Origin of the sequence: Flavobacterium sp. ALD4 (assembly GCF_002836475.1) — a bacterium.
GTDB lineage: Bacteria > Bacteroidota > Bacteroidia > Flavobacteriales > Flavobacteriaceae > Flavobacterium.
Map to the genome: position 1 here is coordinate 865070 of NZ_PJBJ01000030.1, position 230686 is coordinate 1095755.

Consider the following 230686-nt stretch of genomic DNA (forward strand, 5'->3'; position numbering starts at 1 on the left):
ACGCTTTTATCGCCGGCCAATACCTCAATTTACGGTTAACGCTTGACGGTGAAGAAATTCGCCGTGCCTATTCGATTTGCTCTTCTCCAGAAAGTGGTGAGCTTCGTATCGCAGTAAAAGCAGTAAAAAACGGAGTGTTCTCTCAATTTGCCAATACTAAACTAAAAGTAGGACAAGCTCTTGAAGTAGGACAACCTGAAGGAAAATTTATATTTGAGTCTAAAGCAGATCGACAAAAAAATTATGCTGCTTTTGTATCTGGAAGTGGGATAACACCGGTACTTTCGATCATTAAAAGCGTACTAACAAGCGAACCTAAAAGCTCTTTTGTACTAGTTTACGGTAACAAAACACCTGAAGACGTGATATTTAGCAAAGAATTACACGATTTACAACTGCAACATGTAGGTCGCTTCTTTATTCACAGTGTTTTTAGCCAAGCCAAAGTAGAGCATGCTTTATTTGGTCGAATCGAAAAGTCAACGGTAAACTATGTTATGAACAACAAACACAAAGAACTAGAATTTGATAAATTCTACTTGTGTGGCCCAGAGACAATGATCGAAGTAGTTACTGGTGTTTTGAAAGAGAAAAACGTAAAAGAATCGGCTATTAAATTTGAGCTATTTACTGCGTCTTCACATGAAAACGTGATACAAGATTTAGGAGGACATTCTAAAATTACCGTTATGGTAGACGACGAAGAAACTACTTTTGAAATGTCTCAAAAACAAACCCTACTTGAAGCCGCCCTAAAACAAGGGTTAGATGCTCCTTACTCCTGCCAAGGAGGAATTTGCAGCAGCTGTTTAGCTCGAGTAACATCCGGAACGGCAGAAATGACAAAAAACTCTATCCTGACGGCTGGTGAAATAGCTGCGGGGTTGGTTCTTACCTGCCAGGCGCATCCTACATCAGAAACGATTTATGTAGATTATGATGATGTTTAAAAAATAAATATACTATTCTTTAAAATTCCAAAATCCAACTTTAAAAATTGGGATTTGGAATTTTTTTTGGAAGTATTACGAAATTTAATCCACTAACTGTGAATGAACACTGAGCACTACCCTCTCTGGAGTTATGGTTCTCATCGCCTTTTCATAACCAGAAACTATTTTATTTCCATAAACAGAAGTGGGTAGCATTGGATACTTTTTCCTGTCGGAAATTAGAGCGTTCTCTAAAGACTGATTGAAAGCTGCAAACCCTGCATAAGGATGAGTAGCACCCCAGAGTGTAATGACTTTTACTCCAAGCATTGCTGCAATATGGGCATTCCCGGAATCCATAGAAACCATGACGTCTAGATTACTGATCAACTGCAACTCTTGTTGGAACTTCATTTTCCCAGCCATGTTAATAATATTGTCTTTTGAGCTTGAAATAGAATCTAAGATCTCTATTTCTTTCTTTCCTCCTCCAAAAAGCAGGATTTTATAATCTCGCTTTTCGGCCAATTGATGGATAACCTCTTGCATCAAATCCAAGGGATAGACTTTGGAATCGTATTGTGCAAAAGGAGCAATTCCTATTAATTTTTGATTATCTGTTCCAATAAGATTTACTATTTCTTTATTTAAATTGGCTTTTTGGGGAAATATCGGATTTGACAAATCTAACGGAAAACCAAGTACCTCAAACACTTTCACATGTCTTTCAAAAACAGTAGATAAGGGCATAAAAACCTTGTTTTCGGCACGAGTTAATGCTTTTTTACCTTCACGTCCCTTGTCTGTATAGGCAGTTTTTTTTCCACTCAAGGTAAATAAAGTTCTGACTACTTTAGAACGCAAAACGTTATGCAAATCGGCGAAAGCATCAATATCCTGCTTTTTTACGTCTTCAAATAACCGCAATAAGCCCAAGGAACCTTTATGCCGCTTTTTTTCATCGAAAGCGCAGAAATGAATATTAGGTATTCCTTCAAAAAAGGGTTTGAAGAAAGGACGGGATATGACCGTTAGCTTAACCTCAGGATATTGATTTACAAAAGCACGTAAAATAGGAACCGTCATGGCGACATCTCCCATTGCGGAAAGTCTCATGACGGCAATATGCTTTATTCTATTTGACAAATTAGTACTCGTCAATTATTTTTTTCCTTGATATAAAACAGGATTTAATTCATCATCATTGTACATTTTCATTTGCTTGTACACTTTCATGAACTTATCTCCGCTCTCGATGTCTACTAATAAATCATCAATTGCAGTCGACAAGTCGGTTCTTTGTTCCAATAATATGTTTAATTTGGTCTGACATTTCTCTCTATGTTCCTTAGAAGCTTCTACACGAGTCGCTTCTTCATTCATATGATAAATTTTCAATGCCAATATGGACAACCTATCAAAAGCCCACGCTGGACTTTCTGAGTTAATTTTCGCATTATCCTTTACTTTTACATCGCTATATTTTTGCAAGAAATAACCATCAATATATTCGACCATATCAGTACGCTCCTGGTTAGAAGCGTCAATTCTTCTTTTCAACGTCAAAGCGGCAACAGGATCAATATTTGGATCCCGAATAATATCTTCAAAATGCCATTGGACAGTGTCAATCCAATTTTTTAGATACAACAAATGTTCAAATTGCTCTTTCGGAAAAGGGTTATTTATAGGTTGATCTACATTATCAAATCGATGATAATCTTTGATGCTTTGTTCGAATACGGCGTACGCTAATTTTGAAAACATATTTTATATTTTATACTTACAAAGATACTTTTTATACTTTTATAAAAAAATTACAAATCACAAATCTAATCTAGAACCTAAAAATCAGCTTTAACTCTAATTTGGGAACTAAAAATGTTAACACCATAAATCATGCAAATTCATAATCTCTCGGAAAACAACAGCGTTCTTAATCATTTTCTGGGCCAAATAAGAAATGTAAATATACATAACGACAGCATGCGTTTCAGAAGAAATATTGAGCGCATAGGAGAAATAATGGCATATGAATTGAGTAAAGAATTGCATTATAAAGCGGTAGAGATTCAAACACCTCTAGGGACTAAAAAGACCACGGAGATTGCCGATCAATTGGTTATCTGTTCTATTTTACGTGCCGGATTTCCAATGCATACGGGTTTTTTGAATTATTTTGATGCGGCAGAAAACGGTTTTATATCTGCATCCAGACACCATCCAAATAACGATGATTACTTTGAGATTCTGGTTGAATACCAAGCTATTGCCGATTTTAACGGCAAATATTTATTACTAGTAGATCCCATGCTTGCCACTGGACAATCGATCGTGGCGGTTTTCAATCGATTGATGGAAAGAGGAGTGGCAAAAGAAATTCATATTGCTGTAGTAATTGCTGCCCCGGAAGGAATAGCCCACCTTAACGAACACTTGCCGGACACTTGCCATCTATGGGTAGCTTCTTTAGATGAAAAACTAGACGCTCATAGTTATATTGTACCAGGACTTGGCGATGCAGGAGACTTATCGTACGGAACTAAATTATAACTGCGAGAAAAAAGCAAACAAGCTGCAGGCTATTAAAACAAACAAAACCATTTCTTGTTTCAATTTTAACTGGGACATTTCGATATGACTTGTTGCCATTATCGCCAATGGAGCAAATGTAAATATTAGCAAATCATTGCTTTTGTTTGAAGAAACTAAGAAAATTAGTACTCCAATGAAAAATGAAGCAATGATTTTTTTGAAAGCAGCATCCGTTATCATTGGTTTGCTGGATAGCGTCGCAAACATAGAAATTACAAAAAACAACGCCACGGTAGCATAGATGGACAAAGCACCGTTTTGATAATTATTAGTGAAATAGTTAATTTCAAAACTAGTATTTACACTGCTTTTGATATATTCCAACGCGCTGATATCAAAAAGTATCGAACTAAGTGCAAAAAGAGTTCCTACTGCAAAAAAGGCAATGAATGGCAAAATCCAATTTCTATAATCTCTGGAAACGTGGAACATTATCGAAATAAACACCAATACTAAATAAAGAATAGACCAAAAATGAAATAAAGCAGCCACAAAAATCCATAAGGAAGCATCAAATATTTTTTCTTTGGAAGCTTTTAGGGACTGAAGAGAGAGTAATCTACGTAGCGCTAACAGGATAAATAAATTGGCAAAGACTAAATTAATGTTATCTAAAACTGAAGGGAAAAAAAGTAGAAATAAAAAATAAAAAAAGATCGTGTAGCTACTGTCTTTACTCAGTCCGTTCTTTTTTGAAATGAAATTTGATATAAAAATAGAACCCAATAAAACAAGTAAAATCACCACTTTTTGAATAACTAATCCCATGGAATCTGTCGATCTCAAATCCTGAATTTGATAGATCAAAAAAAAACTCACTATTAAAATTACCATCAATGAAAAATTTAATGGCGTAGATTTTTTAAAAAGACTTGTAATCATAAGGATATTTTATACTTTTGTAACTTTAAAACTGTAAATATAATACTTGTTTAAAAAGGAAACCCGCAAGTTGAAAAAGATTCTTAAGAAAAGCACTCTTTACTGACGGGAAATTAAAAGAACAACAACATAATTTTAACGATATGAAATCATTTTTTGAAGGAATTCAGTACCTATTTGTAAATATATTATTTACTCCATTAGACTTTTTACGTTCATTAGAACTTAGTTCATGGTTTGTTGCCAATACGATCAATTGGATTTTCATGATTATTTGCGCAGTCGCAATGGTATACTGGGTTATGCAATTGAAATTACACGATGACAACGGTGAAGAAAACCAAGATACTACAGCGCACTCTTTTTTTAAATAAACCGAAGCTAACCCTAAATAAATTTTAGGGTTAATTATAATCCTATTTTATAATAGATCGTTACCGATATCTTTTCTAAAATTCATCTTATCAAAATCTAGCTTGTCTATATTTTGATAAGATTTTTTTATGGCCTCTTGAAAGTCATTCCCATAAGATGTTACGGCTAATACTCTTCCTCCGTTAGTGACAACACTGCCGTTATCGAGCTTCGTACCGGCATGAAAAACAATGGAGTCCGTAATTTTTTCCAGTCCGGAGATAATTTTTCCCTTTTCATAATTTTCAGGATACCCTCCAGATACAACCATAACTGTTGTGGCGCTTCTCTCGTCGACTTCAAGTGTCATTTCGTCTAGTTTTTCATTGGCTACAGCCAAAAACAATTCCACTAAATCTGTTTTTAGTCTTGGAACAACCACTTCTGTTTCCGGGTCCCCCATTCTTACATTATACTCAATAACAATCGGTTCGTTATTTACATTAATCAATCCTATAAACACAAAACCTTTGTATGCAATCCCGTCTTTTTGAAATCCTTCAATTGTAGGTTTAACAATTCGTGTTTCTATTTTTTCCATTAATACGGCGTCAACGTAAGGAACCGGAGAAACAGCTCCCATCCCACCTGTATTCAACCCAGTGTCGCCTTCGCCAATGCGTTTGTAATCTTTTGCTGTTGGAAGTATTTTATAACTTTTCCCGTCGGTAAGAACAAAACAGCTCAATTCTATACCGTCAAGGAACTCTTCAATAACTACTTTAGCACTGGCAGCGCCAAATTTTTGATGAACCAACATGTTTCTTAATTCCTCTTTGGCTTCCGCTAAATCATAAATAATCAAAACTCCTTTCCCCGCTGCCAATCCGTCGGCTTTAAGTACATAAGGCGGTTGTAAAGTGGCAAGGAATTCACATCCTTTTTCTACTGTCTCGGCAGTAAAACTATCGTAAGCGGCAGTCGGTATCTTGTGTTTGATTAAAAATTCTTTAGCAAATTCTTTACTTCCTTCAAGTTGGGCTCCAATTTTAGAAGGTCCAATAACCGGAATATGACTCAATTTTTCATCATTTAGAAAAAAGTCATAGATTCCTTTTACCAAAGGATCTTCAGGACCCACAACAACCATTTCAACCTTCTCAGCAAGAACAAATGTTTTTATGGCATCAAAATCGGTGATACTTACATTTACATTCGTTGCTATTGCAGCGGTTCCGGCATTCCCCGGCGCAACAAAAAGTTTGTCGCAAAGTGGACTTTGAATCATTTTCCATGCAAATGCATGTTCTCTTCCGCCTGAACCTAAAAGTAAAATTGTCATCTGTTGTGTTGTTTAGTTGCTTATCCGCCTTTTGGAGGATGCTGCAAAAATAATTGCTTTTAGACGTAAAAAATAATTAATTCCCAAAAAGTTGTTGCTTCTACCCGATTAGTTGTTCTTATACATTATTTTTGAATAACTAAAAACGACAAATGCTCCCTCTTTTTGACTTATCACTTCAATTTAATGGCTATCCGATTAAGGAGGCTAAAGCTGAACTGCAAAAAATCACAGGTTTAACGGCAAGCGAAAAAGAGCAATTCATCGAAAATAAAAAAAGAGAAATTGTTGAATTCCATCTAAATAACAATCCTTTTTATCAGAAACTAGTTGGTTCAAAATCATTTAATAAGTGGAATGAACTGCCTGTTTTAAATAAACAAAACCTGCAAAAACCATTAATTGAAAGACTTTCCAACGGTTATTCTCTTAAAAACAGTTATGTCAGCAAAACATCGGGGTCCAGCGGCGACCCCTTTATCTTCGCCAGGGACAAATACACTCATGCATTATTTTGGGCTTCTACCGCTTACCGTTATGGTTGGTACGGAATTGATTTAAACACGTCTTATCAAGCCCGTTTTTATGGAATTCCCATGAATTTTATTGGTTACCAAAAAGAAAGGATTAAGGATTTTTTGAGCAATCGTTTTCGATTACCAATCTTTGACCTATCTTATCCAATTTTAGAGCGTTTCTTAAAATATTTTCGAACTAAAAAATTCGATTACATCAACGGTTATACAAGTTCAATCGTTTTGTTCGCCAAATTTTTACAGCAAAAAAACATTGTTTTAAAAGACGTGTGCCCATCATTAAAAGCCTGTATGGTTACTTCTGAAATGCTTTTTGAAGAGGATAAAAAACTTTTGCAAAAACAGCTGGGTATTCCAATTATCAACGAATATGGTGCATCAGAACTAGACTTAATCGCTTTTCAGAACCCAGAAGGAGAATGGCAAGTCAATGCTGAAACTTTGTTTGTTGAAATTCTAGATGACAATGGTGTTGCCCTCCCCTACGGGAAAAAAGGCCGAATTGTAATCACTTCTTTGTTCAACAAAGCCCATCCATTTATTCGCTATGATATTGGTGATATCGGGATTTTAGAAAAAAAAGGCACCTTGCAAAAACCTATTTTGCAGCAGCTAATTGGCCGAACCAATGATGTTGCAATTTTACCCAGCGGTAAAAAAGCGCCCGGTTTAACCTTTTATTACATCACAAAAAGCATTATCGAGGATGACGGAAATGTAAAAGAATTTACAATCAGGCAAATCAAAATCGATACTTTTGAAATTAAATATATAGGTGCTGTTGTTTTAAGTCAGTCCCAAATTAAAAAAATAGAACAGGCCATCGCTTTATATCTGGAACCGAATTTAAAGTTCAGTTTTATCAAAAAAGATATTTTAAAAAGAAACAAACGAGGCAAATTGAAGCAGTTTAAATCAATGGTTTAATTTTCATGATATAATTTGGCTTTATAGCCAATTGCGTAAATAAAAACCCCGCCATGTAAAGTAGTGCCAATGGGAGGTTAAAGCGATGAAAACTTCTGTATACTGCAAAATTGTACTTAATCAGATCGAGTTTAGAAGTAGAAATCGAATTTTCTCGAATCCTGTAAAAAGCCAAGCTTTCAGGAACCGGTTTAGCCACTTTTATTTTTTTAAGAATTGTAAGCCAAAGCATCCAATCTTGTCTTTTTCGGATAGACGAAATAGATATTTTACCAAAATAACTGACATCGTAGATTCCAGTCAGATTCCCAACATAATTACAAAAGAACAATTGCCTATATGAAAGGCTCAGTGGTGCTTCAACCCTTTTTTCTAATGCTTCTCCCTCTTCGTCGATGCAATCATAAAAAGAAAAAGTAAACGGTACATTATTCGCCGCCAGGAAATCAATTTGTCTTTGTAATTTGTTTGGTTTCCATAAATCATCCGCATCCAAAAAGGAAATAAATCGTCCTTTAGCATTAGAAATACCCATATTTCTGGCAACACCAGTACCAGAATTTTTTTCAAGCTGAAAAAAATGTATTCGGTTATCCTTTTGGACCATTTCTAAAATAATAGCCGCGGTATTGTCTGACGAACAATCGTCAACCAAAATAATTTCCCAGTTTCTATACGTTTGGCTACAAACCGATTGAATGGTTTCTGAGATGAATTTTTCAGAATTAAAGGTCGGAATTATTATAGATACTAAGGATGCTTCCATTTTTAATATGCTTTTTCTTCTCCTTTATAAATATTCAACATCGTTTGGTATATTATTTTTAAATCAAGAATCAATGACCAATTTTCGATATAAAAAACATCAAATTTTATTCTGTTAATCATGTCTCTTTCTGTTTCGATTTCCCCTCTGAATCCACTGACCTGAGCTAAACCGGTAATCCCGGATTTTACACAATGTCGGATTGCATATTTTTTTATTTTGTTCGCGTAAGAAAGGTTTTGCGACCATAGGTGAGGACGCGGTCCAACCACAGACATGTCACCAAGGAGTACGTTAAAAAACTGAGACATTTCGTCTATGCTAGTTTTCCGCATTAACTTTCCTATTTTGGTAACCCTAGGGTCATTTTTGGACGCTTCCGTTTCTGTCATTCCATTTATTTTCATCGATCGAAACTTGTAACAATAAAATTCGTTTTCATCGATCCCCGGCCTTCCTTGTCTAAAAAACACCGGCCCTTTTGATTCCAATTTTATTAAAATCGCCAAAAGTGGCATCAACCAGGACAGTAGTCCAATGATAACAATAGTCGAAAAGACAACGTCAAACAAACGTTTAAATACCTTTATTGTTGGATCATTTAAGACTGTTTTCTTTAAAGAAAGAACTGGAAAAGAGTCATAATAATCAATTTGTAAGTTCTTTGAAAAAATATCTTTCGAGTCTGGAATAAATTTAATTGTTTTTTTATGTTCGTCAGAAAAAGCGATTATTTTGTTTAACTGCGCATTAGAAACCTCTTTCATAGAGCAGTAGATTTCATCAATTTCATTTTCTAAAACAAAGGATTTCAGCTTCTCTAATCTTCCTTTGATTTCTATGTTCTCTTGTTTATCTGAAAAAAATCCGAAAAAATGATAGCCATAATCATTTCTTGATTCAAAAAGCTTTTTTAATCGAATTGCTTCTGGACTGTATCCGATAATAACAACATTCCGAAAATTACTCCCAGTTATTATTCTATATTTTTTTAAGAAATAAAACAGAACACATTTTGACATTGAAACTAGAGCTATACTAGAAATCATAAAAACAACCACTGCTTTCTCACTAAAAGCATACTGTTTGGAAAATGGAAAAAAGGCAAGGACAATTAAAAGAAATAGAACGCCTTGCTTAATTATTTTTGAAATGATTTCAATTGGCGCTGTAAAACGATATACATCGTAAAAATTAATAAAGACAGCAACAGCACACCAACCTATTATCAGATAAGCAATATAATATCCAATATTAAAAACTTGATATTCAAATAAATAAACGCCTGATATAGAAATAATCATTAAGTCCATTAGGATACTAATGGGTCTGATGTGTTTTGAATATCTTCCTATATTAGATGCAGTCATGATTAGCTATTATCTTCCATACGTTTTTTGAATAATTACATTAAAAAATACTCCCTGTCACAATTTGATTGCACAGTAAACTGTTTACGATTATTTTAATTGATTTACCCTTACTGCAATCATAATGGTTCCAATACTTTACCTAAAAATTCTATTATAATAACTAAACACCCTCAAACGATAAACTATCTAATAAAAATATGATTTGGTAACTATGACGTTATTTTCTACATCTGAAGTACAATCATAGTATAATAAAACTATACAAAAGACAGAATATACTCAATGTGAACTCTTGTCATACAAACTAAAAATTATTTGTACCTCTTTACATTTTTGCAAAGTCTATAGTAGCGTCATTAACTTATATACTTCGAAAAGTCTTTGTGTTCTTCTTTGGAAAGTTCTTCTTTAGACATTGATCTGAAATAATCATAGGTAATCTTCATTCCTTTTGCTCGGCTTACTTTGGCTTCCCATCCTAATAGTTCTCTTGCTTTGGTAATGTCGGGTTGACGCTGCAAAGGATCATTGATTGGTAACGGGAAATAAATTACTTTTTGATTGGTACCAGTCAGCTTTATAATTTCATCTGCAAAATCTTTGATTGTTATTTCATCCGGATTCCCAATATTGACCGGATAGACATAGTCTGAAAGCAACAATCTGAAAATACCTTCCACCTGATCATCCACATAACAGAAAGAACGTGTTTGCATACCGTCGCCAAAAATGGTGAGGTCTTCACCACGCAAAGCCTGACCGATAAATGCAGGAATAACTCTTCCATCATTAAGTCGCATTCTTGGTCCATAAGTATTAAATATACGCACAATTCTAGTCTCTACCCCGTGAAAAGTATGGTACGCCATCGTTATGGATTCCTGAAAGCGCTTAGCCTCGTCATAAACGCCTCTGGGTCCTATTGTGTTCACATTACCATAGTACTCCTCCGTTTGTGGATGAACTAAAGGATCTCCATACACCTCCGATGTTGAAGCGATCAGAATTCGAGCTTTTTTAACTCGTGCCAAACCTAAAAGATTATGCGTTCCAAGCGAACCCACTTTTAGTGTTTGAATTGGAATTTTTAAATAATCGATAGGACTTGCTGGTGAGGCAAAATGCAAGATATAATCCAACTGACCTGGAACATGAACGAATTTTGTGATATCGTGATGATAAAATTCAAAATTTTCCAATTTGAACAGGTGTTCTATATTTTTTAAATCTCCAGTGATGAGATTATCCATGCCAATAACAAAATAACCTTCTTTAATAAAACGATCACATAAATGTGATCCCAAAAATCCGGCTGCACCAGTGATAAGTATCCTTTTCATAAATAAATTTTACCCTTGCAAGGTATTAAAAAACATTTAATAAAATAGTAGTTGTGGTATCTCGTTCAAATAAGAAAAACTGCTTAAAATTACATCTAAACTTCATATTATCTTCCATATTACGTTCCTAAACACCACTATTCCTAGTCAATTTTATATATTTTTACAGAAAAAAATCACCAAATTTGAAAGTTGTCCATATTGTTGAAGCGCTAGCGGGAGGAGTTCACACTTATTTCAAAGAGCTATCCTTTTTTTTTGGGAGTTCTGAAATAAAGGAGGCTATTGATACCACTATTATTTACAGCGAAACCCGAAAAAAAGTTGATTCGGAAAAAATAAACACGGAATTTTCAAAAGGAGTGTCGCTTGTTGAGCTCAAAATGGTTCGCGAATTTTCACCTCTTCAAGATCTAAAATCACTTTTAAAACTAACCAAGGAACTTCGAAGAATACAACCGGATGTCATCCATCTGCACTCTTCAAAAGCAGGTGTTTTAGGACGAATTGCCTGTTTTCTATTATTTAAAAAAACAAAGCTGTTTTATACACCACATGGCTATTCGTTCCTGCGAACCGATACCTCCAGTTTTACTAAAAAAATGTATCGATTAATTGAAAGTAGTTTCCAACGAATATTTGGTGGTGCGACTATTGCTTGTGGTGATACAGAATATGGAATAGCCAAAACCATTGGAAAGTCGCATCTGGTTAGAAACGGAATTGATATTAAAAAGGTTCAAAAATACAGTTCTAAAAACGACAATATCGTCCTAACGATAGGCATTGTTGGCAGAATAACTTAAGCTAGGGATCCAGAATTATTTAATGAAATCGCATTAAGACATTCTAATCTGAATTTTCTCTGGATTGGAGACGGAGAATTACAATCACTACTAACTGCCTCAAACATAAGGATCACTGGTTGGTTCCTTGATAGAGAAGATGCACTTACAGCGCTTAATACTATTGATATTTATATTCAGACTTCGCTATGGGAAGGCTTGCCGATTGCGGTTCTCGAGGCAATGGCTATGCAGAAACCTGTTTTAGCAACAAATATTATCGGGAATAAAGATGTAGTAGTACATAGTGAAACCGGTTTCCTTTTTGATGAGATCGCTGAATTAGATAACTATATCGAAATTCTAAAAGACGAAGAAGTGCGACACCGTTTTGGGATAAAAGGCTTAGAAAGGTGCCAAGATTTATTTGACAGTGCGAAAAATTTTAAGTTATTAATCGCTCTTTACAAACAGTAGCTTTCTCTTGCAGCCAAAAACTGCCGAAGACAGAAAACCAAAATCCGCTAAAAGCGATTCCGTCAAAGCGCAATAGAAAATCATCCGTTAGATTTGAAGTTAAAAAGAGAACAAAGAAAAATATAACAATTGCATTTTTTAAATCAAACCCTAAATATCCGATTGTGAAAATGTATAAAAAGACTACAACTGGGCCCAGAACTCCAAATTTTAATAGAAAATCCAGAAACTGATTGTGTGTTGGAAATTCATATTTCGCTAGAAAATGCTGGTTGGTTTGTTTGTAATATTTAAATAATTCCGGTTTCCCATTTGAAGCACCAACTCCAAAAGGCAGATGATCTAAGGACAGTTCCCAGGCAGATTTCCAAATGGACACGCGTGTAACAAATGAATTAAATACTTTTGCTTCCGGGTTTTCAATCTCATCTAGTTTGCCCACTTTATCCATGTATGCAAATGTTACCGTGCTATATTTCTTTTTCATATAGGGATTGTTTTTAACGAACAGCAAAAGAATTCCTCCTAACAAAACAGCCCCCAAAGTTATGATTACAGCCACTTTCTTAAAATTATAATTTCGAATGACTTCGTAGAAAAAAATGATAATTGTACCAGCAATTACATTAAAAAGAGCCATTCGGGTATTCACAAAAAGCACAAAGAAAAAAGAAAGTGCAAAAACCAATACTCTAAGTAATTTATAAGCTAAATTTTCTTTTTTTCGAAAAGCATAAAGAACAAAATACATACTAATAATCGCTCCAAAAGCAAGGTGCATATTGAGCGCCGGTGGATGAATTTCGATAGAATTAGAGAAACTGTATCCCATTTCTCATAAATCAGTACCGCTTACATATTTATCTATCAAGTCCGGATAAACGACAATAAACCGAATGAAGAAAAACAATACAATCGCAGTCATTGTGTAGCTATAAAATTGCAGTAATTTAATAAATTGCACCCGCTTATAATTCCCCAGAATAAACACCGGAAAGAGTAGTAACGAAATACTTTTTTCCACCGATTTCAATCCTTCTCCAAAAGAATCATTATTCCAAAAAAGTAAAATCTCTAATATTAATGGTGAAGCTATAACCAAACCCAATAATATTGCTAATCGAGTTAGTTTTAATTTTTTTTTAAAGACTAAATTAAACAAGACAAATCCAATAATAATCCAAGTACATGGTTTTCTAAAAATCATGTACTTGCAATTAGAAATAGAAAAATATTGAAAATTTTATTGAAGTTCTTTTCTGAAATGTTCATAGTATAAGGCATAATAAATTAAAGGAAACACTCCTATTTTATGACGAATTGCGGTTCCTAAATCGGGTTCAAAAACCCCTTGAACAATAAAATATGAAAACAAAATAAGCAATATCCACAGTTCATATTCCTGTTCTTTTCTATTCTTTAAACAGCGTGAAAAGAGTACCAAAAGAATATAAAATAATAAAAGTTGCCAAATAACGAATGCGATGATCTGAGGAGATAAAAAGTGTTTTAAGCCATTTACAGGAAAGTTGACCGTGAAAAAACCATAGACAATACCCACAGTTTCGCCATACCAAGTGTCTGGTTTAAGAGGAGAAACAATCATGGAGTTAGCATCTTGTGACCGTACTCTACCACTATTAACTACTTCCCTACTACTTTCAGAAAGATACTGTCCTTTCAGGATACCATAACTTAAGGATAAAAAAACAGCGATACAAAGTCCGTAAAAAATAGTGGTTAGCGTTTTATTCTTAAAATTGATAAAACACACTAAATACATCCCAAATGCAATAATAGGTATTAGTAAAAAGTAAGGGCGATAAAAAGCTCCCAAAACCCCCAATAAGAACAGGGACAAAAAAATTGATTTTTTGAAAGAGATACTCTCACTCTTATAAATAAATACAATGAGTGCCAAATACAAATAAGTAATAAACTCTTTGGAAAGCATCGACATAAAAATAGCAATCATAAAAAACCCTAAATAAACCAGGAGATTCTTTACATTAATTTTATCAAAAGTAGCAGTCACTCCTATCTTATATAAAACATAAGCGAAAATGGGATATTGAATTAATGCAATCAAAGGAAAAGGCAAATAACGCAACCCTGTTATTTTATAAAATAATATAGTAAGTGGATAACTTCCTAAAAAACCAATCTCATTTCCTTTATCGAATGCAATAAGAGTAGCGTCGTAAAAAAACCGTTTGGGCAATACGTAAAATGCCAGTACCGCAACAAATAAGTTGCAAATAAATAATAGCATAAAAGCCGCTTTATTTTTTTTTACTATTCTCCTCATAATTTATATAATCCGGTATACAATTCAATGTGTTGATCCACCATAAACTTAATATCGTATTGCGCTGCCCTTTGATGGCATTTACTTGCCACATCTTGGTAATATATGTTATTTGTAAGGAGTTTATCAATATAACTCGAAAGTTCTTTAGCGTCACCTGGTTTAAATAAGATACCAGCATCTTTAACAATTGTTGTTAAACAGTCTACATCAGAAGCAATAACCGGCTTCCCCAACGCCATCCCTTCAATAGAAGCTAACGAAAATCCTTCATAGTTTGAAGAAAGCACCACTATATGGGTCATTTTTACTAATTCGGGTACATCCATCCTTATTCCAAGGAACAATACTCGGTCATCAACTTTTAACTCTTCTGCCAGTTCCTTACATTGCTGTTGCAAAATTCCTTCTCCCACCAATAGCAGTTTTACATCACTTGATAAATAAGACATCGCCCTTATCAAGGTAGCCTGATCCTTGGGCTCTTTAAAACTGGAAACCTGGATGATTATTTTAACATCCGAATCGGCATTTGAAAAAAAATCAAATCTATCTCTAGGAATACTATTTTTAAACGTGTCGATTGGCACTCCATTATTTATGACCTCAATATTTGAATCTGATAATCCAGTGTGTTTTTTAACAACATCACCTACTGTTTGAGTGATACAAACTATTTTTTGGTATTGTTTATAAAAAAAAGGGTCTATACCTTTAAAAATTCGACTCCTTACTCTTCTACCAGAAGTGCTGTGCTCCGTATAAACTAATTTTATTTTAGAACCCGATACTAATTTTGCTAATACCACCCAGTACTGAGCTGGAAACAAATGAACATGTGCGACATCATATATTTTTAAAAAGGGAATGATTTTAAAAATATGTATTGGCTTATACCGGGAACCAAGCCCTAAAGAAAAAATAGAACAACATTCTGCTGCCTTTAAAGCATTCATAAAGGGATAATCTAGATCATTTAATACCAGCAAGTCTACCTTAATCCCCATTTTATTATAAAGAGGTAATGTATCCAATACCAGTTTTTCAGCTCCTCCTGACTCCAAACTATTTATAATGTGTACTATTCTCATCAGTAATTTGCTCTAGTGTAAATATTGGGGGATTAATTAATCATTAATTCAAAAAAACCTTCACCTTGTCTTTTCTATAAATTACAGACGCCACTGTGATATTCCAAAAAAATGAACTTGTAACAAAAGCAATTGCCGCTCCCGTCATCCCGTAATCCGGTATTAATAGCCTATTTAAAACAAAATTAACTACTACAGCGAGTACTAGTATGATTTGAAAAACATGTTGTCTTCCCGTCATATTTAAATAAATAGGAACCGCTCCAAAAGCGGAACAAATACCTTGAACAATCATCAAAATAAGCAAAGCATCCTTAGCTGCAACATAATCTTTGCCGAAAAAACCCAGAATGGATTCAGAAAATAGACAAATTATGATGGTAGCCGGCAAAGTCAGCATAAAGATTAACCTAGAACTATTTCTTAATATTCTATTCAGTTCAATAGTGTTTCTGTTCGAAAAATATTCCGCTATTTTTGTGGAAATCGTAATGTTTACAGTAATGATTACCATAGATACGATAGTCATAAATTTAACTGCCAAAGCATAAAAAGCAACGCTCGCATCGTCTCTGTATTTCTTTAAAAACATAATATCGAAACTCATCAATAAAAATAGAGCCATCCCGCTGATAGCTATAGGGTATGACTTGCTAATTATTTCTTTATATGAAACGGCCTCTTTATCACTTTTGACCTCATTTTGAGTGAAATAATAAAAAACTAAACTTGTTGTTATCGCTGAAAGAATTACAAACCCAAAAAGAAAAACATCAACCAAGTAAGCTTCATCATAAAAATAATAGAGTATAACAGCGCCAATTATAATCGGAATATACTTTATGCTATTTCTAAACAATTCAGCTACATACAAATGATCCAAGGCCCTGAAAACTTCTATGTTTAATGTTGTTAGGGCATAAAAAAATAAAATTCCGGTTGCTTTCAAAAGAATCAGATAAACTCCATCGTCTGCAAAAAAAGTATTTATAAACTCTTTATCTAGACTTAAAGCTATTACGAATAAAAATACAGACATTGAATATACAATACCTACCATTTTCATGTAAATACTTCGTAGATCACTTGAAGTATTCGAAATTTTCAATCTTCCTCTAAAATACAAAATAGACTGGTCGCATCCCAACAAACAAATACTGCATATTACCAATAAAAATGAACGGACAAAATCATATTGACCTACTGTTTTTGGATCAAAGTTTTTTGTGAGAAATAAAGTAAATCCAAACAAAATAAATACGCCAATAACCCGTAATAACAGCGTAATTAAACTTTGCAGAATAAAGGGATTTTGTTTTATTTTTTGAAGATAGCGCCTAATTATTTTCAACATATTTATATCTGATAACCCATTCATTTCAGTTAAATTCGAAAACAATTACTTTGCTATCTTATTCGATATATGGATATTTATTTTGCTTTCAACGATTGACTTTTGTAAAACGAGAAGATGAATCCAAAAATAATAAATAAGGAAATAAACAGTATCGGTAGAACTAATTTCATTTTACCATTAATAGATTTATTGTTTTTAATATTCAAAATTATAGCATTGTCACTGATGACTTTCCTCGAATTGAATAAATCAATTTTTAATGTTCCCAAAACATTTATCAACGAATCTTTTGTCTTAATAATGCTATTTAATTGGGTGTTTTCATTGTAATAAATCAGTTTATCACTATATTTAGCGTTCCCATTTCGGTTTGAAAATGCGTTTACTATTCCGTCAATTTGTAAAACAGTAGCTTCTTTTTCTTTGATCTTTTGCTGAATGTTACCAACTGAAATCTTTTGTATTTCCTCAAAATAACTACTGCTATTTAAATAATTCAGTATTGGATCGACAAAATCACTTTGACGCGTCACCCCATTTGTTGAAAGAATAATGGTATGGTAATTATAATTCTTACTGGTGGTGCTTTCTTTAACGATTGTTTTTAAATCGCCGTTTTGAGCCATTAATTCCAAAAGTTCAAAGTTTTGCTCGTTATTGCTTATTAATTTATAAACATCAACGATGGGTTCAATTGAAATTTTGGTTAGTTGCGAAGGGTCATTAATACCGATAGATTTCAAAAAAAGAACGTCTTTTTCGGAAATTTTAGAAGCCAGTAAGTCAATTTTGGAATACAGATAATCCGTTGATTTAAAATTTGGTGCTACAATAATTTGATGATTGTATTCCTTTTGATTTTTATCTAAATAATACCCCAAACCAAATCCTATAATCAATAATACTAAAATGATAATCCCATTTTTTATAAAAAACTGGATACTTTTAAATAGCATCGTACTAATCCATTGCGGAAAATTGCCTATTTTTTTTAAAATTAAGAACAAGTCTATTTCCTGATCTTCTTGATTCTGGAGTACGTTTGTACTCATCCTAAAAATTTATTTTACGTTGAAAATCTGTTCCAATATTTTTATGGTAATTAAATAAGTAGGTTTTACACCTGTTGTTCCCAGTCCGCCTGAAGCCAAAGTGCTTCCGGTTTCCAAAGGATTGTCTGAAGCATAATAGGCGTATCTCACTTTGACGTCTTGAGGAACACTTTTTCTTATTTTCGAGGCTGATTGGATGGCTTTCTGATAATAAGATCCCTCCATCTCCAATCCGATTACCCCCCAGGTGGATTCATGGAAAAACTTCAATAAGTCCCTGTTTTGAAGTGATGTTCCCAGAACGGTAACCATTGGCCCTGCAAAAACAGCAATATCATTACCTTCAAACATTTCAGCGGTTAATTCATTGTGGAAAAAATAATTATCGGCCGTTCCTTCGTTGATATGGGCGTTCGGAATCATAATGTCTCCTTTTCCTCCTTCAAGAATTCCCGCTTTTCCCATAATGGAAACCGATTCTACATTCAGTAAAGTGTCTTTTTTGAATGGTTTTAATAACTCATCAATCGTTTCATACGCTTGCTCACCGAAAGCATAATCCATTACGATTAATACCGGTTTTTTACCCCCTAATTTGGCCGATGGAAAAGAGCTGTTAGCCCAATTAATTTTTGCCGTATCAAAAATTTGCACGTCGATATTAGTTCCAGAGGTGTCCGGTATCGAAATCATTCCGTGCTTCAAAGCCACTTCTTCCACTTTATTTCGCACTTCATGCGCTCCAGATCTACTCAACTCTTCATAAATGAAGAAGTCTGACTTATCTTTAAACTTGGTTTTTAATACCGTTGTGGCGAAAATGGAATTCATTACACTGTGCATATTAGCACTGATAACATGAATAGGACGAGCTAACAACTGATTTGCTTTTAAGACTTCCTTGATGTTTGTAGCCCATATTTCACCATGTATGTGATGCCCTAATCGCTCCCTTAAAATAGGACTGAACGTGATGGTTCGTTTGTGATTGTCGATAATTTCTTCTATCGCCAGTTTTCCTAACCAGAAAATTAGGTGTAAAAAACGATCCGGAGAGGCATCTGATCCAAAAGCATCATATATGTCCAATACTTCCTCAAAAGTTCTTCCGAGGATATTGGCTGCATGTGAAATTGCTTTCTCTTTTTCTACAAGCGTCAATTTTTTATTCTGGGAAACGGCGTGCTGTAGTTTCATCCAATCACGCGATACTTCTCCAGCGTCGTCAAGTAAAACCCGATTTCGTATTTTATGTGATTCAATAAAAATAAAGGTCAAATGGGTCAAAATATCATAGATATCTGAACGGCCTCTCGTGATCTCCACGTTCATTTGCTCTTCGTCTATGCGATAACAGTTTCTTTTCCTTTTAGGGGGAACGATTGCTTTAAAATGAGATTTAGAATACCCTTCATCAGAAGTAAGGTTAATAAAACGGCATTCTTCAATTCCTACAGGAAGTCGTTCAATAACATACAGAAGTCCGTTTAACTCAACTTTTTCTTCTGCAATGTTTCCGTATATTTCCGGACGTAGGGCTAACAATGCTTCACGCAACGTATCTCCTGAAATACCCATTGGTTTATAGAATCCCCTGTTGAACAAGTGCCGCATCGTGATGTACATTTTTTCAATGGCTGCCGATGATTCTTGTGCTCGGGATCTAGATATATTTTTAGTTTCTTTCATTATTATATAGTTTCTAACCTACGAATATACTTTTTTTATTTTATGTTTAATACATCAACAATAGCTCTGTTGTCTGAAAGGCGGGGGATTTTATTTTGCCCTCCTAACTTCCCTATCGATTTCATATACTCTTGAAAGCCGTTTTTTACCACTTTTGTTATCACTGCTTTTTGCAGAATATTGCCTACAATTAAGTCATCATAATACATATTTTGCTTTCTCATGGCATTGTCTAACGCTTCCTTAAAAGCGGCGTCATCTTCGGGTTCATTTTCAAATTCAATAAACCATTCATGATAAGGCAATCCACTTACTGGACTTATTTGCGGAGCAACCGTAAACTCATTTACCCGTGCATCAGTTCCTTCCATGGCTTCTTTTAAAGCACATTCCACTTCCTTCCCAATTACGTGTTCGCCAAAAGCGGATATGTAATGTTTAATCCTTCCTGAAACGATAATTCGATACGGTTTTAAGGAAGTAAACTGAACGGTATCCCCAATGTTATATCCCCAAAGTCCGGCATTAGTGGAAATTATCAAAACATAATTGACTCCTAATTCGACTTCTCCAATGGTATACCGAATTGGTTTATCGGAGTAAAATTCATCACTTTTGACAAATTCATAAAATATCCCAGCATTCAACAACAGTAACATTCCTTTTTCCTTCTGAGAATCCTGATAAGCAAAAAAACCTTCAGAGGCTGGGAACAGCTCAATGCTATCCACTTTCCTGCCTATTAAATTTTCAAATTTGGCTCTGTAAGGCTCGAAGTTGACCCCTCCATAAATAAAGAGATTGAAGTTTTTAAATATTTCTCCCACGGTCTTCCCTCCTTTTTGTTGCAAACGCTCAAAGTACATTTGTACCCAAGAAGGAATTCCTGAAATTATGGTCATGTTTTCATTAAAGGTTTCTTCGACAATGGCATCTATCTTCGTTTCCCAATCTTCAATACAATTGGTTTCCCAAGAAGGCATCCTATTTTTTTGCAAATATTTAGGGATAAAATGAGCTACAATTCCTGACAATCGGCCAAATTTGATTCCGTGTTTTTCTTCCAGCACAGGGCTTCCTTGCAGAAAAATCATTTTTCCGTCCACAAAATCAGCCTTACCTGTTTCATGTATGTACAATAGAATGGCATTTCGAGCCGCTTCAATATGATACGGCATGGATTCATTGGTAAGGGGGATGTATTTTGCTCCAGAAGTCGTCCCTGATGTTTTAGCGAAATAAAGCGGTTTTCCTTTCCAAAGAATATTTTCTTCTCCTTTTACCACTTTTTCAACATAGGGTTTTAAGTCCTCGTAATCCCGGATTGGAACATGTTCCGCAAAATCTTGAAAGCTTTTTATTTGTTCAAAATGATGATCTATTCCAAATTCGGTCTTCTTCGCTTCTTTAATTAATGATGCAAAAACAGCCTTTTGACTTCCAATGGGATTGGTGGCCCAAGCTTGCGTTTTCGCATAGATTTTTTGTGCAAATAGTTTTGCTGCTATTGATTTTATTGACATTTTTGTTTCTTTATAAAATAACAATGTACTGTTATTTATTTCGATTTTTTAGAAAGAGGTTCTTTTTCTTCTTTTGCTACTTCTTTTCTTAATTCCAATTCTTCTTCTGATGCCGATAATTTTACTTGTGGCACCACTTCTTCACTGGATGAAAGTATGGAATCTTTGTTAAATTTTGCGTATTCTAACTCTCCGTTAAGCACTTTTTGAATGGATTGAATATAGACCTCGTTTTTCTTTAATGCAATGGTTAATGAATCTGATTTTAAGGCCAATTCAGTCGCATCTCTTTTTAATTTAGAAGAAGAATACCCTGGAATAAATTCTCTTAGAGGGGTAAAAGCGATTATAAAAGTAGTGACTGAAATCAAAAAAATGGCCCCAATTGTCGCCACAACAAAAACATTCATTAAGGTTAATTTTAAAGAAAATTTTTCTTCAAAAGTATCCTCATTTAAAATAACGAGACGGTTTTTAGTGAATAATTTACGGTGCAGTTTTTTTCTTTTCAATCTTTTTTCTGACATACTTTTTCTTTATGTTACAAATATAATAATTAATGTCAACGAAAGTGCTTTGCCCACTTAGTTCGGCATAATTCCTGTCAACGATTTTATTTTAATACATTTTTAACGTTAACTGAATTAAATAATAGTTAAATTGAAATCTTATTAAGTTATTCTATTTACCTTTGTCGCAAGATTTATTACAAATTTGCTTCGGCATAAACTATTCAATCATGGGAAGATTTGGTGTTACAGAAATCCTTGTTATATTAGCAGTTGTTTTATTACTTTTTGGAGGTAAAAAAATTCCAGAATTAATGAAAGGATTAGGAAGCGGAATTAAAGAGTTTAAAAACGCCGCTAAAGAAGAGTCTTCTACTGACAAGAAAGACGAAACTGAAAACGAAAAAAAATAAAAAAAGTCCCGATCTCGTTCTAAAAAACGATTCGGGACTTTTTTTATGCTTTTATAATATCATCGTCAACTGAATTCTTTTTCTGTCTTCATCTACTTCAACGACTTTGACTTCTACGTGCTGGTGTAATTTCACCACTTCATTGACATCGCTCACAAAACCTGCTTTGAGCTGCGAGATGTGAACCAAACCGCTTTCTTTCACTCCAATATCGACAAAACATCCAAAATTAGTGATGTTATTCACAATTCCCGGTAATATCATGCCTGATTTCACATCTTTAATCGATTTTACATTTGGATCAAACTCAAATACTTTGGCTGATTTTCTAGGGTCCAGTCCTGGTTTTTCGAGTTCTTTTATAATGTCTTTCAATCCTAATAAACCAATCTCTGGAGTGATGTAATTTTCCGGTTTTATTAAGGCTGTTTTCTCTTTGTTAGCAATCAAATCATTTACGGTCAATTTCAAATCTTTCGCCATTTTTTCCACAATTCCATAGGCTTCCGGATGTACCGCAGAGTTGTCCAAAGGGTTTTTGGCATTCGAAATACGGATAAATGCAACCCCTTGCTGATAAGCTTTTTCGCCCAAACGAGGTACTTTTTTCAGTTGTTTTCTGTTTTCAAAAGGACCATTTTCGGAGCGGTAATTCACAATGTTTTCAGCAAGCTTCTCTCCTATTCCACTGACATAACTCAATAAATGCTTACTCGCTGTATTAATATTAATTCCAACAGAATTCACACAACGAATTACTGTACTATCTAATTCTTCTTTCAGTTTAGTTTGATCTACATCATGTTGATATTGGCCTACGCCAATGGCTTTTGGGTCAATTTTAACCAATTCAGCCAAAGGATCTGATAATCGTCTCCCGATAGAAACCGAACCACGAACGGTCACATCATAATTAGGGAACTCCTCACGTGCAATTTTAGATGCTGAATAAACAGAAGCACCTGCTTCTGAAACTATAAATACCTGCACCGGTTTATCAAACGCAATTTTCTTAATAAAAAACTCCGTTTCGCGGGAAGCCGTTCCGTTTCCTATCGAAATAGCATCAATTTTATACGAGTTCACCATCGAACGAATTTTTTTCATGGCCATCACTTCCTCTTTTTGGGGTGCATGCGGATAAATGGTTTCATTATACAATAAATCCCCTTTTTCATCCAAACAGACAATTTTACAACCCGAACGAAATCCTGGGTCAATGGCCAAAATCCTTTTTTCACCTAATGGCGGCGCTAATAGCAATTGTCCTAAATTATTAGCAAAAACCTGGATGGAATTTGCATCTGCTTTGGCTTTGGCTTCCTGTAAAGTTTCATTTGAAATAGCCGGATTCAACAATCTTTTGAAACTGTCTTCAATAGCAAGTTGTACGTGTGGCGTAGTTTTGTTTTGACTTTTTAAAATCAACGCATCTATTATATCATAAGCGGCATCAACATCAACCTCCACTTTAAGTTTTACAAAACCTTCATTAACAGCACGCAACATTGCTAATAACCGATGCGATGGCACTTTACTCAATGGTTCTGACCAATCAAAATACTGTTCGAATTTTTGTGCTTTTTCTTCTTCTTTTTGCTTTTTTACTACCTTGGTACTAATAGTAGCTGTTCGCTGATACAAGCGTCTTAGCTGTTTACGAACATAAATATTTTCATTTATCCATTCAGCAATAATGTCTCTTGCCCCTTGCAAAGCGGCATCCTCATTAATGACATTGTTGTTCAAATATTGTGTAGCAATAAAATCAACATCATCATTATTTTGCGCCCTGATGATTTTAGCCAGTGGTTCTAATCCATGTTCACGGGCAACGTCTGCTTTTGTTGTTTTTTTCTTTTTATAAGGGAGATAGAAATCTTCAAGCTCCTGTATATCGAAACTTTGTTGGATTTTTTTCTCTAAATCAGGACTCAGTGCATTTTGTTCTTGAATCGATTTAATAATAGATTCTTTTCTCTTTATAATGACTTCATATTCTTTTTGAAGCTTCCCAATTTGCTCTATAACCACTTCATCCAGATTTCCCGTTTTGTCTTTACGATAACGGGCTATAAAAGGAATCGTACAGTCTTCCTGCAATAACTGTACTGTATTCTGAATATTAATTACTGCTGTTGTGACAGCTTTGGCTATAAATTGTATATTGGTCATTCTAGTATTGGATAATTTTAAAATGTGATAAAAATAAAAATGTGTAATTATAAACTATAAATTGGTCTAATTATTTTATTGCTAAAATAATAGCTTTGAACTTAAATTGATATCAATATGATTTACTTATATGCTTTTATTATACTAAATCTTCTTGCTTTCCTAATTACGGCCTATGATAAACGACTGGCAATTGCCAATAAAAAAAGGATTTCAGAAGAAACCCTTTTAACATTTGCCGCTATTGGCGGTACAATTGGTTCGGCTTTAGCCATGTATCTACTTAGACATAAAACTTCAAAAAAATATTATCTTTTTAAGTTCTACAGAATTGTAATCCTACAAACCATAGTAGCCGTGGGATTATTTTATTTTTATGACAAATTGTTTTTGTAAAAAATACTTACTGACAGGTAATTTTATTCACTCTGTTTTGGTGTCTTCCCCCGTCAAATTCCGTATTTATAAAAGTCTCTACCATTTCTACCGCTTGTGGAATAGAAGTATAACGAGCTGGAATACTAATGATATTCGCATCATTGTGTTGGCGCGCTAAAGCTGCTATCTCTTTCATCCAACATAGAGCAGCACGTACTTTGTGGTGTTTGTTTGCGGTCATTGCGATTCCGTTACCACTTCCGCAGATAACAATTCCAAAATCAACTTTTCCTTCAGCTACATCTGTTGCAACAGGATGTCCAAAATCAGGATAGTCTACACTATCTGTTGAATCCGTTCCATAATTAGTTACTTCGTATCCTTTTGCTTTAAGCATATCAACGATAGCCTTTTTATATTCTGGACCGGCATGGTCATTTCCAATAGCTATTTTCATTTTATTTCTATTAAGTTGTGTCTTGCAAATCTACCAAAACAATTTTGTAATATTAAAGTATAGAATTCTTTATTTGCTAAAAAAATACCACCGGAGTAAGCACCTCATTCTACTGGACCGTAACAAGCACATTACTATATTTTTAGCAGTTATCAACAATTCTTATTAATTCATAAAACATTGATAATCAATAAATAATATAAATATAAAATGTTAAAAAATTGCATTGTTAATAGAGAAACGCAATTGCTTGATATTCAGTTAACTTTAAATTAACATTGATTGTTGATAACTTCAGATAGAATATTAGAACTATTTTTCTCTAGTATTAAAAAAATAAGTAATCCAAAACCCATATAAGAAATCCAAATTTACTTTGGTGATTTTTTAGAATAGTTATCATTATTAAAAAGTAGTTTATTAACAAAATTTAAATAAATACTTATTTACAAAATCAAATACTTTTAGTTTATCAACCGTTGTTAATTAAAATCTAAAAACTCTTTAAAACTAGATATTTAAGAACATATAGCATTGTTAACAACTCCCAATAAAATAATACAACTTGGTTCCAATACTTTTTTTTAAATATTTATTGCGACTATTAACACCCTATAATACCCATTAATAAATAATTTAAATTTAATTTTTCTTTTTATTGTATTATATATATGTTGACAACTTTAGAAAAAAGTCAAACAATTTTTAAATTGTTATCGTAACGCATTTCCTGTAAAATTGTTTTTACACTTTCAAAATCATTGGGATGAATTTTAAGTTTAATTCCTCCAAGTGCAGTTGAGTACATAGGAACAATAGATGACATTAATTCATTTTGAAAATAATACTGTAAACCTTCCTGATCTAATCGATGTTTTAGAATTTCTATTTCATGGATATAATCAAAAATGGCTATGGTGATAAATGCTTCCATTTTTATTGTTTTAATAAAGATACAACTATTCTTTAAAGTTATATTTTATTTAAAACTGCCTTCTATTTTCTTTCATTTGCTAACTATTTTGTAATTTTCGACTTTTAAGAACAGATTTATGAGTAAAAGAATAAGAAAGCCGGTAAAGAAAGAGAAAGATTTCTCTGAACAAATTATAAAAATATTATCGCAAAGTGCTAATAAAGCATTTAATTTTAAACAAATAGGGGCAAAGCTGGAGCTGGATGATACGCAAAGCAGGAACCAAATTATAAAGGATTTAAAGATACTGGCAAGCCAAAATAAAATTATTGAAGCGGAGCCTGGAAAATATTTAATCAAAGCGGAAAGCAAAGAGTATTACGAGGGCAAGATTGACATGACGGGTAGAAAAACTGCCTATTTTGTCTGTGCTGAATTAGAGGAGGATGTTTTTATTCCGACAAATAATTTGAATCATGCCTTAGATAAAGATATTGTCAAAGTTTATGTTTACAACCGAAGAAAAGGGAAAAGACCCGAAGGTGAGGTTATTGAAGTGATTGAAAGACATAAAACTGACTTTGTAGGGGTAATTGATATTCAAAAGAATTTTTCTTTTGTTTCTACAGCCAATCCAAAAATGTATACGGATATTTTTATTCCAAAAGATAGAATAGGCGAGGCAGAGCAAGGTGATGTAGTATTGGTCCATATCGAAGACTGGCCTGCAAGAGCGGATAGTCCTTTTGGAAAAGTTATAAAAGTATTGGGTAAACCAGGAGAACACGATACCGAAATACACGCTATTTTAGCTGAGTACGGTCTACCGGCTGAATTTCCGATTGAAGTGGAAACTTTTGCTCAAAAAATTGATACTTCAATAGAGGAAAGTGAAATTGCCAAACGTCGCGATATGCGCGATACTTTGACTTTCACTATTGATCCAAAAGATGCCAAAGATTTTGATGATGCTTTATCATTTAAAAAATTGGAAAATGGAAATTATGAAATAGGTATTCATATTGCCGATGTTTCGTATTATTTAGAAGAAGGAAGTATTCTCGATGACGAAGCGTATCAAAGAGCTACCTCTGTTTATTTAGTGGACAGAGTAGTACCTATGTTGCCGGAAGTGTTATCTAATTTTGCTTGTTCGTTGCGTCCAAATGAAGAAAAATATACTTTTTCGGCTATTTTTGAAATAACAGATAAATGTGAGGTGGTTGATCAATGGTTTGGAAGAACAGTTATTTATTCTGACCAACGTTTTGCTTACGAAGAAGCGCAATATATCATAGAAACAAAAGACAATACTATGCCGGAAGAAATTTCCATAATCGGAAGTTCTTATGTTGTATCTGATGAGATTGTTGCCGCTACTTTAAAAATGGATCAGTTAGCTAAGATTTTCCGAAGAAACAGAATGAATGACGGAGCGATTTCTTTTGACAAAGTAGAAGTTAAATTTAATTTAAATCAAGAAGGGGAACCGGAAGGCGTTTATTTTAAAGTTTCAAAAGATGCCAATCACATGATTGAGGAATTTATGCTTTTGGCTAATAAAAAGGTAGCTGAATTTATTGGTAAACAAAAGAAAACATTTATTTATAGAATTCACGATGAGCCTAATGCCGATAAGTTAGTCGCATTACAAACGGTTATCGCAAAATTTGGTTATAAAATTGATTTAAGAAGTAAAGATGATATTTCGAAATCATTGAATAGTTTATTGAGTGAAGTTGTCGGAAAAAAAGAACAAAACTTAGTGGATACTTTGACCATCAGAACGATGAGTAAGGCGAAATATTCCACTGATAATATAGGACATTACGGACTAGCATTTGATTATTATTCCCATTTTACGTCACCGATACGTCGTTATCCTGATGTAATGGTCCATCGCTTATTGCAACATTATCTCGATGGTGGAAAATCAGCGGATGAAGAAACATATGAAGCTAAATGTTTGCATTCTTCTACGATGGAAGGTTTAGCGACTAGTGCGGAAAGAGATTCTATTAAATATATGCAAGTGAAATACATGCAGGATCATAAAGATCAAGAATTTTTGGGTGTAATTTCGGGTGTTACCGAATGGGGAATTTTTGTCGAAATTATCGAAAACAAATGTGAAGGAATGTGTCGAATTAGAGATATAAAAGACGATTATTACACTTTTGATAATGAGCAGTATGCACTTGTGGGAGCAACTTCTCAAAAATTACTGCAATTAGGGGATGAAATTTACGTTAAGGTCAAGAATGCTGATCTGGTTAAAAAACAACTGGATTTTAATTTTTTAAGACGTATTGAAGAACCATTAAAATAAAAAAAATGAAAAAGGTATTGTTGGTACTGTTGGCTCTTGTTACTCAAATAACATTTGCACAAGTAACCAAAGATTTAGGAGAATTTAGTGATATTAAGGTATATGACAGATTGACTGTTAATTTAATTTCATCCACTGACAATAAAATAGTCATTACCGGTAACCGGGAAGGCGAAGTGGAAGTAGTAAATAACAACGGTGAATTAAAATTAAGAATGCCTTTCCCTAAATTATTATCAGGGGAAGATATTGCAATTAAATTATATTTTAAAAATATAGAATCTATTTCAGCCAGTGAAGGTTCTTATGTTTCTAGCGATGCTAATTTTAAGCAAACCATCATGGATTTAGACGCTCGGGAAGGAGCAGAGATCAAGATTGATGTGGATGTAGAAAAAGTAAATGTAAAAGCGGTAACTGGAGGAATAATTGAATTGTCTGGTAAGGCGACAAACCAGGATGTAAAACTTATGACCGGCGGGATTTTGAAATCAAAGGAATTACAGACCTCACAAACTACTATAAACGTGTCTGCAGGAGGAAATGCCGAAATATATGCTACAACCCTTGTGGATGCAAAAATTAGAGCAGGAGGCTTTATTTACATTTATGGAAGTCCAAAACAGATCAATAAAGAAACATTGTTTGGAGGAAGTATCATAGAAAAATAATAATTTATAGTTACAAATTTTAATGGTAAACGATATTTTATCCGGAATTCCTTGGGGAATTTTCTTAAGTTTTATGATCGGTCCTGTATTTTTTATTTTACTTGAAACAAGTATCTTAAAGGGATTTAGGGCCGCAATAGTTTTTGATTTAGGTGTTATTCTGGGAGATATTGTATTTATCGGTATCGCATACCTCGGTAGTTATAGATTAATTCAATCTTTAAAAGATAAACCGGCTCTATTTATTTTTGGAGGTATACTTATGCTGGCATATGGAATAATTTCTTTTATCAGTTTACGAAAAGAAAAGAAGGTTGACACAAAAGAAATTGATAAAGAAATTATAAAAAAGAATTATCTCAGTCTTTTTATTAAAGGTTTCTTTTTAAATATCATTAATATTGGAGTTCTTGGTTTTTGGTTGGCAATCATTATCTCCATAGGTCCAAAATTGGATATGCAAACTTCTAGAATGGTGACTTTTTTTAGCGCAGTAATCATCACATATTTATTGACGGATTGTGTTAAAATATTATTAGCTAAACAGTTAAAAACAAAAATGACTCCTACTAATATATTTAAAATCAAAAAAGGAATCAGTATTGTTTTAATGGTTTTTGGCATGATTTTAATAACACAAGGTTGGTTTCCAAAAGAAAAAGAAATGGTTAAAAATGCATTTCAAAAAATAGAAAAGTAATTTAATTTTTAGTTCATGTTATAAGCAAACCTCTCTTGTCGAGAGGTTTTTTTATTTCTATTTTCTTTAGTAAAAGGGTATTAATCTAGAGAAATGATACGTTTTAGTGTAGTTGAAGTATATTCTTTGTATTGTCATTGCAATGAAAGAGTTATGGTAGCAAAGGTTTTTTCTATATTATTTGCATATTTATTTTGTAAAAATGCTAAGGGAGTTTTCTTCTTCGTCGTCACGGTAAGTTTGAGAGTGTGGTACATTAAAAAATGTCCAAATTGCTTTGTGCCGAGACTATGGTATAGTTATATCCTGCGTACCGAAGTGATCGGAGAAGCGCATTATATAGTGCTTAAAATTAAACATAAAAAAACCTCCAAATTGCTTTGGAGGTTTTAGAGGCATCGTGCGGATTCGAACCGCAGTAGGAGCTTTTGCAGAGCCCAGCCTAGCCACTCGGCCACGACGCCATATATTGAATGGATGGCAAAAGTACTTAAAAAGTTTAGAGTTTAAAAGTTTAAACCTCAAAAGTTTTTAAAAATTATGATTTTATGACTTTAAAATGCTTTTACATTTGCGTTAGCTGCAAGTGGTTTAACTTCTGTATTCCTCTAATTCGACAGTAACCGCTTCAACATCACCACCAATAGGAGGGTTTAATTTTGACACTCCCAAAAGTATTCTGGAAACTTCAGGAATTTCACTAAATACCCGTGTAATAATCCTTTGTGCTACATGTTCTAGTAAATCGGAGCGAATTTGCATTTCTTCCACCACAATTTTATTCAATAGCACATAGTCTACAGTATCATTCAAATCATCTGACAGGCAGGATTTTCGTAAGTCGGTTTTTATTTCCAGATCGATCGAATAATCGGAACCAATTTTTCCTTCTTCGATCAGGCAACCGTGATAGGAGTAAGTTTGTATATTTTTTAATTTAATAGTCCCCATTTTGAGTATCGTCTTTAAGTAGATTGTTTATTTATTTTATAAAAGTACAAAATATTTGAATTTTATCCACTTAAAAACAAATAACCAAATCCCGCAATCGCTATTTAACCAACAATTTTAATAACTTTGCTTTTTTAATACAATTTTATGTCGACAGAAGAAAAATCACTTCATTTTATAGAACAGATTATAGAAGAAAATTTAGTAAATGGTTTTCCAAAGGATAAACTTCGTTTTCGTTTTCCTCCGGAACCAAATGGCTATTTACATATTGGTCACGCTAAGTCGATATGTCTGAATTTTGGCTTGGGACTAAAGTACAATGCCCCAGTTAATCTGCGTTTTGACGATACGAATCCCGCTAAAGAAGAGCAGGAATATGTGGATGCTATAAAAGAAGATTTAGTATGGTTGGGATTTAATTGGACTGAAGAACGTTACTCTTCTGATTATTTTCAACAACTGTATGATTGGGCGGTGGAAATGATAAAAAAAAACAAGGCTTATGTAGACAGTCAGTCTTCTGAGGATATGGCAATTCAAAAAGGAACACCTACTCAGCCTGGAGTAGACGGGCCTTATAGAAATCGGTCTGTTGCCGAGAATTTAACTTTGTTTGAAGCAATGAAAAATGGAGATTGTCCAGAAGGAAGCCATGTTTTAAGAGCTAAAATAGATATGTCTTCTGCAAACATGTTGATGCGGGATCCTTTAATGTACCGTGTTTTACACCGTCATCATCATAGAACGGGAAACGAATGGAAGATATATCCGATGTATGATTTTGCTCATGGCGAAAGTGATTATATCGAGGAAATTTCGCATTCTATTTGTACGCTGGAATTTGTAATGCACCGGGAGTTATACAATTGGTTTTTGGACCAAATCTATGATGAAAATAAAGTAAGACCCCATCAGTACGAATTTGCGCGTTTGAATCTTAATTACACCGTAATGAGCAAGCGAAAGTTATTGCAACTGGTGCAGGAAAACATTGTTAATGGATGGGATGATCCAAGAATGCCTACTATTTCGGGATTAAGAAGAAGAGGGTATACGGCTGCGTCCATCCGTAAGTTTTGTGATATCATTGGTGTTGCAAAACGAGAAAATGTGATTGACGTGTCGCTTTTAGAGTTTTGTCTTCGTGAAGACTTAAATAAAATAGCTCCAAGAGTAATGGCTGTACTAGATCCGGTAAAATTGATTATTACCAATTATCCGGAAGATAAAGTAGAATCATTAGATGCAGAAAATAACCAGGAAGATGATAGTGCAGGTTTTAGAAAACTACCTTTTTCTCGGGAACTATACATAGAAAGAGAAGATTTTCTTGAAGTGGCACTAGCCAAATTTTTCCGTTTAAGTATCGGAAATGAAGTGCGTCTTAAGAATGCGTATATCATCAAAGGGGAAGCTGTTGTAAAAGACAGTGAAGGTACTATTACCGAAATCCATGTGACTTATGATGAAGAGAGCCGAAGTGGAAGTGGGAGTGAAGCTTCACAACGAAAAGTAGCGGGAACTTTGCATTGGGTTTCCATTAAACATGCCATTGAAGCGGAAGTTCGTTTGTACGATCGTTTGTTTATCGATGAAGCACCGGACAGCCATAAGGAAAAAACCTTTTTAGAATTCAAAAATTCTAACTCTCTTGAAATCGTGAAAGGTTTTGTGGAGCCAAGTTTAGTTTCTAGTACTGTTGGGGACAATTTTCAATTCCAACGTTTGGGTTATTTCAATACAGACAAAGACAGCAGGGAAGGAAAACTTGTTTTTAATAAAACAGTTGGACTTAAAGACGCTTGGGAAGAAAAAGGGAAGAAAGAAGGAAACCTATTGATGAATACCCAAAAGGAAATTAACAAATATGTAAAAGAAAAAGATGCTTTGAATGCAGATTTAATGTTGGAAAACATCGTTGCTAACATACAGAGCATAGATAATTTTAGTTTAATCAATCAAACAGTTGTCAAAAACGTTAAAAATGACAACAATGCTTTATTGTTTGCTAATTTAATCTTAATGCATTCTGATAAAGTGCAGTCAAAGGATATTGAAAAGGAGGTATTGATAAAATTATATTCCATGTCGTCAAAAAGTCAATTGGCCGCCGTTAGAATTTTAGCGATTGAGAATGTGAAGGCAGACGCCGATAATTTTGATGAATTTAAAAAGCAACTTGCTGAATTAAAAAACACGGAGAAGAATGAAAAAGTGTTGGATTTATTAAACGGCCTAAAATTGTAAATTCATTTTTTGATAATAGATTGTAATAATAGTAAAAACGTCTGAAGCAGGCGTTTTTTTTTGTATTGTAAAATACTATTTTACTTTGGATATTGATAAATAAAAGCAATCAAAAACGACTTTCGTAGCGGTGTTTTAAACCACTTTTTTGGTTTCAGTATGATATTAGGTGTTTGCATGGCATTTATACCCAGAAATTCCTTATTTTAAGGATGACCTTTGTTGTAAGTACTTTAACGGCTTGTTAACAAGAAGCTGTTAGTAATTTTTGTATTTTTAAGTATTATTAACTAAAATTATATATCATGTCTAACAATGCGGGGAATACATTAATTGCGCTAATTGCTGGTGCGGCTATCGGAGCTGGAGTAGGAATTTTATTTGCTCCTGCAAAAGGAGATAAAACCAGAGGCAAAATCAAAGATGGTTATAAAGAGGCAAAAAAGGATTTAGATCTTAAATACCAAGGTCTGTCAGAAGATATGAAAACCAAATTGAAAAGCGCTAAATTAGATCTTGACTCGACTTACGAAGATTTACTTGCTAATATGAGCGATAAAACAGAAGAAGTTATTTCTTTTTTGGAAATAAAATTGGCTGATCTGAAAGAACAGAATGCAAAGCTTAAGAAATAAAACCCGTAAATTATCATAATTAAACCAATATATATATATATGGCATTTGAAGAAATCAAAGAGAACGTAGAGGATATGCAAGATCAGGCTCAAGCCTATATTGAAAATAATCTTGCTTATTATAAATTGCGAGCTTTCAAAATGGCGATGAAATCGACGACGACGATTTTAAAGTTTTCTTTGATATTATTGGGTTTTAGCATGGTTTTATTATTTTGTTCTTTTGCGCTCGCATATGCCATTGGAGATTATTTGGATAGCTATCCTTTAGGGTTTTTAGTCGTTGGAGGATTTTACCTCGTTGCTTCGGGACTTTTATTTTTGGTAAGAGATAAGGTAGTGGAAGGACCTCTATTAGAGAAATTTTCACAAATATTTTTTAACGATTAAACTATGGAAACTAAAAAATATTCATCATACGCTCAAATCGATAGGGAACTGGAGATTTTAAAAATTGAAAAAGAAATTAGCTATCAAAAAATTGTTTTAGGTTACAATAGGACGAGGGAAAGCATAACACCGCATCATTTGCTAAATAATTTCTTAGGATCCTTTAAAACAGTCTTTAGTGGCTCTTTGGGAAATATATTAAACGTTGTTGTTCCATTTGTAATCAATTGGATAATAAATAAAAAAAGAGGCCGCTAGGCCTCTTTTTTGTCATATGAACATAGTGTATTATTCTTCTGTTTCTGGAGTGTCTTCCTCTTTTTCTTCTATGGGAAGAATCTTTTGAGCTTTTGCTTTTTCTTTTCGATTGCCTTTTTTCATGGATTCACCTACCATGTTGCTTGCGGTGAAACTGGCAACCATATTATTTAACATGTCGCTACCTGCTTGTGGTGAATTGGGTAATAAGATCAAGTTAGAATTAGTATCCGCACCAATAGCTTGTAAGGTATCATAATGTTGCGTAACCACAATTAATGCGGAAGCTTCCTGAGAGTTAATACCAACTCTATTCAGTACATCCACACTTTCTACTAATCCTCTGGCAATCTCTCTTCTTTGATCTGCAATACCTTGTCCTTGTAAGCGTTTGCTTTCTGCTTCTGCCTTTGCTTTTGCCACAATTCTGATTCTGGATGCTTCCGCTTCAAATTCCGCTACAGTTTTCTCTCTATCAGCAGCATTAATTCTATTCATGGCGTTTTTTACTTGAATATCAGGATCGATGTCAGTGACCAATGTATTGATAATTGTATAACCATAAGTAGTCATCGCTTCATTCAATTCGCTTTTTACGGCGATGGCGATATCATCTTTTCTTTCAAAAACATCATCCAACTTTAATTTAGGAACCTCTGCACGAACCACATCAAATACGTAAGAAGTAATTTGGTCATGCGCATATTCTAATTTGTAAAAGGCATCATAAACTGTTTCCTTGATAACCATAAACTGTACGGAAACTTTAAGTTTCACAAAAACATTATCTTTTGTTTTGGTTTCGATAATTACATCTAATTGTTGGATTTTAAGATTTACTCGTCCTGCAACTCTATCAATTAGTGGAATTTTTAGGTGGAGTCCAGATTGTCGGACGCTATGAAATCTACCGAATCGTTCAATGATAACAGAGGTTTGTTGCTTCACCGTAAAAAAAGAAGACATGAGAATAAAGAGTCCAATAACAAGAAGGACAATTAAGATAATGTTCATAAGATTTATAATTTAGATTAAAAATAACTGTTAAATTACAAAAAATCTTTAGGTTTGTGAATGTTTAATTCAAGAATATGAAAAAGCTATATTTTACATCAGTACTGATTTTGGTTGCATGTACCGTTTTTGCACAGTACGGTTACAGGGATTCCAATAGGATAGGGGTCACATTCGGGGCAAACCAACTTAATTTGAATACTGATAATTTTCAAACAACACCAGATCTTGGTTGGAACGCGGGCTTATCTGTGAGAGGAAATTTCTATGAGAACTGGGACATGGTTTACGCACTGCAGTTCAGCGAAAATAATTTCTCGGTTGCCACCAGAAAATTAAATATTCAAAATGTAGATGTCAATTATAAACTTGCTTCGGCGCAGATATCACTACAGTTAAGTTATGTTTTGGTCGAAAATCATTTGAGTTTGGAGTTTGGACCAATTGTTCAGGTGAACGGGAAGTTTAAAATTGATTTTGAAGAAGAAAACAATGCGATTAACGGTACCACTTTGTTAGCAAAGGACATCATTGATATTTCTAAATTTAACTTTTATCCAACCGTTGGAATTACGGCCGGGGTGCGTCATTTTAGAATTAATCTTTCGTATCAGTACGGAATCAATAACATTCTTGAAAATCTAAATAGTAAAGGGTTTGGAGTTGATTTTAAAGGAAACCCTGGAATACTCAATGGAAATATAATTCTATATTTCTAAAAAAAGCCTCCGTTATATCGGAGGCTTTTTTATTTTTATAATGTGGCTATTGCTTTTTGAATCCTTTTGATTGTCTCTTCTTTTTCAATAAGTTCCACGATATCAAACAGGTGAGGACCTTTTAAAGCACCAACCAAACTCAAACGGAAAGGTTGCATCACTTTTCCCATGCCAATATCGTTTTTCGTAATCCAGTCTTTAACGAGAGTTTCGATGTTCACAGAGGTGAAATCAGATATTTCTTGGACTATAGCAATCAATTCCTGCATTAAAGCTGGAGTTTCTGCTTTCCAGTTTTTAGTTGCCTTGTCATCATAGGTTGTTGGAGCAACAAAAAAGAAGTCGCTGAGTTCCCAAAATTCGGATACAAATGACGCTCGTTCTTTTATAAGAGATACAATTTTAACCAACTTTGTCATTCCGATAAGAGAGGAATCTACGCCTTTTGATTCTAAGACAATAGCGAAGGCTTTTGCTAAATCTTGGTCCTTTTGCTTGATTAAAAATTGGTGATTGAACCATTTATTTTTTTCTGGATCAAATTTAGCGCCGGCTTTGTGCACTCTGCTCAAATCAAAAGCTTCTACTAATTCTTCTAATGAGTATATTTCTTTGTCTGTTCCGTCGTTCCATCCCAACAAAGCCAAGAAGTTAATTACCGCGTCTGGGAAAAATCCTTTTTCTCTGTAACCTGATGAAATACCTTCTTCTGTTTTCCATTCTAATGGGAATACAGGAAAGCCTAATTTATCTCCATCACGTTTGGATAATTTTCCGTTTCCAATAGGTTTTAAAATTAATGGTAAGTGTGCAAATTCAGGTGCATCCCAACCGAAAGCTCTGTACAATAGAACGTGTAACGGCATAGAGGGTAACCATTCTTCACCACGGATGACGTGGGATGTTTCCATCAAATGATCATCCACAATATTAGCTAAATGGTACGTTGGCATTCCATCACTTTTAAACAATACTTTATCATCTAGTAAGCTAGTTTCAAATTTCACATCACCACGAATGATATCTTGTAAATGCAAGGTTTCACCAACGGGAGTTTTAAAACGGATTACATAGGAAGCACCGTTAGCAATTCTTTCGGCAGTTTCTTCAGCAGAAACTACTAGAGAAGTATCTAATATTTCTCTATTGGTATGATTATAAATAAAAGTTTTACCTTGTTCTTCCTGCTCTTTTCTTGCTGCATCTAATGCTTCAGCAGAATCAAAAGCATAGTAAGCCCAACCGCTGTTTATTAGTTGATCAGCGTATTCTCTATATAAAGGTTTTCTTTCGCTCTGACGATAAGGACCAAATTTTTCATTCTTCGCTATTGTTTCATCAGGAGGAATTCCTAACCATTCTAACGCTTCCATAATATAGGCTTCGGCACCTGGAACAAAACGATTTTGGTCGGTATCTTCAATCCGTAAAAAGAAAACACCATTATTTTTTTTGGCAAACAAATAATTGAATAGGGCGGTACGAACTCCTCCAATATGTAAAGGTCCCGTTGGACTGGGTGCAAAACGCACACGAACTTGCTTCGACATTTTTATAAATTTTGAGGCAAAGATACAATTTCAATCGCTGAACTGCAGAATTTGAAAACGAGATAATTTTAACATTCTTGAGATTGATGCTTTTTTAACATTTCTTTATTCATATTAAATTATTACTTTTAAAGGTTATATAAAACAAATAGTAGTTTGGAATCTTTAAATAGTATTTATCAAAAATTAGAAGCGTTTATCAGGAGGTATTACACGAATGAATTGATTCGAGGAATAGTACTCTTCATCGGTTTGGGATTGTTGTATTTTCTTTTTACGCTTTTTGTGGAATATTTTTTATGGCTGAAGCCAATGGCAAGAGCTGTATTGTTTTGGACTTTCGTCGGTGTGGAAGTGTTCCTTTTGTTTCGTTTTATTGTGTTCCCCATATTTAAATTATTAAAATTTCAAAAGGGAATCGATTACAATCAGGCTTCAAAAATTATCGGAAGTCACTTTGCCGATGTCAATGACAGCTTAACCAATTTTCTTCAATTGTCAGATTCTGGCAAGGAGGAACATTCCTCCGAATTACTTTTAGCCTCAATCGAGCAAAAAGCAAACGCTCTGCAACCGATACCTTTTGGCAATGCCATAAATTTTAAATCAAACAGTAAGCATTTGCCGTTTGCGATCGTTCCCATTTTGCTTATTCTGGTGTTCTATGTTTCCGGGAACAATACTGTGATTTCTCAGACTCTTAACAGAGTGGTCCATTTTAATGATACCTTTTTGCCTCCCGCACCTTTTAAATTTGTGTTGCTCAACGGCAATTTACAAACGGAGCAGAACAAAGATTTTATGCTGAAGATCAAAACGGAGGGAAATGTAGTTCCGGAAAATGTAATGATTTTCATAAACGGCGAGAGTTATTTTATGGAAAATAGTAAGCTGGGTGAGTTCCAGTTTAAGATTACCAAACCGATGACTGATGTATTGTTTCACGTGGAAGGCAACGCCGTTTCGTCTGAAGAGTATCAGTTGAAAGTTGCTGCAGTGCCAACGATAGCCAATTTTGAGATGCAATTAAACTACCCATCCTATTTGAATAGAAAAGTGGAAGTGGTTAAAGGAACCGGTAATGCCGTAATCCCTGAGGGAACGAAAGTAACTTGGAAAATAACTGCTTTGGCGACGCAGGATATTGATTATTCGAGTGAAACCGCTCGTTTTAAGTTTATTAAGGAATCTGATTTGTTTTCGTTGTCTAAAAACATAGTTCAAAACACAGATTACCAGGTTGTTACTTCTAACGAACGTATAAAAGATTATGAAAAACTCTCTTATCAGCTAACCGTTATTAAGGACCAGTTTCCCACGATCAGTGCAAGCTATGCTCCGGACAGTTTAAAAGTAGATAAAAGCTTTGTTTTGGGACAAATTGTAGATGATTACGGGTTGTCTAAACTACAAATTGTATATTATCCTAAGAACAAACCAATGTTAGTGAAACGTGGAGATATCCCAATAAAAACTGCAGTTTATGGTCAGTTTTGGTATTCTTTTCCGGACAGGTTGCCCGTTGAACAAGGAGTGTCCTATGAGTATTATTTTGAGGTTTTTGACAATGATGCACGGAATGGTTTTAAAAGCTCAAAAACATCTGTATTCTTTAATCGTATTGTGACCGATGAAGAAAAAAAGGATGAACTGCTACAGCAGCAAAATGACAATATCAATAGCCTGGAAAAGTCATTAGAAAATCAAGACAAGCAATTATCCGAGATTGATAAGTTACAAAAGACAGGTAAAGAGAAAGAGCAGTTTGAGTTTAAGGAGCAGCAAAACGTAAAGGATTTTGTTGAGCGTCAGAAAAAGCAGGATGAGATGATGAAGGAATTTGCTAAGAAAATGAAGGACAATCTGGATCTATTGAAAACCATTATAAAAGACGAAGTAAAGGAAGATTTGAAGAAGCGCTTGGACAAGGCAGACGAGGATTTAGAAAAAAATCAGAAGTTGTTGGACGAGCTAAAAGAGCTGAACGATAAAATTAAAAATGAAGATTTACTGAAGAAATTGGATCAGTTTAAACAGAAAAGTAAAAACCAAATACGGAATTTGGAGCAGTTGGTAGAACTGACCAAGAAATATTATGTAGAAAAGAAGGCGTTACAATTAGCGGATAAACTAGATAAACTTTCGGAGAAGCAGGATAAGTTAGCGGAGAACGAAAAAGAAAACTCTGCTGAAAAACAGAAAGCGATTAACTCTGATTTCGAAAAAATTCAGGAAGAACTTAAAGATTTAGATAAAGATAATGGCGAGTTAAAATCACCGGTTGATATACCTAATGACCCTGGAGTTGAAAAAAGTATAGTAGACGATTTAAAGAAGGCAAGCGACGAACTTCAAAATGAAAACAAGGCGAAGGCGAAACCGAGTCAGAAAAAAGCTGCTGGCAAAATGAAGGCCATGGCGAAGAAGATGGAGGAAGGTTTGCAGGGAAGCAAGAAGGATCAGATGGAAGAAGACGTGAAAATGTTGAGACAAATATTAGATAACCTATTGGCTTTTTCTTTATCTCAGGAATATGTGATGGTGCAATTCAGCGACCTCAAAAGAGGTTCTCCGAGCTTTAATAAAAATATTAAATTGCAACAGGATTTGAAACTGCAGTTCAAACATGTTGACGATAGCCTGTTCGCTTTGTCGTTACGTAACCCGAAAATCGCTGAAGACATCACCAAAGAGATAGGGAATGTACATTACAATATTGACAAGTCGTTGGTCAGTTTGTCCGATTCCCAAATACCGAAAGGATTATCGCATCAACAATACGCGGTGTCTTCCGCCAATAAGCTTGGCGATTTCCTGAGTGATATTTTAAACAACATGCAAATGTCTTTATCTAGTATGGGTTCTGGTAAACCTAAACCTGGTAGTGGGGAGGGAATGCAACTTCCTGACATCATTAAAAAGCAGCAGGGCCTTGGTGATAAAATGAAAGAAGGAATGGAGGAAGGGCAGAAACCGGGTGAGGGGAAAGACGGAAAGCCAGGTGATGGAGACAAAAAAGGAAAGAATGGTTCTCAAGATGGAGGTATGGAAGAGGGAGACGCGCAGGTTTTGCTAGAGATATATAAGGAACAGAAGCAGCTTCGAGAGGCGTTAGAAAATGAACTGAACAAACAAGGTTTGGGGGGCAGTGGTCAGAATGCTTTAGAGCTGATGAAACAGATAGAAAAACAATTATTGAATAAAGGCTTTAAGAGCGAGACATTGCAAAAAATCCTGAACGTAAAGCAGGAATTATTAAAATTAAATTCGGCTGTTCAGCAACAGGGGGAAGAAAAGAAGCGGCAATCGGTGAGCAATAAAAGAGAGTTTAATAACGAATCTAAACCGTTGCAGGACGCATTGTTAGATTATTTGAATAGCATTGAGATATTAAACAGACAATCATTACCTTTGCGCTCAAATTATAACCGCAAGGTTCAAGAATATTTTAATAAAAAATGATCAATTTTAATTACGAAAGTGAATTCAACTTAGAGAACGAAGACGCTATTGCAAACTGGCTTTCTGCGGCAATTTTGTCGGAAGGCAAGAAAGAGGGAGAAATCAACTACATCTTCTGTGATGACGAATACTTACACAAGATCAATCTTGAATATTTAAACCACGATGACCTTACAGATATAATTAGTTTTGATTATACTATGGGGAATGAAATTCACGGGGATATTTTTATCTCGGTCGAACGTGTTCAGGAAAACGCAGCGGATTTCAATGTTCCTTTTGAAGAGGAAATACGAAGAGTGATGGTGCACGGCGTCTTGCATTATTGCGGATACAAGGACAAGGGAGAAGCTGATGAATTGTTGATGCGCTCGAAGGAAAATGAAAAGCTAGTCTTGTTCCACGTGGAACAATAAAGATTTAGTTTATTGTAAGCGCTAGAATGTTTCACGTGGAACAACGGAGATGGGTATAAGAATCTAACTAGAGTTGCGGCACAGGGAACGAGAAAATAAATTTAGGTTTCAATAATAGAAATAAGTTTTAGTATTGAAATCACATCCCCGTATACCGGGTAAATTCAGATAATAATATGTTTCAAGAAGAATATGATGTAATTGTGGTGGGTGCTGGACATGCCGGTTCTGAGGCTGCTGCAGCAGCTGCTAACTTGGGTTCGAAAACCTTATTGGTAACCATGAGCTTACAAAACATTGCTCAAATGTCTTGCAATCCTGCTATGGGAGGAATTGCTAAAGGGCAAATCGTGCGTGAAATTGATGCTCTTGGTGGGTACTCCGGTATTGTCTCAGACAGGACGGCTATCCAATTCAAGATGTTGAATAAATCAAAAGGTCCTGCGATGTGGTCGCCAAGAGTTCAAAGTGACCGTATGAGGTTTGCGGAAGAATGGCGATTGATGTTGGAAGGAACTGCAAATCTAGATTTTTACCAAGAGATGGTGAAGGGGCTGATTATTGAAAATGGAAAAGTAAAAGGAATACGCACTGCGCTGGGTATTGAAATAAAAGCGAAGTCGGTGGTGTTGACTAATGGTACTTTCCTTAATGGTCAAATCCATATTGGTGATAAAAACTTTGGTGGGGGAAGAGCAGGCGAAAGCGCTTCGGTTGGAATTACTGAAGATTTAATTGCTGCTGGTTTTGAAGCCGGAAGAATGAAGACGGGAACACCTCCGAGAGTGGATGGGCGTTCTCTGGATTATTCGAAAATGAACGAGGAGAAGGGAGATGCTAAACCAGATAAGTTTTCTTATTCTGATTTGACGGCGCCTTTGACTCATCAACGATCATGTCATATGACTTATACTTCTCTGGAAGTGCATGATATTTTAAGGGAAGGTTTTGATCGTTCTCCGATGTTTAATGGTAGAATAAGAAGCCTTGGACCTAGATATTGTCCGTCTATTGAAGATAAGATAAATCGTTTTGCCGACAAAGAAAGACATCAGTTATTCATCGAACCGGAGGGATGGAAAACCTGTGAGGTTTATGTGAATGGTTTTTCTACTTCGCTTCCTGCAGACATTCAGTTTAAGGCGATGAAGTCTATTGCCGGTTTTGAAAACGTGAAATTCCTGCGTGCGGGTTATGCGATCGAATACGATTATTTTCCACCAACGCAATTGAGACATACCTTAGAAACGAAGTTAGTGGAAGGTCTCTATTTTGCAGGACAGATCAATGGAACGACAGGTTATGAAGAAGCGGCTTCGCAAGGATTGATGGCTGGTATTAATGCGCATCTGAAAGTGCATGAAAAAGAGCCTTTGATTTTGAGAAGAGATGAAGCGTATATTGGAGTGTTGATCGATGATTTAATTACCAAGGGAACAGAAGAGCCGTATCGCATGTTCACCTCGCGAGCCGAATACAGAACGTTATTGCGTCAGGACAATGCCGACTTTAGATTGACTCCAAAGGGTCATGAAATAGGTTTGGCTTCTGAATTGCGTTTGCGTCGTATGGAGCACAAATTGAAAGAGTCGAACAATATGGTGTCTTTTTTCAGAGAGACTAGTGTTAGCGTTGCGGAAGCAAATCCAATATTAGAATCAAAAGATACTGCGCTAATCACCCAAGGGGATAAGTTGTTTAAGGTTTTTTCCCGTCCTCAAATTGACATGGATGACATCATGAAATTTGATAAAGTCAAAAGCTATATTGAAGAGAATGATTTAGATCAGGAAATTTTAGAGCAGGCAGAAATCCAAGTGAAGTATTCCGGTTACATAGACAAGGAACGAAACAATGCGGATAAATTGACTCGTTTAGAAGATGTGAAAATTCCAGAGGACTTTGATTACCATCTAATAAAATCGATGTCCATTGAAGCCAGACAAAAGCTAACTAAGATTCGGCCAGTGACTATTTCACAGGCATCTAGAATCAGCGGTGTTTCCCCAAGTGACGTGTCGGTACTATTGATTTATATGGGAAGATAAGATGTTTGATTTATGATTTTTTTAAAATATGCAATTAAAAATCGTTAATCTTAATTCTCAAATGATATGTTCCACGTGAAACTACGGCCGGAAGCCTTGTTATTACTAAGGAACTTCTGTTATAAAAATAAATAAATTTTAATATTTAATTTTCCAGCTTCACAATTAAACTGACGACTGAAAACTGACGACTCATAAGTAACAATGGATATTTCAAATAAAAAACATTTTCTTACCGTAAAAGATCATTCTGTTTCCAAAGAAACATTTGACTTATACCAAGACGAAACGACGGACATGTTAATTACATATCCGCAACCCAGTTTAGATAACTTGGGTAAGTATTATGAAAGCGAAGATTACATTTCGCATACGGACGGGAAACGATCGTTATTTGAAAAAGCATACCATTTTGTAAAAAGCATAGCTTTAAAAAATAAGTTGCAGCTGATCAATTCACAGCAACCTAATAAAGGAAGTATTTTAGACATCGGTGCTGGAACTGGAGATTTTTTGGCTGTAGCCAAGGAGAACGGTTGGGAAACAGTAGGAGTGGAGCCGAGTGATAAAGCAAGAGCTATTGCATTGAAAAAAGCAGTTTCATTTGTCGAGGATACTTTGGGATTGGAAAGCCATTCTTTTGATGTGATTACCATGTGGCATGTTTTAGAGCACGTTCCTAATCTGGATAATCAAATAAAAGAATTGAAGCGATTGCTAAAACCATCGGGTACTTTAATTGTAGCGGTTCCTAATTTTAAATCTTTCGATGCAAAACATTACGGAACGTTTTGGGCGGCTTATGATGTACCGATTCATTTCTGGCACTTTTCGAAAAAAGCTATAAAAATGCTTTTTGAAAAAGAAGACATACAATTAGAAAAAGTGCTTCCTATGAAATTTGACTCTTTTTATGTGAGCCTCTTATCTGAAAAGTACAAACACGGAAAAATGAATTTCGTTAAAGCCTTTTTTGTCGGATTACAGTCTAATGTAAAGGCGAAGCAAAATTCTGAATATTCGTCCCACATTTATGTCCTAAAAAACAAGTAAATTGAATTTTAAAGCGATTTAAGCCGTGATTTCCTTTATCGGGTGTAATTGCATTGCATATTTTGATTTCAAGGCTTATTTAAAAGCTGTTAAAGTCAATAATTATAGAAATAAATTATAAATGCGTTTTTTTTAATAAGAAAACTTGATAGTATAAATTTTAGCCAATTTTCAAAGTTTATGAGGATACTATCTATTTTTTTATATTTTTGCTATAAACAGGTAAACACATAAATTACAAATAAACCAAAATGAAAAAAGTATTATTAATTATCGCAATTTCTATTTCAGTTGTTGCTTGTAACAAGACCGCAGATGTTAAAGAAGTAAAAACGGCTTACGTAGATACTTCAGTGTTGATGAAAGAATATACAGAAGCGAAAGACCTTGAAGCAAAATATAAAGCACAGTCTGAAGAAAAAGGAAGACAATTAGAGGCAGAGATTAAACGTTTTAAACAAGACGCTGCTAATTTTCAAAGTCAAGCGCAGGCAAACGGTCAGGCTTGGGCACAACAAAAAGGAGCTGAGTTGCAAAAAAGAGAGCAACAATTGAGTTATGCACAACAAGCATTATCACAACAATTGCAACAAGAAAGTGGAACAGAAATGGACACTTTAGTAAGTGGAGTAAAAAAATTCATCAAAGCATACGGTAAAGAAAAAGGATATTCTTATATCTACGGTACTGGTGATGCTGCATCCGTTTTATATGCTGAAGAAAAATACGACATCACAAAAGACATAGTAAAAGCATTAAATGACAAGTACAAAGCGGCTGCTAAAACAGAAGAGAAAGTAGAAGAGAAAGCAGAAGCTAAAACAGAAGAAAAGAAATAAGTTTCTTTTTTTATAACAATCAAAATCCTCCATTCTTGAATTAGAAAGGAGGTTTTTTTTTGGGTTTATCTTTCGGCTCGTGTTCAAGAGCATTCCTTTTTGTTTCATATTTCAAAACAGGATTTAATCCTTAAAAAAAAGTACTTTTACGTTCTTGTATTATCATATTTTTTAGAAAGCTTTAAAAGCTGTTCGAATACATTCCGTCTTTAATCTATACGACCCATGCAAACCGTTTCCGAAGCCGCCGCTTATACCTTACAGTTCATCAACCAAACCCAACGCTCTGTTTTTCTGACCGGAAAAGCGGGTACCGGGAAGACCACTCTTTTAAAGGAAATTATCGCAACCACTCACAAAAACACTGTGGTAGTGGCACCTACTGGTATTGCCGCTTTGAATGCGGGCGGTGTTACGATTCACTCCATGTTTCAATTGCCTTTCGGAGGGTTTATTCCTGCCTTTGGCGTTGATTCCCAATTTACGGATACGGTAAAGTTCGAATCTAAGGATACCTTGCGCCGGCATTTTAAAATGAGCGGATTGAAGAAATCAGTGATTCGCAATATGGAATTACTGGTGATTGACGAAGTGAGTATGTTGCGCGCTGATTTGTTGGATGCGATGGATTACATGATGCAAACGGTGCGCAAGAATACCAATCCTTTTGGAGGGGTTCAAGTATTGTTTATTGGAGATTTATTGCAGTTGCCGCCGGTAATTCGCGATGAGGAATGGCGTACGCTTCGTAACTATTACAAAGGAAAATTTTTTTTCCATTCGCATGCCGTACAGCAAAGTCCGCCGTTGTACATTGAATTATCTAAGATATTCCGTCAAACCGACACCGAGTTCATTTCGGTTTTGAATAACTTACGAAACAATCAGATTACTGCGGCCGATGTTCAGGCGCTGAATAAGTACGTAAAACCTGATTTTGATTTAAAAAATAACAAAGGTTATATCACACTAACGACTCACAACGCGAAGGCGGATGCTATGAACGCACAAGCTTTGGAAGATTTAAAAGGAGAGCTGATTACTTATAAGCCGGATATCGTAGGTGATTTTCCCGAGAAGATTTTCCCTATCGAGGAACGTTTACAGTTAAAACTGGGTGCACAGGTGATGTTTGTAAAAAATGATCTTTCCTTCGACAAGAACTATTTCAACGGAAAAATGGGAGTGATAAAATCCCTTTCGAGCCAGGAAATTCTGGTCCACTTTCCTGAAGAGGACAAAACGATAGAAGTCGAAAAATACGAATGGCAAAATATCCGTTATAAAATTGATCCTGCAACAAAGGAAATTGAGGAGGAGGTATTAGGGACTTTTGTGCATTATCCTATAAAACTAGCTTGGGCAATTACGGTGCACAAAAGTCAAGGATTGACTTTTGATAAAGCCGCGATTGATGTTTCGCAAGTTTTTATGCCGGGGCAGGCGTATGTGGCGTTATCTCGTTTGCGCTCGTTAGAAGGGCTTATTTTGCTATCTCCATTGCGAATGAACGGAATTTCTAATGACCAGGATGTCATGGATTATTCTTTAAACAAGGCTTCCGAAGAATTGTTGAAAAATTCTCTGCATTTTGAAACTAAGAATTTCATCCATAACTATCTTATGAACAGTTTTGATTGGGCTGATTTAGCGCAGGAATGGCGCAATCACAAGTACAGTTACGGGGACAAGTCTGAAAGTTCAGCCAAATCGAAACATTCCCTCTGGGCGACTAAGCAAATGGAAGCTATTGATTCCCTTTTGGATCCGTCCAAAAAATTCATGGGGCAGCTTAACAAAATTTTCAATAATGAAACCGTCGATTTAATCCATGTTTCCGAAAGGATTGAAGCCGCTTTTGGGTACTTCTTAAAACCCATGGATGAGCTAGTTTTTGAAGTCCTTTGGAAACTAGAAGAAGTGAAGCGCGTCAAGAAAAGCAAGTCCTATTATGACGAACTCATCGTGCTCGAAGAATTGCAAACCAAAGCTGTTTTGCGATTGATGAAAGCCAAGCTTTTGATTGAAACTGTCGTTGCCGGAGAAACCATTTCGAAGGAAAAACTGACCTCTGATGAAATAAAGAAATACATCAGCAGAAAAACCGAAGCGATTCAAAACCAATTCAAAAAAGAAAATGTCACTTTGATCGAGGACGAAGCCGACTTGCAACGCTATACTTCTAAAAAAGTGACCAAGAAAGCACCCAAGAAATCGACCGTTCAGGAAACCTATGAATTGTGGGTAGAAAAGAATTCAATATCAGATATTGCCACCATCAGAGTGCTTACAGAACAAACTATTTATGCGCATTTTGTCCAACTGATACAAATCAAAGCCGTGTCTATTACTGAGGTTTTGCCCGAGGATAAAATACAGACCTTAGCGCAAGCTTTCCAAGGTTATAAAGAGGAATCGCTTAATGCATTAATGGAGAAAAATAGTGATAAATTCACTTGGAACGAAGCCCGAATGTACAAAGCGACTTTGAATTAGTTTTTTGTATTTAAGAGCTGAACAATTGCTGTTTCTTAGAACGAATCCTCCCGCTATGCGTTCCAATCTTTTCTTTTTTAAGGAAAAAAGAAAAGGATTTCCACTGCTATCGGGGCTATGGAGGGAGTTTGTTTTATATAATTACCAATAGTAAGATATTTATTATATATTTGAATATGAATAGGGTGTGATGTCTATCATAGCTATCTTAAAGTGGTATCACGTATGAAGAAAGTACTTCAAATAATTTGTATAATTATTTTAATTTCAAATTTCTCATACTCACAAAATCAGAATAGTGAAAAGAATGTCATTAAATACTTCGATCAAAATTATAACCCACTTACTCAAAAAGAATTTGAAAACATAAGACGCACAAATAAATTTTTGGACATCCAAGGTGATTCTATCAATCATAAAGTTCTTTTAGTTAGAGAGGAGCAAGGAACGATACAAAATAAAGAAATACTTGATTTATTGCTAAGTTCCGCAACAAATAATAAGATTGATTCATCAAAACCGATAGTCATAATTTATTACCCAGGAAAAGATTGGTGGAATTCGAGTGGTTCTGCTACTAGAGGAAAAGTGAGAAAATCGTTCAACGAAATGTAAAAAGGAATTAATAAAATAATCAACAATTATATGCATTTATAAAGATACCGTTGGATTATATGGTAAAAATGATGGATTCAAGTAGTGGATTCAAGACCCTGGAAATCATATTGAAAGACGCTTTTTTCAACATCATTATTTATATAATAGTTTTGGCGTTATCTCTAAAAAAGGCGATTGTATCAGTTATTTTGGAGAGTTTTCTGAAGTGCTTGTGTTGAAAGCAGCTGAAATATTAAATTCGAACTAAATAAGCGTCTTGTCTTAAAAATAGGTTTACATAAAAGTGCAGCCCTGCCTTTGCGGATATATTTGTACCCGCATTGATAGCGAGGAATTGTATTCCGTGCCCGCAAACTAAATTAATACTTGTTTTTAGTCACGCCACAGTAGGATTGATAGTTACCTGAACTGCTACCTAGGATTACAGTGTCTGCTTGTTTATAACTAACTTAACCAAAGAGTAATACGATATTTTTTGTATATTTAATAGTAAATGGTTCATTCCAGATCTTTAATACCAAAACGAATTCATTATGAAGTATTCTATTAAAGCAAGTGCGACTGCAACAAAGAACGCTGCGGTAAACGTCAAGGAATCCGAAATTATGTTTGGGATTACCCCTGAAACAGCCGATATTTTGCCCAACCCAGCAGAGTTATATTTAGGTTCCTTTGCAGCTTGTGCTCTTAAAAACGTGGAACGTTTTTCCATCATAATGAATTTTGAATATTCGAAAGCCGAAATAACAGTGAGCGCAACACGCCTAAAGCAACCGCCAAGAATGGATGAAATAATTTATGAATTGAGCGTTTACAGTCAAGACGACAGCTTAAACATTGATTTACTTCATAAGAATATTGAAAAGTTTGGAACGATATTTAACACAGTCAAGGCTTCCTGCTCTGTAATGGGTGAAATCAAAAAGATAATGGGGTAAAAAGAGGAGCTGATCAAAGCTCTTAACGATCAACGGTCATAAAATAGTACGACTTAAGGCGAAATTTAGAGCTTGGTTCTTTTTAACTGTTTTTAATTTAAGACTCTTGCAATCCCATAAAACAACGCAGAAACCAATTCAAAATCTTATTTTTGCCAGATGCAAAAAAATATAAAGACTTCTCAATTTGAGTTTGTCGCACTTATGGCGTCACTAATGTCTGTAGTGGCGTTAGCAATAGACGCCTTATTACCGGCACTGGACATTATTGGGGTGTCAATTGGCACTACAGATGTTGTTGATAACCAGTTGCTGATCACGATGATCTTTCTTGGACTTGGATTTGGTCCTTTGGTTTTCGGTCCGCTTTCAGATAGCTTAGGGAGAAAGCCGGTCGTTTATATGGGTTTTGCTTTGTTTATAGGCGCCAGTTTCATCTGCGTAAATGCCGAAACTTTAGAAATGATGGTGATAGGAAGGATCTTGCAGGGAGCTGGCCTTTCTGCTCCCAGAACAATAAGTATCGCTATCATTCGTGATATGTACAGCGGAGATTATATGGCGCGCATCATGTCATTCGTGACTGTAGTTTTTATATTAGTTCCAGTGATTGCTCCTGCGATGGGTAAATTTATATTGGACTATTATAATTGGCATGGCATTTTTTATGTTCAAGTGATCATCAGTATGCTGGTTTCGTTCTGGTTTTGGAAACGGCAGCCAGAGACTTTATCGATTGAAAACAAGAAAGTTTTTACTAGAAAGGGATTTATAGGGGAGTTTAAAGAAGTGATTAAATTTAAAAAAACTATTGGTTTTACCATTATTCAAGGATTTATTACAGGATCTTTTATGGTTTACCTGAGCAGTTCACAGCAAATATTCCAGAATCAATACAATTTAAAAGAAGAGTTTCCATTCATTTTCGCCGGATTAGCTATAGCTATAGGTGCGGCTGTTTTTTTTAATGGAATACTGGTTATAAAATATGGGATGGAAAAATTAGTCACCACTGCTCTAATTTCCTTCTTTGTAGTGTCGGCCGCCTATGTTGGCTTGTTTTATAACACTCCCAATCCCGATGTTCGCGTTTTGTTGGTGTTTTTTGCGGTGCAATTTTTTAGTATTGGTTTCCTTTTCGGAAATTTACGCGCCCTGGCTATGGAACCTGTAGGACACATTGCAGGTATTGCGGCAGCGGTTACCGGTTTTATTTCTACCATTATGGCTGTTCCTATCAGTATCTTTATTGGCCGATTTATTTCAGATACGGCGTTGCCACTATTTGTTGGTTTTTCAATATGCGCAGCTTTGGCAGTTGGTTTGCTTATTTATTTAAAAGTAGACGGAAAGCGAGCCAATATAACTCCCGAAAATAGAATTTGATTGCGTGAGTGGGATAGGGAGGAATGATTCATTGTAAACTGAGCTGCGTTACTTTTTAGATTAAATGTTAAAGTCTGTTAAACGTTTTTTTATTTCAAAGCAACTGCTTAGTTTTGTACCATATTAATAATCAATGGCAAGAAATAAACAATATAACGAACAAGAAGTGATAGAAAAGGCAATGTCTTTGTTCTGGCGCAATGGGTATCAAAATACCTCTGTACGTATGTTGGAAAAGGAAATGGGTATCAACCAATTTTCTATTTATGCAAGTTTCGGAAACAAACACGGCGTTTTCTTAGAAAGCTTAAAGTGTTATAAAACTAAAATATATTCTATTTTCGAAAAATTACAAAACGGAACAGACGGGGTAAATGACATAAAAGCTTTTTTCTATGATTCAGTAAGAATGCCATCAGAATTAGGGGATCATAAAGGTTGTTTATTGACCAACACCTACAATGAATTTGCAGATACCGAGGATCAAATCATCAGCGGGCAAATGAACGAATTCATGAATAATCTTAAAACGATTTTCATTACGAAATTAAGAGCGGATAATGCAAAAGACGAAGTAAGCATTGAGAAGCAAGCGAACTACTTATTATTAGCAAAACACGGTTTAGCTGCAGCATCAAGATTAAACAATACTAAAGAAATCGAAGATTACATTGAATTAACTTTCAGAAAAATCTAAGCTTTTTTTTGACCACAAACTAAGCGTTCGCTTAGATTTAAATACTAATAAATTAAAATTAAAATCATGACAACATTAAAAGTTCATAACATCGAATCTGCTCCAGAAGCAAGTAAAGTATTATTAGAAGGATCTCAAAAAGCATACGGAATGATTCCGGGATTGCACGGCGTTTTGGCAGGAGCTCCAGGAATACTTGATGCGTATCAACAATTACACGAATTATTTGTAAACAGTTCTTTCAATGAAGAAGAATTGACAGTGGTTTGGCAATCAATCAACGTGGAACATGCTTGTCATTACTGTGTGCCAGCGCATACAGGTATCGCTGCAATGATGAAAGTAGACGACGCGATTACGGAAGCTTTGCGTAACGAAGCTCCTTTGGCTAACCCTAAATTAGAAGCTTTACGTATCATGACATTATCAATTGTTCGCAACCGTGGTCATGTTGCTGAAGAAGAATTGGCAGCATTTTACACAGCAGGTTATGGTGAGCAACAAGTTTTGGAAATAATCCTAGGTTTGTCTCAAAAAGTAATCAGTAACTACACCAACCATATCGCAAACACGCCGGTGGATGCAGCTTTCCAAAAATTCGCTTGGAAAAAATAATTAAAAATAATAGCAAGTCACTAACTGTAATATAATTAATTGGGCAGCTCATCCGCCCTCCGTTCCCGCTTTTTTTGTTTGGCTTCGCCGCACAAAAAAGAGTTCCACTCAGCGCGGGCTGCGGGATCGACTGATTAGTAAATATAATTAGGTTTGTGACTTGTTTTTATAAACATTGAAAGCGGCAAAATTTAAAAGTAAAGCGCTAAAATCGTGCTTTAGTAATAGTCTGATTTTAGGAGGTCTGAAGAGCATTTGCGCTGGAATTAGCCTAAACTAAGATTTAGTAGATAGAAGCAAAAAAAGCGGGGTTAAAGTACTCAAGAAATTCCTGCTAAATACAAGATAAAGTGACAATCCTTTTCCGTCGATTTATCTGAAAATAAAATCAATTTTGACTTTATTAGAGAATTAAACAGCCAAGAAATCGGAATACTAAATCATTGTGTTGGAATAGAAAACAACATAATTATATAAGTACCTTTGCTACAAATCATTACATTTTTAAATAGCCAATCGACTCTATGCTTTAACGTATGTATGTTATGTTGGAAAAGTAACCGTTAACGGAAAAGTAATCGAAAAAGTATTTGTGAGTTGGAGCAACCGTAGAATATGACTAATATATTTTAGGTATAGGAAAGGAGTTATTTAATCGAAGTAGTTACTTACACGATTCGAGATGTTTACCGTCTAATATCAGCTTTTATTAATGACTTTATCAGGTTTGAGGAATACAAATACGTTGACTGAAACCTAGTTCCTCATAAACTATCAGTGTTTATGAATAATCCTAAAGAAAACATAAAAACACATATCCGTCAATTTATAATCGGTAAATTTGAGTGTAACAGCTTTACATACAATTATTTACTATCGTTTTCAAATAGTAATAGTGTTACAGGTATAGAAATCCATAAAAATAAATAATTAAAATATTTAAACAATAAAATTATGAGTTATTCAGTACAAAACAAAGTCGCTTTAGTAACAGGTGCAAACAGAGGAATTGGTAAATCGATAGTAGAATCGTTGATAAATCACGGAGCTAAAAAAGTATATTTGGCCGTCCGTGATGTAAATTCAACTACGGATTTAGAAGAAAAATTTGGGGATAAAGTAATTACCGTTGAGGCAGATGTATCTGATACGGCATCAGTCCAAGCATTAGCGCAGCAAGCGATTGATGTGGATATTGTAGTAAACAATGCAGGTGTAGGTACTCCTCAATCAATCCTTGGTGAAGATGTAGAAAAAGATTTTGCTTTTCAATTAGAAGTAAATGCTTTCGGTTTACTACGTGTGGCTAATGCTTTTGCTAAAACATTAGAAGCAAATAAAGGAGCTTTAGTTCAGATGAACTCTATAGCGTCTGTTAAAAACTTTCCCCATCTTTCTACCTACTCTGCCTCAAAAGCGGCATCATATTCATTGACACAAGCATTAAGAACAGAGTTAGGAGCAAAAGGAGTTACTGTATTAAGTGTTCATCCTGGTCCGGTTGCGACAGCTATGGCAGTTGCCGCAGGTTTTGAAAATGCTGCCGCTACTACAGTCGTTTCTGAAGGAATTATTAGTGCACTTGAAGCAGGTGATTTTCACTTATTTCCAGATGAAATGGCAAAGCAAATTGAAGCGGCTTATCAAAGTTTCTCCGATAATGTTATAATGGTAGATTTCTCCGAATAACAAAGTAGGACAAGAAAGCGATTTTATTTTGAAACCTCTCCTGAATAATATTCGAAATTTAATTTAATTAAATCCAAAAAAATGAAAAAAATAGCAATTAACGGGATGGGGCGAATAGGAAGAGCCGCACTCAAAGTAATATTGGACACACCAAATTTGGAATTAGTAGCAGTAAACGATATCGTTTCTGCAGAAAACATTGCATACCTCCTTAAATATGATTCTGTTTATGGTGTATATGAAAAGGAAGTAACGTTTGATGATAAAAACCTTATTATAGATGGTAAGAAGATTCAATATAATTCAGTTCGTAATCCAGAAGAATTACCTTGGAAAGAAAACAATATTGATGTAGTAATTGAAAGCACAGGTTTTTTTACAGCAAGTGAGGATGCAAAAAAACATATTAAAGCAGGGGCCAAATCGGTAATAATATCTGCGCCTACAAAAAGCGAAGATATACCAAATGTAGTTCACGGTGTTAATTCTGCAGACGGAAAAACAGATGTCTTTTCTTGTGCAAGTTGTACCACAAATAATATTAGCCCCGTAGTTGAAGTCCTTGGGCGTAGAATCGGAATCAAAAAAGCTATAATGACAACAATTCACGCTTACACAGCTTCACAAGCAATAGTTGATGCACCTTCTAAAAAGAACTTTAGAATGGGGCGTTCAGGAGCTAACAATATAGTCCCAACATCAACAGGAGCTGCTATCGCTACAACAAAGGTATTGCCTGAGTTTAAAGGTAAATTTGATGGAGTTGCTTTGCGTGTTCCTATTCCTGTAGGTTCTATTTCAGATTTAACTTTTGTAACGGAACGTCCTGTAACGGTTAAAGAAATAAATGCAATTTTTGAAGAAGAAGCTGCGACGGAAAGATACAATAACGTATTATCAACGACCACGGAACCTTTAGTGTCGTCAGATATCGTTAAGAACCCTTACGCTTCAACAGTTGATTTGAGTATGACAAGAGTTGTTGACGGAGATTTATTAAAAGTAATGACCTGGTATGATAACGAATGGGGATTTACCAATCAAATGATACGCCAAATTTTAGCAGAACTATAAATTAATATCTTTACAAGATAAGTTCAGACTTTATTATATTGCACTTCTCTTCTAAATAAATACAAAAGAAATGGTTTTTTTAACAAAAAGAAAGCTTGCTTTAGTACAAGAAAGATGGAACGGAATTAATAATAATCTATGAACAAAACGGATATTTCAAAATAGAATATTAAAAATAAATTAAATATTAAAGACAGAAACAATGATAAAATTAACCGTACTATACCCTAACACAGTGGGTTTAAAATTTGATAAAGAATATTACGTAACTAAACACGGGCAATTACTTGTAGATTTGCTGGGTGATGCTATAATTTCGTCTGATGTAAATATGGGAGTTGCTGGTGGTGCTCCTGACACACCGGCGCCTTATGTCGTAATAGCGAACATGGTTTTTGAATCTATGGAGTCGTTTGAACATTCTTTTGGAGCAAATGCCGAAAAGATTATGGCCGATCTTCCAAACTTTACGAATGTTCAGCCACAAGTTCAAATTAGTGAGCTTTTATAAATATACGGGTTTATTAAAGACTGATGAAGTTTTGATAGAAAGACAGTGACGGTATCTTATTACCAGCGAATCGAAAACATTAAAAAGATACTTGGAATGGCCCAGTAACAGATGAATCTTTTACAAAGCTGACATGGGGTTATAGTAAATTTAGTGACAGTCTTAGAGAAGGTTTTTAATAGCAGAACTAACTTAATCAGCATGGTAATACAGGATATCAACATAAAAGAGATAACGCAGCAATGTATCAAAAATGTATTTAGAACAAATACAAATGAGGTTGGCTTTATTCATCTTGACTTCGGGAAAGATTTAACGCCTTACCAATTTAGGTCGATTATGGTGCATCTTAAGCATGAGTTATCAAAGTTCACTGCTGTTAAATACAACAAAAAATTAAGCTATCATTGGCTTGTACGTTTTGACCAGCAAGTCAATACCCCTTTTCACGTAGATAATGCCGCCGATCAATTTTTTTTGATGCTGGGATACGAACAAAGTGAAATAGAAAGCGAGTTGCACATAGCGGATTATTATAAATATGCGAATGAAAGCAACGCTGCAACAAAGGATTATCTTAAAAAGTTCACTCCAATATTTAAAGATGAAGAGTCAGAACTAGCGCCTTATACCACTAAAGTAAACTTAGATCAAAGCGATACCTATACAATTGTTTTGATCAATAACAGCAATCCAAAGTTCGCTCCGGAAACCTTAGGTGTGTTCCATAAGGCGGTGATCGTAAAACCAGATTTGAGAAAAAGTAGAATAGTGAATTCAATGGTTCTGAATATGTTGCCAAAAGGGGCAATCAATGATAATGAACTTAATGACTAAGAATTTCTAAACAATGGCGTTATAAGTAAATAGCTGAAAGCATTTAACCTTGTGAATGAAAGAGGCATTTGATGAAAAAAGTTCAATAAAATCTAAACGTATAAAATAAAAAATAGTATGATAAAAGTAAGCATAATGTATCCAAACGGTCCAGAGACGACCTTTGATGTTGATTATTATAAAAACTCTCACCTTCCCATGATAGCTGAATCTTTAGGAGATGCTTTAATAAGTATGGAATTGAATGTAGGAATGGGGGGCAGGGTACCCGGCGAATTAGCACCTTATGTGGCAATAGGACATTTGACATTTGATTCTATGGAGTCTTTTCAGTCCTCTTTTGCGCCTCACGCAGCAAAATTTGCGGCAGATATACCTAATTACACTAATGTTGTTGGAGAACTTCAAATTAGTGCGATTATTTAACAATCAAATTTAAATCTGTTGATGCTCTTTTGTTAGAGATGCAAAATGTAGCGTTTGCGACGCAGTTCTTAAAACACAGCAACCTGTAAAAGGGTTGCTTTTTTATGGAGTTGTTTTTAGGAAATGCTGTAGTTGAGATTAAATACTTCAAACATAATCCCTAGTGACTAAACTACTCGGATAGCGCGAAATTGTATTTCATCCCCGTAAACTGAATCAATACTCGTTTACTATTGCACTACAGGAGGTACCGCAACCACCAACTCCGCTAACGGAGATTAAAACAGAGCTTTTAGGGCGTGATTTGCCTTCAGGCGACATTGTGTATGTTTAAACAAACAATCACACTCTAAACCACTTAAAAAAGCCTATTTGGATACCAGACATCATAGCCATTCCAAATGCCTAGCCCAGATAGCAGCGGCATCCTCTTGTGCTCTCGTTTTTTTACGAGACCGCAAGAGATAAAGCGGATAGCTGGAGATTGCTTCTAAAAAAACACCCCCAAATAGCTTTTCGCTTTTTGGGGGTAGTTTAAACCATCAAGGTTTTTATATTATAGAGACTCAATCAAAAGCCAAGCTTCCGGATTGTCTGTTTTCTGAATTTCTTTTTTCGCTTTATCTGCTTCTGCATAGGTGGTATAACTGCCATAAAGCACAGGGTATAGGCCATATTTATTGGCTTCGATACGTCTGGCTTTGTATCCTAAGTCAGAGAGACGTTTGAATATCTTATCGGCATTTTTTTCTTCTCTGAAAGCGCCTGCCACAATATGATACGACATTTTACTTTCTTTTACAGAAAGAGTTACTGCCGGTATTGGGGTTTTTATAAAGAAAGTAGCTTCTTGAATTTTATTATTTACCTGTTTCTGAACGGCTGTTTCAACCAGTACAGTTTCGGTGGCGATTTGGTTTTGATATACGGAATAACTAACACTCGCGGTTAACCCTAGTCCTAAAACAAAAATGGCGGCATATTTTAAATACGAACGACCGGTTCTTTCTTCAGTGTCTAAAGTGATTACGGTATTCTCTTCTAATGCTTCTATTTTTTGTTCGAAGATTTCTCTTTTTACAGCCGGAGAAACAAAGGCGCTTAAACCGAAAGAACTCGACAAATAATTCGTCTGGTCAAAAGGTTTGAAAACAATATTATTGTCTGTGTTAAGACTGATGTCTCCAATGTTTTTTATCGAAAAATTGCCATTTGCCTCTAATGCCTTTTTCCAGTTCAACACTTCGTACTGAATAGCGCTTACGGCATAATCATAAGAGGTTTTCTCTGCTTGAGCAATATGGTTGGCTAAAAGGCCATCGTTATTTTTCAGATTAGCATTAAAAGAGATCATCTTTTTTGGAGGAAAAAAGGAATTAGCGCTTTCAACCCACTGAGCCGATTGGATTTCAGTCAAAAATGCACCGAATCCAGGAACGGTAACACATTGATAACGATATAAAAGCTGCGCGATGTAAGGTTCGATATTCATGTATACAAAGTTATACAACCAAAATACTTATCAAAATTTTATTCACAATTTTTATTAACAATCTGTGTAATTTTTTTATACATTTCAACTACAAATAATTAGCATGACAGAACAAGATTTATTTTATCTATTGGCATTGCAAAGAGTGGAAGGCGTAGGCGACATCATGGCCAAGAAACTACTTACTCATTGCGGTTCTGCCGAGGCAGTTTTCAAAACAAAAACCACGCAACTTGCCGCCATTGATGGTGTGGGTTCGTGGACTCTTAAAAATCTAAAAGACAAATCTGTTTTTGACAAAGCCAATGCAGAACTGGAGTACATCAAATTCAATGATATAAATGCCGTTTATTTTCAAGATGAAAAGTATCCAGACAGATTGAAACATTGTATTGACGGACCACTTTTATTATTCACTTCTGGAAATATCGATTTAAAAAACCGAAAAATAATCAGCATTGTGGGCACGCGCCACATCACTTCTTACGCAACCGAATTTTGCAGAAAACTAATAGAGGATTTGGCACCGCTGGATCCCATTATCGTAAGTGGTTTTGCCTATGGCGTAGATATCGTGGCGCATCAATTGGCTATGGAACATAATCTGCAGACGATAGGAGTGGTGGCACACGGATTGAACCAAATATATCCCAAAATACATAAAAAATATGTTGCTAAAGTAGAAGAGAATGGCGGTTTCATGACCGAGTTCTGGAGTACATCTAATCCTGACAAAGAAAATTTTGTAAGAAGAAACCGAATCGTTGCGGGAATGTCTGAGGCAACTATCGTAATTGAATCAGCTGATCGCGGCGGTTCATTGATCACCGCTAACATGGCCAACGATTACAACCGAGATGTTTTTGCGGTTCCGGGACGTGTAACCGACAAGTACAGCCAGGGCTGCAATAACCTCATAAAAACACAGAAAGCGAATGTGCTCACCAGCGCCGCCGACTTGGTTTACATCCTGAATTGGGATATTCAGAAGGAATCAAAATCCGTTCAGAAACAGTTGTTTGTGACGCTGGAGGACGATGAACAGAAAGTCTATGATTATCTGCTGAAAACCGGAAAGGAATTGATGGATATCATTGCCTTACGTTGTGATTTCCCCATTTATAAAATTTCAGGAATGCTTTTGAATATGGAGCTGAAAGGCGTGGTCAGGCCGTTGCCGGGGAAATTGTTTGAGGCGATATGATTTTTACCATATAAGCCATATAAGTTTTTGTGAAATAGTATTTTTTTCGTGTAAATAGCTTGTATTAGTTTATAAAACAAAACCCCTTTCCGTATTGAGTGGAAAGGGGTTTTGATGTTATTAATCTTAGAAATTAAGCGGTTTCAAAGCCTAGTTTAGTTCTTACTCTTGATAATACACCATGAGCAACTGTTGAAGCCTTATTAGCGCCTATTTTAAGCAATTCGTCTATTTCAGGGAGGTTGTTCATGTAGTAGTTGTATTTTTCTCTTTCGATTTTGAATGTTTCACAAATTAGTTCAAACAAAGCTTGTTTGGCGTGCCCATAACCGTAATTTCCACCTAGGTAGTTGGCAGTCATTGCGGCCAATTGCTCCTCATTAGCCAATAATTTATAGATAGCAAATGCATTACAGGTCTTGGGATTTTTTGGGTCTTCCAGTGGCGTGCTGTCGGTCTCGATGCTCATGACTTGCTTGCGCAATGCTTTGTCGTCAAGGAATATATTGATGATGTTATTGGCAGATTTGCTCATTTTTCCGCCATTAGTTCCGGGAATCAGCATATTGTCTTCCTGAATTTTTGCTTCTGGAATGACAAAGGTTTCTCCCATTTGATGGTTGAATCTTGAAGCCACATCGCGAGTGATTTCAAGATGTTGCAACTGATCTTTCCCTACGGGAACCAATTGTGCATCGTATAATAAAATATCGGCAGCCATCAACATAGGATAGGAGAACAATCCGGCATTGACGTCTTCCAGTCTGTCGGCTTTATCTTTGAATGAATGCGCTAATGTCAGACGTTGAAAAGGGAAAAAACAACTCAAATACCACGACAATTCCGCCGTTTGCGGCACATCTGACTGTCTGTAAAAAACCACTTTGTTAACATCTAATCCACAAGCCAGCCAAGCGGCGGCTGTGCTATAAGTATTTGTTCTTAATAATTCTCCATTTTTTATTTGCGTGATAGAGTGCAAATCGGCAATGAAAAGGAACGATTCATTTTTAGGGTCATTCGACAATTGTATTGCCGGTATAATTGCGCCCAGTAAGTTTCCTAAATGTGGAGTTCCTGTACTTTGAACGCCTGTAAGTATTTTAGCCATTGTATTTTTTTCTTGATTGCAAAGTTCGCAAAGTTTTTTATTTTTTTGAGGTAATTTTTAAAAACTTACACAAAGGTTCGTAGCGTTTAGATGCGAAGATAATTCGCGAAGTTTTGTAGAATTAGTTTTGTATGTTTTTTCAAAACTCAATTATCATACAAAATTACACAAAGGATAACGGAGTAAAACCGGAGTGAAGAGATGCAAAATCTAATAAAAGATGCTCTTTGCGCATCTTTGAGTCTTTTTTTGTGTGGATTTGTGAAATACTAATAAGTTGACTGGTTCTATAAATCGAAACTTTATAATAATGATAACATTCGATTCCTTACTTTTGACGTCATGAAAGGAATCAAAATAATCTTCTGGACTTTATGGCGGATGTGGTTTTACGTTTTATTTACTATCCCCATAGTGATTATGTTGCCGTTTTTATTAGTGTCTATAGTTTCTGAAAAAGGCTATCCGTATTACTTTAAAATGGCACGCATTTGGGCGAAATTTATTCTCTTCGGAATGGGTTTTTACTATAAAATCGAAAAAACCCAAGTATTAGAACCGGACAAAAGCTATATGATTGTGGCTAATCATACTTCTATGACTGATATTATGTTAATGCTCGCAACGATTAAAAACCCTTTCGTTTTTGTCGGAAAAGTGGAGTTGGGTAAGATTCCGTTATTTGGCTTTTTCTATAAAAGAACCTGTATTTTGGTAGACAGGGGTTGTTCTAAAAGCCGTTTAAAAGTTTTTAATGAGGCTCAGAAAAGATTAGACCGCGGTTTAAGCGTTTGTATTTTTCCTGAAGGCGGCGTTCCTGATGATGAATCTCTACTTTTGGATACGTTTAAAGACGGCGCATTCCGACTTGCGATTGAACATCAAATTCCAATAGTACCTATCAGTTTTGCCGATAATAAAAAGAGACTTTCCTATACTTTTTTTAGCGGTGGTCCCGGATTAATGCGGGTTAAAATACACGAACAAATTGAAACCTTTGGAAAAACGGCGGTAGACAGGAGACATATCAGGGAGGAAGTTCGTGATGTTATTTATGCTCAGTTAGTACAGTTTGAGAATGAATCAAACGAGAAAAAACTGATGCTTGCAAAATATAAATTATAAAAAAAGAGTTGGCCATGGCCAACTCTTTTTTAGTTTTATGCGTCTGCTAATTCTTTTATCCTAGCTTTGATTTTTAATTCAAGTTCATCAGCTAATTCCGGATTGTCTTTAATCAACGATTTTACCGCATCACGGCCTTGCCCTAATTTGGTTTCACCATAACTGAACCAAGAACCTGCTTTCTTTATGATTTCAAATTCTACGGCAAGATCTAAAATCTCTCCTGTTTTTGAAATTCCTTCACCGTACATGATGTCAAACTCAGCAATTTTAAAAGGCGGTGCTACTTTGTTCTTTACCACTTTCACTTTAGTTCTATTACCTAGTACGCTGTCCCCGTCTTTAATTTGCGTAGAACGACGTATATCTAAACGTACTGAAGCGTAAAACTTTAATGCATTTCCACCGGTAGTCGTTTCAGGATTTCCGAACATCACTCCAATTTTCTCTCTCAATTGATTGATAAAGAAAACCGTACAATTAGTCTTGCTAATTGTTCCAGTTAATTTTCTTAATGCTTGAGACATTAAACGCGCATGAAGTCCCATTTTGGAATCTCCCATTTCACCTTCAATCTCACTTTTTGGAGTCAAAGCAGCAACGGAGTCAATAACAACAATGTCAATTGCCCCTGAACGAATTAGGTTTTCAGCAATTTCTAATGCTTGTTCTCCATTATCTGGTTGAGAAATAATAAGGTTTTCAATATCTACCCCTAATTTCTCAGCATAATTTCTGTCGAACGCATGCTCCGCATCAATAAAAGCTGCTATTCCACCTGCTTTTTGAGCTTCTGCAATAGCATGAAGTGTTAATGTTGTCTTTCCAGATGATTCCGGACCGTATATTTCAATAACTCTTCCTCTTGGGTAACCACCAACTCCTAATGCTAAATCGATTCCTAAAGACCCTGAAGAAATAGTTTCTACTTCTACAATGGCTTTATCGCCCATTTTCATTACAGTTCCTTTTCCGTAGGTTTTATCCAGTTTGTCAAGCGTAAGTTGTAGCGCTTTTAATTTAGCTTCTTTCTCTGTACTCATCTTCTCTTTTACCTTTTCTTTCATCTATTTGTATTGTTTTTCTATCTGTAACAAACTAACAGGATGGATTATTATCCTGAAAATTTCATTTAAAAGTAATCGTATGTTTTAGTAAAAATACTTCTTTTTATGATGTGAATTTTTACTTTTATGTTTTTTTTGAACCTCTGATTTTAGGAAAAAAAGACAGTGTCAAATGATTGTTTTTATATGAACAAGGCCTTCAATTCTGTAGCATCTTCTGGCTTCATTTTTCCGGCTAAAACCAAACTGAGTTGTTTGCGTCTTAAGGCCGCATCAAAACGTTCCTGTTCTAGTTCTGTTTCCGGGATTAGTTGGGGTACTTCTACCGGTCTTCCCGTGTCATCTACTGCAACAAAAGTGTAAATGGCCTCATTAGCCTTCGTTTTATTACCAGATTCTCTGTCTTCTACCCATATGTCTATAAAAATTTCCATAGAACTTTTGAAAGCTCTGGAGACTTTAGCCTCGACAGTAACTACACTGCCTAACGGAATGGCTCTATTAAAAGCTACGCTATTCACGGATGCCGTGACCACTATTCTTCTGGAATGTCTTCGCGCAGCAATACTTGCTGCACGATCCATGCGAGCTAATAATTCACCACCAAAAAGATTATTCAAAGGATTTGTTTCGCTGGGCAACACTAAATCAGTTAATGTTGTCAAAGATTCGGAAGGATGTTTTGGTCTCATTTTATATGTAAATGTAATTACTTTTTTCTTTTATTTGTAGCAAAAATAGTTAAAACTATGTACTTTAGAGCATAGTAGCTTTTAAAAGCCTTTTCGTCCTAGATTAAGACGATTAACATGATTTAGTCTTGTAAGCTCTGGCAAGTTTTGAGCTGCGCCTACTTTAAGTAGCTGAACTATGAACTTTAAGGCCGTAGCGATTTATTATTGTCTATTAATTTAACCAGTACACCGCCATTACTGCCGGTATAAAATAAATGACAATAGTTCTTGCTCCATCGTAATCTTTTGCCAGTCGTTGACCAAAAAGCAACATAAGTAAGGTGATGCAAGAAAAGAGCGCGCCGTAAAAACCAAATACTCTACCGTTGTTTACCAATAATTCGATACAACCCACAATGCACAAAACACCTGATATTAATTCTAATACAAGAACATTTGCCAAAGCCAATGGCACATGATTTCGTAATTGTGTTTTAGCAAAATGATCTTTTAGCCAGTCGACATTATCTTTCCAGTAAAACAGTTTGTCGTAACCGGATTGGAGAAAAGATATCGCTAAAAAAATTAAAAGTAAGATGGAGGCAACGTTGTTCATATGCTTATTTTTTATGGATTAGTCGTGTGAGCTTGATTGATAAATCGGTTAAAATAATTTTGGCATTTCCGTTGCGTTCTACGTGATACATTGCGTCAGAGAGTTCTTTGAAGATATCGTTAATGTTATTGCCATTTACAAAGGGAGCAAAATTTTCCAATTTGAATTTATCAACTTTGGGTTCAAAATAAACTAATCCTTTAGTCTCGTAATTCATCATTAATGCTTGACGAAACATTTCGATGCAAAATTCTAGAAATTTCTTTTGCGTTTCTCTTCCGAGGCTTGCGATTTTTTCACTCCAAAGTATTAAATCCTGGATTGCAGCTGCATTTCCTTTGGCCTTGAAAGCGGCCCGAACCCAAGTTACAAACCATTGCTCAAATGGAAATTCGTCATTATCATCGTGAAGTAGGTGTAACGCGATATTGTAATTTCCCTGTGCTTGATGTGCGATTTTTGCCGCTATGTTTGGGTCGGTCTGCTTTCGCGAGATCAAAGCTTCTGCTATTATAGGCTCGCTCAAACCGTTAAAATGCAAAACCTGACAGCGCGAACGTATGGTTTGGATAATGTCTTCCTCATTTTCGGAAATCAAAATGAACACTGTCTTTTCGGGCGGCTCCTCCAGAAGTTTTAAAAGCTTGTTGGATGCATCTAAATTCATTTTATCGGCCATCCAGACAATCATTATTTTATAACCGCCTTCGTATGATTTTAAAGAAAGTGTTTTTAAGATCTCTTGTGCATCATCAACTCTGATTAATCCTTGTTTATTCTCTACACCTAAAACTGCGTACCAGTCAAAAAGCCCTCCGTAAGGGGTTTGGGAAAGGAACTTTCTCCAATCGGCAATAAAATCTATGCTTTTAGGCTTTTTATCTACTTTCGGAGTAGTTACCGTAGGGTAGGCAAAATGTAAATCGGGATGTGATGTTTTCTGGAATTTCAGGTTGCAGGCTTCATTGGGACCCGAGTTTTCCCCGTTTTGATTGCCGCATAAAATGTATTGTGCATAAGCGATCGCCATAGCTAAAGTCCCGCTTCCTTCCGGCCCAACAAATAATTGCGCGTGCGGTATCCGGCCCAATTCTGCACTTTTTGTCAGATGATTTTTAATGTGTTCTTGCCCTAAAATTTCAGAAAATTGCATGAAGCAAAGATATAAGAAAATGAGTTAGTCTAAAATTTTCGTTGGCAAAGTTTGCTAAAAGATGATTCTATAATGACTTTAAATTTTGTTTTTGATTTTAAAACGGGAACGGACGCCCTTTCTTGAAAATAATTCATTTTAAATAGTGATAAAATAAATTATTTGTAGAATTACAACGATTTCGTTGGTTAAAAGTAGTTTTTTTTGATTTATCCGAATTTATTAATAATCTAAAATTCTATATTTGTTATTCTTTCAAATAAACAAACTAAAAACAGACTTGATGAAGACTTTAAATGATTTTGATTTCAAAAATAAAAAAGCAATAATACGTGTTGATTTTAATGTGCCTTTAGACGAAAGTCTTAACGTGACCGATGCTACTCGTATTGAAGCGGCAAAACCCACTATAGATGCAATTTTAGCACAAGGTGGTAGCGTAATTTTGATGTCTCATTTAGGGAGGCCAAAGGGTGTGGAAGAAAAATACTCATTGAAACATATTTTGAAGACAACTTCAGAAGTGCTTGGAGTACCCGTGCAGTTTGCCTCAGATTGTATTGGTAAAGAAGCTGAAAATGCTGCTGCAGAATTGAAACCAGGCGAGGTTTTGTTATTGGAGAACTTACGTTTCCACAGTGAAGAAGAAGCGGGAGATGTTGGTTTTGCAAAACAATTGGCGGCACTGGGAGATATTTATGTGAATGATGCTTTTGGAACTGCGCACAGAGCGCATGCTTCGACTACGATCATTGCGCAATTTTTTCAAAATAAAAGATGTTTCGGATTATTATTGGCTAAAGAAATAGAGAGTTTAAATAAAGTATTAAAAAATAGCGAAAAACCGGTAACAGCAGTTCTTGGTGGATCAAAAGTGTCTTCAAAAATCACCGTTATTGAAAATATTTTGGACAAAGTCGACCATATGATTATCGGTGGTGGAATGACCTTTACTTTTGTAAAAGCATTGGGAGGAAAAATTGGAGATTCTATTTGTGAAGATGACAAACAGGAATTGGCTTTGGAAATTTTAAGATTGGCAAAAGAAAAAGGAGTACAAATTCATATTCCTGTTGATGTGGTTGCCGCAAATGCGTTTTCAAATGATGCCGAAACTAAAATCGTGGATGTGGACTCCATTCCTGACGGATGGCAAGGTCTTGATGCAGGACCGAAATCATTGGCTAACTTCGAAAAAGTAATCATGGAATCTAAAACGATACTTTGGAATGGCCCATTAGGAGTTTTTGAAATGGAAAATTTTGCTAATGGAACTACTGAACTGGGTAAATATATAGCAGCTTCCACTGCAAAGGGAGCCTTTTCTCTTGTGGGTGGTGGTGACTCAGTAGCGGCAGTAAAACAGTTTGGTCTTGAGGACAAAATGAGTTATGTCTCTACAGGCGGAGGAGCTATGCTTGAAATGCTTGAGGGTAAAGTATTACCAGGAATCGCAGCAATTTTAGACTAGATATTCAGTTTTAACAATTTTTATAGAAGTTTATAGTTATAACATATTAAGTTTGTAAAATAACAATCCCTTAAGCGTTTAGAATTAAGTGTGTTAACAATGTAAATATGACTTTAAAAAACATATCAATATCCTTCATTATATTAACATCAATTCCTTCGTTTTCGCAACAAGTTGCAGAAAGCAAAGGAATTGTTAGTATGGAGACAAATCTATCTTACCTAGATTCCATTAAAAAGACCTTCGTAAAAGATGAAATGGCTGCTTGTGTGGACAGTTTATGGATGAAGGAACTGACCAATCTAGAGTTGTATAATGACATCACTTCTGATATTGAGAATATCAATATGGACGAAAAGGTAGATTATGAATTGCCTACTGAATTGTTGAAATCAAGGTTGGAGGCCATGAACGCAAAATCGCCTTTTAAGATTGAATACAATCAGAGTTTGGAAAATGTAATTAAATCGTTCCTGAAGTACAGGAAACATTCTTTTGAGCGATTAATGGCAATTTCAGAGTATTATTTCCCCATGTTTGAAGAGGCTTTCGCCAAACAAAATGTGCCTTTGGAGATAAAGTATCTGTCTATTGTTGAATCAGCATTAAACCCGAAAGCAGTTTCCAGAATGGGTGCCACAGGACTTTGGCAGTTTATGTATCAAACTGGAAAACAATACAAGTTGAAGATCGATTCGTATGTTGATGAAAGGAGTGATCCTTTGAAATCAACTGCCGCTGCCGCAAAATACATGTCTAATATGTATTCCATTTTTGGAGACTGGGAGTTAGTATTGGCATCTTATAATTCAGGACCTGGGAATGTATCTAAAGCAATCAGACGTTCTGGAGGAAAACAAAGCTATTGGGACATCAGAAAACACCTTCCAAGAGAAACACAAGGGTATGTTCCAGCGTTTTTAGCGACCATGTATTTATATGAATACCACAACGAGCACGGAATCAAAGCGGATAGAGCAGTGGTGCAGCACTTTGCCACTGACACCGTAATGATCAAAAAGCAAATGTCATTCAAACAAGTTTCGGACTTACTGGATGTTCCCGTTTCGCAATTGCAATTACTGAATCCGTCTTACAAATTAAATATCATTCCTTTTTACAACGACGAAAATCATTATTTGAGATTACCGACAGAGAAAATAGCAGCATTCGTTTCGAACGAAGACAAAATGTATGCTTATGTCCAACATGAGTTAGAGCTAAAGGAAAATCCTTCCCAAAATTCAAGAGCGGTAGTGAAAAGTGACGAAAATAGTAGCGAAACAAAAACAATTAGACGTAGCACTACAAAATATTACAAAGTAAGACGAGGGGATAACCTTGGTACGATTGCCAACAAGTATGACGTCGCTGTTTCAGAAATTAAGAAATGGAACGCACTGAGAAGCAATACCATCGCTTATGGAAAAAGTTTAAAAATCATCACTACAGAAAGCGTGGTTCAAACCGTTAAGAAAGAGCCTAAAACAGAGATTGCTTCCGCAGATGTAAAAGTCGTCGTGAAGGAAGTTAAAATTATAAAAGAGGTTAGAATAGATACATTATCTGCGTATACCGCCACTGTTTATATTGTTCAAAAAGGCGATAATTTAAAAAGTATTGCTCAAAAAAATAATGTTACGGTAGCTGAAATTAAAGAGTGGAACCACCTCTTGACTACGACGGTTCAATTAGGGGCGTCTTTAACCGTTGCGGAAATAAATACCGACGCTAAGGCGGATCCTACCGCAGAAGCCGATCCGAAAGATATCGAATATACAGTCCAAAAAGGAGACAACCTTGGGAATATAGCGAAGAAATTTGGTGCTTCTTTAGCCGATTTAAAAGAATGGAATCAGTTATCGAGTCAAAACATCGTTTTAGGTAAAGTTTTGATTGTTGCAAAAAATGAAGTTGCCATCAATACTTCGAAAACCTCGGTAGATTCATTCAAAAAAAGGGATAATGCCGCCGCGGTCTCTACAAAACCAGGAGCCGATTATTATGTTCAAAAAGGAGATTCTTTGTATAGCATAGCCAAAAAGCATCCGGGGGTAACGATTTCAGATATTAAAAAGTGGAACGATATTCGCGATGAAAAGATTAAACCAGGAATGAAGTTGAAAGTCAGCGGATAATATGTAGAATACCGATTAGGTATTCAATATAGTCCAATAATCCCTAGACATCGGGAGAACTACTTTGATACTATGCCGCAAAATCGGCACAAGTTATTATCATTAAACCATTAATTTTCGGAATAATTAATAACTAAAATTGGTATAACTTCTATAAATTTGGGTTTTATTACATAATACAATCAGAATGAAGAAACCCCATTTTTTAGTGCTCCTTATTTCCATTTTGTTTTTTTCTTGTAAAGAGGAAAGCAGCGACGTTATTCGAAAAACTACAGGAAAAGTCAATAACATCTCTGTTATTATTGATGATCAGCAGTGGAACGGCGAGATAGGGGATAGTATAAGAAATAAGTTTGCTTCCCCTGTAATCGGTCTGCCGCAAGAAGAGCCTCTTTTTACCATAAATCAATATCCTGTTAAACTACTTGAAGGGTTTATGACGGACAGCCGGAACATCATTATAGTAAAAAAAGGAGAAAAAAATAATTTTGTCATAAATAAAGACCAATATGCCTCACCCCAAAATGTCTTTCATATTTCAGGGAAAACAGGTGCTGATATCTTGGCAATTTTTGAAAAACACAGCCCTGAAATAATTCAAATTATTCGTCGGACAGAAATTGAGGAATGCCAAAGAATTAATAAAAAAGCACTTCTTAATCCAAGAATAATCACCAATAAATTCCATATCAATATAGACGTACCTTCCGATTATGAATATATGGTCCAAGAACCTGATTTTATATGGTTGAAGAAAGAATTAGTCAGTGGGAACACTAGTTTGTTACTGTATCAAGTTCCGCTTAATGCCATAAAAAACAAGAATAATTTGGTTTCAAATATCATTAAAATGAGGGATTCTGTAGGTGCTTTATACATTCACGGAAAAGAACCCGATACAGATATGATTACAGAAGAAGCCTATTCCCCTTATTTTTTTAAGATTAAACTAGACGGTAAGTTAACGTATGAGATGAAAGGAACCTGGGAGTTGAGGAATGATTTCATGTCGGGACCTTTTATTAATTACGCAATTCTTGATGAAGAGAACGATAGAGTGCTACTTTTGGAGGGGTTCTGCTACTCTCCATCGAAAGAAAAACGGGATTTAATGCATCAATTGGAATCCATCATAAAATCAGTTACCGTACGTAAAAAAGAATTATAAATTAGCGTAAGTTTCGAAATCTAAATTTTAAAATAAAATAAACTATCCATGGCAATACAATGGAAAATAAAGCCTTTTGAGGCACTTACAGTTAACGAACTGTATGATTTACTTAGAGTAAGGAGTGAGGTCTTTGTAGTGGAGCAAAACTGTGTCTACCTCGATCTCGACGGTAAAGACAAGCTGGCGTTGCATCTTTTTGCAGAGTTTGAAGGAAAAGTGGTGGCTCATGCGCGACTTATTAAACCCGGAATCAGTTTTGATAACGCTTCGATAGGAAGAGTGGTTGTCGACCCTAATTACCGTGATAGAAAATGGGGGCATGATTTGATGCGGGAAGCCATCGCTGGAATAGCATTGCATTACGATGAAAGTAAAATAACCATTGGAGCTCAATTATATTTGAAGAAATTCTATGAAAGCCACGGATTTGTACAAATCAGTGAAATGTACCTAGAAGACGATATTCCACACATTGATATGAAAAGGGAGTAGTTATATTTTAGTGATAAGAAACTCAACTCTTCTATCAAATTCCTCCCCTTTTCCCAAAGGGAATTTATTTCCAACACCCTTATAGGACATTCTTAAGCTGTTGACATTTTTATTTATTAGATATAGGAAAACGGATTTGGCGCGATTTACAGATAATTTTCTCTCATTAGTTGCCCGGTCGATGGCGTCATGGTAATGACTGGGAGTGCAGCATACATGGCCTATGATTTCAAATTCAATGCTTTTGTTTGAGTCAAGAATTTTTGCGATTTTGTCTAATTCTTGTTTAGATTGCTCGTTTAACATACTGCTTCCTAAAGGGAAATATATCTTTTCTAAGTAAATGCGGTCTCCTACGGTATGGTGATCATGGAAGGAATTGTATAATCCTTCTCCAAAACTGTTTTTCTGGACAAGCACCAAGTCAACACGCCGGTTCTTTGAGCGTATTTCACCCACATTTTCTAAAATATCATCAGTTAAAATTACGCGTCCTTTTCCTTCAATAATTACAATTTTATTTTTATTTAAACCATTAGCAGTCAGCAGATTTCTAACAGTACCGACTCTTTCTTCTGATAGTTTATAATTATAATCAGCATTTCCTCGATCATCACAATAGCCATAGATCTGAACGGACTCTATTTTAGAAATGTCTGCCTTTGCAATAAAATCTAAGATGGTTTGTTGCTGTTTGCTGTCAAGGCCGTATTTATCAAAATCAAAATATACGGTTTCCACTTTTTTTGATTGAGCGTTCAGGCAGCCAAAGGCTAGTAAGGCTATGATCTTAAAATATTTCAAAATTAAACTTTTAAGATGTTTTTATAGTCAACACTATTGCTTAAAATACTGACTGATTTTTTTATTTCGGAATTTGTTTTTACATAATACCGGTAAAGCCCTTCCTGATACTGGTATCGTTTAATGATTTCATCAACAATTAAACCTTTAATTTCTTCTTGGTTTTTATCCAATAGTGTTTCTTCGCTTTTTTGAAGTGCTGAAAGGAGTTGTTGGTATTCCGTAATAATAGTACCGTCAATCTTTTCTTTTTTGGCCATAGCCAAAGTGTTTTTTAATGCCTGCTCTGTTTCCGTGTCAAAAGAGATTTTCTGAGTTTTTAAAAACTGTTTGAAATTTAAGTAGTCCGCATTGGTAAAAGGAGGTATTTGCTCTCCTAAATTTGGATTTTCATAGTAATAGGCAGTAGCATAATTGAATATTCCGTCATTTTTCAGCAAGGCATTTGCAATGGAGCTTGTTTTCGTTTCTTCAAGTTGTATGTCTGGTAAGACGCCACCACCATCATAAACACTTCTTCCTTTTCTGGTTTTAAAGCTGTTATAGTTTTTTTCATCGGTTCTGATGGCTGCTCCATTTTTATCTTTATGTGCATAGTCTAAGGCCTGAATGCATCGGCCTGAGGGCGTATAATATCGAGAAATCGTTACTTTCAACTGGGTATTATACATTAATTCTATTGGTTTTTGCACCAAGCCTTTTCCAAAACTTCGGCTTCCCACTATAACAGCACGGTCCAAATCCTGTAGTGCCCCGGCAACAATCTCTGATGCTGAAGCACTTTTATCATTTATAATAATAACCAATGGAATTTCAGTGTCTACCGGTTCCATTGTTGTTTTATAGGTGTTGTTGTGTTTTTCGTTCTTTGATTTTGTGGTTACGATGATTTCATTTTTCGGCACAAAGAGATTGCAGATGTTTACCGCTTCGTTCAACAAGCCTCCTGGATTTCCTCTTAGGTCTAAAATAATTCTTTCAGCACCTTGTCTCTTTAGTTCCTCTAATGCCTGTTTGGTTTCAAAGGAGGCTTTTTTGTTAAAATGAGCCAAGACGATATACCCTGTTTTTTCATCTATTTTAGAGAAAAACACAACTGATTTTATTTCGACTTCATCAAGAATAATTTGTGCCGTATTTGTTTTTCCCTGACGGATGTATTTGACGTCGATTTTGGTGTTTTTTGCCCCTTTCATGAGTTGGGAGGCATCGTCTTTAAAGTCCGCTAAAAGAACATCTCCTATTTGGATGATTTCATCTCCGGGCTTAAAACCGGCTTTATCAGCAGGAAAGTCCTTGTAAATCTCGCGAATGATTATTTTATCTTCTTTTCGGGTGATTAAAGCACCAATTCCGGTATATTCTCCGGTGTTGTTTATTTTAAACTTCACCACTTCCTGCTCATTGAAATAAACAGTATAGGGATCCAGGCCGGCTAACATGCCTTTGATGGCATTGTCCATTAAGTCCCCGGGATTTGTTTCGTCAACATAATTAGTGTTCAATTCCTTGAAAAGTGTCGTGAATATCTCTATTTGTTTTGCTATTTCAAAAAAGTCGTTTTTGAAACTGGCACCTAAAAACAAAAGTGCCGAGGCTACAACAGGAATGATATATCTTTTTTTGAATATAGGAATCATGGTCTTGATTTATGGACCACTAAATTAGCAATAAATCATCAATAATGGAACAGGAAGATAAGGAATCTCTTTTCAGTGGTTTAAAACAAGAGAGAACTATTTTTTTTCAAGGTCTTTATCTATTTCTACGTGATTATCTTTAGTGTGCTGTGCTATAAATTTTTCAAACAGCTGGATGGTTTTAGTATTGATCTCCTCATAAGACAAGCGTTCTTTGGTTTGATAAAAGAACATGAAAGAACAGGGTGTGTTTAGATTGTCAGAAATGATATGTTTGTTGAGACGGTAGGTCTCGCGAAGGACGCGTTTGAAATAATTTCGGTCCACTGCTTTTTTAAAGTTTCTCTTTGAAACAGAAACACCCATTTTTATTTTTTGATCATCGCTTGAATGCCCGCAATGGTAAACGAGTCGTAACGGATATTTAGATACAGATTTCCCTTCAGAAAATAATAGTCCAATTGTGATTTTACTTTTTAGTTTTTCTTTTTTTGGATAAGTGAAATTCATTGTTATTAAAAGACAAGGATTATAGTCAACAAAGGTACAATTAAACCCCAAGTCTATTATTGTTTAGGAATTAAATAGCGGTAAAAATATATTTCTTACTTTTGTGGTTAACAAATTAAGCATGGAAAAAATAATATCGTATCCCATATCTGCAATTTATTATCTATTATTTGGTCTTACGTTGGTCATTTTTCACCCCATTCAATGGGTTTGTTTTAATGTTTTTGGATACCAGGCCCATAAAAAGACTGTGGACTACATGAATTTTATTTTACTAAAATGGAGTAATCTTTTGGGTACAAGCTATAGATTTGAAAATATTGATGAAATTCCTAAGAATGCGCCAATCATATTTGTTTCTAATCATCAAAGTATGTACGATATCATTGCAATGATTTGGTATTTACGAAGATTTCATTGTAAATTTGTAAGTAAGAAAGAATTAGGGAAAGGAATCCCAAGTATTTCTTTCAATTTGCGTCACGGAGGTTCTGTATTAATTGACCGGAAAGATTCTAAACAAGCGATTCCTGCAATTAAAGGACTTGGCGAGTATATAGAAAAAAGCCATCGTTCAGCAGTTATTTTTCCGGAAGGAACTCGAAGTAAAACAGGGAAGCCAAAAGTATTTTCGCAAACCGGTTTAAAAATATTATGTAAGAACACACCCTCGGCTTATGTAGTTCCCTTAAGTATTAATAATTCTTGGAAAGTGTTTAAATACGGATTTTTTCCATTAGGCTTGGGAAATCGCCTTACCTTTACGGTGCATAAACCCATGAAAGTGAGTGATTTTGATTTTAAGGAATTAATAGAGAAGACAGAAAGTGAAATAGTAAAAGGAATAAAATTTTAATATAAAATAAGATGTCAATAAAAAACGTTCGATTAGAAGTTATGCAGTTTTTGGAAAAAAACGTTGATAGCTATGTTGATCAATATTTAATACCTGTTGAAAAAATATGGCAACCTGCTGATTTTTTACCAAACTCAGAGGGTGATACCTTTTTTGAAGAAGTAAAGGAGTTGCGAGAAATAGCAAAGGATTTACCTTATGATTTTTGGGTAACCTTAGTTGGGGACACCATTACGGAAGAAGCCCTTCCTACCTATGAATCTTGGTTGATGGATGTAGAAGGAATAGATAATGTAGAAAGAAACGGTTGGTCTAAATGGATCAGACAATGGACGGGTGAGGAAAATCGTCATGGTGATTTATTAAATAAATACCTGTATTTGTCTGGGCGTGTGAATATGCGTGAGATTGAAATAACAACCCAACACCTTATCAGTGACGGTTTCGACATTGGAACAGGAAGAGATCCATATAAAAACTTTGTATACACGAGTTTTCAGGAGCTTGCGACTTATGTTTCTCATAATCGAGTGGCACAAATGGCCAAGAAATATGGAGATAATAAACTTTCTAAGATGTGTAAGATGATTGCTGGCGACGAGATGCGTCATCATCATGCTTATTCTGAGTTTGTAAGTGCTATTTTCAAGGTGGATCCTAGTGAGATGATGATTGCTTTTCAATACATGATGAAGCAAAAAATTGTAATGCCCGCACATTTCTTGAGAGAATCAGGGGAGAAAATAAGTTCGGCATTCGAACAGTTTTCAGATTCAGCACAACGCATCGGAGTCTACACTGCTGCGGATTATATTGATATCATGCAAAAATTGATGGCTAGATGGGAAATTGATAAAATTACCGGATTGACTGATGAAGCGGAGAAAGCGCGTGATTACTTGATGAAATTACCGGCTAGAATGACACGGATTTCTGAAAGAATGACTATTCCTCAAGAGTCCCATATTTTTAAATGGGTAGAACCGGCAAGATTGTAGGTTTCAGATTGAAGAACAATGAATGTTGATTTTGGAATTTTGGGATCACCATTAAAATAAAATACAGATGTTGATTTTTGAAGTGTAATCACTTTAAGAATCAACATTTTTTTATAAAATTATAAAAGATGAACAACACAGATATCATTAGCAAAACAATTACTTTCGTCAAGGAAAAATTGAAAAATGCCGAAGGCGGCCACGATTGGTTTCATATCGAAAGAGTCTATAAAAATGCATTATCGATTGCAAAGCACGAAGTTTGTAATGAAACAGTTGTAAAATTGGGCGCGTTGCTTCATGATATAGCGGATAGCAAATTCAATAATGGAGACGAAGCTATCGGGCCAGAAACAGCAAGAGCTTTCTTGGAATCAGAAGGTGTTGAAGAAGAAATTGTAAGCCATGTGATTAAAATCATCGAAAACATTTCCTATAAGGGCGGTAATTTCGAAAAAAAATTCTCTTCTGTCGAGTTAGATATCGTTCAGGATGCAGATCGTTTAGACGCGCTTGGAGCTATTGGAATCGCTCGGACGTTCAATTATGGAGGATTCAAAAACAGGGCGCTTTATGACCCTAATATCGCTCCGAATTTAAAAATGACAAAAGAGGAATATAAAAATAGTGAGTCGCCAACGTTTAATCATTTTTATGAAAAGCTGTTGCTTCTGAAAGATAAAATGAATACGCCAACCGGCAAACAAATTGCATTGGAAAGACACCGTTTTATGGAAACATTTATTGCGCAATTTTATGCGGAATGGGATGGGGAGAAGTAAGATTTTTGATTACGGATTAACGATTTCAGATTTTTTTTGGATTGCTAATTTTAAATGAAAAATCAGCAATCATTAATCAAAAATATTAAATCGAAATTCCTTTTTCTTTCATTTCGATAATCACATCTGAAGCATTTTTAAACGTAGGTGGCTGTTCTATGATGGTTCCCACTCTTTTTTTGTTGAGTTTGAAGGTGATGTCGTTTTCCGTCGTGAATAAAAGGGCAGTCAAAAACGGGTTGTTCATATAAGGAGCTAATACTATAAAGGCTTCGTCAAGCGTATGAAAACTTTCTATTTCCTCCATTTTGTACTTAGCACTAAGGGAAAGACTAAAAACATCATTTTCTAGTAATACAGGGCGTACATAGATGTTTTTCAACTCTGTATCACCAATGGTCTTCGCTAAAGTTAATTTGGCATAAGTACCGTTTTGGATACTTTCTTTTACTTTTTCCCAAAATTGAACGAATACAGGTTGAAAAGACATAATGATGATTTTTTAGTTGTTTAATTATTTCCGGACTTAAGTTTGCAAAATTAGGTTTTGTAAGTGAAAATAGCCGAATAATAAAGAAAAAATTTCCTTTATGGATGAACGGTATTGGTTTGTTAAAAAAAAATAACTGCAGACGCTATGATTGTAAAATCGTAGAATCTCCAGTTAATAGTGTTTGAATGAAAATAAAATGGTTTATTCTCCCGTAAAAACGGCTTTTCTTTTCTCCAAAAAGGCAGTTGTCCCTTCCTTGAAATCTTCGGTGGCAAAACATTTACCAAAGGATTTGATTTCTGTTTCAAATCCGTTTTCTCCATCCTTATAATTAGAGTTGATGGACTTGATGGCACTGCTTATCGCTAAAGGTGAGTTTCTCATGATTTTTTGGGCAATTCCTTTGCAGAAATCCATTAATTCCGCTTGCGGAACTACGTGGTTCACCAACCCCATTCTGTAGGCATCATCTGAAGTTACCATTCCTGCAGTCATTATCATTTCCATAGCGCGTCCTTTGCCAATTAATTGCGGCAAACGTTGCGTTCCGCCATAACCCGGAATAACCCCTAAAGACACTTCTGGTAAGCCCATTTTAGCATTGTCGGAGGCGATTCTGAAGTGGCATGCCATTGCCAATTCCAGTCCGCCGCCAAGCGCAAAACCGTTGACGGCCGCAATTACCGGTGTTTTTAGGTTTTCGACGAAATTAAATAAGATGTCTTGCCCTTGTGCTGCCAATTGAACGCCTTCTTCAACTGAAAAGTCGGCAAATTCGGCAATATCAGCTCCCGCCACAAAAGCTTTTTCGCCGCTCCCGGTTAAAATAACCACTCGGGTTTCAGGATTTTGTTCCAATTCTTGAAAAGCTTTATGCAGTTCCTGGATGGTCTCTGTATTTAGCGCATTAAGTTTCGTAGGGCGGTTTATAGTTATGGTTGCAATGCTGTTTTCTTTTGCAACTAGAATGTTATTGTAGCTCATTTTAGTGATTTAAGAGTTAATTATTGGAAGTGACACTGTAAATCGTGTTCCTTTTCCATATTCTGTATCAAATATAATTGTTCCTTTATAATTTTCAATGATATTCTTGATAATACCTAATCCTAATCCCATTCCGCTATTTTTAGTGGTGAATTTAGGTTCGAAAATACGACTGATGTCTTCGGGCTTAATGCCGATTCCATTGTCTTCAACGATGATTAATACATTGTTGAGGTCCTTTTTAACCGTTACAAAAACAATTTTATTTTCCTGTTGTTCGGGTATAGATTGAATGGCATTTTTAACCAAATTGGTGATGATTCGGATCAGTTGCGTTCGGTCTATTTTAGAAATAATTTCAGGGGATTCACTTTCAAAGACTACATGCTCTTCATTGAAAATATCTAATGCAAGTTCGACTACTTCCACTACATTTAGCGTTTCGTTTTGTTGGGCCGGCATCGAGGCAAAATTTGAAAAAGCGGATGCAACAGCATTCATGGTGTCAATTTGCTGAATCAACGTTTCCGAGTAATCTTTCATTTTTTGTATAATCTCTGGGTCTTCAGGATTAAATTTTCTTTCGAAGCTTTGCACGGTGAGACGCATTGGTGTCAAAGGGTTTTTAATCTCATGTGCTACCTGTTTCGCCATTTCGCGCCAAGCTTCTTCTCTTTCGCTTTGAGCTAACTTCACGGCACTTATCTCGAGTTCTTCCACCATTCGATTATACGATTTGATTAGTAAGTTTATTTCTTTGCTGCTCGCCTCTAATACTATTTTTTTATTTTTTTGGTTCAAACTGGTTTCGTTGATCCTGTCTGAAATTGTTTTCAAGGACTTGGTAATGTAAGAGGATAGAAAATAAGCTAGAGCAAATGCCACAATTAACATGAAAGAATAGACTTGTCCTAGACGAATTAAAAAACTGTGCAGTTCCTTTTCATAAAAATTGTCATCCTCTAGATACGGTAAGTTCAAAACACCTAATGGTTTGAATTTGTCGTCTTTTATTTGGGTAAAAGAAGACCTGTTTTTAACATTGTTTACAGTTTTAATCTCTACATATCGTTTTTCTATCGAAGAACGGACTAGTTTTAATATGTATTTTGGAATAGGTGGCGAAACCTTATCAACGGAAAAGGATTCTTTTGAGGATTTTAACAGCTCCCCGTCGAGACTATAAATATTTATTTCAATATTATGAATGTGCGCCAGTTCATGAATCTTATCCTTAAAGATTAAATCTAGGTTTTCAGTTGTTAAAGGATAAGTCGTGGTCGAAAGAACGTAATTAATATGTTCCCTCACCGCGTTTTCTTTCCTTTCCAGTCGTTCCTGGTGGTATTCTTTGGCCTCGTTTTTAAACTGGATAATTGAGATTGAAGCTAACAAAATAGATGCTACGATTATCAGTACGATCATCGAAAGAAAAATCCGAATTCGTAATGAAAGCATCGATAATTTGAAGTCTTTTAGCATTTCTTAGTTATTAGTGAGTAGTGAATAGTGAGTAGTTCATAGCATTAATACTAATTACTAATAACTAGATGCTAATTACTTTTTTCTCGTATCCTTTTGTAAAACTTAAAACCTAACATGATTGTAAGTGCGAATATAAAAATTCCAATAACTCCGTAAATCCAATTGACGGCATTTTTAAGAATAACTAAAAAGACTACCGCAAAAAGAATGATGGTAGCTCCTTCATTCCATAAGCGCATAAAGTTAGTAGTGTGTTTAATTTGGTCGTTTTGCAATTGATTGAAAAATTGTTGGCATTTCCCGTGGTATAAATACAATGCAAATACAAAACCAAGTTTTACATGCATCCAAGGCATTTGTAGCCAAGCTTTACCTAGGTCAGTAAAAAACAGCATCCAATACGCAAAAATACTTGCCAATATAGCAGAAGGCCATGTTATAATATACCATAAGCGGTAAGTCATTATTTTATACTGCGCTTGTAAAATTTCTTTTTCTGGCGATGGTTTTTGGGCAGCTTCAATTTGGTACACAAACAAGCGTACAATATAAAATAAACCTGCAAACCATGTAATTACAAAGATGAGGTGTAGGGATTTGAGGTAGTTATAATAGTCCATCGGCAGTTTTAATCAATTTTGTATTCATTTCTTTTTTTAGAAAATAAGCTGTTAGTAATGTTGATAATACATCAGCAATAGGGAAGGCAACCCACACCCCAAAAATACCGAAAAAATTCGGTAGTATGAGTACTAATGGAATTAAGAAAAAGCCTTGTTTGCTTAGTGTTAGTAATAACGCCTTTTTAGCCTTTCCCGCTGCTTGAAAATAAGCAGCTCCAATTAATTGCACTGCTATTACTGGAGAAGCGGCAAATACCCAACGCAACGCGCTTGCTGCTTCTGCAATTATGTTTTCATTAGTAGTGAAAATGGCAATGATGGGGGCAGCGTAATACAGTATAAGTATAAAAACCAATGATGCTAATAGCGCTGCGTATTTAATTGAAATTTGTATGCTTTCTTTTACCCTGTCATATTTTTCAGCTCCATAATTATAACCGGCAATTGGAATAAATCCTTGCGTTATTCCAAGAACGGGGAAGAGTGCAAAGATTAGTGTCTTACTGATGATCCCGTAAACAATAATAGAATTTTCTCCACCATATGAGTATAAAGTATGATTGAGAATGATGGCTAAAATGCTTACTACACCTTGTCTAGAAAAAGAGACAAAGCTAAGTGAGGTGATTTCTTTGATAATTGGTATATGGAATTTAAAATCTTTCGCTTGCATTTTTAACTCGGTTTTATATATAAAGTACCAAAGAATAAAAAGAAAACACGTAAAATAGGAAATGGCCGTGGCTAAAGCAGCTCCAAACATCCCTAAATCCATTAGTTTTATAAATACAACATCCAATGCAATATTTACAAGAGCTGGAATAATCATCGATACCATTGCATATGTGGCTTGTCCTTCTGCTCTAATAATGTTATTTCCCATCATGCTAAGGGCAAGGAATGGCACTGAAACTATAATAGGTGATAGGAATATAGTAGCGGGTGCCATAATATCTCCTTTGGCTCCATAAAAAAGCAACAACTCCCTACTAAAAAAGAATCCTAAAATCACAAAAATGGATGCTAAAAGGAAGGTCATCATAATTTGATTGGCAAAAGTAAGTTTTGCTTTTGCACGGTTTTTCGCACCTAAAGCGCGCGAAAGAACTGAACCACCCCCCACACCTACAGCCATTCCCAATGATGAAATTAGGAACGTTATTGGAAAAACTACTGTTACGACTGCGATAGCGAGTGGACCGATCCATTGTCCTACAAAAATGGTGTCAACAAGGATATTTAGTGACATGAACAAAATCCCTATAGAGGCAGGCGCTGCCTGCTTTATTAGTAGTTTTTTTATGTCTGTCGTGCCTAGTTCTTCGTCAGTTATTGCCATTAATTTTTTTTTCGAGAGCCACTCTTTTACTGATCCGATTGTTTACAGTTTCGCACGTCGTACCACCGAAATTTAAGTAATGAATTGTAAAGATAAGATTCTTATAATGGCTCAGCGGCAGTTTTAATCAATTTTGTGGTAATCTCTTTTTTTAGGAAATAACCCGTTAGTAGGGTTGACAGTACATCCGCAATAGGGAAGGCGACCCAGACTCCAAAAATGCCGAAAAAATTAGGTAGTAGGAGTACTAATGGAATTAAGAAAAAGCCTTGCTTACTAAGAGTCAGCAACAACGCTTTCTTAGCATTTCCCGCTGCTTGAAAATAAGCAGCTCCAATTAACTGGATGGCGATAATAGGAGAAGCGGCAAATACCCAACGCAAGGCATCTGGTGTTTCGGCAATAACTTTTGAGTCGGTAGTGAAAATAGCTACTATAGGGGTGGCATAATAGAGAATAACAACAAAAATTAACGATGCTAGTAGAGCCGCATATTTTATTGATATTTGAATACTCTCCTTTACTCTTTCATAATTTTGAGCTCCATAATTATAACCGGCAATTGGGATAAACCCTTGTGTGATTCCAAGAATAGGAAATAAGGCAAACATCAACATTCTACTGATTATTCCGTAAACGGCAATTGAATGTTCCCCCCCGTATGAGTATAAAGTATGGTTGAGGATAATTGCCAGGATACCTATTACTCCTTGTCTTGAAAAAGTAACAAAACTCAGCTCTGTAATTTCTTTTATTATGGGTATATGTAATTTAAAATGTCTCGCTTTTAGTTGTAATTCGCTTTTATAAACAAAGAACCAAAGGACAAAAAGGAAGCACATAAAATAGGAAATGGCCGTGGCTAAAGCAGCTCCAAACATCCCTAATTCCATTACTTTTATAAAAACAATATCTAAAATAATATTTACAAAAGCGGGAATTATCATGGCGACCATAGCAAATTTAGCTTTGCCTTCCGCCCTTATAATATTATTTCCCATCATGCAAAGGGCCAGGAAAGGTACTGAAATAATGATTGGGGAGAAGAATTCGTTCGCAGGTTTCATAATAGCCCCTTTAGCGCCAAAAAGCAGTAACATTTTAGTGCTGAAAAAAATGCCTAGTACTACAAAAAGTGATGCCAAAATAAAGGTCATCATAATTTGATTGGCAAAAGTAGTTTTCGCTTTTTCAGGGTCTTTTGCACCCAAAGCCCTAGAAAGAACTGAACCGCCGCCCACACCGATAGCCATACCTAATGATGAAATCAGGAACGTTATCGGTAAGACCACCGTTACAGCCGCAATAGCAAGAGAACCGATCCATTGTCCGACAAATATAGTATCAATAAGAATATTGACGGACATGAATAAAATCCCTATAGATGCTGGAACCGCTTGTTTTATCAAGAGTTTTTTAATGTCTTCGGTTCCTAGTTCCTCGGCTGAAACTGCCATTTACGCAATGCTTTTTTCAACAATTGCCCACTCACTGATCCAATTGCTTACGGTTTTACACCAAGCGTCACTATCGTTCAAACAAGGGATTGCCAAAAACTCCTCGCCTCCGTTCTCTTTGAATTCGTGGCCGGCTTCCATTGCAATTTCTTCTAATGTTTCTAGACAGTCAGATACGAAAGCGGGAGTAACAACAGCGAGTTTTTTAATTCCTTTTTTAGGCATTTTGTTAACTTCGACATCTGTGTACGGAGTTAACCATTTGTCTCCAGCTAATCGCGACTGAAATGTTTGGCTGTATTTCCCTTCCGGTATACCTAAGATTTTGGCAACTTGCTTTGTTGTTTCATAACATTGATGACGGTAACAAAACTCATGTGCTGGCGATGGGGTATTACAGCAAGAGCCATCAATTTTACAATGTGACTTGGTTATATCAGTCTTGCGGATGTGGCGCTCTGGAACCCCGTGATATGAGAATAATAAGTGGTCATAGTCGTAACCTTCTAAATGTCCTTTTATTGAATCAGCTAGGTTTTGCAAGTAATCTGGCTTGTTATAAAATGCAGGAACGATTGTAAATTTCATTTCTGGGAAGTGCTTTTTGCGCAATTCTTCTGCCAGTTCTAAAATGGTGGTTGTCGAAGCCATTGCGTGCTGAGGATACAAAGGAAAAAGAAGCACTTCATTAACCCCTTTATCGTGTAGCTCTTGAAGGCCGGATAGCATGGATGGATTTCCATAACGCATAGAAAGGGAAACAGGAATATCGACTAATTTCTCTACTTTTTTGTGCATTCTTTTAGAAATAACTACCAAAGGAGAACCTTCGTCCCACCATATTTTTGCATAAGCAGCAGCTGATTTTTTAGGTCTTGTTTGTAAAATTATTCCTCGAACTAATAAGGCTCTCAACAAAAATGGAACATCAATTACATATTTATCCATTAAAAACTGATCTAAATATGGCTTTACATCTTTTGCTGTTGGACTTTCGGGAGAACCTAAATTGACTAATAATACACCTTTCATAAAATATTTTTTTTGTTATTATTGCTTCAGTCGTTCTGTTAAAAATGATCGAACTTGAAGAATGAGTAATTTTATCGTAAAAGTAGTCAAAGTAGTTTTTCTATAAAATACGATTAACTATTTTTTATTTATTGTTTAATACGTAAAAGCAATGATTGATTACGTATTCGGATTTATTGACATCAAGTATTTTTTTGGCGTAGTAGCAAATTTCTTTTTGAATGCGGCGATGAAATGACTTCCTGTGCTGTATCCTATTTTTAGTCCTACCTCATTTACGTTATAAGATCCACTGTCAAGTAATTTTCGGGCGAAATCCATTTTGTAATCAAATAGAAATCCATAAACAGTATCGCCATAAATTTGTTTGAAACCCATTTTTAGTTTCTTTAAATTCAATCCTATTTCGTCCGCTAATTCCTGCAAACCTGGTGGTTCAGCCATATTAGCAATGATGATTTCTTTGGCTTTTCTAATCTTCATCACATTGTCTTCATCGATCAAAAACGGGCATTGTTCTGCATTGGGGTCTTCTGTTCTGTTGAAATATAAACTCAATAACTCATAGCCTTTTCCTTTGTAATATAAGTTTTTTATCGAAGGATGCAAACTGTAATGAAATAATTGCGACAGCACAATTGCCATCGACGGACTTATATTTCCGTCGTTATAATATTTTTTATCTTTATTGTCTCCACTTAAAAAAGTAATATAATCTGCTTCTGTTGAAAATAGAGCGTGAAATTTCTTGATGGAGATGATTACCGAAATCACCCATGAATTCGGAGCTAGTTCGAGATTTAGGGGCAACTCCTTTTGAGGATTGTATAAAAGTAGGGATTTTTCTTCTTTCAATTCCAAGGCGTAATTCCCTTGATTGAATATAAATTTAGCACTTCCTTTTAATCCAAAATGAAACTGAATCAAGCCACTGCTGACTTCACGTTGGGCATTAAAGGATTCTGTGCTGTCATTCTGAAAACGAATTAAGGTAAAGTCATCTTCGATTTTTATAATTTCTTGAGAACTCATAGCGATATTTTTTAATTTAAAAGATAACGATTACAAACTTCTTTAGTTTAGAACGACTCTAAATTAGTAAAGCGTTATAACTTGATTTCACTGCAAAAATAGGTGTTTTTACATTAAAACAGACGATTAGAAATAAAAAAACATACAGCGATACAAAAAGTACTTCTAGCGTTACTTTTATAAAGTCTTTAGTGATAATTTTGTACCACTTTTTGGAAAAGTATTTATATGGAAAATAACAACTTATCAAAGCACCTCTATTTTTACTCTGTTGGATTAAGCTATAAAAAAGCAGATGCGGAGATTAGAGGAAGATTTAGCTTAGATGCTTTAGCTAAAACACGTTTACTTGAGCAAGCAAAAAATGACGGTATTGAAAGCTTAATCGTGACTTCGACCTGTAACAGAACTGAAATTTACGGATTTGCAGAACACCCTTTTCAATTAATAAAATTGATTTGTGAAAACAGTCAAGGCAGTGTTGAAGAATTCCAAAAAGTTGGTTTTGTATATAAAAATCATGAGGCCATAAGTCATATGTTTCGAGTGGGAACAGGATTAGATAGCCAAATTCTTGGTGATTTTGAAATTATTTCCCAAATAAGAACCAGTTTTAGCCAGTCGAAATCGTTAGGTCTTGCCAGTAATTTCATGGAAAGATTAGTGAATGCGGTAATTCAGGCGAGTAAAAAAATTAAAACAGATACAGAAATAAGTTCCGGAGCCACTTCGGTGTCTTTTGCTTCCGTTCAATATATTATCAAGAACGTCGAAGACATTGGGAACAAAAATATTCTATTGTTCGGAACAGGAAAAATTGGTCGAAATACCTGTGAAAATTTGGTAAAACATACCAAAAACGAGCACATTACTCTAATCAACAGGACGAAGGATAAAGCGGAAAAATTAGCGGGTAAACTCAACTTAATTGTAAAAGATTATTCAGAATTACATCTTGAATTACAAAAAGCAGATGTGGTTGTGGTGGCAACAGGCGCGCAAAACCCTACTGTGGATAAAGCAATTTTGAACCTAAAAAAACCTTTGTTGATTTTGGATTTATCCATTCCAAAAAATGTGAATCAAGACGTGCAGGAATTAGAGGGTGTTACTTTAATCCATATGGATTATTTGTCCCAACTAACGGACGAAACATTAGAAAACAGAAAAAAACACATTCCCGCAGCTGAAGCCATTATTGAAGAAATAAAAGAAGAGTTTGTTGCTTGGACAAAAGGCAGAAAATTTGCGCCAACGATTAATGCGTTGAAAGAAAAATTGAATGCTATAAAAACTTCGGAATTGGATTTTCAAAGCAGAAAAATTTCTGATTTTAACCTAGAACAGGCTGAAATTATCAGTGCAAGAATAATCCAAAAAATAACAACACACTTTGCCAACCATTTGAAAGATGACGATACCATGGTAGATGAAAGCATCGAATGGATTGAAAAAGTTTTCAAAATTGGCGTTACCGTAAAATAAAAACCTTAATTAATCTTAATTTCTTACTGGTTTAAATAATAAAAATGGCAGATAAAATTATACGAATCGGAACGCGCGACAGCGAACTGGCCTTATGGCAAGCACATACGGTAGAAAAAAAGCTTAACGATTTGGGGTATAAAACCGAAATTGTAGCTGTCAAAGCGCAAGGGGATATTATTCTTGACAAACCCCTTTACGAACTCGGAATCACAGGAATATTTACAAAAACATTGGATATTGCCATGATTAACGGTCAGGTAGATATTGCAGTGCATTCCATGAAAGATGTTCCCACTGCACTGCCCACAGGAATTGTTCAAGCTGCGGTTCTGGAAAGAGCCACAACATTGGATATTTTAGTACATAAAGGCAATCTTGATTTTCTTAACGAATCAGGAACTATTGCTACAGGAAGTTTGCGCCGTCAAGCGCAATGGCTAAATAAGTATCCAACGCACAAAGTAGTTGACTTACGTGGAAACGTAAATACTAGAATGCAAAAATTGCATGACAACGACTGGAGCGGAGCTGTTTTTGCAGCGGCAGGTTTGGAAAGAATCAACTTAAAGCCTGAAAATTATATCAATTTAGATTGGATGATTCCCGCTCCCGCCCAAGGAGCAATGGTGGTTGTCGCAATGCAGGAAGATGCGTTTTCATTAGATGCTTTATCTCAGTTAAATGATATTGAAACCGAAATAGTAACTTATATCGAACGCCAGTTTCTAAAAACTCTGGAAGGTGGTTGTACCGCACCGATTGGAGCTTTAGCGCGTTATAACGAAGAGCAAGATACGATTCATTTTCAAGGGGTTTTATTTTCGCTTGACGGAAAAGAAAAAATAGAAGTGGATAAAGTTGTCCCTATTGAAGAATGGAAAAAATTAGGTTTCTTTTCTGCTCAGGAAGTTTTAAATAATGGCGGAACAAAATTGATGACAGAAATTAAAAACAAATTGAAGAAATAATGAGTCAAACAAGTATTTTATCAACCAAAACATTGTCAGATGAACAAAGGCAAGCATTTCTTGATGCTAATTTTGATCTCTTAGAACAAGATTTTATCGAAATTAAAAACAACCTTTTTGAATTAAATAAAATCAATAATAATTTGATTTTCAGTAGCCAAAATGCTGTTTTAAGTTTATTGGAACAAAACGGTTGGGAAATTCTTAAAACTAAAAGTGTCTTTTGTGTAGGAATTAAAACAAAAGAGTTACTTGAAGTGAACGGTTTTACCGTGGATGTATATATGGATTATGCATCCGAATTAGCGGAGATAATTACTTTAATTTACAACAAAGAAAGCTATACTTTTTTAAGCGGAAATTTGCGTAAGGAAACCTTACCAGAAGCATTAAAAAGCGAAGGGATTATATTTAATGAAATAGAAGTTTATCAAACTACGTTAGCACCTTTCAAAATATCAGAACAGGAAAAATTTGATGGAATAATGTTTTTTAGTCCATCTGCTGTTGAAAGTTATTTGACAAACAACAAAATCAAAAATGAAATTTGTTTTTGTGTAGGCAATACCACCGCAAAATCATTAGAATTAAACAAAGTTAAAAACATTGTAATTGCCGAAATACCAACAATCGAAGACGTAATTATTGAAGTGATTCAATATTATAATCCGGAAGAAATTATAGAGCCTACAGCTGAAAATTAAAAAATCCCATAACCTCGTTGCGGTGGGGAATAAAAAAGATAGAATTATGTTAAAGAACGACTTATTTTTAAGAGCATTAAAAGGAGAAACTGTTGAACGTCCGCCAGTTTGGATGATGCGTCAAGCTGGAAGATATTTACCAGAATTTATCGCTTTGCGTGATAAATATGATTTTTTTACCCGTTGTCAAACACCAGAATTGGCAGCAGAAATCACGGTTCAGCCTATTCGCCGCATTGCTCCGGATGCAGCGATTTTATTTTCAGACATCTTGGTTATTCCGCAAGCAATGGGAATTGAAGTATTGATGAAACCAAATTTCGGTCCGTTTTTACCAAACCCGATTCGTACGATTCAGGATGTAGAGAAAGTAATTGTTCCTGATGTACATGAAACTTTAGGATACGTTTTTGACGCTATTAAATTGACAAAAGAAATGTTGAATGATGAGGTGCCGTTAATTGGTTTCGCAGGTTCACCATGGACAATTATGTGTTATGCGGTAGAAGGACAAGGATCTAAAAGCTTTGATAAAGCGAAAGGGTTTTGTTTCTCACATCCAGAAGCAGCTCATGTTTTATTGCAAAAAATTACTGATACTACTATTTTATATTTAAAAGAAAAAGTAAAATCGGGCGTAGATGCCGTTCAAGTCTTTGACTCTTGGGGCGGAATGTTATCTCCTGTAGATTATCAAGAATTCTCTTGGAAATATATTAACCAAATCATTGAAGCTTTGGCCGATGATGCTCCGGTAATTGTTTTTGGAAAAGGATGTTGGTTTGCCCTTGGCGAAATGGGAAAAAGTCGCGCTTCTGCATTAGGAGTGGACTGGACTTGCTCACCAAGAAATGCAAGATATTTGTCAGGTGGAAATATTACTTTACAAGGTAATTTTGACCCTTCCAGATTATTGTCACCTATTCCGGTGATTAAGAAAATGGTAAATGAAATGATTGACGAATTCGGGAAAGACAAATACATAGCAAACCTCGGACACGGTATTTTGCCAAACATTCCGGTGGATCACGCTAAAGCATTTGTCGACGCGGTGAAAGAATACAAGCAGAAATAGATGCTGAATAAAGGACTTCGAGACGAAAAGAAAGTGAAAATGGACACTATGTTAAGTACTTTACTTTCTTTGGCTTTTGTTCCGAAATTTTGGAATATCGAAGACACAAGTCTCCTTGATAATCAGTTAACCCATTTTGGATTGACAACCGATATTCTGAATCAAATTGAAGAAAAAGACTTGATTTCGTTATTGGATAAACAGGAGATGGATTGGGCTCAAAAAGAGCAATTTGGTGATTTTTTAATCGCTTTTTCAAAGGATAATTCATTTGATTTATCAGACAAAGCAATTGCTATTTACGAGCATATTCAATCCGGAAGTAAAACATTTTCTTTTGAAATTTTTAATAAAATAGCTTCTGCAAAAGTAAATTTAAAATGAAAGAACAATTCTACAAATACATACAAAATCTTCAAGATCAAATTATCGCAGGATTAGAAGCTGTCGACGGTCATGCTAAATTTCGGGAGGATCTTTGGGAACGTCTGGAAGGTGGAGGTGGTAGAACCCGCGTTATCGAAAATGGAGCTGTTTTTGAAAAAGGCGGAGTAAATGTTTCTGCGGTGCATGGTAAATTACCGGAAGCTATGCAGAAATTATTTAATGTAGGAGAAGCCGATTTTTTTGCCTGCGGACTCAGTTTAGTTCTGCATCCAAAAAGCCCAATGGTGCCAACGGTTCATGCCAATTGGCGCTATTTCGAAATGTATGATGAGAACGGAAATATAATTCAGCAATGGTTTGGTGGAGGACAGGATCTGACTCCTTATTATTTATTTGAAGAAGATGCAACGCACTTTCATCAAACCTGCAAAATAGCCTGTGATAAACATAATCCGGATTTTTATACAAAATATAAAAAACAATGTGACAATTATTTTTGGAACGCACATCGGAATGAAGCACGTGGAGTAGGTGGGTTATTTTTTGATTATTGCAAAGCAAACGAAGAGCAAAGTATGCAGGATTGGTTTAACTTTGTTAGTGAAGTAGGAGATAGTTTCCTCGAAGCGTATGTTCCAATAGTAGAAAAGAGAAAAGGATTAGCTTACACGCCTGAACATAAAACATGGCAGGAAATACGTCGTGGACGTTATGTAGAATTCAATTTGGTTCATGATAAAGGTACTTTATTTGGACTAAAAACCAACGGCAGAATCGAAAGCATATTGATGTCTTTACCACCAAATGTACAGTGGGTATACGATCATCATCCGGAATCTGGAAGCGAAGAAGAAAAGTTAGTCAAAGTATTAGAAGAGCCAATAAAATGGATTGTAGATTGATGAGCAACGATTTTTGATTTCAGATTTTCTGACTTCAACAATTTGTTTTAAATCATAAATCAGCAATCGTTAATCTAAAATCATAAATTATATGTTCCCATTACACAGAGGTAGAAGATTACGCGTTAACGAATCCATGAGAAGTCTTGTTCGTGAAACCACTTTAAGTCCGTCAGATTTTATGTTTCCGATGTTTATTGCAGAGGGAGAAAATGTAAAAATAGAAATCGCGTCGATGCCGGGAATCTTTCGTCGATCGATTGATTTAACCTTGGAAGAAATCAAAGAAATCTATGCTTTGGGCATTCGTGCGGTGAACATTTATGTAAAAGTAAGCGAAAATCTTAAAGACAATACTGGAAAAGAAGCTTGGAATAAGGACGGGTTAATGCAAGAAGCTATTCGTGCCATCAAAGTGGTTTGTCCTGAAATGATCGTCATGCCAGATGTAGCCTTAGATCCTTATTCTATATATGGTCACGACGGTATTATAGAAAATGGAGATGTAGCTAACGATGCTACAAATGATGCTTTGGTAAAAATGGCTGTTTCACATGCAGCTGCTGGAGCCGATTTTGTTGCGCCATCTGATATGATGGACGGACGTGTTTTGAGATTGCGCCAAGGACTTGATGCTGCAGGATTCCATAATGTGGGAATTATGAGCTATTCGGCTAAATATGCTTCGGCTTTTTACGGACCATTTCGTGATGCCTTAGACAGTGCGCCAGTTGACAATAAAGAAATTCCAAAAGATAAAAAAACCTATCAAATGGATTATGCTAATCGTATTGAAGCCGTCAAAGAAGCCCTTTGGGATGTTGAAGAAGGTGCAGATATGGTTATGGTAAAACCCGGAATTGCTTATTTAGATATTGTACGTGAAGTAAAAAATGCAGTAAATGTGCCGGTAACGGTATTTCATGTTTCTGGTGAATATGCCATGATTAAGGCCGCAGCCGAAAGAGGATGGTTAGACCATGATAAGACTATGATGGAGCAATTAATGTGTATCAAACGTGCTGGAGCAAGTTTAATTTCTACTTATTTCGCAAAGGAAGCTGCTGTGATTTTAAATAAACAAAAGGGATAAGCATCATTTTATAAGTACGTTAACCTTACATTTAAACACTACAAATTATGAAAAAAATAATTTTTATTGCGATTGTATTACTAACATTCTCGTGTAAAGGAAAGGGAGAGGATACTATTGGAAAAGTAAATGATACTGAAAATCCTGAAGCAAGTGTTAATGAGGGAATGGCCGCAGAGAGGAGAACCCCAGTAGCATTAGGAGAGTCTCTTTTTAATGGTAAAGGGAATTGTGTGGCTTGTCATCAAGTAGATCAAAAAGTGATTGGACCTAGTGTACAAGACATAGCATCAATTTACAAAGCTAAAAACGGGAATATTATCGCATTCCTAGTAGAGGACGCTGCGCCAATAGTAGACCCGAGTCAATACGAAGTGATGAAAACAAATTTTGTAATTACAAAAGCCATGTCTGAAGAAGAATTAAAAGGCTTAGAAGCTTATATTTACAGTAAATTACAATAATTGTATCGTCAGCTGCGCTACCTTGATCCACACTGTATTTTCATATTTTTAAAGATAAAACAGAAAAGATGCCGTCTTCATTGTCGATTAAGTTTTTGATTTATAGCACTGTCGAGTGAACGTCCTATAAGATTCTCATCTTCTAGTTTGTTTTTTTTAAGCGGATATTAAAGAATATTTTTTATATTTATGGAATGGAAATAGCTCATATTCAAACTCCATTAGGAATAGCTCAAATTGCTGGAAACAATAACGGAATTTCCTCTATTTCTGTTTCAGATGAAGGAACTATTTCGACTACAATTACCCCTGTTTTACAAGCAGCGGTTGCTCAACTCAACGAATACTTTGAAGGGAAAAGACATAGCTTTAGTTTTAAGATAAATCCTCAAGGAACTGAATTCCAACAAAAAGTATGGAAAGCATTATTAGATATTCCATATGGTAAGACCAGAACGTATTTAGAACAGTCCAAAGTATTAGGGGATGTCAAAGCAATTAGGGCTTTAGCTTCCGCCAATGGAAAAAATCCACTTTGGATTGTTGTTCCTTGTCATCGTGTCATTGGTACAGACGGTTCGCTCACCGGTTATGCAGGAGGTTTATGGCGTAAAAAATGGCTTTTGGAACATGAAAATCCAACAAATCAACAAAGTTTATTTTAAAATTATCTACCTATGATTGAAAAAATCCGTCTGGATAATATCCTGTTTCTTGATATAGAAACCGTTCCGGAAGCCGCTGATTATAATGAACTGGATTCGGAAATGAAAGGTCTTTGGGAGCATAAAACCCAATACCAACGAAAAGACGAACATACCCCAGAAGATTTTTACGATCGAGCGGGAATCTGGGCAGAATTCGGAAAAATAGTTTGTATCTCTGTTGGTTATTTTGTGACTAAAGGAGATATAAGGAACTTTCGAGTTACTTCCTTCTTTGGCGACGAAAAGAAAATTCTGAAGGATTTCAATAATTTATTAAACAACCACTTCAATCAACCACAACATATTTTGTGCGGACATAATGCCAAAGAATTTGATATTCCGTTTATGGCTAGAAGAATGATCATCAACCAAATTGCACTGCCTGATAAACTGAATCTATTCGGCAAGAAACCATGGGAAATCCCCCATCTGGATACTTTGGAGTTATGGAAGTTTGGCGACTATAAACATTACACCTCTTTAAAATTAATGTGCAAAGTGCTTGGCATACCTTCTCCTAAAGGCGATATTGACGGCAGTCAAGTAGGACATGTTTTTTATGTAGATAAAGATATTGACCGGATTGTAACTTATTGTGAAAAGGACACTATTGCCGTTGCTCAGATTTTTCTCAGGCTGAGAAGAGAAGACTTGTTGATTGATGACGAAATTATTCATGTATAATAAAAATGGCTGTGGAAAATTTAAATAAACGTAAAGTAAGCGGTTACTGCAATTGTTGTGACGGTGATATCGTCGATTGAGGGTCTTTTAAAAAAAAATGTATTTCAAACGGTTAAATTTTTACTTTTACCATTATGACTAAGCCCCTACTTTCCATTCAAAATCTCGAAATCTCATTCAAAAAAGAAGGGATTTATACCGCTGTTATCAAGAACATCAGTTATGATTTGAGACACAATGAAATCCTCGGAATTGTAGGGGAATCCGGTTCTGGGAAATCAGTCTCCTCTCTAGCTATTATGGGTTTGTTGCCTGCCAATATTTCGAAAATTTCAGCAGGCGAGATTGTTTTTGACAGTAAAAATGTAGGGCATCTAAACGAAAAAGAATTGCAACAACTCAGAGGAAACCAAATCGCGATGATTTTCCAAGAACCGATGAGTTCACTGAACCCGTCATTGAAGTGTGGTTTTCAGGTGCAGGAAATTTTGTTGCAACACACGGGGTTATCCAAAGCAGAGACCAGAACTGAGACACTTTCGCTTTTCGAAAAAGTAAAATTACCTAATCCAGAAATAGTATTCGATAAATATCCCCATGAGATTTCAGGGGGACAAAAACAACGCGTCATGATTGCTATGGCGATTGCTTGCAAACCACAATTGTTGATTGCGGATGAACCCACAACAGCCTTAGACGTTACTGTCCAAAAAGAAATTATCCAGTTGTTGAAAGACATTCAGCAAGAAACGGGAATGAGTATTATTTTTATTTCACATGATTTGTCGCTGGTTTCAGAGATTGCCCATCGGGTTTTAGTGATGTATCAGGGGGAAATTGTGGAGCAGGGGGAAGTAAAACAAATTTTTATAAATCCGGCACATAATTATACGAAAGCCTTGATCGCTTCGCGACCTTCACTGGATTTCCGTTTGAAGAGATTACCTACTATTCAGGACTTCTTGGATGACACGATTAACTCTAAAGTTGTAACTCAGGAAGACAGAGGTCGTTTTCACGATAAATTATACAGTCAGACACCTATTTTGGAGGTAGTTAATGTAGAAAAAGAATATTTTTCTACAGCGGGTTTTTTTGGAAAAAAATCAGGATTTAAAGCGGTGAATGACGTGAGTTTTAAGTTGTATGAGGGCGAAACATTAGGGTTGGTAGGAGAGAGCGGTTGTGGGAAATCGACATTGGGGAATGCCATTTTGCAATTAGACAAAGCGACTTCAGGACAAATATTATATAGGGGTCAGGATATTACTAAACTTGGAAACGCAGCAATCAAAAAATTGAGAAAGGAAATTCAAATTATTTTCCAAGATCCTTACTCTTCGTTAAATCCACGGATTCCTATAGGTAAAGCCATTATGGAACCCATGAAAGTACATGGATTGCATAAAAATGACAAAGAAAGAAAAGCCAAAACGATTGAAATTCTCGAAAGGGTAGGTTTAGGAGCCGAGTATTTTAATCGATATCCACATGAATTTTCTGGCGGGCAAAGACAGCGTATCGGAATAGCTAGGACGATAGCGTTACAGCCCAAATTAATCGTTTGTGACGAATCCGTTTCGGCATTGGATATATCTGTACAGGCACAGGTTTTAAACCTTTTAAACGAGTTAAAAGAGAACTTCGGGTTCACCTATGTTTTTATTTCGCATGATTTGGCGGTTGTAAAATACATGAGCGATCAGGTCTTAGTTATGAATCAGGGAAGAATAGAGGAAATTGCAGATGCAGATGCTTTGTATGCCAATCCCCAAAAAGAATATACAAAGATGCTGATTGACGCTATACCCAAGGGGAGTGGCGGTTAGTTTGACTATTCCAAAGTAGATTTAATTGTCTCGCCATATAAAAAAAAGGAATTTTATATTTATGTCATCAACATTGCTTTAAAATTAAAATCAAGAATATCTCATTTCTTTTTTAAGCTCTAGATCAGTTCAAAAAAGAATAGCAAAGAAGTGATTACTAAATTTATTGCTTTTACAAAACCCAATGCAAATTTTCGAACAAAATAATTAATTTTCTCCAAAAACCATTTAGTAGAGAAAAATTTAAAGCAACTCAACCAGTATTTTTAATAATTATTATCCGGTTAAACTATAGTATTTCTTGTGATTAACTTGTCCATAAAAAAAGCCTCACAGCGATGTGAGGCTTTTCTATTATTGATTATACTATTAATTTTTTACGAATTTTTTAGCCACTGTTTTTTGACCGTCATTTACTTCTAAGATATAAACTCCAGCTCCTAATTTACTAACGTTTATTCCGCTTTCGGATAATTTACCTGCGTCAACTTGTTGACCGAGGAAATTAATAAGTCGATAAGTTCCTTTTCTGCTATCCGACATTCTTACATTTAAAATGTTATCTGCAGGGTTTGGATACATTACTACATCTGAAACTGAATCTTCGTTTCCTAAATCAATTGCAGCTTTGGCAGTTGTAATGGTTGTTATTGCCGCAGCACCAATATTAACAGTATAGTCTTCAACCTCTCCGTAAGAGAAAGCCTCGCATGCAGTTTGTACTGCATTATATTTCATTGACACTCTCATACGAGTTGGACCTGCTAAAGCAGAGGTAGGCACCGTAAATGTACTTGTAAGGTTTGCGCTACTAGAAGAGGATCCAGAAACCATTTCTTCAGAAGTTTCAAAAGTTCCATTTTGATTATAGTCAATCCAGATTTTCCAATATTCAGTATAAGCTGTACCGCTAAAACCAGCACTAAACAATATAGTATTTGAACCATAAGGAAGATTACCTACAAGGTTGGTAAAGTTCCCGTATCCAGCATTTCCAGCTGTAGTGTTATTAATACCTCCTATTGAAACATAATCAATATATTCATCAGCTACAGAATTTCCTTTAGAAGTACAATATACCAGAGTATTACTTAACGTAGTTACATTAGCCACATTACTCGTGGCAGATATATTTCCGGCAGCATCTTTTGCCTTTACAGAGAAGGTATAAGCAGTGCTGGCAGTTAATCCGGTGACAACATATGAAGTGCTTGTTACAGTCGCTTTCAAAGTAGTACCTTGATATACATTATATCCAGTTACCGCCACGTTATCCGAAGAAGCGTTCCATGATAAATTTGTAGTTGTAGTTGTTGTTCCAGAAGCGGATAAGCTTGATGGTGTAGATGGTGCAGTTGTATCTGCGGCAGCGGCTGCAATATTTACTGTATAATCCTCAACTTCACCATAAGAAAAGGCCTCGCATTGTGTTGGGATTGCATTGTATTTCATCGACACTCTCATACGGGTCGGTCCAGTAGCAGCAGATGTTGGTACAGTAAATGAACCTGATACTGGTGTTGTTTGAGATATCGCGTTACTCCAAACTAATTCTCCGGCATCGCTAAAATCACCATTTTTATTGTAATCAATCCAGACGGCATAGCCTTCGTTATATTTTGTTCCAGGCCATGTTGGTGTAATTGTAATTGTACCGGAAACTCCTTTGGTTAGAGTAGTCGAAATGGAAGTATAATCACTATAACCGGTCCCACCAGTAGTTGTATTATTTATTGTTCCTAATTGAACTTTGCTGATATATTCATCGGCAACACTATTTCCTTTTGAAGCACAGTAATTTAGAACTCCATAAGCTGAACCAACACCTACAGCGTAAAATGCATTCGTAGTAGCTATAACTTCAGGAGATCCAGCTCCGTATAAGTCAGTTGCTGCTTGAATACCATAAGTTCTGGCATTAGCATAGGTAGAATTAGCAGATAAATAAACACTTTCTAAACGATAAGCTATCTTGGCAGCTTTATCAATATTTATTCCGGTAACATTATAAGAGTTTCCTATGTCATTTGTTCCTGATTTTCCTATCGTCAAGATGTAAAACCAATGGTTTAAGACCCCACTGTTTGTATGCACCCCGCAATAATCATTTGCTTGTGTTGGAGTGCCACATTCAATTAGTTTCCAATTTGTTCCGCCATAAGTATCTGGTTGCCCTTCACTTTTTGGATCACTCATAGAACGTAATGCTAGACGACCTGCTCGCCTTTCTATGTCTTCTCCGATTAACCAAGTAGATTTCCCTGGTGCTGCGTAATATTCGATACATGCGCCCCAAATATCAGAAAAAGCCTCATTCATCGCGCCAGATTCTTTTTGGTAGGCTAAATTTGCTGTTTTCTCACAAACGGCATGTCCTATTTCGTGTCCAGCAACATCTATTGATGTTAATGCATCAAAATAGGTGTCGCTTCCGTCACCATAGGTCATAACGCTACCATTCCAGTAAGCATTGTCATAAGCAAGGTCATAATGGACGTAGCTTTTTATCGCCGCACCTAAATTATCGTAACTGTTTCTTCCATGAACTGCGGAAAAGTAGTCGTATGTTTTTTCTGCACCCCAATGTGCGTCAAGGGCAGCATTGTCTTTATTGGCATTATTAAACTCCGTAGCAGTCCAGTTATTGTCGCTATCTGTAAAATTTACCGCAGTACTATAATTAGTTCCTTTTTTCATATTAAATGTTTGAACTCCGTTTCCACGTGTCGCATCAGATAATATATAAGAAGAACCGCTTAACGTAGTCTGGATTGACTGGGTTCCGCTATATCTTGTAGCGGCATTTGCCGATACAAAAAGCGCTTTAGCAGCTTTTGTGTTTGTTGTTCCAGTGACATTTATGGAACTATTTTTTGCATGGCTATATTCGCCAAGGTGCTTGATTGTAGCATTATAGTACAATGCTTCGCCAGTTACTGCATCAATGTATAAGTCACCGCGGCTAACAGGGCTTGTTGCATAGATGTCAAATTTGTAAGCCAAACGAACTTTTTGATTGCTATTTTTTGCGCCTTGATCAATCATAGAAGGAAGAAAAACTAATTCCCCTGCAGGTTTACGGTATCCTATTTTTGAAGCGTTTTCAGGACTTTCCCATAAGTATTTTGAAGCGCCTATATGATTGACAGCTTTTTTAAAAGCAGTTTCTCTTGAGATGCTTGGAGTGGCTGCTGCATTTTTAATGTCATAATATTCACCACTCATAGAAGTTAATGCTCCATTTTTGGAATGGAGGGAGTAAGTTGCATATTCTACTTTTACACCTTGATGGTACAATTGGAATTTATCGTGGGAGAAACCTGATCTGTCAGATTCAGATTTTAAAAGAGCAAACTTAGAATTGTTCTTTAATTCTAATTGTTCCGTGAATATTTTTTGAGAATCTGCTGATTTGTAAGTGGATTTCTCATTAAAAGTAATTAGGGATGGTTTCCCATTTTCATTTAGAACTTTCTGTTTTACATTTGTGGAGGAATCTTGGGCATTTCCTTCGATAGCAAACAATGATACGCTTATTAAAAGCGCAATTTTACCGAGTAATTTTGTTTTCATTTGGTTGTAGGTTAAATGTTAATAAAATATTAAATTATTCATCTCCGAATTTATAACAAAAAGTAAGAAAAGGAGCAATATTTATTATTTATTTTGTATTTCATCGGATTTATTTGCTGATAAACGTGAAAAGGCGGTAATAGCGGGAGATGTTGAATATTTTTTTTCGGATCTTTGAGGAGATAAATCAGTTTTTGACGTTGTTTTATATTATTAACTGCCAGATAATTGACGAAGTCGAGTGTAAATACGCGCTATTTTGTGTAAATAATTCTATTTGGGACTTTCTTACCAATACAATTCCTTTAAATTTTACGGATTTATTTTTTAGGCTCTATTGTACCAGTAAAAGCAAAGGATAAAGAATGTTTATTCTAATAAATGTGGAGGCGATTAAAGTAACTTATAACTTCTTCAGAAACTATAGTAGGGGACATTTAACGGTGAAACTGATCTTGTATACGTAGGGATTAGTTGCCAAAGCATCATGAGTTTTTCAAAGTGGCGCTACCTGCAAAAAAAAGTGCTTCTACAAAAAAGAAATCCAAAATTAATGGAAAAAAGAAATCGGAACAGAAGTAATCCTGTTCCGATTTAAGTAGGGGAGTAATTGAGTCACTCTTTTTATGAACGACCTATATTTGTTTGGAAAGAGTTACTTCTTTCTTTAGGAATGAAAATAGACTTTAGTCAATCACCATTTCGGGAATATTTCCTTCAATAATTAATTCTGCTTCAGTGGAAGCAATAATATGTTCTACAGTCACTCCCGGCGCACGTTCTAGTAACTTAAACCCTTTGGGTGTTACTTCTAATACAGCCAATTCAGTGACTACTTTTTTTACGCAACCAACTCCAGTCAATGGCAAACTACATTTTTTAAGAATCTTAGATTGACCTGCCTTATTGACGTGCATCATGGCAACGATAATATTTTCGGCAGAAGCCACTAAGTCCATGGCACCACCCATTCCTTTCACCATTTTTCCTGGAATCTTCCAGTTCGCAATATCTCCGTTTTCAGAAACTTCCATAGCGCCCAGGATAGTTAAGTCAACATGTTGCCCTCGAATCATTCCGAAACTTAGCGCAGAATCAAAAAATGAGGCTCCCGGTAATGTTGTTATCGTTTGTTTTCCGGCATTGATAATATCCGCATCTTCTTCTCCTTCAAAAGGGAAGGGACCCATGCCTAAAACGCCGTTTTCACTTTGAAATTCAACGTCAATTCCTGTTGGGATATAATTGGCTACTAATGTTGGGATACCTATTCCTAAATTCACGAAATAGCGATCTTTAAGTTCTTTTGCAATACGTTTTGCAATACCTATTTTGTCTAATGCCATAATATTAATTTGTTAATTAGAAAGTTAGGAAATTAGATAATTGGTCGGCATTATCTAATTAACTCATTTTTTCATTATCTAATTCTTACTGTACGTTGCTCAATTCTTTTTTCGTATTTTGAACCTTGAAAAATACGTTGCACGAATATTCCAGGAATATGAATTTGATTAGGGTCAAGTGTTCCTGCTTCAACTAATTCTTCCACTTCAGCAACGGTAATGTTGGCGGCGCCGGACATGCACGGATTAAAATTTCGGGCGGTTCCTTTAAAAATCAGATTTCCTGCTGTATCTCCTTTCCACGCTTTCACAATAGCAAAGTCAGCCTTGAAAGCCAACTCCATCACGTGCATTTTTCCGTCGAATTCTCTGACTTCTTTTCCAACGGCTACTTCAGTACCATAACCTGCAGGAGTAAAAAAAGCGGGGATTCCAGCCTGAGCAGCACGACAACGTTCTGCCAAAGTTCCTTGAGGAATCAACTCCACATCCAGCTCTCCGGAAAGCATCTGGCGTTCAAATTCAGCGTTTTCTCCAACATAAGAAGAAATCATTTTCTTGATTTGTCTTTTGTGTAATAAGAGGCCAAGACCGAAATCGTCGACACCGGCATTGTTAGAAATACAGGTCAGACCAGTAGTTTCCTTTTTCACCAATTCAGCGATTGAATTTTCAGGGATGCCACATAGACCAAAACCACCCAGCATGATGGTCATTCCGTTTTCAACCCCTTCAAGTGCAACTTGAACGTTATCTACTTTTTTGTTTATCATAGTCTATTTTTTTAAGTCCAAACAGCTGCATTATAAGCCCTTTTTGAGGTAAACTGCCGGATATCGAAAATTAGTAAATCTATTTAGTCTTTTTCGGTATTATACCAATCATAGGTCTTTATTAGTCCGAAAACATCTTGTATAATGCGGATGGAGTATGAAAATAATCCGATTTTTATTGGATTATATTGAATACATAATTGGCATTAGAATTCAAATTCATCGGTATTTTGTAGCGTATTTGTCGTGTCTTTTGCAACAGGTGCATTGTAACAATCTACTCTTATAGAAAGATTTGGAGGTCTTTCGAATTCACCTTTCGATACTTTTAAATTTTCATCGGCATAACAAAGCTTCATAAAGTAAGCCCAAACAGGTAATGCGGCTGTTGCCCCTTGTCCGTAGGTAATACTTTTAAATCGGGCCGAACGATCTTCACAACCTACCCAAACACCTGTTACTAGATTTGGAACCATTCCCATGAACCAACCGTCGGACTGGTTCTGCGTTGTTCCTGTTTTACCTGCAATAGGATTGGTGAATTTATAAGGATAGCCCGTAATTCTATTATATCCATAACCTCCACCATCGGTTCTTAATCTGTTTCCAGATCCTCCCTCGGTTACCCCTTCTAATAATTTAATAATGGCAAAAGCAATGTCTTTGTTCAATACATCATGTGATTCAGGGATTGGCTCATAAATAATGACGCCACTTTTGTCTTCGATTCGCGATAAGAATTGGGGCTTAGTATAGACGCCTTGGTTTGCAAATGTACTGTACGCCGCAACCATATCCTCCACTGTGATATCTACTGCACCTAATGCAATGGATGGTTGAATAGGTATTTCAGATTTAACTCCTAACTTATGTGTTAACTTAACTACTGCTTCAGGACCTACCTTATCCATTAGCTTTGCAGAGACAGTATTTATGGAATTAGCTAATGCTTTTTTTAACGTAACCATTCCTATGTATTTGTTATTGGAGTTTCTTGGGGTCCAAGCTTCAGTAACGTGGTGGCGTCCAACAGGCATTGTGAAAGGGGCATCTATAATGGAATCACATGGAGACATGTTCAATTGCTCGATCGCAGTAGCGTAAACGAAAGGTTTAAATGTGGAGCCCACTTGTCTGGCGCCTTGACCTACGTGGTCATACTGAAAATATTTATAATCAATTCCACCTACCCAGGCTTTTATGTTACCAGTTTGAGGTTCCATAGCCATAACTCCAGATTGTAGAAAATGTTTGTAATAACGGATCGAGTCCATTGGAGTCATAATAGTGTCTTTTTCTCCTTTCCACGTAAACACGGTCATTTTTGTCTTTACACTAAATGATTCTATAATTTCATCATCGCTTTTGTCTGCAGATTTTAAAACAGCCCATCGGTTAGATGATTTCATCGCTTGAGTTAAAATGCGTTGCGTTTCCTTGTCTGAGATGCCTACAAAAGGGGCGTTTTTATTGTTTTTTGCCTGAATAAAAAATTCTTCCTGTAGGTTTGCCATGTGGGCAGAAACTGCTTCTTCAGCATGTAATTGCATTCTGGAGTCAATAGTAGTATAGATTTTCAATCCGTCTTTGTAGATATCATAATCAGATCCGTCGGGTTTCTTGTTTTCATCAACCCATTTTTTCATGTAATCACGAAGGTACTCTCTGAAATAAGTTGCTGATCCTTCTCTATGGCTTTCCAGTTTAAAATGAAGTGTAATTGGCAAACCTTGTAGTCTTTCTTTTTCTTTTTCCGTAATAATGTCTCCTTTTGCCATTTGCGCAAGTACTACATTTCTACGGTTTTTTACCCCTACCGGGTTTCGAACCGGATTGTACAATCCTGAGTTTTTGAACATCCCCACTAATATGGCAGATTCTTCGATATTTAAATTTTTTGGTTCTTTTGAAAAATAGGTCTGCGCAGCAGAACTTACGCCCACTGAATAGTTTCCAAAGTCATATACATTGCAGTACATAGCTAAAATTTCATTTTTGGTATATTGCCTTTCTAATCGAATAGCAATAATCCATTCTTTAACTTTTTGTACTATTCTAAAAGGCAAAAACTTTGAACCTTCGCCATGGAATAATTGTTTAGCCAGTTGCTGTGTTAGTGTACTTGCTCCACCACTACTTCCAAGACTTGCAATAGCTCGTAATGTCCCTCTTCCATCAATACCTGAATGTTCATAAAAACGCTCGTCTTCGGTTGCTACTAGGGCTTGAACGAGGTTTTTAGGTAAATCAGAATATTTTAGTTGGGATCTGTTTTTTTGAAAATACTTTCCTAGGACCACTCCATCTGCTGAAATAATTTCAGTGGCTAGATTAGAATCTGGGTTTTCCAAGTCTTCAAAGGACGGCATAGATCCAAAAAGTCCCCAAGAGGCAAATAAGAAAAAGAGAAGGACACCGCCCATTCCTAAAAGAAAAATCTTCCAAAATGCTTTAGTGTAATACTTAAAATCTTTATCGGCAGTATTGCCCTGATTGTTATTTTTTTTAGCAGCCATATATTAACCTAGTCTTTTTTTTCTATTCGTAATCCCACTTCTGTAATTCCTTCTAAAAGCGCCACTCCAGCGATTTTACCGGTCTCCCTGACAGCCTGTTTTACATGGACTTTGTATTTCCCCTTGAATTTTACATTCTCTTTAAAGAACAATTTGCTTTCCTTTATGTCCGTGAATCCGTTACCTAATAGGGTTCCGTCAGGATTTGCCATTTGGTATTCCAAGGTGTCCACTTTTGTATAGCCGTTTGGTTTTTCAACAGACACAATTAAAAAGAGATTATTGTATTGATAATTATTATTGTCTCTTAAATTGATGAATAGATCATATCGTTTTGTGGAATCTAATTCTGGTAAATCGAATGTTACAATACTATCTTTATTCCAGGCACTTCCCACAGACTTATACTCGTCAAATACTCTTTTTTCGTCACACGAAAAAAAGAGTATCGCAATCAAAACGAAAAAAACGCTATTTTTTAGCCTCATTTTTAGTAATAATTATTGGTTTTCTTGTTATCGCAGGCTTTTTCTCGTTTGAAACGGAAGGGGCATTATTTACCGGTTTTTTATTGTTTGCGACAATCTTATTGTCTCCTGCTGGCTTGTTTTCTCCTGCTGACTTCGGTTTTTTGTTTGGTTTTTTCCTTTTTTTAGGTTGATCAAAGCGGGTTAAACTTTCTTGACCCATTGCATTATTGAAATCTTTTTCTGTTTCTTGAATCACTTCAATTGCATAATCCTCAAGCGAGGAAACTTTGTTTTTCAATTTGTTTTCGGCGATGATTTCCTGTACTTTTTCAATTTTTAGGATATGCCAATTGGCAAAATTATTAGTGTAGGCAAACCACATTAATCCTTTGAAAATATCTTGTTTTTGACAAATTGCATCTCCTTTTTCGGTCACTAATTTGGTTTCAAAGTCAGGGAACCCTTTCAAAGCATCCATGTAAGTGTCTAACTCATAGTTGAGACAGCATTTTAATTTACCGCATTGTCCCGCTAATTTTTGTGGGTTCAATGATAACTGCTGGTAGCGGGCTGCTGAAGTGTTGACGCTTCTAAAGTCTGTCAACCAAGTGGAACAGCACAATTCTCTTCCGCAGGAACCAATTCCTCCTAAACGGGCTGCTTCCTGTCGGAAACCCACTTGTTTCATTTCGATTCGAGTACTGAACTCTTTAGCGAAATCTTTAATTAAAAGTCTAAAATCAATTCGGTCATTTGCCGTGTAGTAAAACGTGGCTTTAGATCCATCTCCTTGAAATTCAATATCAGAGATTTTCATTTCCAGTTTTTGGGAAATCGCTAATTCACGAGCACGAACTTTCATTGGTTCTTCTCTTTCTCGTGCAGCAGACCAGATATCAATGTCTTTTTGTGATGCTTTTCTGTAGATTTTAGGAACCTCGTTGCTGTCGGGGTTTGCTCCTTTTTTCTTCATTTGGATTTTTACCAATTCCCCAGTCAAAGTGACAATTCCAATATCATGTCCAGGAGAAGCGACAGTTGCCACAATGTCTCCCATACTCAAAGTCAATTTTTCAGTATTGCGATAAAACTCTTTTCTTCCGTTTTTGAAACGCACTTCAACACAGTCAAAAGGTGCTTGTCCAGTAGGTAAGCTCATATTAGAAAGCCAATCGAATACAGTTAATTTATTGCAGCTATCAGTGCCGCAAGTCCCATTATTTTTACAACCCTTTGGTGATCCACCATCAGAAGTTGAACAACTTGTACATGCCATAATTTTATATATAGTGTTGTGACGAGCACAACTTATGTTCTTAAAAAGATTAATGTGTAAATATAGCATTTTTTAAGTGAATCATACAAAAGTAAAAAACTACAAAGGATTAAAGTTTTTATAAAAAAAAGCCTATTTCAAGTAGATGAAATAGGCTTTTTAAGAACTTTATGTTAAAAAGTAGGGGTTTAGATCTTGTACAACTTATCGGACAATCTAATTCTAAAAGGTAATTTGAATGTACAGGTATCTCCAGCGACTGCTTTTTCAACAACTACTTCGTTCACTAACATTTCCTCGATAATTAATCTTTGCTCTCCTGTTGTCGTTCCTATAATCAGGACGGTATCTCCAATATGGATTTCGTTTTCTTCTATTAAAAATTGACCGATACTTGGTTTTGGATAAAAATGAGTTCCTTTTCCAACGTATTGTTTTTTGATTTTCATTTCTTTTTTAATAGCTACCTTTGATTCTGCTGCAACAAAAGTACCGAGGCTTTCTAGATTATTTTTAAAAGTCAATACATCCGACTTTCCTTTTTTGAAAATCTTATTACCGTTTTTAATTCCTCTGCGAATTGCTTTTTGCTCTTCTTCTGGTAAGTGAATTACATCAATACAGTCTTGTGAACAACAACCTTCCATTGCCTGAGCACATTCTTCACATTGGATAAAAAGTAAATGGCAACCTTCATTTAAACAGTTGGTATGCACATCACATGATTTGCCGCATTGGTGGCATTGTGATACGATATCGTCTGTAATTCTTTCGCCTAAGCGGTGATCGAAAACAAAGTTTTTCCCAATGAATTTGCTTTCCAAAGCCTCTTCTTTTACCTGGCGTGTGTATTCAATGATTCCGCCTTCCAGTTGATAGACGTTGTCAAAACCTTTGTGCTTAAAGTAAGCGCTAGCTTTTTCACATCGAATTCCTCCGGTACAATACATCAACAGATTTTTGTCTTCTTTGTGGGCTGCAAGTTGACTTTCAATAATGGGCAATGATTCTCTGAATGTATCTACGTCTGGCTTGATCGCATTGGTAAAATGACCAATTTCACTCTCGTAATGATTTCTCATATCAACCACAATCGTGTTTGGGTCTTCTAATAGATCATTGAATTGTTTCGCTTTCAGGTGAATCCCGATGTTCGTTACATCAAATGTTTCGTCTACTAATCCGTCCGCAACAATTTTGTCACGAACTTTTACCGTTAATTTTAAAAAAGAGTGATCGTCTTGCTCTACGGCAATATTCAATCGGATGCCTTTCATGAAATTATAGGTTTCAATGCTGTCCTTGAAAGCATAGAAGTTATCTGCGGGAAGTGATAATTGGGCGTTGATTCCCTCATTGGCCACATATATTCTACCCAGAACCTCAAGAGGGTCCCAAGCTAGGAATAAATCGTTACGAAATTGTGTAGGGTCTTGAATTTGCGCATAAGCATAGAAAGACAAAGTAAGTCTTTGTTTTCCGGCATCATCAATCATGATGGCTCTTTCTTCTGCGCTTAATGTGTTATACAGTTGCATGCTATAAACAGTTTAAGTGTGAAAAATTATTTTTGCAAAAGTAAGTAAAAGGTTGAGAGAGACAATGGCCCGATTGTGAAAAAAGCTTCCCCAATTTGTGGATGTGTTGTTACTGTATTCAAAAAGTTAAATCAAAAATTTGCTGAGTCATTGAATAGTTTGTGATTTTATGTGCTATATTCGAGTATGGTTAATTGATTTTGAATCAATCCCAATTTAATAAACCAAAAAAACATGAAAAAAGTAATTTTTATTATTTCTGTAATTTTATGCTCTACAACTGTATTTTCTCAGGAGAATAAAGACGATTTTGGCGGTGTAAGAAAGAATGCAATATCCTTTAATTTTTTAGGAACAACGCCGGCAATCGGTTTGACTTATGAAAGAATTGTATCAAAGCACGTCAGTTTAGAAGTTGGTGTGGGAATACCAAGTATTGGGATTGGTGCAAAAATATTTTTCAGCAAAATCCAAGAGCAAAAAATGATGTTTAATATTGGATTAACAACAACTTATGTTGATCTTGGAGATGGTGTTTTTATTGGGGGAAGAGCTGTAATTATCTATGTTCCAATAGGACTTAGTTATTACGGATCGAAAGGGTTCAATTTCGGAATAGATGTTGGCCCAATAACAAATGCTAGATATAGATTTGTGACTAATATCGCTCCCTATGCAGGTCTTAAACTAGGGAAACGATTTTAATTAAAACAGTCAGCTTTGGGACTATTTGCTTTGTCAGTTTACTTCGCTCGTGTCCAGCTGTTCGCTATCACGAGCGATAATTATACAGTTTGTGATTTCTTTGTGTCAAAATCACTTATTTGTTGTTATTAATTATATCCTCCGTAAGTATTTGTGATAGTTCTTTCAGTTTTCCCTGTTCGTATAGTTTTGGTAAATCTTTTAAAGGGGTTCCCCAAGGCGCTTCATAGTTGATATAATCTTGAAACGTCAGTCCATCAATTACCCTTGTGTTAAAAGCGGATCTAAAGCGAATTCCGCCATCATTTGTATGATAGCCATACGCTAAATAATCAATCTTACGCGTTTGTTTGTTTATCCAATAATGAAATTCATCATCAAAATCTTTTCCTCCGCCGTCTTTACCAAAAGTTACCCCCACAACATCGTACTGCTTTTCTTTGATTGTAATTTCTTCAATGAATTTTTTATTTACTGAAGTGTCTTGCAGTTTATACGGGAGCGTAGCAAAATAAATAACCGAATTTAACGCTTCAGAATATTTAGCAACATCTTCTTTATTTAAAGATTGTAAATTGTTGTTGATGTACCTTTTAAACGTATCGTTTATCAATACATCTTTAATTAGAAAATCGTTCTTCTGCACTTCAGATGAGTATGTAAAAGAATTACCATCGTTCTTAAAACGATATTTCGTACCTCTAAAAACAAAGGAGCAATCGGCATTGTCATATAATTTTCCGCCATGCGCTTCAATGGCACGATTAACTATAGAATCTGCTTTTGAGAGTTGTTTTTCGGTTGCGATACTGTCGTTTTCTGTCGCTACTTTTTTGTCGCCATTTTTATTATTACAAGACAATAAAAGCGCTGCTAAAACGCACAGCGTTATTAGGTGTTTTTTCATTTTTTAAATATATCACATTTTATAAAAAACAGCGATACTAGTCCGTTTTTTATAAAAAATTTAACCTAGCTATTATTCCTATTTGATTTCGAAAGAAATAATTAAAGCTGGGTTTTGTCTTTACTGTAGTATTTTATTCTCCGCATAGCTAACGGTTATGGAGTTGGCAAATTTGGTTTTCATTTTTTCTTATCTTCTTCAACAATTAGTTTCAAAGAATTGATGTAATCCGTGTCAAATTCTATCACTCTTATTTTGTTTGGCTTAAAACTCATCTCTCCTTCAAATATTCCTTCGTCTCCCAAAAAGTCTATTACTACCTCTTCCTCATCCATTTCTATGAGTTTACCCAGGTAAACGGCTTTATCGGACTTTGTTGCAATTTGAAAAATCTCATATTTGCTTGCTAAAAAATAGATGATGGAAGATACATCTGTAAGCGGAATTATGTCGGCTGCACTTGTTTTTAATCCTTTGAGTTTAATTACTCTTTCAGTAAATTCATGATCTTTATCTTGGATAATTGCCTTTACATTTTTGTTTCTCAATATCGTATAACCATCAATTATAAAATCGACAGGATTGTTTTTAATTAAGATCCAATTTTCAGTCCAATCAATAAGAAAACCACTAAAAATTTCTTTTTTGTCGTCAAATTCTATTGTAATTAATTGTCGTAAGTATTTATCCATTCTATTTTTTTTTAGTTTCGAGAACGATTACTACCCGTCTGCTGAATCGTTACGATAAAAGGCATTGCTAATTTTAGCGTATTTATTTAAATGTAAATATACGTATTTAAAGAACTGACGGCTTGAATGTATTCGTTTCAATTGCTTACTGTAAAGATAGTACGGATTTAGTTCTTATTTAAATGTAATTCTGCGCTAACGGTTGAGGTAAATTAGCGTGATCGGGATTTAATCACACCAATACTGCCGCGCTTTATCAACTAGAATCCACTTTTTTTTAATCTTTGTTATTACCACAACGAGTGATTCAAAATCACCAAGATCCGAACGGTTTTGATAAGAAACACCAAAAACTAAATATTTTTATAATAATTAGCGTCTGACAAAATTATTAATTGAGGTGTCATATTATAGATTGGAATTCCTTTCTCTCGTTTTAATATTACATTTTTAAAATAAAAAAATATATTTTTTATTTTGAAATCCTTTAGCATCCAATAGTCATTCTTTAATAATCCATATTTACCTGCATTAACATAATCTCGATATTTGTATTTGATGCTCTCATAATCGTCCCAGTTAAAAAGTGATTTCTGAATTCCTAATTCGGGATAGCCGACAACTTTGTTTTTCGAATAAGAAATCTACATGTTTTTTACCTTTTGATTAATAACGAATAATTAGTACACACTACCAAATAGACACCCCTTTCTCGTACCAAATGCTATTCAGCAAGTAGATTATTAATAGTGATCTATAGAACACTTGCGTAGTAGTTTTTAGAATCGTCATTTAGAGTCAGTACGTTTTTAGCCCAGATGGAAACGGCATCCTTTTTATGGTCTTGTCTTTTTGACGTGACCATAAAAAGATATAGTGTACAACTGGAAGTAGCTCCAAATAAAAAAACCACGCCGAAACGTGGTTTTAAATTATAATCTTTTGACTGGACTAACATTGTAATTCAGCTATTTGGCCTTCAAGACGGTAACACTCTAGCAGGTTTTGTCTTAGTGCCCCTTTTTTACTTTTATTTAATATATACTAGCGATTCGGATTTTTCTATTAGTTCTCCTATTGGTTCAGCATAAAGCCCTTTGTTCTTTAGAATTGATTCCACTTTTTGGGCAGCCTCTTTCTTGACAGCAATTAATAGTCCGCCACTAGTTTGTGGATCACATAAGATATGTCTTTGCTTTTCATTTTCAATATTAAGTTTATGACCGTAACTATCCCAGTTTCTTAGTGTGCCTCCAGGGACGCATTTTTTATCGATATATTCATGTATCTCTTTGAAAACAGGCACTTTGCTATAATTAACAATAGCAGATACATTGCTTCCTTCACACACTTCAAGTAAATGTCCCATGAGTCCAAATCCAGTTACATCAGTTAAGGCGGTTACTTCTTCCATTTCTGAGAGCTCTAATCCAACATCATTTAAAATAATCATCGAATTTGCAGCAATGTCTTTATGTTCGTCTTCTAAAAGACCTTTCTTTTGTGCCGTAGCTAAAATCCCAACACCCAAAGGTTTCGTTAGATAAAGGACACTTCCTGGTTCTGCTTTATCATTTCGTTTTAAATTAGAAATTGCAACTGAACCTGTAACTGCTAGTCCAAAAATAGGTTCTGGATTATCAATACTATGGCCACCGGCAATTATTATTCCTGCATCAGCGCAGGCCTTTCTACCCCCTTCCATTACCTGAGCAGCCACTTCAGGGGCTAATTTATCTATGGGCCATCCTAGTATTGCAATCGCCATTAGTGGTTTTCCTCCCATGGCATACACATCGCTTAAAGCATTAGTAGCTGCAATTCTTCCAAAAGTGAATGGGTCGTCTACTATGGGCAAGAAAAAATCAGTAGTACTTATGATTCCCGTTCCATTTCCCATATCGTATACCGCAGCATCATCTCTAGTATCATTACCCACTAAAAGACGAGTGTCTTCCATTTTTGGGCTATCAGACTCTAATATCGTAGTCAATACTTTTGGTGATAATTTGCATCCGCAACCTGCACCGTGACTAAAACTTGTTAGTTTTATACCTTCGTTCATTTTCTTTAATTTAGTAAGTTTATTAAAAAACCAGCCGTTTCCTCAGGATTGACGGTAGGGGTTTTAAATTCTAGAATTCTAGAATCTTCGCGTTTTTGTAATCCCTTTAGGTAGTATTTATCATAATATAAAAGGGTAATCTCTACTACTTTGTAATAATTTCTCTTTTCAAGCTCTTCTTGAGCAAATTTGGCATTATCGTATCCAAGCCTTTTAGCGATTCGACTAATAGCATCTGCTAATTGATCATGACTAAGACTTGCATAAGTGGTAACAAGGTGTTTTGTTCTTTCCTCTAGAGGAACGTCTAAAAAATAGACTGGCATCTCTCTCATTTTAGTATAAAATGCATCAGGAATCGCAACTTGGCCAATCAACCTACTTTCATCCTCAACCCATATGGGTTGGTTAGGATTTAAATTCTGAACTATAGAAAACAGATTGTTTTCAAATTGCTCCGTTGTTGGCTGCGGCGGAAGATCTATCCCCCCAAAAGCCGAACCTCTATGATTAGCCAATCCTTCCAAATCAATCACTTGTTGTCCTTTCTTTTTTAAAGAATGCAGTATTTCAGTTTTACCAGTACCGGTATATCCACCGAGAATTTTAAGATTAAAGGGTTGCTCAAAAAAGCGTACTACATAATTGCGGAAAGCTTTGTACCCTTTTTCAATAACATAAACTTTTTCAAAACCATTTTCGATAAGATGATCGGCAAAAGCATTACTTCTCATTCCCCCTCGCCAACAATGTATTGCAACTTCCTTGTTGGGTGCAATTGCAACAGATTTAGTGATAAAATCAATTAGTTTGGGTTTTACATATTCAAAACCAATTTCGATAGCCCTTTCTTTGGACTCTTGTTTATAAGCAGTGCCTACTACCGCTCGCTCTTCATCGGTAAACAATTCAAGATTAGTAGCATTTGGAATATGTCCTTTAGTAAACTCTCCAGGCGACCTCACGTCAATAAGTGGGATATGCTCTAAATTTTTAAAATAAAAGTCTATAGAAATGATTTGTTTCATTACAAAATTTATATAATTTTTAAAGGTAAACTTATTCTGGCAAGGGAGCTTTCCTGTTTAAAGAAGAAGGTTTAATAGTTTTAGGCCATTGCGTTTTGGTTTCATACCGAGAGTCCGAACTCCTTTTTTGTTACAATAAAAGAATAGTACGATACGATGATATTAGCTATACACTTGGTAGTACTATGCTCTTTTATAGCGGGTAAGAAAGTAAAAAAAAGAGAGTACTCTTTAAGTTATTTTACTCCCATCTGTTCAAACTTTCTATCTGATGTAAAGCTAGCACATATCCTCAAGTACCGACATCTTTTTCGTGTTAAATATTACTAGGTGTTTGGATTCTTTTTTTTGAATATAAAGCTGAAGTATGGTTAAGTATCGTCATAATTTGATAAATCTTCAACAGTAGTAAAAGTAGTATCCCTGAGAGCAGTGTAATTATTTTTCATTCCCTCTTTTATGTTTAAATGAGATAGTACGGAAAAATAAAATATTGCTTCAAATAAAAAAACCACGCCGAGGCGTGGTTTTAAATTGTTGCTTTTCCCCTAGATTAACAGTGCTCGTTGTAAGCATCTTGTAAATTCTCAGCAATCAACTCAGCTGGACGACCTTCAATGTGGTGACGTTCTAGCATGTGTACTAATTCTCCGTTTTTGAACAAAGCCATAGCTGGTGATGATGGAGGAAAAGGGAACATGTGTTGTCTTGCAGCATCAACAGCATCTTTATCAACTCCTGCAAAAACAGTAATTAAATGATCTGGTTTTTTTGCTCCTTCTAAACTCATTTTAGCTCCCGGACGCGCATTTCTAGCAGCACAACCACATACAGAGTTAACTACAACTAGAGTAGTTCCTTCTGCTTTCATTGCGTTTTCAACTGCTTCTGCACTATGTAAATCTTGAAAACCTGCAGCTGTTAACTCAGCTTGCATTGGGTTTACCATTTCTTGTGGATACATATCTTTTATATTTTTAATTTGTATTATTTGAAAAGCAAAGTTACGAAGTTTAGGAATAAGTCCTTGGTTAGAATTATAAAGTTTTGTTATAGTTTAATAGCTGTTTTTTTGGTTATTTTGTAAACTATATCCGAATCAAAAAGATACAGTTAAAACACTAAAAATAGCGCATGCTTCTCGCTATAGCCTTGATGAAAAGAAGTTGAGGGCATTTTGATATAACTTGGAAATCTTCAAAATAAGAGGTCTCTTCATCTAAGAATTTAAAAACTAATGCAGGATCCCCTTTCTTAAATATGGATGAAAAAATGCTTGCGCCTAATTCATTGTGTCTGTCTAAAATGTCTAATAACAACAAGTCATAAAACCAGAACTTAGTTTTCGTATTAAATTTCCTCAATTCCTTTCCTTGCTGAAGAAAGGCAACTAATTGAGTTGATTTCTTGTCGGAATTTTTAAATGTATAGCCCGTACTTGCCTTTGTCCATCCGCCGGCAGTTCCTATATTTAGGACTCGTTTAGTCGTTTTTTTCCAAAAAGGGTAGCAGGTCATAGGAATACTACCTTGTTCTTTTTCGATTATTTCGAAATCACTAATCCCAAGTTTTTGAATGTATTTCTCAATTTCGAGTTCGTACTCTGCTGTTGGTAAAAGATGGTGTGAAAACAAAGTATATTCTAATAAGGCTTCATTGGTTGAAGTAGGTAGCACATACATAAAGCGGGTATTGCCTTTTTGCTCAACTGAAAAATCCATGAAAGTCGCTTGATTAGTATTGAATACTTGTTCTTTGGTTTTTATAAACCAACCTATAAAATGCTGTTGCAATAAGGGGTATTTGGTTTGACTTTCAACTTCGGCTTTGTTGTAAATACTATTAAAAACGGAGTCACAGGTATACGTTTCTTTCTCAGTGGCTACGAAAACGTGGCTTTCCAATTCATTTATATCAGTGACTTTTTGATTGACGTAGCTGATGTTTTTTTCATTCAAAATAAACTCAAAAACCTGATTGTAGAAATCCAGTCCTTGAATCATGTTATATTGATATGGATGCAAATCTAAGTCGCGAGTAAAATCAGCATTTGCAAAAAGCGCCGATTCCCATTTTTTTGAAATCGATGGTTCCCAATCCCCTTTTTGTGTTTGCCAGAAACACCAGGTGCGATCATTTGTTTTTTTTGAATTTTCATCCAATAACAAAATACTTTTCTCCTTAAATGCTTCAGACTGTGCCATTTTATAGACCGTCATTAAAGCGGCTAAACCGCTACCCGTAAAAATGTAATCGTAGTGTTTCATTTTAGTTTGAAGAATTCTTCTCAAAAATAGGGAATTCTTTTATTTTTTCAAGGATAGAAATAAGGTCTTTCGCTTTTAAATAGGATTGCTTTTGGAATAGAAGCGAATAATTGCGATCCATAATAGTGATTGTCGGATAAGTCACCTGATCTTCTACCGTCGATAAAATAATGGCTAATTCGTGGATTCCGGTGTTTGGACCTGTTGGTTTGAATTTAAAAGTGTGATTGTTGAACGTGATGTCGTTTTTACTTTCGGCATCTAATAAGATGAAATAGAAATGTTCATTCATTATACTAATAAGGTCTGGGTTTTTAAACGTTGTGTTTTCCATCATCTTGCAGTATTTACACCAGGAAGTGTGCACAAAAACAACAATAGATTTTGGGTTTTGTACAGATAGTTGTTCCACTTCTTCGAAGGAATAGGTTTTTAACTGGGCAAAACTGGAGGGAATCGCCCAAAGGAAAATTAATAACAAGAATATTTTATTTTTCATTACTGTTTTATCATTAGTTTTTGAAGTATAATTTTCGTTAGTTCGAATGATTCGCCGCGATGAATTGTATCGGGAATAATATAATTAGTTCAAGACGGTTCTCGATACACTTTTGTTTCGTTACACTACACAAAAATACGCGAACTGACGTTTTCTCAATTGTAGATTTGTAATTATAGCGTTCGTGAAATTCGCTGTTTTTCTATTAAAAAATGAAATGCCTTTCTCTATAATTAACGAACCTATGTTTCTATGTGTTTAAAGTTTTACCCAAAACAATCCCACCTTTAAAGATTAGTTCAAAGTGTAACGTAACCCAAAAAAACTTCGGACTCCTTGGTTAGGCCCGTAAACATATCCAGGATCAAAGGTTAAAGCATAAGGATTGTCGGGTGTCATTTGTGCATTTCCATTGCTATCATATTTTACATTTTTGTCAAAAGGGTCGTTGGCTCTTGCTATAATAAAAGGATTTCCCTTGTTTGGTGTCCAGTTCAATAAGTTTTTTACTCCCGCATACAATTCTAAATTTTTAAACTTATTGAAAGTGAATTGGATGTTTTGAACGCTCCAAGTTGGGGAATATTCCTTTCTGGGGTCTAATTTTCCAAGTAGTGGTAATCGCATCGGGCCATAAAGGTTTCCGGTATAGTCAAGATCTAGGAACAGCTTGCTGATACGATAGGAAATTGCCCAGGTTGCCGATATTTTTTCGGTAAGAATTTGTCGCGTGGTGGTATTGTTTTCTGTTTTGGTCACATCCATAAAGGTGACACCCAAAATCATTTTTAGACCATTGTTGAAAACCAAATCAACATTGGTACTAACACCTTTTGTTACGGCATAGCCGTCTAGATTTTTATAAATAACTTGGTTTGGATTAGTATCGTAATCCGGAATAATAGAATTGGAAAAACGGGTATACCAAGCCGTGGTTTCCAGCCCGATGAAGGTTCCGTTTTTAGTATACATCTTCTTCAAATAGTTCAAATTGGCATTGTACGAACGTTCTGGTTTTAATTCTTCCATTACAATTACATCGCGAGAACCTGTTAGCGCCGCATGTTCCTCAGTGAAAAGGTTTACAATTCTAAAGCCAGTTCCCGTGTTAAAACGTACTATATTATTGTCGTTAATTTTCCATTTATAGGCTAGTCTTGGAGTAAAGATAGTGCCATGATTATTGTTGTAATCTAATCGTGCGCCTAAAAGAACTTTATGTTTTTTTGCTAAGGTGATTTCGTCTTGCACAAAGAGACTCGGAATCCAATTGATATCTTCTTTCACTGTTGCGGTTGTGTTGTCATCGTAATATTGGTAACGGAGGGCAGTTCCAAAAAGCAAGTCATGATTATTAATTTCTTTATCCCAGGTCAATTGTCCAAAGCCGATGCGTTGCTTGGCGAGGTAAGGCATATCACCGTAAACGGAGTTTTGGTCATGGTCCGTATAAGAAAACGAAAACAACATTTTTTCTTTAATGGGAAGTTCATAAGCGCCCAGTAACTCCCAACGTTTTGTGTAAATGCTTTCACCATATACCTCAGTTCCACCGCGGTATTTTTTTGCCCATTGTAATTCACCTCCCCATCTGTCTTCATAAAAATAACGCCATGCGAGAGAGAGTAATTTGTTGTCCTTTCTGTTGAAACTCCATTTTTGGAAAATCGAAATACGGTCCTGCAGTGTTAAGTCAGTGAAGTTGTCTTTGTTGTTGTCAATTGGGTTACTGTAATTGAAATAATTAATCCCGGTTAGTACGGAGGCGGCGTTGCCAACATTTGCTGTAAAGCCGATATCTACATTCACTTCGCCCCAGCCAGTGGCAAAGGCATCAGCAGAAAAAACGGGCGCATTTTTCGGGTTTTTCGTGATGATGTTAATTAAGCCTCCCACGGCTTCGCTTCCGTATAATGAGGACGCCGGTCCTTTTACGATTTCGATACGTTCTAACAAGGAGTTGGGAATTCCAGACAAGCCATAGACAGTCGATAGTCCGCTGACAATAGGCATTCCGTCAATTAATACTAAAGTATAAGGCCCTTCTAGCCCGTTGATGTGGATGTCTCCTGTGTTGCAAACATTACAATTCAATTGTGGCCGAACCCCATTTACATTCTGTAACGCTTCAAAGATATTTGCCGTTGGATTTTTCTTGAAAAATACGGGTTTATAAACCTCTACTGGGACGGAGCTTTCTAAACGACTGACTGGTTTTAGCGTTCCAGTGATTACTATTTCGTCGAGTGTATTGTTTTCCCTTAAATTAAAATTCAAGATAACTTCAGTACTATCTGTAATTACGATGTTTAGACTTTGGGATTTAAAACCAGTATAGGAAGCGATAATTTCATAGTTTCCCCATGGAACAGTATTGAAATGATAAGTACCGTCGGCATTACTGGTAGCTGAATATTTAGTGTTTTTCAATACAATATTGGCTAGTTGTAAAGGCATGCCGTCAGCAGTGACAGTTCCTTCTATCTTGGTTTGAGCAAATGAGATGGTATTAATTAGAATACAAAAAAGTAAAATTAGATTTTTCACAAATATGTTTTAGCAATAGATTAAATAAATATTTAGGCAAAGCTAAAAATTATATTTGATATAACAAAAAAACATAATTACATTTGCCTCAAATTGTTAGAACATGGGAAAGTCCTTAGAGGAAGTAAACGAATCGGTTTCGACTCTAAATAAGAAGTCAGCTTTTAGGAAAATATTAGCTTTTTTCGGTCCTGCATACTTGATTAGCGTAGGATATATGGACCCGGGAAACTGGGCGACTGATCTTGCAGGAGGTAGCCAATTTGGGTATTCGTTACTTTGGGTTTTATTGATGAGTAACATCATGGCTTTGTTGCTTCAAAGTTTAAGTGCGCGATTAGGAATTGTTACCCAGCGTGATTTAGCTCAGGCTTCGCGGGAAACATATTCGCGATTTATCAATTACATTCTTTACTTTTTGGCTGAAGTTGCCATTGCCGCCTGTGATCTTGCTGAAGTGTTAGGAATGGCAATTGGTATAAATCTATTGTTTGGTATCCCGCTTATTGAAGGAGTAATTATTACGGTATTGGACACGTTCCTGTTGCTGTTCTTGATCAATAAAGGTATCCGAAAAATGGAAGCTTTTATCATAGTACTGGTTATGGTAATAGGGGTTTCTTTTATTTTTGAAATGATTTTTGCACAGCCTGATATGGGGGATGTGATTTATGGTTTAATTCCTTCTATGCCTAACGAAACAGCATTATACATTGCAATTGGTATTATAGGGGCTACCGTGATGCCACATAATTTATATCTGCATTCTTCATTGGTGCAAACCAGAAAATTTGACAGAACTACGGCAGGTATAAAGCAGGCTTTAAAATATAATTTTATTGATTCGACGATTGCATTGAATTTGGCTTTTTTTGTAAATGCGTCGATATTAATTTTGGCTGCTGCCACCTTCTATAAAGTGGGAATGTATGAAGTTGCCGAAATTCAAGATGCGCATAAGTTTTTAGCTCCATTATTAGGGACTAAATGGGCATCTATTTTATTCGCCGTAGCCTTGATCGCTGCAGGACAAAGTTCGACGATAACAGGAACGTTAGCCGGTCAAATTATCATGGAAGGTTATCTTAATTTAAGGATTCAGCCTTGGGTGCGCAGAATAATCACTCGACTGATTGCCATTATTCCGGCAGTTGTCGTAATTAGTATCTTTGGGGAAGGGGTGACAGGGAAATTATTGATTTTGAGTCAGGTGATTTTGAGTTTGCAACTGGGTTTTGCCATTATTCCGCTGATTCATTTTGTAAGTGATAAATCTAAAATGCGGGGGTTTCATATTAGTAGAACAACACAAGTAGCATCCTGGATTGTGGCTTCTATTATTGTGGCACTGAATGGGAAATTAGTTTATGATGAAATAAGCGGTTGGTTAGAAGCTTCAGAAAACCCTATTCTTTTATGGCTTACGGTTGTTCCATTGGCATTAAGTTTCTTGATATTATTACTGTACATTGTGTTTAAGCCGTTTGTAACGAAGTCAAAAATCACAGTTCAAAACCATTCGCCACATAATTTAAAGCTGAAATTTTCTAAATCAGAAAGCTATGCTAAAAAAGATATTGCCGTTTCTGTTGATTTCTCATCTGCTGATGAAATCGCATTGAATAGCGCCTTTGAATTAGGGGGTACAGCAGCTAACTATACGTTGATTCATGTAGTAGAAACGGTTGGTGCAATGATTTATGGGGAGAATATTGATGATCATGAAACATCAGTCGATGAAAAATTATTGGAAAAGTACAAAGTGATTCTGTCAGAAAAAGGCTTTAAAGTAACCATTCAACTGGGCTTTGGTAAGCCAAATAAAGTAATACCGGAGATTATCAATGAAGGAAATTTTGATGTTTTGGTCATGGGAACCCACGGTCATACTGGATTCAAAGATTTAGTTTTTGGAACTACCGTTGACAAATTGCGACACAAGATTTCTATTCCATTGTTGATCGTAAAAAATTAAAATAATAAGGAGCCTAATCCCGCTATCCGCTTTATCTTTATTTTTTTAAAGAAAAAAATAAAGGATGCCGCTATTATCGGGGCTAAAACATATATATAAATGACATTCTCAGAAGAAAATTATCTTAAAGGCATCTATCATCTCACAGTGGTTTCCAACGCCGAAGTGAGTACCAATGCCATTGCCGAAATGATGGACACAAAAGCGTCCTCCGTCACCGACATGCTCAAGAAATTAGCCGAAAAAGATTTGGTAAATTATGTAAAATATCGTGGAGTTTCCCTGACAGAGCGGGGCAAGTTAGCGGCTAAAATGATTGTTAGAAAGCACCGGCTTTGGGAAGTTTTCTTGGTAGAAAAATTAGATTTTTCTTGGGACGAGGTACATGAAATCGCAGAACAATTAGAACATATAAAATCAGAAAAACTGATTAATAAACTGGATGATTTTTTAGGAAATCCTACTGAAGATCCTCACGGCGATCCCATTCCGAATGCTGAAGGACAAATTTTAAAAATTGATAAGCAATTACTTTCGGAACTGGCCGAGAATCAAAAAGGGATTTGTGTGGGAGTGAAAGATACTTCATCAGAGTTCTTGAAATATTTAGACAAACAAGGAATCGCTTTGGGCTCTATAATAGAGGTAGTAAGTAAAGAAAGTTTTGATTTGTCCGTAAAAATAAAAGTGGATGACGAGAGTTTATCGATTTCAAATAAAATAGCAAGTAATTTATATATCAAATAATTATGTTTCAATTTATAGTTGATTATTTCACAAGCATTGACCCAATATTAGCCGCTTTATATGCTAGTTTATTCACCTGGTTTCTAACGGCTTTAGGGGCGTCTTTCGTTTTTATGTTTAAAACCATGAACCGTGTGGTGCTTGATGGAATGCTCGGGTTTACCGGAGGTGTAATGGTTGCAGCCAGTTTTTGGAGTTTATTGGCTCCAGCCATAGAAATGACCGGCGGGGAAGGTTTTGCTAAAGTGATGCCGGCATCCATTGGTTTTTTCCTTGGTGCCTTGTTTATTTTTGGGATTGATAAAGTATTGCCCCATCTTCATATCAATTTTAAAGTCAGCGAAGGAATTAAATCACCATGGCAACGAACTACCTTGTTGGTTTCGGCAATTACACTGCACAATATTCCGGAAGGATTGGCTGTTGGAGTTCTTTTTGGTGGAGTGGCAGCTGGTATTCCGGAAGCTTCTATTGCAGGAGCAATTACATTAGCTATTGGGATTGGAATTCAGAATTTTCCAGAAGGAATTGCCGTAGCAATGCCGTTGCGACGTATGGGGATGAGTAGATCGAAAAGTTTTATGTACGGACAAGGATCAGCTTTAGTTGAGCCTGTTGCAGCTGTTTTAGGGGCTTTTGCAGTCACTTTTTTCACCCCAATTTTACCGTATGCTTTGGCTTTTGCCGCAGGCGCAATGATTTTTGTGGTAGTAGAAGAAGTAATCCCAGAAACGCAACAGGATAAAAACACCGATATTGCTACGATGGGATTTATTGGCGGATTTATTGTCATGATGGTTTTGGATGTGGCTCTCGGGTAGGAAGCTCTAGTCTTTATTAATTTCTATTGAAAGAAAGCTTAGATTTACCTTTTAAATATAGCATATGAAAAAGTCAGTACTATTCCTTTTTATCTTTATCAGCAGTTTTGCTTTCGCGCAAAGTTCAAAATCTCAAAGGGTCAAATACGTAAAAGTCATTCAAAAAGTGTGTTCCAATCAAAAAGGAGTTCAGCTGGTTTTAAAAGAGGTGCTTTCAGACTCCCGGTGTCCTGAAGGAGTTAGATGTATTTGGGTGGGGGAAATTAAAGTGGTTGTATCTGTTTATGAGGGCAAAAAACTGATTAAAGAGGAAGAATTAGTCGTTTCCGAAAAAAACGATCAAATAAACAAAGAATGGTTTATGAATTACCTACCTCGGAGTCAAAAAAACATAAAGAGTATCAATGTTGTACCTTACCCAAAAGAGGGTGTTAAAATTGACCCTAAAGCGTACTATATAAAAATAGGGTATAGCAAATAGTTTAGTGACATCCGCAATCTCCACTGCCACAATCTTTAGCAGATTTTTTCTTTTTGAAAAAGAATTTTTTACTTAGGAAGACTAAAGCTATTCCAAGTGCAACAAAAGCTATTATTTCTTGAATATCCATAGTACAAAAATAAGAAAAAGCAACCGAAAAAGGTTGCTTTTTAAGTTAAACTATTTAGCGGTCTTTAGAATTCTGCCATAATTCCGAAGTTTATTCCAAAAGGATGTCCAGGTCTTAAGCCTGCTGGAACTCTAGAAACGGCATATTCTTTGTCTAATACATTGATGACATTACCCATTAGGCTGATGTATTCCGAGACGTGATATCTAGCTGATAAATCAATAATAAAATTAGAAGGTACTTTGTTTTGCGCAGGAATGGTTCCAGTCCCGGCAAGCGTCCTGAAGGCATCTACGTATTTACCGCTAACAGAAAAGTTGAATTTTGTAGTTTCTAAAGCGGCGGTGATTGCCAATTGATTTTTGGCGATGTATGGAATTTCATCACCACTTTCTACTGTACCCCAAATAGAACTCTTGAAGTTGTTTTTCAATTTAGTATCAGTGAAAGTATATGATAAAGTAACGGGTAACTTGAATCTTTTTTCCCTGTTGTCGATTACATCATAAGTCGCCAATAGCTCAATTCCTTTTACGGTAGCTGCACCCGCATTAAATAAATCGCCTGTTCCAGCGCCACCGCCAGACATAGAATCAGAACCTTGTAGATTAGAGAAATTGTTATAATATCCTATAACCTCTCCGTGTAACGCTCCTTTATCGAAACGAAAACCTAATTCTGTGTTCAAACTGTTTTCAGCATCTTCTCCTGCCTTGATTCCTGGAGGCGAAAACCCTTTGTGAACACTGGTAAATATATTGTAACCATCACTGATTTTGTAAAGAATTCCTAAACCTGGGATCCATACGTTGGTCTTATTATTAGCTCTCGCTAAAGTTGTTCCTGCTCTAGTAACATCATTAGTTCCATAGTTCAGTGAATTTAGCTTGATGTCTTCATAACGAATGCCGGGTGTGAAAGTGAATTTATCAAAAGTTAAATTATAGAGAATATGTGCTGCAATAGCTTCTGCCTTTATAATTGAATTGGCGTCTGTGCCTGGAGTTCCATTGCTGGTTCTGTTCATTACTCCATTTTGTATAGCATATCCATCGATCCATTGGAAACGATCCTCATAATCCTCATGGTAGCGAATTCCAAAATCAATATCGTGTTTTACCTTACCAGTTTCGAAGCTGTAGTTTCCGACCGATTGAATTCCTTTAGCCTCATATTTGCGATTATTTGCTTTTACTAATAATGCATTGTCTATTGTGTTATTAGCACCGGATATAGCGCGGTATTCTGCATTATAAGCGGTAGGGTCTGTTAGGATGTTATTTATACTAACTTTAGAGGAACCTAATTTTAAAGCGTCTAATTTATACCAGTTTCTAGAAAATTGGTTTTTATAGGCTTTAGTGACTATGTTAAAGTTTTTGGTAGGTTTTATTAAGTGCGTTAGCATGATTTGACGGTGTTCTGCATCTATGTAATCTTCGCTAGAACCTACATATCTTCTGTAGGGACTTTTTCTATAATCGTCGTCGGTTAATCCAAGGTAGGTTTCATTCGCGAAGTCTTCGCTATATTGAATTTTAGCGGTTAACGATTGATATACTTTTGCATCAGCATCTGAGTTAATTCTAAATTTTGCCACATAGTCGTTTCCTATGAAGCCTGTTTTTTTTGAACTATTGTCAATTGTTTTGAATCCATCTGAATTTCGATTGTTGTATTCTAAAACGTAACCATAGTTTTTATGTTGATCACCAATATTGACATAGGTTTTCTTTGTATTAAAACTTCCTATGCTAGCAGTGACACGGCCTGAAAAACGTCTTGGAATTTGAGTAGAAACCATGTTGATAGCACCTCCGGTAGTGTAGGGGCCGTATTGAATCTGGCTTCCACCTTTTAATATTTCGAAAGATTGCATTCTGCTTACTGTTGGGAAATAATACGCTGCAGGAGCAGAGTATGGTGCTGGTGCAATAAGAACCCCATCTTCCATTAATGTTATTTTCTCGCTTCGGTTAGGGCTGGTTCCTCGCATTCCAATGTTTGGTCGTAAGCCAAAACCATCTTCTTCTTGAATAGTTAGTCCTGGTACAGTTCTTAGAATTCGAGAAACATCATCATAGTTGAAGGTTTTTAATTCTTTTGGAGATATAAAATAAGTAGAACCTGCTTTGTTTTTGGCGTTGAATTTACTTCCTATAATTGCGTCTGTGGTAATGATTACTGCATTCAAACTTTCAATACTATCTTTTTGATTTTTTGAAAATTCTTTTTCTTGTGCAAACAAAACGGATGTAACTAATAAAGAAGCTACAATTATATTATTCCTCATTTTTTTATTTAAATTAATTCTGCGTGCAAAGGTATATTCCAAAACTTATTTAGACAAATTAAAAATAATAAAAGTGTAAATTTTAACGTTTGTTGATAAGTATAAAAAAGTGCTGCGGATAAATTACTTTAGAATTTGATACGCAATGAGCGCTACGATGTATGCAAAGGCACTCATCAATATAAGCTGCCCTAATGGCCACTTCCAAGAGTTGGTTTCTTTTCTCGTTATCGCAATCGTACTTGCGCACTGCAAGGCAAAAGCATAGAATAACAACAAAGAAATCCCTGAAGCAAAATTAAATATTTTCTCACCAGTTACGGGATTGACTTCTGCCGCCATTTTATTTTTTATAGTGTCTTCATTTCCAGTACTTCCTACACTGTAAATAGTGGCTAATGTACCTACGAAGACTTCTCGCGCCGCAAAAGAGCTAATGATTGCGATTCCAATTTTCCAGTCGTACCCTAGAGGAGAAATAGCAGGTTCAATACTTTTTCCCATGATTCCAATGTAAGAGTTCTCTAGTTTGTAAGCAGCTACTTTATTCTCTAGTTCCTCTTGTGGTAAGCCAGCGTTTTCCGTTTTTGAAAATTGTATAGCTTCTGCGTTATTGAATTTTTCCCCAGGACCATAAGAGGCCATGAACCATAGTACAATTGATATTGCTAGAATTATTTTTCCCGCGCCAAAAACAAATGCTTTTGTTTTTTCAATAACATTAAGTGCTACGTTTTTTAACATGGGCAGTTTATAGCTTGGCATTTCTACTACAAAGAAAGTTTTACACTTTATTTTCAGGATTATATTTAGAATGTAAGCTGAGAATATTGCCATTGCGAAACCGATTAGATACAGTAACATTAATGTCAATCCTTGAAGATTAAATATGCCCAAGACATACGTATCCGGAATTACTAACGCGATAATAATTGCATAAACGGGCAATCTGGCAGAACACGTTGTGAACGGAGTAACTAGAATGGTTATTAAACGCTCCTTCCAGTTTTCAATATTTCGTGTTGCCATAATTGCCGGTATAGCACAGGCTGTTCCGGAAATTAAAGGGACTACACTTTTTCCTGATAAGCCGAAATTCCGCATGATTTTATCCATTAAGAAGACCACTCTACTCATATAACCACTTTCTTCTAAAAGGGAAATAAAAAGAAACAAGAAGGCAATTTGTGGAATGAAAATCAGAATTCCTCCAATGCCGGGAATAATTCCTTGGGATACTAAATTAGTTAATACACCCGCCGGCAGTTCGTTATTTGCTAAAGTGCTTAACGAAGCAAAAGTACTGTCTATAAAATCCATTGGGACTTTGGACCATTCGAAAATAGATTGAAAGATCACAAATAAGATGACAAAGAAAATAACATATCCCCACAGTTTGTGGGTCAACACTCGATCGAGTTTACTGCGAAAATCTTTGGCAATTGAGGCGTCTACTTTTAAGCCCTCTTTCAAGACGTCATTAATAAATTGGTAGCGTTTAATGGTTTCTTTTTGTTGCAATCGTTTTAAATCTGAATGCGATTTAGTAAAGGAACCTTGAATCTCTTTACGTTCTAAATTTAAGAAATTCACGTCTTGGGTGATTACCAGCCACAATTTATACAATAATTGATTAGGGAATGCTTTACGAAGGCTGTTGAAGTATTCTGGGTCTATGCTTGAGGCATTCAGACAGGGTTCCGTTGGAATGGATTTGTAGTTGACAATCAAATCTTTTAATTCATCAATACCATAGCCTTTTCGAGAACTGATCAGGGCAATTTTTGTTTTTAGGTGCTCTTCTAAATAGGGTATATTTAAGGTAATCCCTTTATATTCCATTCTGTCAGCCATATTAATGACTAAAATGGTTGGGATTTCTAAATCTTTTATTTGGGTAAACAACAGTAAATTACGTTTCAAATTTTCTACGTCAGTAACTACGATTGCTACATCAGGATATAATTTGTCCTTTTTGTTCAGCATTAATTCAATGACAACATTTTCATCGATGGAACTGGCGTTCAGACTGTATGTACCTGGTAAATCCAGTATATTTCCTTTAACATTATTGGGTAATTTGCAGAAACCAATTTTTTTCTCAACAGTGATTCCTGGATAATTACCAACTTGCTGATTGAGGCCGGTAAGCTGATTAAAAACCGAAGTTTTTCCTGTATTTGGGTTGCCTATTAAAGCAATATTAATATTCTGATTAATCATTAAAGCTTGATTTTGATTAGTTCAACTTCAATCTCTTGAGCTGTTTCAACTCGAATAGCTAAATGGGAACCGTTAATGTTTAAATATAAAGGGTCTCCAAAAGGTGCGATTTGAAGCAATTCAACCGTATTTCCAGGCAAGCAGCCCATCTCGAGTAGCTTTAATGGAATGATGTCAATATCAAAATCTTTGATAATGGCTTTATCCCCTTTTTTAAGTGAATTTATCGTTGTTCGCAAGTCTTATTTAGATTGAATTAATATTGCAAAAATACATATTTTAATACTAAAACGAATGTTAATTGTCACTTTTATACTGACACTCAAATAAATTAGGATCAAGCAAAAGTATTAAAGAGCTTGGTATTAAATAGTAAAAAGTTATTTACTTTCGTTTGGCAGTGCTACTCGTTGCTTAAAAAATTAATATCGATTATTAATTTTTCGATATCCTCTTTTTTGGTACCGTCATAAAAACCACGCACCCTTTTTTTAGCATCGACTAATACAAAATTTTCGGTATGAACCATATCGTATAGCTCGCTCGGTTTTCCCAGTTTTACAGCCAAGTAGGACTTTCGGGCCATGGTGTATATTTCTTTTTTATCACCGGTAACCAAGTTCCATTTTTTATCATTGACGCCATATTTCATTGCATATGCTTTTAAAACGGGTACACTGTCTGTTTCTGGAAACACAGTATGCGAAAGTAACATCACTTTTGGGTTATCAATAATCGCTTTTTGGACTTCAAATAAATTTGCAGTCATTTTTGGACAAATGGAGCCACAGGTAGTAAAGAAAAAATCGGCTACATAGATCTTGCCTTCATAATCTTTTTGAGTGATGGTCTTTCCGTTTTGATTGACAAATGAAAAGTCGGCTATGGTGTGGTATTTACTGATGTATTGTATGGTGCTGTCTACTAGCTCTGGATTTACGTCAGAAGGATTGTACGTAGGAAGGCTTTTAGTGGGCTTGAGGGCTATATAAAACAAGCATAGCGTGATAATGGAGAAGACTAGGAAAACACCAATAAATATTCGGTATTTCATATAAATGGATTTCATATAAATAATTTTTGTAAAAATACAAAAAACGGGGCTTTTTACCGTTAATTTATACCATTGTAATTTTAACAAGTGTTTTGACACTGCTATATTTTTTATCGATAGTTTTGTGAAACTAACCAACTATTCAATTAAAATGAAAATAAAACTCAATAAGGGGCTTCTTTTAGTGGTTCCCGCAATGATTGCTTTTGCGGAGGCTCAAGCTCAAACCGTTACCTCAAGTAAAGAACCGGGAATAAATGTTTCGTTTTTTGATAATACAGTAAAACCCGCAGATGATTTTTTCCGATTCGTAAATGGAACTTGGCTTGATAAAACCGAAATTCCAAGTGACAGAACTTCTTGGGGAAGTTTTAATGAATTGCTTAAAAAAACCGATAAAGATGCCTTAACTATTTTGAAAGAAGCATCAAAAAATCCAATTTATAAATCAACAACGGATCAGGGAAAAGCAATTAACTTATTCAATTCAATTTTGGACACGGTTGCAAGAGATAAACAGGGTATTGGCCCGTTAAAGCTTTATTTGGCAAAAATTGATAAGGTCAAAAACACTAAAGACTTGCAAAAGTTATTAATTGAAATGGAACCTACTGGTGGGATAGGTTTTTTTGGGGTAGGAGTGGGTGCTGATGATAAAAACAGCGCTAAAAACTCATTAAGTGTAGGTGTTGGAAGGTTAGGTTTGCCCGATCAGGATTATTATTCTTCACAAGAAAAAGATACGAAGGAAAAAAGAGATAAATACGAGCAACATATTGCTAGGATGCTTCAGTTTATAGGAGAGACTCCAGTGCAAGCCAAAGCAAGTGCTAGTCAAATTTTAGCTTTGGAAATCGAGATGTCTAAACCACGGTTGGACCGCGTAGAGCGAAGAGACGGCAGATTGCAATACAACCCGATGACCATTGCAGAATTACAGAAAATGACGCCGGCAATTAATTGGAGCGACTATTTTGCGGGTATTGGTTTTACAAAGTTAGATACAGTAATCGTTGCGCAACCAAAATACATGAAAGCGTTGCAAACAATACTTTCTGAAAACAATGTTTCTGCATGGAAAGAATATATGAAGTGGACTTTATTAAACGGTTCAACAGGTTTATTGTCGACTACGGTCGATGCAGCTAATTTTGATTTTTACGGAAAGACACTAACCGGAGCAATTAAACAAAGACCAATTGAAGAAAGAGCTTTGCAAACGGTTAACGGAACAATTGGTGAAGCTTTAGGTAAATTGTATGTTGAAAAGATGTTTCCTGCTGAAGCAAAAGAAAAAGCGGAGAAAATGATCCGTAATATTATTTTGGCATATCAAAATCGGATTAATAATTTAACTTGGATGTCAGCAGAGACAAAAGTGAAAGCGATTGAAAAATTGAATAAGATTAACATCAAAATCGGATACCCAGATAAGTGGAAAGATTATTCGAGATTGAATATAGAAAGTATAGCCGAGGGTGGAAGCTATTTCGAAAACATAAAAAATCTTTCCCGTTGGAGTTTCCAGAAAGATATCGACAAGTTAGACAAACCAGTTGATAAAACAGAGTGGTACATGTCGCCACAAACAGTAAATGCTTACTATAATCCGTCGTATAACGAGATTGTATTTCCGGCAGCTATTTTACAGGCACCATTCTATAATTACCAAGCAGATGAAGCTGTAAATTACGGTGGAATTGGAGCTGTTATCGGTCACGAAATCTCTCATGGATTTGATGACTCAGGCGCTCGTTACAATGCAGATGGAAATTTAATTGACTGGTGGACAGCTGAAGATTTAACACGATTTACGGCGCTGGGAACTGCTCTTTCAGACCAATACAGCGCATTAGAACCGCTTCCAGGAGTTCATGTAGATGGTAAATTTACTCTTGGAGAAAACATTGGTGACTTGGGAGGAATAAATGCCGCTTATGATGGTCTACAATTGTATTTAAAAGACAATAAAAATCCAGGACTCATAGACGGGTTCACCCCAGAGCAACGTTTCTTTATTTCTTGGACCACGGTTTGGAGAACCAAATCACGTGATGAAGCGATTAAAAACCAAGTAAAAACGGATCCACATTCTCCAGGAATGTACCGTGCGTATGTGCCGGCTCAAAATGTTGATGCTTTTTATAAGGCATTTGACATTAAAAAAGGCGACGGTATGTATATTGAACCTGATAAAAGAGTTAAGATCTGGTAGTTGTCAAACTACCATGACTAAAAAATCCCAAGTGAAAGCTTGGGATTTCCTAATTTAAAAAAAAAGGAAACCACCAATAAATATTTCAAGCATTTCAATTGAAGAGACTTTTGAAATAAAGGATATGAAATTATTGGCTTTTTTGATTAAACCTTTTATAAATTGCGAAGTCTAAAAAAGATAAATTAAGATAACTAATCAACTATAAAAATGAAAAAAAACAGCAACAGGCAGCTTCTTTTTGTGATTCCTGCACTTTTTGGACTTACAGTTACGCAGGCACAAACAGTTCCACCCGTAAAAGAACCGGGTATTAATGTCAATTATATGGACAAGTCAGTGAAGCCTGCCAACGACTTTTTCCGATATGTAAACGGGACATGGTTAGACAATACTGAAATTCCTTCTGACAGAACACGTTGGGGAAGCTTTGATGAATTAAGAAAAAAGACAGACGCAGATGCTCTGGCAATTTTAAAAGAGGCAGCAACAAATCCAAAATACAAATCAGATACTGACCAAGGGAAGGCAATCAATTTGTACAAAACGATACTTGATACTGTAGGCCGCAATAAATTAGGGATTACACCATTAAAACCCTACTTAAAAAAAATTGATGCGGTTAAAAACACCAAGGATTTAGAAGCCTTATTAATCGAAATGGAGCCCTTAGGAGGGATTGGTTTCTTTGGCGCAAACATTGGTCCAGACGCTAAAAACAGTAATAGAAATGTAATCAGTGTGGGGCCTGGAGGTGTAGGTTTACCAGACAGGGATTATTATGTTTCTGAAGATGCTGATTCAAAAGAAAAAAGAGAGAAATACGTGCTTCACGTAGCTAAAATGTTAGGATTTATTGGTGAAAAGCCTACCGAAGCTAAAACACATGCGGAACAGATTTTAGCACTTGAAATCGAAATGTCAAAACCTAGGTTTGACCGTGTAGAAAGAAGAGACAGAAGAAAATCGTATAACCCCATGACTGTCGCCGATTTACAAAAATTGACGCCTTCTATCAACTGGAATACCTACTTTACTAAAATAGGTTTGAAAAACGTGGATTCGTTAATCGTGTCACAACCGAAGTATATGACTACTTTAGAGTCGGTTTTTAAAGAAAATAAAGTAGATTACTGGAAAGCTTATATGCGCTGGTCATTATTAAACAGAGCTTCAAGTCAATTGTCAACTGCAATTGAAAATGCAAACTTTGAGTTCTATGGTAAGACCTTGACAGGTGCCGTAAAACAAAGACCAAGCGATGAACGTGCCTTGCAAGTAATTAATGGAAGAATCGGGGAAGCTTTAGGGAAATTATATGTAGAAAAGATGTTTCCGGCTGAAGCCAAAACCAAAGCAGAGAAAATGATAAAAAACATCTTTATTGCTTTTGAAAATCGAATCAATAACCTTGCTTGGATGTCACCAGAGACAAAAGTAAGTGCAGTTGAAAAATTACACATGTCAAAAATTAAAATTGGGTATCCTGACAAATGGAAAGATTATTCAGCCTTAGTAATTAAGAACCCAGAAGAAGGAGGGACTTATTTTGAAAACACAAAAAATATGGCTAAATGGCGTTATGAGGAAGATCTTGCAGACTTAACTAAGCCAGTTGACAAAACAAGATGGGGAATGTCTCCACAAACAGTGAATGCTTATTACAACGCATCATATAATGAGATTGTATTTCCAGCAGCTATTTTACAACCACCATTTTATAATTACCAAGCAGACGAAGCGGTAAATTATGGAGGAATTGGAGGGGTTATCGGACATGAAATTTCTCATGGGTTCGATGATTCAGGATCACGATACAATGCCGAAGGGAATTTAGTAGATTGGTGGACAGCAGAGGATTCAAAACAATTTTCAGCGCTGACCACAGCTCTTGCAACTCAGTACAGTGCTCTCGAGCCATTACCAGGAACTTTTGTTGATGGTAAATTTACTTTGGGAGAAAACATTGGTGATTTAGGAGGAATAAATGCCGCTTATGATGGATTACAATTGTATTTAAAAGAAAATGGAAACCCGGGTTTAATTGATGGGTATACACCAGAACAACGGTTCTTTTTCTCTTGGGCTACAATCTGGAGATCTAAAGCGCGTGATGAAGCGATTAAAAATCAGGTAAAAACAGATCCACATTCTCCAGGAATGTATCGCGCTTACGTGCCATTGCAAAATGTGGATACCTTTTACCAGGCGTTTGGTATTCAAGCAAATGATGGTATGTATATTGCTCCAGAGAAAAGGGTTAAAATCTGGTAATAAAAAATAGTTTTAGCAAAAAGAAATCCCAAGTTAGCGCTTGGGATTTTTTAGTTTATTTGTGCTTTTGCGAAAGCGTAAAACGGTCTACGTAATCGTGTTTTTTAAGGCCAATCGGCGGGCTTTTCTAATCGAATGATTCACCATATACAAACCAAAAATAGTTATTCCACCTCCAATTGCAATCACCATTGTAAGTGCTTCTCCAAAAATCAGAGCACCTAACAGAACAGCGACAATTGGATTGATGTAGGCATAGATGCTATTTATCTCTGCCGGAAGATTTTGCAGCATGTAGATGTAGGCAATAAAAGACAATACGGATCCGATAATTACAAGGTAGGCAATGGACCACCATGAAATTGCTGGAATTGACATTAAATTGACTCCAGTTCCAGTTGCACCAGTAACGGCAAAAAGGATCAAGCTTGAAATCAGCATTTGTAGTCCAAGGCTAAAATATGGATTGAAAGTAGCCGCTTTTTTCTTAGTGTATAAACTTCCAAAAGCCCAACTGATCGTTGCGATAAATGAAAGAAGAATTCCAAATCTGAAATCGGGTTGTAGAAAATCGCTAAGATGATCATAGAAAATGACGCAAACACCGCTAAAACTGATTGTTAGGCCCAGAATAGCTAGCTTCGCTAATTTTTCACCCCTGAAAAAAGTAATGATAACAATCCACAATGGGAAAACAGCATTTAAAATAGCACCTAAACCACTACTGATGAATTTTACTCCCCAGGTACTTAATCCATTGCTTAATGCAAAATTAAGAATACTTAAAATGATGATTGTTTTCCATTGTTTTCCCTTGGGCCAAACCTCCTTTTTGTAGATGAAAAAGGAAACGTAAAGTATACCTCCGATAAATTGTCTAATTCCTGCTAGTTGCAATGCAGGCATGTGTCGTACCCCTTCCTTTGAAGCGATCCACGTAGTTCCCCAAAAAAAACAGACCCAGCATAAGGCTATTATTGGCAATCCGACAGCATTTATTTTAGTCGAAAAAGCAGTGTGTATTTTAGACTTCACTTTATAGGTTCGTTATTGTAAAAGTATAGTTAAGTTTTTTTACCAATTTATCTTCTAAAATAGTTTTTCCAACCGAAAGTGTATCATGGTTAAACTTGGGCGGCACTAAATTTAATTTCAATGCTTTTTTGGTATAATACGCTTCGCGGGAAGGGTGTGCTGGAGCTGCCGCATTATAGGTTTCTCCCCAAGAATTCTTTTCAATTATTTTAAGGATAATACCAATACAGTCCGTTTGATGGATTAAATTAATTGGCGCATCAGGGTTTTCGAGGTTTTCGCGGCCTGCTAAAAACCGAATCGGATTTCTATCTTCACCAATTAAACCCCCAAAACGCAGTATCGTAGTTTTAAAACGACTGTTACCCTGCAAAACACCTTCTACTATAGCTAATTGTTTTCCACTTTCAGAATCAGGGTTTAGTACTGTTTCTTCGGTCACTTGATCATTGTCATCCCCATAAACCGAAGTTGAACTGATAAAAAGGATGTTTTCAATGGTCGATTTCTCGATAAATGGGATTAAGATCTCGATTTTACTAACAAAGTTTTCTTTGTTGATTCCTCTTAATTTGGGTGGAATATCAATAATCAGAATTGTACTGCCTTTTAAAAAATCCTCGATTGGACCAGAAATACGGTCGGCTTCAAGCGCAATTAAAAAAGGATGGATTCCGACCTTTTCTAAAATCGAAATTTTATCGGGAGAAGTAGTCGAACCATTGACACGAATCCCTTTTGCCAATACTGCTTTCGCCAATGGTAACCCTAACCAACCGCAACCTAAAATGCTGATATTTTTCATTTTTATATTCTGTTTGTCAATAAAATTTAAGCAGCGTCGCAAGCAATGACACTACAAATTGACTTGCGCAAATTTGAGTAAAATTATTTAACTTTTATAGTATCATTCGCAATTATTACTATTTTTTTTTTGAACAGTTGAGTTTATTGGTGTCGCAACAATGGTTGTGTTTTGTGTTGCGCTTTCAGTGCTGATTGGTTTAGCAGTCTGAATGAATAAAGTAGGCTTTATTGTTTGTTTAATAATTACGGCATCAGTCAGGACAAAAGGAGTAGGCATCATCCAAGAAGCTCTTTTTGAAATTGAGAACAAGGGGTTCTGCATTAAATCAAACGAGCTTTCCATTAATTCCATATCAAAAACGGCTCTTATATTGATGTTGAACTCCATTTCTAAAGGGGCGTTATCCACAACATAGTAACTCAACAGTTTTTTTCCTTTTCGGTTAAACTGGGTTCCTTTTTGATTCATATGAGTTGCGCCATTAGCTCTTAAATTATAGAACACCATTTTTTTATTGGCAAAAACATCATAACGGTTTACTGCTCGGTTGGGAGAGATTCGAAGTTTTAAATACCTTTTATTTCCTGCAATACTGTCTTTTAAGAATTCGATAGTAGGTTTCTGGAGTTCTTTTTTTGGAGCAGGGGCAGCATAAGTAAAGGCCGAATTGTATTTGCTGAACAAGGGGGTTTGATTCAAGGCTGTAGCGGATTTCGGGTTTTCTCCCAAATATTCTTTGGTCCAAGGATCCAGATTAACATCATAAGTTGCCCAACTGGCTTTATCGGTATCGGTATTATAAATGTATAATAAACTGTTTGATTTTGCCTTTCCTTCTTCATAACCGGATTCGTAATGTGCTTTCGCAAAAAAGCCAATGGAGATCAGTAAAAAAAGAACGGACCACAACCATTTTTTGGTGAAATAACCAAAAACAAGGAATAGCAATCCAAAAGTCAAAACAGTAAGAAGTGCACTTCCAAAAAGCACTTTTAATCCCAAGCCTATCGGGAACATTTGAATGAAGGGAACAAACAACAACAAGGCAGGAATACTGAAAATAAGATTTAGTGTTGTATTGACCTTTTGCGTGACGATATAGTAGCCAAACAGGAATAGTCCGCAGTAAATAGGAATAATTAGAAAACCAGCACCTTTTAGGTAAACGGCTAATAGTAGGTTAAGGATTAACCATATAAATAAAGGAGCCACGTAGTGATTCACCGCAACTTTTTTAGAAGCAGAACGGCTATAAAAAAATAGGGTTATCGCTAAAGCAAGAAATACAAAAGCAGCAATGTAGGCGTGACCATTATAGGTAAAACCATTTAGTAAATCATTATACTGGGGATAGAGTAGTAATAATCCTTTCCAACCAATAAAAGTAATCAGACCAGTGGAAATCAGAGAACCTAAAAACGGTATAAATCCTCTTAAAATTCTTTGAAATGTTAATATTTTCTTGGCAAGTCCGATGAAAACAAGAAAAAGAAAGAGTAGAAATGCCAAAATAGTCATTGGTAAAACCCAACTGAAAGGATAACTTATAAATGTAAAAGGGATGGTAAAGTAGACATAATCCTCATCAGATTTTGTCGTGTTCAAATCGGCATTTGAAAAATACTTCAATAAAGGCATTAAATACGTTCCTTGGTGTGCTAATGTGTTTTTGTTTAAATGATTGATATCATCTTGGGCGGTATGGTAGTTGTAATGGTCGTCGATAAATGCAAAGTTATAGCCTTGAATGTTCTTTTGTTCTCTAAAAATAGTTAGATCAGTATCATTAGGCAGCATTTTATAAATACTGTACATCAATGAGTTTGCTACCGGAAAAGTTGTGTTTGCTGCGGCAAATTCTTTTACCAGACCACCATTTCCGCCGTTTGTTTCCATTAACATATAACTTGGCCCAGAAGTACCGCGGGCTTCGAAATTAAGGACTAGTCCTACTTCTTTTGCCCAATTGTGCTGGGTTGCAAAAAGAGCCGCTCCATTTAATCCTAATTCTTCTGCATCCGAAAACAGGATGATAATATCATTTTTATGGTTTTTTTTAGCATACAAAAAGGCGCGGACACTTTCTAAGATTGTTGCCACTCCAGAACCGGCATCGCTTGCGCCATGGGAGTAGGAATGGGGTGCGCTGTCGTAATGAGAAAGAAGTAGTAGGGCTTTCGAATTACTAGACGTTCCTTTTATTCTAGCCAAAATATTCCGTGACTTTACTAAATTTCCCCACTCGGTCAAAGTATAGCCTTCCTGTATGGAAGTTTGCAGTCCTAACTTTTGTAACTCTTTTTGTAGATAACCAGCAACCTGGTCGTGATTTTGAGAACCAACATAGTGCGGTTGTTTCGAAATTGCTTTTACTTTTTCTAATGCCCTTTCAGTTGAAAACTCAGAAAGCAGTACGCCGTTGTCTGATGTCCACTGCGGCATCATGGTAAGGAAAAGTATTGCTAGAATTGCTATAATAAAACTGACGGCAAAAAGTGAGGAAAAGCTTTTTTTCATATTTGGGAAATTTGGGAGGGTATTAAATGTCTTTTTTGACTAACATATAGAAATCATTATCCAAAAGCATATAGCCTTGATCATACAAAAAATAGTAGGTATTTCCTGTTTTGGTTTTCAATATATTAGTTAAAAATTCAAAATCAAAACCTTTGGTCAATAATTTTGCTCGGGTTGTTTTTGATTTTCCTTCCGGATTAAGTTCTGATAGAATGCGATAATTCTTGCGCAACTTGTTATTTGTGTTGCGCATATAATTATTGCTGTCTTTGTTTATTTTGTTATTATAGGCATTGCGACAACCATCGCTGCAGAATTTTTTATCCTCGCGGCCCACAATTTTTTCTGTACATTCTAAACAATTTTTCATTACTTTAATTTTTTCAAACTATACAAGTCGTGTCTTCGGTCCTTCATGGTGTTTACACTTCCGTGTTCGTGTAATTCTTTCAGTAAATTAATATCCACATCTACAATTAAGGTCATTTCGGTGTTTGGAGTTGCTTCTGCTTTAATTCCATTACTTGGGAATGCAAAATCAGAAGGGGTGTAAACAGCCGCTTGTGCATACTGAATATCCATATTGTTTACTTTTGGCAAATTCCCAACACAACCTGCAATGGCCACATAACATTCGTTTTCAATAGCTCTCGCTTGGGCGCAATGTTTTACACGTGTATATCCATTTTGAGTATCTGTTAGGAAAGGAACGAATAAAATATTCATGCCTTGGTCGGCCATGAGACGAGAAAGCTCGGGAAATTCCACATCGTAACAAATCATGATCCCTATTTTTCCGCAATCGGTGTCAAAGGTCTGGATAGTGTCTCCACCCGTAATTCCCCAATGGAAAACCTCGTTTGGTGTAATATGAATTTTGCGATACATTTCATTTGTACCATCACGTTTACAAAGAAAACCTACATTATACACGTGTTCATTTTCTATGAAAGGCATGCTTCCCGTGATGATATTGATGTTGTAGGAAATAGCAAATTCCTGGAATTTTAGCTTTACAGCTTCGGTATGTTTTGCCAGTTCTCTAATCGCTTCTGCTTCTGACAAGTGATTAAAATCAGCCAGTAACGGTGCTGTAAAAAATTCTGGAAATAGGGCAAAATCACTACCGTAACCTGAAACGGTATCAATAAAAAATTCGGCTTGGTCAAAAAGGGCATCCAAATTAGTTAAGGAACGCATTTGCCACTGGATCAATCCAAGTCTTACCACACTTTTCGTGGTGTTGATTAATTTTGGGCTATCGTCGTAGTAAATATTGTTCCATTCTAGTAAAACGGCATATTCTAAAGATTCCGTGTCGCCTTCTAGATAATTTTTAAGCACACGAAGCTCATGAAAATCATTACTTAGTTGAAACGATAAAACAGGATCGTAAACTTCTTTTTTCTTTACTTTTTCGATATAAACTTTAGGAGTGATTTCATCTTTAAACTTTCCGTAATTGGGGATTCTTCCCGCAAATATGATAGATTTTAGATTTAACTGCTCGCATAATTCTTTTCTAACGTCATATAAACGGCGACCCAATCGAAGTCCGCGATATTTAGGATTAATAAAAACATCAATTCCGTATAGGACCTCTCCATTGGGGTTGTGAGTTGAAAACGTAAAATTACCAGTAATAGCATTATAAGACCGTGTTTTAAAAGCAAAATCTTCCGTAACTAATAAGGATAGTGCTGAACCAACCACAACGCCATCTACCACGATTACCAATTGTCCTTCGGGAAATTTTTTTAATAAAAGTTCAATTTGCTCTTCTCTCCAAAATGATTCTTCCATTTCTGGGTAGGATTCAATCATGGATTTTTTTAATTGTTTATAATCTTCAATTTGTAGATTACGTAATTCTATTGATTTAATATTCGCTGGCATAAAGGAGTTTAAATTTTAGGCTAAGATAGGAAAAATTGTATCCGTTTTCAAACGGTTACAAGTATTTACAACCGAAAGTAATTGAACGTTAACCGAATAAATTTCTCCAAACCTATAATCTTTGCAATGTCGAAATTAAATAACAATCGGCAGGGGTTTTAATCTAACAATAACATTTAAATTTACACGCCATGAATGCATTAAGAAACAAAGTACAGTTAATTGGACACTTAGGTAATGATCCTGAAATCAAAACTTTTGAAGGAGGAAGAAAATTAGCCAATTTTACATTAGCTACTAATGAGAGCTACAAAAATGACAAAGGAGAAAAAGTGGAGGAAACGCAATGGCATCGATTAGTTGCTTGGGGTAAAACGGCTGACATCATTGAGAAATTCGTGACTAAGGGTAAAGAAATTGCAATAGAAGGGAAGTTGACACATAGGAGTTATGATGATAAAAACGGGGAGAAACGCTATCTCACAGAGGTGGTCGTTACTGAAGTACTTTTATTAGGCAAATAAGAGGATGTTACTAATTGCACGGATTGCGTAAAAAATTCGTGCAATTTACTTTTTAACTTTCAAACGAGAAATACTATCGTTTTTATTACAAGATTCAGTGAAGAGTATTCCACGTAGATTAAACCTAATAATTCAGTTCAAGATTGTATATGATGTGATGTTTTATTTAATTCCTTCCTTTTTAAATGAAAGATCGAACATCAGATTATTATTGTCTTTTTTATTTTAGTTGTTCCAGATTTAGTTGCTATTACGAAACTGAAATTCGAAACTACAAGGGCAATTAGCAATAGTAAAAAGCCTAATAGAATTAAAGTTAAAAAGTAAATAGTTCTAGTTTTAGCTGTTTTTAGAATATGTTTTTAGCAACCCTATAAGTATTTGCGTGAGCTTCGATAATAGTTTTTATATCAGGAGAGTATCCACCACCCATTGAAACTTGAATTGGAATTTGGTATTGTGAACAAAATTCGAAAACTAATTCGTCTCTTTTTTTACAGCCTTCAAGGGAGCAGTTTAATTTGCCTAGTTTATCAGTAGCTAAAATGTCAACGCCAGCTAAGTAAAAGATGAAATCAGGTTTTTGAGTTTCAATTAATTTTGGTACAACATTTGAGATTACTTTGAGAAACTCTTCATCTGACGTATTATCATCAAAGGCAATATCTAAGTCAGAAGTTTCTTTTTTGAATGGGTAGTTAGTTTTGCCGTGTGTTGAAAAGATAAATACATTAGGGTTTTTACTAAAAATTTCAGCAGTGCCATTTCCTTGATGTACATCTAAATCGATAATTAGAATCTTTTTTGCGAGTTTATTATCCAATAAAAATTGAGCTGCAATTGCTTGATCATTTAGCAAGCAAAAAGCTTCACCATGAGTGGAGTAAGCATGATGTGTCCCTCCCGCAATATTAAAAGAAACCTTTGTTTCAAAAGATTTTTGAGCACAAATTATTGTTCCTTGTGCAATCCTTAATTCACGTTCAACAAGTTCTTTTGAAAGAGGAAATCCAATCTTCCGTGCCGCTTTTGGATCTAAAGTTAATTGAATTAGATCATTTACATACTCTTGTTTATGAATCGCTAAAACAGGAAGTAAATCACAAATTTCGGGTTCGAAAAAGTTGGATTGTAAAGCTGTTCCCTCATGTAATAATTGTTGAGGAAGTAATTCATATTTCAACATTGGAAATCGATGGCCGTCTGGCAAAGGATGCTGATATATTGGATGAAATGCAATTGGAAACATAAAAATTATTTTGAAGTAGTAAAAAAGGTAATAATATCCTTAAAGGTACTAAAGTTCATCTTTTCTAATTTAGTATTAATTTCATTCGAGGGAATAAGTTATATGATATGTATTATAACAAGTATTGGCTCCTGCTTAAGTCAGTGACGTGATATAGCGCTTGATTCTGTACTCGTAAAGTTTTAAATTATTATTATAAGTTTTCTTAATGATAAAGTCAATCCCATTAATTCAGATACTTTTTCTTACTAGGATAATTTGCGGTGTCAAATAGGATTTATTTAATTTTTGAAATAATTATTTTAACTTAAGAGTCACGTTTTTCAATAGTAAGGAGTGTCGTCAGGCGTATTTTTTATTGATTCATGATTTTTTGAAAAGAATCTACAAATTGTCCCAAATGTAAGCCGTCCATTAATCCGTGGTGTACATGAATTGACATGGGCATGGTTTTTTTACCATTTTCGGAAACCTTCATTTTACCAAAAGAAATCTTGGGACAACTATCCGGAAAAGTATAGCTTCTCGCATGTGATAATGAAGTGAAATCTAACCATGGTATTGCCGAAAAGTGAATTACGTTATCGTTTTCAAATGTGCGGGTAAAAAGTCCAGTGGTGCTTTGTATGCGTTCTATTTCCTTTAAAGCGATTTCTTTAAAGTGGTCAAAATCGGGATCGTAATGTATTAAGGAGAAGCCAAAAGTACCATCTTCACGGCCTATTGTTGCCGAAGCATCAACACGGTCGCAGATGTATATTTTGTCATCTGAAATGCGATAGCGAAAAGGTTCATTGGTGTTGACTGCAACCAATGTTTTGTGTAGATAATAGATGAAAAAGGAAGCTCCAAGCGCTTTTGATTTGTTATAGGCAGTGGTACAGTCGATTTCTACCGTAGCGCCAAAGAAAGGTTCTTCAAATTGTTTAAAAAAATGGAAATGCTCCTTTCGAGGCCAATTATCAAGATCTAAAAGTGTTTTCAAGGTTTTCGTAACTTAAATTATTTTTCAAAAGTACAGCTATTCTTTTAATTTATAAATTCATTTGTCCAGATATTCGTGAAGTAAGCAATGGAGTTGAGGTAGTCGTGTTCTATGTTTTCTTTAATTTTAACGAAAGTGGGGTGCAGGTCAAAAAACAAGGATATAAAAAAAGCCCTAAAAGGATTTCCTTTTAGGGCTTTTTTATAATCTAAGAATAAATTATTTTATTCTGAAAGTAACTTTTCTAACTAATTTTCTAGCACCTTCTGAATCTTTTTCAACTGAATTGTCTTCACCAGCAGCAAGTACATTCAATCTTGAAGCATCGATATTAGCTTTCATTAAAATCTTTTTCACGTTGGCAGCTCTTTCATTAGATAACTTGTCATTATATGCAGATCTTCCCAATTCGTCAGCATGACCAATAATGTCAACTGAAGCACTAGGATTGTTTCTTAAATAAGTTAAGATAAAATCAATGCCTGTAGTAGAAACAGTAGTTGGATTTGCTTTATCGAAATCAAAATAAGTAGCTATATAACCACCGTTGACTAAATTTCTAATCAATTCGTTATCAGTTGCAGTAGATTGATCTTTTTTGTTAACGTAGTTTGCTGTTAAGTAGTTTTCTAATTCGTCAGGAACGTTATTGTTGTTTAAATCAATAGCTCTACCCTTAGAATCAACCATTACGCCAGAAACTGTATTTTTTTCAAGATCTAAGTAATCAGCAACCCCATCTTGATCAGTATCAATCAGCATAGTTTCAAGACTGTCAACCCTGTCAGTCAAAGCTAATACATCTTTGTCGATAAGAGTTACCCAGTCAGCATGTTTCTCATTTTTACCTAAGTAAACTGTTACACCTACTGTACCATTAAAAAGAATTCCACCAAAACCTCTTGTATTAGCACCATTTGCACCATCAAAAGTTAAGCTTTGTTTTGCATTAAGGATAGTTGTAAAATCTCCTGTTAAAGCAACTCTGTCAGATAATTTAATTTGACCAGTTACACCAGCCATAAAATTACCTACTCTATCTTTAGCGTACGCACCATCTGTTTTTTCTAAAAAACCTAAACCAAAACCAGCATGACCTAATAAGCCAAGTGTATTAGTCCAAGTTTCGAAATTCATGATTCTTCCCAAGTTAGCAACAGCTTGTAAATCTGCTCTGTAGTATTTAGTGTCGAAACTTTTTGAATCGTCACCATTTGTAAAGCTATTGTAACCGAAGTCAGCTTTAATACCAAACTTGTTGTTAAACATGTATCTAACTCCTAAATCAGCAACGTAAGGACTTACCACTGCGGTTCTAGTACCTGCACTCATAGGTCTTTGTGGTTTGTTAAAACCACCCGCTAATTCAACTGACCATTGGTTAAATTCAGGGTTAATCTTTTTTACAGGCTCTGTTTGAGCTGATAATGTTGCGAATGCCGAAGCAAAAACCAACGTAAGTATAATCTTTTTCATTGTTATCTATTGATTAGAATTTGTGCAAAATTAGCTAATTTTGTTTAATAAGAAATTTCGAACAGTAAATTTTATAAAAATTAAATATAATTATATAAAAACTAACGATAAACCTTAAATAATTAACTTTGTATTACGTTTTTAATAATTATTCACCTGGTTTTCGGTGCTATTTAATTTTTTATTTTGACAGTTAGGTAATTTAAAATGAGATTTTTAATAGGAAAAAACGTCTTATGGCAATTGTTTTAAGACGTCCGTCATTTTTTCATAGGTCATGAAATTTTCATGGATTATTTCATGGTCGATTTTTTCATGGGCCCAAGTGGTATGAAAGGGAATATGAACGGCATGTCCTCCAATAGCCAGAACAGGTAAGATATCCGATTTCAATGAATTTCCAATCATAAAAAATTCGGATGGTTTTATTTCCAATCGTCTAATCAAGTCCGTGTAATCCACCTCCTGTTTGTCTGACATCACTTCAATGTGATGAAAATAATGTCCTAATCCCGAATTATGCAGTTTTCTGCGCTGATCTAATAAATCACCTTTGGTAGCAACTACTAGTTTGTATTTCCCATGTAAAGCTTCTAGTGTTTCTTCAACACCAGCTAATAAAACAATCGGTTTTTCAAGTAGTTCTTTACCGTATTGTAATATTTTATCGATTATTTCAATGGGAAGGGTATTATTTGAAATACGCATGGCTGCTTCAATCATGGAAAGAATGTAGCCTTTTATACCATATCCGTACAACTTTAGATTATCGATTTCCATCTTAAACAGTTCTCTAGAAATACTTTGATGCGACAAATAATCTTCCATCAAGCCACAAAATTTTTGCTCTGTTTCAGCAAAATAGGTTTCGTTGATGAATAAAGTGTCATCAGCATCGAAGGCAATTACTTTTAAATTTTTCATTTTATTTTTTTAGTACTATAGAGGAATATCCTCTTTAATGTTACTTACTGTGTTTTTTATCGAAAGTGTTTTAGTGTAAAAGGTTATACGGATACCCAAAAGTAAAATAAGACCGCCAATAATCATATTCAATGTGATTTTTTCATCTAAAAAGAACCAAGCTAATACTGACGTCAAAACGGCTTGCCCTAATAAACTCAATGAAACCCTAGTGGTACGCATGTGTTGTGTAGCGTAACTAATGGATAGCCAGGCTGTCAATTGACATACCAACGCCTGAACCAATAAAACGAACCAACCTGTGTTTGAAAAGCCGGAAAAAGGTTCGTCAAGTGCCACACAAAAAACAGCCAGATATACGGTGGATACTAGTAAACTGATCGTCATGAATGATAGTACGTCCATTTGAGAAAGTACTTTTTTACTCACTAGTAAATATATCGAATACAAAACTCCGGCTAATACGGCCAATAGAAATGCCGTATCAAAGTCTAATTCCAAGAAAAATTTAAAACCGACCAACATAGCCATTCCAAATAATGCCACTGTCGTTCCAATCCAAAAATTAGTTGCTGGTTTCGTGTTAAGGAAGACGTAGGAGATAATACCCACCCAAAGTGGAGCTAAATTAACAAGCAAGGAAGCTTGAGTAGCACTTGAATTTTGAATCGCGATATTCCAAACGGCAACATCAGAAGCAAACAATACTCCGCAAAGTACGGCTAGGATTAGAATTTTTTTGTTAGGTAGTTTTAATTTTTTTGTAATTAGTACATACGGTAAAAGCAACGATAGTGAGATTGCCATTCTGTAAAACGCAGAAATCAATCCAGGGGTCAGTCTGAGTTTAACTAATATTGGAAAAATAGAAATACAAAGTATTCCAAAAGCTAAAGCTAATCTTGGTTTTGCGTTCGTCATTTTACAGGCTATTAAAAACACGAATTTCACTAATTTTCACGAATATATTAGTGTTAATTAGTGAAATCTGTGTTTTTTTTTTTAATTTATCGTCTCGCCATTCGTAACTTCTGCATCCGGGTTCACAAAAACCAATTTCCCTTCTGCATTGGTAGTCATCAAGATCATTCCTTGACTTTCCACACCACGAAGATTTCTTGGAGCCAAGTTTACCAATACGGTAACTTTTTTACCTACAATATCTTCTGGTTTAAAACTCTCGGCAATTCCTGAAACGATGGTGCGAACATCTATTCCGGTATCTACTTTTAGAATCAAGAGCTTGTTTGCTTTAGGCATTTTCGAAGCTTCGATAATCGTACCCACACGCAGATCCATTTTGGCAAAATCATCAAACTGAATCGCTTCTTTTTGTGGTTCTACTACTTTATTTTCTGCTTTGTTTGCTGTTTTTGTGGCTTCTAGTTTGTCAATTTGTTTCTGAATTTCTTCGTCTTCAATTTTGGCAAAAAGTAATTCCGCGGCACCAATTTGGTGTCCTGCCAGAATCAAATCCGAAGTCTCTGAAATCGTACTCCAGTTCAACGGACTTTCTATTTTTAAAATTTTGGATAATTTCTTGGCGGTAAATGGTAAGAAAGGTTCGCAAAGTGAACTCAAAGCGGCAGCGATTTGCAAAGCCACATACATTTGTGTTTGCACGCGCTCCGGATTGTCTTTGATTACTTTCCAAGGTTCTTCATCGGCCAAATATTTATTTCCTAAACGAGCCACATTCATCAACTCGCCAAGCGCTTCTCTAAATCTATATCTTTCCACAGAACTGGAAATTACCGCCGGATAGGCTTTTAATTCGGTTAAAGTCGCTTCGTCCACTTCAGAAAATTCATTTGGTGTAGGTACAACGCCATTGTAGTATTTATTGGTTAAAACGACTACTCGGTTGATGAAATTACCGTAAATCGCTACCAATTCATTGTTGTTTCTCGCCTGAAAATCTTTCCAAGTAAAGTCGTTATCCTTAGTTTCCGGAGCGTTTGATGTTAATGCGTAACGCAAAACATCTTGCTGACCCGGGAAATCTTCCAAATATTCGTGCAGCCAAACTGCCCAGTTTTTAGACGTCGACAATTTATTTCCTTCTAAGTTCAAGAACTCATTTGCGGGCACATTGTCCGGCAAAATATAGCTTCCTTCGGCTTTTAACATCGCAGGGAAAATGATGCAGTGAAAAACAATATTGTCTTTCCCTATAAAGTGAACCAACTTTGTATCTTGATCTTGCCAGTAGGGTTCCCACTCTTTACCTTCGCGTAAAGCCCATTCTTTTGTAGCCGAGATATATCCGATAGGCGCATCAAACCACACATATAATTTTTTTCCTTCGGCACCTTCAACCGGAACATCAATACCCCAGTCTAGGTCACGTGTTACTGCACGAGGCTCTAGTCCGCCATCAATCCAAGATTTTACTTGTCCGTAAACATTGGGTTTCCAGTCGTTTTTATGTCCCACAAGAATCCACTCTTTCAAGAAATCCTCGTAACGATCCAAAGGCAAAAACCAGTGTTTCGTCGATTTCATTATAGGTGTTTCTCCTGTTATTGTTGATTTTGGGTTGATTAAATCGGTAGCGTTTAGCGTCGAACCACATTTTTCACATTGATCTCCATACGCTTCTTCGTTACCGCATTTTGGGCAAGTTCCTATTACGAAACGGTCTGCCAAGAACTGATCTGCTTTCGCATCATACAATTGCTCGGTTACTTGTTCTATAAAATCGCCTTTTTCATATAAAGTTGTAAAAAATTCCGAGGCTGTATCGTGGTGAATCTTAGCCGAAGTTCGAGAGTAATTGTCAAACGAAATGTCAAAGTCAATAAACGATTTACGGATAATTCCATCGTATTTATCGATTACTTCCTGTGGCGTAATGCCTTCTTTTTTGGCTTTCATCGAAATGGCCACACCGTGTTCGTCGCTTCCGCAAACAAACAAAACGTCTCTTCCTTGCAATCTCAGGTAACGGGAATAAATATCAGAAGGCACGTAAACACCCGCCAAATGGCCAATGTGAATTGGTCCGTTTGTATAAGGTAATGCCGCTGTAATCGTATATCTTTTTGGATTCTGTGTCATGATTCAATTTTATTGGATGCAAAAATAGGCAATAGAATTTTTATTTGAAGCTATTTCCCGCTATACGTTGCAAATATATTCACTGAACTCTGCTGTAAATAAAAGCTAGGTGAAGCAATCTTATTGTGTTTAAAGAAAAAACAATAAGGATTTATACTGTTATCGGGGCTAGGGGATCATGTTAAATAAGGCGATTGTATAATGAACCCAAAATTTGTTATGATTGTGGGTTTAATTAGCTTCCAATTAAAGAACTTGTTTTTATGCTTAACTAATCAGTAAGGAAAGCTACTTTTTTTACATTTGTAAACGTAATTAAAGAAGAACGTAAATCATGGCAAAAGGACCCGAGAAAAACACTAGAAACAAAGCCTTGCATACTAAATTACTAAATCGAAAAAATGCAAAACTGCAACAGGAAAAAAAAGAAATGGCATTGCGCCTGAAAGCTTTGGTTGCAAAAATGAATCAAAAAAACAACAATGAGGATTCCGAATCGAAATAAAGCTTTATTTGACTGATTACCCTATTTTTATCCATAATCCATCTCAGAAAATCTATGCCAATTAAAAAAACGGAAGTTTAAAAACATTTTTATCCCTCATTATTTTACCCCAAATTTGCAACCAACTCTTAAATAAAAACCCACATGGAATTCGGAAGTATCATTATTTCAGAAACCGCAGTGAATAGCGAAAATCCACAAGACGTTATCAACTCTAATATTTCGGTGATTAACCTAATGCGCGAAGAAAAAATTGACGATGACTTGATTCACGAAGATGCGTTGATGAGTTATTATTTAGATTATTACAGCTCCCAATATACCAAAGGGAATTTTGCTCAATTTGTATATAATTCCAGGTGGAACGCGGAATTAAACGAACTGATCGAAGAAGGATTGCAATTGCTGGGAGCTGAAAAGCATTTGGAGTTATTCCAACAACAATGTAAAAAAGTCAAATTGATGAGCTCGGTAAAACGAGATAAATTCTTCAAATCGAAGCTCGAAGGCGTAAATCCAATACGCGATTTGATGAACAGCGACGCTTTTTTTGAAATAGAAGAAAACTTAGTGCAACTCAATGCAGCTTTTTTAAAATCCCACCCTGACCTGGAAGTACTTTCGGTAGACGATATGTTTGCCACACTGGAAGAATTTGTTGGGCACGAGATTAAAAGGGCATAGATAGCTATTCCGCATAGATGTGCTAAGAAAAAAAAAGATACACAAAGAGTTTTAAAAACTTCGTGACCCTCTTAGTGTGCTTTGTCGTTCTTTGCGAAACGACTATTATTATGCTATTCCACAGAGATTCGCTAAGAAAAAACGCAGAACTACACAAAAGGAGATTTAAAACTTTGCGAATCTCCCAGTACTCTTTGTGCTTCTTTGCGAAACAACTAATTTTTTAAATCATATAAACAGCTATTTCCCGGAAACTTTGTCTGATAAGTCTCAAACATTTCCTTAAATTTGCTTTCTGTATAGAGATAAAAACCCAAGAGTTATAAAATTTAAGCTATGTTACAAATTGCATTTATTAGAGAGAATCAGGAGAGAGTAATCCAGGCTTTGGCAAAGAGGAATGTGGATGCCAAAAGTGTTGTGGAAGATATCGTGAAACTAGACGAACAACGTCGTGCTGCGCAAGTAGAGTTGGACGGTATTTTAGCTGAATCTAATAAATTGTCCAAAGACATTGGCGAGATGATGAAAAACGGCGAAAAATCCAAAGCCGCTATCCTAAAAGAAAAAACGGTATTAAACAAGGAGAAAAGCAAGAAATTAGCCGAAACAGCGGACGCACTTGCTACTGAACTTACTGAGAAACTATATACATTACCCAACCTTCCGGCAGATATTGTACCAGTAGGGAAAACGCCGGAGGAAAACCTAAACGTTTTTGAAGCGGGTGAAGTTCCTGTTTTGCACGAAGGGGCACAACCACATTGGGAATTAGTAAAAAAATACGACATCATTGATTTTGAGTTGGGAAATAAAATTGCCGGAGCAGGGTTTCCTGTGTACAAGGGGAAAGGAGCGCGATTACAACGTGCTTTAATCAATTATTTCTTAGATAAAAATACAGCAGCGGGTTATAATGAAGTGCAAGTGCCTCATATGGTAAACGAAGCTTCTGCATACGGAACTGGACAATTGCCAGACAAAGAAGGGCAAATGTACCATGACGCGACCGATAATTTATATTTGATTCCTACGGCTGAGGTTCCAGTGACAAATATGTTCAGAGATGTAATCTTAAACGAAAATGAATTACCCGTTCTTACTACAGCCTATACACCATGCTTCCGTCGTGAAGCAGGTTCTTACGGAGCGCATGTACGTGGATTAAATCGTTTGCATCAATTTGACAAAGTGGAAATTGTACGTGTGGAGCATCCTGATAAATCATACGAGGCTTTAGACGGAATGGTCGAACATATAAAAGACATACTTAACGAATTGAAATTACCGTATAGAATCTTACGCCTTTGTGGCGGTGATATGGGATTCACATCGGCATTGACTTATGATTTCGAAGTGTTTTCTACCGCACAAGACCGTTGGTTAGAAATAAGTTCAGTTTCTAACTTTGAAACTTTCCAGGCAAATCGTTTGAAACTTCGTTTCAAAGACAAAGACGGAAAAAACCAATTGGCTCATACCTTAAACGGCAGTTCACTGGCTTTACCAAGAGTGCTTGCAGGAATCCTTGAAAATTATCAGACAGCGGAAGGAATCGTGATACCTGAAGTTTTGCGTCCGTACTGTGGGTTTGATATTATAGACTAATTATTGTAGTTATCAGTCTCAGTTTTCAGTCTTCAACGTTGCGACTGAAAACTGAAAACCTGAAAATTGAGATTTATGAAAAAGCTTTTTCTATTCATCAGTTTGTCATTTTCGCTGTTTGCGTTTGCTCAAAACGAACAATTAGCGCAGTATTATTATGATAAAGGCGATTTTGAAAAGGCTAAAATGGGCTATGAGGAATTGTTGCACAGTGTCCCTCAAAACATGCAATATTTCTTAAGAACTATTGACTGTTACCAGCAACTGCAGCAATTTGATAGCGCGGAGGAAGCAATCACAAACCGACTTAACAAATACAATCAGGGAAACCTTGTAGTAGAATTGGGTTATAACTTTCAGTTGCAGAAAAATGAGGCTAAAGCCAAAAGTTACTACGACCAAGCGATAGACCGAATCAAAAAAAACCCGAATGAAGTCTATGGCATAGCTAGTTCATTCGAGAAAAAAGTATTGTTGGATTATGCTCTAAAATCCTATCAAACGGCTACAGATTTAGAGGTAAAATATAATTTTAACTATCAGAAAGGATTGCTTTACGGGCAATTGGGAAACATGGAAATGATGATTTCTACTTTTCTAGATGAATCGTATGCGAATCCGCAAAATTCGATACTGATTCAAAATCAGTTGTCTCGCTTCATGTCAGATGATAGTGGCGACAACTTTAACGAGTCACTTAGAAAAGGATTGATTGTTCGGGTCCAGAAAAATCAAGATCTATTTTGGAACCATTACTTGAGTTGGTTCTACGTGCAACAAAAAGAGTTTTCGAAAGCCTTCATTCAAGAGAAAGCCATTTACAAGCGCAATTCGGAATCACTGTCAAATATTGTCAATTTAGCAAATCTTGCTCTTGAAGAAGGTGATGAGGAAATGGCAGTTGAAATTTTAGGTTTTGTACTTGTAAACACCAAAGATCTAGAATTGCTTGTCCAGGCACATACCTACCTAATCAGAATAAAAATAGAAAAGGCAGAAGAAAAAGATTTCGCAACTATCAATGCAGAAATAGAAGGGTTGTTAACAGAATATGAAATCACCCCATTTACCTTATCTTTGCAATTAATTCAGGCGCATTTTGTAGCTTTTAATTTAAAAAAGCCGGAGCAAGGAAGAACAATTATAAAAAGAGCACTTGATTTACAGCTGGATGATTATAGAGTTGCGAAGGTTAAAATGGAATTAGCGGATATTTTGCTTTTCGAAGAAAAATTCAATCAGGCATTAATCTATTATTCTCAGATTGAGATGGATTTGAAAAATGATGTGGTGGCGCATGAAGCGAGTTTGAAAGCAGCCAAAACAAGTTATTTTAAAGCTGATTTTGTGTGGGCATTGAAACAGTTTAAGGAGCTAAAAGCAGCCAATACCCAACTGATAGCAAATGATGCACTAGAATATTTTTTATTGATAAATGATAATACGGCGGCTGATTCGACACAAACAGCCTTAAAGGAATTTGCAAAAGGAGACTATCTTTTATATCAGAATAGAAATCAGGAAGCGATAGTTCAGTTTCAATCGATCTTGAAAAATAATAGGGGACAGGAAATAGAAGCGGTTACTTTATTTCGTTTAGGAAAGATTTATGAGAAAACAGCGGACTATAATTTGGCTTTAAGCCAATATCAAGAAATTATTGACCATCATAACGACGGTATTTACATTGATGAGGCTTTGTTTTTTTCGGCTGAGATTTATAATAAAAAATTGAAAGAAGTAGAAAAGGCTAAGCCGTTATATGAAAAGATAATTTTCAATCACGAAGACAGTATCTACTTTGTGGAAGCCAGAAAAAGCTTCAGGCAATTACGGGGAGATACTAATTTATAGTTTAATCGCTTAGCCGATCAAACAAATCAACAATTAAAAAGTAAGAAATGATAATATACAACGTTACCACAAACATACATGAAAGCGTTCATGACCAATGGATGATATGGATGCAACACAAACACATTCCTGAAATTCTGGCTACAGGCAAATTTACTGCCGCTAGATTAGTTCGCGTATTAATAGAAGAAGAAATGGGCGGTGTGACCTATTCGGCTCAGTACACAACCGAAAGTAAGGAAACATTAGAAAAATATTACCAGGAAGACGCGCCAAGATTTCGTGAAGAAGGATTGAAGTTGTTTGGAGATAAAATGCTTGCCTTTAGAACGGAGTTGGAAGTGATTTCTGAACACTAAATTCAGTTTTAAGTTTTCAGGCAATAGAGTCTGGAACCTGCTTTTGCATAGTCGCTAAAAGTAAGTTACAATCAAAATTACACTTAGTGCCTTTATGGCTTTGTGGTAAAACAAAAGAAAATGGAAAAAGTAAAAGCCAAAAAACACCTCGGACAACACTTCTTGAAAGATGAAAGCATCGCTAAGGACATTGCTGACACGCTCAATCTGGAAGGGTATGATGATATATTAGAGATAGGGCCGGGGATGGGTGTTTTAACTAAATATTTGTTAGAAAAACCGGTTACTACGTATGTGATTGAAATCGATACGGAATCAGTAACTTACTTGGACGAAAATTATCCAAAATTGAAGGATAAGATTATCTCAAAAGATTTTTTGAGATATAACATTAATGAAATTTTTGAAGGTAGGCAGTTCGCTATTATCGGGAATTTCCCGTATAATATTTCGACGCAAATTGTTTTTCGAACATTAGAGTACCGCGATCAGATTCCTGAATTTGCCGGAATGTTCCAAAAAGAAGTGGCACAACGTATTTGTGAAAAGAAGGGGACTAAAGCATACGGAATTTTATCAGTTTTAGTACAAGCATTTTATGACGCGGAATATCTCTTTACGGTAGATGAGAATGTTTTTATTCCACCGCCAAAAGTAAAATCAGGTGTTTTGCGTTTGCGCAGAAAGAAGGATTACAGTTTGCCTTGTGGGGAAAAATTGTTTTTTACTGTGGTTAAAACGGCTTTTCAACAACGTCGCAAGACCATGCGAAACAGTTTGAAAACAATGAACTTGTCAGATAGTTTAAGAGAAGACCCGATCTTTGACCTTCGTCCGGAACAGTTAGACGTAGCACAATTTATTGAACTTACCCAAAAAATAGAGGCGGATGGAATTTAAAATCAGCAAAAACTTAATACTCGAATTAGAGCAGCACATTGTCAATAAAAACGATAAGGAACTAGAAGCCTTATTGAGTGACATGCACCATGCTGATATTGCTGAGATTTTGGATGAGCTTGATTTTGATGAAGCAACCTATATTTTTAAGGTATTAGATAGTGATAAAACTGCAGAAATTCTTCTTGAATTGGAGGATGATTTGCGTGAAAATATTTTAAGCCGCCTTTCGGCAAAAGAGATCGCGGAGGAATTAGATGAGCTGGATACGAATGATGCGGCCGATATTATCGCTGAGCTTTCTCAGGACTTAAAAGCCGAAGTAATCTCTGAATTGAATGATGTTGAGCATGCAAAAGACATCGTTGATTTGTTGCGTTATGACGAGAATTCTGCAGGGGGATTGATGGGGAAGGAATTAGTGAAAGTGAATGAAAACTGGAATGTGCTGACTTGTGTCAAAGAAATGCGCATCCAGGCCGAGAACGTTTCCCGGGTACATTCTATCTATGTGGTCGATGATGAAAACAGATTGAAAGGAAGACTTTCGTTAAAGGATTTATTGACTACATCGACAAAAACACATATCAGTGATATTTACATCCGGAAAGTAAACTCCGTTAACGTAGACACCGAAGATGTTGAGGTGGCTCGAATCATGCAAAAATATGATTTAGAAGCAATTCCTGTTGTAGATGAAATGGGTCGTTTAGTAGGGCGTATCACTATTGATGACATTATTGACGTCATTAGGGATGAAGCAGATCAAGATTACCAGTTAGCAGCTGGTATCTCTAAGGATGTAGAAGCGGATGATAGTATTTTAGAACATACTAAAGCTCGTTTGCCTTGGTTGGTTTTAGCGTTGCTGGGAGGTTTTATTTCCGTTAAAGTACTCGGATTATTTGAGGGCGCTATGCTAAAGCATGGAGAATTATTCTTTTTTACACCACTTATTGCTGCAATGGCAGGAAATGTCGGGGTACAATCATCAGCGATTATTGTGCAAGGTTTGGCAAACAACACCTTGAGTGGGTCCTTATTTAGTCGATTGGTGAAAGAAGTGTCTCTTAGTTTGCTTAATGGGTTAATTCTTGCGGTTATCTTATTCGTAGGGAGTCATTATCTTCTGGATGTCAAAATTGTCATTGGGGTAATCGTCACCACGGCATTAGTTTCGGTAATTATAATTGCGTCGCTTATAGGGACATTTGTGCCCTTGTTGTTGGATAAATTTGGGATCGACCCTGCATTGGCAACTGGTCCGTTTATCACGACAAGTAATGATATTTGCGGAATCCTTATTTATTTCTCAATAGCAAGAATTATTTTAGGCTTTTAACGGTAGGCCTATGATTGTTGTAGAATAATACACTGTTAGTGATTACCAAAATTATTGACTCAAAACAGAAACCAAAAAACCAAAAAACCAAAAAATAGAAATGAAAGTACATATAATAGGAGGAGGGAACCTTGGAACTTCAATCGCAATAGGAATATCTAAATTTTCGAAAAACAATCAGGTTACCATCACCAGAAGAAACACGGCCAGTATTGCCCATCTCGAAAATGCTGGAATAACGGTTTCTTCAGATAACACACACAACATTGAAGAAGCTGACGTAGTTATTCTTACTGTAAAGCCCTATCAAGTGGATGTCGTTTTGGCTGATATACTCCCAAAAATAACGAATAAAACAATCGCTTCTGCAGTGAGTGGTTTGTCTATCGAAGCGCTTCAAAGTAAGATAGGTGAGAAAAATCATGCTATTCGAATCATGCCTAATATTGCTTCACAATTTGGGGAGTCTGCAACGTGTATTTCATTCAGTGAAAACAAAAAATCGCAAGCCCAAGCTGTTATTTCTTTATTTGCGGATCTTGGGACGGCGCCAGTGATCGATGAAAAATTAATGGATGCTGCTACTGTTTTGGCGGCGAGCGGAACTGCTTTTGCGTTGCGTTACATTAGAGCATCAATGCAGGCCGGTATCGAAATAGGATTTGATTGGAAAACGGCATTGGCTATTTCGGCACAAACCGTGAAAGGGGCGGCAGAAATGCTTATGGAAGAACAAGTGCATCCGGAACAGTTAATTGATAGGGTAACTACTCCTAAAGGTTGTACCATTGCTGGACTTAATGAAATGGAAATGCATGGATTTAGCTCCTCATTAATACGAGGAATCAAAGCCTCTTTAACTCAAATAAAAGGTTGATTTTAAATTTCTGTAACATAAACGTTCAATGTAGCTTAATATAAGCATCTTATATTCAATATGCTACATAAAACCGAAAAATAACATGTAGTTCATCGGATTAAAATGCTATACGTCGAAAAAAAGACGAAGTACTTTATTTGAACTATAATTAAACGTAGATTAGTGGTACCCTATTAATCTACTCTTACTTTTCTCACTAATGGAATAATTGAAAACTAACAATTAATATACATTATGATGAAAAATTTACTTTACAGTTTTTACGAGAGAATTTCTAATTTTTTATTTGGAGGACAAGATGTTTCACCATTTTAAAGAATTAAACCCGGTGTTTTAAAAGAAGAGAATTATAATAGTATTCAATTTAAATACTATTAGCTGGAAAACCATTTCTAAATTTAAATAATTTGGAAATGGTTTTTTTAATTTTCAGTAGGTCGAAATTAGAATCTATTCGGTTACTATACTGAATACATAATCGGTATTAAAACAATAAATCGTGTTTTTTTCGTTAATTTTGCTTTCTAAACTTAGAATCACTTTCATGGATATTAAAATTCTTCATATTGACAGCAACAATGCCATTTTAATGAGGCAATTGCAAGAACTGGGTTTTGAAAATCACGAAGATTTCACTTCCTCGAAAGAAGAAATCGAGGCAAAAATACAGTCTTACCAAGGGATTGTAATTCGAAGCAGATTCAAAATTGATAAGTTCTTTTTGGATAAAGCTACTAATTTACAGTTTATAGCACGTGTTGGCGCCGGTCTGGAAAGTATCGACTGTGAATATGCGATATCAAAAAACATTACGCTCATCGCTGCTCCAGAAGGGAATAGGAATGCGGTTGCGGAGCATACTTTAGGTATGATTTTGTCGCTTTTTAATAATCTAAATAAAGCAGACAGAGAGATTCGATCAGGACATTGGAACAGAGAAGGAAATAGAGGGCATGAGTTGGATGGTAAAACTGTAGGTATTATAGGCTATGGTAATATGGGAAAATGCTTTGCCAAAAAACTGAGTGGTTTTGAAGCGGAAGTATTGTGTTATGATATTAAGCAGCATGTAGGTGATGCTAACGCAAAGCAGGTTTCTTTAAAAGAGTTACAACAAAAAGCGGATGTGCTGAGTTTGCATATTCCCTGGACACCGGAAACCAATAAAATGGTTGACGCTGCTTTTATTGATGCTTTTACGAAGTCTTTTTGGGTGTTTAATACCTCTAGGGGGAATCATGTAGTTACGGCAGATTTAGTAGCGGCTATGAATGCAGGAAAGGTTCTGGGTGCAGGACTGGATGTATTAGAGTATGAAAAATTATCTTTTGAAACTCTTTTTCAAGAAGACAATACACCTGAAGCGTTTCGATTCTTGTTAGAAGCGGATAATGTCATATTATCGCCTCACGTCGCCGGATGGACTTTCGAAAGTCATGAACGGCTGGCGCAAGTGATTGTAGATAAGATTAAGGCTAAGTATTTTAGTGAATACGAGTAATATTTAATTTAAAAGGGCAGACTATTGGTGGCCGTATTTTTAAATTAAAAAAGGGATTAAAAATTAGTTGCTTAATTCGTTGTGTTTAGTTAGTTTTTGGGCTAACAGGGATTATAATTAAATTTTTGGAGCCGATTGATCTCAATTTAGATAAAATTTAATATATTTATTACTTAGATATCAATCAATTCATCAGCTATCATGGAAAATTCAAACAAGGAACATTGGAATAATCCACAACCTGTTAAAGAAGACAACAAAAAAATAGCAGCAGGCATATTAGCACTACTTCTGGCACCTTTTGGAATTCATAAATTCCTTTTAGGATATACAACAGAAGGTATAATATGGCTTGTGATTAGTCTTGTTACCTGCGGTACAGTAACTGCCCTGTTAGGGTTTATAGAAGGGATAATTTATTTGACTAAATCAGATGAGGAATTTTATCAAACCTATCAGGTAAACAAAAAAGGCTGGTTTTGATATCAATTATATTTACTAGTTATTCTAAATAAATTCTGGTATAAACGTAAAAAAGTCTCGGAATTCCGAGACTTTTTTACGTTTAATTCTTATTTGGAAAAGGTTAGGATCTGACTAATCTTCTTTATCGGCTAATTTTCTTTCTAGTTCTGCCTGAAATTCTTCCATAACAGGTTTCATAGTGCTTTCAGGAATATCTGCAATTCTAATGTACATAAGGCCATCAACAGCATTATTAAACAATGGATCAACATTAAAAGCAACCACTTTTGCATTTTGTTTGATGTATTTTTTAATTAATACCGGCAAACGCAAAACTCCTGGTTCGAGTTCATCAATAATTTTGTCAAATTTATTTAAATCAGCTTCTGTTTCATTAAAAATAAAATCTTTATCAGCATCTTTCAGTTTTACTTTATAGGCTTTCTTAGGATGAACATACTGTGCGATGTAAGGGTCATAATAATTTGATTTCATAAATTCAATCATTAAAGATTTTGAAAAATCAGAGAATTGATTGCTGATACTTACACCCCCAAGAAGGAATTTATGTTCCGGAAAACGTAAGGTGGTATGAATGATTCCTTTCCAAAGCAAGAAAAGGGGCATCGGTTTTTGCTGGTATTCTCTGATGATGAATGCACGACCCATTTCGATGGACTGATTCATCATATCGTCAAGTTCTGGCTCAAAACGAAAAAGTTCATTCAAATAAAAACCTTCTATTCCGTATTTAGGATAAATTTCTGAGCCTAGTCCCATTCTATATGCTCCTGCGATTTTCTTCGCCTCTTCATCCCATAAGAAAAGATGGTGGTAGTATTGATCGAATTTGTCTAAATCGATAGACTCGTTTGTTCCTTCTCCCACTTCTCTAAATGTGATTTCACGCAATCGTCCGATTTCATGAAGAATACTTGGGATTGTATTCGCTTCGGCAAAAAACACCTCGTAGTTTTTACTTTGTAACAGTCTGCAATCCGTGTTTCGTAAAGTATCGACTTCTGCAATTATTTTTTCTCCATTTGCAGGAGTCACGATTTCTTTAGGGCTTCTGGGAATCTTTAAATGTGGTGTTGTCAGTAACTTAAATTCTTTATCGTAAGGATTGGCCAACATATAGGTCTTTTTTCTCAGGAATTCAGAATAAAGCTCTGTTGTTTTATATTCATTTTGTTCTGCGACAGAAATCGGTTTTCCTATTCTGACTTTTATGACGCGATGTTTCTGACTAAAAACTTCTGATGGTAATTTTGCAGTACGAAAGGTTCCACTAATTTTAGAAAGGAAATAAAACAACCAACTATTTCTAGCGTGAAAATAAATAGGCACAACTGGAACTTGCGCTTTACGGATTACTTTAATAGCCCCTTCTTCCCATGGTTTGTCGACCATAAGTTTTCCGTCTTTGTAACTGGAAACTTCTCCGGCTGGAAACATTCCAAGAGGTTTTCCATCACTTAAGTGACGTAAAGTTTCCTTAATCCCTATCACACTTGATTTGGTACCCTTATGATTTTCAAAAGGATTGACAGGCATGATGTATTTTTTGAGAGGCTTAATTCTATGTAATAAGAAGTTTGCTATTATTTTGAAGTTTGGTTCTCGTTCGAGCATTAATTTCAACAATAAAACACCATCTATGCCGCCCAAAGGATGATTGGAAATGGTTATATACGCACCGTCTTTTGGTAGCCGTTTAAAATCTTCTTCTGGGATTTCAAATTTTATTTGTAAGTCGGATAATATGGCATTTAAGAACTCAACGTCTTTTAAATGTTTATTACCGTCATAAAATTTATTAAGCTTAGATATCTTTAATGCTTTCATCAAAAGCCAACCGGAAAAAGTTCCCAGAACTCCATATTTTTGAGCGTTTATTGCTTTTGCAACTTCTTTGGCGGTAACTAAACCCATTTTCGTATAGTTTTTGAACGAAAGGCGAAGATAAACAAAAAGTCTATGATTAGGCTATTGGGTCATTCGATTTTCTTGTTTTTTCCACTGTTTCGTTTTTATTTTTTATTACTTTTGAAATTCAAAATTATATAAAAATGAAGATTATTTCTTATAATGTTAACGGAATTCGTGCTGCAATTTCTAAAGGATTCATTGATTGGCTGCAACAGGCAAATCCTGATGTAGTTTGTCTACAAGAAATTAAGGCATCTCCGGAACAACTTCCGTTATTGGATTTTGAATTAGCAGGATATCCTTATCATTATTGGTTTCCGGCTACAAAAAAAGGATACAGCGGAGTAGCCATCTTATCAAAAACAAAACCGAATAACATCGTTTTTGGAACTGGAATTGAACATATGGATTTCGAAGGAAGAACGATACGGGTAGACTTTGATGAATTATCAGTGATGAGTTTGTATCTGCCTTCGGGAACAAATAGTGCAAGATTGGATCATAAATTCATGTTTATGGATGACTTTCAGAATTACATTACGGATTTAAAGAAAGAGATTCCTAATCTGGTAATTTGCGGTGATTACAATATATGTCACGAAGCGATAGACATCCATAATCCAGTTCAAAGTAAAAAAGTATCTGGGTTTTTGCCCGAAGAAAGAGCTTGGCTTGATACATTTTTGAACAATGGATTCATTGACAGTTTCCGTTTTCTAAACAAAGAACCGGATAACTATACTTGGTGGACCGTGCGTGTTCCTAGTGCAAGACCAAGTAATAAAGGGTGGCGAATTGATTATTGTTTGGTCAGCGAGCCTTTGAAGGAAAGAATAAAAAGAGCACTTATTTTGCCCGAAGCAAAACATTCTGATCATTGTCCCGTTTTAGTGGAGATAGAGTAGATTTATAATTGATCACAAAATAATTTTTAAAGTATAAAAAATGATAAAAAAAATTTCAATAGGATTGTTAATTGTAGCGCTTTCAACTTCGTGCGTATCTAAGAAAATTTACAATGATTTAGAAAATAGATTCACAGATTTAAAGAAAGAAAACAGAACCTTAGCTGATGAAAACTCAAACCTTTTACAAGCAAAAAATCAACTGGAAATTGACCAAGATGCATTAAGATCAGACCTGAGTAAAGTAAAGTCAGAGCGAGATAAATGGCTGGCTGATTATGGTGCTTTAAGCAATAAGATGGATGTGATGCAGGAATCCTACAATGCTTTAGAAAAGAACAGTAATGAGGCTTTGCAAAGTAACATGAGTAAAAATCGTGATTTGCTTTCGCAATTAGATGCTAAAGGAAAGGCTTTGGCAATTGAACAGGAGCGATTAAACAAAAGTGCCCAAAGACTGCAAGAATTAGAATCATTGATTGCCGCCAAAGAAGCAACGATGAAAAAACTGAAAGAAACGCTTTCAAATGCCTTAAATAGTTTCGAAGGAAAAGGACTGACCGTAGAGCAAAAAAACGGAAAAGTATATGTATCCATGGAAAACAAACTACTGTTCAACTCAGGTAGTTGGGCTGTAGGTTCTGAAGGAAAGAAAGCAGTTGTCGAACTGGGAAAAGTATTGGGAGACAATCCAGATATTTCAGTGCTGATTGAAGGTCATACTGATGATGACCGTTTCAGTGCTTCAGGTCCTATAGCTGATAATTGGGATTTATCCACTAAAAGAGCGACTGCGATAGTTGCCATTTTAAGCGAAAACAATAATATCAATAAGCAAAACTTAACCGCTGCAGGAAGAGGGGAGTTTTCGCCATTGGCCAGTAATGCAACAGCGGAAGGAAAAGCGAAAAACAGAAGAATTGAGATTATCTTGACGCCAAGATTAGATGAAATCGCTGAAATGTTGAATGAAATAAACTAAGTTGTAACGTTTTTGATTTAGAAAGGTTCAGTCGTAAGAAGCTGAACTTTTTTGTATTTAAATAAAATGAAAGTTTCTGAAAAATCTGTTAACGGGATACCATGAACTGTCAATAAAAGGTACATTTGTAGTTGCACGCTTTTAATTGTTTTTAACTTTTAATCTAAAAAATGAAATATACAACTCTACCCAATACTGAAATAAAAGTCAGCAAAATATGTTTGGGCACAATGACTTTCGGTCAACAAAATACCGAGGCAGAAGGACATGAACAAATGGATTATGCACTTGAAAAAGGAGTTAATTTTTTTGATACAGCCGAGATGTACTCTGTTCCAGCACGTGAGGAAACCTATGGAAGCACCGAGAAAATTATTGGGACCTGGTTCAAAAAAACGGGAAGAAGAGAAGAGGTTGTTCTGGCTTCTAAAATAGCAGGCCCCAACCCAAACTTTACCTACATGCGCGATAAGAATGACTTCTCGCCTGCAAGCATAAAATACGCTTTAGATAACAGTTTACAACGCCTTCAAACCGACTATCTTGATTTGTATCAATTGCATTGGCCGGAGCGAAAAACCAATTTTTTTGGACAAAGAGGTTTTACGGTGCAAGAGGATGCTTGGGAAGATAATATCCATGCTGTTTTGGATACTTTGGGAGATTTGATTAAGGAAGGGAAGATTAAACATATAGGCCTTTCTAACGAAACGCCGTGGGGAATCATGCGTTTTCTGGAGGAAAGTAAATACAATCATTTGCCCAGGGTTAAAACGGTTCAAAACCCCTATTCTTTATTGAATAGACTTTTTGAAAATGGTTCAGCCGAGATTTGTATGAGGGAAAATGTGGGTCTTTTGGCTTATTCGCCAATGGCTTTTGGTGTTTTGTCCGGTAAGTTTTTATCAGGAGAAAATCACCCCAATTCCCGACTCAATCTATTTCCGCAAATGGCCAGATACAATAGTGCGCAGTGTGCTGAGGCGACTCGCTTGTATCAGGAAATCGCACATGAAAATGGTTTAACATTGACGGAATTGTCTTTGGCTTTTATAGAGCAGCAGTCTTTCTTGACTAGTACCATAATTGGCGCTAGCACTATGGAACAATTAAAAGAAAATATTAATACCATCAAGGTGACTTTGTCCGAGGATCTGTTACAAGCAATCAATGCTGTTCAGGCTCTAATTCCTGATCCTGCACCCTGATTCTTGACTGCAAGGTTCGCGAATTTTTCACGTAAAGTCCACAAAGAGCAACTGTTTTATGTGGGCTTTTTTAGTTCTATTCAAATTTTAAAATCATTGCGAACTTTGCGGTTATGCACTAAAATTCAAAATCGTTATTGATTGTCAAAGAGTCAACAACTATTGAGTCCTGCACTTTTAATCTGAGATATGATTTAGCGGGACCTGAAATCAGCATATGCTGCGATTTGTAAATCGTATCGTCAATATTTAGGAGCCCTCTTTTAGTCATGATTTTCGTTAAAAAGGATTCCTGTTTAGCTGCAAATTCTCTTAACTTGCCATAGTTATTAAACTGATACATGAATTTTCTTGGGCTAGGGATGATTCGAGCCAAAAACAAGCATTCGTTAAAAGTTAATTCAGAAGGGCTTTTCTGGAAGTAGAAACGGCTTGCTTCACCTATTCCGTATACATTGGGTCCCCATTCAATAATATTAAAATATACTTCAAGCATGCGTTCTTTGCTGACGATGCGGTTGTTTTCCAAAATATAAACCAACAAGATTTCCTCCAGTTTTCGAGATACCGTTTTTTCGCGGGTAAGGAAAACATTTTTTATCAATTGCATGCTGATGGTACTAGCACCGCGCGAGAACTTTTTTGTTTCTATGTTTTTGACAATAGATTGTTTGAACGCTTCATTTATAAACCCATGATGGGAGAAGAAAGAAGGGTCTTCTGTAGTTAAAACACATTTTTTTAAGTAAGGAGAAATTTGGTCTGTCGGCGTGTAATTTGGATTAGACGAGCCTACTAAAATTGGCCGTTGCAGGATATTTTTTATAATTGCCCTATAGACGAATTCCCCGTTCAGTTTGGTGAGATTTGCTTCTCCGTATTTTGTTATTTTTAATTTTTCCTTTTTTAAATTGCTGTCAAAAACCAGTTGCTCGGGTTTGTTTTTATTGAATTTAAAATCCAGTTTGTAATCAAAGGTTCCCTCGGCCTTCATCCCTTGAAAATGGGTGAACAACCCATCAGGGAGAGAGGATATAAAATCCTGGGCTTTCATTTTAGGAATAATCACTTTGAGTTTGTAAATAGTGTCGGCTTCCGTATCATATAAAATATAGGGGCGTAATTTAATCTGATTGAATTGTACTGCGGAACTGCTATCTATTGATATGAAATCAGAGCCAAGTAAGAAACGATAGTCAAATCGCGCATTTTTGATTACAACATCTTTGCTGGCTATTTTTGGATGGTTTATCCTAAAGTTTGTGATCGACGTGAAGCCATCAATATGCAATTCATCTCCGCTCTTGTCGATATTGTCAATATTTAACCGAATCGAATCAAAGCTGGACTTTAAATTATAACGCTCGTCAAAATACGGCACTTTGATGGCTCCAGTATCTTTATTAAAGATTCGGATATCTGCTTTTTTATTTCTTGGATCTGCGAAACCGCTAATTTCCCAACGCTGGGCAAAAGTATTGGTTTGGACATTTATCGAAGTTTCAAGCTTTTTATCAAAAAGCACTAATTTTTTAATGTCGATTGTTGCTTTTTTACCATTATCATCCAGTTTGAATTGCAGGTTTTCGACGCTCATATCAGTTGGAATCAAGTTTAATGCTTTCGAAATAATTCTATAAGCAAAAGCGGCATACTCTCTTTTTTCATTGGTAGTTGATTCGTCATCATCTTTCTTTAGGAATGCGGCGAAATTTTTCACATTTCCTTTCTGTATGAGTTGTACCATTCCGTTTTTAATTTCCAGGGTACCCAGTTGAACATCGCCGAACAGCAAATACCAAAAATTAATACTAGTTTTCATTTTTTGGATTTTAAAGAGGGTATCTGCATTTTTAGGAACAAAAGTGATTTCAGTCAGGCTGATTCCTGAAAAACCGTCAAAAGAGGCTTTTTTTATGGACAAATCACTGTTGTATTTCTGCTCAATTTTAGTTGAAGCTTTTTCGATTGCTTGCTGTAAAATAGAATCTCTAAAAACAAAAAAAACGATTGCGATTAGTGTTAAGAATACCATAAGCACTTTCAGGAGTAAAATTATCTTTTGGTTTCCGGTTTTCATGAATGGCATGATAGTTTAAGAATCGATTGAGAAGCAAATTTAAAAGAATATCTGCTAATCTTTTTTTTAAACTGAAATAGTTAGTTTGGAGAGCTTGATTTTTTGTTTTGAGCAAAAAAAACTACAATAGTTGCGTATTGTAGTTTTTGAAACGTGGGATATATTATGGTTTAAAATAAGGCTAAATCTTTAATATAAATGGCATTATACCGATTATTTATTCAATATCGCGCAATTAAACTCAGACTATTTTCATGCTATATCGGCATTACACCATAAATTTAAGTACTAATAAACAACTATAACTAGGGTTGTTTGTGATCGTAGAATTTTTTTACTTTTGCTATAATCTGATTAGAAGTCATACTGTCCGCTGTTTCAACAGATTTTAGTTTGCTAGCAATAGTTGATTTTTCAGCATTTATTTTTTGTTCCAATTTAGTTTTAGTTTCAGCAGGACCAAAAATGTAAAGCTCGTCAGAACCATTAACGTTAGATATAATATCTTTTAAATAGTTATTGATTTGATGTTTTTTTCTTTCGTCAAAGGATTTTTGTGAGTCCATGTGCTGACCTCCAAAAAAACTTCCTTTGTCACCCTCTTTATCGTGATAGACTCTATTCTCAAGATCAGATTGGATTTCACTAACCGCTTCTTTTCCGTCTTCAAGAGTTACAATGATTGCTTTTGTTGAGTCAATCCAAATGCCTGTTTGCTTTTTCATGTTTTATACGTTTGATAGTGTTATTAATTATAGTAGAGAGTTCTGATTTTATTAGGAAAACGATTTTGAACGCGAGTTCTAAAATTGCTTTTAAATTGATAGATTCAAACCCTTGCTTTATAAAAATACGAAATAAATTAGGGATAGCATAAAAATTAACATGTAAATAACTAAAGGTCAATGTGAAGAGAGTACTGCTGTTGTACTAGTTCCGCTTTTATATTCGAATTATTTTTACCCAAGTAGCCTGATGACTAAATCCTCTGATTTTACCTGCTGTAGGAATTGTCCTGACTACGTCCCCGTTCCAATTAATAGCTGGGATAGCCAAAATGGATACTGTATTATAAAGTATATAAAATTAAAAAGTTGTAATTTTAACTTGTTATACAAAAGAGAGTTGTTGCAGTGGAAAGTTTTTTAAATTCACTTGTTTTTTGTCATAGAATGCACAGTAGGGTTTACAGCATAAATTAGCTGTAAGCTCTTATTATTTCGAACAAAACGATATGTTAAAGACTATTAATATTATGGCTACTAAATCATTTAGAGAAAAAACCATAGCGAATAAAGCATCTGATAATTGGTGTTCTATAAATAATGGGGTTAAGTATTATGCTTTTATTTTAGTTGATTATAAACCTTGTTGGGAATCTTTTTATTTTGATGAAAAAGGAGGAATTAATAATTTAAATTTATTTAGTAATGAAGATGAAGTCTTAGATTATTTGTAGAAGCAAATAGAAAGAATGATGTTGCTATATAAGTGGAATAAATAAGCCATAACGTTCTTGATATGGTTAGAGCTATCAGCGGTGTCGCTTATAAAAGAAATAGGATTAGATTGCTGGGTGAGGTATTCTTTGAGTATAAGATTGATTTAACTTTTTAGCGAATTATCTTCTCGAATTTATGGGTTTGCGTGTGGGATAGAAGCGAAAATCCTTTTTTATCTCGCCATTTTGGGGTGAGATAAAAAAGATTGTAGCGAATAGTCCGACCCACTTTTTTTGTTGGTCACGTCCAAAGTAGTATTGCATTTATCATAAAAGTGTTGGGTTTAAATTATTTTACCCAAACAGCATGCTGGCCACATCTTCTATTTTTGCCACAAGTTGAATTTTTATTCCAGTATTTTTCAATGTGATTTTATTGTATTTTGACACGAAAATAGTCGAGAAACCCAGTTTCTCCGCCTCTTGAATGCGTTGATCTACTCGGTTCACGGGACGGATTTCTCCTGATAATCCTACTTCTCCCGCAAAACAAAAACCTTTATTAACCGGAATGTCTTCATTAGAGGATAAAATGGCTGCCACGACCGCTAAATCGATAGCCGGGTCGTCTACGCTGATTCCGCCCGTGATGTTTAAAAAAACGTCTTTGGCTCCTAAACGGAAACCGGCTCTTTTTTCCAGAACAGCCAAAATCATATTCAGCCGTTTGGCATTGTAACCTGTTGTGCTGCGCTGTGGTGTGCCGTAAACTGCCGTACTGACTAATGATTGTATCTCAATCATTAATGGGCGCATGCCTTCCAGAGTAGAAGCAATGGCCGTACCAGAGAGCTCTTCGTCTTTATGCGAAATTAAAATCTCCGATGGATTCGAGACTTCACGCAGTCCGCTTCCAAGCATTTCATAAATTCCAATTTCAGCCGTAGAGCCGAAACGATTTTTTAGGGATCGTAAAATGCGGTAGACATGGTTTCGATCTCCTTCAAATTGTAAAACAGTGTCGACCATGTGTTCCAATATTTTGGGTCCGGCAATGTTTCCGTCTTTGGTAATATGACCAATCAGAATAACGGGAATATTCGTTTCTTTAGCAAATTTGATTAGCTCGGCAGTGGTCTCTCGGATTTGGGAAATACTACCTGCTGTAGACTCAATATAATCGGTATGAAGTGTTTGAATTGAATCAATGATTACAATTTCGGGGGCAATAGCTTCAATTTGTTTAAAGATATTTTGCGTTTTAGTTTCGGTAAGGATATAGCAGTTGTCACTTGTTGTGGTGATTCTTTCTGCTCTCATTTTTATCTGTTTTTGGCTTTCTTCGCCAGAAACATATAAAGTTTTGTAGGGTAATTTCAGTGAGATTTGAAGCAAGAGCGTACTTTTTCCTATTCCGGGTTCACCGCCTAATAATATTAAGGATCCGGGAACGATACCGCCTCCAAGCACTCTGTTTAATTCAGAGTCAGTAGTGTCCATACGGATTTCCTGGGTAGAATCGATTTCATTTATTTTTAATGGCTTGGGTGCTTTACTTGTCACGGTTGCTTCACTTTTCCAGGCCACTTTTTCTTGTTTTTGGATAATTTCCTCGGCGATAGTGTTCCATTCCTTACAGGAGTTACACTGCCCTTGCCATTTGGCATATTGAGCTCCACAATTCTGGCAGAAAAAAGAAGTTTTTATTTTCGACATTATTTTTTTTGTGTTAAACCGTTCATGCTGTCATATTTATCAAACATCATGTCTTTTGTTAAATTACCGATCTCCTCTAATTGAGATGCTCGTTGGTATTTGCTGGCTGCTCTTTTAGCATCGCCCATTTTCTCGTACATTAAGCCCAATTGATAAGAGGCTAACATTGATTTCGGATAGTTTTTATCGGCAATTTCTGCTAGTTTGTCTAACTCATCATAAGCATTGTTTTTTAGAATCGCAGCTTCAATTGCTTTAAAGTCATTTAGTCTGACTGGAATTGTCAGACCTAGTTTGTCTGATATCAGATCATATTTTTTTATGAGGTAGTCGACATATCCACTTTGAAGAGTTACAATTTGATCTGTAAATTCAGAGGAAGAAATGGGTTTGTAGGAGTCGAAAATTTGATATAATGCACTAGGAATCGAATATAGCACTAGGGAATAATGAGAGGCATTATGAAACTCATCATACTTATAATCAATATCTGAATTAGTAATCATCTTTATGTTGGCGTCTAAGTTTTTTATCGGTTCGCGAAGCTGCCTGATATCGCCATCAGCGGATGATTGATAGTAAAAAACAGCTTTTTTTGATTTCGCAAGTTTTTCCGGAATTCGAGTTTCCATTTCTGGAGTTAATTCGGGGCTTAAAGAGATGTAGGCATTAAATAGTGGGCTATCCTTATAGAGGAAAAAATTCAAAAAACCTGCTGTTGTATCATGTCCAGCAATAATTCTAAATGGTGCGGTACGGTATTTTTTTTCAATGTAGGGCAATAATTCTCCGCCAATAAATTCAAAAAAAGCAGCTCCTTTTCCGGACGGCAAGCCATTGTCTTTATTATATTTGCAGTCCTCCATTCGATTATTTCTTTGATTTATACCAATAACAATGGTTTCAGGTAAATCATCCCAATAACATCCATAGTCCAAGGCGCCATAAAAAGGATCAAATAAGTAATCGCCATCCAATAATATAAGTAAAGGGTATTTTTTAGTTGGATTTTGGTCATATGTGGAAGGTAAGCCAATGGTTATTTCTCGAGTTTCTCCCAGCTTGTTTGAAATAAATGATTCTGTAGTTTTTTGAGAAAACATAGAAAAAGTAAAGAAGAGCAATAGGAGTAGCTGTTTCATGATTTAGACTTATTTAAAAAATTAATTTCATTCTAAATGGAGTAGCAATATAATGCTTTATTTACTTTAATGGAAAAATAGGATACCTAAAACAGTTTCATGTTGAAAATAGAATTTCAGCCCGTATAAAAAACGGACATAGGCTTCAAGATACTGTCGTAAGTTGAGGAAAAACTAGTTTTCTATGATTTAAGTTAAAGAATTGTCGTTTTCATTTGGAAAAATAATCCAGGGCTTGAACGTTTTTGCTTCTTCAAACTCTAAGGTAGCGTAGGAGATAATAATGATAATATCATCTTTTTGAACTTTTCTTGCCGCAGGTCCATTTAGAGTGATTTCACCTGAATTGCGCGCTCCTTTTATGGCATAAGTTTCAAAGCGTTCGCCATTGTTAATGTTGACAATGGAAACTTTTTCACCTTCAATGATATTTGAGGCTTCTAACAGATTTTCATCAATAGTAATACTGCCGATATAATTTAAGTCGGCTCCGGTTACTTTTACCCGGTGAATTTTTGATTTTAATACTTGGATTTGCATGCTACAAAAGTAAATTAATTTAATGAAATGGTATCGATCAATCTTATGTTATTCACGGTAACTGCTATAAAAGCGCGGTATTTTTTAGTACTGCTTTTTCTTAAACAAGGTCTAAGTGTTGTTTCATCTGCAATTTGAAAATACTCTAACTCAAATGAAGTACTTGCACTGAATGATTTCTCTACCCATTGCGTTACGGCCGTGGCACTATTTGTTTTAAATTTTTCTTTTGCGTGATTCAATGTTTTTAAAATTAAAGACCCGTCTGCTCTTTGCTGAGCTGTCAATCGCTCATTTCTGGAGCTCATTGCGAGACCATTGGACTCTCTGAAAATAGCGCATCCAATCACATTGACCTCAAGTTTATTTTTTTTGACCATCTTTTTCACAATTTGTAACTGCTGGAAATCTTTTTCTCCAAAATAAGCATTTGTAGGGGTTACAATTTCGAAAAGACGTTTTACAATTGTTCCTACTCCGTCAAAATGACCTGGTCTGAACTTTCCTTCCATTTGATTTTCTAATCCGTCAAAATCGAATGCTTGGGATAGTACTTTTCCGTCGTAGATATCATCTACAGAGGGGGCATATAAAACAATATCAGTACTTAGTCCGTTTATTTTTGCTATGTCTGCTTCTAAGGTTCTTGGATATTTTGATAAATCCTCAGAGTTATTAAACTGAGTAGGATTTACAAAGATGCTAACCACGGTAGTGTCATTCTCTGCTAATGACTGTTGCATTAAGGAAAGGTGTCCTTGATGTAATGCACCCATCGTGGGAACGAAACCAATAGTAGAATTTTGGGTCTTAATAGATTTCAAATAGTCTATCAAAGCTGCTTTTCCATAGAAAATAGGCATGGTTCTTTTATTTAAATTTAGTGCAAACATAATATATTAGTTAATAACTGCATAAATTTTTGTAATTTTGCGTGGTTTTTATTACCAACAATTTAAGCAAATTACAATATGAAAGATAAGAGGATATTATATGTATCATCTGAAGTGGTGCCTTACCTAGCTGAGAATGAGGTGTCTCTGATGTCTTACGACGTACCGAAGATGATCAATGATCAAGGAGGGCAAATCAGAATTTTTATGCCGAGATATGGGAATATTAATGAGAGAAGACACCAATTACATGAAGTAATTAGGCTTTCGGGGATGAATTTGGTTGTGAATGACTTGGACATGCCCCTGATAATAAAGGTGGCTAGTATACCTAAAGAAAGGATTCAGGTTTACTTTATTGACAATGATGAATATTTTAAAAGGAAAGCGACATTTGCCGATGAAGAAGGAGTGATGTATGCAGATAATGATGAGCGTGCAATTTTCTTTGCAAAAGGAGTTGTTGAGACCGTGAAAAAACTGAATTGGGTTCCGGATATTATTCATGTTCATGGCTGGATGGCTGCAATGTTGCCAATCTACATGAAACATTACTATAAAAATGAAGCGTTGTTTTCTGATACAAAAATTGTTACTTCAGTATACAGTCAGTCATTTGAAGGGTCTTTAGATGCGGAAATGATTAATAAAATAAAATTGGACGGAGTTCCTTTAGATGCTATTTCTGATTTAGAAACGCCAGATTATGAAAGCATTATAAAGGCGACTATCAAACATTCTGATGCTGTTATTATCGCTTCGGATAGTCTGTCTCCAAGTTTAACAAAATTTATAGAATCTTCAGGGAAACCTTTTTTACCTTTCGTCCCTAAAGATGAATTCACGGAAGCTTATACCGCTTTTTATCAAGAAAAGGTTCTATCAATTTAAAATTTTATTAGCGAATATGTACAATAATTCTTTTTTTAAGAAAATTCTATTAGTGGCGTGTGTTGTTTTTCTTTATTCATGTGATAAAGATTATAATTCAATTGGGGATGGCTTGATAGGGGACAACCACTTTGATTTTGTAAAATATACATCAAGTGTTGTCGCTTATAATCAAAAAATAGGTCCCATACAATCTAATAATCTTCCCATAAATGCATTAGGTATTTTTGACAATCCTGCTTTTGGCACAACCACGGCAAATTTTGCAACACAATTAGTTTTAGAGTCAGCAAATCCAACTATCGGAAAGAATCCGGTAATTGAAAGTGTTGTTTTGACAATTCCATATTTTAGTACTTTAAAATCTACTGACACTAATGGAGACGGAACGTATCAGTTAGATTCAATCTATGGTCCTAAAGACGCTAAAATTATGCTGAGTGTTTTTGAGTCTGGTTACTTCATGAGGGATTTAGATCCTGCTGGCGGTTTTAAAGAAGCTCAAAAATATTATACCAATCAGAATGCCGATTTTAATAACGTTAAAGTGGGGAGCCGTTTGAATAACTCCTCGAATGCAAGTCAAAATGATGCTTTTGTCTTTAGCGCTGTTGAATATAAGTCTACAACTACTAAAGACGGAGTAGATGTGGTTACTCGTGTCGCTCCGGGAATGCGTTTGGATTTGAATACTGATTATTTTAAAACTAAAATCATCGAAGCCTCGACTTCAGGTAAGTTGGCGGGCAATGATGTTTTTAAAGAATACTTTAGAGGATTGTATTTTAAAGTAGAGAAATCAGGAAGCAGCCCTTCTAATATGGCTTCGTTAGACTTTAAAAAAGGTAAAATTACCATAAATTATAAAGAAGACACTTCTGATACGGATGCCGCAAGAGTTGAAAAGACGATTGTACTTAACCTTACGGGGAACACGGTTAGTTTACTAGACCAAAGTAATACAAAAACTTCTTATGCTAATGCAACAACACCAGCAAACATCAATACGGCTCTTGGGGACGAAACTTTATATCTAAAAGGAGGAGAAGGTTCTCTATCGATTATAAAGCTTTTTGGTCCAGATGCTGATAATAATGGTGTTGCTGATGAGCTGGAAACGATTAGAAAGAATGGTTGGTTAATAAATGAAGCTAATTTAGTGTTTCATGTTGACGCAAGCGCAATGACAAACGGTTATGTAGCAAAGCGAATCTACTTATATGATTTCGAGAATAATCGTCCCATTTTTGATTATGTAACTGATGCGGCCCCAGGTTCAAATACTAAAAACGGGAAGACTTCGTACGGAGGTATTCTGACTAAAGATAATGCCGGAAATGAAGTTTATAAGCTTAGAATTACGAACCAAATTAGAGTTCTTATTCAAAATAAAGATTCTACTAATATTAGGTTGGGAGTCGTTGTTACCGAAGATATAAACACCACAACCTCTAATAAATTGAGAACGCCAACAGCTTCCTTATCGCAGGTGCCTAGGGCTTCAGTTATGAGTCCTTTAGGAGCTATTATATACGGCAGTAAATCTACCGTACCGGAAGATAAAAGATTAAAACTTGAAATTTTTTACACAAAACCTAATTAACTTAAAGCTATGTGCGGAATTGTTGGATATATAGGTTACAGAGAAGCTTACCCTATCATTATAAAAGGATTAAAAAGACTGGAATATAGGGGGTATGATAGCGCAGGCGTTATGATACATGATGGTGAAGCCATTAAATTATGTAAAACAAAAGGAAAGGTTGTGGATCTTGAAGAGAAAGCTTCAAAGGAAATGACTACTAATGGAACAATTGGAATTGGTCATACGCGTTGGGCGACACATGGCGTTCCTAATGATGTAAACTCACATCCACATCTATCTAATTCAGGAGATTTGGTAATAATTCACAATGGAATTATAGAGAATTACGCTGCTTTAAAGGTAGAGTTGATTAAAAGAGGTTATGTGTTCCATTCCGATACAGATACTGAGGTACTTGTTAATCTTATCGAAGAAGTACAAAAAAAAGAAAATATTAAATTAGGAAAGGCAGTTCAAATTGCCCTTAACCAGGTAGTTGGAGCTTATGCAATTGCTGTTTTTGATAAAAAAAATCCAAAGGAAATTATTGCAGCTCGCTTAGGCAGCCCTTTGGCAATTGGTATTGGGGAAGGAGAGTACTTTATCGCATCGGATGCTTCTCCATTTATAGAATACACTTCAAATGCGGTCTATCTAGAAGATGGTGAGATGGCAGTCATTAGGTTGCATAAATCAATGAAAGTAAGAAAAATCAAAGACGATTCTTTGGTTGATCCTTATATTCAGCAGCTTCAAATGAATTTGGAGCAAATTGAAAAAGGAGGGTATGACCACTTCATGCTAAAAGAAATATACGAGCAACCTAGCGTAATAAAAGACACGTATAGAGGTCGGTTACACGCAAATGAAGGAATCATTCAAATGTCTGGTGTCGAGGATAATTTAGAGAAATTCTTAAATGCGGACAGAATTATTATAGTTGCATGTGGTACATCATGGCATGCGGGATTAGTGGCTGAATATATTTTCGAGGAGTTCGCAAGAATACCTGTTGAAGTGGAATATGCTTCAGAGTTTAGATATAGAAACCCAATAATCAATAGTAATGATGTAGTAATTGCTATATCTCAATCTGGTGAAACGGCTGATACGATGGCTGCTATCAAATTAGCAAAAGAGAACGGAGCTTTTGTTTTTGGAGTTTGTAATGTAGTAGGTTCTTCTATTTCGAGAGAAACTCATGCAGGTGCTTATACTCATGCAGGGCCAGAAATAGGTGTTGCATCGACTAAAGCCTTTACAACTCAAATTACAGTGTTAACAATGATTGCTTTGCGTTTAGCAAAAGCTAAAGGGACATTGTCTCTTTCTGATTTTCATATGTATTTGCAAGAGTTGGAGTTAATTCCCGAGAAAGTAAAAGAAGCTTTGCAAACTAACGATCGTGCGAAGGAAATTGCGGCTACTTTTAAAGATGCGCCCAATTGTTTGTATTTAGGAAGAGGTTATAATTTTCCTGTTGCACTTGAAGGAGCTTTAAAACTTAAGGAGATATCATATATTCATGCTGAAGGTTATCCTGCAGCCGAAATGAAACATGGGCCAATTGCTTTAATTGATGAGCAGATGCCGGTAGTGGTTATTGCTCCAAAGCAAGGTCATTATGATAAGATTGTAAGTAATATACAGGAAATTAAGTCCAGAAGTGGAAGAATTATTGCCGTAGTAACTAAGGGAGACACTCAAGTTCGTGAATTAGCGGACTATGTGATTGAAATTCCTGAAACTTCAGATGCATTATCTCCATTGATTACAACAATACCATTACAGCTTTTATCATACCATATAGCGGTGATGAGAGGTTGTAATGTAGATCAACCTAGAAACCTGGCAAAATCGGTAACGGTAGAGTAAGAAATTTAATGTATTTAAACAGAAAAAAAGCAAGATGTGAATCTTGCTTTTTTTTTTGTTTAAAATAATTTTAAAACGCAATTTTTACGATAAACGCAGTTTTTTAACTAATTTTATATGTATGCATAGTATTTTGGTGTTTTAGGAGTAAAATTTTAATTTTAATTGATGAAATAACAATATATAAAATGTTAAAATGGGATCAAAAAGATAGTAATAATGAAATTTTTTTAGCGTTTTTTTATTAATATTAAAAATAATTGTACTTTGGTAATCTAAATCTATAAAATTAAACCAAATGAAAATGTATTTACTTTTTTTGTCATTGTTTTTTTGCAGCATAAGTTTTGCTCAGAATTCAATTTCTGGTACAGTTACTGATAGTGACGTTCAGCCAATTTTTGGAGCCAACATTAAAGTTGTTGGAGGCGCCGCAGGGACAGTTACTGACATCGAAGGAAAATTCTTGCTAAACGCTTCAAGCAAATTACCGTATGTAATTGAAATCTCAAGTATTGGATTTATTTCCAAACGAGTAAATATTACGACGAATAATCAAAAGGTAAATATCATTTTAAAAGATGAGCAAAATTTGCTTAATGAGATTGTGGTGTCAGCTTCAAGAACTCCCGAGCGAGTTTTAGAGTCCCCAGTTACCATTGAAAGAATGGGAATTGCGGATATTAAAAAGTCAGCATCTGCTACTTTTTATGATGGTTTGGAAAATATGAAAGAAGTACAAATGAATACAAGTAGTTTGTCTTTTAAGTCTATCAATACTCGTGGTTTTGCAACAGTTGCAAATACGCGTTTCATGCAGTTAGTTGATGGAATGGACAACGCTTCTCCTTTATTAAACTTTGTCTTAGGAAACCTAATTGGAGTTTCAGAAATTGACGTTCAAAGTGTAGAGTTACTACCAGGGGCATCTTCTGCTTTATATGGGGCTAATGCATTTAATGGTATTTTATTTATGACTAGTCAAAGCCCATTTACAAAGCAGGGGATTACTGCTTATGCAAAATTTGGACAAACAAGTCAAAAAGCTGCTGGGACAAATGACTATGTTGATTATGGGATTAGAATGGCGCATGCATTTAGTCCGAAACTTGCTGCAAAAGCTAACTTTACCTATTTGCGTGGTACTGACTGGTATGCTACAAACTATGATGACAAGACCAATGTTGGAAGAGACAGGAGTCATGTGAATTATGATGGGATAAATGTTTATGGTGATGAAGTTACTACAAATATTAAAGGAGTTGCTGCAGGCTTGTTGAGTGCGGGCGCTATAACTCAGTCACAATTTGCTGCTTTTAATAGTATACTACCTAACTACAATGTAAGTAGAACGGGGTATAATGAGGTTGATCTTACGGATAATAAGGCAAGCAACACCAAGATCGATTTTTCACTTCATTACAAGCCATTTGCTAATGACGTTGAGGTTATTTGGCAAAGTAAATTTGGGTTTGGTAATGCGGTTTATCAAGGAGCAAACAGGTATTACTTGAATAACTTTTTTATGCAGCAGCATAAGTTAGAGATAAAAGGGAAAAACTTTTTCTTAAGAGGGTACACCACTTCAGAAGATGGCGGAAACTCATATGACATGCTTTTTACGGGTATAAATATTAATAGAGTTTGGAAAGATGATAAGACTTGGTTTGGGCAGTACGCAGCTACTTATGCTGGGGCTACTTTAAATGGGTCAACTCCAGAAAATGCTCATATTGCAGCAAGAAACGTTGCTGATACGGGTAGATTAATTCCTGGGACTCCAGGATTTCAATCGGCTTTTAATAAAGTTACTAATGAAGCAAGCGTGCTTTCTGGGTCTAAATTGGTAGACAATTCTAGAATATACCATTCAGACGCTAATTACAATTTTCATGATCTTATAAAATTTGCAGAAATTCAAGTGGGAGGTTCTTTTAGACAATATCAGTTAAATTCTTTTGGAAGAATATATACTGATAAAGATGGACCAATATATTACAACGAGTATGGCACATATACGCAGTTAACAAAAAAATTCATGGACGATAGATTAAAATTCACAGGATCGATACGTTATGATAAAGCACAAAATTATGATGGAAACGTTTCGCCTAGAGTATCTCTGGTATATTCTGGTGGTGAAAGCAGACGACATAACTTTAGGGGATCATTTCAAACCGGTTTTAGAAACCCTACTACACAAGACCAGTACATCGGATTTAACGTAGGTAGTGCAATTTTATTAGGTTCTAACCCAGATAACTTAACAAGATATAGCGAAGTATTAGCGGTTGGTACTCCTGTGGGTCAGGCATTTGCTGGTGGTCCAACGGTAACAGTCAATGGGTTGAATGCTTATAATAACTCGTACACTGCAACTTCAGTAGGCGCATTTTCAGCAGCTGGAAATCCTGCACTATTGAGAAAAACCAACGTGGATTATGTTAAACCGGAACAAGTAAAAGCTTTTGAATTAGGGTATCGCTCGTTCATAAAAGGGTTCTCGGTAGATGTTAATGGTTATTACAATATCTATAATGACTTCATTGGGAATCTTAATGTGGTTGCTCCTTTATATGGTACCGCTCAAGATTCTCCAAGTGGTATTCCAAGCGCTGACCCAGGATTTCAGTCTGTTCATGCTCTTGCAAACAGTAATTTTAGAGCATTTCAATTGTACACTAATACTAAAGTGGAAATTGAGTCACTTGGTTTTGGTTTAGGTCTTTCTAGAAAAGTATATAAAGATTTCGAAGTAGGAGTTAATTATAACTATGCTGAATTTAACTTTGATCAGGCAAAAGACCCAAGTTTTGAAGCTGGTTTTAACACTCCGAAACACAGAGTGAAAGCATCATTCGGAAATGAAAAATTATTTAAGAACTTTGGTTTTAATGTGAGTGGACGATATAACACTTCTTATTTATGGCAATCTACATTCGCGGATGGGATTATCGCTGCCGCTACTGTAATTGATGCTCAAGTCAATTATGAGCTTCCTAAATTAAAATCAACGCTTAAGCTAGGTGCTTCAAATATTGGAGGGAAGGAATATGGACAAGTATTAGGTGCTGGATTGATCGGGCAACAGTATTTTGCCTCTTGGACAATCAACCCGTAGTACTTATAAAACTTTTAAAAAAAAACATAATAATGATAAAAAATTTTAAATGGTTACTATTGGTTTCTTTAACCTTTGTAGCATGTAATAGTGATGATGCCGTAGTGGTAGTTTCTAACTCCTCAGACGGTTTGCCTTTAACAGCTGGGACTGCTAACTTTTCAAAATATGTTGCATTAGGAAATTCATTGACCTCTGGTTATTCCGATGGTGCCTTGTTTATCGAAGGTCAAAAAGCATCTCATACAAATATAATGGCGGACCAATTTAAAGCAGTTGGTGGCGGGGATTTTAAAATTCCATTTATGTCAGACAATATAGGTGGGTTTAAAATTAATGGGGCCGAGATTCCTGGGTATGGTCCAAGATTGGCTTCGACGGGTGGTGGAGCACCAACTCCAGTCTCAGGAGTTCCTACAACGGAGATTTTAATTTCAATAGTTTCGGGAGGTCCTTACAATAACTGTGGTGTTCCGGGGGCGAAAAGTTTTCATTTGTTATCGCCCAGCTATGGTAGTGCTGCAGGTATTGCTCTAAAAACTGCTAATCCGTATTATGTTCGTTTTGCTCCAAATGGTACTACTTCGGTTTTGACTTATGCAATGTCTCAAGCGCCAACTTTCTTTTCACTTTGGATAGGAGCCAACGATGTTTTGGGTTATGCAATAACGGGTGGAGATGGAACAGATCCAATTACACCTTCTGCAGGTCCTGCAGGTGCAGGTTTTGATGCTACTTATGATGCTTTGGTAAATACATTGACCTCTGGAGGGGCTAAAGGAGTTGTTGCAAATATTCCTTACGTAACTACAACTCCCTTCTTCACAACAGTTCCATATAATTCAGCTGCGGTAACGGCGGCGCAAGCCTCTGCTTTGAATAGCGCATACGCGGCCTATAACGGTGGACTAACAGCTGCTAAAAACGCATCGTTGATTACAGAGGCAGAAAGATTAGCTAGAACAATTAGTTTTACTGCTGGCGCAAATGGGTTGGTTATGAATGATGAGTATTTGACTACTGTAAATGTACCTGCAGCTGGATTGGTGCTACCTTCTTTGAGACAAACAACTTCAGCAGATTATGTACTTTTATCATCGGGCGGGGTTAGTGCCCAAGCTTTCTTACCTCTAGGGAACGGTACCCAGTTTCCTTTAGCTGATAAGTGGGTTTTGTCTAAAAGTGAGGTTTTAGAATTGAAGACAGCGACGGACGCTTACAATACAAAAATTAAAGCAGTTGCAACAGCTAAAGTATTGGCTTTTGTTGATATTAATGCTTTAATGACACAAGTTGCAGGTCCTGGATTTACGGCTAATGGATTTACTGTAACTGCTGCCTTTGTTATAGGTGGTGGATTTTCAACGGATGGTGTGCATCCTTCTCCAAGGGGGTACGCAATGATTGCAAACAAATTTACTCAAGCCATTAATACGACTTACGGTTCAAACTTAAAAGCAGTTGATTTAGGGAATTATAGAATATTGTTTCCAAAATCACTTTAATTTAAATTTGTTCGAATAAAAAATAAAAAACCACTCGTCGAAAGTCGAGCGGTTTTTTTGCTTTTTTTAATACCTAATCGGGACAGGTTTGGGTTTTTAAAAAAGCTTTTAATTTTTTCCTGTTTTTTAGATAAAAAATTATTGATTTTTTATTTTAAAAAATTATCTTTGCACCCTGATAAAAGTGTCTAATCGATTAGTTTCGGTTAGTTCTATTTCATAAACCTAAATAGCTATTTAATAAATACATAAGTAATGTCAAAAGTAATAGGAAAAGTTGCCCAAATCATTGGCCCAGTAGTTGACGTAGTTTTCAACGGTAAAGATGTTGAACTTCCAAAAATTTATGATTCGTTAGAAATCACAAAAAAAGACGGTACTTTATTAGTACTTGAAGTACAATCTCACATTGGTGAAAACACGGTTCGTACCATTTCGATGGACTCAACAGATGGTTTGAGTAGAGGTTATGAAGTAGTTGGAACAGGATATCCTATCCAAATGCCGATTGGTGCTGATGTTTACGGTCGTTTATTCAATGTAATCGGAGATGCAATCGATGGACTAGGAAACTTACCAAAAACAGGAGAAAACGGAATGTCAATTCACCGTCAAGCTCCTAAATTCGAGGATTTATCAACTTCATCTGAAGTTTTATTCACAGGTATTAAAGTAATTGATTTAATTGAGCCTTACTCAAAAGGGGGTAAAATTGGATTGTTCGGTGGTGCAGGTGTTGGAAAAACAGTATTGATTCAAGAGTTGATCAACAATATCGCAAAAGGTCACGGTGGACTTTCTGTATTCGCAGGAGTAGGGGAAAGAACACGTGAAGGGAATGACTTACTTCGTGAGATGCTAGAGTCAGGGATTATAAAATACGGTGATGATTTCATGCACTCTATGGAAAATGGAGGATGGGATTTATCTAAAGTGGATATGCCAGGAATGAGAGAGTCTAAAGCTACTTTCGTTTTCGGTCAAATGAATGAGCCACCAGGAGCTCGTGCTCGTGTAGCACTTTCTGGATTATCTATTGCTGAGTATTTCCGTGATGGAGCAGGAACAGATCAAGGGAAAGATGTATTGTTCTTTGTTGATAATATCTTCCGTTTTACACAAGCAGGTTCTGAGGTTTCGGCACTTTTAGGTCGTATGCCCTCTGCAGTAGGATACCAACCAACATTAGCTACAGAAATGGGAGCGATGCAAGAACGTATCACATCGACAAACAAAGGGTCTATTACATCTGTACAGGCGGTTTACGTTCCTGCAGATGATTTAACAGATCCAGCACCGGCAACAACATTTGCTCACTTAGATGCAACAACAGTGTTGTCTCGTAAAATTGCTGAATTAGGTATTTATCCAGCGGTTGACCCGTTAGATTCTACTTCAAGAATTTTAACTCCACAAATTTTAGGTGATGAGCATTATGATTGTGCACAAAGAGTAAAGGAGATCCTTCAAAAATACAAACAATTGCAAGATATTATTGCGATTCTAGGTATGGAAGAATTATCGGAAGAAGATAAGTTATCGGTTTCAAGAGCACGTCGTGTTCAGCGTTTCTTATCTCAACCATTCCACGTTGCTGAGCAATTTACAGGTTTAAAAGGTGTTTTAGTTGATATTAAAGATACTATCAAAGGATTTAATATGATTATCGATGGTGAATTAGATCACTTACCGGAATCAGCATTCAACCTTAAAGGGACAATTGAAGAAGCTATTGAGGCTGGAGAAAAAATGTTGGCAGAAGCTTAAAAATAGTTATGAGTTATGAATTATGAGTTTTTAATAAATTCATAATTCATAACTTATAATTCATAACTCAAATATTATGATTTTAGAAATAGTATCACCGGAAGCTTCATTATTCAAAGGAGAAATAACTTCGATATCCGTACCGGGTGTTGACGGAATTTTTCAAATTTTAAATAATCACGCACCGATTGTTTCGTTGCTTCAGAAAGGGACTGTAAGTATTACAGCGCCAAGTTTAGAGTTTAGTAAAGAAGTGGCTGCTATGTTTACAAAAGTAGATGAGCAGAATTACACTTTATCTATTTCATCTGGAACTATAGAAATGAAAGACAATAAAGTAATTGTTTTAGTAGACTAGAATAATTAGAATATATAAGAAAAGCCTAACAGTGATGTTAGGCTTTTTTGTTTACAACAGTTAAGGATTGTATTTTAATCCGTGAATACTTCAGGAACAGTGTCTAGATAAAAAAACAAGTATTTTCTTGATAAACTCCCTAAAACAAGTATTTAAGCGGATATTAATAACTTTCAACGATTAATTAAGTACGGTCAATTTAATTTAGCTACTTTGTAAGTTATTAAATGATAATTTTTATAAACGGATCAATTTATAGCTATAAACGAGAAATGGACTATTGAAGTCAAGCGGTTTGTTTGTAACTTCTAAAGAAATTGTGCGCAGACTATTATCTCGTGTTTTTTAAAGATTAGTGTTTCATTATTTTAAAAACATATTATTTATAAATTAAACTACGTTGAGAACCCGATTTCTAATTTTGTTACTACTTTTCGCAACGCTACTTACTGCGCAGGAATCAGAAATTTCTGCAAAAATTTCTGTCTTAAAAACTAAAATTGAACTTGCTAAAAAGGGAGAGAGATTAAAATTAATGGATAGCCTGAGCAACCTTGTAAAGAATCAACTCACATTACATTACGACTCTTTGGTGTCTTATACAATAGCTTACGCACTTGTACTAGACTCCTTAAACATGGCAGCAAATAATACCGCTGATTTAATTTATTATTACAATAGTATTGTTAGAAAACCTAAGGAGGGATTAAGGTTATTTAAAGATTTTTTAGGAAAAACAATTAATGTAAAAAGCAACCATGCATTAGCGAGATTGTATTTAAATGGCGCTGATAGTTATTTTTTTAATGAGAAACCTGAGGAAGCATTAAGAACGTATGAAATTTCTAGAACCTTTGCGTTAAAGGCTAAAGATGAGCGTATTTTAGGATTTGTAAATTTATATACAGGGCAAGTTTATGAATCCATAGATAATTCTTATGAAGCTGTTCAAAATTACAAAAATGCATATACTTTTTTTAAAAAAGTAAAAGACACCTTTAATATTTTAAGTGTTAAAAATTCATTGGCTAATTTGTATACTAAAAATGCATTTTATAAGGAGGCTAAACTAGAAAGGGATGAGGCTATAGTTTTAGCTAAAAAATCAAATAGAAATAGAAATTTAGTTTATTTATATTTTAATGCTTCAGAAGATTATAAAAGAATAGGAAATATTAAAGAAGGTACTCGTAACTTATTAGAAGCAATAGAGATTAATAAAACAATTGAGCAGGACGCCTACTTACATCCCATTTTAGTGTGTAAAATAATAATAGCATATGCAGAGGGTAAAAGGATTGATAAGGCTGTAAAATATATAAAAGAAATTGAAAATAATATTGAATTATATAATAATAAGGCGAATAAAGCATATTATTTAGAAGCTTTAAAAAATGTAACTTTTGCAAAAAGAGACTATCAAAAATCATTAAAATTTGCGAGAGAACATTTAGATCTTATTGGCAAGGGTAGGGAACAGGAAGAAATTCTAAATGCAGAGAAGTTTTTATCAAAAGTATATAAAGCACTTGGTGATAAAACAAATGCATATTACCATCTCAACAATTACTATTCACTAAAAGATTCTATTTACGATATTCAAAAAGTAAAAATATTAACATACTACCAAACGTTATATGAAACAGGGAAAAGAGACCTTAAAATTAAAGAGCAAAAAGAGAATATTAGTTTATTAGATGCTCGGAATAAAGTAAAAAATCAATGGTTAATATTTACTTCTACTGGATTAATTAGTTTTTTTGCGTTTATACTACTAATCCGGTCTATAAATTCAGCTAAAAAAAGACAAAAATCAGAAGAAATTTATGCTCAAAATCTTATTATGACACAAGAAAAAGAACGTGTTAGATTGGCAAGAGAACTTCATGATGGTGTTGGGCAAAAACTAATGCTATTGACAAAAAGAACCAAAATGTATACAGATTTGGATTTGATTTCTCTTTCTGAAAGTACTTTAGATGAATTAAGAACTATTTCACAAGCCATTCATCCTCCTGCAATTGAGGCTTTAGGATTAACGGCCGCATTAGAAGCGATGATTAATGGGGTAGATAAACATACTGCTATTTTTTTTACCAATGATATTGAAAACATTGATAATGTGCTTAGCGAAGAATCGGAACTTCATTTGTACCGCATTATACAAGAAGTATTAAATAATATTGTAAAACATGCAAATGCAAATGCTACTTATATTACCATTAAAAAAAACAACAAACTTATTAATATAACTATTGAAGACAACGGTAAAGGATTTGATTTTGTAAAGGAGTTAAATAAAAATGTGAGTTTAGGAATGAAAACGCTAAATGAACGTGCAAAAATTATAAAATCTAATTTAGAAATTACAACAAAACTTAATAAAGGTACTGTTGTAAAATTGATAATACCTGTTTAAATGCAAAACAAAAAAAATACGAGTATCATTATTGCTGATGATCATCCAATGCTTTTAAAAGGTTTGAATGAAGAGTTGGTTTCAAATAATTATAAGGTTGTTGGCCAAGCAACAAATGGATCAGAAGCTTTAGAATTAATTTTAAAACGAGCCCCTACACTTGCAATTTTAGATATTGATATGCCTTTATTGTCAGGCTTTGAAGTTATTAAAATTGCCAAAGAGAAAAATATACTTACAAAATTTATCATTCAGTCTTTTCATGGAGAATCTGAATACATATTGCAGGCAAAATCATTAAACATACAAGGCTATTTATTGAAAGAAGATTCGTTTAATGAAATAGAACGTTGCATAACTGCAGTTTTAAACAATAAAAATTATTATAGCGTCTCTTTAGGTAATAGTTTGCTGCTTTATGTTACTGAAGAATTGCAACATCTAAAATTATTATCCCCTTCAGAATCTACAATACTAAAATTAATAGCACAACAACAATCTACAAATACCATTGCTATAAATTTATCGGTTTCTTTAAGAACTGTAGAGAAACACCGCAGCAATATTATTAATAAATTGAATTTAAAAGGCGAAGCAAATGCCTTAACTTCTTGGGCAATTTATAATAAGGATATTATTTCATCACTGTAATTACACACTGTTTTTTAAGCTTTATGCCACTTAACAAGCGCTACGCATAAAATACGTAGTACTACGTATTTTATGCTAATAAGGCTACATCTACCTTTACAAATCTCAAGCTTTAACCTTAAGGAGTTAGAGTGCAGTTGATTAATGGTTAAAAAAACTAAAAAACTAAAAAACTACTACCCATGAAAACAAAATTACTTTTACTATCGTTTTTAATGTTGTTCACTATTACAACAAATTACGCTCAGGTATCATTTACACAAGCAGGTATTGCTGTGCAAGGTATTGTTAGGGATAATAATAATACTGCTATTACAGATGGAGAGCCAATAACTCTTGAATTCACTATTTATTATGATGATGCAGGTACAAGTAAAAATGCTTATTATGAAAGGGTACCAAATATAATACCAGACGCTTTTGGAGTTTTTTCTTATGTGATGAATGTTCTTCCTGAAAGTAATCCGCTGTTTTCAAATTATAATATGAAATTGAAAATTGAAACTCAAATAGGAAATAATCTAACTGTAATTTCTGACGAACCATTAAAGTACGTGCCTTACGCAATTTCAGCAAATAATGGGGTGCCAACAGGTGCTATTATGCCGTTTGTGGGAGCAGCCAATCAAGTACCTACAGGATGGGCACTTTGTAATGGTGATCTTTTACCAAGTACTGCAACAAAATTAATTGCACTATTAAATAGTAATAATACACCAAACTTAGGTGGTATGTTTTTAAGAGGTGCAGGAATAAATCGCAATGGAGGGAGTTTTGCAGGAAATGATGGACCAGATGTAAATGAAACACAAGGTGACCAAGCTAATTTAGCCAATCACAACCACAGACTTAATCTAACTACAGGGGATAGAGCTTTAACTCAGGATCAAATAGAACCTAGATCAGGTGTAGGTTTAATGGTAGGTAATGGATGGGGAGGTACTGTTGATTCGGGTGGTGGTACAGGTGGTATACATGGGGGGGGCTTTTATAAAACAAATGGTCGTCACAACCATGAAATACAGGGTAGTACAGAAAATAAAGGAATTACTGCAGAAACTCGCCCAGTAAATTACGGTGTAAACTATATAATTAAACTATAAGCTCTAATTATGAAAAAAATAATTATAACACTGGGTTTATGGTTCCTGGTTACAGGGCTATGGGCGCAAAATGATACCGGGGCTAAAGTAGTTACTGTTTCACAAGCAATACAGAAAACGGCCTCTGATGGCAAGAAGTATTCTATACAGGTTGGTGCACCGTATCTAGGACAAAATTTTAATAGTGAGCGTAATACTAATCCGTTAGACATTCGTTTTCCGTGGGATGTATTGTATTTATACCCAACTTTCACAGATAGAGAAGGATCTTTTGAAGTTTCAAAAGGATATTTTGGAGATAAAGTACTTATAAGCTGGAGTCTAAGGAGTAATAGCGATTTAATTACCACACTTAAATTGTATAGACGAGAATATAGTGATACTCCTTTGCCTTGGAGTAATGAAGACGATTTTTTGAAAAATATTTCAAAAACTGATAGTGAATATGAAGATAAATATGTAGAAGGTGGTGTTTTATACGAATATAAGTTATTTGCAGAGGGTGTAAATAATACAGAAGAATTATATGCAAATTATATTACTGGTATTGGTTTTAGAAACCCAACAGCAATAGTTACAGGAAATGTGAGTTTTAATGGAGGAAGCCCTGTAAAAGATGTTGTTATTAGAGCAAGCTCAGATGGAGCTGCTACTAATTTTGGAAGTGCGCTTGAAATTCCCAGCGAAGGACAAGTGGAAATTAAAGGAATAACTAAAAACATTACAACCGAAGCTACTTTTCAAGCTTGGTTAAAGCCTGAAGCTGCGTATACTGATGATACAGGTGACGCAATCCGTTTATTTAAGTTGGAAAGTTTAGGGGATAGTAAATCTATTGATGTAAAAGTAAAATTATTCGCTACTTCAAATATTCTTGAAGTAAATATAGGCGGGAGCATTTATAAATTACACAATTACTATCCATCAGGAACACTCAACGATAGAGGAGATGAAAAATTAGATGCTGTTTCAAAATTTAATACAAAGTTTGTTCACTTTTCTGTAATAATGAGAGATGGGCAAGTACCATCATTATTTATTAATGGTAGGAAAATAAGTACTTATTTTAGAAATGATACTCATGCGAAATTGGTAAATGTAGATGCTAATTATATAACTCCTTATTTTGAGATAGAATTACCGACACAAACAAATTCATTAACGTTATCAGATCCAAATTATAAATGGGATAATGTTTATTTAGGAGGTGAAAATGCTGCTATTTTAGACGAAATGAGAGTTTGGAGAATAGCATTAGATACTGTTAAAATAAGAACAGATTATACGCGCTATATTAGTGGTAATAATGATAATTTAATTAGTTATTTAAGTGCCAATGAAAATGTTGGAGAATTTGCCTACGATTTTTCTAGAAACGGGTTTATTTACAATAAAAATAACGGAAAGTTAGTTGCAACCACCTGGTTAACAGGGACTGGTAATACTCCTAGCTCAGATCAATTAGGTGTTTTAGGGGTTACCGATAAAAATGGGAATTACCAAATTACTTCTATTCCTTATTCCGGTACAGGAGAATCATTTAATATTACCCCATTATATGGCCAACATCAATTTGAACCAGGGCAACAATTAGTTTTCTTAGGACAAGGATCTGAAGTGGTTAATAAAATTGATTTTATTGATAAATCTTCTTTTAGTTTTAAAGGAAAAGTGTTGTTTGATTCAAGAGGTGTGTTTAAACCTCTTGCTGAATTAGAAGGACAAATAGAAGGAGATAATGTAATAAGTGATCCTGGAATTAAAGATGAAGGTTATAATTATTATGAAATAGGAAGTGAAAAATATCCAAAAGGAAAATATTGGCTAAATGATAATGGCACACCATACGATGGTGTTGATGATGCTTTAAAAGATGATGATTATTTAGAACTTTATGCGGATATTGCATCTGAAGGCGTAAATATTTATATAGACGGAAATATAGTATTGGGTGAAAATAATATTCCAGTAGTTTCTGATGAGCAAGGTTATTTTGATGTAAGTGTTCCTATTGGAAACCATTACATTACCTTAAAAAAAGACGGACATACATTTGTTTATAACAGTAGATTTCCTGCAGAAACAGGAACATTTAAGGAGTTTTTTGAAGACTCAAATGAACAAGTAATTTTTATTGATGATACAAGAGTTACCGTTGTGGGTAGAGTTGTTGGTGGATCTGTTGAAGCAGCAAAAGTAATTGGTTTTGGAGAAAACGGACTGTTTGAAAAAACAATTACGGATACAAATGGAGATCCAAAAACCATAACTATTAGTTCAAAAAATAATATTGGAGTAGCAGACATTACATTAGGTTACAAAGCAGGTGGAGCAGCAGTTATTCCTTCTACTAAAGTTTACTTTCCTACAACTAATAGTGAATCAGGTGAATATAGGGTAGCATTATTACCGTTAGATTATGAATTACTACCAAATGATATCATAATTTCAAATAATTTAGCAAATATTTCAATTCTAGACGGGGCTGAACCTTTTAATTTTTCAGAAGCGGTTGATGTAACAACTCCAAAATTTGAGTACGATGATGGAACTTTTGAAACGGGTACTCCTTATCATTATGCAAAAAGTTTTACGTATCGTTCTACGCCTGTATTAAAAGTAGTTGAACAAACTTCTGATAAAACCGTAGAGATCGATGGCATTAAAATAAGTACGGGAGGTTTTGATTTCCCAGTATATTCTCAATTTAAAGAATACAAAGTTGTTTTAAATAGGTTTGAGCGTTACACTAATTATGATGATAATAGTGAAGTAGAAGATTTGGTACCTGTAATTGATGGTGAATTACTTGCAAATAATAATTTGGCATTGGCTGATTCTGAAACTATTGAAGTTGACCCAAATGATGGAAGTATTTTAACCTATACATTTAAAGGAGGATTGCCTGCAAATTCTTATCCATTTACAAAAGAGAGTACACTAAGGTACAGAATAAATAGTGATGATTATCCTGTTGAAAATTATAAGGATACGGGTATTATTTTAGGAGGGGAATCTGATGGTACAAGAACATTTACAACAGAAGCTCCAGACATACCAGACATAATTTTAAGAGATCCACCAGGTTCTAATAGTTTTGCTTCTATTGAAAAAGGAACAAGTTTCACATTCACAACAGAGAGTTCATTTGCTGCTACTGAGGGTGGTGAAAGTAAACTTAAAGTTGCTTTAGGGGCAACTTTTGAAATTGGAGGAGGTTTAACAGGTCCGGTAGTTAAATCTAAAGTATCTAATAATCTTGAAGTTGGAATTGGAGTTTCTGGTTCTTCCAAAGATGGTAAAAGTTTAACAAAAACATATACGTTCAGTCAAACCATTTCTACCAGTGACGATCCTGATTATGTGGGGGCAGACGGTGATTTATATATAGGAAATTCAAAAAATCAATCATATGGTTCTTTTAATGATATTCAGGCATCAACAGTTTCAACGGCTTCTTTTGATGGTGGAGCGGCATATTCATTAGAGAATGATTTAGGGGAAACAATTTATTTGAGTAAACAAAAAGCAGTATACTTTGTGGAAGAGCCATCTGAAACATTTTTTGTTTTTTCGCAAAAACATATTTTAACAACCTTAATTCCAGAATATGAATTGTTCATTAATAATCTTGAAAACAGCATCACTGCTGAAGATGGTCTACCATACCCAAGAGATATTGATGGATATGAAGAACAAATTAGATTGTGGAAAAAAGTGATTTTAGATAATGAAAAAAGCAAGTATTTAGCAAAAAACGAACGAGAAAAATACAAGGCTACTTTAGCAAATGTGATCTCTAACTTTAATAGAGAAATTACATCAGCCATAAACAATAGTGATGATCCGCTTGGTGAATCAAATTTGAGAGCTAAACTGGCTGAATCAAACAAAATAAATAATTTATTAGATCAATATTTTGATGATAATATTTCATTTGATGCAGGGGTAGCTGAGTTTACACGAAGTGTTGAAACGAGTGTAATATCAGAAACTTCAACTGAATATAATTTAACTTTAGATGAAGAGTTTACTCTTGAAATAGGTTTCTCTATAAATGACGCAGGGTTTCTAAACGAAACAAAAGGGTACTTTCAACAAGATATAAATACATCTTTAACCGAAGAGGAGCAAACTACTGCAAACATAAGTTATACGCTAAAGGATAATGATCCAGCAAACTTATTAAGTGTTGATGTGGTGAATTCTTTTGATGGTAATGGTCCAATTTTTATAACGCAAGGTGGAAGAACTTCTTGTCCTTATGAAGGTCCAGAAGAATCTAAGTTTTTTACAGAGGCTAAATTTGCTGCTTTCTTTGCTGGCTATTTTGATGTTCAAAGTAGAATTGATGCAAATCAAAAGGAAATACTAGAGCTTCCAACGCCAACTAATTTATTATTAAAACGGACTTTAGTAGCTGAAAGAACGCTACTTGAGTTAGATTTCTCTAAAGATGTAGATTGTTGTACAGATCTTGCAAAGGCTCAATTAAGTTTTGCTACACAAAGTGTTGAAAACATACTATTAACAATTGAGGGACCAAACGATATAAGTAATATACCAGAAGGCCAAAATGCAGAATTTGTATTAAAATTGGAAAATTTAAGCGATATATATAGTAGCAATTCTGACTATAATTATTTTGATTTAGTGGTAGAAAACACTTCTAATCCTTTAAATGCAATAATTAACATAGGTGCAAACGGGAATAGTGTATATGTACCTTATGGAGAGCCCACTTATTTTACGTTAACAGTAGGGAAGTCAGTTTCGGATGAGTTTGATTATGAGGATATAATTGTATATCTATCTTCAAAATGTGATCCGGTGCATGTGTATTCTGAGGTAGAGGTTTCTGCTCATTTTATTCCGGCTTGCTCTGAAGTTACTGTAAATGCACCATTAGATAATTGGACGTATAATAGAGATGAGGCTTATAATTTAGATGGTTCAACAAAACCATTAATGGTAAACATGATAGGTTTTAATACCGCTTTTGAAAGTTTCAAAAAAATTGATTTAGAGTATCGATTGGCAACTTCTCCTAATTGGACACGTTTACATAGCTATTATGGTAGCCAAGCATTTTATGATGATGCTGTTGTAAATGCTGAATCTGAAATTTCTTTAATCAGTAGTTCGTCACTGTCCTATTCATTTGATATTGCAGGTTTGAATTTGCTAGATGGAGATTATGAAATTAGAGCTCGAAGTTCTTGTACAAATGACACAGAGTTTATTTCAGAAGTTATTACGGGTAGGATTGATTTACATGCGCCTCAAAAATTTGGGACACCATTGCCAATTGATGGTATTTTAGGTGCTGGTGAAGATTTAAGAGTGAGTTTTAATGAAAACATCTTTTACAATCAGGCAGTAAGTACTATTGAGATTAAAGGACAAACAAATCAATTGCCAATCAATCATAATGTTTCATTACATTTTGAAGGTGCAACGAATACTACGGTTATCAACAGTCCAAAAATCACCGCAGGAGATATAACGTTGGAATTTTGGATGAACAATGCTACAATTGCTGGAAATGCAACTATTATTAAGCAAGAGGGCGGTTTAAATATTGGACTCAATAATGGTGAACTATTCTTTACGCTGGGAGGTATTACTGTACAAGGAGGTATTGCAAATGATGGTTTATTTCATCATTATACATTTACCCATAAAAACAGTACTGGTGAAATAAGTATGTATCAAGATGATGTTGAAATTGCTGGTATTACAGCAAATCCTAGTTTAAATTTTACGAATAACAATCCATTAATAATTGGTGGTGGAGATTTTATAGGAAATATTCATGACTTACGCTTATGGAATAAAACGATAAGTTTAGAAAATGCATATGCTAAAATGTATGACAAGCTAATCGGGAATGAAGCCAATTTAATAGGGTATTGGCCAATGGATGAAGGTAGAGGTGAACTAGCAAAAGACTTAGCCAGATTTAAACATGCCGCAGTAAATTCAGCTTGGGATATTAAGCCTAAAGGGAATTCATATGAATTTACAAATGGCCACTATTTAGCATTAGACAATACAGGCTTTGTACAGTTGACAAATGAAATGGATGCTACTATCTCTTTTTGGATGAAAACAGGAGTTTCTCAAGAAGCAACCTTGTTTTCAAATGGTAAAAGTGATGGATCTGATATTGTTCAATCAAATGGGTTGACAAATAAATGGGCAATTAATATAACAAGTTCAGGAAATTTAACATTAGATAGTGAAGGGAGCTCTTATTTATTAACGAGCCAATCTGTTGCAGATGACAATTGGCACCATGTAACCTTATTGTTTAACCGTATTGGATCTTTGAGAACCTATGTTGATGCTGCACCAGTTTCTTCAAATTTAATGACAGATATTGGTGGTTTTTCAGGAAATAATATATGGTTAGGAGCAAGAGGATCAAAGGATCTAGCAGGTAATGAAACAGTTGATCGTGAATTCACCGGTAAAATAGACGAATTCCGTTTATGGAATACTTTAAGAAATGTGGAGCAAATAAGCAGAGATCGATTCAATGAAGTTGATATTGAAAGTATTGGGTTGGTATTATATGCAAGAATGAACGAGCCTGATCCTTCAAATGGAAATGGACCAAGTTATTATCATGCGTATAGCAATCAAGCAGTAATTTCAAGTAATGCTGTTTTAAACAATGGAACTGTGAATTACTCAGATGATGTTCCTGCAATTAAACCAGAAAGAAATTTAATAAAATTCCAAGTGAATCATGTGATTAATGAGGATGAAATGATTTTAGAACCTGTAGTTTCGGATTGGGCTTCGTTAGAAGGACAAGTATTGGATATTACAGTGCATAGAATGTTTGACAATGCCAATAATATGCAGCAATCTCCAATAACTTGGACAGCTTATGTAAAGCGTAATGAAGTAAGTTGGTTTGCAGAAGGTTATAATGAAATTGTAGATATTGTAAAAAAGAGTGGTGAAGAGAAATCATTTGAAATTACAGTACTGAACAAAGGTGGAAAAGGACAACCGTTCACTATTTCAAATATCCCGAGTTGGTTAAAACTCAGTAGAAGCTCTGGGACCATCAATCCAGATAGTAAAATTATTATCATGGCAACAATTGATAAAGAGTTAACTGCGGGGGAGTACTTAGAGAATATGTATTTACAAACTGACTTTGGTTACGATGAAAAATTACAAATTAAACTTAGAGTTTTAGCACAAGAGCCCAATTGGGCTGTTGACCCTAGTTTGTATAACTACAGTATGAACATTGTAGGAAGAATTAAAGTGGACGCAAAGTTTTCTGAAGATTCTTATGATAAAGTTGCAGCTTTTTATAATGGCGAAGTTAGAGGTTCCGTGAATTTGGTTTATAATTCAGCCTATCAAGAATATTTTGCCTTCTTAACGGTTTACAGTAATTCAGCATTTGGCGAGAATATTGAATTTAAAATTTGGGATTCGTCACAAGGTAAAGTGATAGTCACAACAATAGACACAAATGCATCAGTTCCTTTTGAAGAAAATGGGGTTCTAGGAAAACTAAGTCTACCGGCGATTTTCGAAAATTCTGGCCTAGTCGAGCAAAAAATTGCTTTTAATAAAGGCTGGACTTGGATCTCGATGAATGTGCTTGATGCTAATTTTGCAGATCTTAATCAATTGACTAACGGTTTAAGTTTAGAAACAAATGATCGAATTCAAAGTCATTCGCCCGCTCGTTTAGAAACCTACACGTCACCAAATGGTTGGGATGGACAAATCAGTACTGGAGGAGGATTTACTAGTACTAAAATGTACAAAGTATTTACAACATATGAGCAATCATTAATTATAAAAGGAGTTCCTGTAGAGCTTTCTACCTGGAGTTTCCCAATCCAAACAAATTGGAACTGGCTTCCTTATTCTTTATTAGGCAACCAGCCCACTAACGAAGCATTAGCTTATTTTGATGCAACGGATGGTGATGTGATTAAATCCCAAAGTTTATTTGCCATTTATGATCCTATTGTAGGTTGGAACGGAACGTTGAATTATTTAGAGTCCGGAAAAGGATACATGATCAATTCTAGTAAAGACCAAACCTTCAAGTATCCAACTTATTTGGCAAAATCGGGCAAAATAGATGCGGGCAAAAATGCTAATAGTGTAACTGACTTAGGTCAAGAAACAATCAGACCAGAATTTACAAAGTATGCTGATAACATGAATGCCGTTGTTTCATTACCTCAAGGATATGACCAATTGTTTGTGTATGATGCAAGTGGGGTTTTGAAAGGAGCTACAGTGAATCAATATGTAAATGACACAGCACTTAGCTTTATAACTGTATATGGTGAAATTTCTGAGACATTGGTGTTTTATATAGGAGATGGAATCAATAAGAAAAGAACCTCTAAAAGTTTTAGTTTCAAGGGCAATGATGTGCTTGGAACTTTTGCCAAACCAATAGTTATTGAGGAGATTAAAGACAATGTTACGATTTATCCTAATCCATTTGACAATGAAATAACTATAAAAGTGAATGCAGTTGAGGATCAAATTGTTTCCATACAGTTGTATTCATTGACGGGTCAAATCCTACTTGATAAAAAACAAAATGTTGTAAGCGGTGAAAATGTATTAAAGATCCAACCAAGGGTTGCATCAGGAGCGTACTTACTTCAAATTGAAATCAACGGAGAAAAGATCATAAACAAAGTGATGAAAAACTAGTGTTAAAGTATACAGCTCCTAAAGTACTTTCAAGAGAGTAGTTCGGCAGCTTTAATGAATTAAATTTCAAAAAATGAAAAATTATATATATAGTGCCATCGCACTGTTTTTAATAAGTAGTTCCATTTTTGGACAGGCTCCAAGTTGGTCTGTAAACGAAAATAACTATCAATATACGATGACCTTTGTGGGGTTTTTAAATAATGATGGAAATGGATTAGTTAATCCGAATGACAAAGTGGCTGCCTTTGTAAATGGAGAGGTTTGTGGGGTTACTAATGTGATCTATGTGGAAAGTGAAAAGCGATATTGTGCTTACTTGACGGTGTTTTCGAACGTAAATAATGAAACGGTTAGTTTTAAAATTTATGATTCGGGAAAGGATAAAGTAAAAAGTGTTGATAAAACAGTAGCTTTTAAAGCAAATGAACATTATGGAAATCTGTTTCAGGCCTATCCTTTTGCTAGTCCAGCTTTAAAATCAGAGGTAGAGATACTTGATGTTAGCTTTGCTGGAGTTGTTAAAAACAACATTGTGATTGAAGGCTCCCAGGTAACAGTATACCTCAATAAAGATCAAGGAGTAACTGCCTTGAACACTAGTTTTAGTTTGAGTCTTGGTGCTTCTGTTTATATTGGAACTGTAAAACAAAATTCTGGGGCAAACGAACTTAACTTTACAAACCCAACCCTTTTTAATGTGCTTTCAGAAGATCAATCAATAGTGCAGCAATGGACAATTGTTGTTAAAACGGCAACGGGTAACGGTAGCTATTATAAAAAAGAGGCAGTCTGTTACGAAGGAGGGTCGATTAAGGTTTTATTTCCTATAGAAAAAGAAGAGGTTGTTTTAAGTACAGGAGGAATTATTTTAGGTACTCAAGTAGTTGATAATGGGCAGGCAATTTTCAGCAATTTAAGTGAAGGTACTTATGAAGTTAAAGTTGGTGGAAGTTTTAAAGAAATTGTAATTAATCTAAAAAACGCGTTATGATATTGCCAGTAACAACACCTAAAAATAGAAAGGCGTCAGGATCTATGACCAATCACAAATTAAACTTTACGTTTATGAAATATAAATCATTTAGCATTATAATTGTATTTATAATTGTCTTAAGTAGTTGTTCAAAGGACGAAGAGTTTAAAACAATTGCTCCCGCTAGTATCGCTTTTGTTCATGAAGACGGTTCCGCTTTATTGCAAGGGGAATGCATTAATCCCAATACTAACTATGCGTTATTAGTAAAAACAAATTCAGAAGGCAGCGGCATTTTTAAAGCAACAACAATTGAGTATACTTTAAATGGGGTGCCTTTTATTATGTCTTTTATGAGTGATGGGGAACAATTAAACCCAATTAAACTGGTAGATGGTCAGAATAAGGCACAGATTGTTGGGACTCCCTATAAGGCATACCTTTCTTTTAATACGCATGATAATTTTGAGATAGTAGACTAAAATAATTTTAGTGAGAATGAAAAGCCTAACATAACTGTTAGGCTTTTTTATTTTAGGGTCAAATCATAAGCCTGTTTCAATTTTTTCACTATGATTTCTATTTCTTCTTCATTCAAGTGACCAAAGCCTAAACGGATAGCGCAAGTGTCTTTGTCTTGATAAAGTATGGTTTTAGGTAAAAACAAATCATGTCGTAGTGCTTGTTCTGAAAGTTGAACCAATGAAATTACTGTATTAAACTGTAACCATATTGCCAAGCCGCCCGTTGGTTTTTTAAAACGGATAGCGTCTTTAAAATTTTCTTCAAGACATTGGTATAAAAAATCGCGTCTTTGTTTATAGACCAGTATGTTTTTTTTGAGTAATCGATGAATTTCACCTTCATAAATCAATTCGGATAGCATTTGTTCCTGTGTTAAATCGCCTTGGCGGTCTAGCATTTGCAAATAGTTCTTAGCTTCTGAGATTAAATTTTCCGGGGCTACCACAAATCCTGTTTGAAAACTCGGAAATAAAGATTGTCCAAGCTTTCCCAAATAAATCACCATTCCATTTACATCCGAGCTAGCCATAGGTAGCATAGCTAGGCCGTCAAACTGAAAATCATAGTCATAATCATCTTCAATAATGGCAAACTGGTATTCCTTTGCAAGTTGTAAAAGTTTTAAGCGTCTTTCTGCTGTTAGTGAAACAGTGGTGGGATAATCACGATTAGTACAAATATAAACACAGCGAATTGCCCCTTTTACAAAATGGGTTTTAATATAATCGACATTTAAGCCTTGTTCGTCAATCGGGATCGTTTTGATACTGGCGCCCGATTGCTGGAAAATCATGTTGGCAGCATAATGGCTCAAATTCCCAACCAAAACCATATCTTTTGGGCGAATTAAAAGTTGCGATATGATGTACAAACTCATTTCGGTACTTCTTGTACTAATTACGTTTTTTGGGTTTATATGAAGTCCCCTTGTAGCGTTTAGATAATTACACAGTTGGTTTTCAAAGACGGAATACCCTGTTTTTTTATTTTGATTCCATTTCGAAATCAATGATTTGCGTTTCATGGAAGCGCCATACCATTTTGAAAATTCATGAATGGGATGCAGCCTTAAATCGGGTTGTCCATCATTAAGTTCATACTTTGCGTCTGAAAATTCTGTTGTTGATGATAAATGGAAAGAGGATTGAAAGGGAAATCCAGTTGTTTCTGCAAAATTATAAATGTTTCCTATGAGGTTCGAACCCGCTTTTATTGTAGCTGTTCTTTGTTCAGGAGCCGCAATAAAAGTTCCTTTGTTAGCAATTATTTCAACCCAACCTTGAGAAGCTAATTCGTCATATACCGCAACGGCCGTGTTGCGGTGGACATTTATTAATTGGCTAAAGGGTCTAGTTCCGGGCAATAAAGAGCCTCCTTCTAAATAACTACGCTGAATGGCATTGATGATTTGTTGGGAGATTTGGATATACACAGGGCTGGCACTTGATTTGTCAAAGTGGATAAGCCTTTTTAACAATGTATTAACCGGACTATCTATCATTTTAAAACTGGACTATTTTAGTAGTCCGGAAAGGTACTACTTTTGCAGCGTTTTAAAATAATTCAACACTTTAATAAATGAAAAAGAAATACTTTTTAGCCTTTTTTTTTATCTGTTCTTTGATAGTAAACGCACAACAAAACCAACAAAAGACAGATACCTTACAAGAAGTGGTTATTACATCCAGTAGGATTGATTTGCCTTTCAAAGAAAATTCCAGAACCATTCAGTTGATTACTGCTGAAGATATAAAAAAATCCGGAGTGACAAATGTTGCCGATGCTTTACAACAAATTGCGGGTATTGATGTAAGACGTCGCGGGACTAGTGGTATGCAAGCTGATTTATATATACGTGGTGGAAGTTTTGATCAAACGCTGCTCCTTATAGATGGATTCAAGTTAGACGATGTGCAAACTGGACATCACTCGATGAATTTAGCTTTGCCGATTGAAGTTATTAAGAGAATTGAAATTATAAAGGGGCCTGCGAGTCGTGTCTTTGGTCAAAATGCTTTTACCGGCGCCGTAAATATAATTACAAAGGATTCGCTTGATAATGATGCTTCATTACGTCTTCAGGCGGGTTCTTATGGCCAATTTAGTGCTGCTGTTACCTCTGGAGTGAGTTTGAATGAAAGCAATCATATTGTGCATTTTTCAAAAAACATATCGAACGGGTATCGCTACAATACAGACTTCGACAATCAAAATTTTGTATTGAAGAGTTTTTTTAATAAAAATAAATTGCCAATAACGATGTTGGTTGCTCTTTCAGACAAAAAATTTGGTGCAAATGGTTTTTATGCTTCGCCAGCAGCTATTGATCAATATGAGGAAACAACAGCTAGTTTAGTCGGTTTTTCAACGGTTATTAAAAAAGGTAATTTTACTTGGAAGCCAAAGGTATATTGGAGACGTAATGAAGACGAATATATTTATATTAGAAAGAATCCGTCTATTTACAGGAATTTGCATATTTCAAACAAAATTGCCGCAGAATTAAATGGATCGTATACGTCAAATATTGGTGTTACTGGCTTTGGTATAGAAACGGCTAAAGTGTTTCTTTCGAGTAATAACCTTGGGGATAATAACCGTTTTCTAAGTACTTTGTTTTTAGAGCATCGTATGGAATTTTTTAATAAAAAATTAGATATCACGCCGGGAGTAGCTGTGACTTATTTTTCTGACTTCAAATTTTTTGCTTTTCCAGGTATCGATGTTGGATATCAATTGCTTGATAATGTTAAGGTATATGGTAATTTAGGTTATACCTACAGAATCCCCACTTTTACCGATTTGAATTATAAATCTCCTACTACGATAGGGAATACTAATTTAGAACCAGAGAAAGCATTTTCGCAAGAAATTGGTTTGAAATGGAATATGTCCAATTTTAATCTCTCTGCGGCGGTATTTAATCGTAATTCTAATCATTTAATTGATTACGTTAAAATGAAGGTTACGGATCCTTGGCAAGCGCAAAATATTCAAGATGTTATCACTAAAGGTTTTGAAACGCAACTGCTTTATAGCTTTAATCTTAATTCATTTGCGCAAAAAATACAATTTGGTTACTCTTTTATTCAGAATGATATAGAAGAAAGTACCTATACGTTCTCACAGTATTCTTTGAATTCACTAAAGCATCAGTTTGTGGGGAGTTACAATATGAAATTTTTGAAAAATTTTACCAATACGATTTCGTATCGTTATTCGGAACGAATTGCAGGAGATTCATATTCAGTTGTAGATTTGGGTGCTTCCTATACTTTAAATGCTTTTGAGTTGTCTTTGTTTGCTAACAATATTTTCAACACGGAGTATTCAGAAACAAATTTAGTCCCTATGCCAAAAGGCAATTTGTTATTTGGAGTGCAATATAACTTTAGATAGACAATCACAATCTAAACTTAAAGTTTCAGATTATTGACAGACTTTTTATATTTTCGGTATATGAAATGTTTACCAAATTCAATACAGCCGGAACTAAATCAAGGGGAACAGAACGATGCTTTGAAAAAAGGCTCTTTGCCCAACGATTTAATCGATTTCGCATCGAATGATTACCTAGGTTTTTCTCAGTCAGAAATCCTTTTTAAGGTTACGGACGAGTATTTAGTTAAAAATAAATGCATTGAAAAAGCAGCGACCGGTTCCCTATTTTTATCTGGGAACCGGTCGCTGTTTGAGGAAACAGAGGGTTTTGTTGCTAATTTCCATCAAACGGAAACAGCGCTACTTTTCAATTCGGGTCGCGATGCTACTATTGGTTTTTTTAGTGCAGTTCCTCAAGAAGGAGATTTGATTTTATACGATGAATTGTGTAATGCTTCCATTCGGGACGGACTCCAGCGGTCGGATGCCATATCCCTTAAATTCGACCATAACGATTTTGAAGCTGTAGAAAAATTGATTTTACGGAATCCAAAGACGATTATTTATATCGTCACCGAATCTGTTTTTTCTATGGATGGCGATTGTCCCAATCTGGAAGAATTAGTGCGGATTTCAGATAAGCAGCATTGTTATTTAGTAGTTGATGAAGCACATGCTTTGGGGGTTTTTGGTTTAAAAGGGGAAGGATTCGTTCAAATGCTTGGTTTGCAAGACTCTATTTTTGCTCGTATTATGACTTTCGAAAGTGCTTTAGGATGTACCGGAGCAGCGATTGTAGGTTCGGTTAATTTGAGGGATTGTGTAGTGAATTTTGCCCAAAGCTTTAAGTATACTACAGGGCTATCGCTCCGTTCCGTTGCTACAATATTAATTGCCTACCAACATTTAGAAAAAGAACAACAAACCATAGCACAACTTCGGGAAAACATCATTCATTTTAGGCAAGAAAAGAATTTGTTGGGTTTAAAAGCGCTTTTTGTGCATGGTAAATCAGCAATACATTCGGCTATTATTCCGGGAAATGAAAATGTTACATCCATATCTCAAAAACTGCAAGAAAAAGGATTTGATTTGAAAGCAATACTGTCGCCATCGGTTCCCGAAGGGCAGGAACGAATTCGTTTTTGTTTACATAGTTATAATTCTAAAGAAGAAATTAGCGAAGTGTTGCGATTGTTGAGTGTTTTTATTTTTTCGTCGCAGATTTAAAAGATCCGTATGGTTATGAAAATAAAAAGCCCTTTTTTATCCGCAATATCCGTGTGTTCCCCGTTCCATTTATTCTGTAGATTCAAATTCTTTAACTTTTTCATAGACTAAATTGCTCTCAAAACCGCGCCGAAGCAGATAGTCACAAAATTTCTTTCTTTTTTTTAGTATATTCGTTTCCCTTATAGTCTCCCATTGTCTTTCGGAAACGGTGTCAAAAGTTGCGGTATACTCTTCCTGTGGGATTTCTTTTAGTGCCAGGTTAATGTTGTAGGTGGTGATGTTACGAAATTTCAGCTCATTTACGATTCGTACTCTTCCCCAATGTTTGATTCTGTGTTTTCCTCTAGCAAAACTGCAAGCAAACCGGCTTTCGTTAAGAAAATTAGAGCCGATTAGATGGGCGATAATTTCATCAATTTCTTCAGAATCCATTTTCATGGTTCTCAATTTTTGTTCCACTTCAGTATGGCAGCGTTCCTGATAAGCGCAATAATGCTCTATTTTACTGATGGCTTCTTTTATGGAATACACTTCTTTCATTTCCGAAATTTAGGTAATTATTTGTTGGTAGCTCGTTGATTTTCGTTCAAAGTAAGAGATTGGGTGGATGCAGGTATATTTTCATGTACAGAAAAGTATGAAAGTAGCTATGGAATTTAAAAATTTGAGGCCTTGTGCTGCAATGGAAAGTTTTTTTGCGATTGGGAGTTTATTATGATGCTTATTTCTTCTCCTTTTATTTCCGCCAATTTCGGTGTTTTGGCTCTTGGTTATAGCGTTCTTCGCGGACGGACTAACTCGGCGGTTTCTTTTAGGTTTGCTTCCTTTTATCTGAATTTGAGAATTTAGTATTTGTAAATTGTTTTTCGTAAATTCTTTTTTAATAAATACGAAAAATCTGACACAAAAACTTTCAAAATAAATAGTACAAGCGCTTTGTAACGGAAATATCTGCCGTTTAACGACTTTTGTGGGAAGCCGTATTTTTTGCATTTGTTTTTCAATTTGTTTTGCTTTCGGAACGTAATTGTCCTACGACGGTAAGTGCCGGTTGAGGATGGTTTACAAGTTAATTACTTTTTTTTATGAAGCAATATTACACCAACAATACGATGTTTGTCATCAGTTTAGTTTTCTCTAAAATAAAAAGTTTTTGGGATTTTTGTGGTTTTGGGAATTTTGGTAAAAAGATTTTTTTTGCTTTTTTATTATTTTTTTTTCAGGCTGTAGTTTTGGCTCAAACTTATACAATTACTGGAAATATAAGTGCATCTACTTTAAGTTGCAGTACGCTCAAGACTGCAGGTACAAAAGTAATAATTGTTGGTGATGGGTCTGCTGGTTCGAGTTTATTGATGAACGATAATTTAGACTTAACTTGTTTAGGCCCTATTCAATTAATTATCAATAATAGTTCTAACATTGATTTTAGAATCCAAAATTATGACCTAACACTTGCTGCAGGGTCTTCAATTACATTTAATGGAAGTGGGACATTACTTCCTATTACTGATGATAATGCTTGTAGTAGTTCAGATCGAATAAGAATAGGAGACCTTGTAGTGTCAAGTTGCACTGGACAAGGGGCGGGAGCTCAAAGTAGTTTTGTGAATTTAGTAAATCAAGGAGGATATAGCCCAATTACAGCTACAGCAATGCCTAGCTCAATTTGCGGTTCAGAGAGTTCTAAAATCACAGGAACAGCATCGCCTTCTGATGGGGCTTCTTTTAATTGGTATGATGTGCCAAGTGGCGGAACAGTTTTGCTAAGTGGAAATAATAGTATTTATAATACTGGTACAATTACTACGACAAAAACATATTATGTTTCTGCCACATATGCAGCTACAAATCGAACTTTAGCTTACACAACGGTAAGGAAAGCGGTTACGGTAACGGTGAATCCAGTACCTAATAATGTTTTAAATGGTTTTACTGGTGAAACCATTTGTAATGGTAGTCAAGGAACACTAAAATTTAACCCTGATAATACAGATTTTAGAGGGCCCTATACTATAGTATATACAGATGGGACTACTAACTGGACGGCAAATATCCAAACTGCTTCCTTAACACCTTTTAATGTTGCTGTCAATCCAATAATAACAACTAATTATACACTAATATCGATAACAAATGCAGTTGGTTGTATAAGGACAGCAGGTTTTGGGGACGCAACGGCACGTATAACTGTTAATCCAACACCAACTGCACCTGCGTTTACTCAAGTAAACCCTACGTGTGCGGAACCTACCGGAGCGATAACGGTGACTGCTCCTGCTGGAACTGGAATCACCTATAGTATTGACGGTGCAACTTATACTAACACTACTGGAACATTTACTAATGTGGCTGCTGGAGCTTATTCCGTTACGGTTAAAAATGCTGCAGGATGTATCTCAACTCCTACTAATGTTACAATCAATACTTCTCCTGCTATTACTAATACCTGGAATGATGTATGGTCTACTGGCAGCTCACCAACTAGTTCTCAAGTGATTGAATTTGCATCGAATTACGATTCTACAGCAAATCTAGAGGTTAACAAAGTGGTACTAGAAGGTTGTTCTTGTCAAGTAAATGCGGGTGTAAAAGTTGTTTTTTACTCAGGGCATACATTGAAAACACAGAATCAAGTTACTGTTGCGGCTTCAACTGCAACGAAAGCCGCAGGTATATTAGAATTTAAAAATTCAGCAAGCCTGGTCCAGGTTAATAACCCTGATCCAAATAATGCATTGACACAAAACACGGGGAATATAATTTATAATCGAGCGGTCACTGGAATTAAAGCGAAAGATTATGTTTACTGGTCTACTCCGGTACGAGGTCAGAAACTGGCTGATTTCTCTTCAACTATTAAATATTTGTGGAACGCAACGTTAAATAACTGGAGGGTGCCTGGACTACTTGATATGCAGATTGGCCAAGGGTATGTAATAAGACGGGATGAAGTTGGTAATTTTACGGGAACTTTTACGGGCATCCCTAATAATGGGAGTATTAAATTCTCCATAGGTGATATTGGTAGTTTTAATTTAATAGGCAACCCTTATCCTTCGGCTTTGGATGCGAGCCAGTTTTTAGATACCAACAGCGGAGTTTTGGGAGGTACTATTTATTTCTGGACGCATAGTACGGCAATCCAGGCAAGAATAAATATTCTACTGACAGCAGGCTCAGGTGATTTGGCTTATACATCAGATGATTATGCAGCATGGAACAGTACAGGAGGGCTTAAGACTTACGAAGCAGCTAACGACATATTAGATCGCGTTCCGTCTGGTAAAATTGCAGCTGGACAGGCCTTTTTTGCAACTAGTATAGCATCGGGTAAACAGGCAGTATTTGAGAATATTATGCGACTAGATAAGGCGGGAGATATTCTGGATAATTCACAGTTTTTTAAAATAAACTCAAATTCAAAAACCAGTAATACTATTGAGAAAAACAGGCTGTGGCTTAATTTAACAAATACTCAGGGAGCTTTCAAGCAAACTCTGATTGGTTATATTAAAGGCGCAACAAATGAGTATGATAATGTCTATGACGGAGTCAGCTTCAATGGTAATGCCTACATTGATTTCTATAGTGTACAAAACAGTAAAAACTATGCTATCCAGGGAAGAGCCTTGCCGTTTGATGGTAATGATATCGTCCCTTTAGGTTACAAAACAACTATTGTAGGAGAATTTAAAATAGCTATCGATGAAGTGGATGGTTTTCTTGTCAATAAGAAAATTTATTTAGAAGATAAACTATTGGATAAAACCCAAGACTTAAGTCTGGCGCCTTATACTTTTACCACCGAAAAAGGGACATATAACGATCGTTTTGTACTGAGTTATACTAGCAAAACCTTAGCGACAGATGACTTTGAAACTGAAAAGAGCGGTGTGGTAATATCAAGTAAAAACAAGGAAATCAAAATACAGTCTAAAGTGGAACTGATCGATAAAGTGATGGTCTATGATGTTTCGGGAAAATTAATTAAGGAAAAGAAGAAGATTGAAAATACGGAATTGATACTTTCAGGTATAAATGCATCAGAGCAGGTTTTTATCGTAAAGGTTTTCCTGATAAACGGAACAACAATTTCTAAAAAGATCATTTATTAGAAACTTAAAAATAGAGATGCCTTAAATCCCATTCGTTATCGCGAATGGGATTTTTATTCTCCCATTGTCTTTAGTAAACGGTGTCAAAAGTTGCGGTATACTCTTCCTGTGATTTTTTTTTAGTGCTAGGGTCATGTTGTAGGTGCTGCTGTTTCTAAATTTCAGCTCATTTACGATTCGTACTCGTCCCCTATGCTTGATCCGGTGTTTTCCTATGGCAAAACTGCAGCTGAAGCAACCTTCATCGAGGAAATGATCGTTGATAAGATCGAATATGATGACACTCGTTTCTTCAGAATCCATTTTCAGGGTTCTTAATTTCTGTTCCAGTTCAGTATGACAGCGTTTCTGGTAGCACAATAATGCTCCATCTTATGGATGGCTTCTTTTATGGAATATACTTCTTTCATTGTCAATTTTTAGAAACTCGAAATTCAGGTAATTATTTGTTGGAAGCGAGCTGATTTTCATGTAGAGAAAAGTATGAACCTCGCTTTGGTATTTAAAAATTTGAGGCCTTGTGCTGCATTTAAAATTTTTTTTTGCGATTGGGAGTTTATTATGATGCTTTTTTTCTCCTTTTATTTCCTTCAATTTCGGTGTTTTGGCTCTTGGTTATAGCGTTCTTCACAGACGGAGTAACGTGGCGGTTTTTTTTGGGTTTGCTTGCTTTTATCTAAACTTTAGAATTTAGCATTTAGAAATTGTTTTTCGTGAATTCTTTTTTAATAAGTACGAAAAATATAATACAAAAACTTTCGAAATTGATGTTATGTGTGCTTTATAGCCGATATATCTGCCGTTTAACGATTTTATTTCAAAGTCCTATTTTGCTTGTTTAATTTGCAATTTCGTCAATAGTATAATTTTCCGAAGCAGGTAAGTACTGATTGAGGATGGGTAACAACTTAGTCAATTTTTTTATGAAGCAATATTACGCTAAAACTACGATATTTATCATCAATTTAATTTTCTCAAAAATAAAAAATTTTAAAGTTTTTTTTATTTTAGGTAATGCTGCTAAAAAAACAGCTTTCGTCATTTTTTTAATTTTGATGCATGGTACTTGTTTTGCGCAGACAATTACAACGCTAACTTCGGGGAATTGGTCATCATCTTCAACATGGGCGGGCGGAGTAGTGCCGGGTCCAAACGATATTGTAACTGTTAATCATGCTATTATTTTAGATGTAAACCTCACAATTGGTACAGGAGAATATACTTTTAATTCAAATGTAACTGATGATGGAAGTAGTCGTCAACTAACAGCTATGACTTCGGGTGGAGTATTAATAATAGCAAATAATAGCACAACAACTTTTGGTGGCGAGGCCTTTTTAGATAATTCTGTTTTGACTGTTACCGACGGTTCAACTCTTATAACGGGTACTTTAACTATAGACAATGGAACAAGCATCACTATTAATGGAACTTTAGAAGTAAATGGAAATGTAACAGATAACAATAATGGCAAAGGAGGAGGATTTGATGTTGCTGGATACGTCCAAATTAATGGTAATTATAACGCTACTGTCGGAAACGTCCAAGTGGATGGGAGTGGAGTTTTTCAAACTACAGGAACAATTACTACAACTGGTAGCTCAACAGTAGGTGATTCAACAAATAACTGTACTACAGGTCCGTGTTCGAGTGGTTCTATTTCTTGTGAAAATAATACGTCATCGATTTCGCCAAGCAATCAGAGCTTGTGTGCTGATCAATCAGTCGCGCCATTAATTTTTAGTAGTAATAGTGCAATTAGTTCGTATCAGTGGCAAAAAAGCACCACTAATGGAGGATTAGGATTTACAGATATAGGAGAAGCAACAAGCAATACTTATTCACCAGGTTTTATTGATGGTACTACATGGTACAGAATAAAATACTCAAAATCAGAAAACGGATGTGCCAACTTAATATCGCCTTCTGTTAAAGTAACGATAGTAAGTAATTCAGCGCCAACATTTGCGCTGGGAGATATCGTCCAGCCAACTTGCGTCCAGCCAACAGGTAGTGTTTTTTTAAGTGGATTGCCAGCAGGGACCTGGACACTAACAAGAAGTCCAGGTGATGTAGTAACAGGTGGCTCAGGAACTACGATGTCTATTGATGGGCTGGTTGCTGGAACGTATAATTTCACCGTTAGAGTTGATGATTGCGAGTCGGTACCATCAGCCAATATAGAAATTGTAGCTCCAGTTTCTGCAATTTGGGACGGGACAGAATGGACAAATGGTCCTCCAACGATTAATAAAGTACTTGTTTTTGAAGGGAATTACAGTGAAAATGTAGATGTGGAAGGCTGTGCTTGCGAAGTAAAAGCGGGAACAGTTGTTATCCCAAATGGAAAGTCCATCACAATTACCAATGATATGGTAGTTTCTGGTGGATCTCTTATTTTCAAAAATAACGCCAGTTTAGTACAGGTAAATGATGCTGCTGACAATTCAGGTAATATAACTTATAATCGAGCGGTCACTGGAATTAAAGCGAAAGATTATGTTTACTGGTCTACTCCCGTACGAGGTCAAAAATTGGCTGACTTCTCTTCAACTATTAAATATTTGTGGAACGCAAAGTTAAATAGCTGGAGGGTGCCTGGACTACTTGATATGCAGATTTGCCAAGGGTATACAATAAGACGGGATGTAGCTGGTAATTTTACGAAAACTTTTACTGGCATCCCTAATAATGGGATTAAGGATATCAGCATAGGTGATAAGGATAGTTTTAATTTAATAGGGAACCCATATCCTTCAGCTATAGATGCGGATAAGTTTTTATTGGAGGATAATAATAAGTTAGTGCTAGGAGGAACTATTTATTTCTGGACTCATATTACTCCTATAACGTTAAGAGATGAACTTCCTGCAGGAACTGCCGGCTCTGGAGATTTAGCTTATACGTCGGATGATTATGCTTCGTACAACATAACTGGTGGTGTTGGTGTAGAAAAAGGTACAAAAGCAAAAAGTGATAACAATGTTGGTGAAATTAGATATAAGCCTACGGGTAAAATTGCAGCTGGACAGGCCTTTTTTGCAACTAGTATAGCATCTGGTAAAAAGGCGGTATTTAAAAATTCTATGCGAGTAGGTGCCGATGATACGCCTCTAGATAATTCACAGTTTTTTAAAATAAAGTCAAATTCGAAAACTAGTAATACTATTGAGAAAACTAGGGTATGGTTAAATTTAACAAACACTGGTGGGGCTTTTAAACAAACCTTGATTGGCTATATTACCGGCGCAACAAATGAGTACGATAATGTCTATGATGGAATCAGCTTTGATGGTAATACTTATATTGATTTTTATAGTACAAGTAAGGATAAAAATTTTGTTATCCAGGGAAGAGCCTTACCGTTTGATGATAATGATAAGGTACCATTGGGTTATAAGACGACTATTGTTGGAGAATTTAAAATAGCTATCGATGAAACGGATGGTTTACTTGTCAATAAGATAATTTATTTAGAAGATAAACTATTGGGTAAAACCCAAGACTTAAGTCTAGCGCCTTATACTTTTACCACCGAAAAAGGGACATATAACGATCGTTTTGTATTGAGTTATACTAACAAAACTCTTGTTACAGATGACTTTAAAGATTTGAATTATGGTGTCTTAATTTCTAATAAAAATAGAGAAATTAAAATCAATGCTTTAGTAAATTATATAGACAAGGTATTTGTTTATGATATAACAGGGAAGCAGATTTTCTCAAAATCTAAAATAGATAAAAATGAATTTATCATGAGTAACTTAGAATCTAGTAATCAGGTTTTAATTGTAAAGGTTTTATTGCAAAATAATATAGTTGTTACTAAGAAGGTTTTATTTTAAACATATCAATTAAACTTTTTTTAAAACACCCCATTATACAATTGTATAATGAGGTGTTTTTTTTGGAAGCATGATATGTAGTGGAACAATTTTTCTTATTGGGTTCATAGATTTAAAACAAAGCTTGTTTTTTGCTATATATTATACTTTCTCAAATAGCTAATGGTGTTTTTCGGTATATGTTTAAAGTCAGTGTTTTATGGTTTAAAAATCACTGAAAGTGGGTAATGTGGAGAGAGAATATTAAGAATAGTTTTATAAGAGATTGTTTGTAAATGGCTAGTTCAGTAAATACTGAGTTAAAGAAATTAAAAGCAGTTTTCTTAGTTTAAAAAATGTCTTTTCTCAGTATTAATCTTTAATGCCTTTTCAATATGAATTCAAAACTACGTTGTTATTTGCTTTTGATATGTTTTCTTTTTTTAGGAAGTATTATGGCACAGCAAGGTGTATTAGATGTTACATTTAATACGGTTGATGATGGACTTCAAGGAGATGGTTTTGATAATATAGTTAGGACTGTAGCTTTACAAGCTGATGGGGATCTCATTGTAGAGGGAGATTATTTATACTTTAATGGTATTTCATTGCCGTATTTAAGTAGATTAAAACCAGATGGTACGGTTGATGCCTCGTTTAATTTAGGAAGTGGTTTTAACGGTAAAGTGTATAGTACCTTAATACAACCCGATGGTAAAATCATTGTTGGAGGCTCTTTTACAAGCTATAATGGTATCGCAGTAGGGAGATTGATACGACTCAATAGTAATGGTTCTAGTGATACTTCTTTTAGCACGGGTTTAGGCGTTACTAATAATATTGTATACGCAACGGCACAGCAGTCAGACGGAAAAACCATTGTTGTAGGGAGTTTTACAAAATACAATACAACAAATGCGAACAGGGTCGTACGAATTTTGCCTGATGGAAGTCTCGATTCTACTTTTGCGATTGGATCGGGGGCAAGCGGACTTGTGGGCGAGGTTAAAGTACAAACGGCTGGTTAAATAATTCTAGCGGGCTCCTTTGATACGTTTTATGGTGTTGTGTAATAAGATAATCAGACTCAATCCAAACGGAAGTATTGATACTTCTTTTATCACAGGTATTGGTTTTAATGATCATACAACCGCATTATTCCTTCAGGCTGACGGGAAAATTTTACTGGGTGGAGTTTTTACGGCTTATAACGGAAAGATTGCTAATAGAATCATAAGGCTAAACAGCAATGGATCAGTCGATTTGTCTTTTGTGTCGGGAAATGGTTTTAGTACTGGTGGAGTAAACGTGATCAAAGTAGCTTCTAACGGTTCTATTATGCTTGGTGGGGCTTTTAGTCAAAAATACAATGGTTCAGATGTCAATAGGTTAGTGCTGTTAGATAGTAATGGGGTAATTGTTATAGGCTTTGATATTGGTTCCGGACCTTCAAGTGCTGCCGTATATACTATAGAATATGCATTAGATGGGTCTTGGTTCATAGGAGGTTCTTTTTCTATCTTCGAATCTCAAAATCAGGGAAGATTGGCAAAATTAGATCCTGATGGAACACTTGATATAGCTTACCTCACTCCCGGGGTTGGTTCTGATAATGCAGTTTATGAACTAATTGCTTTGGCTGATAATAAATCGATGACTTTTGGAGGTTTTACTCGTTTTAATGGAGTGAATTCGCCACGGATCGCCCGTTTACTTGAGGACGGAACATTGGATCGCACATTTAATTTTACTGTTGCAGGTGCTAATAATATTGTGATAAGTGCGGTTATTCAACAAGACGGGAAAATAGTTATAGCGGGAAGTTTTACCAGTTATAATGGAATAATTGCAAATAGGATTACAAGAGTATTAGCTGATAGTGCCGTAGGATGCTACGTTTACGATTGGAACAGCGGCGAATAATCAGATCTATGATCTCGCAATCCAAGCAGACGGAAGAATAATTGTTGTGGGAAATTTCACTTTGTATAACGTTGTTGTAGCCAATAGGTTTTTTCGGTTATTGCCTAGCGGTGACCTTGACACCAGTTTTAATGTGGGCTTGGGTGCAGATGGAATAGTGGAAGCTGTTTTAGTGCAATCAGATGGTAAAATTGTAGTTGGTGGACGTTTCTCCAACTTTAATGGAATTAGTGATAATAGGCTTGCTCGTCTGAATCCGGACTGAAGTTTGGACAGAGGTTTTTCTGTAGGTGCTGGCTTTGATAAAAATGTTTATGCATTAGCAGTACAGTCCGATAGTAAACTAATTGGTGGTGGGATTTTTTTAAATTATGGGAACAGTAGCGCAAACGTATCTTAAGATTAAATACGAATGGATCTTTAGACAGTTCTTTTGCTATGGGCACTGGTTTAAGTAATGGGAAGTGCGTTCTCTTTTAGTGCAAGCTGATAATCGAATTTTATTCGGGGGTACGTTCTCAGGTGACTACAGCGGTATTTTGGTTAAGAGAATGGCCCGTTTGGTGAATAATGGAATATACGACACCACTTTCTCTTTGGCTTTAAATAGTACTGTATTTAGTAGTTGTTTTAGGGCAGATAACAAAGTGATAATTGGAGGGAATTTTAATTCGGTTTTAGGAGTGTCTAAGCACCGTGTTGCCCGTATTAAATTATGTATAAACAGTTCCGTTTGGGACGGTTCTGTTTGGGATAATGGATCTCCATCGGTTGATAAAACGCTCGTGTTTAACGATAATTTAGAGGGTTTACCCACCTCTAAAGCTTGTTCATGTGTAGTCGCATCAGGTAAGACAGTAACTATTCCGGGAAGTAATTCGTTATCTTTAGTGTTTGATTATTCGGGTTCTGGAACCTTAGTCTTAGAAAGCAATGCAGTCCTTTAGCAGTCAGATGATGAGATAGTGAACACGGGAACTATTCAGCTTACAAGAAAGACAACACCCATTTTGAAATATGATTATACGTATTGGTCTTCTCCGGTGGCAAATCAATCATTGTATAATACATCACCTAAAACACTTTCAGGTAAATTCTATTCTTTTAATTCAAGTTCAGATAATTGGCTTGTTGAAGCTCCCAGTAAAATTATGGTTGCCGCCAAAGAGTATATTATTCGAGGACCAGAAAGTTTCTCTGCAACAACTAGAACTATTTATGAGGCTAGTTTTACGGGGATTCCCAATAATGGCGAAAAGATAGTGCTTCTTGGACCTGCAGCAAGTTTTAATTTGGTAGGAAATCCATATCCTTCAGCCATTGATATAGATGTTTTTTTAAAGGAAAATGCCGCTTTACTAAAAGGGACAATATATCTATGGTCACATAATACGCCTATTACAAATAATATGTATACTTCAGATGATTATGCTGTTTATAATTTATTAGGAGAGGTAGGTACAAGTCCCTCAAAAAATATTGGTGTTAATAATTTCAGACCAGATGGTAAAGTGGCTTCTGGTCAGTCTTTTTTTATAGCAGCTGCTAGTGGAGGGGGGATTGCAAAATTTAATGATAAAATGCGGCTTGTGGGGCAAAATAGTAATTTTTACAAAATGAACAATTCGCAAAAGTCTACAGAGTTGAACGCTATTGAAAAGCATCGATTTTGGTTAAATATATATAATACTGAAGGCGCATTTAAACAAGTGTTAGTGGGGTATATGACAGGAGCAACAGATGCGTATGACCCTTTTTTAGATGGAACTACTATTAATGCCAATAAATACATAGATTTTTATAGTATTTGTGGAGAGAAGAACTTAGTGATACAAGCTAAAGGTTTGCTTTTTAATGATCAAGATGAGATAACTCTAGGATACAAAACAACAGTGGATGGGAATTATACCATTGATATCGATGAGGTTGACGGCGACTTAAAGGGGCAGGATATATATATAGATGATAAACTGAACAGTTCGACTCATAATTTAAAACAGTCTTCGTATCATTTTTTCACTCAGAAAGGCACTTATGACACTCGTTTTGTGTTGCGCTATACCAGTGGTACTCTGGGTGCTTCTGATTTTGAACGAACAGGGAATGGAGTTTTAATTTTTAAAGAGAAGAAGGAATTGAAAATTAAATCGGAATCGGAAAATATAAAACAGGTTGTTATTTTTTATATGCTTGGAAAAAAAGTATTTGAAAAAGAGGCTATAAATGATACAGTATTCCAGGCATCAATTGCTTTCTTGAAGGATCAAATAGGAATAGTGAAGGTCTCTCTAACTAATGGTGAGGTGATTTCTAAAAAAGTAATCTTCTAAAAGGTAGTTTTATTTTCATGGTTAAAAAAAATCCCATTCGCTGCGGTGAATGGGATTTTTATAACTGTAAAATATTATTTTCTTTTACCTGATGCTTCAAGGTTTTTCTCAATAGTGTGACCTGGTCTCGACCATTTTGGTTTTTCTCCAAGTGTAGTAAATTGAGAATTTGCAGCTTCAACTGTTGCTGGTTGAGAAACTTTAGTAAATGGTTTTTGTGGGTTTAAACCCAACATTTCAAACATTTTCATGTCTTCATTTACGTCTGGGTTTGGAGTAGTCAATAATTTGTCTCCAGCAAAAATAGAATTTGCACCAGCAAAAAAGCACATTGCCTGACCTTCGCGACTCATGTTTATTCGTCCGGCGGATAAACGCACCTTAGTTTCAGGCATGATAATTCGGGATGTGGCGACCATGCGGATCATTTCCCATATTTCGACTGGTTTTTCTTCTTCCATCGGGGTCCCTTCAACGGGGACCCAAGCGTTAATAGGTACAGATTCCGGTTGAGGATTTAATGTTGAAAGAGCCACTAGCATTCCTGCTCTGTCCTCAATACTTTCTCCCATTCCTATTATTCCACCGCTGCAAACCGTAACATTCGTTTTACGAACATTTTCTATTGTTTGTAAACGGTCTTCAAATCCACGAGTTGAAATTACTTCTTTATAATATTCCTCAGAAGTGTCTAAATTATGGTTGTAAGCATATAAACCTGCTTCGGCTAAACGATGGGCTTGATTTTCGGTAATCATTCCAAGCGTGCAACAAACTTCCATTTCGAGTTTATTGATTGTTCGAACTATTTCTAAGACTTGATCAAATTCAGGACCGTCTTTTACATTTCTCCAAGCTGCTCCCATACAAACCCTAGAGGAGCCACTTTCTTTTGCTCTCAAAGCCTGCGCTTTTACTTGATTAACAGACATCAAGTCATTCCCTTCAACCGAGGTATGGTATCTTGCTGCTTGCGGACAGTAGCCAAAATCTTCTGGACAACCGCCAGTTTTTATAGACAATAAAGTGGATACCTGAACCACGTTTGGGTCATGGTGTTCTCTATGTATGGAGGCTGCTATATACAGCAAATCCATCATCGGTTTATTATATATTGCAATAATTTCTTCTTTTGTCCAATTATGTCTAGTGGTGCTCATAGATTCGGTTTTTTAATGTTTTAAAAGTACTCAAATTCTTCTAATGAAGCAATGCAATATACTTTAAGTAGCCAACGGTAAATAATGTAGAATTGAGATTTAGTCAGAGGTGAGTCGGTTGTTCCAATATAGCATTAGTAGCATGGCAACGATTACAGAAGATGCTATTCCTTCAAAGGATAGAGAAATAGAATAAGCAAAAATAGAAGGGTTCCCCCAAAAAAATGTTTCTGAAAGCGATGTAACATAAGAATCGCCTCCTTATAAATAACTGTAAATCATTTGACTTATAATACTCAAAAACAGACCAACAAGCGAAGTTAGTGGTGTCGCAACACTATTAGGGACAAATTTTTTTCACCTTCAGCTACATTCATTTTATTGGTTTTATTGACTCCACAAAAAACACATGAATTAGGCGTAAACAGAACAAATGGCCTTAACCTACAGTAGTCATTAGTAAAAAAAAAGCTCTCGTCGCAGCAAAAATAATACAACCATTCACAAATTCTTTAAGTGATTTCATCTTGTCAGCTGTTAAAAATATAAATCAAATCTAATAAATTTCTCGTTTACGGTCATTTTTTCGAAACTTCATAAAAAGAAATAATGCTGTTGATTTTTGCTTGTCACTAGTCAGAAGGATAACGCTTTTTCCAAAATAACATTAAAGTGTAAGTTACGATTACTGCAGATACTATACCTTCAAAGAGTAAGGAAATACCGTAGGTTACGACAGTTGGGTCTCCACCAAATAAAAATGAGGCCGAAAGTGATTCGATATATTTATCACCACCCTGAAGGTAACTGTAAAATACTAATCCAATAATACTAATAAACACACCAATAAGAGCTGTCACAAGGGCAGAGGTTGCATTAGCTGGAAAACTAGTTTTCCCTTCTTTGTAATTGCTTTTTAACATTCTGTTTGCGCCATAGTAAATAAAGAGAATATTTAGCGCTCTGAGATAGAATAAATCCGCAAGGTTTAAAGCTTTCATTGTTAGGAAATAAACACTAATTCCTATCCAAATAATAATTCCGTTGTACAATTCTTTAGGTATTTTCATACATTTTATTTTTGACGGTTAAAAAGCAGTATGTTGTAATACAGGTTGGTTACTATCAAATTTACTAAAAATATAGGAATATATTTGAAGTAGCTTAAGATTTTTTCTAATAAAAGTTAAAGTTGGTGTAGATAAGTGATTGCGGTACTTTTATCTTTTTCCAATTGTTCGGTCAGTAAATCAACGGAATCGAATTTTTGCTCAGGTCGGAGGTATTTAAGTATTGAAACGGTTATTTTGTGGTCGTAGAGATTGACATCGAAATCAAAAAAATGGATTTCTATGGATAGTTTTTCTCCTGATACAGTAGGGTTAAACCCAATGTTCATCATCCCAAAAATGGGTTTTTGATTGATGATACTCTTTACCACATAAACACCATTAAGGGGAATCAGTTTGTAGTCTTCTTTTATTTTTAAGTTTGCGGTGGGGAATCCAATGGTTCTTCCGAGCTGCTTTCCTTTGAAAACAGTTCCAGATAAAAAATAGTCATAACCTAAGTATTCATTCGCCAAAGGCATATTTCCTTCTGAAATAGCATTTCTGATTTTGGTCGAACTTACCGAAAGATCATTTATTTCTTGTACAGATATTTGTTCTACCTCAAATCCATATTTTTTTCCAAAACCAATAAGGTCGTCAATGTTGGCTGTACGATTTCTTCCAAATCTGTGGTCATGACCGATAATTATTTTATGGATGTCAAATTGATTCACCAGAACTGTTTGTACAAATTCTTCAGCAGTTAATTGGGAGAAAATCGCATCAAAAGGATGTATGACAAGGTTTTGAATCCCTATTGCTTCCAATAAGTGAATTTTTTCCTCGATGGTGTTCAGTAATTTTATTTCTAATTTTTCCTGTAAAACCATTCTGGGGTGTGGAAAGAAAGTAAGAACAAGACTTTCGTATTTTTCGTTTACAGTATTATCAATAAGATTTTCCAGAATTTTTTGATGCCCTATGTGGACACCGTCAAAAGTACCCAAGGTGAGAATCGTTTTCTTTGTAGTACTGAAATCTTTTATAGAATGAAAAATCTTCAAAGCAAATGTTTTATAGTGCTGCAAATTTATACTATCTATATGAAATGCAATAGTAAATAGAATCGATTTTCGATGAAAATCTTAAATTAAAGAATTTATCTAAATTTTAGATTTAAATTCTTTAATTTTGAGACATATACGATATAACCATGAAAAAAAGTCTTCTTATCCTGTTAATTGCGGTGTGGTGTTTGCCAATCCATGCTCAAAACGAGCCGCTCTGGAAGAGGGTAGGTAAAGACATGGAGTCAAATAGTGTTAAAAACATTGGTAAATCCAAGCCAAACCAAGAATTTTTATTTCGTTTAGATGAGGATGGATTTAAAAAGTTGTTGTTGTCTAACCAAAATAAGACTTCAAAAAGTAGTGGTGTCGAAATCACCATTCCAAATTTAAATGGGGTTTTAGAAAAGTTTTTAGTTTGGGAGTCCTCCAATTTCGAGCCGGAACTTCAAGCCAAATATCCTAATATTAGAGCATACGCAGGGGTAGGTATTACAGATCCAAGAGCTTCACTTAATTTTAGTTTGTCGCCGCAAGGACTGCAAACTATGATTCTTAGAGCCGATAGCGGTTCAGAATTTATAGAGTCTTATCAGGAAAACCCTTCTTTATACGTTCTTTTTTCTTCTAAGAACAGGGATAAAGAAAACTTGCCATTTGTCTGTAAAACGGAAGATTTGACTTTAAACAAGCAATTGCTAAACGAGACGACTAAAATAGCGTCAAATAACAAGGTTTTTAATACTTTGCGGTTGGGTTTATCTTGTACTGGTGAATATGCAGCTTACCATGGTGGAACGAAGGAAAAAGCACTTGCGGCAATGAATGCGACCATGTCTAGAGTGAATGGTATATTTAATAAAGACTTGGCTGTCCAACTCGTTCTTATCGCCAATAACGATGCTATAGTTTATCTCGATGCTGCAACTGATCCTTACTCAGCCGCTTCAACAGGTGCAACTGGTGCTTGGAGTCAGGAGGCTCAGGCTACTTTAACGAATGTGATTGGGGAGGGCAATTATGATATTGGTCATTTGTTTGGGGCTACCGGTGGAGGTGGAAATGCGGGATGCATCGGCTGCGTGTGTGTTTCACCTACTATTAATATTCCGTTGGGGAAAGGAAGTGCTTACACTTCGCCTGCGGATGGGGTTCCACAAGGCGATACTTTTGATATTGATTTTGTTGTGCATGAAATAGGACATCAGTTGGGTGCAAATCATACTTTTTCGCATGAGCTGGAAGAAACTCCTGTAAATGTAAATGTAGAACCGGGAAGTGGTTCAACAATTATGGGGTATGCTGGTATTACAACTGATTATGACGTTCAGGCTAGCTCTGATGATTATTTTGCCTATGTTAGTATTTTGCAAATTCAAACTAATCTTGCCACAAAAACCTGTCCTACTAAGGTGATGATCAGTAATAATCCTCCTGTAGTAAACGCTGGAGCAGATTACACTATTCCTAAGGGGACTGCATTCGTTTTAAAAGGAACCGGAACAGATGCTACAGGTGATGTTCTTATGTACACGTGGGAACAAAATGATGCTGCGGTAACTTCCAGTGGAGACATTAGTTTGGCTGTTGCTACAAAACCTGATGGTCCTCTCTTCCGATCTGTATATCCTAGCGCTAGTCCTGTGAGGTATATGCCATTGTATAGTAACGTATTGTCAAATAAGTTAAGAAGTAAGTGGGAATCGGTTTCGGATGTTGCCCGAGCGCTACATTTTACATTAACAGCAAGAGATAATGCGCCACAGGGAACTGCACAAACTAATACAGATGGGATGACCGTGAATGTCAGCGGAACAGCAGGACCATTTGTAATTACGTCCCAAAATACAGATAATTTAAGCTGGTTTCAGGGGCAAAGTAATACAATCAATTGGTCTGTAAATAATACTAATACATTGCCTGGTTCCGCTAATGTGAATATTAGACTTTCTGTTGACGGGGGAGCTACTTTTCCAACGCTATTGGTAAGTAACACCCCAAATGATGGCTCTGAGGTAATTATAGTTCCAAATGTTACGGCTAAGAACTGCAGGATTTTAATTGAGCCAGTTGGTAATATTTATTATGTAGTGAACAGTACCGCTTTTGCCATAGGATATTCAGTTGAGTCTACTTGCACTACTTATACATTTGCAGCTCCTTTTGTTATTCCGGAACAAGTTGCCTATACTGCTAGAACTATTACTGTTCCGTCTACTTTAAGCTCGGTTGCTGACGTAAACTTTAATGTAAGCCTAACTCATTCTTATTTATCTGATGTTGAGATGGAAGTAATAAGTGCACAAGGAACGACGGTAAAATTGTTTGATAGGAGTTGTGGTAATACAAATAGTACATTACTGCTTAGCTATGACGACTCTGGGACTGATCTAGTATGTGCTGCAACATCGCTGCAAACGGTAGTTCCTTTTCAAGCATTAGCTGTTTTTAATGGAGAAAACCCTCAAGGGGATTGGACTTTTAAAATAAGAGATGCGTATAAAACTGATGCTGGCATGTTAAATTCCGCTTCTATTAATATTTGTACCAAAAATTACACCTTGGTTGAGCCCGATTTTGAATTAACTAATTTTATTTTGTATCCAAATCCGAATAAAGGAAGTTTTATTCTTCAGTTTATTAGTACGTCAAAAAGTGGAATTAAAATAGTAGTTCATGATGTATTAGGTAGAAAAATATTCGAGAATGCGATGAGTTATAGGGGTAATTATGATTATAACGAAAATATTCAATTGGTAAATACGCAGCCAGGATTTTACTTTTTAACAATTATTGATGGAAGTAAAAAGGAAATAAAAAAGATACTGATTTATTAGTTTATATATTATTTTCAATGGTTTGAAATATGCAAAAATCAAATAATAGTGATTATCGATTTTAATAGAAAAGGGAAACATGATAGCATGTTTCCCTTTTTTTATTTTCCATTAAATGCAGTCATGGTATTTTCTAATCCAGCAGTCCCGAAAGAGGTTATTATTTCGGATGCCAGTGCTAGTCGTTCTGGAAGTGCAGTTTTTTCAGCATCATCCCAATCTCCAAGAACGTAATCGATTTGCTTTCCTTTTTTAAACTCATCGCTAATTCCAAAACGGAACCGGGTATATTGGTTGGTGTTCAGGATTAAGTTGATGTTTTTTAATCCATTGTGGCCGCCATCACTTCCTTTTGGTTTGATGCGAATCGTTCCATAAGACAGGTTCAAATCATCGGTAATGACCAGGATGTTTTCAAGCGGAATGTTTTCTTTGTCCATCCAGTATTGGACTGCTTTCCCGCTTAAGTTCATGTAGGTATTTGGCTTTAAAAGAAAAAAAGTTCTTCCTTTAAATTTGTACTCTGCAAGAGCACCCAGTTTGACTGTCTGAAATGAAAGCTGTTCTTTTTTAGCAAAATAATCCAGTATTTTGAATCCAATGTTATGGCGTGTATTAACGTATTCAGCGCCTATGTTTCCTAGTCCTACTATTAAAAATTTATTACTCACGCTTTCTATATTGTTTTTTTGGTGTTCGTGAACCTCCGGTTTCATACAATCGGTATTGGCTTCTTTTTGTTTTGATGAAAATATATCTGATATCCATTTAAGCATTGTGCAAAAGTAAGCTTAATTAGATAATTTGTCAATGAGATATTTAGATAATTTGATGGAGGAGGCTGAAGGAGTTATCCGAGGATAATAAAGCGTTGTAAAACAGATCTCATAGCAGTGAAAATCTTTTTCCCCCTGTCTTTGGTAGACAAAAATATTGAACCGTCCCGAAGTTCCGTTAGTGGAGCAACTGATGTGGATGAAGAGGTGATTGTGTTCCTAATAATTAAGAGCCTGAAATAATCGTGAAAGCTTTCGGGACACATTAAATAAAAAAAGCACCAGTTTTACAACTGATGCTTTTAAATTTGAGTGAAAAAATATTATTTTTTCTTTCCTTTTGCAGGAGCTCCTTTTGCTGCTTTCGCTGCTTCTTGTGCTGCTTTCATAGCTGCACGAGAGATTCTTACTTGAGCAACAACTGTGTTGTCTTGGTGAATCAATTTGTATTTGTCAGAAACAAGTTTCGTAACGTACAATTTGTTCCCCATCATAAGTGGAGTAATATCAGCTTCAATAAAATCCGGAAGATCTTGTGGTAAAGCTTTTACTTTAAGTTTACGAGTATTCAAACGTAAAACACCACCTGCAAGAACACCTTGAGATGTACCTACCACTTTTACTGGAACTTCCATAGTGATTTCTTTGTCATCAAATAATTGAAAGAAGTCAATATGTAAAATTTTGTCTGACACAGGGTGAACCTGAATGTCTTTTAGAATAGCATTGAATGATTTTCCTTCTCCAAGGTCGATCACAACTGTGTGAGCGTTTGGAGTGTAAACCAAGCTTTTGAATGCTTTTTCTTCTGCTGAAAAATGTACTGGCTGATCTCCTCCGTATAACACGCAAGGAACCTCTCCAGCATTACGTAAGGCTTTAGTTGCTACTTTGCCTACGCTTTCTCTTTCTGATCCTTTAATTGTAATCGATTTCATTGTAAAAAAAATATAGTTATTAAATAATATTACATTATAAACTTCCCACTAATGGAATTGTTGTGATGCACCATGTGCATAACATCGGCAAAGAGAGGTGCACAACTCAACACTCTTATCTTATTTGATTCTTTCTTTAAAGGAATAGAATCGGTAACTATTAATTCTAATAATTTAGAATTCTCTATTTTTTCGTAGGCGTCTCCTGATAAGATGGCGTGAGTACAAATTGCTCTTACGCTCAATGCTCCTTTTTCCATCATCAAATCAGCGGCTTTCGCCAAAGTCCCTCCGGTGTCAATCATGTCATCTACCAAGATTACATTTTTACCTTTAACTTCACCAATCAATTCCATTTTGTCGATAATGTTGGCCTCTTTTCTTTGTTTGTAACAGATAACTACGTCTGACCCTAAAAATTTAGAATAGGCATACGCTCTTTTTGAACCTCCCATATCTGGAGAGGCAATCGTTAAATTGTCCAGTCCTAAACTTGTCACGTAAGGTAAAAAGATAGTTGAAGCAAAAAGATGATCAACCGGTTTTTCAAAAAATCCTTGAATTTGATCTGCATGCAGATCCATTGTCATTACTCTAGTCGCTCCGGCAGTTTCTAACAGTTTTGCGGTTAGTTTTGCTCCTATCGGAACTCTTGGCTTGTCTTTTCTATCTTGTCTCGCCCAACCGAAGTAAGGTATTACTGCTGTAATATGTCTTGCTGATGCGCGTTTTGCCGCGTCAATCATAAGTAGCAATTCCATCAGATTGTCTGAATTTGGAAAAGTGGAACAAACGATAAATACGCGTAAACCTCTGATAGACTCTTCGTAAGAAGGTTGAAACTCTCCGTCACTGTATTTAGCCATGGTAACTCTACCTAATGGAATTCCGTATTGCTTTGAAATTTTTTCAGCCAGATAGACACTTTGTGAACAAGCAAAAATTTTAGCTTCTGGTTCTAGGTGTGACATTTAATTTGTTGTTTTGTAGTTAGTTAGTGTGTACCGTTTTATGGAGGTGCAAATTTATAAAATTTATTCAACTCTGAAAGGAAAATTTTAAGTATTTTTAGTAGAATTTTTAATATTATTTTTTACATTTGCACCGTGTTAAAGGAATCGATGGTTGATTTTATTACAATCTCATCTTTTATTGCGTTGAAATAACTGTCGTTATTTCATGTCTGCTAAGCCCGGATGGCGGAATTGGTAGACGCGCTGGTCTCAAACACCTGTGGGAAACCGTGCCGGTTCGACTCCGGCTCCGGGTACTTAAAAAGTCTGTAATTGCTTGTTTATCAAGTATTACAGGCTTTTTTTAATTGTAGTTGCCAAACCTTTGCCAAACCTTTTGATATTTTCGTTTTTTAATAAATTTTAATTCTATTCAAAACAGGAGATACTTCTTTTTTGTCCTTTTTATTTTTGTAATTGCAGGTAACTCGCATATATGTTTGACAAAACCACACAAAGTCATCTTTTTTTAGTTAAATATGTGAGATAAGCATCACGCAATGGCGTATTTATTGAATATAAAATAATTTCAAATGTATAATAAAAAACTCATAAATTATCGAACAGATTTTATATTTTTCACAGGCTTTTGTACTTACAAGACTCTATATTTCAGTGGTTTTGCCGCTATTGCCCTAATAATTCCTGCATATCGTGAAGTAGTTCCGGTGTCTAATAGGTTTTTAGCGTAGCTATGTCTGAGTCAATTGAAGGTGTTGGGTTTTGTTGTTTTTGTTTCATGCTCTAATTATACTTCACTTTTTATAATGTATAAGTATCTCTATCATGATCCGCAAAATATTGACCTAGTCTATATTGTTTTTCTATGATTATATCATTGATGAATGTCTTTGACTTCAATGCAACGCGTTTGCGATGTGTCTCCATACCTTCTACAGGAGAACATAAGGTTGTAGATCAATATCCGTAATACAGTAATGGAAATTGGTTTATATTTTCTGAGGTATAACTTTTTAAACTCCCTAAAAAACATCATTTTCAACAAAAATAAATGTTTTGTTTTGAGTGTATTTATGTCACTTTTTGCACAAAAAAACGCCATGGAATATTATTGCATTAAGTATAACAATTAAAACATTTTAGGATCTGAGCTTACACCCTCATTACATACAGGGCCAAAAAGTAATCTTATTTAGTAACCTTCTGTGATGACTAAGTTAGCATGTCCAATCAAAATATGTTAGTATGCAATATAGTATTGGGTAGTATCTATTTTAAATAGGAACGCAATTCTTGACGGTATTGTGATGCACTTTTACCTGTAAACTCCTTAAAGGATTTATTGAAATGGCCGAAGTTGTTAAAGCCACTTTCACAGCAGACGTCAGATATGCTGATGGGCTTTTCAGCTAATAATTTTGATGCATGAACCAATCGATAATCATTTAAGAATTTAGTAAAGGTTCTATTGGTTATCTTCTTAAAATAACGGCAAAATGATGGGACAGTCATGGAGACAAGCTCCGAAATTACTTCCAGGCTAATATTATTCTGAAAATTATCTTTTACATAATTGTAGACAACATTCATTCGGTCGTTATCTTGCATTTGCATTTCGAATGAAAAGCCTTCGGCATTCAAAATCACACTATCTGTAGATAATTCCAACTCGTTTAAGATGGATAGAATATTCAACAGTCGCTCTAGTTGCGTTTGTTCATCAAGTGCCTCTATTTTTTCGCCAAGTATTTTTTTGGTTTTGCCAGTAAAGGAGATGCCTTGTTTGGCTTGGCGGAATAAGTTTCTAATATTTGTCATTTCAGAAATTTCAAAAAAAGCATTTCCAAGAAAGTCAGGCTTCATTTGTATCACTGTTTCTTTTTTATTTCCCGTCTCTTGATCTGTAAACCCACAGTGAGGGAGATTACTACCTATTAGTATTAAATCACCATCGTTATAATAAGAGACGTGATTGCCTACTTGTCGCTTACCTGAGCCTCCATTAATGTAGACCAATTCAATTTCTGGGTGGTAATGCCAGTGGCCGGCGTGGATATTTGTATTTTCTTCGTGTTTACTGATAGAAAATGAACTACCAAAAGAAGGAATTATGATTTCTAAGTTAGGGAGTATAGGTCTCATATTCTACTTTTATCGGATTTATGCAAATTTACACAATATTGCGAAATTGTTGAGTTTTTTAACCTTTATCGATTTCGTTAAAGGTAAAATAGCATAGAATTGTGAAAACTCTGCATTATATTCAACGGAATGATTGACTTAAATTTGTAAAGGTTAAAAGGAATACAAATTTAAAAATTACAATTATGAAAAAGGTTTTAAAATTTAGTTCAGTAGTAGCGGCTTTATTGACTGTTTTGAATGTAAGTGCATTAGGAAATGACTTTTCTCTAGTTGTAAAAAAAGGACAAGGAAAGAAAGTGACTTTTGTTCTTAATGAGGTAAATAAAGTAGAATTATCAATTTTTGATTTAGATAATAAATTGATACATTCAGAAAATATAAATTCCAAAGAAAGTGTCAATAGAACTTATGATCTAAATGCTTTACCTGAAGGAACTTATTTTCTTGTCGCAGAATCTGACACAAAAATTTCGAAATATGAAATTTCTGTGATAGGGAAAACGGCTATTCTTACTTCAAATGCAGTTAAAGAGACATATAAACCAATGTTAGTGAACAAAAATGGATTAGTTTCTGTAAGTATTTTTAATGTTTATCAAAATCCAGTGACTATTAAAGTTTATAATGCTGCTGATGAGTTAGTATACAGTAGTCCACTGATAGAAGAGCAATACATTTCTAAATATTTCGATATTAAAAACTTAGATAATGAAGAATATACGTTCATCATGAGTTATGCGGATAAGGTTTTTGTTAAAAAGATTAGCGCTAAGTAATTAGTGAGTTAATAATATGTAGTAAGAAACAGCTCTATTTTAGAGCTGTTTCTTTTTATAATATATTCTCAATAATTTTGTCCAAAACTAGCTTGTATGAGTTGCCGTATTTCCATCAGAAGGGTTTATACTGTTAGAGGTTAAGCGTTCGTACATCTTTTACACATGGTATAATTGAATATTTTCTGGGTGTACTATAATAAGAGTAGTTTCACTTTCATCTTTTGTTCGCTGTAGCAGTATATTATCGAATACAGAAAAATTATTTTTCCTTTACTATCGTATATTTCAACGATATCTTCTCTAATAAAAGAACCAAAGTTCCAACTCGCAGAACCGCTAATTCCTGATTCATGAAGCCAACTTGCCGATACGGCATCTTCGGCAGAATATAGCCCTTGTTGTTTCAGAATCAGTCCTGAAGCTTCTTTTATGTTTCTTAAAAGGAGTACTAATAAGTCTAATCCGTGAATAGCTAGATCATCAAAACAGCCAGCGGTAGCTACCTTTGAAGTGGTACGCCAGTTATAAACCTGTGATAGATCTTATTCAGAGACTGGTTTGCTTAGATGACAGTTGATATGTCTGACTTCTCCAATGCTGTATGTGTCTAGCTTGTTTTTTATTCGGATAAATCGAGGTAAAGTCCTTCTCTAATAAGCTACAAATGATAGAACGTTGTTATTTTGATAGGCTTAGTATATAGTGTTATTGTCTTTATAGTTTTCAGATAAGGGTTTTCGACGCAGCATATTTTGCCTGCTTCGGCAACCTTTAGATTGTAAAATTTGTACGAGTCAGGGGGCATCGCAATATATGGCATCTATATCTGGATCATTGATTAGTGCATCGGCATTAGTATAGTATTTACTAATGTCGTTTCTATTTGCATAATCTTGCGCTTTTTTCCCTTCTCTTTTCCATTACGGCATTTATCTCGAATCACCGTATTTTTGATAAGCGGGGCTGCTTTTTTTCGGTGACATTACTACAGACTAATATTCCCCGCCGTACAAAAGTTGTTTTCTTAAGTACAGCAAACATTTTGTTTTTTTTTAGTTGCACCCGTCTACACCACAGCTATCTTCATTTGGTGAATTTAGGATCGTAATTTTGGATTCAAAATCGCCTTCTTCCCATACTTTCTCTAATGTTTTCACAAAGGTTTCCACGTGTTGAGCTCCAGAAACAGCATATTTATTGTCGAAAACGAAGAAAGGAACGCCTTGAACTCCTACTTTCTGCGCCATTTCGATGTCTTGTTTCACGGCTGCTCCGTAAGCGCTTGAATGTAGTACCGTTTCAATTTCATCTTTCTCTAGCCCAGCTTTAATCCCCAGTTCGCTTAAGGTATCTAAATCGTTGATGTTTTCACCTTCGGTCAGGTAGGCTTTAAACAATAGTTCTTCCAACTCGTCTGATAGGTTGTGTTTCTTTGCCAAATGTAGCAGACGATGTGCATTAAAAGAATTCGCCATTACCGCTTTTTCAAAATGGAAATCCAATCCTGAATTTTTAGCGTTTTCCGTCATGCTGTCCATCATTTCTTGGGCCCATTTTTTGTCTTTTTGGTATTTCGTGGCAAGGTGTTCTACCATATCGTCATCTTCCGACGCAACGAAGTTGGAGTCTAACTGGAAACTTTTCCATTCGATTTCAACGGCATCTTTGTGCTCAAATTGTGCGAGAGCGCCTTCAATCCTTCTTTTTCCTATGTAACAATAAGGACACATGATATCGGACCAGATTTGTATTTTTAATTTATTTTCCATTGTATTTTTTATTTATTGGAGCTTCAATTGTTTGTATATACAAATGTAAGGAAAGATATTCGGATTTGAATTGGGTTTGTATTTTTATTGGGAATTTGCAGGTCGAGTTTTATTTAAAGAGAAGGCAATTATTAGAATTATTAATGGTAAAAATAAAGAAGTAAAAAAATATTGAAAAAAATAATTTCCGTTTTCAGATTTATATTTCTCAATCAAATCTAAATATTTTTTATTTTTAAAAATTAATAAATAGTTAATCAATAAAGGCGGTAAAAAGAACAATATAAATCCAGAAAGTAAATCGTTTAAAATTTTAACAGCAAACAAATTGATTTCGATGTCATAAAAAGAAAAATTAAATATATTTCTTTGAAGAACAGCAAGTAAGAACATTAAATTCAATGCCATTGCTATCGCCATATAAATTTGAACCATCCACTTCCAATCTTCCTTTCGCAAAGGATTTCTTCTTATTTTTAGTATAGCATTTACCCAAATTTTAAAGTATAAACTCATATTAATTTTATTATTTAGATCATGGATTAACTTTGTACAGCCATAAACTTGTGCTCAGCTGCTATTTTATGTAGTATATATAGCATAAATATGTCAGCGCGTTAGTTTTACATAAACAGATTCAAGCAAAAAACCCATCAAAATTTATCTTGATGGGTTTTTGTATATTATCGTGTTGAATTATTATGCAAGCAAGTCTAGAACTAAAGATGGGAATAAACCCAAAGCGATATTCAAAACAATGGCGATAACGGCAACTGCATAAATTACCACAGGGGTTCCTGTTCTTTCTTCATTAGGCTCTTTGGTATACATCGCCAGTATCAATTTAAAGTAGTATCCTACGCTTATAATCGAATTCACTACGGCAACTATCACTAAAGCGATAAAACCCGCTTGTAGCATGTTATTGAATAAAAATAGTTTGGCAAAGAAACCTGCGAAAATTGGAATACCAGCCATAGAAAATAAAGAGGCCGTTAAGATAGCCGCTAATAAGGGGTTGGTTTTTCCTAATCCGTGGAAGTTGGTCATGTCTTCATTTTCATTGTCTTTACAAACGTAGATAATTACACTAAAGGCTGCGATTCCTGCTAATGCGTAAGCTGAGCTGTAATATAATAATGTTCCTGCTGCATTTGTAGTACTAAGTAAAGTCATCAACATAAAACCAGCATGGGATATTCCCGAATATGCCAGTATTCGTTTTACGTTGACTTGTCGCAATGCCATTATATTTCCTACGGTCATCGAAGCCATAGAAATGATAACAATAATAAGTTGAAATGAAGGCGAAATATCGGCGTTCATAATCGTTAGCAATTTAAATAAAGTGGCAATAGCCACCACTTTTGCTAATGTACTCATTAAGGCAGTGGTCAAAGTAGGAGAGCCTTCATATACATCAGGAGCCCAGAAATGAAATGGTACTGCTGCAATTTTGAAAAACATTCCGATAGTTACTAGTACAATTCCAATAGGGAACCAAACCGGCAATTCCGCGGATTGTGATAATTCGCTAATTTCAATGACATCAAAACTTCCCATCGCTCCGTATATTAAACAGATACCGAAAAGGATAATACCGGAAGCAAAAGATCCCATCAAGAAATACTTTAAACCTGCTTCGTTGCTTTTTAAACTCAATCTGTTGCTCGCTGCCAAAATGTATAAGGCAATAGATAAAACTTCTATTCCTAAAAAGAACATGGCTAAGTTTCCAAAAGAAACCATGGCAACCGTTCCTGCCAATAAAAACACTTTTATGGCAATAAAATCAGAGATTTTAGTTTGATGATGTTCGTAGAATTTATGACTCAGTGCCACTAAAAAAATGGTTAAGATGATAAATAGACCACTGAATGCAGTCGAAAATTTACTTACAATAATCATGTTGTTGTAGTATGCGGCAGGGGAATTGAATTCAGAGATATCAAGTCCAAGTATGGCCAGTAACCCAATAATTGTTATGGGTATAATGGCTTTTCGTAAATCTAAAATTTCAAATAAAAGGCATAAAACACCTAATCCTATTATAGCTATTAATGTATTCATTTTTTTTACTTGACTAGTTAATTCTATTAATATGAGTTAAAATATTTTCCAAACTTGGTGTGATTAAGTCTGTAATTGGTTTTGGATACATCCCAAAAAAGAATAAAACCGCTATGATAAGAACCAAAGCAAATCCTTCTTTAAAAGTAACATCCGCAAACACTTTTGTATTCGTTTCTCCAAGCATAACTTGTTGGTACATTTTCAACATATAGTATGCTCCCAGGATGATAGTCATTCCGCCTAAAAAGGCAAACCATACATTAATTTGGGAAAGACTATATAACACTGTGAATTCACCAACGAAGTTGAAAGTAGTAGGAAGTGCAACAGATGCTAATACTAAGAGCAAGAACATCGAAGCAAATTTTGGTGATTGAGTACGAATACCACCCATTTCAGCAATAGTGCGAGATTCATATCTTCTAAAAATTATTTCAGATATGAAAAACAGGCCAACTACCACAAAGCCGTGAGCAATCATCTGTAGCACCGCACCGCGTAATCCATCAATAGTAAGTGTATACGTTCCCGCTGCAATTAACCCAACATGGGCTAAGGAAGAATAAGCCAGTAACTTTTTCAAGTCTTTCTGTCTCAATGCGACAATTGAACCATAGATCACTCCAGCAATTCCTAAGCTGATGAAGATATACATGTATTCTTTTGCTGCAAGCGGAGCGATAGGCAATTGCCAGCGAATAATGCTATACAGTCCCATTTTTAGCATAATCCCTGAAAGCAACATTGTTCCCACTGCAGGTGCTTTTTGGTATACGCTTGCTTGCCAAGTATGGAATGGAATAAGTGGAATTTTAATAGCGTAGGCTAAGAAAAAGGCTAGGAATATCCATAATTGCTCTGTTGCAGATAAATTTAATTTGTATAAATCTTCTAATAAAAAACTTCCCGCTTTTTGGTACAAATAAACGAAAGCTAGTAGCATAAATAAAGATCCTGCTAAGGTGTAGATGAAAAATTTCACCACCGCTTTCTTACGTTCTTCAACATCACCATTACCCCAAATTAGGGCAATGAAATAAATAGGGATTAAGGACAATTCCCAGAAGATGTAATATAAAAGACCGTCCGAAGCTAAGAATGTTCCTGCCATGGCAAATGCCATAAATAGGATTAGAGCATAAAACGCTTTTGCATTTTTATAAACATTCCCAAAAGAAGAAAAGATAATTATAGGTGTCAACGATAATGTCAATAAAATCATCGCGATTGACAAACCATCTGCTTGTAGAGCAAATGAAATATTAGGTTGGTTGATCCATTGGTAGATCACACTAATGTTTTCACCAGCGTTAAATTGATTTAACAATACGATTGAAAATCCCAAAGAGGATAAGGCAAAGAATAATGCTACTTTTGAAGCCAGTTTGTCACCAGCCAGATACGTTGCAAATGCGCCAACAAAAAGTATAATTAGTAGTATAGATACATTCATGGTATAAAATTATTGAGCTAAAAATAAATAGGTTACAATGGCACACATGCCTAAAACAAACGCAAAAAGATAACGTCCGATACTTCCGTTTTGTATATTCTTTCCTTGAAACCCTATTTCGTTGGTTACTTTTCCTAAACCGAAAACTAAAGAGCTTAAAGTGGTTTCCACAATGTCTCTAGAGAATCTTGACAAGCTGTTAATTGATTTCACGAATAAAAAGTCATAAATTTCATCTATGTAATATTTATTGTATAGCACTTTTGTAAAACCCGTTATTGCAGCATCGTCAGCAGGAAGTTCATTTTGCTTGATGTATTTTGCATAAGCAATTCCAATTCCTATTAACCCTCCGATTACGGCAACTAGCATTAAGAGATATTCTGATGTTCCAAAGTGGTGCTCTTCTGTAGCTACTTTAGTAAATAATGGAGCTAGATATTCGTTCAGCCAGCTGTTTGTAGGTAAACTAATTAGTCCCCCTAATGTTGCTAAAATTGCCAGAACAATTAAAGGAAACGTAATCAAAGCAGGACTCTCGTGTAAATGATTTTTTTGTTCTGCCGTACCTCTGAATTCTTTGAAGAAAGTAAGGTATAACAAGCGAAACATATAGAAGGCTGTCATAATGGAGGCCAATGAAGCAATGAACCAAAGTATTTTATTGTGCTCAAACGCAACCATCAATATTTCGTCTTTCGAGAAAAATCCCGAAAAAGGAGGGATACCTGATATTGCCAATGAAGAGATTAGGAAGGTAATAAATGTGATTGTCATTACCTTTTTCAATCCACCCATTTTGCGCATATCCTGTTCTCCGTGTAAAGCGTGGATAACAGATCCGGAACCTAAGAACAATGAAGCTTTAAAGAAAGCGTGTGTAATAACATGAAATACGGCTACTTCGTATGCGCCAAGACCTAAAGCCAAGAACATCAATCCCAACTGAGAAACTGTAGAGTAAGCTAGTACTTTTTTAATGTCTGTTTGAACCAAAGCGATGGTGGCTGCTACAAGAGAGGTAACGGCTCCTACAATGGCAATAATATTTTGAACATCTGGTGCTAAATCAAACACAAAGTTTAATCGTGTAATCATGAAGATACCTGCAGTAACCATTGTCGCAGCATGTATTAATGCTGAAACAGGTGTTGGACCCGCCATGGCATCTGGTAGCCAAGTGTATAATGGAATTTGTGCTGATTTTCCACAAGCTCCTATGAATAAAGCAAAAGCGGCAGCAGAGATCCAATACATATTTAAATCTGTAGCACCGGCAATGGCTGTTTTTAAAGTAGCATAATCTAAAGTAGAGAATAGAGATCCTATGATAAAGATTCCAATCAGTAAACCTAAATCTCCGATTCGGTTCATGATAAATGCTTTTTTAGCCGCATCATTGAATTCTTGGTTTTTATGCCAAAACCCGATAAGAAGGTACGAACAAAGACCAACGCCTTCCCAACCGATAAAAAGAACCAATAAATTACTTCCGATTACCAGGGTAATCATAAAGAAGATAAAAAGATTCAAATAAGCAAAATACTTATGCATGTTTTCATCATCAGCCATGTAGCTTATGGAGTACATGTGAATCAATGCGCCAATTCCAGTAACAAAAAGCAGCCATAAGATAGATAACTGGTCCAATAGAAAACCGAAATCTACATTAAAGTTGCTGATTTGAATCCAATCAAATAATTGAATTTGGATGGCTTGATGCGTTTGATTTATTTGGAGGAAAAAATAAACCGACACTGCAAACGAAAGGGCAACAGTCAGAGTTCCGATTATGCCAGAAGCTGGTTTCCCGATACTTTTTCCAAAGAAGACATTAAATATAAACCCTATAAAAGGAGCTAGTAATAAGAGTAAAGCTAAACTTGTATCCATTGAAATTTATCCTTTTAAGTTTTTTAAATTATTGATGTCAATTGAGCCTAAATTTCTAAAGATAGAAACTAGAATGGCTAAACCTACAGCAACTTCGGCAGCAGCTACAGCCATAGAGAAAAAGACGAAAATTTGTCCTTGTGCATCTTGGTGATAGGTAGAAAATGCAACAAACAAAAGATTGACCGCATTTAGCATAATTTCGACAGACATAAATACGATAATTGCGTTTCGTCTGTATAAAACTCCAAAGACTCCAATACAAAAAAGTATCGTAGAAAGGAAAATATAGTTTTCGATACCTATTTCATTTAAAATATTGTTCATGTTATTTCTCTGTTTTTTCTTTTTTAGACAATAAAACCGTTCCAATCATTGCTACTAAAAGTAATATAGATGCAAATTCAAACGGTACCATATACTCATTCAGTAAGACTTTACCCAATACTTTGATAGATTGGTAATCTTCGCCGGTACTTATGTATTCTCCAATGATAGGCTTAGAATTGATGAAAACTAAAATCAAAACTACACTTATCAAGCAAAAAGAAACAACTGCTCCTAATCTTGTAATTCGTGGTTTATGGACTTCATTTTCTTTATTCAAGTTCATCAACATGATGGTGAATAAAAATAGAATCATAATGGCTCCGGAGTAGACAATGATGTGAACAATCGCCAGAAACTGAGAGTTCAATAATAAATAATGTCCTGCTATTGTAAAAAAACAAATAACTAGATATAAGGCACTGTGAATGGGGTTTCTGCTAAAGATGGTCAGAAAAGCGGTGGCGATAGTGACAGCTCCCAAAACACAAAAGATAATTAATATAGTCGACATT

The 230686-nt window shown here is 35.4% G+C and carries 194 protein-coding genes and 2 tRNA genes (2 of these 196 cut by a window edge); 101 read left to right on the plus strand and 95 right to left on the minus strand.

Going from position 1 to position 230686, the window contains the following annotated elements; genetic code table 11:
- On the plus strand, positions 1-950 hold the 3' portion of the coding sequence (locus CXF59_RS12540) for a ferredoxin--NADP reductase (protein ID WP_101138092.1). 100 nt of this gene lie to the left of the window's left edge; only the last 950 of its 1050 coding nucleotides appear in the window; its start codon lies beyond the left edge, outside the window; the stop codon is at positions 948-950.
- 84 nt (positions 951-1034) lie between these two features.
- On the opposite strand, the gene CXF59_RS12545 is transcribed toward CXF59_RS12540, so the two are convergent.
- Positions 1035-2048 (minus strand): glycosyltransferase family 9 protein, encoded by a 1014-nt coding sequence (locus tag CXF59_RS12545; protein WP_101138093.1) that lies wholly within the window; start codon positions 2046-2048, stop codon positions 1035-1037.
- Between the two features lie 45 nt (positions 2049-2093).
- Complete coding sequence (locus CXF59_RS12550; protein ID WP_101138094.1) at positions 2094-2699, minus strand: DUF4254 domain-containing protein; 606 nt, start codon at positions 2697-2699, stop codon at positions 2094-2096.
- Between the two features lie 132 nt (positions 2700-2831).
- Here CXF59_RS12550 and upp point away from each other — a divergent pair, with 132 nt between their 5' ends.
- A complete protein-coding gene (upp, locus tag CXF59_RS12555) occupies positions 2832-3485 on the plus strand; it encodes a uracil phosphoribosyltransferase (protein ID WP_101138095.1) in 654 nt (217 codons plus the stop codon).
- Here the strand turns inward: upp and CXF59_RS12560 are convergent.
- Positions 3480-4409 carry a DUF6427 family protein gene (locus CXF59_RS12560; RefSeq protein WP_101138096.1) on the minus strand — a complete coding sequence of 310 codons (930 nt, stop codon included), beginning with the start codon at positions 4407-4409 and terminating at the stop codon, positions 3480-3482. The genes upp and CXF59_RS12560 overlap by 6 nt on opposite strands.
- A gap of 143 nt (positions 4410-4552) precedes the next feature.
- Here CXF59_RS12560 and CXF59_RS12565 point away from each other — a divergent pair, with 143 nt between their 5' ends.
- Complete coding sequence (locus CXF59_RS12565) at positions 4553-4783, plus strand: uracil phosphoribosyltransferase (RefSeq protein WP_101138097.1); 231 nt, start codon at positions 4553-4555, stop codon at positions 4781-4783.
- 47 nt (positions 4784-4830) lie between these two features.
- On the opposite strand, the gene purD is transcribed toward CXF59_RS12565, so the two are convergent.
- Positions 4831-6105 (minus strand): phosphoribosylamine--glycine ligase, encoded by a 1275-nt coding sequence (gene purD / locus CXF59_RS12570; protein WP_101138098.1) that lies wholly within the window; start codon positions 6103-6105, stop codon positions 4831-4833.
- A 152-nt stretch (positions 6106-6257) separates the two neighbouring features.
- Between purD and CXF59_RS12575 the strand changes: the two genes are divergently transcribed.
- A complete protein-coding gene (locus CXF59_RS12575) occupies positions 6258-7568 on the plus strand; it encodes a phenylacetate--CoA ligase family protein (protein ID WP_101138099.1) in 1311 nt (436 codons plus the stop codon).
- Here CXF59_RS12575 and CXF59_RS12580 read toward each other — a convergent pair.
- The 3 genes from CXF59_RS12580 to CXF59_RS12590 form a co-directional block, all read right to left on the minus strand.
- Positions 7552-8334 carry a glycosyltransferase family 2 protein gene (locus CXF59_RS12580; protein WP_101138100.1) on the minus strand — a complete coding sequence of 261 codons (783 nt, stop codon included), beginning with the start codon at positions 8332-8334 and terminating at the stop codon, positions 7552-7554. The two genes, CXF59_RS12575 and CXF59_RS12580, sit on opposite strands and share 17 nt — an antisense overlap.
- A gap of 2 nt (positions 8335-8336) precedes the next feature.
- Entirely contained in the window at positions 8337-9704 is a 1368-nt protein-coding gene (locus CXF59_RS12585; RefSeq protein WP_232758857.1) for an undecaprenyl-phosphate glucose phosphotransferase, read from the minus strand.
- A gap of 359 nt (positions 9705-10063) precedes the next feature.
- Complete coding sequence (locus CXF59_RS12590) at positions 10064-11047, minus strand: UDP-glucuronic acid decarboxylase family protein (protein ID WP_101138102.1); 984 nt, start codon at positions 11045-11047, stop codon at positions 10064-10066.
- A 185-nt stretch (positions 11048-11232) separates the two neighbouring features.
- On the opposite strand from CXF59_RS12590, the gene CXF59_RS15465 reads away from it, so the two are divergent.
- Positions 11233-11853 carry a glycosyltransferase gene (locus CXF59_RS15465; protein WP_232758859.1) on the plus strand — a complete coding sequence of 207 codons (621 nt, stop codon included), beginning with the start codon at positions 11233-11235 and terminating at the stop codon, positions 11851-11853.
- A gap of 27 nt (positions 11854-11880) precedes the next feature.
- Positions 11881-12309 (plus strand): glycosyltransferase, encoded by a 429-nt coding sequence (locus CXF59_RS15470; RefSeq protein ID WP_255416320.1) that lies wholly within the window; start codon positions 11881-11883, stop codon positions 12307-12309.
- On the opposite strand, the gene CXF59_RS12600 is transcribed toward CXF59_RS15470, so the two are convergent.
- From CXF59_RS12600 to CXF59_RS12635, 9 genes are read right to left on the minus strand one after another with little or no spacing between them, the layout of a single operon-like run.
- Positions 12278-13141, minus strand: coding sequence for an O-antigen ligase (locus tag CXF59_RS12600; RefSeq protein WP_232758861.1), 864 nt, complete (start codon positions 13139-13141; stop codon positions 12278-12280). The genes CXF59_RS15470 and CXF59_RS12600 overlap by 32 nt on opposite strands.
- Positions 13142-13144: 3 nt before the next feature.
- On the minus strand, positions 13145-13516 hold the full coding sequence (locus CXF59_RS15475) for a hypothetical protein (protein WP_232758864.1): 372 nt from the start codon (positions 13514-13516) through the stop codon (positions 13145-13147).
- A gap of 36 nt (positions 13517-13552) precedes the next feature.
- Positions 13553-14617, minus strand: coding sequence for a hypothetical protein (locus CXF59_RS12605; protein WP_101138103.1), 1065 nt, complete (start codon positions 14615-14617; stop codon positions 13553-13555).
- On the minus strand, positions 14614-15708 hold the full coding sequence (locus CXF59_RS12610) for a glycosyltransferase (protein ID WP_101138104.1): 1095 nt from the start codon (positions 15706-15708) through the stop codon (positions 14614-14616). The genes CXF59_RS12605 and CXF59_RS12610 overlap by 4 nt, the downstream gene beginning before the upstream one ends.
- Before the next feature lie 43 nt (positions 15709-15751).
- Entirely contained in the window at positions 15752-17086 is a 1335-nt protein-coding gene (locus CXF59_RS12615) for an MATE family efflux transporter (protein ID WP_369828571.1), read from the minus strand.
- A 53-nt stretch (positions 17087-17139) separates the two neighbouring features.
- Positions 17140-18117 carry a hypothetical protein gene (locus CXF59_RS12620; protein WP_101138105.1) on the minus strand — a complete coding sequence of 326 codons (978 nt, stop codon included), beginning with the start codon at positions 18115-18117 and terminating at the stop codon, positions 17140-17142.
- Between the two features lie 9 nt (positions 18118-18126).
- Positions 18127-19806, minus strand: a complete 1680-nt coding sequence (locus CXF59_RS12625) for a hypothetical protein (RefSeq protein WP_101138106.1) — start codon at positions 19804-19806, stop codon at positions 18127-18129.
- 35 nt (positions 19807-19841) lie between these two features.
- Positions 19842-21329 (minus strand): GH3 auxin-responsive promoter family protein, encoded by a 1488-nt coding sequence (locus CXF59_RS12630; protein ID WP_101138107.1) that lies wholly within the window; start codon positions 21327-21329, stop codon positions 19842-19844.
- 35 nt (positions 21330-21364) lie between these two features.
- Positions 21365-21856, minus strand: a complete 492-nt coding sequence (locus CXF59_RS12635) for a peptidase (protein WP_101138108.1) — start codon at positions 21854-21856, stop codon at positions 21365-21367.
- A 212-nt stretch (positions 21857-22068) separates the two neighbouring features.
- On the opposite strand from CXF59_RS12635, the gene CXF59_RS12640 reads away from it, so the two are divergent.
- Positions 22069-22251, plus strand: a complete 183-nt coding sequence (locus CXF59_RS12640; RefSeq protein WP_101138109.1) for a twin-arginine translocase TatA/TatE family subunit — start codon at positions 22069-22071, stop codon at positions 22249-22251.
- Positions 22252-22302: 51 nt separating this feature from the next.
- On the opposite strand, the gene CXF59_RS12645 is transcribed toward CXF59_RS12640, so the two are convergent.
- On the minus strand, positions 22303-24426 hold the full coding sequence (locus CXF59_RS12645; RefSeq protein WP_101138110.1) for a Tex family protein: 2124 nt from the start codon (positions 24424-24426) through the stop codon (positions 22303-22305).
- 117 nt (positions 24427-24543) lie between these two features.
- Here CXF59_RS12645 and CXF59_RS12650 point away from each other — a divergent pair, with 117 nt between their 5' ends.
- A complete protein-coding gene (locus CXF59_RS12650; RefSeq protein ID WP_101138111.1) occupies positions 24544-24822 on the plus strand; it encodes a DUF1294 domain-containing protein in 279 nt (92 codons plus the stop codon).
- A gap of 7 nt (positions 24823-24829) precedes the next feature.
- On the opposite strand, the gene rpiB is transcribed toward CXF59_RS12650, so the two are convergent.
- Both rpiB and CXF59_RS12660 read right to left on the minus strand, forming a co-directional pair.
- Positions 24830-25261, minus strand: coding sequence for a ribose 5-phosphate isomerase B (rpiB, locus tag CXF59_RS12655; protein ID WP_101138112.1), 432 nt, complete (start codon positions 25259-25261; stop codon positions 24830-24832).
- A gap of 694 nt (positions 25262-25955) precedes the next feature.
- Complete coding sequence (locus CXF59_RS12660; RefSeq protein ID WP_101138113.1) at positions 25956-26195, minus strand: DUF2007 domain-containing protein; 240 nt, start codon at positions 26193-26195, stop codon at positions 25956-25958.
- Positions 26196-26313: 118 nt separating this feature from the next.
- Between CXF59_RS12660 and rnr the strand changes: the two genes are divergently transcribed.
- From rnr to CXF59_RS12675, 3 genes are read left to right on the plus strand one after another with little or no spacing between them, the layout of a single operon-like run.
- Positions 26314-28506 carry a ribonuclease R gene (gene rnr / locus CXF59_RS12665; RefSeq protein WP_101138114.1) on the plus strand — a complete coding sequence of 731 codons (2193 nt, stop codon included), beginning with the start codon at positions 26314-26316 and terminating at the stop codon, positions 28504-28506.
- A 5-nt stretch (positions 28507-28511) separates the two neighbouring features.
- Entirely contained in the window at positions 28512-29177 is a 666-nt protein-coding gene (locus CXF59_RS12670; protein ID WP_101138115.1) for a head GIN domain-containing protein, read from the plus strand.
- 22 nt (positions 29178-29199) lie between these two features.
- The gene (locus CXF59_RS12675) at positions 29200-29877 is read left to right on the plus strand and encodes a LysE family translocator (protein ID WP_101138116.1); all 678 of its coding nucleotides are present in this window, start codon (positions 29200-29202) and stop codon (positions 29875-29877) included.
- 393 nt (positions 29878-30270) lie between these two features.
- On the opposite strand, the gene CXF59_RS15015 is transcribed toward CXF59_RS12675, so the two are convergent.
- Both CXF59_RS15015 and folB read right to left on the minus strand, forming a co-directional pair.
- A tRNA-Cys gene (locus CXF59_RS15015) sits at positions 30271-30341 on the minus strand.
- A gap of 127 nt (positions 30342-30468) precedes the next feature.
- A complete protein-coding gene (gene folB / locus CXF59_RS12685; RefSeq protein WP_101138118.1) occupies positions 30469-30828 on the minus strand; it encodes a dihydroneopterin aldolase in 360 nt (119 codons plus the stop codon).
- A gap of 147 nt (positions 30829-30975) precedes the next feature.
- Here folB and CXF59_RS12690 point away from each other — a divergent pair, with 147 nt between their 5' ends.
- The 4 genes from CXF59_RS12690 (at position 30976) to CXF59_RS12705 (ending at position 34361) form a co-directional block, all read left to right on the plus strand.
- A complete protein-coding gene (locus CXF59_RS12690) occupies positions 30976-33078 on the plus strand; it encodes a glutamine--tRNA ligase/YqeY domain fusion protein (protein WP_101138119.1) in 2103 nt (700 codons plus the stop codon).
- Between the two features lie 305 nt (positions 33079-33383).
- Positions 33384-33713 (plus strand): YtxH domain-containing protein, encoded by a 330-nt coding sequence (locus tag CXF59_RS12695; RefSeq protein WP_101138120.1) that lies wholly within the window; start codon positions 33384-33386, stop codon positions 33711-33713.
- A gap of 39 nt (positions 33714-33752) precedes the next feature.
- Positions 33753-34103: a phage holin family protein gene (locus CXF59_RS12700; protein WP_101138121.1), complete on the plus strand. Its 351-nt coding sequence runs from the start codon at positions 33753-33755 to the stop codon at positions 34101-34103.
- Between the two features lie 3 nt (positions 34104-34106).
- Entirely contained in the window at positions 34107-34361 is a 255-nt protein-coding gene (locus CXF59_RS12705) for a DUF6327 family protein (RefSeq protein WP_101138122.1), read from the plus strand.
- Between the two features lie 30 nt (positions 34362-34391).
- Here CXF59_RS12705 and CXF59_RS12710 read toward each other — a convergent pair whose 3' ends face one another.
- Entirely contained in the window at positions 34392-35375 is a 984-nt protein-coding gene (locus tag CXF59_RS12710; RefSeq protein ID WP_101138123.1) for an SPFH domain-containing protein, read from the minus strand.
- A 77-nt stretch (positions 35376-35452) separates the two neighbouring features.
- On the opposite strand from CXF59_RS12710, the gene CXF59_RS12715 reads away from it, so the two are divergent.
- Positions 35453-36094, plus strand: a complete 642-nt coding sequence (locus tag CXF59_RS12715) for an outer membrane beta-barrel protein (RefSeq protein WP_101138124.1) — start codon at positions 35453-35455, stop codon at positions 36092-36094.
- Between the two features lie 35 nt (positions 36095-36129).
- On the opposite strand, the gene gltX is transcribed toward CXF59_RS12715, so the two are convergent.
- Positions 36130-37644, minus strand: coding sequence for a glutamate--tRNA ligase (gltX, locus tag CXF59_RS12720; protein ID WP_101138125.1), 1515 nt, complete (start codon positions 37642-37644; stop codon positions 36130-36132).
- A gap of 156 nt (positions 37645-37800) precedes the next feature.
- Between gltX and CXF59_RS12725 the strand changes: the two genes are divergently transcribed.
- The 16 genes from CXF59_RS12725 to CXF59_RS12800 all read left to right on the plus strand — a co-directional run bounded on the left by CXF59_RS12725 (position 37801) and on the right by CXF59_RS12800 (position 56749).
- A complete protein-coding gene (locus tag CXF59_RS12725; RefSeq protein WP_198554695.1) occupies positions 37801-41106 on the plus strand; it encodes a hypothetical protein in 3306 nt (1101 codons plus the stop codon).
- Positions 41103-41522, plus strand: coding sequence for an rRNA maturation RNase YbeY (gene ybeY, locus CXF59_RS12730; protein ID WP_101138126.1), 420 nt, complete (start codon positions 41103-41105; stop codon positions 41520-41522). Before CXF59_RS12725 ends, ybeY begins: the two co-directional genes overlap by 4 nt.
- Positions 41523-41698: 176 nt before the next feature.
- Positions 41699-43570 carry a tRNA uridine-5-carboxymethylaminomethyl(34) synthesis enzyme MnmG gene (mnmG, locus tag CXF59_RS12735; protein ID WP_101138127.1) on the plus strand — a complete coding sequence of 624 codons (1872 nt, stop codon included), beginning with the start codon at positions 41699-41701 and terminating at the stop codon, positions 43568-43570.
- Between the two features lie 204 nt (positions 43571-43774).
- The gene (locus tag CXF59_RS12740; RefSeq protein WP_101138128.1) at positions 43775-44623 is read left to right on the plus strand and encodes a bifunctional 2-polyprenyl-6-hydroxyphenol methylase/3-demethylubiquinol 3-O-methyltransferase UbiG; all 849 of its coding nucleotides are present in this window, start codon (positions 43775-43777) and stop codon (positions 44621-44623) included.
- A 251-nt stretch (positions 44624-44874) separates the two neighbouring features.
- The gene (locus CXF59_RS12745; RefSeq protein WP_101138129.1) at positions 44875-45462 is read left to right on the plus strand and encodes an OmpH family outer membrane protein; all 588 of its coding nucleotides are present in this window, start codon (positions 44875-44877) and stop codon (positions 45460-45462) included.
- Between the two features lie 225 nt (positions 45463-45687).
- Positions 45688-47958 carry a helix-turn-helix domain-containing protein gene (locus CXF59_RS12750; protein WP_101138130.1) on the plus strand — a complete coding sequence of 757 codons (2271 nt, stop codon included), beginning with the start codon at positions 45688-45690 and terminating at the stop codon, positions 47956-47958.
- 225 nt (positions 47959-48183) lie between these two features.
- Complete coding sequence (locus CXF59_RS15480; protein WP_232758866.1) at positions 48184-48573, plus strand: hypothetical protein; 390 nt, start codon at positions 48184-48186, stop codon at positions 48571-48573.
- A 536-nt stretch (positions 48574-49109) separates the two neighbouring features.
- Positions 49110-49514 carry an OsmC family protein gene (locus CXF59_RS12760; protein WP_101138131.1) on the plus strand — a complete coding sequence of 135 codons (405 nt, stop codon included), beginning with the start codon at positions 49110-49112 and terminating at the stop codon, positions 49512-49514.
- Between the two features lie 159 nt (positions 49515-49673).
- A complete protein-coding gene (locus CXF59_RS12765) occupies positions 49674-50900 on the plus strand; it encodes a multidrug effflux MFS transporter (protein WP_101138132.1) in 1227 nt (408 codons plus the stop codon).
- Between the two features lie 133 nt (positions 50901-51033).
- Positions 51034-51597 (plus strand): TetR/AcrR family transcriptional regulator, encoded by a 564-nt coding sequence (locus CXF59_RS12770; protein WP_101138133.1) that lies wholly within the window; start codon positions 51034-51036, stop codon positions 51595-51597.
- A gap of 66 nt (positions 51598-51663) precedes the next feature.
- Positions 51664-52212 (plus strand): carboxymuconolactone decarboxylase family protein, encoded by a 549-nt coding sequence (locus tag CXF59_RS12775; protein WP_101138134.1) that lies wholly within the window; start codon positions 51664-51666, stop codon positions 52210-52212.
- 954 nt (positions 52213-53166) lie between these two features.
- Entirely contained in the window at positions 53167-53901 is a 735-nt protein-coding gene (locus CXF59_RS12780) for an SDR family oxidoreductase (RefSeq protein ID WP_101138135.1), read from the plus strand.
- Between the two features lie 81 nt (positions 53902-53982).
- Positions 53983-54975: a type I glyceraldehyde-3-phosphate dehydrogenase gene (gap, locus tag CXF59_RS12785; RefSeq protein ID WP_101138136.1), complete on the plus strand. Its 993-nt coding sequence runs from the start codon at positions 53983-53985 to the stop codon at positions 54973-54975.
- A 202-nt stretch (positions 54976-55177) separates the two neighbouring features.
- Positions 55178-55486, plus strand: a complete 309-nt coding sequence (locus CXF59_RS12790) for an EthD family reductase (RefSeq protein ID WP_101138137.1) — start codon at positions 55178-55180, stop codon at positions 55484-55486.
- 201 nt (positions 55487-55687) lie between these two features.
- Complete coding sequence (locus CXF59_RS12795; RefSeq protein ID WP_101138138.1) at positions 55688-56323, plus strand: hypothetical protein; 636 nt, start codon at positions 55688-55690, stop codon at positions 56321-56323.
- A 117-nt stretch (positions 56324-56440) separates the two neighbouring features.
- Positions 56441-56749: an EthD family reductase gene (locus tag CXF59_RS12800; RefSeq protein ID WP_101138139.1), complete on the plus strand. Its 309-nt coding sequence runs from the start codon at positions 56441-56443 to the stop codon at positions 56747-56749.
- A gap of 556 nt (positions 56750-57305) precedes the next feature.
- Here the strand turns inward: CXF59_RS12800 and CXF59_RS12805 are convergent.
- Positions 57306-58241 (minus strand): SPOR domain-containing protein, encoded by a 936-nt coding sequence (locus CXF59_RS12805; protein WP_101138140.1) that lies wholly within the window; start codon positions 58239-58241, stop codon positions 57306-57308.
- Positions 58242-58344: 103 nt separating this feature from the next.
- On the opposite strand from CXF59_RS12805, the gene dprA reads away from it, so the two are divergent.
- Positions 58345-59445, plus strand: a complete 1101-nt coding sequence (gene dprA, locus CXF59_RS12810; RefSeq protein ID WP_101138141.1) for a DNA-processing protein DprA — start codon at positions 58345-58347, stop codon at positions 59443-59445.
- A 133-nt stretch (positions 59446-59578) separates the two neighbouring features.
- Here dprA and trpS read toward each other — a convergent pair whose 3' ends face one another.
- On the minus strand, positions 59579-60556 hold the full coding sequence (gene trpS, locus CXF59_RS12815; protein WP_101138142.1) for a tryptophan--tRNA ligase: 978 nt from the start codon (positions 60554-60556) through the stop codon (positions 59579-59581).
- A gap of 342 nt (positions 60557-60898) precedes the next feature.
- Between trpS and CXF59_RS12820 the strand changes: the two genes are divergently transcribed.
- Positions 60899-61681: a 1-acyl-sn-glycerol-3-phosphate acyltransferase gene (locus CXF59_RS12820; protein WP_101138143.1), complete on the plus strand. Its 783-nt coding sequence runs from the start codon at positions 60899-60901 to the stop codon at positions 61679-61681.
- 35 nt (positions 61682-61716) lie between these two features.
- Here the strand turns inward: CXF59_RS12820 and recA are convergent, their stop codons facing one another.
- The 4 genes from recA to CXF59_RS12840 all read right to left on the minus strand — a co-directional run bounded on the left by recA (position 61717) and on the right by CXF59_RS12840 (position 65191).
- Entirely contained in the window at positions 61717-62724 is a 1008-nt protein-coding gene (gene recA / locus CXF59_RS12825) for a recombinase RecA (RefSeq protein WP_101138551.1), read from the minus strand.
- A gap of 206 nt (positions 62725-62930) precedes the next feature.
- On the minus strand, positions 62931-63440 hold the full coding sequence (locus CXF59_RS12830) for an acyl-CoA thioesterase (protein WP_101138144.1): 510 nt from the start codon (positions 63438-63440) through the stop codon (positions 62931-62933).
- Between the two features lie 214 nt (positions 63441-63654).
- On the minus strand, positions 63655-64038 hold the full coding sequence (locus tag CXF59_RS12835; protein ID WP_101138145.1) for a DoxX family membrane protein: 384 nt from the start codon (positions 64036-64038) through the stop codon (positions 63655-63657).
- 4 nt (positions 64039-64042) lie between these two features.
- Positions 64043-65191, minus strand: a complete 1149-nt coding sequence (locus CXF59_RS12840) for an ATP-binding protein (RefSeq protein WP_101138146.1) — start codon at positions 65189-65191, stop codon at positions 64043-64045.
- A gap of 283 nt (positions 65192-65474) precedes the next feature.
- Here CXF59_RS12840 and pgk point away from each other — a divergent pair, with 283 nt between their 5' ends.
- The 4 genes from pgk (at position 65475) to CXF59_RS12860 (ending at position 70466) form a co-directional block, all read left to right on the plus strand.
- A complete protein-coding gene (gene pgk, locus CXF59_RS12845; protein WP_101138147.1) occupies positions 65475-66662 on the plus strand; it encodes a phosphoglycerate kinase in 1188 nt (395 codons plus the stop codon).
- 107 nt (positions 66663-66769) lie between these two features.
- Positions 66770-68800, plus strand: a complete 2031-nt coding sequence (locus CXF59_RS12850) for a LysM peptidoglycan-binding domain-containing protein (RefSeq protein ID WP_101138148.1) — start codon at positions 66770-66772, stop codon at positions 68798-68800.
- 187 nt (positions 68801-68987) lie between these two features.
- Complete coding sequence (locus CXF59_RS12855) at positions 68988-69971, plus strand: DUF4837 family protein (protein WP_101138149.1); 984 nt, start codon at positions 68988-68990, stop codon at positions 69969-69971.
- A gap of 48 nt (positions 69972-70019) precedes the next feature.
- Complete coding sequence (locus tag CXF59_RS12860; protein WP_101138150.1) at positions 70020-70466, plus strand: GNAT family N-acetyltransferase; 447 nt, start codon at positions 70020-70022, stop codon at positions 70464-70466.
- Here the strand turns inward: CXF59_RS12860 and CXF59_RS12865 are convergent, their stop codons facing one another.
- The 3 genes from CXF59_RS12865 to CXF59_RS12875 form a co-directional block, all read right to left on the minus strand.
- On the minus strand, positions 70467-71270 hold the full coding sequence (locus tag CXF59_RS12865; RefSeq protein WP_369828572.1) for an OmpA family protein: 804 nt from the start codon (positions 71268-71270) through the stop codon (positions 70467-70469).
- Positions 71271-71272: 2 nt separating this feature from the next.
- The gene (locus CXF59_RS12870) at positions 71273-72910 is read right to left on the minus strand and encodes a S41 family peptidase (RefSeq protein WP_101138152.1); all 1638 of its coding nucleotides are present in this window, start codon (positions 72908-72910) and stop codon (positions 71273-71275) included.
- A gap of 96 nt (positions 72911-73006) precedes the next feature.
- A complete protein-coding gene (locus CXF59_RS12875) occupies positions 73007-73420 on the minus strand; it encodes a ribonuclease P protein component (RefSeq protein WP_101138153.1) in 414 nt (137 codons plus the stop codon).
- Between the two features lie 121 nt (positions 73421-73541).
- On the opposite strand from CXF59_RS12875, the gene CXF59_RS12880 reads away from it, so the two are divergent.
- The 3 genes from CXF59_RS12880 to CXF59_RS12890 all read left to right on the plus strand — a co-directional run bounded on the left by CXF59_RS12880 (position 73542) and on the right by CXF59_RS12890 (position 76056).
- Positions 73542-74276 carry a 1-acyl-sn-glycerol-3-phosphate acyltransferase gene (locus tag CXF59_RS12880; protein ID WP_101138154.1) on the plus strand — a complete coding sequence of 245 codons (735 nt, stop codon included), beginning with the start codon at positions 73542-73544 and terminating at the stop codon, positions 74274-74276.
- Between the two features lie 11 nt (positions 74277-74287).
- Positions 74288-75274: an acyl-ACP desaturase gene (locus tag CXF59_RS12885; RefSeq protein ID WP_101138155.1), complete on the plus strand. Its 987-nt coding sequence runs from the start codon at positions 74288-74290 to the stop codon at positions 75272-75274.
- A gap of 128 nt (positions 75275-75402) precedes the next feature.
- Complete coding sequence (locus CXF59_RS12890; protein WP_101138156.1) at positions 75403-76056, plus strand: HD domain-containing protein; 654 nt, start codon at positions 75403-75405, stop codon at positions 76054-76056.
- Positions 76057-76141: 85 nt separating this feature from the next.
- Here CXF59_RS12890 and CXF59_RS12895 read toward each other — a convergent pair whose 3' ends face one another.
- The 8 genes from CXF59_RS12895 to CXF59_RS12930 all read right to left on the minus strand — a co-directional run bounded on the left by CXF59_RS12895 (position 76142) and on the right by CXF59_RS12930 (position 84501).
- Entirely contained in the window at positions 76142-76546 is a 405-nt protein-coding gene (locus CXF59_RS12895) for a hypothetical protein (protein ID WP_101138157.1), read from the minus strand.
- A 204-nt stretch (positions 76547-76750) separates the two neighbouring features.
- Positions 76751-77533, minus strand: coding sequence for an enoyl-CoA hydratase/isomerase family protein (locus CXF59_RS12900; RefSeq protein ID WP_101138158.1), 783 nt, complete (start codon positions 77531-77533; stop codon positions 76751-76753).
- A 9-nt stretch (positions 77534-77542) separates the two neighbouring features.
- A complete protein-coding gene (locus CXF59_RS12905) occupies positions 77543-78958 on the minus strand; it encodes an ATP-binding protein (RefSeq protein ID WP_101138159.1) in 1416 nt (471 codons plus the stop codon).
- A 128-nt stretch (positions 78959-79086) separates the two neighbouring features.
- Positions 79087-79638 (minus strand): CopD family protein, encoded by a 552-nt coding sequence (locus CXF59_RS12910; protein WP_101138160.1) that lies wholly within the window; start codon positions 79636-79638, stop codon positions 79087-79089.
- Complete coding sequence (locus CXF59_RS12915; RefSeq protein ID WP_101138161.1) at positions 79625-80980, minus strand: MATE family efflux transporter; 1356 nt, start codon at positions 80978-80980, stop codon at positions 79625-79627. The genes CXF59_RS12910 and CXF59_RS12915 overlap by 14 nt, the downstream gene beginning before the upstream one ends.
- A gap of 101 nt (positions 80981-81081) precedes the next feature.
- Positions 81082-82437, minus strand: a complete 1356-nt coding sequence (locus CXF59_RS12920; RefSeq protein WP_101138162.1) for an MATE family efflux transporter — start codon at positions 82435-82437, stop codon at positions 81082-81084.
- On the minus strand, positions 82438-83469 hold the full coding sequence (hemH, locus tag CXF59_RS12925) for a ferrochelatase (protein WP_101138163.1): 1032 nt from the start codon (positions 83467-83469) through the stop codon (positions 82438-82440).
- 159 nt (positions 83470-83628) lie between these two features.
- Positions 83629-84501 (minus strand): AraC family transcriptional regulator, encoded by an 873-nt coding sequence (locus tag CXF59_RS12930; protein ID WP_101138164.1) that lies wholly within the window; start codon positions 84499-84501, stop codon positions 83629-83631.
- A gap of 228 nt (positions 84502-84729) precedes the next feature.
- Between CXF59_RS12930 and hemA the strand changes: the two genes are divergently transcribed.
- The 11 genes from hemA (at position 84730) to CXF59_RS12985 (ending at position 94802) form a co-directional block, all read left to right on the plus strand.
- On the plus strand, positions 84730-85986 hold the full coding sequence (hemA, locus tag CXF59_RS12935; RefSeq protein ID WP_101138165.1) for a glutamyl-tRNA reductase: 1257 nt from the start codon (positions 84730-84732) through the stop codon (positions 85984-85986).
- Between the two features lie 44 nt (positions 85987-86030).
- The gene (hemC, locus tag CXF59_RS12940; protein ID WP_101138166.1) at positions 86031-86957 is read left to right on the plus strand and encodes a hydroxymethylbilane synthase; all 927 of its coding nucleotides are present in this window, start codon (positions 86031-86033) and stop codon (positions 86955-86957) included.
- A complete protein-coding gene (locus CXF59_RS12945; protein WP_101138167.1) occupies positions 86957-87661 on the plus strand; it encodes a uroporphyrinogen-III synthase in 705 nt (234 codons plus the stop codon). Before hemC ends, CXF59_RS12945 begins: the two co-directional genes overlap by 1 nt.
- 46 nt (positions 87662-87707) lie before the next feature.
- Entirely contained in the window at positions 87708-88736 is a 1029-nt protein-coding gene (hemE, locus tag CXF59_RS12950) for a uroporphyrinogen decarboxylase (protein WP_101138168.1), read from the plus strand.
- Positions 88737-89120 (plus strand): hypothetical protein, encoded by a 384-nt coding sequence (locus tag CXF59_RS12955; RefSeq protein WP_101138169.1) that lies wholly within the window; start codon positions 88737-88739, stop codon positions 89118-89120.
- Complete coding sequence (gene hemF, locus CXF59_RS12960) at positions 89117-90025, plus strand: oxygen-dependent coproporphyrinogen oxidase (protein ID WP_101138170.1); 909 nt, start codon at positions 89117-89119, stop codon at positions 90023-90025. Before CXF59_RS12955 ends, hemF begins: the two co-directional genes overlap by 4 nt.
- A 91-nt stretch (positions 90026-90116) precedes the next feature.
- Positions 90117-91118: a porphobilinogen synthase gene (hemB, locus tag CXF59_RS12965; RefSeq protein ID WP_101138171.1), complete on the plus strand. Its 1002-nt coding sequence runs from the start codon at positions 90117-90119 to the stop codon at positions 91116-91118.
- Between the two features lie 47 nt (positions 91119-91165).
- Positions 91166-91582, plus strand: a complete 417-nt coding sequence (locus tag CXF59_RS12970; RefSeq protein WP_101138172.1) for a c-type cytochrome — start codon at positions 91166-91168, stop codon at positions 91580-91582.
- Between the two features lie 194 nt (positions 91583-91776).
- Complete coding sequence (locus CXF59_RS12975; RefSeq protein ID WP_101138173.1) at positions 91777-92247, plus strand: methylated-DNA--[protein]-cysteine S-methyltransferase; 471 nt, start codon at positions 91777-91779, stop codon at positions 92245-92247.
- 12 nt (positions 92248-92259) lie between these two features.
- A complete protein-coding gene (locus CXF59_RS12980; protein WP_101138174.1) occupies positions 92260-92973 on the plus strand; it encodes a 3'-5' exonuclease in 714 nt (237 codons plus the stop codon).
- A 134-nt stretch (positions 92974-93107) separates the two neighbouring features.
- Positions 93108-94802, plus strand: a complete 1695-nt coding sequence (locus tag CXF59_RS12985) for an ABC transporter ATP-binding protein (RefSeq protein ID WP_101138175.1) — start codon at positions 93108-93110, stop codon at positions 94800-94802.
- A 369-nt stretch (positions 94803-95171) separates the two neighbouring features.
- Here CXF59_RS12985 and CXF59_RS12990 read toward each other — a convergent pair whose 3' ends face one another.
- The 7 genes from CXF59_RS12990 to CXF59_RS13020 form a co-directional block, all read right to left on the minus strand.
- Entirely contained in the window at positions 95172-98375 is a 3204-nt protein-coding gene (locus tag CXF59_RS12990; protein WP_101138176.1) for a M4 family metallopeptidase, read from the minus strand.
- 686 nt (positions 98376-99061) lie between these two features.
- On the minus strand, positions 99062-99721 hold the full coding sequence (locus tag CXF59_RS12995) for a CoA transferase subunit B (protein ID WP_101138177.1): 660 nt from the start codon (positions 99719-99721) through the stop codon (positions 99062-99064).
- A gap of 74 nt (positions 99722-99795) precedes the next feature.
- Positions 99796-100494 carry a CoA transferase subunit A gene (locus CXF59_RS13000; RefSeq protein ID WP_101138178.1) on the minus strand — a complete coding sequence of 233 codons (699 nt, stop codon included), beginning with the start codon at positions 100492-100494 and terminating at the stop codon, positions 99796-99798.
- Positions 100495-100700: 206 nt separating this feature from the next.
- Positions 100701-103010, minus strand: a complete 2310-nt coding sequence (locus tag CXF59_RS13005) for a penicillin-binding protein 1A (protein WP_101138179.1) — start codon at positions 103008-103010, stop codon at positions 100701-100703.
- 8 nt (positions 103011-103018) lie between these two features.
- Positions 103019-103498, minus strand: coding sequence for a gliding motility lipoprotein GldH (locus tag CXF59_RS13010; RefSeq protein ID WP_101138180.1), 480 nt, complete (start codon positions 103496-103498; stop codon positions 103019-103021).
- Positions 103482-104756 (minus strand): regulatory iron-sulfur-containing complex subunit RicT, encoded by a 1275-nt coding sequence (locus tag CXF59_RS13015; RefSeq protein ID WP_101138181.1) that lies wholly within the window; start codon positions 104754-104756, stop codon positions 103482-103484. Before CXF59_RS13015 ends, CXF59_RS13010 begins: the two co-directional genes overlap by 17 nt.
- 188 nt (positions 104757-104944) lie before the next feature.
- Complete coding sequence (locus CXF59_RS13020) at positions 104945-106294, minus strand: rhodanese-related sulfurtransferase (protein ID WP_101138182.1); 1350 nt, start codon at positions 106292-106294, stop codon at positions 104945-104947.
- 234 nt (positions 106295-106528) lie between these two features.
- Between CXF59_RS13020 and CXF59_RS13025 the strand changes: the two genes are divergently transcribed.
- Entirely contained in the window at positions 106529-106999 is a 471-nt protein-coding gene (locus tag CXF59_RS13025; protein WP_101138183.1) for a hypothetical protein, read from the plus strand.
- A gap of 115 nt (positions 107000-107114) precedes the next feature.
- Here CXF59_RS13025 and CXF59_RS13030 read toward each other — a convergent pair whose 3' ends face one another.
- From CXF59_RS13030 to CXF59_RS13065, 9 genes are all read right to left on the minus strand, one after another.
- Entirely contained in the window at positions 107115-107906 is a 792-nt protein-coding gene (locus tag CXF59_RS13030; RefSeq protein WP_101138184.1) for a DUF6503 family protein, read from the minus strand.
- Positions 107907-108085: 179 nt separating this feature from the next.
- Positions 108086-108598, minus strand: coding sequence for a hypothetical protein (locus CXF59_RS13035; protein ID WP_101138185.1), 513 nt, complete (start codon positions 108596-108598; stop codon positions 108086-108088).
- Between the two features lie 754 nt (positions 108599-109352).
- Positions 109353-109556, minus strand: a complete 204-nt coding sequence (locus tag CXF59_RS15020) for a hypothetical protein (protein ID WP_157824581.1) — start codon at positions 109554-109556, stop codon at positions 109353-109355.
- A 72-nt stretch (positions 109557-109628) separates the two neighbouring features.
- The gene (gene selD, locus CXF59_RS13040) at positions 109629-110663 is read right to left on the minus strand and encodes a selenide, water dikinase SelD (RefSeq protein ID WP_101138186.1); all 1035 of its coding nucleotides are present in this window, start codon (positions 110661-110663) and stop codon (positions 109629-109631) included.
- Between the two features lie 5 nt (positions 110664-110668).
- A complete protein-coding gene (gene mnmH / locus CXF59_RS13045) occupies positions 110669-111691 on the minus strand; it encodes a tRNA 2-selenouridine(34) synthase MnmH (RefSeq protein ID WP_101138187.1) in 1023 nt (340 codons plus the stop codon).
- A gap of 553 nt (positions 111692-112244) precedes the next feature.
- Positions 112245-112655, minus strand: a complete 411-nt coding sequence (locus CXF59_RS13050) for a BrxA/BrxB family bacilliredoxin (protein ID WP_101138188.1) — start codon at positions 112653-112655, stop codon at positions 112245-112247.
- Between the two features lie 157 nt (positions 112656-112812).
- On the minus strand, positions 112813-113958 hold the full coding sequence (locus CXF59_RS13055) for a lycopene cyclase family protein (protein ID WP_101138189.1): 1146 nt from the start codon (positions 113956-113958) through the stop codon (positions 112813-112815).
- A 1-nt stretch (position 113959) separates the two neighbouring features.
- On the minus strand, positions 113960-114457 hold the full coding sequence (locus CXF59_RS13060; protein WP_101138190.1) for a DUF255 domain-containing protein: 498 nt from the start codon (positions 114455-114457) through the stop codon (positions 113960-113962).
- Between the two features lie 294 nt (positions 114458-114751).
- A complete protein-coding gene (locus tag CXF59_RS13065; protein ID WP_101138191.1) occupies positions 114752-117004 on the minus strand; it encodes a TonB-dependent receptor in 2253 nt (750 codons plus the stop codon).
- 103 nt (positions 117005-117107) lie between these two features.
- Between CXF59_RS13065 and CXF59_RS13070 the strand changes: the two genes are divergently transcribed.
- The 4 genes from CXF59_RS13070 to CXF59_RS13085 all read left to right on the plus strand — a co-directional run bounded on the left by CXF59_RS13070 (position 117108) and on the right by CXF59_RS13085 (position 121028).
- A complete protein-coding gene (locus CXF59_RS13070) occupies positions 117108-118979 on the plus strand; it encodes an Nramp family divalent metal transporter (protein ID WP_101138192.1) in 1872 nt (623 codons plus the stop codon).
- 99 nt (positions 118980-119078) lie between these two features.
- Positions 119079-119726 (plus strand): metal-dependent transcriptional regulator, encoded by a 648-nt coding sequence (locus CXF59_RS13075; RefSeq protein WP_101138193.1) that lies wholly within the window; start codon positions 119079-119081, stop codon positions 119724-119726.
- A gap of 2 nt (positions 119727-119728) precedes the next feature.
- On the plus strand, positions 119729-120547 hold the full coding sequence (locus CXF59_RS13080; protein WP_101138194.1) for a ZIP family metal transporter: 819 nt from the start codon (positions 119729-119731) through the stop codon (positions 120545-120547).
- 64 nt (positions 120548-120611) lie between these two features.
- Positions 120612-121028: a hypothetical protein gene (locus CXF59_RS13085; RefSeq protein ID WP_101138195.1), complete on the plus strand. Its 417-nt coding sequence runs from the start codon at positions 120612-120614 to the stop codon at positions 121026-121028.
- 194 nt (positions 121029-121222) lie between these two features.
- Here the strand turns inward: CXF59_RS13085 and CXF59_RS13095 are convergent, their stop codons facing one another.
- From CXF59_RS13095 to CXF59_RS13110, 4 genes are all read right to left on the minus strand, one after another.
- Complete coding sequence (locus tag CXF59_RS13095) at positions 121223-123451, minus strand: TonB-dependent receptor domain-containing protein (RefSeq protein ID WP_101138197.1); 2229 nt, start codon at positions 123449-123451, stop codon at positions 121223-121225.
- A gap of 123 nt (positions 123452-123574) precedes the next feature.
- Positions 123575-125674, minus strand: a complete 2100-nt coding sequence (gene feoB, locus CXF59_RS13100) for a ferrous iron transport protein B (protein WP_101138198.1) — start codon at positions 125672-125674, stop codon at positions 123575-123577.
- Complete coding sequence (locus CXF59_RS13105; protein WP_101138199.1) at positions 125674-125913, minus strand: FeoA family protein; 240 nt, start codon at positions 125911-125913, stop codon at positions 125674-125676. Before CXF59_RS13105 ends, feoB begins: the two co-directional genes overlap by 1 nt.
- 164 nt (positions 125914-126077) lie before the next feature.
- Positions 126078-126743, minus strand: a complete 666-nt coding sequence (locus CXF59_RS13110) for an SCO family protein (protein WP_101138200.1) — start codon at positions 126741-126743, stop codon at positions 126078-126080.
- A gap of 136 nt (positions 126744-126879) precedes the next feature.
- Between CXF59_RS13110 and CXF59_RS13115 the strand changes: the two genes are divergently transcribed.
- Both CXF59_RS13115 and CXF59_RS13120 read left to right on the plus strand, forming a co-directional pair.
- Entirely contained in the window at positions 126880-128943 is a 2064-nt protein-coding gene (locus CXF59_RS13115; protein WP_101138201.1) for a M13 family metallopeptidase, read from the plus strand.
- 210 nt (positions 128944-129153) lie between these two features.
- Positions 129154-131217 (plus strand): M13 family metallopeptidase, encoded by a 2064-nt coding sequence (locus tag CXF59_RS13120; protein ID WP_101138202.1) that lies wholly within the window; start codon positions 129154-129156, stop codon positions 131215-131217.
- 87 nt (positions 131218-131304) lie between these two features.
- Here the strand turns inward: CXF59_RS13120 and CXF59_RS13125 are convergent, their stop codons facing one another.
- The 5 genes from CXF59_RS13125 to CXF59_RS13145 form a co-directional block, all read right to left on the minus strand.
- Positions 131305-132252: a DMT family transporter gene (locus CXF59_RS13125; protein ID WP_232758869.1), complete on the minus strand. Its 948-nt coding sequence runs from the start codon at positions 132250-132252 to the stop codon at positions 131305-131307.
- Between the two features lies 1 nt (position 132253).
- Positions 132254-133057 (minus strand): SDR family NAD(P)-dependent oxidoreductase, encoded by an 804-nt coding sequence (locus CXF59_RS13130; RefSeq protein WP_198554696.1) that lies wholly within the window; start codon positions 133055-133057, stop codon positions 132254-132256.
- Positions 133058-133159: 102 nt separating this feature from the next.
- A complete protein-coding gene (locus CXF59_RS13135; protein WP_198554697.1) occupies positions 133160-135577 on the minus strand; it encodes a M28 family peptidase in 2418 nt (805 codons plus the stop codon).
- Between the two features lie 22 nt (positions 135578-135599).
- Positions 135600-135947: a hypothetical protein gene (locus CXF59_RS13140; RefSeq protein ID WP_101138205.1), complete on the minus strand. Its 348-nt coding sequence runs from the start codon at positions 135945-135947 to the stop codon at positions 135600-135602.
- Entirely contained in the window at positions 135947-137473 is a 1527-nt protein-coding gene (locus CXF59_RS13145; protein ID WP_101138206.1) for a carbon-nitrogen hydrolase family protein, read from the minus strand. The genes CXF59_RS13140 and CXF59_RS13145 overlap by 1 nt, the downstream gene beginning before the upstream one ends.
- A gap of 191 nt (positions 137474-137664) precedes the next feature.
- Here CXF59_RS13145 and CXF59_RS13150 point away from each other — a divergent pair, with 191 nt between their 5' ends.
- Positions 137665-137997: a single-stranded DNA-binding protein gene (locus CXF59_RS13150; RefSeq protein WP_101138207.1), complete on the plus strand. Its 333-nt coding sequence runs from the start codon at positions 137665-137667 to the stop codon at positions 137995-137997.
- 349 nt (positions 137998-138346) lie between these two features.
- Here CXF59_RS13150 and CXF59_RS13155 read toward each other — a convergent pair whose 3' ends face one another.
- The 6 genes from CXF59_RS13155 to metG form a co-directional block, all read right to left on the minus strand.
- Positions 138347-139246: a histone deacetylase gene (locus CXF59_RS13155; RefSeq protein ID WP_101138208.1), complete on the minus strand. Its 900-nt coding sequence runs from the start codon at positions 139244-139246 to the stop codon at positions 138347-138349.
- A 355-nt stretch (positions 139247-139601) separates the two neighbouring features.
- Positions 139602-140231, minus strand: a complete 630-nt coding sequence (locus tag CXF59_RS13160; protein ID WP_101138209.1) for a chloramphenicol acetyltransferase — start codon at positions 140229-140231, stop codon at positions 139602-139604.
- 219 nt (positions 140232-140450) lie between these two features.
- Positions 140451-141707 carry an OmpA family protein gene (locus CXF59_RS13165; RefSeq protein WP_101138210.1) on the minus strand — a complete coding sequence of 419 codons (1257 nt, stop codon included), beginning with the start codon at positions 141705-141707 and terminating at the stop codon, positions 140451-140453.
- 234 nt (positions 141708-141941) lie between these two features.
- A complete protein-coding gene (locus tag CXF59_RS13170; protein ID WP_101138211.1) occupies positions 141942-142631 on the minus strand; it encodes an HAD family hydrolase in 690 nt (229 codons plus the stop codon).
- A 15-nt stretch (positions 142632-142646) separates the two neighbouring features.
- A complete protein-coding gene (locus CXF59_RS13175) occupies positions 142647-143552 on the minus strand; it encodes a DMT family transporter (RefSeq protein WP_101138212.1) in 906 nt (301 codons plus the stop codon).
- An 81-nt stretch (positions 143553-143633) separates the two neighbouring features.
- Positions 143634-145691 (minus strand): methionine--tRNA ligase, encoded by a 2058-nt coding sequence (gene metG, locus CXF59_RS13180; protein WP_101138213.1) that lies wholly within the window; start codon positions 145689-145691, stop codon positions 143634-143636.
- Positions 145692-146025: 334 nt separating this feature from the next.
- On the opposite strand from metG, the gene CXF59_RS15135 reads away from it, so the two are divergent.
- The 10 genes from CXF59_RS15135 to CXF59_RS13225 all read left to right on the plus strand — a co-directional run bounded on the left by CXF59_RS15135 (position 146026) and on the right by CXF59_RS13225 (position 155807).
- Positions 146026-146196 carry a hypothetical protein gene (locus CXF59_RS15135; protein ID WP_198554698.1) on the plus strand — a complete coding sequence of 57 codons (171 nt, stop codon included), beginning with the start codon at positions 146026-146028 and terminating at the stop codon, positions 146194-146196.
- Positions 146197-146340: 144 nt separating this feature from the next.
- Positions 146341-146880, plus strand: coding sequence for a DUF4375 domain-containing protein (locus tag CXF59_RS13185; RefSeq protein WP_101138214.1), 540 nt, complete (start codon positions 146341-146343; stop codon positions 146878-146880).
- Between the two features lie 336 nt (positions 146881-147216).
- Positions 147217-148488: a serine--tRNA ligase gene (gene serS, locus CXF59_RS13190; protein WP_101138215.1), complete on the plus strand. Its 1272-nt coding sequence runs from the start codon at positions 147217-147219 to the stop codon at positions 148486-148488.
- 75 nt (positions 148489-148563) lie between these two features.
- Complete coding sequence (locus CXF59_RS13195) at positions 148564-150342, plus strand: tetratricopeptide repeat protein (protein WP_101138216.1); 1779 nt, start codon at positions 148564-148566, stop codon at positions 150340-150342.
- A gap of 47 nt (positions 150343-150389) precedes the next feature.
- Entirely contained in the window at positions 150390-150701 is a 312-nt protein-coding gene (locus tag CXF59_RS13200; protein WP_101138217.1) for a DUF4286 family protein, read from the plus strand.
- Between the two features lie 120 nt (positions 150702-150821).
- Positions 150822-151601, plus strand: coding sequence for a 16S rRNA (adenine(1518)-N(6)/adenine(1519)-N(6))-dimethyltransferase RsmA (gene rsmA, locus CXF59_RS13205; RefSeq protein ID WP_101138218.1), 780 nt, complete (start codon positions 150822-150824; stop codon positions 151599-151601).
- Positions 151591-152943, plus strand: coding sequence for a magnesium transporter (gene mgtE, locus CXF59_RS13210; protein WP_101138219.1), 1353 nt, complete (start codon positions 151591-151593; stop codon positions 152941-152943). The genes rsmA and mgtE overlap by 11 nt, the downstream gene beginning before the upstream one ends.
- A 100-nt stretch (positions 152944-153043) precedes the next feature.
- Positions 153044-153820, plus strand: coding sequence for a pyrroline-5-carboxylate reductase (proC, locus tag CXF59_RS13215; protein ID WP_101138220.1), 777 nt, complete (start codon positions 153044-153046; stop codon positions 153818-153820).
- Positions 153821-154367: 547 nt separating this feature from the next.
- Entirely contained in the window at positions 154368-155324 is a 957-nt protein-coding gene (locus CXF59_RS13220) for a 2-hydroxyacid dehydrogenase (RefSeq protein ID WP_101138221.1), read from the plus strand.
- Positions 155325-155525: 201 nt separating this feature from the next.
- On the plus strand, positions 155526-155807 hold the full coding sequence (locus CXF59_RS13225; RefSeq protein ID WP_101138222.1) for a TM2 domain-containing protein: 282 nt from the start codon (positions 155526-155528) through the stop codon (positions 155805-155807).
- 114 nt (positions 155808-155921) lie between these two features.
- Here CXF59_RS13225 and CXF59_RS13230 read toward each other — a convergent pair whose 3' ends face one another.
- Positions 155922-157724, minus strand: a complete 1803-nt coding sequence (locus tag CXF59_RS13230) for a lysophospholipid acyltransferase family protein (RefSeq protein ID WP_101138223.1) — start codon at positions 157722-157724, stop codon at positions 155922-155924.
- Between the two features lie 137 nt (positions 157725-157861).
- Here CXF59_RS13230 and CXF59_RS13235 point away from each other — a divergent pair, with 137 nt between their 5' ends.
- From CXF59_RS13235 to CXF59_RS13245, 3 genes are all read left to right on the plus strand, one after another.
- Positions 157862-158626: an exodeoxyribonuclease III gene (locus tag CXF59_RS13235; protein ID WP_101138224.1), complete on the plus strand. Its 765-nt coding sequence runs from the start codon at positions 157862-157864 to the stop codon at positions 158624-158626.
- A 40-nt stretch (positions 158627-158666) separates the two neighbouring features.
- Positions 158667-159608 (plus strand): OmpA family protein, encoded by a 942-nt coding sequence (locus tag CXF59_RS13240; protein WP_101138225.1) that lies wholly within the window; start codon positions 158667-158669, stop codon positions 159606-159608.
- Between the two features lie 170 nt (positions 159609-159778).
- On the plus strand, positions 159779-160816 hold the full coding sequence (locus CXF59_RS13245) for an aldo/keto reductase (protein ID WP_101138226.1): 1038 nt from the start codon (positions 159779-159781) through the stop codon (positions 160814-160816).
- A 118-nt stretch (positions 160817-160934) separates the two neighbouring features.
- Here CXF59_RS13245 and CXF59_RS13250 read toward each other — a convergent pair whose 3' ends face one another.
- Together CXF59_RS13250 and CXF59_RS13255 are read right to left on the minus strand one after the other, a co-directional pair.
- Positions 160935-162896: a transglycosylase domain-containing protein gene (locus CXF59_RS13250; protein WP_101138227.1), complete on the minus strand. Its 1962-nt coding sequence runs from the start codon at positions 162894-162896 to the stop codon at positions 160935-160937.
- 305 nt (positions 162897-163201) lie between these two features.
- Positions 163202-163621, minus strand: coding sequence for a hypothetical protein (locus CXF59_RS13255; protein ID WP_101138228.1), 420 nt, complete (start codon positions 163619-163621; stop codon positions 163202-163204).
- Between the two features lie 530 nt (positions 163622-164151).
- Here CXF59_RS13255 and CXF59_RS13260 point away from each other — a divergent pair.
- The gene (locus CXF59_RS13260) at positions 164152-164355 is read left to right on the plus strand and encodes a hypothetical protein (protein WP_101138229.1); all 204 of its coding nucleotides are present in this window, start codon (positions 164152-164154) and stop codon (positions 164353-164355) included.
- 336 nt (positions 164356-164691) lie between these two features.
- On the opposite strand, the gene radA is transcribed toward CXF59_RS13260, so the two are convergent.
- The 4 genes from radA to panC form a co-directional block, all read right to left on the minus strand.
- A complete protein-coding gene (radA, locus tag CXF59_RS13265) occupies positions 164692-166053 on the minus strand; it encodes a DNA repair protein RadA (protein WP_101138230.1) in 1362 nt (453 codons plus the stop codon).
- Positions 166053-167195, minus strand: a complete 1143-nt coding sequence (locus CXF59_RS13270) for an alpha/beta hydrolase (RefSeq protein ID WP_101138231.1) — start codon at positions 167193-167195, stop codon at positions 166053-166055. The genes radA and CXF59_RS13270 overlap by 1 nt, the downstream gene beginning before the upstream one ends.
- A 189-nt stretch (positions 167196-167384) precedes the next feature.
- A complete protein-coding gene (gene panD, locus CXF59_RS13275; RefSeq protein WP_101138232.1) occupies positions 167385-167735 on the minus strand; it encodes an aspartate 1-decarboxylase in 351 nt (116 codons plus the stop codon).
- Between the two features lie 14 nt (positions 167736-167749).
- The gene (gene panC, locus CXF59_RS13280; protein WP_101138233.1) at positions 167750-168628 is read right to left on the minus strand and encodes a pantoate--beta-alanine ligase; all 879 of its coding nucleotides are present in this window, start codon (positions 168626-168628) and stop codon (positions 167750-167752) included.
- Between the two features lie 78 nt (positions 168629-168706).
- Here panC and CXF59_RS13285 point away from each other — a divergent pair, with 78 nt between their 5' ends.
- The 13 genes from CXF59_RS13285 to CXF59_RS13350 all read left to right on the plus strand — a co-directional run bounded on the left by CXF59_RS13285 (position 168707) and on the right by CXF59_RS13350 (position 194076).
- A complete protein-coding gene (locus CXF59_RS13285; RefSeq protein WP_101138234.1) occupies positions 168707-169519 on the plus strand; it encodes a glycogen/starch synthase in 813 nt (270 codons plus the stop codon).
- A gap of 16 nt (positions 169520-169535) precedes the next feature.
- Complete coding sequence (locus CXF59_RS13290; protein WP_101138235.1) at positions 169536-171122, plus strand: DUF4270 domain-containing protein; 1587 nt, start codon at positions 169536-169538, stop codon at positions 171120-171122.
- Positions 171123-171131: 9 nt separating this feature from the next.
- Positions 171132-172979 (plus strand): glutamine--fructose-6-phosphate transaminase (isomerizing), encoded by a 1848-nt coding sequence (gene glmS / locus CXF59_RS13295; RefSeq protein WP_101138236.1) that lies wholly within the window; start codon positions 171132-171134, stop codon positions 172977-172979.
- Between the two features lie 298 nt (positions 172980-173277).
- Positions 173278-176100, plus strand: coding sequence for a TonB-dependent receptor domain-containing protein (locus CXF59_RS13305; RefSeq protein WP_101138238.1), 2823 nt, complete (start codon positions 173278-173280; stop codon positions 176098-176100).
- Between the two features lie 32 nt (positions 176101-176132).
- The gene (locus tag CXF59_RS13310) at positions 176133-177605 is read left to right on the plus strand and encodes a G-D-S-L family lipolytic protein (protein ID WP_101138239.1); all 1473 of its coding nucleotides are present in this window, start codon (positions 176133-176135) and stop codon (positions 177603-177605) included.
- 255 nt (positions 177606-177860) lie between these two features.
- Positions 177861-179372 (plus strand): F0F1 ATP synthase subunit beta, encoded by a 1512-nt coding sequence (gene atpD, locus CXF59_RS13315; RefSeq protein WP_101138240.1) that lies wholly within the window; start codon positions 177861-177863, stop codon positions 179370-179372.
- Positions 179373-179448: 76 nt separating this feature from the next.
- Complete coding sequence (locus tag CXF59_RS13320) at positions 179449-179730, plus strand: F0F1 ATP synthase subunit epsilon (protein WP_101138241.1); 282 nt, start codon at positions 179449-179451, stop codon at positions 179728-179730.
- 421 nt (positions 179731-180151) lie between these two features.
- Positions 180152-182149 (plus strand): sensor histidine kinase, encoded by a 1998-nt coding sequence (locus CXF59_RS13325; protein ID WP_101138242.1) that lies wholly within the window; start codon positions 180152-180154, stop codon positions 182147-182149.
- Complete coding sequence (locus CXF59_RS13330) at positions 182150-182800, plus strand: response regulator transcription factor (RefSeq protein ID WP_101138243.1); 651 nt, start codon at positions 182150-182152, stop codon at positions 182798-182800.
- A 182-nt stretch (positions 182801-182982) separates the two neighbouring features.
- Positions 182983-183903 (plus strand): tail fiber protein, encoded by a 921-nt coding sequence (locus CXF59_RS13335; protein ID WP_157824582.1) that lies wholly within the window; start codon positions 182983-182985, stop codon positions 183901-183903.
- Between the two features lie 9 nt (positions 183904-183912).
- A complete protein-coding gene (locus CXF59_RS13340) occupies positions 183913-192618 on the plus strand; it encodes a LamG-like jellyroll fold domain-containing protein (protein ID WP_101138245.1) in 8706 nt (2901 codons plus the stop codon).
- Positions 192619-192691: 73 nt separating this feature from the next.
- Complete coding sequence (locus CXF59_RS13345; RefSeq protein WP_101138246.1) at positions 192692-193612, plus strand: hypothetical protein; 921 nt, start codon at positions 192692-192694, stop codon at positions 193610-193612.
- Positions 193609-194076 (plus strand): hypothetical protein, encoded by a 468-nt coding sequence (locus CXF59_RS13350; protein WP_101138247.1) that lies wholly within the window; start codon positions 193609-193611, stop codon positions 194074-194076. The genes CXF59_RS13345 and CXF59_RS13350 overlap by 4 nt, the downstream gene beginning before the upstream one ends.
- 47 nt (positions 194077-194123) lie before the next feature.
- Here the strand turns inward: CXF59_RS13350 and CXF59_RS13355 are convergent, their stop codons facing one another.
- Positions 194124-195620 carry a PLP-dependent aminotransferase family protein gene (locus CXF59_RS13355; protein ID WP_101138248.1) on the minus strand — a complete coding sequence of 499 codons (1497 nt, stop codon included), beginning with the start codon at positions 195618-195620 and terminating at the stop codon, positions 194124-194126.
- Between the two features lie 77 nt (positions 195621-195697).
- Between CXF59_RS13355 and CXF59_RS13360 the strand changes: the two genes are divergently transcribed.
- Positions 195698-197518, plus strand: coding sequence for a TonB-dependent siderophore receptor (locus CXF59_RS13360; RefSeq protein ID WP_101138249.1), 1821 nt, complete (start codon positions 195698-195700; stop codon positions 197516-197518).
- 60 nt (positions 197519-197578) lie between these two features.
- Positions 197579-198730 carry an aminotransferase class I/II-fold pyridoxal phosphate-dependent enzyme gene (locus CXF59_RS13365; protein ID WP_101138250.1) on the plus strand — a complete coding sequence of 384 codons (1152 nt, stop codon included), beginning with the start codon at positions 197579-197581 and terminating at the stop codon, positions 198728-198730.
- A gap of 69 nt (positions 198731-198799) precedes the next feature.
- Here the strand turns inward: CXF59_RS13365 and CXF59_RS13370 are convergent, their stop codons facing one another.
- Positions 198800-199273, minus strand: a complete 474-nt coding sequence (locus CXF59_RS13370; protein WP_101138251.1) for a regulatory protein RecX — start codon at positions 199271-199273, stop codon at positions 198800-198802.
- Positions 199274-199818: 545 nt separating this feature from the next.
- Here CXF59_RS13370 and CXF59_RS13380 point away from each other — a divergent pair.
- The 9 genes from CXF59_RS13380 (at position 199819) to CXF59_RS15510 (ending at position 210928) form a co-directional block, all read left to right on the plus strand.
- Positions 199819-202851 (plus strand): T9SS sorting signal type C domain-containing protein, encoded by a 3033-nt coding sequence (locus tag CXF59_RS13380; RefSeq protein WP_101138253.1) that lies wholly within the window; start codon positions 199819-199821, stop codon positions 202849-202851.
- Between the two features lie 192 nt (positions 202852-203043).
- A complete protein-coding gene (locus CXF59_RS15600; RefSeq protein ID WP_255416314.1) occupies positions 203044-203169 on the plus strand; it encodes a hypothetical protein in 126 nt (41 codons plus the stop codon).
- Between the two features lie 605 nt (positions 203170-203774).
- Positions 203775-206696 (plus strand): T9SS sorting signal type C domain-containing protein, encoded by a 2922-nt coding sequence (locus CXF59_RS13385; RefSeq protein WP_157824584.1) that lies wholly within the window; start codon positions 203775-203777, stop codon positions 206694-206696.
- Between the two features lie 374 nt (positions 206697-207070).
- Entirely contained in the window at positions 207071-207703 is a 633-nt protein-coding gene (locus CXF59_RS15490) for a delta-60 repeat domain-containing protein (protein WP_232758872.1), read from the plus strand.
- 31 nt (positions 207704-207734) lie between these two features.
- On the plus strand, positions 207735-208598 hold the full coding sequence (locus CXF59_RS15495) for a delta-60 repeat domain-containing protein (RefSeq protein ID WP_232758874.1): 864 nt from the start codon (positions 207735-207737) through the stop codon (positions 208596-208598).
- Positions 208599-208644: 46 nt separating this feature from the next.
- A complete protein-coding gene (locus CXF59_RS15500) occupies positions 208645-208863 on the plus strand; it encodes a delta-60 repeat domain-containing protein (RefSeq protein ID WP_232758876.1) in 219 nt (72 codons plus the stop codon).
- Positions 208864-208991: 128 nt separating this feature from the next.
- Complete coding sequence (locus CXF59_RS15795; protein WP_369828580.1) at positions 208992-209078, plus strand: hypothetical protein; 87 nt, start codon at positions 208992-208994, stop codon at positions 209076-209078.
- Positions 209063-209545 (plus strand): delta-60 repeat domain-containing protein, encoded by a 483-nt coding sequence (locus tag CXF59_RS15505; RefSeq protein ID WP_232758878.1) that lies wholly within the window; start codon positions 209063-209065, stop codon positions 209543-209545. Before CXF59_RS15795 ends, CXF59_RS15505 begins: the two co-directional genes overlap by 16 nt.
- 18 nt (positions 209546-209563) lie before the next feature.
- Complete coding sequence (locus CXF59_RS15510) at positions 209564-210928, plus strand: hypothetical protein (protein WP_232758879.1); 1365 nt, start codon at positions 209564-209566, stop codon at positions 210926-210928.
- Positions 210929-211002: 74 nt separating this feature from the next.
- On the opposite strand, the gene bioB is transcribed toward CXF59_RS15510, so the two are convergent.
- The 3 genes from bioB to CXF59_RS13410 form a co-directional block, all read right to left on the minus strand.
- Positions 211003-212088: a biotin synthase BioB gene (gene bioB / locus CXF59_RS13395; RefSeq protein WP_101138255.1), complete on the minus strand. Its 1086-nt coding sequence runs from the start codon at positions 212086-212088 to the stop codon at positions 211003-211005.
- 632 nt (positions 212089-212720) lie between these two features.
- On the minus strand, positions 212721-213158 hold the full coding sequence (locus CXF59_RS13405) for a hypothetical protein (protein WP_101138256.1): 438 nt from the start codon (positions 213156-213158) through the stop codon (positions 212721-212723).
- Positions 213159-213274: 116 nt separating this feature from the next.
- Positions 213275-214204 (minus strand): bifunctional riboflavin kinase/FAD synthetase, encoded by a 930-nt coding sequence (locus tag CXF59_RS13410; RefSeq protein WP_101138257.1) that lies wholly within the window; start codon positions 214202-214204, stop codon positions 213275-213277.
- Positions 214205-214353: 149 nt separating this feature from the next.
- Here CXF59_RS13410 and CXF59_RS13415 point away from each other — a divergent pair, with 149 nt between their 5' ends.
- Entirely contained in the window at positions 214354-217044 is a 2691-nt protein-coding gene (locus CXF59_RS13415; protein WP_101138258.1) for a reprolysin-like metallopeptidase, read from the plus strand.
- A 101-nt stretch (positions 217045-217145) separates the two neighbouring features.
- Here CXF59_RS13415 and pth read toward each other — a convergent pair whose 3' ends face one another.
- The 3 genes from pth to CXF59_RS13430 form a co-directional block, all read right to left on the minus strand.
- A complete protein-coding gene (pth, locus tag CXF59_RS13420; protein ID WP_101138259.1) occupies positions 217146-217820 on the minus strand; it encodes an aminoacyl-tRNA hydrolase in 675 nt (224 codons plus the stop codon).
- A gap of 323 nt (positions 217821-218143) precedes the next feature.
- The gene (locus CXF59_RS13425; RefSeq protein WP_101138260.1) at positions 218144-218758 is read right to left on the minus strand and encodes a 50S ribosomal protein L25/general stress protein Ctc; all 615 of its coding nucleotides are present in this window, start codon (positions 218756-218758) and stop codon (positions 218144-218146) included.
- A 29-nt stretch (positions 218759-218787) separates the two neighbouring features.
- Positions 218788-219729, minus strand: coding sequence for a ribose-phosphate pyrophosphokinase (locus CXF59_RS13430; protein WP_101138261.1), 942 nt, complete (start codon positions 219727-219729; stop codon positions 218788-218790).
- A gap of 219 nt (positions 219730-219948) precedes the next feature.
- Between CXF59_RS13430 and CXF59_RS13435 the strand changes: the two genes are divergently transcribed.
- Positions 219949-220028, plus strand: a tRNA-Leu gene (locus CXF59_RS13435).
- A 973-nt stretch (positions 220029-221001) separates the two neighbouring features.
- Here the strand turns inward: CXF59_RS13435 and CXF59_RS13440 are convergent.
- On the minus strand, positions 221002-221874 hold the full coding sequence (locus tag CXF59_RS13440) for an AraC family transcriptional regulator (protein ID WP_101138262.1): 873 nt from the start codon (positions 221872-221874) through the stop codon (positions 221002-221004).
- Positions 221875-222059: 185 nt separating this feature from the next.
- Between CXF59_RS13440 and CXF59_RS13445 the strand changes: the two genes are divergently transcribed.
- Positions 222060-222653 carry a FimB/Mfa2 family fimbrial subunit gene (locus tag CXF59_RS13445; RefSeq protein WP_101138263.1) on the plus strand — a complete coding sequence of 198 codons (594 nt, stop codon included), beginning with the start codon at positions 222060-222062 and terminating at the stop codon, positions 222651-222653.
- A gap of 1055 nt (positions 222654-223708) precedes the next feature.
- Here CXF59_RS13445 and CXF59_RS13455 read toward each other — a convergent pair.
- The 8 genes from CXF59_RS13455 to CXF59_RS13490 form a co-directional block, all read right to left on the minus strand.
- Positions 223709-224425 (minus strand): DsbA family protein, encoded by a 717-nt coding sequence (locus tag CXF59_RS13455; RefSeq protein WP_101138264.1) that lies wholly within the window; start codon positions 224423-224425, stop codon positions 223709-223711.
- Positions 224426-224509: 84 nt separating this feature from the next.
- Positions 224510-224860 carry a hypothetical protein gene (locus tag CXF59_RS13460; RefSeq protein ID WP_101138265.1) on the minus strand — a complete coding sequence of 117 codons (351 nt, stop codon included), beginning with the start codon at positions 224858-224860 and terminating at the stop codon, positions 224510-224512.
- A gap of 264 nt (positions 224861-225124) precedes the next feature.
- Positions 225125-226495, minus strand: a complete 1371-nt coding sequence (locus CXF59_RS13465) for an NADH-quinone oxidoreductase subunit N (protein ID WP_101138266.1) — start codon at positions 226493-226495, stop codon at positions 225125-225127.
- 13 nt (positions 226496-226508) lie between these two features.
- Positions 226509-227951 (minus strand): NuoM family protein, encoded by a 1443-nt coding sequence (locus CXF59_RS13470; protein ID WP_101138267.1) that lies wholly within the window; start codon positions 227949-227951, stop codon positions 226509-226511.
- A gap of 9 nt (positions 227952-227960) precedes the next feature.
- The gene (gene nuoL / locus CXF59_RS13475) at positions 227961-229844 is read right to left on the minus strand and encodes an NADH-quinone oxidoreductase subunit L (protein ID WP_101138268.1); all 1884 of its coding nucleotides are present in this window, start codon (positions 229842-229844) and stop codon (positions 227961-227963) included.
- 6 nt (positions 229845-229850) lie between these two features.
- Positions 229851-230171: an NADH-quinone oxidoreductase subunit NuoK gene (gene nuoK / locus CXF59_RS13480; protein ID WP_016990210.1), complete on the minus strand. Its 321-nt coding sequence runs from the start codon at positions 230169-230171 to the stop codon at positions 229851-229853.
- Position 230172: 1 nt separating this feature from the next.
- Positions 230173-230685, minus strand: a complete 513-nt coding sequence (locus CXF59_RS13485) for an NADH-quinone oxidoreductase subunit J (protein WP_101138269.1) — start codon at positions 230683-230685, stop codon at positions 230173-230175.
- On the minus strand, positions 230685-230686 hold a 2-nt sliver of the coding sequence (locus CXF59_RS13490; protein WP_101138270.1) for an NADH-quinone oxidoreductase subunit I. It continues 544 nt past the right edge of the window; just 2 of its 546 coding nucleotides fall inside the window; its start codon lies beyond the right edge, outside the window; its stop codon straddles the right edge of the window (only 2 of its three bases are visible, at positions 230685-230686). The genes CXF59_RS13485 and CXF59_RS13490 overlap by 1 nt, the downstream gene beginning before the upstream one ends.

Coding starts and splice junctions, on each gene's coding strand:
- CXF59_RS13465 (WP_101138266.1), bottom strand. CDS start 226,495: ATGAATACATTAATAGCTATAATAGGATTAGGTGTTTTATGCCTTTTA.
- CXF59_RS13220 (WP_101138221.1), top strand. CDS start 154,368: ATGGATATTAAAATTCTTCATATTGACAGCAACAATGCCATTTTAATG.
- CXF59_RS13185 (WP_101138214.1), top strand. CDS start 146,341: ATGGAATTCGGAAGTATCATTATTTCAGAAACCGCAGTGAATAGCGAA.
- selD (WP_101138186.1), bottom strand. CDS start 110,663: ATGAACGAAGGTATAAAACTAACAAGTTTTAGTCACGGTGCAGGTTGC.
- nuoK (WP_016990210.1), bottom strand. CDS start 230,171: ATGAACAATATTTTAAATGAAATAGGTATCGAAAACTATATTTTCCTT.
- CXF59_RS12820 (WP_101138143.1), top strand. CDS start 60,899: ATGAAAGGAATCAAAATAATCTTCTGGACTTTATGGCGGATGTGGTTT.
- CXF59_RS12875 (WP_101138153.1), bottom strand. CDS start 73,420: ATGAATTTCACTTATCCAAAAAAAGAAAAACTAAAAAGTAAAATCACA.
- CXF59_RS12585 (WP_232758857.1), bottom strand. CDS start 9,704: ATGACTGCATCTAATATAGGAAGATATTCAAAACACATCAGACCCATT.
- CXF59_RS12640 (WP_101138109.1), top strand. CDS start 22,069: ATGGGAAGATTTGGTGTTACAGAAATCCTTGTTATATTAGCAGTTGTT.
- recA (WP_101138551.1), bottom strand. CDS start 62,724: ATGAGTACAGAGAAAGAAGCTAAATTAAAAGCGCTACAACTTACGCTT.
- hemE (WP_101138168.1), top strand. CDS start 87,708: ATGTTAAAGAACGACTTATTTTTAAGAGCATTAAAAGGAGAAACTGTT.
- hemH (WP_101138163.1), bottom strand. CDS start 83,469: ATGAAAGGTGTATTATTAGTCAATTTAGGTTCTCCCGAAAGTCCAACA.
- CXF59_RS13245 (WP_101138226.1), top strand. CDS start 159,779: ATGAAATATACAACTCTACCCAATACTGAAATAAAAGTCAGCAAAATA.
- mnmH (WP_101138187.1), bottom strand. CDS start 111,691: ATGAAACAAATCATTTCTATAGACTTTTATTTTAAAAATTTAGAGCAT.
- trpS (WP_101138142.1), bottom strand. CDS start 60,556: ATGGCTAAAATACTTACAGGCGTTCAAAGTACAGGAACTCCACATTTA.
- CXF59_RS13460 (WP_101138265.1), bottom strand. CDS start 224,860: ATGGTTCAAATTTATATGGCGATAGCAATGGCATTGAATTTAATGTTC.
- CXF59_RS13430 (WP_101138261.1), bottom strand. CDS start 219,729: ATGTCACACCTAGAACCAGAAGCTAAAATTTTTGCTTGTTCACAAAGT.
- CXF59_RS12550 (WP_101138094.1), bottom strand. CDS start 2,699: ATGTTTTCAAAATTAGCGTACGCCGTATTCGAACAAAGCATCAAAGAT.
- mgtE (WP_101138219.1), top strand. CDS start 151,591: ATGGAATTTAAAATCAGCAAAAACTTAATACTCGAATTAGAGCAGCAC.
- panD (WP_101138232.1), bottom strand. CDS start 167,735: ATGCAAATCCAAGTATTAAAATCAAAAATTCACCGGGTAAAAGTAACC.
- CXF59_RS12895 (WP_101138157.1), bottom strand. CDS start 76,546: ATGTCTTTTCAACCTGTATTCGTTCAATTTTGGGAAAAAGTAAAAGAA.
- radA (WP_101138230.1), bottom strand. CDS start 166,053: ATGTCGAAAATAAAAACTTCTTTTTTCTGCCAGAATTGTGGAGCTCAA.
- CXF59_RS13260 (WP_101138229.1), top strand. CDS start 164,152: ATGGCTACTAAATCATTTAGAGAAAAAACCATAGCGAATAAAGCATCT.
- CXF59_RS13335 (WP_157824582.1), top strand. CDS start 182,983: ATGAAAACAAAATTACTTTTACTATCGTTTTTAATGTTGTTCACTATT.
- CXF59_RS13130 (WP_198554696.1), bottom strand. CDS start 133,057: ATGAAAAATATCAGCATTTTAGGTTGCGGTTGGTTAGGGTTACCATTG.
- CXF59_RS12905 (WP_101138159.1), bottom strand. CDS start 78,958: ATGATCGTACTGATAATCGTAGCATCTATTTTGTTAGCTTCAATCTCA.
- CXF59_RS13170 (WP_101138211.1), bottom strand. CDS start 142,631: ATGAAAAATTTAAAAGTAATTGCCTTCGATGCTGATGACACTTTATTC.
- dprA (WP_101138141.1), top strand. CDS start 58,345: ATGACAGAACAAGATTTATTTTATCTATTGGCATTGCAAAGAGTGGAA.
- CXF59_RS13135 (WP_198554697.1), bottom strand. CDS start 135,577: ATGAAAAAAAGCTTTTCCTCACTTTTTGCCGTCAGTTTTATTATAGCA.
- serS (WP_101138215.1), top strand. CDS start 147,217: ATGTTACAAATTGCATTTATTAGAGAGAATCAGGAGAGAGTAATCCAG.
- CXF59_RS12885 (WP_101138155.1), top strand. CDS start 74,288: ATGTCAATAAAAAACGTTCGATTAGAAGTTATGCAGTTTTTGGAAAAA.
- CXF59_RS13195 (WP_101138216.1), top strand. CDS start 148,564: ATGAAAAAGCTTTTTCTATTCATCAGTTTGTCATTTTCGCTGTTTGCG.
- CXF59_RS13340 (WP_101138245.1), top strand. CDS start 183,913: ATGAAAAAAATAATTATAACACTGGGTTTATGGTTCCTGGTTACAGGG.
- CXF59_RS12760 (WP_101138131.1), top strand. CDS start 49,110: ATGAAGTATTCTATTAAAGCAAGTGCGACTGCAACAAAGAACGCTGCG.
- CXF59_RS12545 (WP_101138093.1), bottom strand. CDS start 2,048: ATGAGACTTTCCGCAATGGGAGATGTCGCCATGACGGTTCCTATTTTA.
- CXF59_RS13290 (WP_101138235.1), top strand. CDS start 169,536: ATGTACAATAATTCTTTTTTTAAGAAAATTCTATTAGTGGCGTGTGTT.
- CXF59_RS13030 (WP_101138184.1), bottom strand. CDS start 107,906: ATGAAAAAACACCTAATAACGCTGTGCGTTTTAGCAGCGCTTTTATTG.
- CXF59_RS13345 (WP_101138246.1), top strand. CDS start 192,692: ATGAAAAATTATATATATAGTGCCATCGCACTGTTTTTAATAAGTAGT.
- CXF59_RS12690 (WP_101138119.1), top strand. CDS start 30,976: ATGTCGACAGAAGAAAAATCACTTCATTTTATAGAACAGATTATAGAA.
- hemF (WP_101138170.1), top strand. CDS start 89,117: ATGAAAGAACAATTCTACAAATACATACAAAATCTTCAAGATCAAATT.
- CXF59_RS12645 (WP_101138110.1), bottom strand. CDS start 24,426: ATGACCAATATACAATTTATAGCCAAAGCTGTCACAACAGCAGTAATT.
- CXF59_RS15475 (WP_232758864.1), bottom strand. CDS start 13,516: ATGATTTTTAGAAAACCATGTACTTGGATTATTATTGGATTTGTCTTG.
- CXF59_RS12770 (WP_101138133.1), top strand. CDS start 51,034: ATGGCAAGAAATAAACAATATAACGAACAAGAAGTGATAGAAAAGGCA.
- CXF59_RS13230 (WP_101138223.1), bottom strand. CDS start 157,724: ATGGGTTTAGTTACCGCCAAAGAAGTTGCAAAAGCAATAAACGCTCAA.
- CXF59_RS12880 (WP_101138154.1), top strand. CDS start 73,542: ATGGAAAAAATAATATCGTATCCCATATCTGCAATTTATTATCTATTA.
- CXF59_RS13035 (WP_101138185.1), bottom strand. CDS start 108,598: ATGGATAAATACTTACGACAATTAATTACAATAGAATTTGACGACAAA.
- CXF59_RS12920 (WP_101138162.1), bottom strand. CDS start 82,437: ATGGCAGTTTCAGCCGAGGAACTAGGAACCGAAGACATTAAAAAACTC.
- CXF59_RS12910 (WP_101138160.1), bottom strand. CDS start 79,638: ATGGACTATTATAACTACCTCAAATCCCTACACCTCATCTTTGTAATT.
- purD (WP_101138098.1), bottom strand. CDS start 6,105: ATGACAATTTTACTTTTAGGTTCAGGCGGAAGAGAACATGCATTTGCA.
- CXF59_RS13365 (WP_101138250.1), top strand. CDS start 197,579: ATGAAATGTTTACCAAATTCAATACAGCCGGAACTAAATCAAGGGGAA.
- CXF59_RS13015 (WP_101138181.1), bottom strand. CDS start 104,756: ATGGCATGTACAAGTTGTTCAACTTCTGATGGTGGATCACCAAAGGGT.
- CXF59_RS13380 (WP_101138253.1), top strand. CDS start 199,819: ATGAAGCAATATTACACCAACAATACGATGTTTGTCATCAGTTTAGTT.
- CXF59_RS12860 (WP_101138150.1), top strand. CDS start 70,020: ATGGCAATACAATGGAAAATAAAGCCTTTTGAGGCACTTACAGTTAAC.
- CXF59_RS13455 (WP_101138264.1), bottom strand. CDS start 224,425: ATGGAAAATAAATTAAAAATACAAATCTGGTCCGATATCATGTGTCCT.
- CXF59_RS12695 (WP_101138120.1), top strand. CDS start 33,384: ATGTCTAACAATGCGGGGAATACATTAATTGCGCTAATTGCTGGTGCG.
- CXF59_RS12870 (WP_101138152.1), bottom strand. CDS start 72,910: ATGATTCCTATATTCAAAAAAAGATATATCATTCCTGTTGTAGCCTCG.
- CXF59_RS15480 (WP_232758866.1), top strand. CDS start 48,184: ATGAAGAAAGTACTTCAAATAATTTGTATAATTATTTTAATTTCAAAT.
- gap (WP_101138136.1), top strand. CDS start 53,983: ATGAAAAAAATAGCAATTAACGGGATGGGGCGAATAGGAAGAGCCGCA.
- CXF59_RS12805 (WP_101138140.1), bottom strand. CDS start 58,241: ATGAATATCGAACCTTACATCGCGCAGCTTTTATATCGTTATCAATGT.
- CXF59_RS13005 (WP_101138179.1), bottom strand. CDS start 103,010: ATGGCTGCTAAAAAAAATAACAATCAGGGCAATACTGCCGATAAAGAT.
- CXF59_RS12710 (WP_101138123.1), bottom strand. CDS start 35,375: ATGAACATTATCTTAATTGTCCTTCTTGTTATTGGACTCTTTATTCTC.
- glmS (WP_101138236.1), top strand. CDS start 171,132: ATGTGCGGAATTGTTGGATATATAGGTTACAGAGAAGCTTACCCTATC.
- CXF59_RS12850 (WP_101138148.1), top strand. CDS start 66,770: ATGACTTTAAAAAACATATCAATATCCTTCATTATATTAACATCAATT.
- CXF59_RS13255 (WP_101138228.1), bottom strand. CDS start 163,621: ATGAAAAAGCAAACAGGCATTTGGATTGACTCAACAAAAGCAATCATT.
- CXF59_RS12800 (WP_101138139.1), top strand. CDS start 56,441: ATGATAAAAGTAAGCATAATGTATCCAAACGGTCCAGAGACGACCTTT.
- CXF59_RS12830 (WP_101138144.1), bottom strand. CDS start 63,440: ATGAGACCAAAACATCCTTCCGAATCTTTGACAACATTAACTGATTTA.
- CXF59_RS12565 (WP_101138097.1), top strand. CDS start 4,553: ATGAAATCATTTTTTGAAGGAATTCAGTACCTATTTGTAAATATATTA.
- CXF59_RS13060 (WP_101138190.1), bottom strand. CDS start 114,457: ATGAAAAATAAAATATTCTTGTTATTAATTTTCCTTTGGGCGATTCCC.
- CXF59_RS12660 (WP_101138113.1), bottom strand. CDS start 26,195: ATGGAAGCATTTATCACCATAGCCATTTTTGATTATATCCATGAAATA.
- CXF59_RS13120 (WP_101138202.1), top strand. CDS start 129,154: ATGAAAAAAAACAGCAACAGGCAGCTTCTTTTTGTGATTCCTGCACTT.
- pgk (WP_101138147.1), top strand. CDS start 65,475: ATGAAGACTTTAAATGATTTTGATTTCAAAAATAAAAAAGCAATAATA.
- CXF59_RS13225 (WP_101138222.1), top strand. CDS start 155,526: ATGGAAAATTCAAACAAGGAACATTGGAATAATCCACAACCTGTTAAA.
- CXF59_RS13085 (WP_101138195.1), top strand. CDS start 120,612: ATGAAAAAGTCAGTACTATTCCTTTTTATCTTTATCAGCAGTTTTGCT.
- CXF59_RS12985 (WP_101138175.1), top strand. CDS start 93,108: ATGACTAAGCCCCTACTTTCCATTCAAAATCTCGAAATCTCATTCAAA.
- CXF59_RS12625 (WP_101138106.1), bottom strand. CDS start 19,806: ATGAAAGAAACTAAAAATATATCTAGATCCCGAGCACAAGAATCATCG.
- CXF59_RS13175 (WP_101138212.1), bottom strand. CDS start 143,552: ATGACGAACGCAAAACCAAGATTAGCTTTAGCTTTTGGAATACTTTGT.
- rpiB (WP_101138112.1), bottom strand. CDS start 25,261: ATGAAAATAGCTATTGGAAATGACCATGCCGGTCCAGAATATAAAAAG.
- CXF59_RS13355 (WP_101138248.1), bottom strand. CDS start 195,620: ATGATAGATAGTCCGGTTAATACATTGTTAAAAAGGCTTATCCACTTT.
- CXF59_RS12605 (WP_101138103.1), bottom strand. CDS start 14,617: ATGAGGAGAATAGTAAAAAAAAATAAAGCGGCTTTTATGCTATTATTT.
- CXF59_RS12715 (WP_101138124.1), top strand. CDS start 35,453: ATGAAAAAGCTATATTTTACATCAGTACTGATTTTGGTTGCATGTACC.
- CXF59_RS12615 (WP_369828571.1), bottom strand. CDS start 17,086: ATGAATGGGTTATCAGATATAAATATGTTGAAAATAATTAGGCGCTAT.
- CXF59_RS12930 (WP_101138164.1), bottom strand. CDS start 84,501: ATGAGTTCTCAAGAAATTATAAAAATCGAAGATGACTTTACCTTAATT.
- pth (WP_101138259.1), bottom strand. CDS start 217,820: ATGCTTAAATGGATATCAGATATATTTTCATCAAAACAAAAAGAAGCC.
- CXF59_RS13445 (WP_101138263.1), top strand. CDS start 222,060: ATGAAAAAGGTTTTAAAATTTAGTTCAGTAGTAGCGGCTTTATTGACT.
- gltX (WP_101138125.1), bottom strand. CDS start 37,644: ATGTCGAAGCAAGTTCGTGTGCGTTTTGCACCCAGTCCAACGGGACCT.
- CXF59_RS13080 (WP_101138194.1), top strand. CDS start 119,729: ATGTTTCAATTTATAGTTGATTATTTCACAAGCATTGACCCAATATTA.
- CXF59_RS12670 (WP_101138115.1), top strand. CDS start 28,512: ATGAAAAAGGTATTGTTGGTACTGTTGGCTCTTGTTACTCAAATAACA.
- CXF59_RS12945 (WP_101138167.1), top strand. CDS start 86,957: ATGAGTCAAACAAGTATTTTATCAACCAAAACATTGTCAGATGAACAA.
- atpD (WP_101138240.1), top strand. CDS start 177,861: ATGTCAAAAGTAATAGGAAAAGTTGCCCAAATCATTGGCCCAGTAGTT.
- CXF59_RS12560 (WP_101138096.1), bottom strand. CDS start 4,409: ATGATTACAAGTCTTTTTAAAAAATCTACGCCATTAAATTTTTCATTG.
- CXF59_RS12840 (WP_101138146.1), bottom strand. CDS start 65,191: ATGCAATTTTCTGAAATTTTAGGGCAAGAACACATTAAAAATCATCTG.
- CXF59_RS15495 (WP_232758874.1), top strand. CDS start 207,735: ATGGTGTTGTGTAATAAGATAATCAGACTCAATCCAAACGGAAGTATT.
- CXF59_RS13140 (WP_101138205.1), bottom strand. CDS start 135,947: ATGAAAAATTGTTTAGAATGTACAGAAAAAATTGTGGGCCGCGAGGAT.
- CXF59_RS12855 (WP_101138149.1), top strand. CDS start 68,988: ATGAAGAAACCCCATTTTTTAGTGCTCCTTATTTCCATTTTGTTTTTT.
- CXF59_RS12915 (WP_101138161.1), bottom strand. CDS start 80,980: ATGGCAATAACTGACGAAGAACTAGGCACGACAGACATAAAAAAACTA.
- CXF59_RS12620 (WP_101138105.1), bottom strand. CDS start 18,117: ATGAGTACAAACGTACTCCAGAATCAAGAAGATCAGGAAATAGACTTG.
- CXF59_RS13415 (WP_101138258.1), top strand. CDS start 214,354: ATGAAAAAAAGTCTTCTTATCCTGTTAATTGCGGTGTGGTGTTTGCCA.
- CXF59_RS12600 (WP_232758861.1), bottom strand. CDS start 13,141: ATGGGATACAGTTTCTCTAATTCTATCGAAATTCATCCACCGGCGCTC.
- CXF59_RS12775 (WP_101138134.1), top strand. CDS start 51,664: ATGACAACATTAAAAGTTCATAACATCGAATCTGCTCCAGAAGCAAGT.
- CXF59_RS12740 (WP_101138128.1), top strand. CDS start 43,775: ATGGATATTTCAAATAAAAAACATTTTCTTACCGTAAAAGATCATTCT.
- hemA (WP_101138165.1), top strand. CDS start 84,730: ATGGAAAATAACAACTTATCAAAGCACCTCTATTTTTACTCTGTTGGA.
- CXF59_RS12580 (WP_101138100.1), bottom strand. CDS start 8,334: ATGGAAGCATCCTTAGTATCTATAATAATTCCGACCTTTAATTCTGAA.
- CXF59_RS15600 (WP_255416314.1), top strand. CDS start 203,044: ATGCTTGATCCGGTGTTTTCCTATGGCAAAACTGCAGCTGAAGCAACC.
- CXF59_RS13000 (WP_101138178.1), bottom strand. CDS start 100,494: ATGATAAACAAAAAAGTAGATAACGTTCAAGTTGCACTTGAAGGGGTT.
- CXF59_RS12970 (WP_101138172.1), top strand. CDS start 91,166: ATGAAAAAAATAATTTTTATTGCGATTGTATTACTAACATTCTCGTGT.
- CXF59_RS13110 (WP_101138200.1), bottom strand. CDS start 126,743: ATGAAATCCATTTATATGAAATACCGAATATTTATTGGTGTTTTCCTA.
- rsmA (WP_101138218.1), top strand. CDS start 150,822: ATGGAAAAAGTAAAAGCCAAAAAACACCTCGGACAACACTTCTTGAAA.
- hemB (WP_101138171.1), top strand. CDS start 90,117: ATGTTCCCATTACACAGAGGTAGAAGATTACGCGTTAACGAATCCATG.
- CXF59_RS13350 (WP_101138247.1), top strand. CDS start 193,609: ATGATATTGCCAGTAACAACACCTAAAAATAGAAAGGCGTCAGGATCT.
- CXF59_RS12765 (WP_101138132.1), top strand. CDS start 49,674: ATGCAAAAAAATATAAAGACTTCTCAATTTGAGTTTGTCGCACTTATG.
- CXF59_RS12890 (WP_101138156.1), top strand. CDS start 75,403: ATGAACAACACAGATATCATTAGCAAAACAATTACTTTCGTCAAGGAA.
- CXF59_RS12835 (WP_101138145.1), bottom strand. CDS start 64,038: ATGAACAACGTTGCCTCCATCTTACTTTTAATTTTTTTAGCGATATCT.
- CXF59_RS12650 (WP_101138111.1), top strand. CDS start 24,544: ATGATTTACTTATATGCTTTTATTATACTAAATCTTCTTGCTTTCCTA.
- CXF59_RS13320 (WP_101138241.1), top strand. CDS start 179,449: ATGATTTTAGAAATAGTATCACCGGAAGCTTCATTATTCAAAGGAGAA.
- CXF59_RS13240 (WP_101138225.1), top strand. CDS start 158,667: ATGATAAAAAAAATTTCAATAGGATTGTTAATTGTAGCGCTTTCAACT.
- CXF59_RS12590 (WP_101138102.1), bottom strand. CDS start 11,047: ATGAAAAGGATACTTATCACTGGTGCAGCCGGATTTTTGGGATCACAT.
- CXF59_RS13250 (WP_101138227.1), bottom strand. CDS start 162,896: ATGAAAACCGGAAACCAAAAGATAATTTTACTCCTGAAAGTGCTTATG.
- CXF59_RS13115 (WP_101138201.1), top strand. CDS start 126,880: ATGAAAATAAAACTCAATAAGGGGCTTCTTTTAGTGGTTCCCGCAATG.
- CXF59_RS13010 (WP_101138180.1), bottom strand. CDS start 103,498: ATGAGGCTAAAAAATAGCGTTTTTTTCGTTTTGATTGCGATACTCTTT.
- CXF59_RS13285 (WP_101138234.1), top strand. CDS start 168,707: ATGAAAGATAAGAGGATATTATATGTATCATCTGAAGTGGTGCCTTAC.
- hemC (WP_101138166.1), top strand. CDS start 86,031: ATGGCAGATAAAATTATACGAATCGGAACGCGCGACAGCGAACTGGCC.
- nuoL (WP_101138268.1), bottom strand. CDS start 229,844: ATGGATACAAGTTTAGCTTTACTCTTATTACTAGCTCCTTTTATAGGG.
- CXF59_RS13305 (WP_101138238.1), top strand. CDS start 173,278: ATGAAAATGTATTTACTTTTTTTGTCATTGTTTTTTTGCAGCATAAGT.
- CXF59_RS12700 (WP_101138121.1), top strand. CDS start 33,753: ATGGCATTTGAAGAAATCAAAGAGAACGTAGAGGATATGCAAGATCAG.
- CXF59_RS13440 (WP_101138262.1), bottom strand. CDS start 221,874: ATGAGACCTATACTCCCTAACTTAGAAATCATAATTCCTTCTTTTGGT.
- bioB (WP_101138255.1), bottom strand. CDS start 212,088: ATGAGCACCACTAGACATAATTGGACAAAAGAAGAAATTATTGCAATA.
- CXF59_RS13055 (WP_101138189.1), bottom strand. CDS start 113,958: ATGAAACACTACGATTACATTTTTACGGGTAGCGGTTTAGCCGCTTTA.
- proC (WP_101138220.1), top strand. CDS start 153,044: ATGAAAGTACATATAATAGGAGGAGGGAACCTTGGAACTTCAATCGCA.
- panC (WP_101138233.1), bottom strand. CDS start 168,628: ATGTTTGCACTAAATTTAAATAAAAGAACCATGCCTATTTTCTATGGA.
- CXF59_RS12990 (WP_101138176.1), bottom strand. CDS start 98,375: ATGAAAACAAAATTACTCGGTAAAATTGCGCTTTTAATAAGCGTATCA.
- ybeY (WP_101138126.1), top strand. CDS start 41,103: ATGATCAATTTTAATTACGAAAGTGAATTCAACTTAGAGAACGAAGAC.
- CXF59_RS12750 (WP_101138130.1), top strand. CDS start 45,688: ATGCAAACCGTTTCCGAAGCCGCCGCTTATACCTTACAGTTCATCAAC.
- CXF59_RS13360 (WP_101138249.1), top strand. CDS start 195,698: ATGAAAAAGAAATACTTTTTAGCCTTTTTTTTTATCTGTTCTTTGATA.
- CXF59_RS13330 (WP_101138243.1), top strand. CDS start 182,150: ATGCAAAACAAAAAAAATACGAGTATCATTATTGCTGATGATCATCCA.
- CXF59_RS15020 (WP_157824581.1), bottom strand. CDS start 109,556: ATGTTAGTCCAGTCAAAAGATTATAATTTAAAACCACGTTTCGGCGTG.
- CXF59_RS12610 (WP_101138104.1), bottom strand. CDS start 15,708: ATGAGAATAGTACACATTATAAATAGTTTGGAGTCAGGAGGAGCTGAA.
- CXF59_RS13405 (WP_101138256.1), bottom strand. CDS start 213,158: ATGAAAATACCTAAAGAATTGTACAACGGAATTATTATTTGGATAGGA.
- CXF59_RS15135 (WP_198554698.1), top strand. CDS start 146,026: ATGGCAAAAGGACCCGAGAAAAACACTAGAAACAAAGCCTTGCATACT.
- upp (WP_101138095.1), top strand. CDS start 2,832: ATGCAAATTCATAATCTCTCGGAAAACAACAGCGTTCTTAATCATTTT.
- CXF59_RS12790 (WP_101138137.1), top strand. CDS start 55,178: ATGATAAAATTAACCGTACTATACCCTAACACAGTGGGTTTAAAATTT.
- CXF59_RS12975 (WP_101138173.1), top strand. CDS start 91,777: ATGGAAATAGCTCATATTCAAACTCCATTAGGAATAGCTCAAATTGCT.
- metG (WP_101138213.1), bottom strand. CDS start 145,691: ATGACACAGAATCCAAAAAGATATACGATTACAGCGGCATTACCTTAT.
- CXF59_RS12780 (WP_101138135.1), top strand. CDS start 53,167: ATGAGTTATTCAGTACAAAACAAAGTCGCTTTAGTAACAGGTGCAAAC.
- CXF59_RS13145 (WP_101138206.1), bottom strand. CDS start 137,473: ATGCCAGCGAATATTAAATCAATAGAATTACGTAATCTACAAATTGAA.
- CXF59_RS13425 (WP_101138260.1), bottom strand. CDS start 218,758: ATGAAATCGATTACAATTAAAGGATCAGAAAGAGAAAGCGTAGGCAAA.
- CXF59_RS13470 (WP_101138267.1), bottom strand. CDS start 227,951: ATGAATGTATCTATACTACTAATTATACTTTTTGTTGGCGCATTTGCA.
- CXF59_RS12900 (WP_101138158.1), bottom strand. CDS start 77,533: ATGAGCTACAATAACATTCTAGTTGCAAAAGAAAACAGCATTGCAACC.
- CXF59_RS12795 (WP_101138138.1), top strand. CDS start 55,688: ATGGTAATACAGGATATCAACATAAAAGAGATAACGCAGCAATGTATC.
- CXF59_RS12635 (WP_101138108.1), bottom strand. CDS start 21,856: ATGTCAGAAAAAAGATTGAAAAGAAAAAAACTGCACCGTAAATTATTC.
- feoB (WP_101138198.1), bottom strand. CDS start 125,674: ATGATTAATCAGAATATTAATATTGCTTTAATAGGCAACCCAAATACA.
- CXF59_RS13270 (WP_101138231.1), bottom strand. CDS start 167,195: ATGAAACAGCTACTCCTATTGCTCTTCTTTACTTTTTCTATGTTTTCT.
- CXF59_RS12630 (WP_101138107.1), bottom strand. CDS start 21,329: ATGTCAATAAAATCAATAGCAGCAAAACTATTTGCACAAAAAATCTAT.
- CXF59_RS12575 (WP_101138099.1), top strand. CDS start 6,258: ATGCTCCCTCTTTTTGACTTATCACTTCAATTTAATGGCTATCCGATT.
- CXF59_RS13165 (WP_101138210.1), bottom strand. CDS start 141,707: ATGAAAAAGATTATACTTACGTTGGTTTTTGCTTCGGCATTCGCAACA.
- CXF59_RS13310 (WP_101138239.1), top strand. CDS start 176,133: ATGATAAAAAATTTTAAATGGTTACTATTGGTTTCTTTAACCTTTGTA.
- CXF59_RS12955 (WP_101138169.1), top strand. CDS start 88,737: ATGCTGAATAAAGGACTTCGAGACGAAAAGAAAGTGAAAATGGACACT.
- folB (WP_101138118.1), bottom strand. CDS start 30,828: ATGGGGACTATTAAATTAAAAAATATACAAACTTACTCCTATCACGGT.
- CXF59_RS12705 (WP_101138122.1), top strand. CDS start 34,107: ATGGAAACTAAAAAATATTCATCATACGCTCAAATCGATAGGGAACTG.
- CXF59_RS13025 (WP_101138183.1), top strand. CDS start 106,529: ATGAAAAAAGTAATTTTTATTATTTCTGTAATTTTATGCTCTACAACT.
- CXF59_RS15490 (WP_232758872.1), top strand. CDS start 207,071: ATGAATTCAAAACTACGTTGTTATTTGCTTTTGATATGTTTTCTTTTT.
- CXF59_RS13095 (WP_101138197.1), bottom strand. CDS start 123,451: ATGAGGAATAATATAATTGTAGCTTCTTTATTAGTTACATCCGTTTTG.
- CXF59_RS13070 (WP_101138192.1), top strand. CDS start 117,108: ATGGGAAAGTCCTTAGAGGAAGTAAACGAATCGGTTTCGACTCTAAAT.
- CXF59_RS12675 (WP_101138116.1), top strand. CDS start 29,200: ATGGTAAACGATATTTTATCCGGAATTCCTTGGGGAATTTTCTTAAGT.
- CXF59_RS13370 (WP_101138251.1), bottom strand. CDS start 199,273: ATGAAAGAAGTGTATTCCATAAAAGAAGCCATCAGTAAAATAGAGCAT.
- rnr (WP_101138114.1), top strand. CDS start 26,314: ATGAGTAAAAGAATAAGAAAGCCGGTAAAGAAAGAGAAAGATTTCTCT.
- CXF59_RS13150 (WP_101138207.1), top strand. CDS start 137,665: ATGAATGCATTAAGAAACAAAGTACAGTTAATTGGACACTTAGGTAAT.
- CXF59_RS13385 (WP_157824584.1), top strand. CDS start 203,775: ATGAAGCAATATTACGCTAAAACTACGATATTTATCATCAATTTAATT.
- CXF59_RS13050 (WP_101138188.1), bottom strand. CDS start 112,655: ATGTATCCACAAGAAATGGTAAACCCAATGCAAGCTGAGTTAACAGCT.
- CXF59_RS13485 (WP_101138269.1), bottom strand. CDS start 230,685: ATGTCGACTATATTAATTATCTTTTGTGTTTTGGGAGCTGTCACTATC.
- CXF59_RS13075 (WP_101138193.1), top strand. CDS start 119,079: ATGACATTCTCAGAAGAAAATTATCTTAAAGGCATCTATCATCTCACA.
- CXF59_RS13020 (WP_101138182.1), bottom strand. CDS start 106,294: ATGCAACTGTATAACACATTAAGCGCAGAAGAAAGAGCCATCATGATT.
- CXF59_RS12745 (WP_101138129.1), top strand. CDS start 44,875: ATGAAAAAAGTATTATTAATTATCGCAATTTCTATTTCAGTTGTTGCT.
- CXF59_RS12980 (WP_101138174.1), top strand. CDS start 92,260: ATGATTGAAAAAATCCGTCTGGATAATATCCTGTTTCTTGATATAGAA.
- CXF59_RS12995 (WP_101138177.1), bottom strand. CDS start 99,721: ATGGCATTAGACAAAATAGGTATTGCAAAACGTATTGCAAAAGAACTT.
- CXF59_RS13200 (WP_101138217.1), top strand. CDS start 150,390: ATGATAATATACAACGTTACCACAAACATACATGAAAGCGTTCATGAC.
- CXF59_RS13155 (WP_101138208.1), bottom strand. CDS start 139,246: ATGTTTCCAATTGCATTTCATCCAATATATCAGCATCCTTTGCCAGAC.
- mnmG (WP_101138127.1), top strand. CDS start 41,699: ATGTTTCAAGAAGAATATGATGTAATTGTGGTGGGTGCTGGACATGCC.
- CXF59_RS13235 (WP_101138224.1), top strand. CDS start 157,862: ATGAAGATTATTTCTTATAATGTTAACGGAATTCGTGCTGCAATTTCT.